The organism is Neorhizobium alkalisoli (assembly GCF_007829835.1).
Classification (GTDB): Bacteria; Pseudomonadota; Alphaproteobacteria; order Rhizobiales; family Rhizobiaceae; genus Neorhizobium.
In genome coordinates, this window is record NZ_VIWP01000003.1 from 453,342 (window position 1) to 677,582 (window position 224,241).

Consider the following 224,241-nt stretch of genomic DNA (forward strand, 5'->3'; position numbering starts at 1 on the left):
ACCGGAAAGCGAGCCCGCCGCGAGCTGCGATGACAGCAGGCTCCAGCGGGCAAATCCTTCCTCGCGGGCAATCGTGTCGAGAGCCGCGTGGAGCGGCATGCCGGCGCTGCGGGCCATCAATTTTGCCCGGCGCTTCAACTGGAAAACAGGTGCGGAAAGTTTCATCGAAAGACCTCCATACCGAGCGAAAACGCAACCCCTCCTCATGCGGTGCTCGAACGGATGGTTCGATGATGATGTCACCCCGTATGTGCGATACTTTCCCGAAAGGAGGGAGGAGGCGCGGGCCAAGCCTATGCCTGAGAGTTAGCGGCCGCCGCGAGTCGCTGCAAGCTATTCCAGAACGAAAAACGGCGACCCGAAGGCCGCCGTCCATCGTTCGATTTTGGGTCGGCGCCCAAAACTCAGAATTCCGACCATTCCTGCTTGGCCGCAGCGGCACCGCCGCCGAAGGCAGAGGCGATACGGGCGCCCATGGCCCGGGCCGGCGAAGCAGCCGGACGCGAGGTGGGGGTCGCAGCACGCACCGGCTGGTAACCTTCGTCCAGCTTGAACTGCGACAGCAGTTCGTTCAGCGAGGCCGCCTGCGTGGCGAGGCTGTGGCTGGCAGCCGTGGTCTGTTCGACCATAGCGGCGTTCTGCTGGGTGCCCTGGTCCATCTGGTTGACCGAAGTACTGATCTCGGCAAGGCCGGTCGACTGTTCGCGGGTGGCGACGACGATGGAGGCGACATTGGTGTTGATCTGCTGCACATTGGCAACGATCTCTTCCAGCGCCTTGCCGGTCTGGCCGACAAGTTCGACGCCGCCGCGGACGCGATCGCCGGAGCCGGTGATCAGGCCCTTGATCTCGCGGGCAGCGGCCGCAGAGCGTTGCGCCAGCTCACGCACTTCCTGTGCGACGACGGCAAAACCCTTGCCGGCTTCACCGGCACGGGCGGCTTCGACACCGGCGTTCAGCGCAAGCAGGTTGGTCTGGAAGGCGATGTCGTCGATGACACCGATGATGTTGGAAATCTCGCCAGCCGATGTGGCGATCGCTTCCATCGCGCTGACGGCATTGCGGACAATCTCGCCGGACTTTTCGGCGCCGTTGCGGGTGTGATCCACGAGGCGACCAGCTTCGCCGGCCCGCGACGCCGAATCCTTCATGGCGCTGTTGACCTGCTCGAGCGCGGCAGCCGTTTCCTCTACAGAAGCCGCCTGCTGTTCGGTGCGCTTGGACAGATCGTCGGCAGCCGCGCGGATCTCGTTGGCACCGGCATCGATCATCCGGGCATTGTCGCCGACGGCGCGCAGCACGTCCTGCAGCTTGCCGACGGATTCGTTGAAATTGCCACGCAGTGTGTCGAGATGCTCGGCAAACGGCTGATTGATACGGAAGGTCATGTCGCCATCCGAAAGGCTCTTCAGGCCCCGACCGAGGTTCTCGACCGCGAAGGCAACGTCTGCGGCTTCCCGCGCCTTCTGCTGTTCATGAGCGATACGCTCGCGCTCGCTCATCGAGCGGTTGGCTTCGGTCTCGGCCTCCAGGCGCTCGCGCTCCAGCGCATTGTCCTTGAACACGGCAACGGCTGCTGCCATTTCGCCGATCTCGTCGCGGCGTTCCGCATGCGGGATCGCTACTCTGTTATCGCCGGCGGCGAGCGCGTTCATGGCGCGGGTGATCGAACCGATCGGGCGCGTGACACGGAACAGGCTCATCACCGCGGCACCGAGGCCGATCAGCACGGCGACCGCAACACCTGCGATCGTCGAAATGGTGATGAAGCTGGTTGCCTCGACAACGGCCTGCTTGTCCTTTTCGGCAGCGACCTGGTTGTCCTTGATCATATCCAGCAGGATCTTGCCGGCCTCGCCGCCCTTCGGCACCATGTCGGCGATAACCGCCTTGGCGTCATAGACCCGCGAATTCTCGATAAAGTCGACGAACTGGGCGCCGAGCTTGTCGTAATCGGCGACGATCTGCTTCAACGCATCGAAACGCGGCCGCGGAGCGGTGCCGCCCTGGTCGTCGAAAGCGTCGAAAGCGGCATTGCGCTCCTTCGTCTTGACCTTGACCTGGTCGAGCCATTCCTTCTGGTCGGCCGCATTGCTGGCCGACAGGACCATCAGATAAAGGCGGCGCAGATCCGACATGCTGCGGTCCATGCCGGCAATCATCAGCGACTTGTCCATGCGCAGGCTGATATTGTCGGCCTGTTGCTCCAGTTGCATGACCGAGCGCATGCCGGCCGCACCCTGAAGAACGAGCAGCACGACGATCAGACCGAAAAGCGCCGGAAGAAGAATTTTGATTTTAATCGAGCTCATGAAAATACCGCAGGAGTTTGAAAGACATCGGGGCTCGATTCCGTTTGTGGCAGGCTTGCCTGAACAAAAACTTACCGCCGCATGGTGCTTCTTTAAGACCTGCCGCAAAAACACGTATTCCGAGCGGGTGACAAACCGACAAAATAACGGATTTCCTGCCGGCGGATCGCCGACAGGATTCTTTTCAAACCATCGAGAACAGAGACGTTACTCGGCCGCAGCCTCTTCCTGTCCTTCATCTCCGAGGAAGCCACCGGACTGGCGGTTCCAGAGATCCGCATAGATGCCATTGCCGCCAGCAAGCTGCTGATGCGTGCCGGTCTCGACGATCTTTCCGCGGTCGAGCACGATCAGCCGGTCCATTTCGGTCAGCGTCGACAGCCGGTGGGCGATCGCGATCACCGTCTTGCCCTGCATCAGGGCAAAAAGGTTTTCCTGGATCGCCGCCTCGACCTCGGAATCGAGCGCCGATGTCGCCTCATCGAGCACCAGGATCGGTGCGTCCTTGAGGAAGACACGGGCGATTGCGATCCGCTGCCTCTGGCCGCCGGACAGTTTGACGCCGCGCTCGCCCACATGCGCATCCAGTCCCTTGCGGCCCTGCATGTCGGAAAGCCCTTCGACAAAATCCCAGGCATTCGCCCGTTTCGCCGCCTCTATGATCTCGACATCCGTGGCATTCGGCCGGCCATAGGCGATGTTGTCGCGGATCGACCGGTGCAGCAGCGACGTATCCTGCGTCACCACGCCGATCATCGCCCGCAGGCTATCCTGCGTTACGCCCGCAATATCCTGCCCATCGATGGTGATGCGGCCGGATTCGAGATCGTAGAAACGCAGGAGAAGGTTCATCAGCGTCGTCTTGCCCGCACCGGAACGGCCGACAAGACCGACCTTTTCCCCGGCTGCGATATCGAGCGTGAGTGCGCCGATCACGCCCCTGCCCTTGCCGTAGTGGAAGCCGACCTTGTCATAGACTATATGCCCCTGCCGGGCGGAAAGCGCCTTCGCATCCGGCCGGTCGATGACGTCGTGATCCTTGGTCATCATCGCCATGCCGTCATAGACCGTGCCGATATTCTCGAACAGCGCCGAGACTTCCCACATCACCCATTGCGACATGCCGTTGATACGCATGGCAAGGCCGATCGAGATGGCGATCGCGCCGATGGAGATGGCGCTGTCGAGCCAGAACCAGATCGACAACCCGCCGATGACGAAAAGTGCGGCGCAATTGTAGAAATAGACGAGCACCTGGAACATCGTCACCTTGCGCATCTGCGCGTGCACGGTGTTCAGGAAGACGTCCATCGCCTCCTTCGCATAGGTTTCTTCGCGTCCGGCATGCGAAAACAGTTTTACGGTGGCGATATTCGTATAGCTGTCGACCACGCGGCCGGTCATCAGCGAGCGCGCATCCGACTGCTGCGCGGAAATCTTGCGCAGCCGCGGCACGAAATAGGCGACGGTCGCCGCATAGACGCAGATCCAGACGACGAGCGGCACGGCAAGCCGGGCATCCGCCGAGGCGACCACCACGACCATCGAGATGAAATAGGTAACGACGTAAATGAAGACGTCGAGCGTCTTCATCACAACTTCGCGCACGGAGAGCGAGGTCTGCATCACCTTTGTCGAGACCCGGCCGGCAAACTCGTTGGCGAAAAAGGTCATCGAATGGCGCAGCAGGAACCGGTGCATCTGCCAGCGGGCGATCATCGGAAAATTGCCCATCAGCACCTGATGCATGACGAAAGAATTCAAGGCCGCAACGCCCGGCAGGAAAACCAGCACGACCAGCGCCATGAACAATAGCCGCGGTCCTTCCGTGTCGAGGAAGGTCGCCCGGTCGGCATGCGACAGCCAATCGACGATATCGCCGAGAAACTGAAAGAGCATGACTTCGCCGAGCGCGACGAAAGCCGCGCAGACCCCGGTGACAAGGAGCCACGGCCAGACCGGTTTCGAATAATGCCACAGAAACGGCAGCAGGCCCGTCGGCGGCCGGCCAGGCGTCTCTTGCGGATAGGGATTGATACGCCGCTCGAACCACGAGAACATTGAAAAACTCCGTCAGTCGGACCCGAGGAGCAGCCGCAAGACACGGTTACCCGGCACGGGCCGGCAGGATTTCATGGACACGGCATAGACTGCCGCTCGAAAAGATCAGAACTGGGAAAATCTGCGAGGAACCGCGAAACGCCTAGGCAAGCCGAATGGAACGTCGGCGGAGGCGCAAAAGCACGGTCATATCCATGGTGGCCTCCATAAGTGGCGTTGAGGACGGGCGTTAAAGCCGCAGATCTTGTAACCGCTCCGCCGGATTTTGAAAAGGCCCAAATCGGCGGCATGTGATCACGGAAACGGCAGCCCGGTCACACGAAAAGCGGCAATTTCGGCCTGGCAATCGTAAACTGTTGGATCGAAACCGGTTTCGGCAGGCTTGGCGATATTGTAGAGAAGCCCACCATGACCCTCTTGCGCATCGCTCTCTACCAGCCCGACATTCCCGGCAATACCGGCACGATCCTCAGGCTCGCCGCCTGCCTCGGCCTCGGTGTCGACATCATCGAGCCCGCCGGTTTCGACATTTCCGACCGCAATCTGAAACGCGCCGGCATGGATTATCTCGCGACTGTCGCGCTGACCCGCCACGTGAACTGGGAGCAGTTCGACGCATGGCGCCGCACGGAAAACCGCCGCCTCGTGCTCGCCTCCACCAAGGCCGCCCTGCCCTATCCGGAGCTTGCCTTCCAGCCGAACGACATCCTGCTCTTCGGCCGTGAAAGCGCCGGCGTGCCGGACCACGTGCATGAGGGCGCCGATGCCCGCATTCTCATCCCCATGGTCGAAGGCCAGCGCTCGATCAACGTCGCCATGTCGGCAGCGATGATCGCCGGCGAGGCGCTGCGGCAGACGGGGTTCGGCCGGTAGACATTCCTAAGCATCACCACCCCAAAAGGTGAGGCGTGCAATTGATTACACGCTTTGGTTTATCTTATGATTGTTGCAGGACTGCACTCCATAGAGTACAAATCCATGCGCATCATCCAGACGCCTACTTTCCGTAATTGGCTAAGCTCGCTCAAGGATAAGCTTGCTGTCTCACGCATCGCGATGCGTATCGAACGGGCAAGAATTGGCAACCTAGGCGATGTGAAGCCGGTGGGAGGTGGTGTCAGCGAACTGCGCATCCCCTATGGCCCCGGCTACCGGGTCTATTGCCTGCAGCGCGGAGATCTTCTGGTCATCCTGCTCTGTGGCGGCGACAAGAGCTCGCAGCAGCGTGATATCGCAGAGGCGAAGCGCCTCGCGAAGGATTGGAAGGATTGAGACATGGCTCTGGAAACCACCCTCTTCGATGCTGCGGAATATCTCGACACCGAAGAAGGCATCGAGGAATTCATCAAGGCCGCCTTCGAGGAAGGTGATCCGGCCTTCATCGCCAAATGCCTCGGCATCGTCGCCCGCGCGCAGAACATGAGCAGGCTTGCCCGCGAGACCGGCATGAGCCGGGCCGCGCTCTACAAGGCGCTGAGCGGCGAAGGAAATCCGGAATTCGCCACGATCATGAAGGTGATGAAGGCGCTCGGGCTGGAACTGACGCCCGCACTGGCACAGAACCGCACGGATGAAACACCCGTCGCCGGGGAAGATGCCGCCTGATCGTCATCGGTGACGTCTGGCGGCGGATGCAAAACATCTGTCGCGAACCGTGATTTGCACAGCCTTGCAAACGGCCTATATTGATTAGCCGGCAACCAAAAATCGTCGCCCTACCCCCTGATTCGCGGGGCTGGAGACGAGGAGACGTGAATGCAATCCACCACCGTCATCATCAACCTTCTCGGCGCCGTCGCACTCCTGCTGTTCGGCCTTGCGCAGGTCAAGGATGGCGTCACCAGAGCTTTTGGCGCTCGCCTGCGCACCGCGCTTGCGACAGGCACCCGCACCGGCCCGCGTTCCTTCCTCTCGGGCCTTTTCGCGACCATCGCCTTACAGAGTTCGACAGCAACGGCGCTGACGGTGGCCTCCTTTGCCGAACGCGATCTGATCAAGCCGCGCATGGCGCAGATCGTGCTCCTCGGCGCCAATATCGGCACGGCGATCACCGCTTGGCTGGTAGCGACGGGGATCGAATGGCTGTCGCCGCTGATCATCCTTGTCGGGCTGATCACCCTGCGCGGCCGCTCGACGGCCCGCAAGGGCGCAGGAACGGCAATCATCGGCGTCGGCCTCATGCTGCTCTCGCTTCACCTTCTCGGCCTTGCGACCGAGCCGATGCGCCAGTCGCCGGCACTCGGCGCCTTTATCGGCCTGCTCGACAATGCCTGGCCGGTGGCGCTGATCTTTTCGGCCGTTCTCGCCTTCGTGTCGTCCTCCAGCCTCGCGGTCGTGGTGCTGATCCTGTCGCTCGCCTCGACCGGCATCGTCTCACCGGACCTGATCGTCGTGCTGATCCTCGGCGCCAATCTCGGTGGCGCCGTTCCGCCGGTCGTGGCAACTCTGAGCGGCCCGGCCGCCGCACGCCGCATCACGCTCGGCAACCTGATCGTGCGCGGCATAGGCTGTGCCATCGCCCTGCCGCTCGCCGGCATCATCGCAAACCTGATGCAATCACTGTCGCTTGGCCCCGAAAAGCTCCCGGTCGACGCGCATCTGGTCTTCAACGTCGTTCTTGCCGCCCTCGCCTGGCCCCTGTCCGATACCCTTTCGAAACTGACGGCAAAGCTGGTCCCGGCCGACAAGCAGGTCGAGGATGGCCCGCGTTTCCTTGATCCGGAAGCGCTCGGCAACCCGGTCATGGCGCTTGCCAATGCGACCCGCGAAACCTTGAGCGTCGGCGACACGATCGAGCGCATGCTGATCCGCGCAGAAAACGCTTTCAAGAACAACGACATGGCACCCCTTGCGGAAATCGCCCTGCTGGAACGCCGTGTCGACCGCCTGCAGCAGGAGGTCAAACTCTATCTCTCGCGCCTTGGCCGCGAAGGCCTGAACGACGAAAACGGCCGGCGTTCGATCACCATCATCGACTATGTCATCAACCTCGAACATATCGGCGACATCATCGAAAAGGGTCTTTGCGAGCAGCTCGCCAAGAAGATTTCCAACGGCCTGACCTTTTCGGAAGCCGGTTACGAGGAGCTGAAGACCTTTTTCGACCTGACGATCGGCAATCTGCGCACGGCCCAGACGGTCTTCGTCACCGGCGATTTCAAGCTCGCCCGCCAGCTGATGGAGATCAAGGTCGAGGTCCGCCGCCTCGAAAAGAGCTCTTCCGAAAGCCATCTCGAGCGCCTGCGCGACGGCAAGGCGGAAAGCCTGCAGACCAGTTCGCTGCATCTCGACATGCTGCGCGACCTGAAGCGCATCAACGCCCACATCGTCTCAGTAGCCCACCCGATCCTCGACGACAGCGGCGCCCTGATCGAAAGCCGCCTGCGGCATGCGGAACCGGGCGCCTGAGACGGCCAATCAACACGCAAAATGTGAGAGCAAAAGTTTCGTGGCCATTGAGGCTCGCGGCCCATATGCCTTGCGCAGACAAAACTGTAACGTGACGACAGACGCCACCAGCAGCAAGCGATGACCATGAAAAAGATATGCTTTCCGGCCTGCCTCGCTTTCATCGCGGCAAGCTTTTTGACCGCCCCCTTGGCCCTCGCCGATGGCGACCATTACACCGCCGTCAGCAACACGGCCATGAGCGTCACAGGCGACGTCTGGATGGACGATTTCAGCATCACCTTTGAAAACGACGAATCCCTGGAATTTTCCGATCTCGTCGCCGACCATTTTCGCGTCAACGGCAAAAAGATCCCGGCCTCGCTATACCGGGTCAAAGACCCGGCAGATCCGGAATTGCAGAATGGCAATGCGCTCTGCGGCGCCGGCGACGTCACCTATCTCGCAAACTGGGCACTGGATGACGGCATGACAGCGATCGCCGTTTTCACCGGCAACCGGCCGCCGAAAAGCGATCAGGATATGTGCGCGCTCTATACCTACGAGGATCCGAAATAAGAGCGATCAGCGGATTACCCGGTCAGTCGGCGCTCGGAAGTCTCCGCATGGTGAATTCGATCTGGTCGCCTTCCAGCTGCCGCCAGCTTTCCACTTCCGTCCAGTAGGCGGCCTTGGGAAATTCATCGAACCATTGGCGGGCCTTTTCGCGCGCCTCTTCCCGATTGAGCAAAAACGTCTGCCGCACGAACATGCCGCCTTTTTCGCCGGCCTGTTCCTGCCGGTGGCGATTGATCCTGCGTTTGAGCCCGTCGAGCGGCGGGGGTGTGAATTTCGCCATAAAAGCCTCTCATCCGCACCAGTAACACGATCAAGATAGTGTGAGGCAGCACGCTTTGCGAGTCTGATTTTCCATCCATCACAGCTGGGGGAATGGTTCGCAAAAGCCACAGCTGGTAAGGCCCGGTTAAGCGAAATACGAATCGCGTCAGCCATTTGACGAGAGGGGACGACATCATGGAACGGCCGGCACTGCCCAAGGAATTGCCTTTGGACATCGAAGACAAGAAGGCTGCGGCACGCGCCTGGTTCGAAGGCCTGCGTGACACGATCTGCGCCTCCTTCGAAGCGATCGAGGACGAAGTCTCCGGCCCGCTTTCGGATCAGGAACCCGGGCGTTTTGTTCGGAAAGACTGGCTCCGTGATGGCGGCGAAGGCGGCGGCGGCAAGATGTCGATGATGGAAGGCCGCGTTTTCGAAAAGGTCGGCGTTCACACCTCCACCGTGCATGGTGAATTTTCCGCCGATTTCCGCAGCCAGATTCCTGGCGCAGACGAAGATCCGACCTTCTGGGCCTCCGGCATTTCGCTGATCGCCCATCCGGTCAATCCCAATGTGCCGGCCGTCCACATGAACACGCGCATGGTGGTGACGACCAGCCAGTGGTTTGGCGGTGGCGCCGACCTGACGCCGGTTCTCGACCGCCGCCGCACCCAGACCGATCCCGACAGCAGCCTGTTTCACCGCGCCATGGAAATCGCCTGCCGCCGCCACGAGGCGGTCGCCGATTACGAGCGCTACAAGGCATGGTGCGACGATTATTTCTTCCTGAAGCACCGCAACGAGGCGCGCGGCATCGGCGGCATCTTTTTCGACTGGCTGCATTCGCCGGAGGAAAAGGGCGGCTGGGATGCCGATTTCACCTTCGTCCAGGATGTCGGCCGCGCCTTCAACATGGTCTATCCAAAAATCGTCCGCAGCAATTTCAACAAGCCCTGGACGGAAGAGGATCGCGACGAACAGCTGATCCGTCGCGGCCGTTATGTCGAGTTCAACCTGCTCTACGACCGAGGCACGATTTTCGGCCTCAAGACCGGCGGAAACGTCGAGTCGATCCTGTCGTCGCTGCCGCCGGTGGTCCGCTGGCCCTGACAACCGGGCCAGCTCGCGAAGAGTTGACGTTTCGGGCGGCTTTCCAAGTTTTAGCCGTTGATAAATGTCATTTTCGAATCAGGGTACCGGTGCTAGCGTTACCTTCGGTTGCACGGAGGAGGAACCGCCATGAGCGCATCGCCACTGCCTGGAACACCGGAAAAAATCGCGACACCGCGTCCCATCAATACGCCTGAAATGATCGATCGTCTGGCGAATGAACTTCGCGTCAAGAGCGGCGGCGAGCTGCCTCATGCCTTTTGCGTCGAGCAGGTGAAAAAACAGCTTGCCGGCAAGGCAACGGAGACAGCTGCAGCCAACGACGAGACGGCGCATCAGAAGCCGCAGGATCAAAAAGCCTCGGTCTTCCATTCCTGGGCAATTTCCGAATAGTCGGAACGATCCCGACACGCTCCTCGTTAGGAAACGGAAGCTCGCCTTTCGCAGCATGCGCAAACGCGGCTTTTCAACCAATGGGAGGAGATAAAATGCGACTGTTTGAATGCGGCACGCTGGTGCCCGGCTGCCAATGGCACACGCGTGCCGACGAGGATGCAGAAATTGTCCGCCGCGCGGTAGATCACATGCGCAGCGCCCATGGAGAAACGATGGTGCGCGAAAACATGGTCGAGAACATCAAGGCGCGTATCCGCGCGGAAGGCAGCGCTGCCGCGGCCTGACCGGTTGCGCGATCCGATGCTGCGCAGCTTTCAACCTGCCTCGCTGACGATCGCGTCCAGCCGCGATTTGAGACTATCCCGGTCGGGCGTAAAATTGCGCTCGACCCAGAAATCTTCCAGTTGCCCAAGGATCTCACCGACGCGCTTTCCAGCCGGCACGCCGGCCGTCATCACGTCCGCGCCCTGCAAAGGAAAGACCGGCCGCTGATAGGTCTCAGCACGTTTCAGCAGCACCGAGAGCCGCGCCGACTTGCGCATCGCCATCGGATCGTCCTCCGCAGCCACCCGTGCGGAGGCAAGTGCCAGCCGCAACCGGGTGATGATGCCCTCGACATCGTTGCGATAAAGCATCCGGTCGAAACCGACATCGGTAATCTCGTCCGGTAAACTTGGCGCTTCGGCCCAGGCAATCAGCTTTCCGGCATCGGCCTTCGACATTTTCAGCCTTTTGGCCATCGCCTCCATTCGGTCCCGGTCCGGCGGCACGATCGCGGCAAGCCGCAGCATCGGGTCGACAGCCCAGCTCAACGCCGCCTCGGCAGCGACCAGCCCATGAATGCCATCAATGCCCCATTTCTCCGTCTCGGGCAGAATTTCCGTCAGAACACCGACCTGCCGCATCCAGAGCAGCGCCCGCGACGGATCCTTGGCGGCAAGAAGCTTTTTCGTCTCACTCCAGACCCGCTCGGCCGAAAGCGTCGCAAGCTTCTCCTTGGCTCGCGCGCAGGCTCTCAGGCCGTCCGCGTCCGGCCGGCCATGACCGTAATAGGCAAAGAAACGGAAGAAGCGCAGTATCCGCAAATAATCCTCGGCGATCCGTGTCGCCGCATCGCCGATGAAGCGGATCGTCCGCGTCTCGATATCGGCAAGCCCCTCGACCAGATCGATGACGGTGCCATCGGCATCAGCGTAGAGTGCGTTGATCGTCAGGTCGCGCCGTTCGGCATCGGCCTGCCAGTCGGTGCCGAAGGCGACCTTGGCATGCCGTCCATCGGTCTCGACATCCTTTCGGAGCGTCGTCACCTCGAAGGGCTGGCCTTCGATGACCAGCGTCACCGTGCCATGCTCGATCCCCGTCGGCACCGCCTTGATGCCGGCCTTCTCGGCCCGCGCGACCACCTCCTCTGGCAGAAGCGTCGTTGCAATATCGACATCGGCAACAGCAAGCCCCATCAGCGCGCTGCGGACCGCACCACCGGCAACACGTGCTTCGCCGCCATCGGCATTCAGCAATGCCAGCACGGTCTTGAGCGAGGCGCCCCGGAACCAGTCCTGTTCGGCAACGGAAGTCATGCATAAAGCCTTTCATAAAGGGTCCGCAGAATACCGGCGGTCACGCCCCATATATTCCGCTCGCCATAGGGCATCTGGTAGAAATGTCTGACGGTGCCTTCGAATTCACGCGAACTGCGCACGTGGTTCGCCTCGTTCATCAGGAAGGACAGCGGCACTTCGAAAACATCCGCCACTTCATCCGGATTGAGTACCAGTTCGAAACCGGGCCGCACCACGGCGAGAACCGGTGTTATGCGAAAACCTGTCGTCGCGAAATAGGTCGGCAGCCGCGAGATTGGTTCGACAAACATCCGCGACAGGCCGATCTCCTCTTCCGCCTCGCGCAAAGCAGCATCCTCCGGCGACGGATCTTCCGCATCGACCGCTCCGCCCGGAAAGGCGATCTGCCCGGAATGTTTTCTGAGCTTCGTCGTCCGCTGGGTCAGGATCACCTTGGCGTCATCGCCATCGTCGACGACCGGCACCAGAACAGCGGCATCCCGCAGCTTCAGGCCGGAGGCGAAATCGACCAGCGACGGATTGAGCAGATGGTCGCCATGCTCGCGTGAGGCAAGCTCGATCGCGCTGCCCTTCTGGTGCTGTGCACGGCGGCGAAATTCCTCGGCGGAAAAGCTGGGTATCAGGAGGCTCATTGCGACAGCGCATCCAGTTCCGCTTCCGGCATCACCGGAAACACGGTTTCACCCGAGCGGATCGAAAACATCGCCACACCGTTAATCGCGACCGTCTCGCCGAGTTCGACGAGATCGTACATGACAGCCCGCGTTACCAGCGCTTCCAGCCGCCCCCGCACATGCAGATAGGGTTTTAGCTCCCGCCCCTCGCCCTTGATCTCGAAACGGATCGGATGCTCGGCGCCGGCTTCCACGACATCCCCGACATTGGTGCGAAATGTCAGGACCTGTCGCCCCTCCAGCTCCGTCACCTGCATCTCGACGGCGAGGAAAGGCGCATCGACGACCCGGATACAAACCTTTTCCACAGGTGTTACGAGATAGGTTTTGCCGTCCTCGTCCTTGCGCAGCACGGTCGAGAACAGCCTGACGAGCGGCGCCCGGCCGATCGGCGTGCCCATGTAGAACCATGTTCCGTCGGCGCGGATCTCCATGTCGAGATCGCCGCAGAAGGGCGGATTCCATTTCTCCACTGGCGGCAGACCGCGGTTTTTGCCGTCTTTCTGCTCAGATGCGCGCGAAATCATCGCCGCAAGGCCGCTTGCATCGGCTGGCATATTTGTCATGGATCCTGCCATCTTTCAGTCCCGGTTCGCCCGTAAGCAGTCAGTCAGGCAATTGTTCCTCACGAGATAGTCATTCGAAACAAGCTTGTCAGCCATGTTTCGGGGAATAAGTTTGAGGCAATGGGGCGAGTGCTGCGCTGCAGCGATTCGCTTGACGTGACATGTGGCAGCCTTCAAACCTGCCTGTCTCGGATGCCGTTTCTGAACGATGGAGAACGACATGGGCATGATGAAATCCACCGAAGCCGTTCTCGATGAAAAAGCCATCATCGCTTCCGCCGAAAAAGCGCTGGCTGATATCGCCGCCATCCGCGCCGAAGTCGCCAAGGTCATCTTCGGCCAGGAAAAGGTCGTCGAAAACACGCTGCTTGCCGTTCTGTCCGGCGGCCATGCCCTGCTCGTCGGCGTTCCCGGCCTTGCCAAGACCAAGCTCGTCACCACGCTTGGCACGGTTCTCGGCCTCGAATCCAACCGCATCCAGTTCACACCCGACCTGATGCCGTCCGATATTCTCGGCTCGGAAGTGATGGACAGCGACGAGAGCGGCCGTCGCTCCTTCCGTTTCATCAAGGGCCCGGTCTTTGCCCAGTTGCTGATGGCCGACGAAATCAACCGCGCTTCGCCACGCACCCAGTCGGCTTTGCTGCAGTCGATGCAGGAATACCATATCACCGTCGCCGGCCAGCGTTACGATCTGCCGGCCCCCTTCCATGTGCTCGCGACCCAGAACCCGCTGGAGCAGGAAGGCACCTATCCCCTGCCCGAAGCCCAGCTCGACCGTTTCCTGCTGCAGGTCGACGTGCTTTACCCGGATCTCGCCGCCGAGCGTCAGATCCTGCTCGACACGACCGGCATTGCCGAAAGCAAGCCGCGCGCCGTCATCGATCCGACCAGGCTCACTGAAATCCAGTCGCTGATCCGCCAGATGCCGGTCTCCGACAAGGTGGTCGATGCGATCCTGTCGCTCGTCCGCTCCGCCCGTCCCGGCCATGGCAATGCGACGACCGACAAACATGTCGCCTGGGGTCCCGGCCCGCGCGCCGGCCAGTCGCTGATGCTGACCGCCCGCGCCCGCGCACTTTACGAAGGCCGCCTCGCCCCGTCGCTGGACGATGTCTATGCACTGGCCGAACCAGTCCTCGAACACCGCATGGCGCTGAATTTCGCCGCCCGTGCCGAAGGCATGTCGGTGCGCGACGTGATCGCAAGCCTGGTGAAACAGGCGCGCGGCTGAGGCCGCCCGTCTTTTAGCATTCCTCCTGGAAAGGAACCTGCGTGGCATCCATAGGCCAGATCGTCGAGAAGACATCGAGCAGCGAAGTCCTGTCCCGCGCCCAGCAACGCGCGATGCTGGTTCCCGATTGCATGGTCGAGGCGCGCCGCATCGCCAATACGGTCATTGCCGGCTGGCATGGCCGCCGCCAGCGCGGCATCGGCGAAAACTTTTGGCAGTTCCGTCCCTATGCAGAAGGTGAAAGCCTGTCGCGCATCGACTGGCGGCGCTCGGCCCGCGACGATCATACCTATGTCCGCGACCGCGAATGGGAAGCGGCCCATACCGTCTGGCTCTGGGCCGATATGTCGCCGTCGATGATGTACAAGTCGACCATGGCGCTCGTTTCCAAGGAAAGCCGCGCGCTGGTCATCATGCTGGCGCTGGCCGAAATCCTTGCCCGCTCCGGCGAAAGGATCGGTTGTCCCGGCATCATGGAACCGGTCTCGGCCCGCAACGCCGCCGAACGGCTGGCCGCCGCCATTATGCATGCACCGGTGACCTCCGGCCTGCCCGATACCGCGATGATCCGTGGCCAGAGCGATATCGTCCTGATCGGCGATTTTCTCGATAACGCCGATACTGTCATGAGCCGCATCTCGCCGCTCGGCCGCCGCGGCCTGCGCGGTCATGTGGTCGAAGTCGCCGATCCCGCCGAAGAGACTTTTCCTTATACCGGCCGCACCGAATTTACCGATCCGGAAACCGGCGAAAAGCTCGTCTCGGGCCGCGCCGAGACGATCCGCGACCAATATCAGCGCGCCTATCTCGCCCGCCGCGAGGCGCTTGGCGATGGTCTGCGCCGGCTCGGCTGGAGTTTTGTCTTCCACCGCACGGATCACCTTGCCTCCGAAGCGCTGGTCGCCGTTCACGGTTATCTCTCCGGCATGCCGGCACCGCGGGCAACAAGCCTCGCCGGAGGTGTTTTGTGAGCGCGCTTGCCTTCACCACCCCTGCCATCCTCCTCGGCCTGATCGCGCTTCCGGTCATCTGGTGGCTGCTGCGGCTGACCCCGCCGCGGCCAAAGACGGAAGTCTTTCCGCCGCTTCGGATCCTGGCGACAGTCCTGCAGCGCGAGGAAACCCCGTCGCAAAGCCCCTGGTGGCTGACGTTGCTGCGCATGCTTCTCGCCGCCGCGATCATTTTCGCGCTGGCCGATCCTGTTCTGAACCCGCGCGGCAATTCGCTTGATACGAGCGGCCCGCTGGTCCTCCTCGTCGACAATGGCTGGGCTTCGTCCGCCGACTGGGAACGCCGCACCCAGACCGCCCGCCTGCTGATCGACGATGCCGAACGCGCCGACCTGCCGGTCGCGATCGCCTTCACCGCCGATGCCGCCCAGGAGCCCGCCCCCGGAACAGCAGCCGTCGCGCGCGACAAGCTTGCGGCCGCAAGCCCGAAACCGCTCGTTCCTGATCGCCTGCGCGCCGTCAATGCGCTGCGCGAGGCCATGAATGGCCGCCGTCCCGGCACGCTCGCCTTCGTCACGGATGGCATTGCTGCCGCCAATGACGGCGAGACGATCGCCGCGCTTGAAACATTGAACCCGGCCGGCATGCGCGTCATCGAAGGGGATGGCCATGGCGCGGTCGCCGTCACCGACGCAACCAACAATTCCACTGCCATGGCCGTGACCGCCACGCGCCTGTCCACCGCCTCTGCACAACAACTGACCGTGGATGCTCTCGATCCGCAGGGCCGTGCGCTCGCCTCCGGCACGCTGCAATTCGCCCCCGGCGCCGCAACCGCCACGACCGAAATCACCGCGCCATACGAGCTGCGCAACGATTTTGCGCGTATCAACGTCGAAGGTCTGGCCACGGCCGGCGCCGCGCATCTGCTGGACGACGGTTTCAAGCGCCGTCGCGTCGCGCTGATTTCCGGCGATAGCGGCAATGACATGCAGCCGCTTCTGCTGCCGCTCTATTACATCAACCGGGCGCTTTCGCCCTATGCCGACATTATCGAGCCGCGCAATGCGGATCTCGCCACCTCCATTCCCGAACTGCTTGCCAGCAACCCGTCGGCCATCATCATGGCCGATATCGGCCGCCTGCCGGCCGGCGTCTATGCGCCGCTCGAACAATGGCTTGCCCGCGGCGGCACGCTGATCCGTTTCGCCGGGCCGCGGCTTGCCGCCGCCCCCGCCGACGATCCGCTCGTGCCGGTGACGCTGCGCCAGGGCGAACGCGCGCTCGGCGGCGCCATGTCCTGGTCGGAACCGCAGGTGCTGGCCGATTTCCCGGCTTTCGGCCCCTTTGCCGGCATGCCGCGCGCAACCGACATCACCGTCAGCCGTCAGGTTCTGGCCGAGCCGACGCCGGATCTGGCCGAACGCACCTGGGCGAGCCTTGCCGACGGCACGCCTCTGGTCACGACCAAAGATGTCGAGGCAGGCCGCATCGTGCTCTTCCACACCAGCGCCGAAGCCACATGGTCCAACCTGCCGCTGTCGGGCAATTTCGTCGAAATGCTGCGCCGTCTGGTGCAGATGGCCCGCGCCGGCGGTGCGACGGCTCCGGGTGCGGCTGCAGGCGCCGCCATCACCCTGCCCCCCTACCGCCTCCTCACCGCCAACGGCATCCTCACCACCGAAACCGGCACCGCCCGGCCGATCGCCATCGCCGCCGGCCAGACCCCGGTCGCCAGCTTCGACCACCCGCCCGGCCTCTACGGCACCGAGGATGGTTATAGCGCGGTCAACCTTTTGGCCCCGAAGACCGTGCTCGCGCCCTTCGACACCGCTCTTGCCGGCCGCGCCATGCAGCGCGAGGGTCTCGCGGGCGGCGAAGCGGTGTCGCTACGCCCGGCGCTATTTGCCGCTGCCTTCGCACTCCTTCTTCTCGACAGCCTCGTGGTGCTCTTCATGAACGGCGCCTTCTCACGCCGCCCCGGCCGCGGCCCCGGAAAGTCAAGAACCGCGGGCAGTGCGGCGGCCGCCATCATGGCCGTCTTCGGCTTCGGCCTGGCACTCGCCCTCCTGCAGCCGACCCCGTCCTTCGCCCAGGAAATGGCCCCCGGCGCCGCGGCAAAACCCGGTGACGCCCAGATCCTCGAACGGCTTGACACGACCCATCTCGCCTATGTCCAGACCGGCGAGGCCGATGTCGACCGCATCTCGGAACAGGGCCTCGATGGCTTAAGCCAGTTCCTCACCTATCGCACGACGCTCGAACCCGGCGCCCCGGTCGGCCTCGACATCTCGAAGGACGAACTGTCCTTCTACCCGATCATCTACTGGCCGATCTCGGCCTCCGCGCCGATGCCTTCCCAGGCATCCATTTCCCGGATCGACGCCTATATGCGCAATGGCGGCACGGTCCTGTTCGATACGCGCGACCAGTTTTCTTCGCTCGGCGGCGGCACCAGCGCCAACGGCCAGCGGCTGCAGGAGATTCTTGCCAATATCGATATCCCGCCGCTTGAGCCGACGCCAGAAAACCATGTCCTGACCCGCACCTTCTATCTGCTGAAGGATTTCCCCGGCCGCTTCCGTGGCAGCCCGCTCTGGGTCGAGGCACGGCAGGATGCGAAAAACACCGGATCGCAGCTTTCCTCGAGCGGCGACGGCGTGACGCCGATCCTCATCACCGGCAACGATTTCGCCGGCGCCTGGGCGGTCGATACCCAAGGAAATTCCGTCCTGCCGACCGTGCCGCCGGATGACATGCAGCGCGAATATGCCTACCGCGCCGGGGTCAACATCATGATGTACATGCTCACCGGCAACTACAAAGCCGACCAGGTGCATGTACCGGCATTGCTCGAACGATTGGGGCAGTGACGGGATGATTCAGTCGATTATCCTCAGCCCCTCATCCGGCTGCGTCCTTCGGACCCTTCTCCCCGCAAGCGGGGCGAAGGGATATGCCGCACCGTCTCCATCCATCTCCAACGTCGCATGGGCCATGTCCCTTCTCCCCGCGCGCGGGGAGAGGGTTAGGGTGAGGGGCAGACTACGCCCCATCCCCCTCTCCCATAGAGAGGCCATCGCATGACCCTCGAATTCGCTCCATTCTTCTCCTGGCCGATCATCGCCGCCCTCGGCGTCTTCGCCCTGATCCTCGCAGGCCTGACCTTCTGGCGCGGCGTCCGCGGCGCTACCCTGCGCACGCTGGCGCTCGCCGCCCTGCTGCTGGCACTTGCCAACCCGGTCCTCAACCAGGAAGACCGCGAGCAGTTGTCGACAGTCGTTCCCATCGTCGTCGACCGCTCGCAGAGCCAGGACACGGCAGGCCGCAAGGAACAGACGGACGAGGCACTGGACGAACTGAAACAACGTTTCGCCCGTTACCCGCGCATCGAGACGCGCATCGTCGAGGCCGGCAACGATCCTGATTCCGACACGCCCTCGACAAAGCTCTTCACCGCGCTGCGCTCTGCGATCTCCGACGTGCCGCCCGCCCGCATCGGCGGCGCCGTTTTCCTGACCGACGGCCAGATCCACGACCTGCCGGGCACCAATCAGGATCTCGGCTTCAACGCCCCGGTCCATGGCCTGATCACCGGCAAGCCCGACGAATTCGACCGCCGTGTCGAAGTCGTCCGCGCCCCCCGCTTCGGCATCGTCAACGAAGAGCAGGAACTGACCCTGCGTGTCGTCGATGACGGCCGCCAGACCGGCGCGCAGGCCCAGATCACGGTCAAGATGAACGGCCAGCAGATTGCCACGCTGCAGGCCCGGCCCGGTGTCGAAATGCCCTTCTCCTTCACGGTGCCGCGCGGCGGCAACAATGTGATGGAATTTTCGGTCGCCGAACTGCCGGGCGAAGTGACGGCCGCCAACAACCGCGCCGTCCATGTCATCGACGGCATCCGCCAGAATCTCCGCGTGCTGCTGGTCTCCGGCGAGCCACATGCCGGCGAACGCGCCTGGCGCAACCTCTTGAAATCCGACGGTTCGGTCGATCTCGTCCACTTCACCATTCTGCGCCCGCCGGAAAAACAGGACGGCACGCCGATCAACGAACTGTCGCTGATCGCATTCCCCACGCGCGAACTGTTCGTCGAAAAGATCAAGGATTTCGACCTGATCATTTTTGACCGCTACAAACATCGCGGCGTGCTGCCGATCCTCTATTACGATTATATCGCCCAGTACGTTCAGAACGGCGGCGCGCTGTTGATCGCCGCCGGCCCCGAACATGCCGGCGAGGATTCGATCGCCTCGACACCGCTCGAACAGGTCCTGCCGGCAGCGCCCACGGGTGACATGCATGAGGCGGCTTTCTACCCGCATCTCTCGGAAGTCGGCGCCAAACACCCGGTCACCCGCGGCCTTGACGGTTCTGCCCAGAACCCGCCCGCCTGGGGCCGCTGGTTCCGCACCGTCGATGTCGACACACCGCGCGGCCAGACGGTGATGGAAGGCGACGGCACCCGTCCCCTCCTCGTCCTGAACCGTCAGGGTGAAGGCCGCGTCGCCATGCTTCTGTCCGACCAGGGTTGGCTCTGGGCCCGCGGTTTCGAAGGCGGCGGCCCGCATGTGTCGCTTTATCGCCGCATCGCCCACTGGCTGATGAAGGAACCGGAGCTTGAGGAAGAGGCGCTGACCGCCCGCGCCGTCGGCCGGACGCTGGAAGCGACCCGCCAGACGATCGGTGACAATCCTGGTCCCGCGACGATCAAATACCCGTCCGGCCGCACTGAGACGGTACCGATGACCGCCGACGGTCCCGGCCTTTACAAGGTCGAGCGGCGCATGGAGGAAACCGGCCTGTTCGAAGTTTCGAACGGCCAGTTCTCGACACTCGTCCATGTCGGTGCGGTGGATGCCCCCGAATTCAAGGCAATGATCTCGACAGAAAACACGCTGAAACCCTATGCCGACGAGACGCGTGGCCTCGTTACCCGCGTTGCCTCGGGCGATGGCGTGACGATCCCCGACATTCTTCCGGTGCGCGGCGAGGTGCGGGTCAGCGATCCCGACCGCATGGTCATCCGCATGACCGACGAGACGGTGCTGCGCGGCATCAACAGCCTGCCGCTGTTTGCCGGTTTCGCTGGCCTCGGCATCCTGCTTCTCGCCATTTCCGCCACCTGGTGGCGCGAGGGACGCTAAAACCATGACGCAGATCGAAGTCACGGCCACGCCATCCGGCGAGGACCTCGCCATCATCCTGGACGGGCTCAGTGCCTTCAACGAGATCGATGTCGGCCCGGCCGAGCGTGTGCCGCTCGCCGTACTGATCCGGGATGATCAGGGCCGGGTGATCGGCGGCATTTCCGGTTATACGTCCTGGAACTGGCTTTTCACCCAGCTCCTGTTCATTCCCGAAAGCCTTCGTGGCCAGGGCATGGCGGGCAAGCTCCTGTCTCTTGCAGAAGACGAAGCCCGCGCACGCGGTGCCAAGGGCGCATGGATCGATACGTTCAGCCCCGTCGCGTTAAAAGCTTACATGCGGCAAGGCTACGAAGTGTTTGGCGAGATTCCGAATTTCGTCGGCGAGCGTAGCCGCTTCTTCCTCAAGAAAGCGCTTTAGGTTATCCATCCTCCCCTTGGCGGAGGATGCTGATGACGATCGATCTGAAAGTGACGGAAGGCATCGCGCCGCAGGAGGAAGAGGTGATCCTCGACCAGCTGCGCAGCTATAACCTGAAAACCTTCGGTGAAAGCCACCGGCGCGAACTGACCATTCCGCTTTACGACGACGAAGGCACGATCACCGGCGGCCTTGTCGGCTATACCGGGCGTGGCTGGCTCTATATCTCGATGCTCTATATTCCGGAAAACCTGCGCGGACAGGGCCTTGCCACGCGCATCATGACGATGGCCGACGACGAGGCGCGCAGCCGCGGCTGCATCGGCGCCTATATCGACACGATGAACCCAGATGCGCTGCGGCTCTATCTGAAACTGGGTTATGAGGTCATCGGCAGACTGGACAGCCTCGAAGGCGGCCATTGCGTGCATTGGCTGCAGAAGCGCTACAGCTGAACCGGCGACCTTACGGCCGCCAGCCGATCACGCCCTTCAGCCGCGGATGTACATCATCCTTCAGCGGCACGATCAGAACCCGGCCCGGATCGACCGGCCCCGGAAAGGCAAGCGCGTTATAGGCGACTTTTTCAAAGCCGAGCGGCATGTAATAGGGCGGATCGCCGATCAGGATGACCCCTTCCGACCCCTTGCGCCGCGCCGCCTCGATGGCGATACGGACGAGTTCCCGACCGATGCCCCGGTTCTTGTGGGAGGGCCGAACGGCGAGCGGCCCGAGCATATGGCCCTTGACCGAACCGGCCAGAACCGGCGTCATCCTGACGGATGCAATCGTCTCGCCGTCATCGGCGCAGACGAAGGAGAGCGACCGGTCATGTGGCCCCTGCTCGCGGATCCGCGCCGCCGCCCGCACATGGCGGCCGGGGCCGAAGGCCTCTTCGTTGATCAGTTCGACGACGTCATCATGCGATGCGTCCTCGGTGAGATAGACGAGGTCATGCTTTTGGAGAAGGTGCAGGGACATGGATATACCGAAGCCGTAGAAAATGAGCGGACAGGAGACGTGACTTCAACGACGCCTTTTGGGCGTCTTGTTGGAAAATCAGCGTCGTCGCAGTGCTCGTACTTCGGTCATAAAGGGGCAGTCCCGCCAGAAATGTGACAAGCCACGTATCAGGATTTTTTTCGCCCGTCCAATGCAAAACGCAGCGTTCGCAAAATCGCATCTCGCAATCGCAGCGCAGAGGCGTATCTAGACGCCAAGACAACGAAGGAGAGCATCATGGGCATGCTGGTAGACGGCAAATGGCAGGACGTCTGGTACGATACCAAGGCGACCAAGGGCTATTTCAAGCGCTCGGAATCGCAGTTCCGCAACTGGGTGACTGCAGACGGCTCGGCCGGCCCTTCCGGCAACGGCGGCTTCAAGGCCGAGGCAGGCCGTTACCACCTATACGTCTCCTATGCCTGTCCCTGGGCACACCGGACGCTGATCTTCCGGAAGTTGAAGAAGCTAGAGGACCTGATCTCGGTTTCCGTGGTGGATTATCTGATGCTGGAGAACGGCTGGGAGTTCAAACAGCGTGACGGCGCCACCGGCGACGCCCTGTTCGGGTCCGACTATCTCTATCAGGTCTATCTGAAGGCCGATCCGGCCTATTCCGGCCGCGTCACCGTGCCCGTCCTCTGGGACAAGCAGCAAGGTACGATCGTCTCCAACGAGAGCGCCGAAATCATCCGCATGATGAACAGCGCCTTTGATGGCCTCACCGGCTCGACGCTCGACCTCTATCCGTCCGACCTGCGCACCGAGATCGATGCGCTGAATGCGATCATCTACGACACGGTCAACAATGGCGTCTACAAGGCCGGCTTCGCCACCAGCCAGCAGGCCTATGAAGAGGCCGTGACGAAGCTGTTCGAGACACTAGACATGCTCGACGCCCGGCTGGCCAAGGGTCGCTACCTGTTTGGCGACCCGCAGACAGAGGCCGACTGGCGCCTGTTCACCACGCTGCTGCGTTTCGACCCGGTCTATGTCGGCCATTTCAAGTGCAATATCCGCCGTATTGCCGACTACCCGAACCTCTCCGGTTATCTGCGCGACCTCTACCAGCAGAGCGGCATCGCCGAGACCTGCAACATGCAGCATATCAAGGGCCACTATTACGGCAGCCACAAGACGATCAACCCGACCGGCATCGTTCCGGTCGGCCCGGCGCTCGACCTCGATGCACCGCATGGACGCGAGGGTTTGAAGGCGGCGTGAAAGAGGCCGCCGCCGGCATCTCCGTCTTTTTGTTGCCAAATGTACGGCAATGCCGTATATACTCCTCCTATGCAAACTGTAATCCAGACCTCTGTTTTTCTGGCGCAGTCCAAGCGGTGCGGCCTTTCCGATGACGAGATTCAGGAGATAGTAGCCGTTATCGCTGCCGATCCTGAAGGCGGAGCGCTGATGGCCGGCACAGGCGGAGCACGCAAGCTGCGTCACGCCCGTGAAGGTCAGGGAAAGAGCGGAGGCTACCGCACTATTCATTACTTCGGGGGCGGAGATATTCCCGTCTTTGCCCTCGCCATCTATGGAAAAAACGAGAAGGGCAACCTCTCTAAATCCTAGCGAAACGAATTGGCCCGCATTCTGCCCAAACTGGCCGATGCTTACAGGCAGAGAAAGGATAAGGCATGACTTTCGGAAAAGAGCTTATCCAGAGCGCAGAGGAAGCACTTGCAATCGCGGAGGGGCGCGCGGAGCCTGCCGCCGTTTTCGTCCCTGAAACCATTGACGTTGCGGCCATCCGCAAGCGCCAGAAGCTTTCGCAGGCAGCGTTTGCAAAGCGGTACGGCCTGCCCACAGGCACAATCAAGGACTGGGAGCAGAACCGCCGTCAGCCGGATCGGGCCGCCATGCTTCTGCTGAAAGTCATCGAGCAAGAGCCCGACCTGGTCGCGCAGGCCATCCGCGCATAATCACGTCTACCCTTCCCGGAAGACAGTCGGGCAAATGCAACACTACTGTCGAGGATCCTTGGGGTTTCCGCGACACTTCGACGGCCGTGACTTCCTCAGCGATAGTGCTTCAAGCAGATATTCATCGCCTGATACGCCAAAAGGGAATCTGGTTTTAGCGCCCACCGCTACCAGTAATCCGACCGCGCCATATCCCCGGAAAGCTCACTCAGCCTTCGCGCCGTCGCGTCCGTCACTCCATCCGGCAGGGCATCGAGCGCAAAAAATCCGCTCTCCGCGATCTCGCGGTCCGGCAGCCTTGGCGCCGTCTGCCTTACCGTCACCCGATAAAACAGGACATGGTCGCGCCGGCTGACCCTCGTGTTGTAATAGGCGTGCAGCAATTCCGGCGTCCCGATGATCTCAAGGTTACCTTCCTCGCGCAATTCCTTGGAAAGCGCACCAAGCGCCGTCTCACCGCGCTCCACGCCACCGCCCGGCATGTACCAGCCGGGAACATAGCCGTGGCGCACCAGAAAAATCCGGCCTTCGGCATCGAAACAGGCGGCCCTCACCCCCAGCGTCATGCCGCGCGTAAAGATGAAGACGCCGTGCATCAGCCGCACGAGAATGCGGGTGCGAAACCCCGGAGGTTTCGTCATTTTCCCCTCAGCCATTCATAACTCCGGGAGCAGCCAGAAAATCGATAACCATTCGCCCTCTCATGCGTTATGTCTGCGCCATGTTCAAATTCGCGCATATTTCAGACATTCATCTGGGCCCGTTGCCGAAACTCACATTGCGTGAGCTGTTTTCCAAACGCATTACCGGGTTTGTGAACTGGCATCGCAACCGCCGCAAGCACCTTTTCGTCAACACGCTCGACCTGCTCCTGAGCGACCTGAAGACGAAGGAACCGGACGAGCTTCTGATCACCGGCGACCTCGTCAATCTGGCGACGAAGATCGAGACACGGCTGGCCCGCGAATGGCTGGATACGATCGGTGATCCGCACGATACGACCGTGGTGCCCGGCAACCACGACGCCTATGTCCCGGGCGCCCACGACAAGTCGGTCGCCGCCTGGTACCCGTTCATCAAGAGCGATGACGACCCGCATGACTGGCCGGAAGATGATCACATCTTTCCGACCTACCGGGTCCGCGGCCCGATCGCCATCATCGGCTGTTCGACCTCGAATGCCACTCCGCCCTTTTCGGCTTCGGGTTTCTTCTCCCCGCGCCAGGCGCGCGAGACCGTCGACCTGTTGAAACGTGCCGGAGAACAGGGCCTGTTCCGCGTCGTCATGATCCACCATCCGCCGATCCATGGTGCCGCCGCCTCGCACAAGCGGATGATCGGCATACGGCGTTTTGCCGCCGCCATTTCCACCGGTGGCGCGGAACTCGTGCTGCACGGCCATACCCATCTCAACACCGTCTACTGGCTGAAAAGCCAGCACAGCCAGCTTGCCGGCCCCTCCCCGGCAAAAATCCCCGTCGTCGGCATCGCATCGGCCTCGCAGGGACCGGGAGGCCACAAGCCCCGTGCCGCCTACAATCTCTTCACGCTGACCGGCGAACCGGGCCACTGGAACCTACTCTGTGAACGCTATGGCCTGACGGAAAAGGGTGACGGCATCGCGCTCGATGACAGCCGGCTGTTTTCCGGAAGCCTGCCAATTGCATCGGAGATACCCGAAACGGCGGGATTGGTATAAATTTTAGAGATCGTGATGTTGCGAAATCGTCACAATCGATTCATAGCTGGTGAATCCATGCTATGATGTCGCCATGATATCCATGCATCGCCCCATCAATCCTCTTCATTCCGATCTGCCCTGTTCATGACTCAGCCGACCCAAATGACGGATATTCGACGCGATCTGGTAGCATTGTTGCCGAGGCTTCGGCGCTTTGCCCTGCTTCTGACCGGCGCCCCGGCGGATGCGGACGATCTCGTCCGGGAAGTCTGCGGCCGCGCCATTATGAAAAGTCATCTGTGGAAGGGTGAAGGCCGGATCGAGCACTGGCTCTTCAGCCTGCTTCGCAGCGGCTGGAACGACGAGACACGCAAACGGCGCCGCGGCGGCCACGATGCCACGGCGGCACGGGAAGCCACGCCGCCGGCTGATGCCCCCGTCGGAAATGTCCTTCTGTCATTGCCGCAGGGTCTCTCCTGCGCCTTCCTGCTCGCCGATGTCGAGCATTTCAGCTACGCCGAATGCGCCGCCATTCTCGGCATTCCGGTCGAAACCTTCGCCGCCCGCCTGTCTTCGGCACGCCTCGAACTTTCCGCAATTGGCCTCGAAGCCTCGGAGCGCCGCGCATGATCCGCAAAGCCATGCCGGCATCGAAGCTAGAAACCCAGCTTTCCGCCTATCTCGATGGGGAAATGACCGACGACGAGCAGCAGGAAATCGAAGCGCTGCTGGTCAACGACCCGCAGGCACGTGTGCTCCATGATTCGCTGAAGAGAGGCGCGGATTTCGGCCGCCGTGTCTGCGACGACTTGTTGAAGGAGCCGGTTCCGCTCGATCTGGTGCGTGCCATCAAGAATGCGCCCCTGCCGCGGCGCGCGGTGCGCCTGCCCCAGGCGGGAAGCTCCAGTCTGCACTTCAGGCCGACTGCCCGCCAAAGCCTGATCGCCTGTCTGGTCTTCCTGGTGATCGGCGGCGGCCTTGGTTACGTGGCCGGCACGCGCCCCGGAATGACCGACCTTGCCGAGCAGACAGGCGTCGGGATCGATCCGCGCGACTGGCTGGATGACGTCGTCTCCTATTACCGTCTCTACACCCATCAGCCGAACCGGCTGACGGAGATCGCTGCCGACCGCCCGGCGGAAATACTCGAATGGCTGACGACCGAAACCGGCGTCGGTTTCCGTATTCCCGACCTCAAGCAGAGTGGCCTCAAATTTGCCGGTGCCAGGCTTTTCACCGCCGCCGGCCAGCCCTTCGCCCTGCTGCTCTACCGCCGCAACGATGATGGCGAGGTGATCGCAATCGCCTTTTCCAGAAACCGCCCGGAAACGGCAAAGCCGATCGAGGATATCCGCAGCGATACGGGGATCGTCACCTGGAGCACCCCGCTTGCGACCTATGCCATCATCGGCCCGTCTTCTGCGGCCGACCTCGACGATATCGCGGCCAAGGCTGCAGGGCTGATCTGATCGCTTCACGACCGGGTATAAACACGAAAGGCCGCCCCGAAAGGCGGCCTTTGCTACATCATGCGGCTGATTGGCAGCGCATGCTCAGCCCCGGCTTTCCAACACGCGGTTGGCAGCCGAAACAATCGCCTCGAGCGAAGCTGCCACGATATTCGTGTTCACGCCCGCGCCAAAGAGTTTGCCGCCCGGATATTCCATCTCGACATAGGCGATGGCCGAAGCGTTCGAGCCGTGCTGCAGCGAATGTTCCGAATAATCGGCAACAGACAAGTCGATGCCGAGATAGGTCGACAGCGCGTTGATAAAGCCGTCGATCGGGCCGGTGCCCTTGCCCTCGATCCGCTTCACCTCGCCGCGATCCGTGATCTCGGCGGCCACCACGCGAATACCCTTGTGGTTCGGCTCGGACGGATAGGTGTGGTGATCGACGAATTTCAGGCGCGCCCCCGGCTGCTCCACATACCGTTCCATGAAGCGGTCATAGATGCGCCTGGAAGACAGTTCCTTGCCTTCCTCGTCGGTGATCCGCTGAATATCCTCGCGGAACTCCACCTGCAGGTTGCGCGGCAGGTTCAGGCCGTAATCCTGCTGCAGGATATAGGCGATACCGCCCTTGCCCGACTGCGAGTTGATGCGGATGATCGCCTCATAGGAGCGGCCGACATCGCGCGGATCGATCGGCAGATAGGGCACTTCCCAATGCGGGTCGTTGGCGATCTTGATCGCCTTCATGCCCTTGTTGATCGCATCCTGATGCGAGCCTGAGAAGGCCGTGTAGACCAGTTCGCCGACATAAGGGTGACGTTCCGGAATAACCATCTCGTTCGAATATTCGTAAACGTCCTTGATCCGCTCGATATCCGAGCAATCCAGCTCCGGATCGATCCCCTGCGTATACATGTTGAGCGCCAGCGTCACGACGTCGACATTGCCGGTGCGCTCACCATTGCCGAACAAAGTGCCTTCGACGCGGTCGGCGCCGGCCATCAGGCCGAGTTCGGTCGCGGCAATACCGGTGCCGCGGTCATTATGCGGATGCAGCGAGATAATGACGTTTTCGCGGTTGTCGATATTGCGGCACATCCATTCGATCTGGTCGGCATAGATGTTCGGCGTCGCCATCTCGACGGTGGACGGCAGATTGAGGATCAGCTTGTTGTCCGGCGTCGGCTTCATCTCGGCAATGACGGCATTGCAGATTTCCAGAGCGACTTCGAGCTCGGTACCGGTAAAGCTTTCCGGCGAATATTCGAACCGGTAGCCACCGCCGGCCTTGGCCGCCATGTCGGTGATCATCTTGGCCGCATCAACCGCGATCTGCTTGATGCCAGCAACGTCCTTGCCAAACACGACGCGGCGCTGCAATTCGGAGGTCGAATTGTAGAAGTGGATGATCGGCTTGTGCGCGCCTTCGAGCGATTCGAACGTGCGGGTGATCAGCTCCGGCCGGCACTGGACCAGAACCTGCAGGGACACGTCCTCCGGCACGCCGCCCTCTTCCACGCACCAGCGGGCGAAGTCGAAATCGGTCTGCGAAGCCGACGGGAAGCCGATCTCGATTTCCTTGAAACCCATGTCGAGCAACAGCTTGAACATGCGGGCCTTGCGGTCATGGCCCATCGGGTTGACCAGCGACTGGTTGCCGTCGCGCAGATCGACCGAACACCAGATCGGTGCCTTTTCGATCACTTTCGAAGGCCAGGTGCGGTCGGGAATGTTGATGGCCGGATAGGCGCGGTACTTGTTCGCCGCGTTGGCCATGGTTTTTGCGGAATTGGAAGTCTTGGCGTCCATGATGTCGTCCTCGTCTCGTGCCATCAGCCGCAGCCGCGTTATCGCAGGTCTGTAACGAACGGATGGCGACCTATTGAAGGTCTATGTCTTAGTCAGGGGTGAGTTTACGAGGAGCTCTTATGCCGGCAGGCGTTTCGGCCGCCGGGCGCTCCTCAACGGACCCGGCAACCGCGCGTAAGGTCGAGGCTAAGAAGCGAGAGAAGCGCAAATACCGACGCCCCGGCCGCGGTGCGGCAGGTCGGCTGACGGTCGGACATGATTGCGCCTGTCATGGTCATGGGCAGGATGTATAACTGCGGTCGAAAAATGAGGCAAGGGCCTGCTCAGATTTTTGGCGAATGAAGCACCCGTCGCAGCCCCATCATCACCCCACCGGCAACTAGACCCCAGAAAGCCCCGGAAATACCGGCAAAGGACAGCCCGGAAGCCGTCACCAGAAAGGTGATCGCGGCCGCCTCGCGGGTTTCCGGTTCGCGGTAAGCCGCAAAGGCAGCGTTTGAAAACGCACCGACAAGGCCAAGGCCGGCCACCGCCTGCAGAAGAATCGGTGGCGCGAGCGAGACGAAGGCGATAATGCCGCCGGCCACGAGCCCGAGCAGGATATAGGCAAAGCCACCGACGATTGCCGCCCAGTAACGCCGGTTCGGATCGGGATGAGCGTCCTCGCTGGCGCACATCGCCGCTGTGATGGCCGCCATGTTGGCGGGCACGGCACCCACGAGACCGACCAGGGCGGAAAAGAAGCCGGTCGCAACGAAAAGCGGCCCGGGTGGCGGCTCGTAGCCATGCGCTTTCAGGATCGCGATGCCCGGAATGTTCTGTGATGCCATGGTCACGATGAACAGCGGCACGGCCACCGAGATCACGCCATGCAGGGTGAAGACCGGCTCGACGAAGGTGAATTGCGGATGGATCGCCTGCCCGAGCTCGGCCATCATGTCGGCCGGCAGATCGACGCCGAAGAACAGGACGACGATCATCGCCAAAAGCGCAGCCGGCACGGCTAGGAGCCGCCAGCGGGAGACGACCACGGCCCAGGTGAGCACGATGGGCAGGCCGAGCGCGGGATTGAAGGACACCGCCTTGACCGGCGCCAGACACAGGCTGAGCAGCACGCCAGCAAGCATGGCATTGGCAAGCGGCGCCGGAATGGCCCGGATCGCCCGGCCGAGCGGGCGAAACAGGCCACAAAGCGCGATCAGCACGCCACAGATGACGAAGGCGCCGACCGCGGCCGGAAACCCGCCCTCGATCGCGCCGATACCCGAAAGCAGCGCCGCCCCCGGCGTCGACCAGGCAATGCTGATCGGCATTTTCAGCCAGGCCGAAAAGCCGATCGCCAGCACGCCCATGGCAATCCCCAGCGCCAGCAGGCCGGATGCGATCTCGTCACCCGTCGCGCCCATCGCCTTCAGGCCCTGCATGATGACGGCAAACGAGCTGATGAAGCCGACGAAAGCGGTCAGAACACCCATCATCAGGGCGGAGAGGGAAAAGTCCTTGAACATGCAGCCAGCTCGCAAAGATCGGAATTCCGCATGGAGCATAGGACCACCGGCAAGACAAGGGTAACGCGCCGTCATCCGGTACGCGCACCCGGCCTGCCACCTTCGGTCGATCACCCCATCAGGCCGTGGCCATGGATGGCGTTTTCCGTGGCATCTTAAGATTTTCGAAGCAATACCAACGTTTATCAAGGCATAGGCCAGCCGTAATTCGCCAAGATATTAGAATAAATTAAATCTTCTCCAGCACAATCGAGCCACTTGTGCCGGAAACTCCCATGACCCGATCGATTTTGCCCATCAAATCCAGGATGCCGCTACCCAAAGGGATCGGGCTCAATTATTTTCTGCCGGCCATCATTGTCATTGTCGCCGTTGCGATCGGGCTCATCCGTGCCGAAAGCGAGGAGCGCGAGCAATATCTTGCAAGCCAGCGCCTGCGTGCCGCCGAACAGCTGGCCAAGGTGGCGGCAAGCCTCGAGACCAATATCCACGGCAACGTCAATCTGGTCCATGGCCTTGCCGCGGCGGTCGCTGCCAATCCCAATATCAACCAGCCGCAATTTGCCGCCCTCTCCGAGCGGATATTCACGGTCCCCTCCCAGCTTCGCAATGTCGTCGCGGCGCCGGAAATGGTCGTCCGTTTCGTCTATCCCGAGCCCGGCAACCAGCAGGCCCTCGGTCTTGATTACCGGACCGATACCAAACAGGGACCTGCCGCACTCCAGGCCGTGCAGCGCCGTTCACTGGTCATCACCGGCCCGATCAATCTCGTCCAGGGCGGCACCGGCCTGATCGCCCGCTATCCGATCTTTTCCGTTTCGAACGGCCGGTTCTGGGGCGTCGTCTCGGCCGTCATCGATCTCGACCGGCTTTATGAGGACAGCAATATCGGCACCGAGCGCCAGACGCTCGATATCGCCATCTCGCAGCGCCCGGCGCCGTCTGATGCCGATATCTTCCTTGGCCAGAGACGCGTCTTCTCGGAAGAGCCGGTAAAGAGCCGCATCGAGCTCGGTTATGATACATGGTATCTCGCCGCCGTTCCCAAGGGCGGCTGGCAGACTTCGCCGCCGGAACTCGCCGTCTTCCGCATCTATGCCGCACTGATCGCCTTCGCCATCGTAGCCCCCCTCGTCTGGGCCGGCATTCTGATGAAGCAGCGCCAGCGCAATATCGTCATCCTGCAGCACCGCGAGGAAGAACTGGAAGCCGTCGGCCACCGGCTGGCGCTGGCGCTGGAAGCCTCCGAAATCGGCGTCTGGGAATACGAGCCGTCGACCGATACGCTGGTCTGGGATCGCCGCCTGCGCGAGATCTTTTCCGCCCCGTCCGGCCAGGAAAATTTCAGCTACGAAGACTGGCGCTGCGCCATTCATCCCGACGATCTGCTCGAGGCGGAACGGCTTCTCTTGAGGGCAATGGATGACAATCTGCCCTATATCACCCAGTTCCGCGTCCTGTCGGCCAATGGGGATACCCGCCATGTCAGGGCCCATGGAACCACCTACACCACCTCTTCCGGCGTGCTGCGCATCGTCGGCGCCAACTGGGATGTGACCGAGGACGTCGACCTGCAGACGGACCTGCGCGATGCGCGCTCCCGCGCCGAAGAACAGAATGACGAGCTACGCGCCACCCGCCGCACGCTGGAACACCAGTCGCTGCATGACGCCCTGACCGGTCTGCCCAATCGCCGCTTTCTCGACCAGTTTATGGATGCCGCCCGCTCCCATAGCCCGAACCACCGGCTGGCCTTCATCCATTTCGATCTGGACCGCTTCAAGGAAGTCAACGACACACTCGGCCATGCCGCCGGCGACGAGGTTCTGCGCCAGACGACGTCGCGCCTCCTCAAGCTCGTCGACAATGACGAATTTTCCGCCCGTATCGGCGGCGACGAGTTTGTCGTCGTCACCAGCGGCCCGGCACCGGAAGAACGTGCCAAGACGCTTGCCCGTTCGATCGTGCGCGCGCTGGTCAAGCCGATCATCGTCGACGGCCACAAATGCCATGTCGGCTGCAGCGCCGGCGTCGCGATCCAGACGCTTGGCGGCGAGGAACCGCGCCAGCTTCTCGTCAATGCGGATGTGGCGCTTTATGAAGCCAAGAAACGCGGCCGCAACCGCATGGAAGTATTTTCCGAAAACCTGCTGCAGACGGCGATCTTCACCAAACGCACCTCGGACGAGCTTCTGACCGCGATCGAAAGCGACCAGATCGTTCCTTTCTTCCAGCCGCAATTCGATGCCCAGTCGCTCGATATCGTCGGTGTCGAGGCGCTTGCCCGCTGGCAGCACCCGACCCGCGGCCTGATCGGTCCCGACCAATTCTTGGACATCGCCGAAAGCCTGCATCGCTCGGCGGACATCGATTCGATCATCCTGCAGCAGGCATTGTTCCAGTCCACTCGCTGGAAGGCGCTCGGCCTTGTCGTGCCGCATCTGTCCGTCAACGTCTCGGCGCAGCGCCTGAAGGACGAAACCCTGTTCGAGCAGATTGCCAGCCGCCCGATCATGCCGGGAACACTGTCCTTCGAGCTTCTGGAATCGATCTCCTTCGACGGCCAGGACAAGAGCCTGCGCGACACGATCTGGCGCCTCAAGGAAGCCGGCATCGATATCGAGATCGACGACTTCGGCACCGGCCACGCCTCGATCGTCAGCCTGCTCGAGCTCGGCCCCAAGCGGCTGAAGATCGACCGCCAGCTGATTTCACCGCTCGACGCTTCCGGCTCTCAGCGCAGGCTGGTCGCCTCGATCATCGAGATCGGCCGCTCGCAGGGCATCGAGATCGTTGCCGAAGGCGTCGAGACGGCAGCCCATATCGAGATCCTGCGCAGCCTCGGCTGTCAGATCCTGCAGGGTTATGCCTTTGCAAAGCCGATGTCGGCCGACGATTTCGTCACCTTTGCTGGCAATTGGCAGAGCGAACATCGCCCGATCGCCCTGCCCGCCAAGGCGAGCTGAGATCAGCCAGCTGTCGGTACGGCAAGCGGCGGCCCCAGAAATTCCATCCGCCATTCGGTGGCGAAGGCGTTCAGCACCGCCGTATCGGGACGACCATTCTTCATCACCTCTCCGAGCCCGGTAAAGAAGGCGGCGGCATCGAAGGCCGGTGCGATCAGGATATATTGCCGGGCCGGCTTGTCGGTGACATTGACGAAGGCATGCGCGGCCCCGCCGGGCACCGTCACCACATCCCCCTCCTCCGCATAAAACTGCTCGCCATCCACTTCGAACAGGTAGCGCCCCTCGATCACCCGGAAGATTTCCGTCTCCTCATGCCGGTGGCGCGGCGGGCCGAAGCCCGGGGCATTGACGGTATCGATGAAGCAGAACTCGCCACCGGTGATCGACGGGGCGACGCGCACCGTCAGATCGAGCCCGATCGCCGGGATCTTGATGACCTCTTCGGTCGCCTTGGAATGGGATTTCTGGATAGCCATTGGAAAACTCTCGTCTGAAATGCGGGCAAGAAAAAGCCCCCGCCTTCATCTCGAAAGCGGGGGCTCTGGATATTCAGGAGATCAAAGGATCAGATCTCGGACTGGCTGGTGACGATGCGCGAAACCAGGCCGTAAGCCTTGGCTTCTTCGGCAGAGAGCCAGTAGTCGCGGTCGGTATCGGCAGCGATCTTTTCGATCGGCTGGCCGGTCGCGTCCGCCATGATCTTGTTCAAGCGTTCGTTCATCTTGATGATCTCGCGGGCCTGGATCTCGATGTCGGATGCCATGCCGCGGGTGCCGCCCGACGGTTGATGAAGCAGGAAGCGGGTGTTCGGCAGGCAAATGCGGCGCTCCTTCGGAGCCGACACATAGATCAGCGCGCCGGCGGAAGCGACCCAGCCGGTACCGATCATCCAGACCTTCGGCTTGATGAACTTGACCATGTCATGGATCGAATCGCCCGATTCCACATGGCCGCCCGGAGAATTGACGTAGACGCGGATATCTTCGTCGCTGGCGGCAGCGAGTGCCACAAGCTGCGTGTTGACCTTCTGCGCCAGTTCCTGGGTGATGCCGCCATAGATGAAGATGGAACGCGACTTGAAAAGATTCGCCTCCGTTTCCTTGCCGAGCGGCAGTTCCTTCGTCTTGTCGTCGTTGTCGTCTTCGTCGTACATCAGGATCTCCTGCATGGAATTCATGTAAGGGACATAATGTGTTCGCGGCCGTAAAACAATGCGGGAAAGAGACTAAGGTGAACACGCGGTAGGAAGCCGAGCCGGGAGAAAGCCGAAGCTACGTCGATTGACGGTGGACAGGCAAAAATCGCCCGAATATCTTCGACCCCAGTTCTACAAAAATGAATTCAGGGGACCGCCATGTTCAGACGTCTTTCGCTTTCCGCCGCCATCCTTGCCGCAACCGGCACGGCACCCGCCTTCGCGCATCTGAACCCGGCTGAACACGGTTCCTTCCTCGCCGGCTTCTCGCATCCCTTCTTCGGCGCCGACCATATCCTCGTCATGGTCTCGGTCGGCCTCTGGGCAGCCCAGATCGCCGCGTCCGGCAGCCGTCGCGCCCTGTGGATCGTTCCCTCCGCTTTCGTCGGCACCATGGCCGTTGGCTTCCTTCTTGCGATCGCCGGTGTTCAGCTGCCCTTCGTTGAACCGGCGATCCTCGCTTCCGTCATCGCGCTGGGCCTGCTGGTTGCCATCGCCGCGAAACTTCCGACTGCCGCCTGCGCCGCAATCGTCGGCGTTTTCGCCCTATTCCACGGCCATGCCCATGGCGGCGAACTCGGCAGCGCCGGCGCCCTGCAGTTCGGCATCGGCTTCATGATTGCGACCGCCGTCCTGCACCTTGCCGGTATCGCGCTCGGCATGGGCATTGCCCGTTTCAGCCCCTATATCGCCCGTGTTCTCGGCGCCGTTACCGCTCTGCTCGGCCTCTCGCTGATCTTCGGCTGATAGCCGTTTCATGACGTGACGGCACCGCGCCTCGTACCTTAACCGCGGTACCGGAAGATTACCGAGATTTAAGGGAGTGCCGCTTTGAAAAGCCGCATTCCCTTCCTACCTCCTTGATCAGACGAACACAGTCTGACGGACAACAGTCTTCAAGGAGCAGAGACGATGTCACCCGAAGAGCGCCAACTTCTCACCGCCCTGTTCGACCGCGTGCGCACGGCATCCTCGACCCCGCGCGACCGCGATGCCGAGATGCTGATCGAGCAGGCGACGAAGGAACAGCCCTATGCCGCCTATTACCTGTCCCAGGCGGTAATCGTTCAGGAAAAGGGCCTCGAAGCGGCAGCCGCCCGCATCAAGGAACTGGAAGAGCGTGTTCGCACGCTGGAAGAAGGTGCGGACAACCGCCAGCCCGCAGCCCAGAGCGGCGGCTTCCTCAGCGGCATTTTCGGCTCCAGCCAGCAGCCGCAGCAGAGCCCGGCAGCGTCCGGTGCTTCGGGACCGTGGGGCGCCCGCCCGCAGCAGCCGCAACAGCAGATGCGCCCCTATGACGACGGTTATCGCGCGCCAGCACCTTCCGCCGGTTATGGCGGCCCCTGGGGCGGCCAGCAGCAACAGGCGGCACCGTCTGCCGGCGGCAGCTTCTTGCGCGGCGCGCTTGGCACGGCGGCCGGCGTCGCCGGTGGCATGCTGCTTGCCAATTCGCTTTCCGGCATCTTTGGCGGCCATTCCGCCGCCAATGCGCTCGGCCTCGGCGGCACGGAGCAAGCTGCGGCACCGGTGGAAGAAACCATCATCAACAACAACTATTTTGGCGATGATGCTGTTCGCGAAGCCTCGGACAACAATCCCGCCGACAACGCGCCCTCTAATGATGGCTGGCAACAGGCCGATTACGGCGGCGACGACCAGTCGGATTTCGGCAGCAGTTTTGATGACGACGACAGCATGAACGTGTAACGCGATCCTCCCAAGCGCCCCTCATGCTCGAAGAAGCGCCGGCCAGCAATGTGCCGGCGCTTTTTTATGCCCGCCCCAAAACCCCGCGGTTGCCGCCACGGCATGAAGCCTTAATTGCCCAAAGACCGGGAATGGAGATGGAGCGGCGGAATGGATGTGGTGACGCGTCTGAAACAGATGTTCGGTATTCGCGAGCGAGATGAGAAGGCGCCCGTCCGCGAAGACCGGCCACCAACAGTCGCCGAGACGCAGACCGCGCTGGAGACGGTGCGGCAGCTGGCGAAACCCGCCATATTCGGTGAAATAGGCGGAGAGAAACCCGACAAGGAAAACCGTGCGAGAAGCTGGTGGGGCGCAAATTTCCTGGCTGCAGAAAACGAGACCATTCCCGTCTGCACCAGATCGGGCCGCCCACTGCATCCGCTCGTCCAGATCCGCATCGACGAGCTTCCACAGATCCCGCCCCTGCTGTCAGGCATGGCCCTCATGACGATCTGGATCGACCCGGAAGAAGTCCCCTTGCATGACGCGATCGACGGTCAAGGGTTTGCGATCAGGACCTATCCCTCGCTCGACAACCTCGTGCCGATCGGTCCGGGTTACCGCGAAACAGAAATATTTCCGAGCTTTCCGCTTCTTTGGCGTGCCGTTGTCGACGAACAGCCGAGCTGGGAAGACACCGCCTTCAAGATCCCGGACAGTGTTGCCCGTTCCGACGATATGGACTGGTTCTTCGACAGCCGTTTCGTGCGCGAGACTGAGCCCTATCGCATGGTCTGCCCGGTCAAGCTCGGCGGCTGGCCGACCTGGATCCAGGGTGCGGACTGGCCGAAAGAGGCAAAATTCTGCCTGCAGATCGACAGCACCGAAAAGGGCCGTTTCGGGGTCGGCGACGGAGGTTCGATCTACCTGTTTCGAACGCCCGCGGGCTGGGCGCTCAGGGCCGATTTCTTTTGAAGGGTGGCCGTTGAGTTAGCCACCCCGGCGCTTCGCTTTGGCTCAGCGCGTTCGGTGCTCAAAACGCTCCACTGGAGCGTTTTGCCGGCAAGCCGTCGCGCCTCACCCACGTCCGCGATAAGTCGCGACACCCTGTTCCGGCAGCCATACACCCTTCGGCGCTTCGCCGGTCTGCCAGAAGACGTCGATCGGAATGCCGCCGCGCGGATACCAGTAGGCGCCGATGCGCAGCCATTTCGGATTGAGCAGTTCGACGATCCGCTTGGCGATATAGACGGAGCAATCCTCGTGGAAGGCGCCGTGATTGCGGAAGGAGTGCAGGAAAAGCTTCAGCGACTTCGATTCCACCAGAAAACCATCCGGGATGTAATCGATGACGATATGCGCGAAATCCGGCTGGCCGGTCATCGGGCAGAGCGAGGTGAATTCCGGTGCGGTGAAACGCACCACGTAATCCGTGCCCTGATTGCCGTTCGGCACTTTTTCCAGCACCGCGGTTTCCGGGCTCGTCGGAGCCTCGACCTGCTGTCCGAGCTGCGAAAGCCCGCTTACATCCGTCATCGTCATTTGCTCATTCCTTCCGAGCTCGTATGTCCTTCGACTTCCACATTCTGTCCATGGGCGCGCTCGCCTTCGGGCTCCACATGGATTGCCAATGAGGCGCCGGGAATAACCTCTTTGATCGCATCTTCCAAGCGGTCACAGATATCATGCGCCTCGCCGACCGACATCGAGGCCGGCACGACGAGGTGAAAATCGATAAATGCCGCTGCCCCTGCCCGGCGCGACTTGAGATCGTGCACACCGAGCACGCCCGCCGCATGAGTGGCGATCACTTCCCGCACGGCCGCCTCTTCATCGGGCTCCAGCGCCTTGTCCATCAGCCCGCCGAGCGAATGGGTGATCACCTTGTAACCCTGCCAGAGAATGTTGATGGCAACGAAGATGGCGAGCAGCGGATCAAGGATCGTGTAACCGGTCAGGACGGCGAGCACGAGGCCGACAAAAACGCCGGCCGAGGTCACCACGTCCGACATGATATGCTGGCCATCCGCCGTCATGGCCGGCGACCGATGTTGCTTGCCGACGCGAATGAGGATCGTCGCCCAGACGGCATTGATGACACCGGCCAGCGCATTGATGCCGAGGCCGAGCCATGGCGTTTCCGGCATGCTCGGTGCAGACAGTGCCCCCCAGGCTTCCTGGATGATCAGCACGGCAGCGACGACGATCAGCACGCCCTCGACGACGGCGGAAATATACTCCGCCTTGTGATGGCCGAACTGGTGATCGTGGTCGGCCGGCCGCTGCGCATAGCGGATGACGAAATAGGCGATGAAGGCGGCAGCCACGTTGACGAGCGATTCCAGCCCGTCCGAAAGCAGCGCCACCGACCCCGTCACCCACCAGGCCAGAAGTTTCAGGCCCAGCACGACGAGCGAGAGCGGAATGCCCCACATGGCAAGCCGCTCGACCAGGTTTACCTCTCTTGCCATTGCAAAATCCCTCTTGGGCGATACCGCTCTTGCGTCTGCGAACGATTAGCAGAAGCGCATATCCAAAACGACGAAACCGCCGCGGCGAAAGTCTCGCTGCGGCGGTTTCTGGTGGCGCTCCTATGCCTCAAACCGCGCATTCTGTCAAAGGGGCGGCAGCAAATGGGCGTTGCAGACAGGCGCACCACCGCAACCGCGCCATTAAGCTTTCCAGTTAGGGTTAAAGCCAGCAAGTCCAACCACGCCCGTCGCGATCATGTAAATAAGAAAAATCTAAAATATCCTTCGAGAGGATGAGATGGATTTCTACGTAGACGCAGGCAAGCAGAATGCACGGCGCATCGCGGTCTATCCGAGCCCGACGAGCGGCTACCATGTCATCATATCCCTCTCGGACAACAATCTTTCCGAGCCGGACGTGACGGTGCGGAAGGCGCAGAGCGAGGATGAAGTGACGCGGCTCCTCGAAAAGGAAGGCGTCGCGCGGACGGAAATAGAGCGCAGGTTCGCCCATCCGGGAACGAGCCTCGCCACCATCCTGACGACACTCGCCGGCTCGCTGCCGCTCGGGCTGCTCATCGCCATGGCGCTGATCCCGATGCTGGCACCGTTCTGAACGGCGGGGATGGAGGCGCACGCGATGTTGAAAGGCTCCTGTGCATGCGGAAAGATCCGTTATGAGATCGCCGGAAGCCTGAACGGCCCGGTCAATCACTGTTATTGCCAGGGCTGCCGCAAACAGTCCGGTTCCGGCTTCAGCAGTACGGCGCGGGTCGAGGCTTCGGTCATGAACGTGCTGGTCGGTCGGCACCTCGTCCGCAGCTGGCAGCACGCAGCCGGTACCGAGCATTTTTTCGCAAGCTGCTGTGGCGCGTTGATTTATAGCCGCGATCCTGCCGACCTCGGCAACCTGCTTCTGCCGCTCGGCACGCTCGACTGCGATCCGAAGATCGGCAAGAACCTACATGTCGATACCAGCTCGAAGGCAGCCTGGCTGCCACCATGGGGCCTTCCGGTCATTGCCGAGGGAGAGGAAATCGATCCCGTCATTTCAAGCCTGTGGGTGACACCGAAAGGCGTCCCTCGGGAATAGGCCCGGAGAACCAGCGCAACGGCCTTCGCCATTGGCGCGGCAGGCATTCGCGCAAAAAGCGGGCTTTGCCGAGCCGCATCCCTACTCTCTTCTTCATGCAGCCAAGACCCATTGAAACTCCCGCTGCGCTCATTTATATAACACGTTATATATCCTGTTATTCATATAAGAAGCGAGGAATCGTGCCCAAGGATATCGTTCGTGATTTCGGCTTGCTGACGCTGGGCACCCGCCTGCGGCGTGTCGGCGAACTATTGCAGGCCAATACGCAGGAAGTGATCCGCGAGTTCGAGCTGACGATCCCGGCCGCGCAATATCCCTTTCTGGCGGCGCTGAACCGGGACGGCCCCCTGACGGTCGGCGAACTTGCCGAAGCGGTCGGCATCACGCAACCGGGTGCCACACGCACCATCGGCCAGATGGCGGATGCCGGGCTTGTGGAGATTTCGGTGGCAGACGACGACCAGCGCCGCCGCAAGATCTCACTGACCCAGGCCGGACAGGAATTGGCTACCTTCTCGCAAACAACCGTATGGCCAAGCATAGAGGCGGCAGTCCGCGACCTCTGCGGCGACCTCGACGGCCCGCTTCTCGACCAGCTCGCGGCCATCGAGGATGGGCTCGGCGAACAGACATTGCTTCAACGCACCCGCAAGACCAGGGATATAGACAATGAACCACGTTCTTGACCGCCCCGCATGGACGGCCCTTGCCAGCACCCATGCCGGCTTTGCCGAAGGTTCGCCTTTGGCAAGACGCTACCCGCCCTCGATCGTCCCCTTCGCAGCTGCTGCCGACGATACGCCGGAAAGCCTGGCAGCTCTCGCCACCCTGCCCGCCCCGTCCGAAACCATGGTTCTTGTCGAGGCGGGAAATATTGTCGCCCCGCCGGATCTGGAAATGCTGACGGAAGCGGTGCTGGTCCAGATGCTCGCCGAGCGGCCCTTTGAACGGATCGAAGACCCACGCATCGAAAAACTCGGCGAAAGTGACGCCGCCAACATGCTGGAACTTGCAACGCTGACAAAACCCGGCCCGTTCACCTTGCGCGCCCAGGCACTCGGCACGTTCTGGGGTGTCCGCATCGACGGCCGCCTCGTCGCCATGGCCGGCCAGCGCATGCGCCAGCCGGGTTTTGCCGAGCTGAGCGGTCTCTGCACCCATCCGGATTTTCAGGGCAAGGGTTTTGGAAAACGGATGTTCAAATTCGTCGCCGGCGAAATTTCCGCCCGCGATGAGGCGGTTTACCTGCATGCCTACAAGACCAATACCGGCGCGATCTCTCTTTACCAGTCGCTCGGTTTTTCGGTGCGGCAGGACATGCAGATGCGGGTGGTGAGGAAGCCGGCCCAGTCCTAGTCGAAAATCTTCGCCATCAGGACGCTGTCTATATACCGGCCATCGATCCTGACCGCATCGCGCGCGATCCCTTCATGGAGAAAACCGACCTTTTCATAAAGGGCGATCGCGCGGGTATTGTCCGCATGCGCGTGCAACTCAACCCGGCGCAGCCCCGCATGTTTTGCAGCCTCGAGCGCCGACAGGATCAACTTGCGGCCAAGTCCGCGATCCCGGTAGCCGGGAATGACGCCCATGCCGAGCACGCCGCAATGGGCCTGTGCGTCCCGCGCCAGCCGGCGGATGTCGCACCAGCCGACGACCTCGCCACCGGCAACCGCAACTCTGTGCGGATGGCCGGCTGCGATATTGTCCAGCACGAAGGCGCGCATCTGCTCGACAGACGGCGCCTCCAGAAAGATCAGGTATTTTCGCTCACGCGCCACGATGTCGAGAGCCTGACGAAAGCTCTCGACATGATCCTCGCGAATGGGTTCGATCGCAATCGAACCCATTACCTCACGCTGATCGACCACCTCAAGCCGCCTTCGTCGCCCGCTTCCGCGACAGATGCGCCACGACATTCTCGATCATCCGCATGCCGGCATCGCCGCCAAGCGTCATGATCGATTCCGGGTGGAACTGCACGGCCGCGATCGGCTCCTTGGCGTGCTCGATGCCCATGATCGTGCCATCCTCGCTTTCGGCGGTGATGATGAAATCCGGATGCAGCGTCGCCGGATCGGCAAAGATCGAGTGGTAACGGCCGACCGTCACTTCCTTCGCAAGCCCGGAGAACACGATACCCGGTTCCAGAACCCGGATCCGCGACGGTTTTCCGTGCATCGGCAAAGCCAGATGCCGCAGTTCGCCGCCATAGGCTTCCGCCAGCGCCTGCAGGCCGAGGCAGACACCGAAGATCGGCAGGTCTTTTGCGCGCGCGGCCTTGATCGTCGCCTTGCAGTCGAAATCCTTCGGGTTGCCAGGTCCGGGCGACAGCACGACAAGATCCGGATCGAACCGATCAAAGACCTCTTCCGGCACCGGCGAGCGCACGGTGGAAACCGTCGCCCCCGTCTGGCGGAAATAGTTGGCGAGCGTATGGACAAAACTGTCCTCGTGATCGACCAGCAGGATCTTGACCCCCTGCCCGACCTTGGCGACATCACGACCGGCCTTGGCCGTATTGCCGGCCCGTGCATCGCGGATGGCGGCCAGCATGGCGGAGGCCTTCAGTTCGGTTTCGGCCTCTTCCTCATGCGGATCACTGTCGTTCAGCAGCGTCGCGCCGGCACGCACTTCGGCAATACCGTCCTTGATGCGGATGGTGCGCAGCGTCAGGCCGGTATTCATGTCGCCATTGAAACCGACCATGCCGATCGCCCCGCCATACCAGGCGCGCGGGCTCTTTTCATGGCCTTCGATAAAACGCATCGCCCAGAGTTTTGGTGCACCGGTGACGGTGACGGCCCAGGCGTGGCTGAGGAAACCGTCGAACGCATCCATGTCGGTCCGCAGCCGGCCCTCGATATGGTCGACCGTGTGGATGAGGCGCGAATACATCTCGATCTGGCGACGGCCGATCACCTTGACCGAACCCGGCTCGCAAACACGGCTCTTGTCGTTGCGGTCGACGTCGGAACACATCGTCAGTTCCGACTCGTCCTTCTTGGAGTTCAGAAGCTTCAGGATCTGTTCGCTATCGGCGATCGCATCCTCGCCACGGCGGATCGTGCCCGAAATCGGGCAGGTCTCGATGCGACGGCCGGAGACACGCACGAACATTTCCGGCGAGGCGCCGATCAGATATTCCTGGTGGCCGAGATTGATGAAGAAGGAATAGGGCGACGGATTGATCGCCTTCAGCCGGTTCGAAATTTCCGATGGCTTCGAGTCGCAGCGCTCCATGAACTTCTGGCCCGGGACGACCTCGAACAGGTCACCGCGGCGAAAACTTTCCTTCGCCTTGGTGACGAGGCTCGCATATTCGCCCGGCTTGTGATCGCCCTTCGGCGGCTGCACCGTGGTGCGCTCGAAAGGTTCTGGCGTGATGTCAAAAGACTTTCCGTCCGTCGTCTCGCCATCCCTGGAAAAATCGTAGCGGTCGATCCAGGCCTTGGCCTGGTGATGGTCGACGACTAAAATCTCGTCAGGCAGGAACAGAACCATGTCGCGCTGGTCTTCCGGCCGCGCCATGGAAAGCTTGATCGCGTCGAACTGGAAGGCAAGATCGTAACCGAAAGCGCCGAACAGGCCGATCGCGCTATCGGCATCCGAATAGAACAGATCGACGATCGCCCGCAGCGCCGTAAACACGGTCGGCATTTTCGAGCGCTCTTCCTCGGTGAAGACGCGCGACGGAGCATTCACGGTCAGATCGAGACGGCGTGCGGAACGCTCGCCAAGCGACAGTTCCTCAATCGTCGCCAGCTTGGCCGCAACGAAATTCAGCAAAACCTCGCCGCGCTCGTTATAGGCCTCGACCCAGATCTTTCGGCCATTGCAGGAAATGCCGAGTGGCGGATCGACGATGGCCGTATCCCATCGCGTGTAGCGGCCGGGATATTCATAATTGGAGGAAAACACCGCACCGCGCCGCTCGTCGAGCTTGTCGACATAGGACGAGATGGCAGTTGCATATTCTGCCGGCCGGCGCTGCCGCCGGATCTCGATGCCACCGCGCGTCGTGTAGGTTTCCGAACCGTCGTCTTGAATTACCGTTACCATGTTCCGCCTTCCAGGATGTGGCGCCCGGTTCCTCGGCAGCCAACAAAAAAGCCGCCTCGGGTTCCGGGCGGCTTGGTGTCGTCTTGTCGATGGACATGACTGGTCAAGGCCGCGCGAAGCGTACCCACCACCAGTTACCGTTGTTCATCGAAATCGTCATGGGCGGAATTGTTAGCGTGGCTTTGGCCGGTGCGCAAGCGAATTTGCTTAAGGCAGCAACGCCCTCTTTTCTGCAGCCGCGATGCGACCAAATCCGGCTTCTGCGCGTTCACCATGCCACGGGGCAACCGGAGCAGAGGCTATGGTTGCCCGCAAACCCATACCGGCCGGAAAATCCGGCCTTCGATATGCGGGAAGGAGAAGGCATGCGGAAGTCATGGACACGGACCTTGCGGATCCGGACATCATGGATCGCCGTTCTGGCAAGCCTGCCCATCATCGCCGGCGCCGCCCTGCCGCCAAACCTGTCACTTGCCCGGCCGGCACCGGCCTCACAGTCGGCCGATGTCGTGCAGGTCGATTTCCTCGGCCGTTTCCTCGAAGACAGCGGCATGCGGCGCCAAAAGCCCGCGACCCGCCACCGCGCGCCGCGCAACAACGAGACCCGCAGCAAGGCGCCGCAGCCGCCTGTCGCCAGCAACATTCCGGTGCCGGCGGAGAAGCCTGCGACTTCAGGCGACGCCGCAGCCGTGCAGGAGCGCGAAAAGCAGGCTCAGAACGACAAGGGTAATCCGGCCGAAAACTCGACGGCAAAGCAGGCAGGCAACCAGCCCGCCAAACCTGTCGCTCCGGCAGACGATCAAGCAACAACCTCCAAGGCAGAAGCCAATTCCGTCAAGCCCGAAACATCCGGCAAGCCGGCAGCAACCGCTCAGCCGGAGAAGACCGACGACAAGGCGGCCGAAAAAGCTCCCGCCGAAAAACCCGCTCCGGAATCCCAGGACAGCGAAAAGCCGACGGCCCCGACGACCGCAAAAACGGATACCGCCGAAACCAAGCCCCCCGTCCCGGCCGCCAGTGCTGGTGCCGTTGGCGCCGCCGCTGTTGCACCAACCGTCGTCCAGCCGGCAACCGACAGCGAACCGGCGCATGAGGCCGAAGTGCCAAAGCCACTCGCCAAACCGGAAACAGGCCCCGACACGGGCACCGCCGATGCGAGCGATGACAAGGCCGGCGGTAAGGACGCCACCAAACCCGAACAGGCGCGCGAGGACGAAACGAAACCCGAGGGCAAGCAGGACGAGGAAACCGCCGAAAAGCCGGCCTCTCCACCCCCGCCTCCGATCGTCAAGGAAGACCCGGAAAAGCTGAAGGCCTGCCTTGCCGATCTGTCCGCCATCGGCGCGAAATTCGAGCCGACCGACCCGATCGACGAAGGCGACGGCTGCGGCATCGAACATCCGATCGATGTCGCCGAAGTTTTACCCGGCCTGTCGCTCGGCGGCGCCACGATGCGCTGCGAGACGGCGCTCACCATGGCCCATTGGCTGAAGGACACCGTCCAGCCGGCCCTCAACATCGCCAAGCCCGGCCGCAGGATTACCAGCATCGTGCCGGGCTCCACCTATGCCTGCCGCCTGCGCAACAGCGCGGCGACGGGAAAAATTTCCGAACACGCCCGAGGCAACGCCTTCGACGTCGCCGCCTTCAAGTTCGACAATGGCGAGAAGATGGAAATGAAGCCGCGCGACGATGACCATACGCTGGAAGGCGCCTTCCAGAAAACCGCTACAGCCGGCGCCTGCCTGCATTTCATGACGGTGCTGGCACCCGGCAGCGACGCTGCTCACGAGACCCATCTGCATCTCGACATCATGGACCGGAAGGGCGGCTACCGGATTTGCGAGTGAGGCAGGAGTTCTTGCCCCCTTCAGATGCGGTTCTTAGCAATGCCTGTGGGGAGCTCTGCCCCTCATCCGGCATATCCCTTCTCCCCGCTCGCGGGGAGAAGGGATATGCCGCGACCTCTCACCCCTCTCCAGCCTAACTCGGGGCACGTCCCCTCGCCCCGCCTGCGGGGAGAGGGTTAGGGTGAGGGGCAATTCTGAAACGCTCAAGCCGTCTTGAATCAACCTCTCAACCGCCTGACTCAACTCCTCAGAAAAGCCCCTCTATCAGCCCGTCATCATTCAAGAAAATCCGCTCAGCCGCCGGCGCCTTCGGCAGACCAGGCATGGTCATGATCTCGCCGGTAATGGCAACGATGAAACCGGCGCCGGCCGAAAGCCGCACCTCGCGCACATGCACAACATGGCCTTCCGGCACACCGCGCAGGTTGGGGTCGGTGGAGAAGGAATATTGCGTCTTGGCGATGCAGACCGGCAGGTTGCCGTAACCGGCGTCCTCCCAGGCCTTCAGCTGCTCGCGCACCGCCTTTTCAGCCGTCACTTCGCCGGCATGATAGATCTTCGTGGCCACCGCCTCGATCTTGTCCATCAGCGGAAGATCGTCGCCATAGATCGGCTTGAAATCGGCAACGCCGCTATCGGCAAGTTCGACCACCTTGCGCGACAGTTCCTCGATGCCGGCAGAGCCTTCGGCCCAGTGACGGCAGAGGATCGCCTCGGCGCCGGAATGGGAAACATAGTCCTTGATCGCCGCCACTTCCGCATCCGTATCGGAGATGAAATGGTTGATGGCGACGACGACCGGCACGCCGAATTTTCGGACATTGGCGATATGGCGGCCGAGATTGGCGCAACCGCGCGTCAGCGCCGCAACGTCTTCCGCACCAAGATCTTCCTTCTTCACGCCTCCGTTCATCTTCAGCGCCCGGATGGTCGCGACGATGACGGCGGCGGCCGGCTTCAGGCCTGCCTTGCGGCACTTGATGTCGAAGAATTTTTCCGCCCCGAGATCAGCGCCGAAACCGGCTTCGGTCACCACGAAATCGGCAAGCTTCAGCGCCGCCTTGGTGGCGATCACCGAATTGCAGCCATGGGCGATATTGGCAAACGGGCCGCCATGCACGAAGGCGGGATTGTTTTCGAGCGTCTGCACCAGGTTCGGCTGCATCGCATCCTTGAGCAGAACCGCCATCGCCTTGTCGGCCTTCAGATCGCGGGCAAACACCGGCGAACGGTCGAAGCGGTAGGCGACGACGATATCACCGAGCCGCCGCTCGAGATCGGCGAGATCTTCCGCGAGGCAAAGGATGGCCATGACTTCCGAGGCAACCGTGATATCGAACCCGCCTTCACGCGGAAACCCGTTCTTGACGCCGCCGAGCGAGTTGACGATTTCGCGCAGCGCCCGGTCGTTCATATCCATCACCCGCCGCCAGCTGACGCGGCGCGTGTCGATATCAAGTTCGTTGCCCCAGTAGATGTGGTTGTCGATCATCGCCGACAGCAGATTGTGGGCCGAGGTGATGGCGTGGAAATCGCCGGTGAAATGCAGGTTGATGTCTTCCATCGGCACGACCTGCGCATAACCGCCGCCGGCCGCTCCGCCCTTCACACCGAAACACGGCCCGAGAGACGGCTCGCGTACGCAGATCATCGCCTTCTTGCCGATCCGGTTGAGACCGTCGCCAAGGCCGACCGTGGTCGTCGTCTTGCCTTCGCCGGCCGGCGTCGGATTGATGGCGGTGACGAGGATCAGCTTGCCATCCGGACGATCGCCGAGCGATTTCAGGAAATCGGCACCGATCTTCGCCTTGTCATGGCCATAGGGAAGCAGAGCATCGGACGGAATGTTGAGCCGCGCACCAATCTCCGCGATCGGCTTCTTTGTCGCCGCGCGCGCAATCTCGATATCCGATTTGACAGCCGCCATCTTGTTTTCCGTCCGCTTTCCATAAGGCCTGAATTTCAGGGCATGCTTAGCGAAACGCGGGCGTGCTGTGAATAGGACAGGATGCGTCGCCCCCAGACTATCGGATTCAGGGAGCGTGAAAACACGCCGCCAACGAAAAAGGCGGCACGATCGCCCGTGCCGCCTTCCTGTCCCCGTGAAGCCCGCCGCTTCCTGGCGTCTTAGAACCGCTGCGTCAGCGAGATCTTGAAGGTCCGGCCCGGCTCCGAATAGAAGGCGCGGTTGCTGGACTCGTTGGTGGCGGCAATATCCTTGGTTTCGAGCGCATCGTAATAGGTGCGGTCGAAGATGTTGTAGATGCCGGCCTGGATGCGCAGGCCCTTCATCTGTTCAGGCTGGTACCAGCCGGTCAGGTTGAACAGGCCGTAACCCGGCGCCTTGAACGAAGATGTCGACAGGTTGCTGACCCGCTTCACCGCCGTGAACTGCAGTTCCGTGCCCCAGTTTTCCTGTTCGTAACCGATCGCCGCGATACCCTTCAGCGGCGCAACGGAGTTGATCAGCTCACCGGTATCGAGGTCTTCGCCATAGGCATAGGCAAGCGAGGCGCGGGTGAAGATACCGTTGTCGAAGGCCTTGTGGATGTTGCCTTCGAGGCCCCAGATCTTCACGCGGCTGCGGTTGAAATATTCGATCGTGCCCAGCATGTAGCCCGGCTCGACGGTGGTCTCGCTGTCGATGAAGTTCTTGTACTTGTTGTAGAAGGCTTTTACGCCGCCGCCGAAATCGCTGTCGCCGAGATTGGCCCCGATTTCAAAACCGTTGACCGTTTCGGATTCGAGGTCCGGATTGCCGATCTGCCGATAGAGCGGCGCATTGTCGTAATTGCTGTAGAGCTGGCTGACGCTCGGCGCCTTGAAGCCCATTGCCCACTGCGCATAAAGCTCGACATCCGGACGCACTTCCCAGGCCGCGCGGATTTTTGGCGAGAACTGGCTGTCGGAAACGCCAGCAGGCACGCCCGCATAACCGCTGTTGTTTTCATACTGCGCGGTCGAGGACGGCCGATAATCGAACCAGTCGAAACGGACGCCGGGGGTGATCGAGAAACCGCTGTCTCCGATCGAGATCTTGTCGTCCAGATAGAAGCCGAGGCGGGTACCGTCGACATCCGGTTCGTCCGACTGGTTGTTGTGGTAATAGGCGCAGGAAGACGGCGTTGGGATGGTTTCGTCGCAGGTATCGCCGCCATCGATATACTGGTGCGTGGTGAAGAAGGAGACATCGCCGCCGAGCGTGATCTTGTGCTTCAGCGAACCGGTGTCGTAGATCCCTGTCAGGGCACCGACGGCACCGATATCCTTCTCGGTCTTTTCGCTGATGCGGTAATATTCACCGACCGGCGGCGTCAGGCGCAGGCCACGCGGGCCTTCGGTGCGCAGCACGCGCTGCCAGTAGAGCGATCCCCAGGCATTGTCGATGAACGTATCGCCGAGCGTGTTGTAACGGTAGTCGAGCGAGACGCGCTCGCGGCGCAGATCGGACGTCCGGTCATAGGCGTTTTCCTGATAGGTCGCCCCCTGCTCCTGCCGGAGATCCTCGTTGGAATTGTTGTTGAAGCGCTCGGCCGTGACGCCGATCATGTGACCGCCTTCCAGCTGCTGGCGCAGCTTGAACAGCAGGTTCGACTTGTCATAACCGAGCGGATTGGCCTCGGTGCGTTCCGAGCCGTAACCGCCGACGATACCGTTCGATTCCGTCTGATGGCCCTTCTTGTAGCTGCCCTGGAACATGATCGAGGTGTTTTCGATCTTCTTGGCGACTGCGGCCGAGCCGACGAAAGAGCGGTCGCTGCTGTCATACGTAAACTTGGTGATCGCACCCCAGTCCTTGCCGTCGCTGATAACGTCTTCCGGCTCCAGCGTCCGCAGGATCACCGCGCCGCCAAGCGCACCCGAACCGGCACGGCTGGAATCGCCGCCCCGCAGGATGTCGATCGTCGAGAGCGCGGAAAAGTCATAGGCATCGACGCCGCCATAGGCGCCACGCACCGGGTCGGTCATGAACGGCAGCGGAATGCCGTCGATCGTCGTCAGAATACGATCATCCTCCAGACCGCGAATATTCACGCTCTTCGTCGCCGAGACGAAGCTGACGCCCGGCTCGACCGTATTGCCGAGATCATCGAGGCTCTGGATATCGCGATTGAGGATCGTTTCCCGTGTCGTTTCCGATGCGAGCGGCGTATCGGCGGCCGTGCCATCCTTGGAAACCCGGCTCGTCTTGCCGCTGAGAACGATCGGCTTCAGCTCCGTGCTGTCGCCCGCCGCCGGCTGCGCTGCTTGCTGGGCGCCTGCCGCCGTCGCGCAGGCGAAAAGGGCAAAGGCCGAGCAGGTGACAAGAAGAGAGCGCGAGCGCGGGAGAAACATGGCAGTCCTTTCAGCGGGCATACGGGGTCGCAGCGCAAGAGTTGCACCGGTTTTGGCAGCCCGGTTCAAATACGGCAATAACGTGGCGAGAGGCAGAAAACTGCCTTAATCAAGCGATTAGAAAACATGATGATTGATGTCAACAAATTAAACATGAACGGATAGATCAAGTTTAAGAGAGCACCTCGGCGTGCTGAAATCGCAACAAAAATTCGACCTCCCCTTGCTCCGCAAGCCCCCTGCAATTATGGGGTTGTCTCTTTCTAGGCTCGGAGAACGAAGAGATGAGATCGCTGGAACTTTTGGTCGAACGCATCATCCTTTCGAGCCGCTGGATTCTCGTCGTCTTTTATCTCGGTCTCGTTGCGGCACTGGCGGTTTACGCCATCTCCTTCGTCGGCAAGTTCCTGAAGGTCGCGCAGAACGTCTTTGAACTCGACGAAGCCCAGATGATCCTCGCCATGCTCGGCCTGATCGATGCCGCGCTTGTTGCCAGCCTGATCGTGATGGTGATGATTTCCGGTTACGAGAATTTCGTCAGCCGTTTCGACGAGACGGAAGCAGACGTTTCATTCCTCGGCAAGCTTGATGCCGGCAGCCTGAAGATCAAGGTCGCCTCCTCAATCGTGGCAATCTCCTCGATCCATCTCCTGCAGATTTTCCTGAACGCCAATCAGTACACCGACGCAAAACTGATGTGGTACACGATCATCCACCTCGCCTTCGTCGTCTCCGCCGTCATGCTCGGCTGGCTTGAGCGCATCATGACCAGCACCAAGGCGCAGAAGGCCGAGGAAAAGCATTAAGACCATAACTTTTAGATCGTTCGCACACGAAATGCTGCAATTATAGGACATATTCTATCCTATGCTTCGGCAGTTCGGTGGAAATTTGCCGGCGTTCCCGCCCCTTCATTTTTTCAAAGCTCGGCCGAGTCGCAATCGCGGCTCGCCAGAAACATCTTTAGTGCCAAGGGCTTGCCTCAGGCGCTCAAGCTTGCCGCAGCACGATTTTTTTCGCCGGCGAAGGGTCTGCCTAAGCCTATGGAAATCCTTAAAAAACATAAGCGATTGTCGGAAAAGTAACACTTATCCACTGCTGACCAGCAAATTTTGCTGGTATTACAACAAGATTGGTATATTTGTTGCCGATAACATAATCACGTTCAATATTGCCTCAAATATGATCACGCTGGAACGGCAGTCCATTCTGAACAGCGAAATCTCTGCAGCGGACTCGCGGGCGGAGATCTCGACCGTGCTCGAACGGACGACGCGTGAATTCGGCTTCCGATACTTCATGCTGGTCAAGCAGCCGCCGGCCGATGAAGTGCTCCTGTCGCGCATCTTGGTCGACAGCAATCTGCCCAAGGACTACATCCGCGAATTCGACCGGCTGCGGCTTCTGCGCAAGTGTCCGATCTCGTCGATCATCGCCGAATCCTCGCTTCCCTTCTGTTGGTCGATGGATGACCGTTTTCATTCCGGCATGCCGGCCTTTCCTCTCGAACTGACGCAGCTACAGCAGCGCTACGAGATGACGACAAGCGTCGCCATGGCCCTTCACTCCACCGATGGCACCGGTTTCCGCATTCGGATAGACGGCAGCAGGCCGCGGCTGACACAGGTGGAGCTGAACGAGATCGGCATGCTTCTGCTGCATGCATTCTGCGTCTTCGACAGGATCCGCCGCTCCGAAAAGGCGTCGCTTTCGGGGCCGCTGACGACCCGCGAACTCGAAGTCGTCCGCTGGACGGCGCAGGGAAAGACTTCGTCCGAGATCGGCAAGATCCTCACCCTCTCGGATCACACTGTTAACGCATATATGACCAACGCCATCAAAAAACTCGATTGCGTCAATAGAACCCAGTTGGTAGCCAAGGCCCTCAGGTTAAGGCTGATCATCTAGCGGCGACTTGCTGCCGCTTAGGGGAAAATGATTGAAAGTGCAGGTTCTCGGCTTCCCTCACGATGTAGGGACCAGCCATAAGCGGCACGGATATACGCGCAAGGGCATCGTTGGCCCCGGTGTCGGCCTGTGTGGTTTCTGGCGAATAGAGCTGGACAGCGGCCTTGTTTTTGCGACAGCCGGACTTTTCCATATTTTTGAGCTCGAACCCCGCGAAGGGCCGGTCAACCTCGTCCAGCTGTGCGAGCGCATTCATCCCGAAGACCTTCCACGATTGCTGAAGGTTTTTGAAAATGCCGGCAGCGAGAAGAGCGATTACAGCTGCGCATTCAGGGTGCGCCGCAGCGGCGGGCGTTACCAGCTGGCCCAGGCGATGGGAACCTTTCAGCCCGTCTGCGGCGATGCAGGCGCCATCATCGGCATGACCTTCGAGAGCGCCTCCGAACGGCCGCATGTCGGCAGCCGTTCGTAAAGCCGATCACCTCAAAACTCACCGTTCGAGCACGGCGCGCATTTCAACCAGGTTGGAACGCACCATCAGTGTATGAAAACCCATCACGGCAAGATGGCTCGGCATGATGAACCCGTCCTCGGCACCATTCGAGACGACCGTCGGCCGAACCCTCAGCGCCGCCCGGAAGCGTGACAGGGTCTCGTTCCAGATCTGGCTGAGATTGCGCTCGCGGATGACCTGCGAGAAATCCGCTCCCGCGCCGGACAGCACGGCGTAATAGCCGTAGAGCTGGCCATAGGCGAACCAGAACCGGTCATCCGCCCGCGTATCGAACCAGCCGGCCGCATGATTTTCCGAGCGGTCGCGCAGGATCGCCGCCGTGCCGCCGAGATCGTTGGCAATCCGGTCGATGAACTGCACGAAATTGTCGGCGCGACCATCGAATGTCGCGTTGCAGGAAGAAAGGTCGGCATTGAAGCCTTTAAGCTTCTGGATGGCGGTGCGGTAATAGCTCGGCGTCGGCGTTTTGAAGCCGAACGGATCGAGCCCGAAATACCAGGAATATTCGTCGAACTGCAGGTTTCCGCGTGCATCCTGCAGATTGCTGTTGATGCCCGACGTGCCACGCACGCGCCCAAGCGTATCGACCAGTTCCGACGAGGTGCGCCGCACGGCCTGATTGACGCCGCGCTGGAACGAGGCCTTGTTGTCGAGGAACGGCGTGTGATCCCAGTCGATGCCGAACAGGCCGATCTTGTAGAGCACCATGGACGAGATCCAGGCATTCTGATTGACATTCATGTCGGTCAGATCCGCCGCTGCCTCGACGATCGCCGAGGGCTGGCACTGCCGCGCAGCAGCAGCAACGGCAGGCGCCTGCGCTGTCGTGGCGGGCGTACCGGCAGTGGGAGCTGCGCCGGCGGCGGGCAATTCCTGCCCCGGCGGCACCGTCCGTTCGGACCAGCGATAGGCATCGACGAAATTCGGGTTGAACCCTGTCCAGACCTGCGTCTGCCAGAAGAAATAGCCATAAAGCGAGAGAAGGCAGACGAGGACGACGATGATCGGTCCCTTGATCAGCCAGTGACGCTCGCCATACCAACCGGTCGCAGCCCGAAGCGGCCAGAACAGCCATGCTGCGAAAATCCCGATACCCCTGCCGATTGCCCGGCCCAGACGTTGGAAAAAGGCGGTCACTCGGTCAGTCATCCGATCGGGCATCCTTGTCTCCTCAATGGCGGCTCAATGGTGGTCGGCTGTGCCCTTCACTTATGGCTCGCGACCGCCATGCACAACACCCGGCGCTTTAAAAACGCCAGGGTTGCGGCAAAGCGCCCAATCAGCGACCGCCCGACGGCCGAAAAGTCCGGATCCTGCGCGAAAGAAATATGCCCTCCTGCACCTCACCCTCCGGCTCTTCCTGTGTCTGGACGAAGAGTTCGACAAAGGCATGATCGACAATCCGCCGCCGACGTCCCTCGCCGGGTGCCACGAGGCGGTTGTTGCGATAGCGCTCCACCGCGTCCGCCAGGTTCGGCAAGGCGCCGCCATCCGGCAGCGCCCGGTCACCATCGCCGTCGATCTCGGCCAGCGCCCGGTAGAGGATCAGAAATTCCTCCGCATCGAGCTGCAGCTTGTGGGAGACGGTATCCAGCGCCACGACCTGCGCGTTGAGCATCCTGCTCAGCGAAAGACCGGCACCGACCAGCCGCTCCGTCGCGGCAACAGCTTCGAGACCCGACATCACGCCGACCGCGTCCTTCTCGAAGGTATCTTTGAATTTCCCGTCCTGGCCGCCGGCCTGCGGAGCCGGCCCGGTCGCCGCCTTCTCCCGGCCTGCAACACCTTGCCCACTCTCATCCTGCCCGGAGAAAGAGCGAACCAGCTCGGGCCGATGCGCGGCAAGCTCCGTCAGCAGGCTTTCAAGAACCTGACGTCGACCGGAAAGAAAGCCGCGTTCCTCAAACACTGCGCCCTGAAGATGATCGGCACGTGCGAGCAGGCCGGCGAGATGCTGCGGATTGACCCGCCGCTCGAACCGCCGCTTCTGCCTTTTTCTGACAGCCGATTTCAACAGGAAGCCGATCGCGCTATCCAACCGGCTCGGCATTTCACGACTATCGAAGGCCGTCCTGATCTCGCCAAGCGCAGCCCCGAGCGCCAAAACTTCTTCTGCCAGAATGGCTTCGGCAGGCGCCCAGGTGGCGGCAATTCTACGCTGCCGCGCCGCCTCCCCGCCGATTACATTGCCATCCGGGATCCGGCTTTGGGCAGCCGCCTCGCGAAACATCGCTTCGGACTGCCCGACATCCTCGCGCATGGCCGTAACCAGAGCGCCGAAACGGCCCATGTTTTCGTCAAAACTTTTTCTCGCCCCCACGCCCAGTTCCTCCAACACAGGCATTGGAGAGGAAAGATAGCGGAGAACGAAAAATTCGCCAGAGCATGTAACGACGAAGATACGTCGTTTAGGTGGACCCAAAACCATCCAGTAAAGAACAGTAGGAGACTGGTTTTTGATGAAAGCCGAAACGCAAGATCAAGCAGGCAGCAAGCCATCTGGTCGATCAGTCATCCAACTAAACCAATGAACGGGCGCAGGTGGAGAAACCGAGGTTATTTCTACTCAATCGCACCGCATCTTATCGGCCCAGTGCCGCCGGCACAGCGACACGTAGCGGTCATTGCCGCCGACCTCGACCTGCGCCCCTTCGCGCAATGCCTCGCCACTCTCGTCGACACGCACCACCATCGTCGCCTTGCGGCCGCAGAAGCAGATGGTACGGACCTCGCGCAGCTCGTCGGCGATGGCCAAAAGCTCCAGCGAGCCGGGAAACAGCTTTCCCTGAAAATCGGTACGAAGGCCGTAAGCCATGACCGGAATGCCGACGCGATCGGTGATCCGTGCCAGCTGCCAGACCTGTTCGGGCGACAGGAACTGCGCCTCGTCAACGAAGACGCAGGCGATCGGCTCGGCCGCATGCATGTCGGAAATCAGCGCAAACAGATCATCGCCCGCCGTAAACGGCGTCGCCGGCGATGAAAGGCCGATGCGGGATCCGACCCGGCCCTTGCCGGCCCGCTCGTCGAAGGATGCGACAAATATCTCGGTGCGCATGCCGCGCTCCTGATAATTGTAGGAGGCCTGCAAAAGCATGGTCGATTTGCCGGCATTCATCGTCGCGTAGTTGAAATAGAGCTTGGCCATGCCAGCCTTCTGAAACCGAAAGCCGCGAAGGAAAAGACGTTTTCGGGGGAACCCACAAAAAAACTCTCCCCCGACTTCCGCTACCTGCGGCTATCGATGTCGCAAATCGCCACTCTCAGCGCGCGATTACGCATGCTTGCCTGTTCCGGAGAGATATTGATAATGGTCAGAACACTAAACGGGGAAGAACATAAGATGACCATCACCTTTTCGCTGAAGACCGTTTTTGCCGCAGCCGCCTCCATGCTCGTTCTGGCCGGCACTGCCAAGGCCGCAGAACCGGAAAGCTGTGGCACCGTCCGTTTCGCCGATGTCGGCTGGACCGACATTACCGCAACGACCGCCACCGCCTCCGTTATCCTGAAGGCGCTCGGCTACCAGACCGACATCAAGGTTCTCTCCGTACCGGTCACCTATTCCTCGCTGAAGAACAAGGATATCGACGTTTTCCTCGGCAACTGGATGCCGACCCAGGAAGCCGATGTGCGCCCCTTCCTGAATGACAAGAGCGTCGAATCCTTCGGCCCGAACCTCGTCGGCGCCAAGTATACGCTCGCCACCAATGCCAAGGGCGCCGAACTCGGCATCAAGGACTTCAAGGATATCGCCGGCAAGGCCGACGCGCTGGAAGGCAAGATCTACGGCATCGAGCCGGGCAATGACGGCAACCGCCTGATCCTCGGCATGATCGAGAAGAACACCTTTGGCCTCGGCAAGCTGCAGGTCGTCGAATCCTCCGAACAGGGCATGCTCGCCCAGGTCGCCCGCGCCGACAAGGCCGGCCAGCCGGTCGTTTTCCTCGGCTGGGAACCGCACCCGATGAACGCCAATTTCAAGCTGACCTACCTGACCGGCGGCGATGACGTCTTCGGCCCGAACTTTGGTGGCGCCGAGGTCTATACCAATATCCGCGCCGGTTATACGCAGGAATGCACCAATGTCGGCACCTTCATCAAGAACCTGAAGTTCTCGCTGCCGATGGAAAACCAGATCATGGGCGGCATCCTGAACGACAGCGAAGAGCCGGAAGCAGCCGCAACCGCCTGGCTGAAGAAGAACGGCGCGGCTGTCACGCCCTGGCTCGCCGGCGTCACCACCAAGGACGGCAAGCCGGCCGAAACTGCGGTCAAGGCCAAGCTCGGCCTCTAAAAAAACCAGGAGCATGTCGCGCAGACCGCCCGGCGGCTTTGCGGCAAAGTCATGCAACGAAACAGAAGCCTGGACGCGATGCGTTCCAGGTCACGTAACGGGTCCCGGCCGCTGATGCGGCCGGATTGACCTGACCGGCACCCCTTGATCAGGACGGGACGAACACGTGGACTGGCTTCCCGAATGGCTGGTGGATTCCACCGGAAAATTGCGGCTCGGCATATGGGCCAAGGACTGCGTCGACTGGCTGACCACCAATGCCGACTGGTTCTTCAACTGGTTGTCGAAGTGTCTTTCGGCGGTCATCAACGCGCTGCTTTTCGTCCTGCAATGGCCGAATGCCTTCGTTCTGATCGCCATCGTCACGCTGATCGCCTTTGCCTTTCGCCGCTCCTATTCGGTCGCGGGCTTCACGCTGATCGGCCTGCTTCTGATCTATAACCAGGGCTACTGGAAGGAAACGACGGAGACGCTGGCGCTGGTGCTTGCCGCCTCCGCCGTCTGCATGCTGGTCGGCATTCCGATCGGCATCGCCTGTGCCCGCCGGCCCTGGCTCTACGAAGTCCTGCGGCCGATCCTCGACCTGATGCAGACGATCCCGACCTTCGTTTACCTGATCCCGGCACTGATCCTGTTCGGCCTCGGCATGGTGCCCGGCCTGATCGCAACCGTGATCTTCGCCATCCCCGCACCCGTCCGCCTGACGCGGCTCGGCATCATCTCGACGCCCGGCAGCCTGACGGAAGCGGCGGTTGCCTTCGGCGCGACACCATCGCAGGTGCTGCGCAAGGTCGAGCTGCCCTATGCCATGCCGCAGATCATGGCCGGCCTCACCCAGACGATCATGCTGTCTTTGTCCATGGTGGTGATTGCCGCCCTCGTCGGCGCGCCGGGCCTCGGTGTGCCGGTCGTGCGGGCGCTGAACACGGTCAATATCGCCCGCGGCTTCGATGCCGGCTTCTGCATCGTCATCCTCGCCATCATCCTCGACCGCATGTTCCGCACCGCCGAGCCGGGAGGCAAGTCATGAGCGAGATCGCAAAGGACGCCGTCACCTTCGGCAATGTCGACATCATTTTCGGCGATCACCCCGAACGGGCCATTCCACTGCTCGATCAGGGCCGCACGCGCGACGAAATCGCCGCTGAAACCGGCATCGTGCTCGGCGTCGCCAATGCCTCGCTGTCCATCCGCGAGGGCGAGATCCTCGTCCTTATGGGCCTGTCCGGCTCCGGAAAGTCGACACTTCTGCGCGCCGTCAACGGCCTAGCCCCCGTCGTGCGCGGCACCGTCAGTGTCGCAACGCCAAGCGGCCCGGTCGATCCCTACCGGGCCAGCGCCCGCACTCTGCGGGATCTGCGCATGCACACCGTCTCCATGGTTTTTCAGCAGTTCGGCCTCCTGCCCTGGCGCACGGTTGCCGAAAATGTCGGCTTCGGCCTCGAACTTGCCGGCGTCTCTGAAAAGGACCGCAAGGCGCGCGTTGCCGAACAGCTCGACCTCGTCAACCTGTCGCAATGGCGTGACCGCAAGGTCGGCGAGCTTTCGGGCGGCATGCAGCAGCGTGTCGGCCTTGCCCGCGCCTTTGCCACCGGCGCGCCGATCCTGTTGATGGACGAGCCCTTCTCGGCGCTCGACCCCTTGATCCGCACCCGTCTTCAGGACGAGCTTCTGGAATTCCAGCGACGGCTGAAAAAGACCATCCTCTTCGTCAGCCACGATCTCGACGAGGCGTTCCGCATCGGCAACCGCATCGCCATCATGGAAGGCGGCCGCATCGTCCAGTGCGGCACGCCGCGCGATATCGTCCGCGAGCCGGCCGACCAGTATGTCGCCGATTTCGTCCAGCACATGAACCCGATCGGCGTGCTGACCGCAGCCGATGTCATGCGCCCCGGCGTATCGGGCGAAGCCGGAAACCATCCTGTCAGCGCCACCGCGCGCAGCGAAACGCCGCTGGTCGATATCCTCGATGCGCTGTCGCGCCAGCAGGGCGCCGTCGCCGTTGTCGACAATGGCACGATCGTCGGCACGATTTCCGCCGACGACGTCGTTTCCGGTCTCACCCGCCATCGCCGCAGAGGCGAATGACGAAAGCCAGAGATGCCAGGACCGAAGAAGACGGAAGCCTTTCCGTCTTCTTCGAAGCTCGGCCGAATGCTAGAACCTCCCTGTAGGACAGGGAGATATGAAGATGGCGGAAACACCCAACCGCGAGAATGCCAAAAGCCCGACCGCCGAAATGCCTGCAGCTGACAAGCCGAAACTCCTGCGCGATACGGATGACGATGCGCGCGCCCTCGCCCGCAAACTGCTCGGCGATGCGCGTCATATGGCGCTCGCAGTCATCGACGCCGAAACCGGCTTTCCCGCCGCAAGCCGGGTGCTGACCGGCATCGATGCCGACGGCGTCCCGGTCATCCTCGTCTCCGGCCTTGCCGGCCATACCAAGGCACTCGATTCGGATCCGCGCTGCTCGCTTCTAGCGGGTGAAACCGGCAAGGGTGATCCTCTCGCCCATCCGCGAATCATGGCGCAATGCCTCGCGCAACGAATCACCCGTGACAGCGAGGATTACGAAAGAATCCGAAAAATCTTCATCGCTCGCCACCATAAGGCGAAACTTTACGTCGATTTTCCCGATTTTCGATTTTATCGGCTTGTGCCGCAATCGGCCCTTTTAAATGGCGGTTTCGGCCGGGCATTTGCCCTGTCCGCAAGCGAGCTGCTCGCCGAAAATCGCGGAAAAGGTGAGAAATGAAGAAAGTTGCGTTTTAAATTCAAGTACATCGAAAATCGTGCGAATACACGAAATCAACTTACGGATGCAAGTAGAGTCCTGGTCACAAATTGCCACAAAACTGCCTTGCGCAGGTGATTCCATCCCGAATCATGTGATAAATGCCATGGCACCTGACAATTTCACCGTGTCGACAAAAAATGTGCATCGCAACATATTTTAAAGCATTCTAAAATATTGTAGTAAGTACCCGAAATCTAGGGATATACAACTTGGCCGACTGCTGATTAAGTCCGGCCAAAGCATAACGACGACGGCCAGGGCAGAAATGCCCTGGATAGAGGGGAACGAGCAGATGGAAATGATGCAACTTTCTGAACATTCGAATGCGGCAGCGGGCCTATTGTCCGCAATGGCCAACCCGAAGCGACTGATGATTCTATGCTGCCTGGTCAAGGGCGAAGTGGCAGTGGGGGCGCTGGCCACGCAAGTCGGATTGAGCCAGTCTGCACTGTCGCAGCACCTGTCCAAGCTTCGCGCGCAGAAACTCGTCAAGACGCGCCGTGATGCACAGACGATCTATTACTCCAGCACGTCCGACTCGGTCCTTAAGGTCCTGTCGGTCCTGGAAGACATCTACTGCGCACCGCAGCAGGGCAAGACGTCGGCTGCCGCCTAACCAGCGGCCCACGTTCAAAATCACGGCCCTCCCTTGAGCTTCCCGTCACGCAAGTGTCGGGGGCGAATTCTTTTACGCGCCTCATCATCCGCAGGCGTCGTCTGGAGCGGGGAGTGATATGGAACGATCTGCACCTGACGTCTCCCATGCCCATTCAGATCATGCCCCGGGCGACCGGCGCAAGTGACGAAAATCAATTTGACGCTCAAAGATTTTGATCGATCCGGCATTTTGCGATTCGGCGATGGTGATGACATTTACCGGACCCGGTCTCTGAAGATGGTGGTTACACCCTGCGGATCAGGTCCGCAGGGCACCTGATCATTTGCTCTTTCAGGAATTGAAGAACTCCAGAAGATCCGCGTTGATGATATCCGGATGGGTGGTCGCCATGCCGTGCGGAAAACCTTCCTTCACCTTGAGAATGCCGTTCTTCAACAGTTTCACCGACAGCGGCGCGGAATCGGCAAAGGGCACGATCTGGTCGTCGTCGCCATGCAGCACCAGCACCGGCACCTCGATCTTCTTCAGGTCCTCGGTAAAATCCGTCTCCGAAAAGGCCTTGATGCAGTCATAATGGGCCTTGGTGCCGCCCATCATCCCCTGCCGCCACCAGTTGTCGATCACACCCTGGCTGATCTTCGCACCCGGACGGTTGAACCCGTAGAACGGCCCGGTCGGGATATCGACATAGAACTGAGCCCGGTTGGCCGCGAGCGCCGCCCGGAACCCGTCGAACACCTCGAGCGGCAGCCCGCCCGGGTTCTTCTCCGACTTGACCATGATCGGCGGCACGGCGCCCATCAGCACGGCTTTCGAGACCCGGCCATTCCCGCCATAGGTCCCGACATAGCGGGCCACTTCGCCGCCACCGGTCGAATGACCGACATGAATGGCGCCTTCGAGCCCCAGATGTGCGACGAGCTCGGCCATGTCGGCGGCATAGGTATCCATCTCATTGCCGGTCTCGGTCTGGCTGGAGCGGCCATGGCCACGGCGGTCATGGGCGATGACCCGGAACCCCTTGTGCAGGAAGAACAGCATCTGGGCATCCCAGTCATCGGCTGAAAGCGGCCATCCGTGATGGAAGACGATCGGCTGGGCTTTGCCATCGGCCGGTCCCCAGTCCTTGTAGAAGATCTCCGTCCCGTCCTTCGTCGTGATGAACCCGCTGCCCATGAATTGCTCCGTCCGTTCGGGGTGGCGACAATGCAATGAAAATGGCGATGAGATTGGAAATGGAAGCGGCCCTCAACCGCAGCCCAACCCTATGGAACAGCACATGGTTGTCCAGACGTCAGATTTCGCCCTTGCCGAATTTGCAAAGCGCCATATTTCTTGAGGCCCACCCGGAGATATTTCCCCACTTGCCGCTGAAAAGCCTGCGCTTTATCGCGTAGCGCTGTTGCGGACCGGAAGATCACCGTTATGGTGATCACAATGGCCGCCCCTCCACGCCCTGGAGAGCGGTTCTTCATCACGACGCCCAAACCATCCTCAGAAACATCCAAAGCAGCCGCTCGACGAACCCACAAGACGTATCGCAATCGGAAGGGGATCCATGAATTTCTTCGAAAGCCTTCTTCTGATCCTGCTCGTCGCGGTCGTTCTCCTGCAGCTGTCGCGCCGCCTGGCCGTCCCCTACCCTTCCATGCTGGCGCTTGCAGGCGTGGCCGTCGCGCTGGTGCCCGGCGCGCCTTATCTGGCGCTGGACCCGGAAACGGCGCTTGCCCTCTTCATCGCCCCTGCCCTGCTTGATGCCGCCTTCGACTTTCCGATCAGCACCGCGCGCCGTTTCTGGCTGCCGCTGGTCGTCTTTGCTCTGGGCGGCGTGATCGTCACCGCCGCCTTTGTCGGCCTGGCCGGCCATCTTTTCCTCGGCCTGCCGATCGCCGCGGCCGTCGTGCTCGGCGCGATCGTCGCCCCGCCGGATGCCGCAGCGGCGACAGCGGTCCTCTCCGGCATGTCGATCCCGCGCTCGACGGATGCTGTCCTGCGCGGCGAAAGCCTGTTCAACGATGCCGCAGCCCTTTTGATCTTTTCCGCCGGCCTTTCCATCCAGTCGGCCGGCGGCATCGATACGGAAGTGTCCGTGCGACTTCTCCTCGCCGTGCCCGGCGGCATCGCGCTCGGCGTCGCCGCAGCCTGGATCATCCGCAAGCTCAATGTCTTCCTGACCGGCACGCTCGGCGGCAACCTGATGCAGTTCGTGCAGACCTTCCTTCTGTGGATCCTCGCCGAAAAGCTGCACCTCTCCGCCGTGCTCGCCATCGTCGCCTTTGCCATGACACTGGCCAATACCGGCGACACGCTTTCGTCGGCGCGCATGCGCGTCCAGTCCTATGCGGTCTGGACGGCGGTCGTCTTTGTCCTCAACGTCGTCGCCTTCATGCTGATGGGGATGCAGGTGCGTGACATCGTTGCCGACATGTCGCCGGCCCATCTGATGGAAGCGATCACCTTCGCCGCGCTGATCGTCGTCATCGTCATCCTGGCCCGCTTCGCGGTCTGCCTCAGCTTCAACCTGTTCGAACACTGGCTGGCCCGCCAGCAGAACCGCCTGCCGCGGGCGACACCGAGACAGGCCATCCTCGCCTCCTGGTGCGGCATGCGCGGCCTCGTGACGCTCGCCACAGCCTTCGCCCTGCCCGCGGATTTCCCCCAACGCGACGTCGTCGTGCTGACCGCATTCGCGGTCGTGCTGGCCACCCTCGTCTTCCAGGGCCTGACGCTGGCGCCGGTCATCCGCTGGCTCGGCCTCGACCGCCGCGGCCAGGGCGCCGAGGAACTGACGCGCCTGCGCCGCCGCATCGCCCAGGCCGGCATTGCAAGACTGGACAACGAGACGGATCCGGACGCCGAACGCCTGCGCGACAAGTTCCGGCTCGAGCAGGAAGCCTATGACGACCCCACCCGCGCCGCCTCGGTCGACAATTACCGCCGCCTGGTCCTCACCGTCATCGCCGGCCAGCGCGCGGCGCTGGAAGAGTTGCGTATCGCCTACGAACTGACCGTCGACGAATACAATCTCCTCCTCGAGGAAATCGACTGGCGCGAACTATCTGTCCTGCCGGAAGATGCGCGGCGGATCGAGGAGACGTGAGACCTAAAGCCCCGGTTTGAATACTCGATCGAAGGCGGAAACCACCATGTCGATCATCTGCGCATGGATCTCGTAACGCGAACGCCCGCCGCCATCCGCGCAGATCGGATCGCCGATATTCTCGGACAGCGCAAGTTCGGCGGCACCCGGCCTGCATTCGGCAAACATGCTGAAATGGCTGGCATCCTCGATCGTCGTATAACGTGCCTGCGGAACGGTTCTGGCAATTGCCGAGACATCCGCCGTGACCGGGATTTTCCCCGCCTGCCCCAGATTGACCAGATCGACTGGAATGGAAATGCCCGCAAAGCTTTTCGGATCGAACACATCTGCCGGCGCCGGATCGATGGCCATCGCAAATGTGATCCGGCCATCCCTGTTGTCGCGCCCGGCCGACCCGAGATCCAGACTGTGCAGATCGGCCCCGCTCATCCTCACCCATTCGCAGAGCGAGGCGTTGAGCGTATCCGTATCGCAATAATCGGCCAGACGCTGCGGATCGAGACGTGCCCCGGCAAGGCCAAGCGCCGTATTGCCGCCCATTGAAAGACCAAGCATGCCAGTCTTGCCCGTCACAATGTGATCGCGAAATGCTGCATCCGTCTCCATAGCATCCAGAGTAGCGCTGACATCACCCGGCCGCAGCCAGAGCTTCATCGTCTCCAGCGCCGATCGGTTGGGACCGCTATTGCCGGGATGGGCAGGCGCCGCCACGATATAGCCCTGTCTTGCAAGTGGCGTCGCGATCCAGCTCAGCGCCTGCGGGCTTCCCGCCAGCCCCGCGCCATGGGACAGTACGATCAGCGGATATCTTTCGGGCGAAACCGGTGCATCCTTCAAGGCCGATGTGCCTTTGAAAAACACGCTTTCGCCGAGCATCACGGGTTCACCGCCCGGACCGGCCGGATACCAGACGGTGACGGCAAGATCGGCACCGCGTTCTTTCGAGACGGCGAAAGCCTGCCGCACACCAACATCGCGCCCCGCGGCGACGGCCGGCTGCTGCAAAGCGAGCAACGATGAGACAGCGATCCAAGTCGCCGCCAGAATATGGAATGGCAATATCATTGATCTCTCCAAAGCCGTTATCGGCTCAGCCTCCCCTCGGCATCCCTGCCGAGGAAAAGGTCATGAGCGTCCAGCTGGAGAGTGCGCGAAATCCCAAAAAGATCGTCCTCGAACGCGATCAAGGACGTCCACGATCACGTTGGAGGCCTTTTTCAGAGCCTATGCCGGCTCACACCCGCGCGCAGAAAACCTCGAGCGCATCAAGCTTGACGACACCGCCCTCGAGCTTCGACACGAAGCCCGGCAGCGACACCGGCAGAACATCGCCAAGCCGCTTCGGCAGCGTGAAATTCTGCGCCTCGCGGGTGAGGTTGTAGACGAAGAGCAGCTTTTCACCGCCCTTTTCGCGCAGGAAGGCCAGCAGGTCCTGGTTGGTCTCGATGAAGGTCATGTCGCCATCGATCATCGAGGGATGTGCCTTGCGGAAGGAAAGCGCGTCCCGATAATGCGACAGCACGGAATCCGCCACTCCTTCCTGCGCATCGACGGCCCGCGCGGCGTGGTCGGCCGGCACCGGCAGCCAGGTTTTTGGCCCTTCGGTAAAGCCGGCATGCGGCTTGGCATGATCCCAGACCATCGGCGTGCGGCATCCGTCGCGGCCCTTGAAGGCCGGCCAGAAGCGGATGCCGTAAGGGTCGCGCAGATCCTCGAAGGAAAGTTCTGCTTCCGTCAGCCCCAGTTCCTCGCCCTGATACAGGCAGATCGAACCGCGCAGCGAAGCAATGAGGGTGATCGACAGTTTTGCGACGCGGTCCTGCTCCTCAGGGCTTTCGATGAAACGCGTCACATGGCGGATCACGTCATGGTTCGAAAAGGCCCAGCAGACCCAGCCGTTGACCACCGTATCGAGCACGGTCTGCATGACCTTGCGGATATAGGAGGCGGAAAAAGCCGGTCCGAGCAGGTCGAACGTGTAGCACATATGCAGCTTGTCATTGCCGGTCGTATAAAGCGCCAGCGTGTTCAGCGAGCGTGGCCCGTCGCCCACTTCGCCGACCGTCGCGCGGTCGTCATAGGTATCGAGCAGCGCCCTTAGCCGCTTGAGGAAGCCGATGTTCTCCGGCTGCGTCTTGTCATAGAGGTGGTTCTGCATGGAATAGGGATTGGTATCCGTCTCCATGCCGGCGCCGTCGGTGTCGTAGACCATCGGCGGATTGTTTCGAAGCTGCCGGTCGTGAAAGTAGTAATTGACCGTGTCGAGGCGAAAGCCGTCGACGCCGCGGTCGAGCCAGAAGCGCACCGTGTCCAGCAGCGCATCCTGAACATCCGGATTGTGGAAATTGAGGTCCGGCTGCGAGATCAGGAAATTGTGCATGTAATATTGCTTGCGCACGCCATCCCATTCCCAGCCCGGCCCGCCGAAGATGGAGAGCCAGTTGGTCGGTGCCGTACCGTCCGGCTTCGGATCGGCCCAGACATACCAGTCCGCCTTCGGATTGGTGCGGCTGGCGCGGCTTTCGATGAACCACGGGTGGCGGTCGGATGTGTGGCTGATCACCTGGTCGATGATCACCTTCAAGCCGAGCCGGTGCGCTTCCGTCATCATCGCATCGAAATCGGCAAGCGTGCCGAACATCGGATCGACATTGCAGTAATCCGAAACGTCATAGCCCATATCGGCCATGGGCGAGGTGAAGAAGGGCGACAGCCAGATCGCGTCGACACCGAGCGAGGCAACGTGTTCGAGGCGCTCGGTAATGCCCTTGATATCGCCGATCCCGTCTCCGGTCGTATCCTGGAAAGACCGCGGGTAGATCTGATAGATCACCGCACCACGCCACCAGTCAGCCCCAACCGTTTTCGCCGTTTCGGCCGCCATGCCCGATTCTCCTCTTCGATTGTTCCAGACCCCAAACTAGAGCCGTGCCGATAAAAGACAACGCGAAAACCGGGGATCGCATGCTTCTGTCATCTCGCATCGCAAGAGCGTCCCCGAGCGGCGACCTCAGGCCTTGTCACGGGCAAAACTTCGGCCTATGCGACGGTACATCGCGTGGAGGGCTTGTGAATTGGGCGGACGGTTTCTTTCGATCGGTGAATGCATGGTGGAACTGTCGCAGGCGGGCGAAGGCCTTCTGCGCAAGGGGTTTGCCGGCGATACATTCAACACAGCCTGGTATGCCCGCGCCTGCATGCCGGCCGACTGGTCGGTGGAGTATTTTACCGCCCTCGGCGACGATCCGCTTTCCAACGACATGCTGGCGATGATCGAAAATGCCGGCATCGGCACCAAAAATGTCCGCCGCATCGAAGGCGGCACGCCCGGCCTCTATCTCATCACCCTGAAGGACGGCGAGCGCACCTTCAGCTACTGGCGCGACACCGCCGCCGCCAAAAAGCTGGCCGATGAAGCCGACCACCTTCGCCAGGCGATCGAGGCGGCCGATATCGTCTATTTCTCCGGCATCACGCTCGGCATTCTGTCTCCGGATGCGGTCGAAACGCTCCTGTCGGAGCTGCGCCGCGCCAAAGCCGCCGGCAAGGTGGTCGCCTTCGACCCCAACATCCGTCCCCGCCTCTGGCCGAAGGGTGAAACCGGCCGCCAATACATGCTGAAGACGATCGAAGACGGCGCCCGCGCCGCCACCCTCGTCCTGCCGAGCTTTGACGACGAAAAGACCCATTTCGGCGATGCGACGGTCGAAGACACGCTCGCCCATTACAAAAACCTTGGCGTCGAGAATGTCGTGGTCAAGAACGGCGGCGATGGCGTGACGCTCAGCTTCGGCAACGCGCCCGTCACCCATGTCCCGGCCGTAAAGGCTCCCGCCGTGGTCGACACGACCAGCGCCGGCGACAGTTTTAACGGCGGTTTTCTCGCAAGGCTGGTGACCGGCGCTTCACCCGAGCTAGCCGCCGCCCACGGCGCCGCCGTCGCCACGTCAGTCATCGGCCATCACGGCGCGCTGATTAGCCCGGAGCTTCTGCCGAAATAGGCTGGCAAGCCTTCTCACAGAGAGAGGAAGACGGCCGCAGGAATGGAGAAACGGTCGCTCAGCGCCCGCGCCTGACGGACGTTGATCTGCCGTTTTCCGCGCAGGATGTCGGAGACCACGGATTGGGCGCCGATTTCCGGCAGGTCGGATTGCCCAAGGCCCCTCTCCTCCATGATATAACGAAGGGCATCGGCACCGGTCAGGGCAGGCAAGGGCCGCATCTCTTCATCATAGGCTTCGACAAGGTCGCCCATGCGCGATGCAAGCGAAGCCAGCGGATGATCCTCGTCATCTCCAACCTCAGCCAGAATCTCATCGAGCTGCTCCACCAGCCGGTCATATTCGGCCTCGCTTGCTGGTTTGGCGAGAAGTGGAGCAACATGGAGCCAGTGCTCGCTGAGCTGTCTAACGGACGTGTTCATCAGCTATCTCTTCCACCGTCCTCTGTCATATGCGGCATGATCCAGCACCTGCTGGATATAGACTTTTCTGAACCCGTAATGGACGATCGCGATCAGTCGAAGCTTGTTGCCGCCGATATCGAACACATGATGCTGACCGACCTTGTCCACGGCAGGAAACAGCATTTTCATCGCCGCAAAATCCGCAGGATCGGACGACTTCATCAGCCTGTACCAGGCATCGAGAGCGCCGCTCGCATGCGGCCAGCGCTCCTTCGCTTCCCAGATCCTTTTCTGCGTGATGACGTGCATTCTCCAGCGCGCCTATCGCATTTTGCTATGAGGAGATTAACGCAGCACAAGCCTCATAGCAAGTTGCTATAAATGCCCGACCAATGCGGTGCTGCCGCGTCCCAACAAAACTCAGAACCCGATCGTTTCCTCGAAATTGTCCCAGGACTGGTACATCGCATAACGGCCGATGCCGGGGATCGGGATATGTCCGTAATAGGGCGAGAGCTGCCATTCGGAAAACAGCTCGCTGCCCTTGGCGACGGCGCCGACATAGATCGCCGAGGCAAGGCCGGTGCGGTTGGCGCCGTGTTCGCAATGGATGAGGATCGGCTTTTCCGCATCGCGCATGATATCCGCCAGTTCTCTGGCCTTGTCGTTGGAAACCACGCTGCCCGAGCTTAAGGGGTAGTCGATCAGGCGGATATTGTTATCCGACGCGGCGGCCTGTTCCTGCCGGTACCAGTCGCCGCGCTTTTCATTGCGCAGGTTGACGATGGTGCGGATCCCGTATTTTCGCGCGACGGCGTCAAGCTGCGCCTCGTCGAGCTGGCCCGAGCGGTAAAGCTGGCCCGGAATGACCTCGTGGAAATTGCCGAGAATCTGGCTGATGCCCATATGGGCGGCAATCAGAATGATGGGCAGGAGAATGACGATGGCGGTCCATCTGACGATACGCATGATACGACTTTCAACAACGGATGCGGCCTAGGTAAGGCCTCGATCCCGGTTTCGCAAATCACGTTGCCGGGTCCTTCATCTGCGGATTGAAATACCCCGCCGCATCCGTAAACCTCCCGATGGACAGCAGTAAAAACTCGCGTAATATCAACGCACTCCGGCCATATCCTGCCGGACATTCCCATCCCTGAACGGAGATTGCGAAATGCGTGCAGCCCTTGTCCTCGCAATGGTCCTGAGCCTGACCGGATTGGCAAAAGCCGACCCGCTCGATGACCTGAACGATGCCGAGGACAAGACCTATCAGGCCTGGCAGAACGTGCCGCTGACGGAGCGCAAGATTGCCTTCATCACCGAAAGCTCGCGTGGCTACGGCCTTTACGTGGAAAAGCAGGACAATGTCTTCAGGAAGGGCGAAAAGCTCATCACCTATGTCGAGCCGATCGGTTACGGCTGGAAGAACCTGCCGGGCCGCAAGTTCGAGACGAATTTCGTGGTCGACATGGCGATCAAGGACAATAAGGGCGAGGTGATCGCCGACCAGAAAGGCTTCATGAAGAACGTCATGCAGAGCCATAACGCCTCCATGGAATTCTCGATGGACTTCACCCTGACCCTCACCGGCATGCCTGCAGGCAAATATCTGCTCACCTATACGATCCACGATATCAGCAGCGGCCAGGATTCCAGCTTCGACCAGGATTTCTCCATCGCGGATTGATCAGGTTTGCCCGCCTTTTCGCCCTTCATCGGCATGTTACAAACTTTTCCGATAGAGGGGCGAAAACGCTCCGCAAGGCATGGCTGAGTCGCCTCCGGATCGGCAACCGGTCGAGGACCCTTCCATGACCCTTGTAGACATGACCCGCTTGAAGTCGCTGACGCCCATGACCAGAATCACCATCGTCTCGGATGCCTGGTATCCGCAGGTGAACGGCGTCGTGCGCTCGATCGAGAACACCAATCGCGAACTCAAAAGCATGGGTGTCGACGTGGTCATGGTCACGCCGAAGGACTTTTCCAGCATCCCCTGCCCGACCTACCCGGAAATTCGGCTCTCCATGGCAAGTTACCGGCAGGTCTCCGACGCGATCGAGGCCTCGATGCCGACCGCCGTCCATATCGCAACGGAAGGTCCGCTTGGCTTGCTCGCCCGCCGCTGGTGCCTGAAGAACGGCATGGCGTTTTCGACCAGCTACCACACCCGTTTTCCCGAATATGTCGCCGCGCGTTTTCCGATCCCGACCCGCTGGCTGCATGCCTTCGTGCGCTGGTTCCACAATGCCGGCAATGGCTGCATGGTGGCGACCGCGAGCCTGGAGCGCGAACTCGGCAAGCTCGGCATCAAAAACCTCCTGCGCTGGAGCCGCGGCATCGACCAGACGGTGTTTCATCCGATGGCCCAGGACGAGCGCCCCTTCGACCTGCCGCGACCGATTTTCATGACGGTCGGGCGCGTGTCTGTGGAAAAGAACCTGCCGGCCTTTTTGGATCTCGACTTGCCCGGCTCGAAGGTCGTCGTTGGTGATGGCCCGGCTCGCGCTGATCTGCAGAAACGCTATCCGAACGTCCTTTTCACCGGCATGAAGACCGGCGAGGATCTGGCTCGCGCCTATGCGCAGGCCGACGTCTTCGTGTTCCCCTCAAAGACGGACACTTTTGGCAACACCATCCTCGAGGCGCTGGCGAGCGGCGTTCCGGTTGCCGCCTATCCGGTCACCGGCCCGATCGACATCATCGACCAGTCCTCCGGCGCCGGTGCCCTGCATGAAGACCTGCGCCAGGCCTGCCTCGAAGCGCTGAACTGCCGCCGCGAGGATGCAAGCCGCCTCGCACGCAACTTCACCTGGGAGGCGGCTTCCCGCCAGTTTCTCGGCAATGTGCTGAAAGCCCAGGGCGTCGAGGCGGACAAGGTTCTGCCGAGGCTGGCCGCAGCCGAATAAAAAGGACGCGCTGCGCATCCGGATGGATGCACAGCAACGCGCCGACCTCATGAATTTATAGAACCGGACCTGTCCGCAGCCTATACGCTCGCGCGCTCCGCAGATTTGGGCGCGGCCGTTTCCGTGGCGGCAGAAACAGGGTCTGCGATTGCCGTCAAAAAGCTGGCAAGACCTGCGGAGCGCAACGGGATATAGGTCTTGCCGCTTTCGCGGCAGAGGCGCTTGATGATGCCCGTCGCGGTATGGCTGATATGATCGACCGGAAAGAGGACGAGATCGGCCTGCTGCACGGCGGCAGGCAGAAGCGTCGTGCTGTCCTCCATGCCGCCATCGTGGATCTCGAGCCGAAAACCGCTCTCGGCAGCCAGCGAGCGCATCCGCTCATAGACGCCGCGCCTGCCACCCACATAAAGGATCGCGATGTCTGATCCGCCATCCGTCAAAAGCCGACCAACCGACGCCTGATGGGCCTGCCCCTCGCCGGAGAGGATCGCTTCGAGCAATTCGTTTTCGCGCTGAAGCGCCACCACACGTTGTTCGCCGAAATCGGCCTTTTCACCGGCAACCCGTTCGGCTTCACGCGAGCGCGCAAGCTTTTCAACGAGGAGCCCCGACCAGGCCTGTTCGTCGCTCAACCGTTCTTCCAGAACGCTCGCATTGCGGCCCGCCACTTTTCCATCGCCCGCCCGGCTTTCGCGCAAAACCCTTTCGCGCATCAGCTCGGTCTGCAGCGTGGCGATTTCCTGGCGCAGCGCATTCTGTTCGGCGGCGGCTTCATCGAGCCGCCGCTGCTGCTGTGCCATCTTATCATCCCGGGCTTCCAGCTCCTTCTCCAGCGCGGCCAGCCGGGCGATATCGAGACGGCTGGCGCTGCCGACCAGATGCGAGAGCATATGCACTTCGCCGAAGACATCGCGGATGAGCGCCGAATCCGCAGCCGGATGCGTCTGGACCGCCCAATAGGCCCCGGCAATCTCGCCGCGATCGAAGGCTTCCCGCCAGTAGAGGCGCAGATCCTGCGCGTTCTCGATCTTTGCCGCACGGCGGATCGCAGCCTCATGCCGCCTGTCCAGTGCCTTGTTGAGCAACTTGCCGCCAATATCCCGATGTCCGGCCAGTTGCACGCCGCGGCCGTGCAATACGTGATCGCTCGCCGCCCTCGCCTCGGCATCACCGGCCTTGACGAGCAGATGCCGCAATTCGCCGGCCGTCAGGCATGTGCCGATGATCGAGCAATGAAAATGCGAGCTCAGCTCCCAGATTTTCAACCGCTGCGTTCTGCCCGCGGCCCTTATCTCCGGGCGGGTTTCGACCACAGCGGGTCGCGGCAGCAGTGAATCGGCCCGGAACCCGCGATGTTCGCCAAAGGCACACTCATGCTGGTGCAATCCCGGCAATATCGCCATCGTTCAATCCATCGATATATCTCAATGGATATATCGATACTGACAAAGTTTTATCATGGCAAGCTGGCACGCGCGGTTTTCGCGGCCGTGGCCGATCAGGGTCAGGTCTGGGTCTGGCATTGGGATTGAGATTGGGATTGGGATTTTAAGGAGCGCGTCGCGCCCGTCACGCACATAGGCAGGCCAGCCCACAAAAATCCCGACAGTGGGGCAGCCGCGGCGAAAACCCTTCAGGGATCATCGCCGCAAGCTCAAGCTTCTAAGAAGGCAATACAAACACTGCGATCAGCAGGATTGAAACCGGGCTGCGCCCGGGTTCAATCAAAGGCCAAAACCTCGAAACAGCCATAAAGGCCGAGATCGCGATGTCTGCAAGTTTGATGGAACAGCGTCCGGATCAGCCGCTATGCGTGTCCCGCCAGTGGAAATAGCCGATACCACCGGCGCCAAGACACACGGCTACGATCAGACCCAATGTGATCATGCAAGAAATCCTCCCAAAATGTCGCCCGACGCCCTCCACAGCACCGGGTCAACATCACGAGTGGATCATAAAGGTGTTAACAATGCAAGCAGACCGCGTATTGCGCCGCCCCAAGGGTAACAGTGGGTAGCAATCAGCGCTTCCGCTTGCGGCCTTCGAACGGGTTTTCGCCGGCCTTGAAATGGATGCGGATCGGCACGCCCGGCATGTCGAAATCGGCACGCAAGCCATTGGTCAGATAGCGAACATAGCTTTCTGGCAGGGCATCCGGCCGTGTGCAGGAAATCATGAAGGCAGGCGGGCGAGCCTTGACCTGCGTCATGTATTTCAGCTTCAGGCGGCGGCCGGAAACGGCCGGTGGCGGATGCTGCGTCTGGGTGCCGTCGAGCCAGCGGTTCAGTCTTGCGGTCGAGATTCGCTTGTTCCAGACACGGTCGGTATCGACGATATTCTGCATCAGCTTGTCGAGCCCGTAACCGGTCTGACCGGAGATCGGCACGGCGCGGATGCCGCGCGCCTGCGGCAGAAGCCGTTCGGTCTTTTCGCGCAGATCGGCCAGCACAGCCTGCGGATCCTCGACGAGATCCCACTTGTTGAAGGCAAGCACCGCAGCACGTCCCTCGCGCAGCACGAGGTCTGCCAGCTGCAGGTCCTGCTTCTCGAAGGGAATGGTCGCGTCGAACACGATGACCACGGTCTCGGCAAAGCGGATCGAGCGGATACTGTCGGCGACCGACAGCTTTTCCAGCTTTTCCTGAACACGCGCCTTCTTGCGCATGCCGGCCGTGTCGAACATCTTGATCGTGCGGCCGCGCCAGTCCCATTCGACCGAGATCGAATCGCGGGTAATACCGGCTTCCGGGCCGGTCAGCAGCCGGTCTTCACCGAGAAAACGGTTGATCAGCGTCGACTTGCCGGCATTCGGGCGACCGATGATCGCAACGCGCAGCGGCTTGGTTTCGTCATAGGCGGCTTCGTCTGCCTCTTCGTCTTCAAAGTCGGCGTCGCGAACGTCGATATCGGTTTCGGCCTCGTCGACCTCTTCCGGGAAGGCAACCTCTTCGCCGATCGCCTCGACGATCGCGTCACGCAGGTCGATCATGCCCTGGCCGTGTTCGGCCGAGATCGGCACAGGCTCGCCGAGACCGAGCGTATAGGCATCATAAAAGCCGCCGTCGGAACCCTTGGCTTCCGATTTGTTGGCAACCAGCACGACCGGCTTGCCGCTGCGGCGCAGCAGTTCGCCAAAGGTCTTGTCGAGTGGTGTCAGGCCGTATTTGGCATCGACCACGAACAGCGTCAGATCGGCTTCCTCGATCGCCGCTTCCGTCTGGGCGCGCATGCGGCCTTCGAGCGTATCGGGACCGGCCTCTTCGAGACCAGCCGTATCGATGATCGTGAATCTCAGGTCGATAAGCTTGGCATCGCCCGGCCGGCGGTCGCGGGTGACGCCCGGCGTATCGTCGACAAGCGCCAGCTTCTTGCCAACCAGACGGTTGAACAGCGTGGACTTGCCGACATTGGGGCGCCCTACGATGGCGACGGTGAAGTTCATGATCGTTCCTTAGGTCCCGAAGGACGGATAGTTAGGGCGCCTTGCCGGATGCGGCGATATTGTCGAGCATGATCTGGGCGCGGTTTGCGACATTGCGCGGTGCCGTCGCATCCTCGGCGATCTGCTTGAACCATTGCTTGGCTTCGGTCAGCTTGCCGGCCTTGTAGGCGGAAAGACCGAGCGCCTCGCGGGCGGAATTGGCAAGCGTATTGGCCGGCACGGCCATGGCCTGAACCTCTGCCGAAACCTGCTCATAGGTGCCGGTATCGATCAGCAGCCATGCGGCGCGCAGCTTTGCGAGATCGCGGATCGCAGCCGGTGCGCTCGTATCGTTGCCGACATCGCCGAATGCCTTGGCGGCAGCGGCGGCATCGCCCTTGGCGGCCTGGACGGAGGCAGCACGCATCTTGGCGAGCAGCGGATAAGAACCGGTCCCGTCCTTCTCGATCGCTTCCAGCGCCTTGAGCGCCTCGTCGTTCTTGTTCTGCTGCGCCAGGTCGAGCGCTGCGATGAACCGGTCGCCGGAGGCCGACGAATTGTTGTTGTCCCAGTATTCGTAACCGCGCCAGCCGGCAGTGCCGACGACGATCAGCACGGCGACGCCGATGACGACGCGGCCATAACGCTTCCATGCATAGGTCAGCTGGTCGGAACGAAGCTCTTCGTTCACCTCACGGAAAAAACTGTCGTCGTCCTTCGCCATTACGTCCCGGTCCCGAAAACTTGAGGCCCCGAAGGGCCCATCACTCTAAACAGCGCCTTCTAGACTATTTTGCACAGGATGTAAGGCCCCTGACATAAAACTCGCTTTACTGGTAGGAGCGCACTGTTGCGGATCGGGATCGACGGGACCGTAAGGCTGGCGAAAATCGCCCCCCGGAATGAGTCAGGCCCGCTACCGTTCGAGCGACTTCGGCCGGCGCTGCAGCACGAAAAGGACGATCATCAACGTCAGGAACATCATGGCCGAAGCGGCCTGCATGGCGAGGTGAACGCGTTCAGACAGCAGTTCCGGTCCGACAAGCGCATTGCTGGCACCTGCGGCATAGGCCGTCACGACGCCGATACCGAGCGACGCGCCCATCTGATGGGCGACGTTGACGACACCGGATGCAGCACCTGCATCCTCCTTTTCGACACCGACAAGGGCCGCAGCCGTCAATGGCGCAAGCGAACCGCCCTGCCCGATCCCGACCAGCATGGACGGGATGACGAGCGCGCCCCAATATCCGGAACCCGGAGACAGGAAGGAAAGCCAGACCATGCCGGCCAGTCCACAGGCGACCGTGACCAGCAGGACAGGCCCGTTTCCGAATCGCGTGATGAACCGCGCTACCACCATCGCCGCTGCAAAATTGACGATGGTCGATGGCAGGAAGGCAACCCCGGCCATGGCCGCATTCATGCCTCCGACGCCCTGCATGAACTGGCTGATATAGAAATAGAAGCTCATGTTCGCGCCAAGGAACAGCAGGCGAGCGGCATAAGCGCCGGAGCGCTCAGTGCTGGCAAACAGCCGGAGCGGCATCAGTGGCAGTTTTACCCGCGTCTGGACGACGATGAAGACGGCAAGCAGAACAAGGCTCGCGACAAGCGCAAACAGCGTCCACCGATCCGCCCAGCCAACCGTCGCCGACCGTTCGATCGCAACGAGAAGCAGGCCAATCGCGAGCGTGGAACTCACCGCCCCGGCAAAGTCGATAGGGCCCGGCTTGCCTTCGCTGTCGTGGGCAAAGTGTTTCAGCGCCCAGATCAGCGCAAGACCGATCGGCACATTGATGAAAAAGCCGATGCGCCAGGAAAGCCAGCCCGCAAAAATGCCGCCGATCACCAGACCGACGCTCGCCGAAACCCCGCCCGCCGCCGCATAGAAGGAAATCGCGCGCGTCCGCGTTTCGCCGGGCGGAAACTCCGCCTGCAGAAGCGCCAGCGTCGAAGGTGCGATGATCGCAGCCCCAATCCCCTGCACGGCACGAGAAATCACCAGCACGGATTGCGATGGCGCAAAACAGATGGCGAGCGAGGCCAGCGAAAAGATCAAAAGGCCGATGGCAAACACCCGCCGCCGGCCGAAGAGATCGCCGGCACGCGCACCAACCAGCAGAAAGCCGCCGAAGAACAACGCATAGATGCTCGATATCCAGGAAAGCCCCTCGTCGGTAAAACCGAGTTCGGCCTGGATCTTGTTGAGACCGGTAAAGACGATCGAATTGTCGATGACGATCATCGCAAAGCTGACGAGGATGATCCACAGAACGGGGCGGCTCTCCGCGGGAATTGTGGCAGGTCGGGTCGAAGTCATGATGCAGCGGTCTCTTGGACGGAATCGAAGACCGGCAGCCCTTGGTGGCAAGGCGGTCATTCTGGCGGAGACACCGAGTGTACCGCCCGCCCTTTGCGCCGATTAGATGCTGCAATCGGAATGCCCTTATTAGCCGACCTTATGAATGATCTGACCTCGCGGGACAGGCCATGAAGCTCTCGGCACGACCCAGGCACAGTGCAGGCGATTGACGACCGATCGGATCACCGTTCAAAGCTTCGCCTTATTCCACGTGCAGGAACCTTCGCTTGATTCTGCAATTCCCTCCCCCAAGGTTTTCATGCGTCCGCTTGCCCTCGCCCATCTCGCTCTGTCCACGCTTCTCGTCGCCGGCACGGCATCGGCCACTGAGACGGCCCCAGAGCCAGGCAATGGCAAGCCAAAACAGCTGGTGATGATTTCCTTCGATGGCGCAGGTCCCAACCAGCTCTGGCAGAGGAGCCGCGATCTCGGCCGCAAGGTGAATGCGCATTTCACCTTCTTCCTCTCCTGCACGCTGGTCATTCAGAAGGCGGATTCGAAAACCTATCAGGGGCCGCATCAGAAGGCCGGCCGTTCCAATATCGGCTTTGCCCAGAGCGGCGACGAGGCCCGCGGCAGGCTTGCCCATATCTGGCAGGCGCATCTCGAAGGCCATGAGATCGGCTCGCATACCTGCGGCCATTTCGACGGCAAGGACTGGAGCGCTGCAGACTGGGCCGAGGAAATGGGCAATTTCCGCCATGTCCTCTCCAACGCCTGGAAGACAAATGGTGCCGCCGAAAACGAGCCGGAAGGCTGGCGTGATTTCGTCGCCCACGGCATTACCGGTTTTCGCGCGCCCTATTTCTCGGTGAGCCCCGGCATGGTCGAAGCGGAAAAGCGCTCGGGCTTCCGTTATGATGCCAGTGCAGTCACCAAGGGGCCGGTCATGCAGGAGGAAAAGGACGGTATCATCCGTTTCGGCCTACCGCTGATACCTGAAGGCCCGTCGAACCGGCCGATCATCGCCATGGATTATAATCTCTATGTCCGTCATTCGGATGCCGTGGAAAACCCTGATCGCTCGGCCGAATTCGAGGAACGTGCCTACAAGGCCTTCCGCACCGCCTTCGACCGGCAATATGACGGTGAGCGTATTCCGCTTCAGATCGGCCTGCATTTCGTCGAGATGAATGCCGGTGCCTATTGGCGGGCGATGGAGCGGCTGGCGACGGAAGTCTGCACCAGGGAAGATGTCGCCTGCGTCAGTTATTCCGAGGCGATTGCACTGCTGAAGGAGCGCAAAGGCGGCCAGCAGGCTTCCGGCCTCTGACTTTCGCTCTTTTTGCCTCAAAACCCGCGTATTTCTGGGCTTTCTCGCCGATTTGATTTTGCCCCCGGGGCCTCTCTCGCCTATGACAGTTTGATGACGACACCTCTCTTCAAGATCCTCGCCTGGCTGGCCCTCGCCTTCATCATCTTTGCGACCGTCTCGCCGATCGGCCTGCGCCCGCACGACTTTTTGCCGGTCGATATCGACCGCGCCGGTGCCTTCGCACTGATGTCGCTGCTGTTCGTCATCGCTTATCCGCGTCACTGGAAGGCCTGCGCCGCACTTCTTCTACTTGGCGCCGGCGGCATCGAGCTCCTGCAGCTTTTCGCGCCGAGCCGCCACCCGCAGCTGGATGACGCGCTGGTGAAAGCTGCCGGTGCCGCGCTTGGCTGCCTTGCCGGCTGGAGCTTCAACCAGTTTCGCGCACGACGCCTCGCCGCCGCCTGAACGACACCGCCTGAACCGGGCTTCGCCGGGACATGTCACTTGCCGGACAGGATCGGGCCCTATAATTTTCCCACCAGCAATTTGCATCAGGTGAGGAGAAGACCATGGCGCTGGAAATCACGGTTGAAGACTATGCGGGTTACGTCAAGCAGATGACGCCGGCGGGCACGGTCATCGGCTCCCTCTCCCTCGACGGATATTCCGACGACGAGCTCGTCTACTCGATCAGCTACCAGCAATATTTCGAAGCCTACTCCTTCGACGGTTACTATTACGAGATCGATACGTTCAAAATCGACGGTGACAAGATTGTCGTCGCGGACGATCAATGGCTGCGCGGTTTCTGGTCGCGTCGCGACGATATCGAACTCTCATTCGAAGCCCGCGACAAGTCCGGCAATCTCGTCGCGACAGGCGGCCTTTACATTGACCCGAAGGATGTGCGCGAAGATATCCGCGGCACGGCCAAGGCCGACACTTTGCAGGGCGATGACGGCATGAACAAGCTGATCGGCGGCGCCGGCAACGACATTCTCTGGGGCCGCGGCGGTGATGACATTCTCTATGGCGGCGCCGGCAAGGACTCTTTGCGCGGCGGCGATGGCGCGGACATCTTCCTCTTCAAGTCGATCACCGAAAGCAAGGTTGGCGCCGCCGACGTCATCACCGCCTGGGATCACATCCCCCGCAACGATATCCGCGATCTCATCGATCTCTCGGCGATCGACGCCAATACCAAGGTCAGCGGCAATCAGGCCTTTGACTGGATTGGCGCGAAAAACTTCTCCGGCCATGCCAGCGAGCTGCGTTATGTGAAGGGCAAGGCCGACACCTTCGTTTATGCCGACGTCAACGGCGACAAGAAGGCGGATTTCGCGATCCAGATCAAGGATTCGATCAAGATGTATTCCGACGATTTTCTGCTCTGAAAACGGGCCGTGTCGGGCGGAAACAGCCGCCCATACACCCATTTTAGACGACGGGGACGTTCGTCCTGCAGATTTATTTTTTCCTGCAATAAACTCAGCATCTTGACGTTTTTCGAAGCGCCGGTTCGTCCCCTTCCTTCCCGCCTGAGCGATACTGGCCCTCGTCATCGGACGGGAAACCGGGTCTAGAACCGGCATCCTTGACGGCCCGTAAAAGGCCCGGGTTCCGGTGATGGCCGCAGACCGGAAACGAGGACCGGCAATCCTCCGAAAAACCGGAAACCGGTCGGGGCAGGTGGAAAACCTGACACACCAAATACCCGATTTGACTCCGCCTGCCCTTTTCCCAGGCGCATCGGCTCCGAAGATCCGCATCCTCTTCGGCATCCCCGCGCACAAACGAAAAACCGCGCCGGATTGACAACCCGGCGCGGCCAAATGTGCTGCTTTTATGAGAGAAGCGATCAGGTCGGCTTGTCGGCCGCAATCTCGCCATCGCTCTCCTCGCGGGCCAGATAACGCTGGTCGATCGTTGGCAGCGGCTGATCGTCGATCGCCGCTTCGAAGGCCTTCAGGCGCTTGTGAATGGAGAGAAGCTCGATGATCGTCGTCCAGGAATTGACGAGATATTGGAACGAGTTCGACACCTGACCGAAGGCGGTCGCGATCTGCTGGTAGATACCATAGGTGATCTTGCCGGCGACGATGGTCGGGACCAGAACCGTCAGCAGGAAAACTGCATCGGCCTGGATATAGAAATAGCGGGCGACGTTGAAATAGAGGTAGTGCCAGTACATCCGGAAATAGTTCTTCCGGACGTTGCCGAACAGTTCCTTGACGGTGATCGGCTCGGCGCGATCGGCATGATCCTCGCCATAAACGAGTTCCTTGCGGTACGCCGCCTCGACCCGCTGGTTACGAAAGTTCAGGCCCGGCAGCTTGATACCGGCAACGGCCAGAAGCAGGGTGCCGAAGGCAGACCAGAAGATTGCCAGCCAGAACAGTGCATGCGGCACCTCACCGACGATCGGCAGTTCCGAGACATAGCTCGACAGGCCAAGCAGGATCGGCAGGAAGACGATCAGCGTCATTACCGAGTTGATGAGCGTAATACCGAGGCCTTCCAGCGTCGAGGAAAAGCGCATCGTGTCTTCCTGCACACGCTGCGAGGCGCCTTCGATATGGCGCAGTTTCTCCCACTTCGCCATGTAGAAGTCGTTCATCGCCGTGCGCCAGCGGAAGATGTAATGGCTGGTGAAGAAATCCGTCAGGATGGACACGCCCATGCTGAGGAATGCGATTTTTACGAAGATGATCTGCAGGTCGTAGAAGTCCCAGACCGTGATGCCCGGCTGCTTGGAAAGTGCATTCTGCAGAAGGTCACCGAAAGGGCGACGGAAGTTGTTGATGACGACCGAAACCTGCACACTGAAATAGGTGACGGCAATAATGAGCAACGAGCCCCAGATCGACCAGCGCTTCCAGGGATTATCCCTGCCAAGAACTGTCCAGACCGCGCCGAAGAGAACGAGGCAGACCGCGAAATACGAATAGAACCAGAGATTGGCCGGAACCAGGAAATAGCTGAGATCGTAGGGTTCCTGCTCGGGCATGACGTAGCCGAAGGAACTGCCGATGCCTTCAACGACGAAATACCAGCCGAGGACGGCAACGAAGGCCCAGATGACAGCAGAAATGAAGAAAAACTTCGGCCGGGGAAAGAAGGAATGAAACACGGAGCTTTAGCTTTCCTAAAGTTCGAACTGCGGGAGGTCGCAAATGACGATCGAACCGGAAACTAAGGCAGTTCCATGACCCCGGCAATGGTCGCGCGCCTTTGTTACGCAATTGTAACGGCCGGAGCCGGATGGTGCTTCAGCGCCCTTCGCGGGCCAGCGGCAGGGCGATCAGGATGGCAGCGGCAAGCACGGCGGCGGCAGCAAGCGTCGGCGCGGTAAAACTGCCGCTCTTCTGGGCGAGCCAGCCCGCCACCAGCGGCCCCGCGATCTGGCCGACACCGAAAGACGCCGTCATGAAGGCAAAGACGCGACGCGGGCTCTGAGGCGCAAGCGAGCGACCAATCTGCAAGCCGAAAGCGGTGACGACCATGAAGGTCGCGCCCAGCAGCGCACCGCCGACCAGAGCCCCTTCCGTCGAAGGCAAGGTCACCGAAACGAGCACACCGACCGCCAGCAGCGCGACTGCAGCAAGATAGGCCTTGCCGATCCCGAACCGCGCACCGACCGGGTGCCACAGGACGAGCGACACGGCAGCGACGCCGCCGGTGACGAACCAGGCCAGGAATTCGACGATCGGCCCGGCATTGCCCTGCCGCGCGATGGTGACGAGAAAGGTGGCGGTGATCACGTAACCGAAGCCGAACAGACCATAGGACAAAGTCGCGGAGACCAGCGGCAGGCGCCAGACGAGCGGCGGCTCGGAAACCCTGACACCGGTCGAGATCGGCCGCGGCAGCATACGCTGCACGATAAGCGTAACAATGAACACGAATAGAGCCGCCATCAGCCAGTTCATCCGCCAGCCGCTTGCCGCATCGCCGGCAATGTCGTCGACGATGAACACCAGCGCGGAAGACAGCGCGATACCGACACCGACGCCGCCGAAATGCAGCATGTTGACCGACTGCCGCCCCGCCGCATGCGGCAGCACGACTGAAGACGTGAAGATCATCGCAAGCGCGCTCGCAAGACCGGCCAGGAAACGAATGATGGCGAAGAGGGTGACCGACGTCGTCAGCCCCATGGCCGCCAGCAGCGCAGCGGTCGCAAACAGGCCCGCCAGTGCCACCTGCCGCTCGCGCCCGGCCGCCCAGCCATAGGCGGACAGAATGGCGCCGGCGAGATAACCGGCAAAATTCGCGGCTGCGATCGTGCCGGCATCGGAAGCGGTCAGCGGAATGCCGTCGATCATGCCCGGCAGGATCGGCGTATAGATGAAACGCCCGAACCCCATGGCAGAGGCCATGGCAAGCGCGCCGGCAAGACCGATCGGGAAAGGATTGGCGGAATGGGATCTGTTCATCTGCAGCATGCCGCCCTTATCGCAGCCGGCCGCCATCGGCACAATTCAGGAATTGTCATCACTGCAATGAAACACGCTGATGCGAAGCGCTTTTCAGGCCGTTGCTCACGGTCAAGTGACGAAGAAAATGGGGGAAGTTCACCAAATGAACCACATTCGTCCTCGTTCCTCCCAGAAATGACGCTTGCAACGCAGCAAAAAAGAACAAATCCGGCATCGATATTTAAAACCCTACCCTAAATGGGGGATGCGCCGCGCCGACCTTGCCGATTTTCTTAAAAGGCACTTAAAAATGAGGGGAAAATGCTTAAGAAAATCGTTTCTGCAACATCTGCTATTCTTGCCAGCCTTTCTCTCGGATTCGCATCTCCCGCATTCTCCGCGGATTTCGGCGATCTGGCTGGCACCTATTCCGGAAAGACCGCAAAGGGTGGCGACGTGTTGATCGTCATCCCGAAAAGCGGCAATCCGACCTACCGTTTCCGCGGTGCGCCGGTCATGGTCAGTTCGGCAAAACTTTCCGGCAAGTCGATCGTCCTCAATGTCGGCAGTGCCGGCATGGGCAGTATTGTCCTGACGCCCGCGGGCAAGGGCAAGATGTCCTATAGCTACAAGGACAGCTGGGGCGGCAGCGCCTCCGCCAGCCTCACCAAGGGCTGAACAAGACCATCTCTCGCCTTGCCTGCTTCCCGGCAGGAAGGCGGGAGAACCCTTCCAAAATGCGTCAATCCGCTAGTGTCAAAATCATCGGTCCGTTGCGGGTGACCACGATCGTGTGTTCGTATTGCACGGTCGGGGCGCGCGGATCGCTATAGAGCGTCCAAGGATCGCCATTGCCGCCATCCTCGGCCCAGTCGGCACCGAGCGACAGGAACGGCTCGACGGTGAAGACGAGACCGTCTTCCATGATCCGCGTTTCCTGCGGATCCGGCCAGGTCGGCAATTCCTTCGGGTCTTCATGCAGCGAACGGCCAATGCCGTGGCTGGAAAGATTGGTGATCAGCGTATAGCGGTTTTTCTTGGCAAAGGCACCGATCGCATTGCCGATGCCGGCCATCGGCTTGCCGGTCTTCACCTGCTGCAAGCCTGTCCAGAGCGCCCTTTTACCGTCGCGGCAAAGCTTTTCGATCTCGCGCTTGACCGGCGGCACGGCGAAAGATGCACCGGTATCGCCATAAAACCCGTCCTTGACGGCCGAAACATCGAGATTGACGAGATCGCCCGCCTGGATCACCCGGTCACCCGGAATGCCATGCGCCACTTCCTCGTTGACGGAAATGCAGGTCGCGCCGGGAAACTTGTAGGCGGTTTCCGGCGCCGACTGGGCGCCATTGTCTTCCAAGAGCTTGCGGCCGATCAGATCGAGCTCACGGGTGGTGATCCCCGGTTCCAGCGCCTTTGCCATGGCATCCACGGCGCGCGCGCAAAGCCGGCCGATTTCCTTCAGCTTCGCCAGTTCCTCTTCAGTCGAAATAACCATCGATACGTCCCGAATAGATAAGGCAGCCGGTTTCGCCCCGTCTGCCCTCACCGTCAACGGCTTTTTGTGACACCGAGTTCTTTTCTGACGATCGGTGCGACTTTCGTGCCGTAAAGCTCGATGCCGCGCATGATCTGATCGTGCGGCATCGGCCCGATCGCCATCTGCAGCAGGAACCGGTCCATGCCGAAAACTTTGTGCGCGGCGATGATCTTTTCCGCCACCAGTTCCGGCTCGCCCAGAAACAGATTGCCGAGCGGCGAACGCGCCTGGTCGAAATGCGCCCGGTTGGTCGGTCCCCAGCCGCGTTCGCGGCCGATCCGGTTCATCACTTCGGCCTGCGGCCCGTAAAACTGGTCGGCCGCGGCCTCGGTCGTATCGGCGATGAAACCATGCACGTTGATGCTGGTCTTCGTGACGGAAGCATCATGCCCCGCACGCTTCGCCGCCTCGCGATAAATGTTGAAGAAGGGCGCAAACCGCGGATATTCGCCGCCGATAATGGCAATCGCCAGCGGCAGGCCGAGCGCCCCTGCCCGTGCTGCCGATTGCGGCGTACCACCGACCGCAATCCAGACCGGCAGCTTTTCCTGCAAAGGCCGCGGATAGACACCGCGGCCATTGATCGCCGGCCGCATCGCGCCCTGCCAGGTGACGACTTCTTCATCGCGGATGGCGAGCAAGAGGTCGAGCTTTTCGGCAAACAGCTCATCGTAATCGCCGAGATCGTAACCAAACAGCGGGAAGGATTCGATGAACGATCCCCGCCCCGCCATGATCTCGGCCCGGCCGCCGGAAATCAGGTCGACCGTCGAAAACTGCTGGAAGACGCGCACCGGATCATCGGAGGAGAGTACCGAAACCGCACTGGTCAGCCTGATATTCTTCGTCCGCGCAGCGGCGGCGGCGAGAACAACGGCGGGCGACGAGATGACATAATCCGGCCGGTGATGTTCGCCGAGCCCGAACACGTCGAGCCCGACCTGATCGGCAAGCTCGATCTCCTCCAGCAAATTCTTGAGCCGCCTTGCGCCCTCTTTACCCTTGTTCAGAGCAGAGGCATCGACATCGCCAAAAGTATGCAGCCCGAGTTCCATCGTGTCCAAAATCCGTTTGAGATCGTGTTCAGATAGCTATTCGCCCGGCATGGCACAAATGCGATTCTCTCGAAGGAAGCGTTCGAGAAAATGGATGGGCAGAGCCCTGCATCATGCATAAGGCCGCTGCGCCACCAGCCTTCCGATCGCTGCCTGGAGATCGCCTGCCAGAAACGGCTTGGTCAGCACCGGACTGCCGGCATAGGCGGGCTCTATGCCCGAAGCGCCATAACCGGTGGCAAACAGGAAGGGGATGCCGCGGTCGGCAAGAATATCGGCGACGGGAAAGGATTTTCGGCCGTCGAGATTGACGTCGAGAATGACGAGATCGAAATCGGCACTTTTCGCCAGCTCCTCGGCCCGCGGCAGGCGCATGGCAAGATCGATCACCTCATGGCCGAGATCGATCAGCATGTCCTCGATCAGGAGCGCGATCATCATGTCGTCTTCGACCACCAGAACACGCATCAGACCGGCCGTTCCGCATAGGGATCTTCCGGGGCATCGACGGTGCAGACCAAGCCGGAGGGCAAGAACTCCATCTTCACTTCGCCGCCCATTTCGCGCGAAAGGCCGCGCTCGATCAGCACGGAGCCGAAACCGCGGCGCTGTGGCGGCGAGACAGCGGGACCGCCCGTCTCGCGCCAGACGATCCGCAGGCGTCTTGCCCCGTCGGCCCGCTCATAGATCTTCCACACGACATCCACGACGCCCTCGTCATTCGACCAGGCGCCGTATTTCAGCGAGTTCGTCGCCATTTCATGCACGGCGAGCGACAGCGAGAGCGCCGTCTTCGGTGACAGGGTTACATCCTCGCCTTCGACCAGGCAGCGGCTGGCATCGGGACAATGCGGCTCCATCGCCTGGCTGATCGCACCGCGCAGCGAAGCACCGACCCAAAGCTCGCCGGTCAAAAGATCGTTCGCCCGGCCGAGCGCCACCATGCGGGCGGAAAAACGCCGCTGCGCTTCCTTCAGGTCGCTGGCATCGCGAAACGTCTGCATGGCGATCGCCTGGATCATCGCCAGATTGTTCTTCACGCGATGGTTCAGCTCATGCACGACAAGCTTCAGATGTTCCTCGTTGCGACGCCGTTCGGTAATGTCCGAAGCCGCCCCGAACCATTCGACGATCTCGCCCGCCTCCTCGAAGATCGGCACGGCGCGCGAAAACACCCAGCCTTCCGATCCATCCACCTGCCGCACCCGGTGTTCGAGCTGATAGACGGATTTTTTGCGCATCGCCTCGTCGATCGCAGCCTGCACAAGTGGCCTGTCTTCGTCGAAAAGATAATCCGCCTGCCAGGCAATCGCCGGCGCGTCCGTATCCGACAGGAAACCGCGGCCATACAGCTGCTTCATCTCCTTCCAGTCCGGACCAAGACTGTAGATGATGTCGGAGGTCGCATTGGTCAGCGCCCTGAACCGAGCCTCGCTCTGGCGCGTCCGCTGTTCGGCCAGAACCCGTTTCGTCGTTTCGACGACGATGGCGATCACACCGGCCGGCTTGCCGCTTTCGTCAACGACCGGCGAATAATCGAGATTCATCCAGACCGGCTCGGGCACGCCACGGCGGGTCAGCGTCAGCTGCTGGTTTTCATAGGCGAGCGTGCGGCCGGAAAGACCGACTTTCATGACATTGTCGTTGAAATCGGCGATCTCGGCCCAGCCCTCGCGCACTTTCGAACCGAGAAGCTGCGGATGACGCGCCCCGGCAAAGACCGAATAGGCGTCGTTATAGATCATGATCCCGTCTTCGCCCCAGAGCAGCACGATCGGCACCGGCGACAGGAGCAGCATATTGGTGACGGTTTTCAGGCTCTGCGGCCAGGACGTGATGGGCCCCAGCGGCGTGACGGACCAGTCGAAGGCGCGGATCAGCGAACCGGTTTCTCCGCCGCCCACCGGAAACACCGTTCCGTCGTCCTGTTCTGCCTGTGTCGCGACCAATCAAAGCTCCGTACGGGCTCCGGATCACGATCGGTCCGGAATTCAGACGGAGAAAATAGGCCCATGGCCTGCATTGTCCAATGCGGAAATATACGGATGCACTAAAATTGCGAAATCGCTACGCTTTTCCTGAAAATAACAGCACCGGCAAAGGGTGTTCGGCGCTCATCGCAAGACAGGGAAGCCCTATCTTGCCGGCCTTCCCTCCCATCCATGCAGCAGCGATCAGAACGTCTTCGCCACCTCTGCGAGCTGGTCCGCGACAATGCCCCAGCCTTCTTCGAAACCCATCTGCTGGTGCATATTCATGTCTTCTTCCGTCCAGTGCAGGGCGCTCGCGGTGTAGCGCGTACGGCCGCCACCAAGATCCTCGAACTCGATCACGCCGACCATGAACGGCTTTTCGGAGGGAACCCAGGCGCTGGTAAAGGCATCGGTGAAGACGATCTTCTTGTTCTCGACCAGTTCCAGATAGACGCCCTGATTGGGCACTTTTTCGCCGTTCGGCCCTTCCATCAGGATATGGTTCGAACCGCCGGCAAAAAGCTCGAGCTTCGCCTCGGTCACCTTCCACGGCGCCGGGCAGAACCATTCGCCCATCCGCTCGCCCGTCGTCCAAGCCTTGTAGAGCTTTTCGGCCGGCGCATCGAGTTCACGGACGATCTGCAGTTTGTACTTGGCACCGTTGATGGTCATGGATCCGTCTCCCTTTCGTTTGCGAGAACATCGCATTGGATGTTGAACCTAGGACGAATGGAAGGGGAGGAAACCGACAGGCCACGCGATTTTTTTCGAAAGAAAACCGAAGACCCGCCGGCAGATTTTACCGAAGGAGCATCACACCTGGGTCATGCCGCCATCGACGCAGAGTTCGGCACCGGTGGTAAAGCTGCTTTCATCACTGGCAAGAAACAGCGCGGCGGAGGCAACCTCATCGGGGCGCGCCATTCGGCCGAGCGGGATCATGCCCGTCAGCAATTCGCGCACCTCATCCGTCGTCGCCGCCATCATGGCCGTATCGGTCGGGCCGGGGCTGACGACATTGACGCGAATGCCCTTCGGCGCCAGTTCATTCGCCCAGGTGCGGGCAAAGGAGCGGACGGCCGCCTTGCTGGCGCTGTAGATCCCATATCCCTTCGGGCCGACCACATCGGCGATCGAGCCGATCAGCACGATCGCGCCACCCGGCTGCATCAGGCTGATCGCATCCTGCGCGGCAAACAGCAGCGAACGCACGTTCAGCCCGAAAATCTTGTCATACAGATCCTCGCTGATGTCGCCGAGCATGGAAAATTCCGACATGCCGGCATTGAGGACCAGAATGTCGAGCCGGCCATGGGCGTCGCGAACCTTGTCGAAAACCTGTTTCACATCGCTGGTGCTGCCAGCGTCGGCGCGGACCTGCAACACGCTTCCCTTGCCGTTTTCGGACTTTTCCGCCGAAGCGGTCTCATCCGCCTTGCGGCTGGTCGCATAGACGCTTGCACCCTCGCCGGCAAAACGATCGGCAATCGCCGCGCCAATGCCGCTGCCACCGCCGATGATCACGGCGACCTTGTCCTGCAATCTGCCCATCTCAAAAATCCTTCCATATGGGTGGCCGTAAAACCGGCCGGGTGAATGGAAGGCAGAGATATATTTCCTATATCTACGGCAAAATACGCACCACAGGTAAAGCAGATATCGAGGAGTATATGTATGTCCGAAACCGCTGAGCTTTCCCGCGACACGGCCCGTTCCGGCCAGCGCTCCCTGAAACGGGTCATCGACGAGGCTCTTCTCGATGTCAAAACATCGCGGCCGATCCTGGAGCAGATCGCCAACAAATGGTCGGTGCTGATCCTGACCGTGCTCTGCACCAAGCCGTCGCGTTTCAACGAAATCATGCGACGCCTCGACGGCATCACCCACAAGGCGCTGGCCGATGCGTTGAAGCGGCTGGAACGCAACGGCCTGATCGAACGCCATGTCCTGCCGACGGCACCAGTCGGTGTCGAATATACGATCACCCCGCTCGGCCACTCGCTGCGCCAGCCTTTCGAAGCGCTTTACGCATGGTCGATGACCCACGGCACCCAGATGGAAGCAGCCCAGGCGGAATATGATCGCCGGCAGGGTTAGTCCGAAAACGGTCGGCGCAAGCGCCTTCGGCCCGCCCCGTTAAAGCCTTTCCAGCTGCATGCGCACATGCGCAGCCTCGGCCGGAGAATTGGCAAGCGCGATCGCCCGACCAAAGGCGTCGCGCGCTTTGTCCCTCGCCCCCGTCTGCATCAGAAAATTGCCGCGCACGCCGTGGAAGTAAAAATATCCGTCGAGCTTTTCGACAAGCGGCTCGATCAGTTCCAGCGCAGCCTGCGGCCCTTTCAGCTTCGATAGCGCGACCGCCTTGTTGAGCGTCACCACCGGCGAAGGCGAAAGTTTTTCCAGAAGCTCGTAAAGCAGCGTGATCTCGCCCCAGTCGGTCTCTTCAGCCCGGTCGGCGCGGGCATGCAGGGCGGAAATCGCCGCCTGCACCTGATAGGGACCGGGCCGGCGGTGGCGGATCGCCTTGTCGAGCATGGCAAGCGCTTCCGAAATCAGCCTTCTGTCCCAGCGCGACCGGTCCTGGTCTTCGAGAAGCACGATCTGCCCCTCACCGTCGAACCGCGCGCCGGCCCGCGAATGCTGCAAAAGCATCAGGGCAAACAGGCCCATGATCTCCGGTTCGGCGGGAAAGATGCGCAACAGGATGCGGACAAGCCGGATCGCCTCGCCACAAAGCGCGGCACTGTCGGCATTCGTCGCTCCGGCCGAATAACCTTCGTTGAAGACAAGATAGATCATCGCCGCGACCGTCTTCAGCCGCTCGGCGCGTTCTGCCGCATCCGGCGCCTCGAAGGGCACGGCGCCCTCTCCGCTTTGTGCCTTGGCAACCCGCGCTTTGGCCCGGGTGATGCGCTGCTCCATGGCGCTTTCCGAGACCAGAAAGGCACGCGCGATCTGGGCGACCGAAAGCCCCGATACAATTCTCAGCGCCAGCGCGATCTGCTGCGTATTGGGCAGGTCCGGATGGCAGCAGATGAAGAGCAGCCGCAGAATGTCGTCGCGGTAATGGGAATTGTCGAGCCGCTCGGCAATATCGGCTTCCGCATCGGAGAGATAGGAAAAGGCGGCCTCTTCCGGTAGCGGTTCGTTTTTCGCCCGTTTGCGGATCTGGTCGACGCCGCTATTGCGCCCGACAAAGATCAGCCAGGCGGCGGGATCGCGCGGCGGGCCCTTGTCCGGCCAGCTGCGGATGGCGCGCAGGCAGGCCTCCTGAAACGCCTCTTCTGCCGTATCCAGATCGCGGAAATAACGCAAAAGCGCGCCCAGAACCTGCGGCCGCGCCGCCATCAGCGCAAGTTCGATATGGGCAAGATCGGTCATGAGGTTTCAGCCTTCCGATCCCCCGTCTCATCTCCTTGACCGACCGTCACCTCGCCCGGATGAAAGACGTAAAAGGGCCGGATCTCGTAGGAAGACGAACCGGGATTGACCGCCGAAAGCTCTTTCGAAAACGCGACGGCATCGTCGAGACTGTCGAATTCCGCCGTGTAGAAACCGAGCAGCACTTCCTTGGTTTCGGCAAAAGGCCCGTCCAGCACCAGCGGCTCCTGTCCCGCTGAACCCTGGCCCTTTCGGACCGTGGTTGCCGCCGTCGTCGGCATCAGCCGCCCGGTCGGCCCGAGCCTGCCGGCCTTGGCGAGCGGCTCCTGCACCGCATAAAGCTTTTCCATGACGGCCGCCTCTTCCTCCTTGGACCAGGCGAAGACGGTTTCCTCATGGGCATAACACAGGATGGCATACAGCATTCGTCTCTCCTTCTCCGTTTGAAGACGAAGACGTTAACGCAGAACCGACAGGCTGCAGCAGATTTTTTAGAAAGGGCCTAGCTCCGTCCGGTCGGGCTTGTGCCAAAACTCTCGCGGAAACGGCGCGAGAAATGCGAGCGCGAGGCATAACCGGCCGCTTCCGCGGCGGCGATGGCCGAGGCGCCGGAAGCGATCGCATGGCGGCCGGCCTTCAGCCGCTCGCGGCGCAGGATGGCCCGGAACGACGTGCCTTCGGCCGAAAGCCTGCGCCGCAGCGTCGAGGCGCCGATCGCAAGCTCCTCCGCCACATCCGACACGCTCCAGCTTTCCGAGGGTGCCGTGGCGATCAGCCAGGCGACTTCTTCCGACAGGCTCAGGCGATAAAGCGCCCGGGCCTGCGGCAAAGGCCGCATCAGCGCCAGAACTTCCGTCAGCCTGAGCTTCTTGATCGTTTCGCTGACATTGGCATCGGCAATGGTCGAGGCGGCATGGCAGAGCACCTCGACGAGATCTTCGCTCAGTGGAACGGGCGCAAAACCCGTCTCGCCGGCCTCGCGGCGCTCACTTGCGGAAAGCGGCGCAATCCCCTCGGGCAGGTCCTTCACGTCGAGACGCAAAGCCGCATAAATGCCGGCACCGTCGTCAGGCGCATTAACGACATCCATCTGCACTCCGGCCGGCAGGACGAAGACGGAGCCCGCCGGAAACGACTGTTCCCGATCGCCGAGCCAGACATCCTTCTGGCCGTAAAGCACGATGCAGATCATCGGGCAGTCGAGCTCGAATGCTGTCACCCGCTCGCGATCAAAACAGCAATAGGCAAAAAGCTGGCCGCCATAGGGATGCATGCCGACTTCGGTCCGGCCCCTCACCATCGGCCGCAGCCGCTCGAGCAGGCGGCGCCCGAAATCGGAGGAAACATCAAGGAGGCGTTCGCGGATCATCAGGTTCATGGGGCGACTATAGCGCGACCGCCCTTAAGAAAAACAGCCCAGTGAGCGTTTCGGGCTCAAACCGGCAAGAATCCGGCACGGATGGCCTCCGAGCAAAGGGCAAAAGAGGCGTGACTTCAAAAAGCGATCTTCTTCGATCCTCAAAGACAGGAAACATCATGAAAACCCTCGCCTCCCTCCTCGCCTTCGGTGCCACGATACTGGCGCTCTCCAGCCCCGCCAAGGCTGCCACCGATCTCGAACTCTGGCGCCTCGACTGCGGTGATGTCGTCGTCAAGGACATGTCGACCTTTTCCGACACGTTTGCCTTTGCCGGCAAGACGGCCTCGCTGACCGACAGCTGCTATGTCATCCGCCACGGCAGCGATTACCTGCTCTGGGACACCGGCCTGCCGGCAGCTCTCGTCGGCAAGCCGATCGATACGACGGCTGCCATCGGCGTAACGCTGAAGACCGATATTCCGACACAGCTGAAACAGATCGGCATCAAGCCGGAACAGATCGGCATTGTCGGCGTCAGCCACAATCATTTCGACCATCTCGGCCAGGCCACGACCTTCTCCGCCGCGACCCTGATGATCGGCGCGGCCGACTGGCAGACCTTTCATGACAAGCCGCTGCCCTTCGCCGTCGTGCCGGATCTGGTCAAACCCTGGCTGGACGGTAAGGGCAAGCTCGACCTGGTCACCGGCGACCGCGACATTTTTGGCGACGGTTCGGTGATGATGCTGGCCATGCCCGGCCATACCAAGGGCGAGACGGCGCTGCTGGTCAAACTTGAAAAGACCGGGCCGGTCCTGCTCTCCGGCGACGTCGTGCATTTCGAGGACAATCTCGCCACCCATGGCATGCCCGGTTTCAACGACAACCGCGCCGATACGCTCGCCTCGATGGAGCGGCTGGAAAAGATCGCCTCGACGCTGAATGCGACACTCGTCATCCAGCACGACCCGACCCATGTCAGCCGCCTGCCGACCTTTCCGGCAAGCGCGAAGTGAGGCCGATTTTCCGCCGATAGCCACCCTGCATCATCCGCAATGCGGAACGCAGCGTTCATGACATCGTCACTGGCGCCTCGGGCGCCGGTGACTATATTCCCGGGATCAATTCGAGACCGAGGAAATCCGATGACCGATCTCTCCGCCTTCCCGATCACCACGAAATGGCCGGCCCAGAACCCCGACATCCTGCAGCTTTATTCGACGCCGACGCCGAACGGCGTGAAAGTGTCGATCATGCTGGAGGAAACCGGCCTCGCCTATGAGCCGCATTTCATCAATATCGGCGCCGACGAGACCTGGGGGCCGGAATATCTGGCGCTCAATCCGAACGGAAAGATCCCCGCTATCCTCGATCCGAACGGCCCGGATGGCAAACCTCTGGCGCTGTTCGAATCCGGCGCGATCCTGATCTATCTCGCCGAAAAGACCGGCAAGTTTCTTCCCGCCGATGCGGCCGGCCGTTACGAGGCGATCCAGTGGGTGATGTTCCAGATGGGCGGGCTCGGACCGATGTTCGGCCAGCTCGGTTTCTTCCACAAATTCGCCGGCAAGGATTTCGAGGACAAGCGCCCGCGCGACCGTTACGCCAAGGAAAGCGCAAGGCTCATCCGCGTCCTCGAAACCCGCCTCGAAGGCCGCGACTGGGTGATGGGGAACGACTATACGATCGCCGACATCTCCATGCTCGGCTGGGTGCGCAACCTGATCGGCTTTTACGGCGCCGGCGAACTGATTGCCTATGACGAGCTGAAGAACGTGCCGAAATGGCTGGAACGGGGGCTTGCGCGCCCGGCTGTGCAGCGCGGGCTGGAGATTCCCAAACGCCCGGCCTGATTTTGTGAACCCCTGCCCTATCTCCTCGGTGTAACCCGAGGAGATAGTTTTATGCCCATGCCCGCCCTGCCGCTCGAAGGTTCCTGCCGTTGCGGCGATGTGCGCCTGAAGATCAGCGCGCAGCCAATGCTGACCATGGCCTGCCATTGCCGCGGCTGTCAGAAGATGAGCGCTTCGGCTTTTTCCTGCTCGGCTGCGATCCCGGCCCAAGGTTTCGAGGTGATGTCCGGCGAACCCGTAATCGGTGGCGCCCATGGCGACGACACGCACCATTATCATTGCCCGCGTTGCAAGAGCTGGCTGTTTACGAAGCCCGTCGGCATAGACTGGTTCGTCAATGTCCGGCCGACCATGTTCGATGACGTCTCGTGGTTTTCTCCCTTCATCGAGACTTTCACGTCGGAAAAGTTTTCGTGGGCGCAAACGGGAGCAGCCCACAGTTTCGAAGCCTTTCCGCCGATGGAGGCTTATGAAGGCCTGACGAAGGAGTTTTCCACGCAGGGCTGAACGGGAGCAGCAGCAACCTTCCGCATTGCCTGATATTTTTTCAGCCTGCCTGTCGGAATGCCGGCTGCGGCCGCGTCCTTGGGTCAGTCGAAGCCGATCGGGCCGATGCCGAATGATCGAAGGAGGAGTTTTTATGGACGAGAGGACCAATGCCGAAAACACCCAGGCTGCCCTGCCACCCGTCAAGGGCGGTGTCGTGGCTTACCTGCAGGTGGATGGCGCGATGAAGGCGGCCGAAGTCTACAAAAAGGCGCTTGGCGCCGAGCTCGCCGGTGCCCATCCGCCGGATGAGCAGGGCCGCACCATGCATGTGCATCTTTATATCAACGGCTCTTCGGTCATGCTGGGGGATGCTTATCCGGATCACGGTTACCCGCTGGAAAAGCCCCAGGCCTTCACGATGATGCTGCCGGTGACCGATATCGACACCTGGTGGAAACGCGCGGTCGATGCCGGTTTCACCGTCGTCACGGATCTGCAGGTCATGTTCTGGGGCGATCGTTATGGCCAGCTGCGTGATCCCTTCGGCGTCATCTGGGCCATGAACGAACCGGTCAAGGCCTGACGACATCGGCCTGGCCGAGGGTGGATCCAGCATCACCCGATCGTGACGCCTGAGTGATCCCCGCCCATGCCTGCCGGCGCGCAAAATTAACCCGTCGGTAACCACCGACACCGTCAATGTCGCCGGCCGGTCCAAAAAATGCCGGCCGCGCGATATCGGGACGGTGCATGAACAGCAAAAGACTTATCCCCCTTCTCCTGACAGCAGCAGCCGTCCTGTTGCCTTTCGCGGCAGGCAGCGCACCGCAGGCAGCGCCAGCCTTCAATCACGACTGGAAGAAGGGCCGCGAAACCGGCTTTCCCATTCCCCGCTTCGTTTCGCTGAAAGCGGCCAAGGCGCATATGCGCGTCGGCCCTTCGCTCGATTATGCCACGTCCTACGTCTATTCGGCCCGGGGCCTGCCGCTCGAGATTACCGAGGAATACGGCCATTGGCGGCGCGTGCGCGACGAGGACGGCTCGACTGGCTGGATGTTCGCGCCGCTCCTCTCCTCGCGCCGCACGGCCGTCGTCGGCCCCTGGCACAAAAAGCCGGTCAACCTGCGCGCCGATCCCTCTTCCGATGCCCGCACGGTGGCAAAACTTGCCGCAAAGGTTCGGCTTGACCTTTCGCATTGTGACGGCGACTGGTGCCGCGCCGCCCTGCAGGACCGGCGCCTCACCGGCTTCGTTCGTCAAATCGATCTCTGGGGCGTCTATCCGGGCGAAACCTTCGACTGAGGCAGTCCCCCGAACTACACACAGGCTTGACATGATATCGCATGTGATATCATCGTAAGTCATGATCGTTGTTGATGCTAACGTTATGGTGTCAGCTCTGCGCTCGTCAAAAGGAGCGTCGCATCTTCTGTTGCGGAAAATGCTGGTCGGCGAGGTCGCTTTTGCTCTCTCACCTGCCATAGCTGTCGAATACGAAGACGTGCTGAAACGTCCGGGCATGCTCGGCGACACTCCGTGGATCAGCAACGAGGAGATCGACACTGTGCTGGATGCCGTTATCAGCCGGGCCATGCTTGTCTCTCCACGGTTTCGGTTCAGGCCATTTTTGGACGATCCCAAGGTCGATATTTACATCGAGTTTGCATTGGCGGCGGGGGCTACGCTCATCGTCAGCAACGATCGGCATTTTCGGCATCCAGCCGTCGAAGCGTTCGGCCTATCCGTCATGAAGGCTGGTGAGTTTTTGGCAGAACGGGAGAAAAGGAGATAATCGGAATGAGCACCTACCCTCTCAGAATAGCGGACCATGTCATGGAAGAGGCGAAACAGGCAGCGGCAGAAGACAACGTGTCGCTGAACCAGCTGCTCTCGGCTTTCATCGCAGATGGCATCGGCCATCGGCGTGCCATCCTTGGCCTGAAGAAGCGGGCAGCGGCGGGGAATGTCGATGCAGCTCTTAGCATTCTGGATCGCACGCCCGATGCCGAACCGGCTGCCGGCGATGAGCTGATCGAAGCGCGAGACGCATCCAGCCCTAGCCGCAAAAGCCTTTGAAGCGTCCAATCCGCCCCTCGCTTCAAAATGCCGCGGGGCGTCTTTCAGAATGGGGCTCAGAATCGGCACGTTTCCTGCGTTAGCAAGAGGTGGGCGAATCCCCGTCCGTCAAAACACCCCATCTCTCCCGAGCCCGTCATGATAGTCCGTCCCCGCCCGTCGCTCCTGCGTCTCTTCTTCGTGATGCAGGGGTCAATCATTCCGCGCATCCTGCCCCAGATCCTTTTTGTCCTCTGTGTGTCGGCCCTTGTCGTCTGGGCCCATCACGATATTCCTGCCATCGTCCCCGGTTCGCTCGGCGCGCCTTTCGCGCTGCTCGGCATCGCCATCTCGATCTTTCTCGGTTTCCGCAACAGTGCCTGTTACGACCGCTGGTGGGAGGCGCGAAAGAACTGGGGCCAGATCATCTATGCCGCCCGCGGTTTCGGCCGCCAGGCAGAAATCCTGCCGGCCATGCATGGCGAGGAAGGAAAGGCCGCGCGCCGGCAATTGAGCGAGCTGATCATCGCCCTGCCGCATGTGCTGGTCACCTATCTGCGCCCGGCCGACAGGTCGGAGGCGAAGCTGACTTTTCTGCCGGAAGACCTGCGCCGCTCGCTCGACACGGCCAATAATCCGCCCGACCTGCTGTTGCGCAGGATTGCCCAAAAACTCGCCGAACTGCGCGCCAGGGATCGCCTGACGGATATCCAGTGGCAGGCGCTGGACAATTCGGTCCAGACCATGGGCATTGCGATCGCCAATTGCGAAAGACTGCGTTTCACCCCGCTTCCCTTCGCCTACACGCTGCTTGTCCATCGCACAGCGCATCTCTTCTGTTTCCTGCTGCCTTTCGGCTTTTCGGATCTGCTCGGCTGGGGCACGCCGCTGGTGGCAGCGCTGATCGCCTATACGTTCTTCGGCCTCGATGCGCTTGGCGACGAGCTGGAAGAACCGTTCGGCACCGGACCGAACGATCTAGCGATCGGCGCGCTTGCTGCCGTCATCGAACGTGACATGCGGGAATCACTCGGCGAAACGAACCTGCCGCCCCTGCCGCAGCCAGTGAATTACGTCCTGAACTGATCTCTTTTGAAGGACGGCGTCGTGCGGCTTCAGCGCACGACGTTGCAGGCGAGCGATTTCTGCTGCAGGGTCGCGCAGGCCGAATTGGCAGCTTCCTCGCTGGCAAAGCCGACGAACCGGGCGCGAAAATATTCGCGTCCGCCATTCTTGTAACCCTCGACGCTCGGCGCAACCTTGCCGAAATCGGCAGACAGCATCGGCAGCGCCTTTTCCAGCATGTCGGACGCCTGTTTGGCGCTGCCGGCAGCGGCAATCTGCACACTCCACGCACTCGGCGCCGCAGGCTTCGGCTGCGGCATGGCATAAAGATTGGCGATGGCGCCGCGCGGCGTCGCACCACCGGAAGCCGTGGCGATGGTGATTTCCTTGCGCGGTGCGGCATAGGAAAGCGTCTTCGGCCCTTCACCTGCCCGCTTTTCCGTCTCGACCACGGCGCTCGGCGTCGGCACCGGAACCACCTTGTTGGCGGAAGCGACCAGCGCATTGGCGCCCGCGCCGCCATTCGGCTGCGTATACTGGTCGAGCAGTGCCGCCATCTGGTCGTCGCGCTTGCGGGCGCTCTTGCCGCCCATCACGACGCCGATATAACGCTTGCCATTGACCACGACGGCGCTGGCAATGTTGTAGCCCGATGCGTTGACGAAACCGGTCTTGACCCCATCCATACCCGGATAACGGTACATCAGGTTGTTGTGGCCACGCACGCGACGGCCACGAAACTCGAAATTGCGCATCGAGAAGATCTGGTATTCGTTCGGAAAGTCGCGGATCAGCGCCAGCGCCAGGACAGCCATGTCGCGCGCCGTCGTCACCTGCGCATCGTCCGGCAGGCCGGATGCGTTGCGGAAGACGGTGCTGTTCATGCCGAGCGAGCGTGCCTTTGCCGTCATCAGCTCGGCGAAATGCTCTTCCGTGCCGCCGAGATAATCGCCCATCGTCGCGGCAGCATCATTGGCGGAACGGATTGCCATGCCGTAAACGGCCTCGCGCACGGTGATCGGCAGGCCGGCCTTGACGCCAAGTTTCGAGGGGATTTTCGAGGCGGCATTGGGGGTCATGACGATCTGCTGTTCCCAGCTGAGACGCCCTGCCCGGATCGCCTCGAAGGTCATGTAAAGCGTCATCATCTTGGTCAGCGATGCCGGATGATTGAGTGTGTCGGCACTCTCCGATGCGAGAATCTTGCCGCTCGTCACATCATAGATGAAATGCGCATATCCTGCCTGAGCGCCCGTCCCCGTCGCCGCAAAACCGGCAGCCGACAGAGCAAGAAAATAAAGGACGCGCACCAGACGAAACATCATTCACCCTCATGGAAAATCGGCGCGAGCATAGAGCACACATGCTGGTGTGAAAATGACGTCACGCGTTTTTAAGTGGATTTTTGTGGAACAGATACGCGGGACGGGACAATTTACACGCAGGAAGAGCGGCGAAAGCCTTCAAATATCGGCAACCATACAGTGCGCAAACTTTGTTCAATTTCGGCGTGGCTGCGGGCTCCGAATGATCGCCCCCTTGAGGGGGAGATGTCACGAAGTGACAGAGGGGGGGCAAGGCATCAGCAAATCAACAGTTAAGGTTCTGCGCGAAAACACCCCCCTCTGCCCTGCCGGGCATCTCCCCCACAAGGGGGGAGATCCGCTGGCGGCACGCTCACTGCCCATATCGACCGGCTCACCCCTTGGTCAGGGTCCGCCGCACCGCATCCTTCCAGCCCTTGATCTTCACCCGCCGCGTCTTCTCTTCCATTGCCGGTTCAAAACGCCGCTCGCGCGCCCAGCTCTTGGCAAACGTCTTCCGATCCGGCCAGACACCGGCCTTCGACCCTGCAAGCCAGGCAGCACCCAGCGCCGTCGTCTCCAGAATGGTCGGCCGGTCGACCGGGGCGTCGAGCAGATCGGAGAGCCGCTGCATCGTCCAGTCTGACACGACCATGCCGCCATCGACGCGCAGCACCGTTCCTTCGCCGGCATTTTTCCAGTCACGGTGCATCGCCTCGAGCAGGTCGCGCGTCTGGTAGCAGACGGCTTCCAGCGCCGCGCGGGCAAATTCCGCCGGGCCTGTCGCCCGTGTCAGGCCAAAAATCGCACCGCGGGCCTCGGCATCCCAATGCGGCGCGCCCATGCCGGTGAAGGCCGGCACCAGATAGACGTCCTGGTTCGGATCGGCCTGTCCGGCAAGGTCACCGCTCTTGGACGCCTTGTCGATCACCTTGATGCCGTCACGCAGCCATTGCACCGCGGCACCGGCAATGAAGATCGAACCTTCCAGCGCATAGGTCGTCTCGCCATCCAGCCGGTAAGCGATCGTCGTCAGCAGCCGGTTTTTCGACCGCACGATATCCTTGCCGATATTCAGCACCGCAAAGCAGCCGGTGCCATAGGTCGACTTGATCATGCCCGGTTCGAAACAGGCCTGGCCGATCGTCGCCGCCTGCTGGTCGCCAGCCACGCCGAGGATAGGGATCGCGGCGCCGAAATGTGCCTCGTCGCAAATGCCGAAATCATCGGCGCAGTCCTTCACTTCCGGCAGCATGACCGCCGGAATATCGAGTATGTCGAGAAGATCCTCGTCCCAGCGGTTTTTCGAAATATTGTAGATCAGCGTGCGGGATGCATTGGTCGCATCGGTGACGAAACTTTTGCCACCCGTCAGCCGCCAGATCAGAAACGTGTCGATCGTTCCGAAGCAGAGTTCGCCCTTCGCAGCCCGCTTTTTTGCGCCTTTGACGTTGGAAAGCAGCCAGGACAGTTTCGTGCCGGAAAAATACGGATCGAGCAGAAGACCGGTCTTTTTGGAAAACTGCTTTTCCAGCCCTCGGGCCTTCAGCTTTTCGCAGAAGGATGCGGTGCGGCGGTCCTGCCAGACGATGGCATTGTGGATCGGCTTGCCGCTGTCGCGCTCCCAGACGACAGCCGTCTCGCGCTGGTTGGTAATGCCGATCGCGGCAATCTGCGAAGCTTCAAGCCCCGCTTCCTTCAGCGCCTTGCGGACGGTCCACAGAACACTGTCCCAGATTTGCTCCGGATCATGCTCCACCCAGCCAGAGCGCGGAAAAATCTGTGGAAATTCCTTCTGGCCGCTGCCGGCCACCTGCATGTTTCCATCAAACACGATCGCCCGCGTCGAGGTCGTTCCCTGGTCGATCGCCAGGATGTAACCCGCCATGCTGTCCTCCCTCACCATTTGCGCGTTAAAAACGGTTTGAGCAGATGCGCCACGCAGCGTCAAACCGGAAGTGACGATGCAAAGGCGCGCGACCATTTCGTGGCCGGCAGGACTTATCCACAATGACCGGGATCTTTGCCGGGATGTTCGCATTTGAATGAATTCGTTAAGATCTCCTTTGCGCCACCCGCCTAGCTTCGGGACGCCTTAATTAGTCAAGCAAGGAGTTCGGAATGATTCCGACTGTTCGGGTGAACTCGTGGGCCATAAGCCGGTCCCTCACTGCGCAAATCTTTGTCATCTGCTTTGTTTCCATTCACGTCCCTCTTATTGCCGTGATTACATCGCTTGCCGCCGGTTTCGATGCAGAGCCGGTGACGCTTCTCCTTTTGATGCTTGCCGCGACATTGCTCGGCACCATCGCCTGCCTGTCCAGCCTCTGGGTCCTGCTGCGCCCGTTGCGGGGCCTCACCACGGCCATCCGCATGTACCGTGCCGAAGGAAAACCGGTACGCATGCAGCTGAAACGCCAGGACGAGATCGGCCTGCTGGCCAATGCCGTCACCGCCATGGTGGCCGAGGTCGAAAATCTGATGCAAAAGCTGCGCCGCCAGGCGATGACCGACCCGCTGACCGGGCTCGGAAACCGCCGCTGGCTCAACGAACGCGTGTCCCAGGAGCGCGCGCGCGCCGAACGTCAGGTCGAGCCGCTGTCGGTCATCACCTTCGACCTCGACCATTTCAAGTCGATCAACGACCGCTACGGCCATGACACCGGCGACGCCGTCATTGTTGCCACCGGTCAGCTGGTGAGCGGCGCCCTGCGCGCCTACGATCTGGCCGCCCGCATCGGCGGCGAGGAATTCTGCATCATCCTGCCGAAAACCCGGCAGGCGGAAGCGGCGATCATGGCCGAAAGGCTGCGGACCATCCTCGAAAGCACACTCGTGCCTCCCCTGCGCCAGGGCCGCCTCACCGCCAGCTTCGGCGTCTACGAGGCAAGATCCGGCGAAAGCCTGCAGGAGATGCTGGCGATTTCGGACAAGGCGCTCTACGAGGCCAAACGCTCCGGCCGCAATTGCGTCCGGCAAGCCGGCGTGAAGACGGAGGCGTGAAACCTCCATACTTCCGGGTACCATAGTTTTGGCATCAGAGCGCGCGGCATACCAATCTCCCCCCCTTGTGGGGGAGATGCCCGGCAGGGCAGAGGGGGTATCCCACGCGCGATCTTTCATCGTTGAATTTGTCGAGGCGGCGCTCCCCCCCCTCTGTCAGCTTTCGCTGACATCTCCCCCACAAAGGGGGAGATTATCGGGAGCCCTCAGCACCCTCCAAATCCAGATTTCTCGGCACCACACCGTCGCTAACGCCGTTCGCCCGATAATGCTGTCTCAACCGGTGCCCAACGATTGCAACCCTCCCCGGTTTGGGCATAACCTCCATCACAAGCGGCGCAGACAGGACGCCGTGGTCAGGGAGGTCCATATGCCAAGAACCGTCGTCGTCACCGGCTCCACCAGCGGCATCGGGCTTGGTGTCGCGCATGCCTTTGCCGCCGAAGGCGCCAATGTCATTATCAACGGTTTTGGTCCGGCCGATGCGATCGAACAGACGCGGCGCGAACTTGACGGGCTCGGCTCCGGCACGGTGCTCTACCATCCCGCCGACATGACGAAACCGGACGAGATCGCCGACCTGATCGCAACGGCAGCGGAAAAATTCGGTACGGTGGATGTTCTCGTCAACAATGCCGGCATCCAGCATGTGGCACGAATCGAGGATTTTCCGCCGGAAAAATGGGACCAGCTGATCGCCATTCTTCTTTCGTCTGCTTTCCACACGATGCGCCACACGATCCCTCTGATGAAAAAAGCGGGCAAGGGCCGCATCATCAACATCGCTTCTGCCCACGGCCTCGTCGCCTCGCCGTTCAAATCCGCCTATGTGGCGGCCAAGCACGGCATTATGGGCCTGACCAAGACGGCGGCGCTGGAACTGGCCGAGGACAATATCACCGTCAACGCCATCTGCCCCGGTTATGTGCTGACGCCGCTGGTCGAAAGACAGATCCCCGACACCGCCCGCGAGCGCGGCATTTCCGAGGCCGAGGTCAAGTCCGAAGTGATGCTGCGGCTGCAGGCGACCAAGGAATTCGTTGCGATCGAGGAAGTGGCGGCAACGGCGATCTATCTCGCCAGCGATGCGGCAAGGAGCATTACCGGCACGCATATCTCGGTCGACGGCGGCTGGACGGCGCAGTAGCCTTTTCCCTCATTCCTGTGACAAGCACAGGAATGAGGTTACGATATGCAACCCGCAACAAGCCATTCGCGGCAATCGGGTGATTCCAATGCAAAGCCGGCAACGGCGGACGAAGGAGACAGATGAACTCAGCCATTCGCTTCATCCTCAACGGGGAAGACGTCACCCTCGGCGGTTTTGCGCCGACCGAGACACTTCTCGATTACCTGCGTCTGAAGCGACGGCTGACGGGAACCAAGGAAGGCTGTGCCGAAGGCGATTGCGGCGCCTGCACCGTGCTGGTCGGCCGGCTGAGCGAAACCGGCCTGCGATACGAAAGCGTCAATGCGTGCATCCGGCTGATGGGCTCGCTGCACGGAACCCATATCGTCACCATCGAACATCTGGCCGCCGAAGACGGAAAGCTGCATCCGGTGCAGCAGGCCATGGTCGATTGCCACGGCTCGCAATGCGGCTTCTGTACCCCCGGCTTCGTCATGTCGCTTTATGGTCTCTGGCTGTCCAACAGCGAACCGTCGCGGCAGGACATCGAGATCACATTGCAAGGCAATCTCTGTCGTTGCACGGGTTATGAGCCGATCCTGAAAGCCGCCGAACAGGTTGCACGAGAGCGGCCGAGCGCCCTCTTCGACCCGATCGAGCGCGACCGCACCGAGATCATGGCAAAGCTCTGGTCGATCCGCTCCGAAGCGGACACGGTTATCGTCGAAAAGGACGGGGATCGCTCCATCGTGCCGGCCTCGCTGGAAGATCTGGCCGAAATCCTGGCCGCCGAACCAAAGGCGACCATCGTTGCCGGTGCCACCGATGTCGGCCTGTGGGTGACGAAACAGATGCGCCGGCTCGACCCGGTCGTCTTCATCAATCACCTCTCCGAACTGCAATCCATCTCGATCGAACCTGATGGCATCACGATCGGCGCTGGTGTCAGTTATGCCGAGGCGCAAGGGTTTCTCGAAGCGACCATCCCAGCGCTTGGCCAGTTGATCGACCGGATCGGCGGCCAGCAGGTGCGCAATATGGGCACGATCGGCGGCAATATCGCCAATGGTTCGCCGATCGGCGACAGCCCCCCGCCGCTGATCGCGCTCGGCACGCAGCTCACCCTACGCTCCCATTCGGGCCGCCGCGTCATGCCGCTCGAACACTATTTCATCGCCTATGGAAAACAGGACCGCCTGCCGGGCGAATTCGTCGAAAAGATCTTTGTGCCGCATCCAACCGAAGACAGCCATTTCTCCGTCTACAAGATCTCCAAACGCCGCGACGAGGATATTTCGGCCCTGTGTGGCGCCTTTTACCTGATGCTCGACGGTGAAGGACACGTGGAAACCATCCGCATCGCCTTCGGCGGCATGGCGGCGACCCCGAAACGGGCAACCCATGTCGAGGCGGCCTTGACCGGCCAGCCCTGGAGCTGGGGCGTGATTGCGGCGGTGCGCGACCTGTTCGACGAGGACTTTCAGCCGCTCACCGATTGGCGCGCGACCGCCGAATATCGCAGCCTGACTGCCAAGAACTTGCTGACGCGCTTCTTCCTGGAGACAGCCGGCGCACCGACGGAATTGCGCCGGTTCGAGTTGGAGGAGGCTTGAGGATGGAAGAAATGTTTCGCCCAAAGCTGCCCCTCACCCGTCCTTCGGACCCACTTCGCTCGGCGCACCCCCTCCCCGCACGCGGGGCGAGGGGAAACGGTGAGCGCGCCGCACATCCCTTCTCCCCGTCAGAACGGGGAGAAGGTGGCGGCAGCCGGATGAGGGGCTACTATAATCTCGGAGGCACCTTTTGATGGACAAATCCACCTTCGAGACCAAACCCGTCATCAACGGCCCGATGCATGTGTCGCTGAAACATGATTCAGCGCATAAACATGTGACCGGAAGTGCCGAATATATCGACGATATTCCCGAACCGATCGGCACACTGCATGGCGGCCTCGGTCTCGCCGACCGGGCGCATGCGGAAATCCTCTCGGTCGATCTGGAGGCGGTCAAGGCCGCGCCCGGCGTCGTCTGGGTGATCACCGCCGCAGACATTCCCGGCGAAAATGACGTCGCCGCCACTGGCCAGCATGACGAACCGCTGCTGGCGACCGATCTTGTGCAGTTCCACGGCCAGCTGATCTTCGCCGTGATCGCCGAAACCCGCGATCAGGCGCGCCGCGCCGCAAAACTGGCAAAGATCGAATATCGCGACCTGCCGCATTTCACCGATGTCGACAGTGCCCGCGAAAACGGCGCCAAGCTCGTCTGTGAACCGATGACGCTTTTGCGCGGCGAGCCGGAAACCGAAATCGAAAAGCCGCCTCTGCGCATCCAGGCTTCGATGAAGATCGGTGGCCAGGAGCATTTTTATCTCGAAAGCCATATCGCGCTCGCCATTCCTGGCGAGGATGACGACGTCACCGTCTGGTCCTCGACCCAGCACCCGAGCGAGGTGCAGCATATGGTGGCACATGTTCTGGGCACCGCAAGCCATGCGGTCGAGGTCAAGACACGGCGCATGGGCGGAGGTTTCGGCGGCAAGGAAACACAAGGCAACCAGTTTGCAGCCCTTGCGGCGGTGGCCGCCAAGAAGCTGAAACGCGCCGTCAAATTCCGCCCGGACCGCGACGAGGATATGTCGATCACCGGCAAACGCCACGATTTCCGTGTCGATTACGATGTCGCCTTCGACGAGGAAGGCCGCATCCACGCGCTCGATGCCGTTTATGCCGCCCGCTGCGGGTATTCCGCCGACCTGTCCGGCCCGGTCACCGACCGCGCTCTATTCCATGCGGACTCGAGCTATTTCTACCCGCATGTAAAACTGAAATCCGAGCCGCTCAAAACCCACACCGTCTCCAACACCGCCTTTCGCGGCTTTGGCGGCCCACAGGGCATGCTCGGCGCAGAACGGATCATCGAGGACATCGCCTATGCCGTCGGCAAGGATCCGCTGGAAATCCGAAAACTGAATTTTTACGGCCAGCCCGGCTCCGGCCGCACCACGACGCCCTATCATCAGGAGGTCGAGGACAATGTGATTGCCCGCGTTGTCGAGGAGCTGGAAGCGTCTTCGGACTATCAGGCGCGGCGGCAGGCTATCCTCGACTTCAACGAAAACAGCCCGGTCATCCGCAAGGGCATTGCGCTGACACCGGTAAAATTCGGCATCTCCTTCACGATGACCGCCTACAACCAGGCGGGTGCGCTGGTGCATGTCTACAATGACGGCTCGATCCACCTGAACCATGGCGGCACCGAGATGGGCCAGGGCCTTTACACCAAGGTGGCGCAGGTCGTGGCCGAGGCGTTTCAGGTGGATATCGACCGGGTGAAAATCACCGCGACGACGACGGGCAAGGTGCCGAACACGTCTGCTACCGCCGCCTCCTCCGGCTCCGACCTGAACGGGATGGCCGCTTATGACGCCTGCCGGCAGATCAAGGAAAGGCTCGTGGATTTCGCCTGCCGCCAATGGAAGGTGGACAAAAGCGAGGTCGAGTTCCTGCCGAACCGTCTTCGGATCGGCTCGGAAATCGTGCCCTTCGATACCTTTGTCAGGGCTGCCTACTACGACCGCGTGCAGCTGTCGGCCGCCGGTTTCTACAAAACGCCAAAGATCCATTGGGACCGCAAGGCGGGCCGCGGCCACCCCTTTTATTATTTCGCCTATGGCGCCTCGGTCTCGGAAGTTTCGATCGATACGCTGACCGGCGAATATCTGGTCGATCGCACCGATATTCTCCATGATGTCGGCAAATCGCTGAACCCGATCATCGATATCGGCCAGGTGGAAGGCGCTTTCGTTCAGGGCATGGGCTGGCTGACAACGGAAGAGCTGTGGTGGGATGCCAAGGGCAGGCTCCGCACCCACGCGCCCTCGACCTACAAGATCCCGCTGGCCTCCGACCGTCCGAAGATCTTTAACGTCAAACTTGCCGAGTGGTCGGAAAACGCCGAGCCGACGATCGGCCGTTCCAAGGCGGTCGGTGAGCCGCCCTTCATGCTGGCCTTCTCGGTTCTGGAAGCGATCTCCATGGCCGTTGCCAGCATTGCCGATTATTCCGTCTGCCCGAGGCTCGACGCACCGGCAACGCCGGAACGGGTGCTGATGGCGGTGGAGCGGTTGAAGAACATGTCATGACCGTACTGATCCGCCCGGAGCAGCCCAGAGACGAAGACGCGATCCACGACCTGACGCAGGCCGCTTTCCGGCCCATGGCCTACAGTTCGGGCACGGAGGGAAAAATCATCCGCGAGCTTCGTGCCGCCGGTGATCTGACCCTGTCGCTCGTCGCCGAGCAGGATGGACAGATCGTCGGCCATATCGCCTTTTCACCCGTCAGCATCAACGGCCCGCAGGGTAGCTCTTATCTCGATGAGGGCTGGTTCGGTCTCGGCCCGATTTCCGTCCGAGAGGACCTGCAAAGGCAGGGCATCGGCCGGGCCCTGATCCGGGAAGGCCTGCACCGGCTGAAGACGGAAGGCGCAAAGGGCTGCGCCCTGATCGGCAATCCTGCCGTCTATCGCAGCTCCGGCTTCGAGAGCGATGGCCAGCTGTCCTATGGTGGTCTCGACCGGACCTATATCCAGCGGATCGTCTTCGACGGCCCGCCCCCTGCCGGCACGCTGGTCTACAGGCCGGCCTTCGACGGCTGACGCCCCTTTACGGCGTCCCGTCGACATGCGGCAACGGCACCTCCGCCACCTTGTTGCGCTGCCAGGGAAACAGCCCGAGCACCAGCGCGCAGCCGGTGACGATAATCAGCGCCCCAAATCCCTGCAGGACCGACAGCGGCTCGTGCAAAACGATCGCCCCGACGATGACGGCGACGATCGTCACCACGAATTCGACGCTGACCGCCTTGGTGGCGCCGATCGAAGCGACGAGGCGGAAATAGAGAACATAGGTCATGGCGCTCATGACGCAGCCGGCGATCGCCAGATAGATGATGTCGGCAAAACCCGGCAGGTCCGGCACCGGCACCGCGAAAAGAAACGGCAGGCACATGATGCCGCCGGCGAGAAAGGCACCGGCCGAGATTTCCCAGGAACCGGTCGCAGCCAATTTGTGGCTGGCATAATTGCTGCCGAAGGCCGCCGAAAAACAGGCGGCCAGCATGGCGACGCAGCCGAGAATGAAGGACGGTGTCACCGGAACCGCCGGAAAACCGACCAGAAGCACCATGCCGACCCCACCGAGCAGCAGCCCGATCAGCCCGTTGAGCCCGATCCGCTCCAGCCCCCAGACATGGCTGATCAGCATCGAAAAAAGCGGAATGGAAATGACGATGATCGCCGCCATCGCCGTGCCGATCAGCGGCGTCGCATAGGAAAGCCCAAGCAGCTGGCCGGCAACCGTGGTAGCGCCGACGACGGCAAACGGCTTCCATCCGGCCGAAAAATCAAGCCTACGCCGGCCGATTGCGGCCAGCGCGAACAGGGTGACCGCCGCCGTCAGCGCTCGAAAAGCGACGGCGCCGACCCAGCCGAAGGCGAGCACCAGGTGCAGCACGACGAGGAAGGACAGGCCCCAGGCGAGCGAGAGAAAAATGTAGATGGCAAGATCGCGGGATTTCATGGGAGCCTGATGCAGCAAGATGTCGAGAGGCCTCCATACAGGATCGGTTGCAGATCGAAAGGACCGAAAGCGACACGGGTCTTGAAGAATGGAAGATTTGGTGTGCAATCTTTGCTTATGCGAAAAGAAGAATGCCAGATGCGATTTCTTCAACCAGATCGGGAGCCGAGCCGACGAAGCAGTCTGCCGATGAGCGCTCGCCTTGAAGGCCGTTCTATTGCCTATGGGGTTGAAGCGGCGTGGCAGGCGCCCGAGGATCTCCCCCCTTGTGGGGGAGATGTCACGAAAGTGACAGAGGGGGGGAACACCGGCCCGGCATATTTCACGATTGATGGCCAGCGAGCAGGATACCCCCCTCTGCCCTGCCGGGCATCTCCCCCACAAGGGGGGAGATCGGCAAGCGGCAAGCTCCCACCTTATTCTCCGCCTCGGCAATCGTGGGACCATCCGCATGGCTGAACGACCGCTCCCCGCCTTCCTCTCAACTCATCCCCGCTCCGTGCTGATCGAACTCACGGAGGCAAAGGGCTCGACCCCGCGCGAGGCCGGCACGTTCATGCTGGTTTCCGAGCATGCGATCTGGGGCACGATCGGCGGCGGGCAGTTCGAATATATGGCGATCGACAACGCCCGCGCACTTCTTTCGGGCCGTGGTGAGGCGGTGATGGACATCCCGCTCGGGCCGGAAATCGGCCAGTGTTGTGGCGGCCGGACCAAGCTTTCCTTTGCGACGATCGACGAAAACCTGGCTGCCTCGCTCGAAAAGCGATTGTCGGACGAAGCCGATGAGCGCCCCGCCGTTTTTCTGTTCGGTTCCGGACATGTGGGTCTCGCGCTGACAAAAGCGCTTCTGCCCCTGCCCTTTGCCGTCAGCGTCATCGAGACCCGCGCGGAAGCCCTGGAAGAGCTGCCGGCTGGCGTCGCACGGCATCTGTCTGTCATGCCGGAAGCCTTTGTCGAAAACATCCCGGCCGGCGGTGCCGCGATCATCCTGACCCATGACCATGCGCTGGATTTCCTGATCGCCGCGGAAGCGCTCGCCCGCGACGATCTCGCCTATATCGGCATGATCGGTTCGGCGACGAAACGCGCGACCTTTTCCAGCTGGCTGCGGCGTCAAGCGGTCAATGAAACCGCGCAACAGGAGACCGGAGATGCCGAAACCATGCTGTCACGCCTCATCCTGCCGGTCGGCGGCAGTGCGGTGAAGGACAAGCGTCCGGAAGTCATCGCCGCCATGGTGGCGGCGGAACTTCTGACCGTTTATGCCGGGAAAAACCACCATCCATCACGGGCGAAAATCCCGGTCGGCTGAAGTCTGCTGCCCTCGCCAGAAATTCTCCGCCCGGCTGTCGGAAATTGCCTCGGTCAGGCCCGCATCCCGACGCAGGTCCTCGGGCAGATCCGGGCAGCGCGGGCGACCACCGGCAAGTTTCGCGAGCCACCGCATCAGGGAGCGAAAAGGCGCCTGCCAGTGAAAATCCGGCGGCCGCACCGGCATGGCCGGCGACAGGATGGCTACGGGCAAGGCATGGTCTGGAGAAGGCAAAGGTCTGCCCTGTGCGGAAAGCATGGTCGCTCCACATCGATCGGTTTCAATTGGTCTGATGGGATGAGAATTGCGCCGGATTGCCCGAAAATTCCAATTCAATTACAGTGGCCAGCGATAAAGAGAACTTATCGCTAAAAAATTTGATCAAGAGCCGCCGATGAAACTGTCGCGCCGTTTTCCGCTGAATGCTTTGAGGGTGTTCGAGGCGGTGGCGCGTCTTGAAAATTTCACCCGGGCGGCGCAAGAGCTGGGCATGACCCAGACGGCGGTCAGCTATCAGGTCAAGCTTCTCGAAGATCATATCGGCAAAACGCTGTTCATCCGCAAACCGCGCGATCTGCAGCTCACCGAAACCGGTCGCACCATGCTGCCGAAAGTGGCGGAAGCGTTTTCGCTTCTCGTCGAAGCCGTCGGCACTGCGGGAGAGACCCATGGCCAGATGCTGGAAATCCATTCGCCGCCGACCTTTGCCTCGCACTGGCTGTCGCGCCATTTCGGCAGTTTCCAGAATACCCATCCGGAGATTTCGCTGAAGCTGATCCGCCATATGGAGCGCAGCGACGAGGAACGGGCACCGACCGGCATCCTCATCCATATCGGCGCAGAACCGCTGCCGGGGCTGACCTGTCATCCGATCCTGACGCTCACCTATTCGCCCATGCTCAATCCGCAGCTTGCAGCGACGGTCGGCGGCATCCATGAACCGGCGGATCTTCTGAAACTGCCGTGGATTTCGGATATGCATAAAGGCTGGCACGACTGGTTCGAGACGATCGGGCTCGACCAGCACGGCATACGCCATAACAATCTCGACACGTTTGGCGCACTCGAGCTTCAGGCCAATGCAGCGATCGGCGGCCATGGCGTCGCCATGCTGAGCCCCTTCCTGTTTCGGGCCGAACTGGAACAGGGCCGTCTCATCCAGCCTTTCGACATCGGCTGCGGCGACGGCAAGACTTACTGGCTCTGCTATCAACCTGCCCGCCGCAACACGCCGAAGATCAAGGCTTTTGTGACGTGGATAATGGCGGCGCTGGCGGGGGAAAGGGATACAGGCCGGCCGGCCTGACGATCTCCCTCACAAGGGGGGAGATGTCACGAAGTGACAGAGGGGGTACGCAACAGCTCAGCGAATTCAAGGTGAGATAGGAGCGTGGGGATACCCCTCTGCCCTGCCGGGCATCTCCGCCACAAGCGGGGAGATCGGCAAGCCGCACTCTCTGCGACACCTCTCCAACCGTCTGGTCAAAACCCGCGCAGCGACGAACCGAGCTTGGCGATAGAGAGCTGCTCCTCGCTGCTATGGCCATATCCCCTCACCTCGCCAGACTGCCGAAAATCCTTCTCGCCCCAGTCGGGCTCGCCGCGCCGGCCGCGGCCGTCAAAAATGCCGAGATCCCGCTGAAGACCTTCCGGCATGGCCCGCAGATCGAGGTTGTTTTGATGCATGCCCCGGCGGGGGCGAAAAATTTCGAAGAGCGAAAAATATGGCAAAAGCCGCGGTGAAAGATGATCGGCGATCGAGAACATCGCGTTTCTCCCTGGATTTAAGCTGTTTTCTTTTGAATTCCGTGGAGGTAATTTGCGCTTCGAAGCACCGGTTATCCAATCGAATTACCGGATCCATGCATAAAGAGAACTGATCCATGAAACTGTCGCGGCAGATCCCTCTCAATGCGCTGCGCGTCTTTGAATCCGCCGCCCGGCAACTGAGTTTCACCAAGGCCGGCGAGGAACTGGGCCTGACCCAGACGGCGGTCAGCTACCAGATCAAGCTTCTGGAGGATCAGATCGGCGAGCCGCTCTTCCTGCGCCGTCCGCGCCAGGTGACGCTGACCGATGCCGGCGCGCGGCTGGCACCAAAGATGACGGAAGCCTTTGCGATCATGGGAGAAGCCCTGTCGAGCCTGAAGGAAGAGGCGGAAGGCATGCTCGTCATCCACACGACCGCAACCTTTGCCTCGCGCTGGCTCGCCCACCATCTCGGCACGTTCCAGATGGAAAACCCGGGCATTGCCGTCAGGCTCGAAACCTCGCAGGAAATGGTGGATTTCACCCGTGCCGAGGCCGACGTGGCGATCCGCAGCGGCAGCGGTGAGTGGCCGGGATTGAAGTCGCATTTTCTGATGAAGAGCGATTTTACGCCGATGCTGAGCCCGGCGCTGGCCGAGACGATCGGCGGCGTCAACGAGCCGGCGGATCTTTTAAAACTGCGGATCATCGATCCCGGCGATATCTGGTGGCCGCTCTGGTTCGAAGCGGCGGGCATTGCCGATCCGGATCTTTCGGGCCGGCCGTTCAGCCGTTATGGCGCCCAGTCCTTCGAGGCCGCAGCCGCCATGGCCGGCCAGGGTGTCGCGATCCTGAAACCGGAATTTTATGCCGATGACGTGGCGCTCGGCCGCCTGATCCAGCCCTTCGATCTGCGGGCAACGGATGGCAGCGACTATTGGCTCGCCTATCCGGAGGCGCGGCGCCATTCAAAAAAGATCCGCGCCTTCCGCGAATTCATGCGCGGCAAGATGCCGACCTTTCGCGACTAAAGATCAGAAATATCGCGGGCTTGGCCTCAATAGCTCATGTCGGGCGCATAAAAACAGCGCAGCGTATCCTCGTTGGGATAGAGGCAGAGGTGATATTCGGAATCGAGGCTGCGGCGCGCCTGGCTTTGCGGCAGCGTGAAATCATGCTGGCGGGTGATCAGCCGATGATCGCCCGGCCCGATGATGATCTCGTAACCGCCTTTGACGACCTTGACGTTTTTCGTCGAGATCATCTGGCAGTCACCGGTATGGTTGTCGCCGTTACAGCAGAAACCGTCATATTTGAAGCCGGACATGGCTTCGTGGGCCGTGGCCGGGCCGACATGCAATAAGGACGCATACGCAACGATCACACCAGCCAGAATGAATTCCGCATCTCTGGTCATGAGCCTTGTCTCCGTTGATGATCCCATCCCCGGCGTGGCTTAACGCAATACCCGGCAACGCCGGCTGTCTTGCAATTGTCATGATAGGTTGAGTCGGCTTTTCAGCGAACCCTCATTTATTGCGATGCACAAGTGAGTATATTAGGCTTTCATCATGCATCGATGCGCGCGCTTAACGGCGGCGCCGTATTGAGGGTTCCAGGGCGGGAACATTTTCGGCTGGCGGTGACCTGTGCGGATAGAGAGGACAAGGCGAGCCTTTACCAGCCTCTGCACTTCCCTTAGGGGTTTCGCCCCCATCTCATCGCGGCTAAAAGAGCAAAAACCATCTGCCTGCGCCGAGACCGCAATGCCAAGCTTCTATCGCAAATCGAAACTGCTGCGCCGATCGAAAGTGATCTTCGGATCCGCGGCGCTGTGGAAACCACGGCTGGTTTTCTGGCTCGGGGCGCTGGCAATCGGAGTGATCAGCGTCGGCTTTGCCGAACTGGCGGATATGGCGCAGAAGGCGTTCGGTGCCCTGACATCCTCCGGCCAATGGGGATTTCTGCTGCCGCTTCTGCTTGCCCCTGCCGGCTTCATGCTTTCGGCCTTCCTTGCGGCCAAACTGTTTCCCAATTCGCAAGGCAGCGGCATTCCGCAGGCGATCGCGGCACGGCATCTGCGCGACGAGAAGGATCGGGTCAAGCTGCTGTCGCTAAAAATCGCCTTCGGAAAGATCCTGCTCACCGTGCTGGGGCTTTTCTCCGGCGCCTCGATCGGTCGTGAGGGGCCGACGGTGCAGGTCGGGGCGTCGATCATGCTGTCGGTCGCCCGGTTCGGCGGCATGGCGCAGGCGCGCGGGTTGATCCTTGCCGGGTCCGCCGCCGGCATTGCCGCGGCCTTCAACACGCCGCTGGCCGGCATCGTCTTTGCGATCGAGGAAATGAGCCGCACCTACGAGTCGCGCGCCAATGGCATCGTGCTCACCGGCGTCATCCTGTCTGGCCTTGCAGCGCTCGGGCTTGCCGGCAGCTATAATTATTTCGGCGAGGCTTCGGTCGCTCCGACCGCTTGGCGCGACTGGGGTCTGGTCCTTGCCTGCGGTATTGGCGGCGGCGCGCTAGGCGCCGGTTTCAGCGGGTTTGCGCTGCATTTCGGCCGGCGTGTCCGCGCCTGGGCGCAGCCGCAGCCGCTTTACCGCATGGTGGCGCTGGCCGGCATATGCGGATTGGCCGTGGCGCTGATCGGCATTGCGTCCCATGGCGCGACTTTTGGAACCGGATACGAACAGGCGCGCGGCGCGGTCGAGGGGCAGGCGCTGCCGGCCTTTTTCTTCGTCGAAAAGCTGCTGGCGAGTTTCCTCTCCATGCTGTCCGGCATTCCCGGCGGCATTTTTGCGCCTTCGCTGGCCGTCGGCGCAGGCTTCGGCAGCACGATGGGTTCGCTGTTCGGCACCAGCATCGCGCTCGCCGCCATTCTCGGCATGGCCGGTTATTTTTCGGGCGTCGTGCAGGCGCCGATGACGGCCTTCGTGATTATTCTGGAAATGACCGGTGACCATCAGGCCGTGATCCCGATCATGGCTGTCTCCATGATCGGATATGTCACCTCGCGCATCCTCTCGCGCGAGCCGCTTTACCACGGCCTGTCGCGGGTCTTCATTTCGGCAGCGCTCCGGGCCCGGCGTTCGGCCCATAAGGAAACGGCAGCGGCCTGAAATCTCAGCCGTCGGTCGAGACGGTTACCAATTTCCACGCCTCGATCTCCGCCTGCAGCCGCTCGACCCGTTCCGACACGAATTTCAGCGCGTCGCTGCCGAGTAGAAGCTGCGGCGGCGGATTTTGCTGTTCGACCAGGTCGAGAACCGCCGCCGCCAGCTTTTCCGGATCGCCGAGCTGGCGGCCGCTCTTTTCCTGCCGCGCCTGACGGATCGGGTCGAAAAGCGGATCATAGTCGGCGATCGAGCGTTCCGTGCGCACCATCGAGCGGCCGGCCCAGTCGGTGCGGAAGGAACCGGGGCAAAGGGCCGTCACATGCACGCCAAAGGGTGCCATTTCGGCCCGCATCACCTCGGAAATCCCCTGCAAAGCAAACTTGCTGCCGCAGTAATAGGCGATCCCCGGCATGGTGATCATCCCACCCATCGAGGTGACGTTGACGATAAAACCGCGCCGCCTCTGCCGGAACCGCGGCAGAAAAGCCTTGGCGACCGCAACGGCGCCAAACACGTTGACGTCGAACTGGCGCCGCATCTCCTCGATCGGTGATTCCTCCAGCACGCCCTCATGGCCGTAACCGGCATTGTTGATCAGCACATCCACCGGCCCATAGCTCTCCTCCGCCTCGGCCACGACATCGCCGATGCGGTCGAATTCGGTGACGTCGCAAAGAACCGTGCGGATTTCGGGAAGCTTTTCCAGAAGGGCCGCGCGCGATGCTTCGGAACGCACGGTGCCGATCACCTGATGGCCTGCGGCTATGGCGACTGTCGCGATGGCAAGGCCGAAACCGGAATTCGCACCGGTGATGAAGAAGGTTTTGTTCGACATGATCCGCAACTCCTTGATTGATGGCGGACTTGACAGATATTATTGAAACACATGGCATTCGATTGCGGATCGTCTGAAAATGTTGCCAAATCCTATCATGTCGCCATCCCTATCCTCTCGACGGGAAGAGCTGGTCGGACTTGCCTCGACCCTCGGCCCCAGACGCGGTTACAATCCGACCGGGCTTGGCAGCGTGCGTATCCTGCGCACCGAGGCTGTGCTGCGCGACATTCCGGTCCTTTACCGACCGGGCGCCGTTTTCGTGCTGCAGGGAAGCAAGCAGGGTTTTCTCGAAGGCGACGTCTATCGCTACGACGAGGACCATTATCTCGCCGTCTCCCTGCCCGTGCCGTTCCGGATGCAATCGACCGCGAGCCCGCAAAGACCGCTGATCGCCGTCTATGTCGAGTTCGACATGGCCATGGCCGCCGAGATCGCCATCGAGGTCGAGGCGCAGGGCGCGTTTCAGGCAAGGCAGCCCGCCGAGAAGCCGAAAAGCCTCGTCTCGAGCCGGATGTCAGCCGAGATCGAGGATGCGCTGATGCGGCTTTTGACGGCCTTGTCGAGCCCGGTCGAGACCGCCGTGCTGGGCGCGGGCCTTTTGCGCGAACTGCATTATCGCGTGCTGATCGGCCCGCAGGGTGACGCGATGCGTGCCGCGCTCAGGCAGCAGGGCACGAGCGGGCGGGTGATGCAGAGCCTGACCTATCTGCGGGAAAATTTCGGCTCGGAAATCGCCGTTGCCGATCTGGCAAGAGATGCCGGCATGAGCGTCCCCTCTTTCCACGTCCATTTCCGGGAACTGACCGGCAGCAGCCCGATGCAATATATCAAGGCACTGCGGCTGCATGAGGCGCGGCTGATGATCGCCCGGCAGACAAGCACGATCGCCGAGATTTCCGGTATCGTCGGTTATGCCAGCCCGGCGCAGTTCAGCCGCGACTTCAAGCGGCATTTCGGGCGCACCGCCTCGCAGGAGCTGGCATGGGTGCGTCACCATCTCGGCGAGATGATCTGAGTTTTTCAGCGCCCACCCCGCTACACCCCTTGATTGCAAACAGCATTTTAGCAGCGCTGGACGCCCGCTGCTGAGCGAATAGATGCTGATCTATGCTTGAGTGAAAAATCTACAGTCAAAGATCCACCCAAATAAAAATCGTTAATATTCCGGAATCGATAAAATAAAACCCAAGTTGGTAACGGTTGGATAATCCATGCAGAATAGATTGCAACCATTAAGGGAATATGAGTCTTTGTAAATACACGTCTAACATCCGGTGGGGGCTGGGATGCAGCGTCGTCATGACCTTGATTTTGTTCGGGTTGCGGTGTTTCCGCTGCTTATTTTATATCATGCCAGCCTGATATACGGCACACGTGATTTCCTGATCAAATCACCCGCTGCGGAATCACTGTTCGACGTGTTTTATGTGCTGACGCATCCTTGGCGAATGATGCTTCTGTTCTTCGTTTCAGGCGCTTCCGCGACGCTTGCGCTCCAGAATGGCACAATCGACCGTTTCACAATGGCACGCATGAAACAGCTGCTTTTGCCGCTCATCGTCGGCATGCTGATCCTCATCCCGCCGCAGATCTATGTCCGCCTCAATGATCTCGACGGCCTGAATATCGGCATGATGGAAGTCTTCCGCCACTACCTGACATTGTCTCCCTTGCCGCTTCCGGATGGGCGGATGATGCCGTTGTTTGGCACGGAGCATCTCTGGTATCTGATCTATCTGTGGTGCTACACGGTGATCCTGGCATTGGCCGTTGCGCGACATGGTCGCCATGTCACCTGCATGGCCGAGTTTCTTGGCAGGCAGCTTTCCGGCCCACGCCTGTTCATTCTTCCCGTCCTGTTTCTTCTTGTCGTCCGGGTCACGCTGCGCCCCTTCTTTCCGCCGACGCTCAACCTGGCAACGGACTGGTATTCTCATGCGCTCTATTTCCCCACCTTCCTTGCCGGCGCCTTGCTCGCGCGGCATGAAGGGTTCTGGAAGGAGATCGTTCGGTATCGCAGCGCCGCGTTGATCCTTGCCATGACTTGCGGCGCGATGTTGCTGGTGAGGAATTTCACGGTGCCGTCGGAGGATCGGGGTTTTGTCGATCTTGCCTATAGCAATGTGGTGATCGCCATGTTCCGCTGGTACGCCATTGCTGCCGTGCTTGGTTATGCAAAGCGCTACTGCACGAGGGCGCACCCCGCCGTCAGTTATTTCAACAAGGCGGTGCTGACCCTCTATGTGCTGCATCAGACGGTGATGGTCCTGCTGGCGCATTGGCTGAACGAAATGCACCTGCTCGGGCCGCACGCCTTTCTGCCGCTTGCGATCCTGACGCTGATGATCTGCGGTCTTATCTACGAGGCGATGCGCAAGACGCGTCTCGTTCTGCGCCCGCCTCTGCCGGCTGCGGCCTGATGATAAAACGGCGGCCCGACGCCGCCGTTTTCAGTTCGATCCCGATGGTTTTCCTCAAAGCAGGAAAAAGTCCTTCGTCACCTGGGTGACGCCGTCGAGCTTCAGCAGGAAATCCGTCTGCCGATCGCCATCGACGTCGGCCGCCACATAAAGGCCGGTCGTGAGTTTCTGCTAGCGCAATTCGCCCGCCTCGCCGGAATAGGCGGCCTTGCCGATGAAATGAAAATCCTGCCGGCCGGCCGTCGTTGTATCCGCATCCATGAAGGAGAGATCGATCTTGTCCTTTTCCTTCAGGCTGAAGTCGAAGATGACGGAGGGGATGCTGCGCTGGGAATCGAGGACCGACTTGAACACGAAACGGTCGGCGCCTTCGTCGCCATAAAGCGCGCTGAAGCCGTGGCCGCCCCAGAGAAGATCGTTGCCGGTGCCGCCATGCAGCTCGTCGCTGCCATCACCGCCGTAAAGCTTGTCATTGCCTGCTTCGCCGTAGATCCGGTCATTGCCGGCAAGGCCGTACAGCGTCTCGGCCTTGCGGTTGCCGACGATATTGTCGTCGCCGAGCGTGCCGGTCAGCGAGGTCGAATAGTTGTAGAAGGTTTCCTCGACATCACGGATATCGATCACCTGGTTGGAAATTCGCTCGTTGCCGAGTGAATCCACCGCACGAATGGTGACGAACTGACGGGTGTTGTAACCATCCGCATCGTAATCGAAAACCTTGGTGGAACGGATCTCGTTGCCGACCAGGGTGAAATTGTCGGTCGTTTCCGTCGTCGTGCCGGTATAGTGGCCATCGGCATCATAATTATAATGCTCGGCATATTGCCCGATCATCTCGAAGGTGAAGGCATCACCATCCAGATCCCGAATATCGAGCTTCAGATAAAGACTGTCGATCGGTTGGCTTTCCAGCTGGCTGCCGCCGGCTGCGGTATAGATATAGGGAGCTGTGTTGATGGCCATGTCATCCTCATCCAGGGCTTTATTTTAGAGAAAACTATAGCCGCATTTCTTCCGGTCAAGCCGTGGATACTTGTCATGTGCCACGGAGATACATGAAATATTCATGTCTTTTCCCGCGCACGATGAGGCCTTAGCCATCACCTCAACCTGTGATATTCTGCATTCGGCATTATTCAGTTTTCCATAATATATTAATGCCATGCTTGCCGACCTCCCGTTTTCCGGAGGAGGCCGATGCGGTCCCTGGTTTTGCGATCCGTCGTTTCGTCCGTGCTGGCGGCCAGCGCGCTTTCGTCCGTCGTGGCGCTGCTCGGATGGGGCGAATATTCCAACTGGAAAGGCCAGGTCGCAAGCGTCGAGAAAAGCCTCGAACAGACCGCCGAGGCGCTGACCCAGCATGCCGATGACCTGATCGAAATGAGCCGCCTGCCGCTGTCGAGCCTGATCGTCGAGATCCGCGACAACCAGGGCAGCCCCGACCTGCAGGAGAAGATCGACGAGCTGATCATGCGGCAGCTGAAGGCCTCGCCGACCATCCGCACCCTCTCCTATCTCGGGCCGGACGGAAAGCTGGTCGCCACATCCGCTGACCCGCATGCAATCGGCAGCGATTACAGCGAGCGGGATTATTTCCAGTATCACAAGTCGAGCCCCTTCCCGCTCGCCGTGCTCGGCAAGCCGGTGAAGAGCCGGCTTTCTTATGAATGGGTGCTACCGATCAGCCAGCGCGTCGTGTTTGCCGACGGCTCATTCGGCGGCGTCGTGGTCTCGACCATTCCGGTCAATCACTTCATCAATTTCTTCCGCAATTTCGGGCTTGGCCCGCAGGCTTCCTTCCTGCTGGTGCGCGGCGACGGCATGGTTCTGGCGCGCGGGCCGATGGCGGAAAACGTGCTCGGGACCGACATGTCGAGCCAGGCCCTGTTCACCGATGATCTCAAAAAATACCCCTCGGGCGCCCATCATTATCGCTCGCGCAATGACGGCATCGACCGGATTGGCGGTTTTTACCAGAGCACGCGCACCGGCATTGTTGGACTAGCCGCGGAATCCGAACGCGACACGTTTCTGAAATGGGTGGCGACGGCAAAAATCCGCTGGTTTTACGGCGGCGTGCTTCTGCTCGTTGCAGCCCTCGCCTTCCTTTACTGGCGGCGCCAGACAGGCCTCAAAGAGGCCAATGCCAGGCTGCTGGAAGCCCGCGAGGCGGAATTCCGTCTGCTGGCGGAATCCTCCAGCGACGTGATTTCGCGTTTCGACGAAAACGGCATCCGCGAATATGTCTCTCCCTCCAGCCGCAACATTCTCGGCCTGCCACCAGAACAGCTGATCGGCAAAAGCGTGTTCGCCAACATGCCGCCCGAGACGCTTCTCATCGTCAAGGCGGCGGCAGAACGGATGCTGGCCGGCTCCCGGCACGAAAAATTCGTGACGCCGCACCGGAAACCCGACGGCACGGAAGTCTGGCTGGAAACCGCTCTCAGCGCGCTTCCCGCGCCGGATGGCGGCAGCGCCAGCCGTGTCGTCGCCGTCACCCGAGATGTCACCCGCCACAAGCTGGAACAGGATGCGCTCGATCTTCTGGCCAATAGCGACGAGCTGACCCGGCTTTCCAATCGGCGGCTGTTCAATATCCGTTTCGACGAGATGATGCTTTCCGCCTGCCAGGGCGGCCATTGCCTGTCGCTGCTGATGATCGATGCCGACCGGTTCAAGCTCTATAACGACACCTATGGCCATGCGGCCGGCGACGAATGCCTGCGCCAGATCGCCGGCATCATCCGCCAATGCGTGCGCCGCCCGGGTGACATCGCCGCCCGGTATGGCGGCGAGGAAATGGCCGTGCTGCTCTCCGGCACGGATGCGAGCGGCGCGCAGGACGTGGCCGAGGCGATCCGCACCGGCATCGAGGCACTGGCGATCCCGCATGAGAACAATGGGCCTTTCGGCCGCGTCACTGTCAGCATCGGCACTGCGACCTATTCGGCAAGGCCGGCCAATATTGTGGCCGTGACGGCAACCGGCATCACGGCGGATAATGACAGCGGCGAGGCAGGCCTCGAGCCTGAAGGCGCCGCGACGGCGGAAGCGCTGTTTTCCGATGCAGATGCGGCGCTCTACAAGGCCAAATCCCGCGGCCGCAACCGCGTCGTCGCCGGCGGCAAACCGGCGGTGCTGCTGCGCTCGGTGAATTGAAGCCGGGGGCTGGCGGCAAATCGATCTTCCCCTGTGGGCAGGGCTATCGCATATGGATGAAGAGCGTGCCGTCAGCGGATCTCCCCCCATGTGGGGGAGATGCCCGGCAGGGCAGAGGGGGGTATCTCCACACTCTTATCTCGCCTTGAAATTATTGAGACGTTGCTGCCCCCTCTGTCACTATCGTGACATCTCCCCCACAAGGGGGAGATCATGGGGAGTTCGCCGAGCCCGCTTCGAGCTCATATGCGATAGCCCTGCCCACAAGGGGAGATCGTTTGGCGTGCCCCGCGACATTCCGTCCCCGTTCCCTCGCGTCATCTTTCTGATTTGTTGGCATGGCAACAAAATATCGAATTTTGACCGGAGTGATTTCATGATCGAAGCGATTTTTGCCTTCCGCGCCCTGCCCGGAAAGGAAGACGAGCTGCGCGAGGCGACCCTTGCGATCGTCGAGCCGACCCGCAAGGAGGACGGCTGCATCCAGTTCGTCGTCAGCGAAGACACGTCCAGCCCCGGCACGTTCTTCATCCGCGAAACCTGGCGCGACCAGGCGGCGCTCGATGCGCATTTCGCCCAGCCCTATCTCCAGGACCTGGTCGAGATCCACAAGCGCATCCTCGCCGAACCACTGAAGATGCACCCGCTAAAGGTCTATCCCTAAGATTTTTCGAGGCCGCCGGCGTCACGTCGGCGGCCTTTATAATATCACGCCCGTTCCGGCGTATAACCCGCCTCGCGGATCGCCTCTTCGGCCTTTGCGGCATCGCCCTCGACCGTCACCTTATGGGCGGAAAGGTCGATGGTGACGGCAGCGCCCGGCAGCACGTCTTCCAAAGCGCCGCGCACGGTCTTTTCGCAATGGCCGCAGGTCATGTCGGATACGGTGAAGGTCGCGGTCATCTCAATTCTCCTTCGTGATGGTGATGCTGATCGTGGAGCGGCTTTTCGCCGGCAAGATCGTCGAGGATCGGGCAATCCGGGCGGTGGTCGCCGCCGCAGCAATGGGCGAGATGTTTTAACGTCTTCACCATGCCCTGCATTTCGGCAATGCGCCGTTCGAGATCGGCGATATGGCCGGTCGCGACCTCCTTGACGGCGGCGCTGGTGCGGCTCTTGTCCTGCCAGAGTTTTAGGAGCGTCTCGGTCTCTTCCAGCGAAAACCCGAGCGAGCGGGCACGCCGGACGAAGCGCAGGACATGCACCTGTTCCTCATCATAAACCCGGTAATTATTGCCGCTGCGCGAGGCCGGCCGGATCAGGCCGATCTCCTCGTAATAACGGATCATTTTGGCCGAAACGCCGGATGCGTCCGAGGCCTGGCCGATATTCATCTTATTTCTCCGAGTTTAAACGTCTTCAGTCTCAGCGCATTGCCGAGCACAAAAACACTGGACAGCGCCATCGCCGCAGCCCCGATCATCGGCGACAGCGTGATGCCGGCGATCGGATAAAGCACGCCGGCCGCAACCGGGATCAGCGCCACGTTGTAGCCAAAAGCCCAGAACAGGTTCTGGCGAATATTCTTCATCGTCGCGCGGCTGACACCGATCGCCGAGACAACGCCCGAGAGATCGCCACCGACCAGCACGACATCAGCGCTTTCGATGGCGATATCCGTGCCGGTGCCAATCGCGATGCCGATATCGGCGGCAGCGAGTGCCGGCGCATCGTTGATGCCGTCGCCGACGAAGGCGAGTTTTTTCGAGGAGGAAGGCTCGCCCCTCATCCGCCTACCGGCACCTTTTCCCCGCTCGCGGGGAGAAGGGATATGCCGCAACGTCTCGATTTCCCCTCGCCCCGCTTGCGGGGAGAGGGTGAGCCGAGCGGAGCGGAGGCTGGGTGAGGGGCTTTCTGCCTCGCCGCCCTGCAGCGTCCGGATCGCCTCCACCTTGCCCTCTGGCAGAACCTCGGCAAACACCCGCTCGATACCGACTTTTCGGGCAATCGCATCCGCCGTGCGGCGATTGTCGCCGGTCACCATCGCCACCTCGATACCCAGCGCCTGCAGACGCTTGATCGCCGCAACACTCGACGGTTTCAGCGGATCGGCTACCGCGATAATGGCGGCCGGTTTTCCGTCGATTGCAGCGTAGAGCGGTGTCTTGCCTTCGTCGCCAAGCCGTGTCGCCACGCTTGAAAACGCATCCACGGAGAGGCCGGACTTTTGCATCAGCCGGTCGGCGCCAACCAGAATTTTGCGGCCTCCGACAGTGGCCTCGATGCCGTAGCCGGTGATCGAGGAAAAGGCCTCGACTTTTGACAGGACAAGCCCCCTCGCCTCTGCTGCCTTGACGATGGCATCGGCGATCGGATGTTCCGACTGCGCCTCGACGGCAGCGACCAGCCCCAAAACCTCAGCCTCTTCAAAACCTTCCGCAACAACGAGATCCGTCAGTTCCGGCCGGCCGAGCGTGATCGTGCCGGTCTTATCGAGGACGACCATGGAGACATCGCTCAGCTGCTGCAGCGCCTCGCCCTTGCGGAACAACACGCCGAGCTCCGCCGCACGTCCACCGCCGACAACGATCGAGACCGGGACGGCAAGGCCCATGGCGCAGGGGCAGGCGATGATCAGCACGGCGACGGCATTGATCAGCGCATGGGTGAGCGCCGGCTCCGGACCGAACACGAACCAGATGATGAAGGTGATGGCCGCCAGCGCGATGACCGCCGGAACGAACCAGGCCGTGACGCGATCGACCAGCGCCTGGATCGGCAGTTTTGCCCCTTGCGCCTGTTCGACCATGCGGATGATGCCGGACAGCATCGTATCGCGGCCGACCTTTTTCGCCCTGAATCGGAAGGCGCCGGTGCGGTTGATCGTGCCGCCGGTGACCGGTGATCCGGCCGTTTTTTCGACAGGCAGCGGTTCACCGGAAATCATCGATTCGTCGATATTGGACGTGCCGTCGATGACAGTGCCATCGACCGGCAGCCTTTCGCCGGGGCGGACGAGGATGATATCGCCGACCCGGACCTCTGCGGCCGGGATGTCGAGCACCTCACCGTTGCGTTCGACCCGCGCGGTTTTTGCCTGCATGCCGGCAAGTTTCGCGACCGCCTCGCCGGTGCGGCCGGTGGCGCGCGCCTCGATCAGACGGCCGAACAGGATCAGCACGGTGATGACGGTCGCCGCCTCGTAATAGACGTAGCGGGCCGCCTCCGGCAAAAATTCCGGCGCGAAGGTGGTGACCAGCGAATAGAGATAGGCGGCGAGAACGCCGACCGCGACCAGCGAATTCATCTCCGGATGGCCGCGAAACAGAGCCGGCAGGCCGATCTTCAGGAAACGAAAACCGGGCCAAAAGATCACTGCCGTGGCGAGGACGAAATAGAGATAATAGAGGTTTTGGGTCTCGATGACGCCCATCAGCCAGTGATGGAAGGGCGGGTAGGCATGGCCCGCCATTTCCAGCACGAAGACCGGCAGGGTGAGGATGAAGGCGATGATGAGGTCACGCCGGAGCAGGCCTGCCTCGCCCTGGTGCATGTGCATATGGTCGTGGGCGGCATGGCTATGGGAAGCATGGTCGTGGCCGGCATGGGCATCGCTGGAATGGGTGTGGTCCATATGGGCGTGATCGAGGGGTGAATGCTGATCATCCGACATGTGCATATGAGTCGCATGCTCTGCGCCGCCCCTCATCCGGCTGCGTCCTTCGGTCCCTTCTCCCCGTCCTGACGGGGAGAAGGGACCCGTTGCACTGTTGCCGTCCCCCATCGATGCCGAACTGGGCACGTCCTCTCTCCCCGCCTGCGGGGAGAGGGTTAGGGTGAGGGGCGGATCCTGGCTCTGGTCCTGCGCATACCCCGCCTCCCGCAAGGCATGATCCATCGCACCGGCCGGCACTTCGTATCCCAGCTTGCGGATCGCCTTTTCGAGGTTTTGCGGATCGAACCCTTCGCCCGTCTCGACGGTCAGCTTTTTCGTCGCAAAATTGACGGCGCTCTTTTCCACGCCCGGCACTTTCGCGGCACCGGTTTCGACGCGACGGACGCAGGAGGCGCAGGTCATGCCTTCGACGGGAAAGGTCAGGGGAATACGCTTTGGGTCGACGATCTGGTTCATGGGACGATCTCGCTTTCGCACCCCATGTAAGGCTTCCCATCATGGGAAGGTCAAGGGGCATCCGAGACTTCGTCACAATCCTTCAGCGGCACCCGGCCCAAGCGGCAACAAAGGCAGCAGGACGGGCAGTGAAGGCGGGGACGGAGAGCTGTCGGCGATGCGGACAATGCGCCCTTCCCGCCTCCGGCTCTTGTCGTTTCCCCCACCCGAATGCTCAGATATGGATGCCGCCCGAAACCTCGATCCGCTGGGCATTGACCCAGCCGAACTCATCCGAGAGAAGACCGGCGATCACCGTGCCGACATCATCCGGCAGGCCGACGCGTCCAAGCGCGGTGTGACTGGCGACCGCCTTGTTGACATCCGGATTGTCACGCACCATGCCGCCGCTGAAATCGGTGGCGATGGCGCCCGGCGCCACGACATTGGCGGAAATGCCGCGCGGACCAAGCTCGACCGCCATGTAGCGGGTCAGCGCCTCGACCGCCGCCTTCATCGGCCCGTAGATCGCCCGGCCATTCATCGCGAAACGGGCAAGGCCGGAGGAAATATTGACGATGCGGCCGCCATCATTGATCAGCGGCAGCAGCGCTTGGGTGAGCAGAAAAACGCCCTTGAAATGCACGGCAAACTGCGCGTCTAGCTCGGCTTCCGTGCCGCTTGCCAGCGTCGCGGTCGAGGAGATGCCGGCATTGTTGACGAGATAGTCGAAACGTTCGGCACCGATCCTGCCAAGCGCCGCCTTCACACGGTCGGCGAAATCCGCAAACGACGCGGGCTTGCCGGCATCAAGCTGCAGGGCGATCGCCGTCACACCGGCCTCGGCGGCAAGGGCCACCACCTTTTTCGCTTCTGCCTGATTTGAATTGTAGGTGAAGATCGAGCTGACGCCGCGCTTTGCCAGCGCCAGCACCGCACTGCGGCCGATGCCACGGCTGCCACCGGTAATCAGGGCGATCTTCTTGGCTGAATTTGCTTGAGTTTCGGTTGTCATGGCCAGTCTCCTTGGCTGAATTCCTGCCCCGACCATAGGCCCTCAAGGTGGCCGAATTGAATGCCGGAACCGCGCCAATTCTTGCCTATTCCTGTTCTGCATCGTAGAATGCACGTCACTTTCGCCGAGCGGAGATCGAAAAGACATGGAAGAACTGGCGGCGGCCCTGCGGCGCTATACGGAGCGGCAGGAAGGCGAAAATCCTTATTTTACGCCGATCGAGACCATGATCGTGCTGCGCTCCGACCATCCCAAACCGCCGGCGCACCGGATGTCGCAGCCGGCGCTCTGCATCGTGGCGCAGGGGGCAAAATGGGCGACATTCGGCGGCACGAAGCTGGAATATCGGGCGGGTGAGGCTTTGGTCGTCGGCGTCGAGGCGCCATCGATCGGACGCGTCAGCGAGGCCAGCCCGGAAGAGCCCTGCCTTGTGCTGATCCTCGCCCTCGATCTGGAGATCATGCGCAGCGTGATCGAGGGTCTCTCACCGCCGCCAAAGCCGATGGGCGAGAGTGGCCGTGGCGTGCTGGTCACCGATTTTAAAGGCCCGCTTGCCGATTGCGCGCTGCGCCTCGTGCGCCTTCTCGATACGCCCTCTGCGATCCCGACGCTCTATCCGGTGATCATGCGCGAAATCTGCTACTGGCTGTTAAGCGGCCCACATGGCGGCGAAATCGCCCGGATGGCGATGACCAGCACGCCATCGCACCGGGTGCTGGAGGCGATGCGGACACTGCGTGAAAAATTTGCCGCTCAAATCCGCGTCGACGACCTTGCCGCCATCGCCCAGATGAGCCCGTCTGCCTTTCACCGCCAGTTCAAGGCGCTGACCGCGCTTTCGCCGCTGCAGTACCAGAAGCAGTTGCGGCTGCTCGAAGCCCGGCGGCTGATGGTGTCGCACGGGCTGAATGTCGAGGCTGCGGCTTTTCAGGTCGGCTATGAAAGCCCTTCGCAGTTCAGCCGCGAATATGCCCGCATGTTCGGCGAGCCGCCGAAACGGGACGTGACACGGATGGCGGTACGAGGACGCGAGGGAGATGGCGAAGAAGTCAGAGGCGTGGCGTAAGGGTCGAAAAGGCTCAGATACGGCAAGCGCTGCATGACATGCAGCCGACCATCATGGGGAAAATCCCCACCCAAAATTCTTGATTTCGCACGGTCTCAATCTTTTCGCCCGTTGACTCGCATATTTATGCACGTTAGTGCACACTTATGAGCGATTGTCTTCCATCTTCCAGACGTGACGTCATTGAGGCCCGGCTTGCGGCAGGGCAACAGGTGTCGGCCACATCCCTTGCCGACGAATTCGACGTCTCGGAAGATGCGATCCGCCGCGATCTGAGGGCGCTTGCCGCGGAGGGGAAATGCCGCCGCGTTTATGGCGGCGCCGTGCCCCTACTCGCATCCGCACGGCCAATGGCGCTCCGCGTCAGCGAGGGTTCGGTGCGCAAAAGCCAGCTCGCCCAGGCCGCGGCCAAGACGATAAAGCCCGGAGAACTGGTGTTTCTGGATAGCGGCAGCACCAATCTTGCCATGGTGGATTGCCTAGCGCCGGAGCTTGGCCTAACCGTCGCCACCAATTCGCTGGATATCGCCGCCGCACTTGCCAGGCGCGAGGATATCGAACTCATCCTGATCGGCGGCGCCTTCAACCGCCATGTCGGCGGCAGTGTCGATGCATCGGCGATTGCTGCGGTCAGCCTGCTCAACATCGATCGCTGCTTCATCGGCGCCTGCGCGGTTTCCGGCGCAACCGGCATAAACGTGCATGACCATGCGGATGCGATTTTCAAGCGCGCCGTGCTGCAGAACAGCGCGACATGTTCGGTGCTTGCAACATCGGAAAAATTCCAGGAACGCGCGCCCTATCGCATCGCCACCCCGTCACAGATCGAAACTCTCTTCGTCGAAAGCGACCTGCCGGCGAACGAGGCGGAAAAGCTGACGCAGGCGGGTTTCAACCTCGTCCGGGCGGCACCTGCATCAACGACGAACTGACCTTAGTCCAGAGGAAATAACATGCTTTCTGCTGATCGGCCGGAAACCCGGCTGGCGACCCGTCTTGCTTTTCTGGTCGCCGGTTTTGGCCTAGCCTGCTGGGCGCCGCTGGTGCCGTTTGCCAAGCAGCGGCTCGGCGTCGATGACGGCGTTCTCGGCGGCCTGCTGCTCTGCCTCGGCCTCGGATCCGTGGCGGCGATGATCGCGACGGGCATATTGAGCGCCCGTTTCGGCAGCAAGCCGATCATCATTGCCGGCGGCCTTGTCATGGCCATTGCCCTACCGTTTCTCACCCTTGCCGGCAGTCCGCTGACGCTCGGGATCGCGCTTGCGGTCTTTGGCGGCGCCCTCGGCTCGCTCGATGTCGCGATGAATATTCATGCCGTCGAGGTGGAGAAGGATGCCGGCAAGCCGCTAATGTCCGGCTTCCATGCCCTGTTCAGCATTGGCGGCTTTGCCGGTTCGCTGCTGATGACGGGATTTCTTTCGGTCAATATCGGTGCATTCACGGCAACGCTCATCTGCGCGGCAATCATGATCGCCGCCGTGCTCGTGGCCTGGCCGAGACTGCTTGACACGGCACAGGCCGAGGACGCCCCGCTGTTTGCCGTGCCGCGCGGTATCGTGCTTTTGCTGGCGATCCTGGCTGCGATCACCTTCCTCGTCGAAGGCGCCATTCTGGACTGGAGTGCGCTGCTTCTCACCGGCACGGGCCATGTTTCGGACGCGCATGGTGGAATTGGCTATATCCTGTTCGCGATCGCCATGACCATCGGCCGGTTCAGCGGCGACGCCATGACCGCCCGCCTGGGTGACCGGGCAACGCTGATCTGGGGCGGTATCGTCGCCATAACCGGCTTTGCCATCATCCTGCTTTGCCCGATCACGCTGATTGCCATGAGCGGCTTCCTGCTGATCGGCCTCGGCGCTGCCAATATCGTGCCGGTGCTGTTCCGGCAGGGCGGGTCACAGACGGTCATGCCATCGGGTCTGGCGGTCGCGGCCATCACCACGACCGGTTATGCCGGGGTCCTGCTCGGGCCGGCCAGCATCGGCTTCATCGCCCATCATGTCGGTCTTGGCGCCTCGTTCTGGATGCTGGCCGCCCTGCTCTGCATCGTCCCGCTTTCCGCCGGTTTCGTCACCCGTTCCAGCGCCAAACATTCCAGTAAGGGAGCATGACCATGCGAATCGCCCATTCGGCGCTCTGGACCAGGGATCTCGATGCCGCAGCCTCCTTCTGGGAGACTTATTTCGGCGCCACGGTGGGAGAGCCCTATCACAGCAGAAGACGCGAAGGCTTTGTCTCGCGTTTCGTGCAGCTTCCCGATGGACCGGACCAGATAGAACTGATGACGGGACCGTGGCTGCGTGGTCGCCTCGATAATGAACATGTCGGCTGGGACCATATCGCCGTTTCGCTTGGCAGCCGGGACGCCGTCGATGCTTTGGCCGGGCGCTGCGGCCAGGATGGCTGCCTTGCCTCCGGCCCGCGCCTCACGGGCGACGGCTTTTACGAGGCCGTGATCCTGATGCCGGACGGAACACCGGTCGAGATCACCGAATAACGGATCCGATCGGCATGCTTTGAGTTCGCCACCCCCGGAAACGTTGCAATCTCCGTGTGGCGAAAGCTGGCGGCGGGCAAGCCTGCCGCCAGCGCAGGACGGATGGATCCGCCTTCAGCCTTTACCCCTTGTCGTCCAGCATCTCGCTGAACGCCTTCAAATCCTTCAGAAACCCGGCAAACCGCTCCTCGCCCAGCATGCCCTCGATGCGCTTTCTGGCGCGGGCGGCGGCGGCGGCAACCTGGTCGAGCAGGGCGCTGCCCTCGGGGGTGATGTAGAGAAGCCGGGCGCGCTTGTCCTTCTTGTCCACCTCGCGGCGGATGAGACCGCGGGCCTCGAGGATTTCCACACATTTGGTCACCGACGAACGGTCGAGCGCGATTCTCTCGCCGAGCGTATTCTGGTGGATACCGGGCTCGATATGCACAAAAGCGAGCGCGCTATACTGGGTCGGGGAAAAATCGAGCTCCGCCGCCTCCTTGCTGAAAATGGCCAATGCGACCTGCTGGCAGCGCCTGAGCAGGATCCCGTGTGTGTTCAGCATATGGTTGGCAGTCAGCATACGACGTCCACGCTCCTCACCTCGATTGACAATCGATAATTAGTGGCGTAGCTGATAATCAGCTATCCAACTATTTCGGATCGGAAGCAATGCGATCGAGTGTCGCACCACATCCGCTGCCGAGTCGAAACTCCAAATGGTCGAAAACCTAACCACTCCCGTGCTTTCCGACGTCGAGATGCCAACGACATCTCCGCAGCGCGCGACATTGCCCGAGATCGACCGCAGACGCAACGCATCCGCCATGATGCGTGCACAACTGCCCTTCCGCGCATTCCCAGACAGGATGTCTGGGCGAAACACCTGCCCCTCCCCATCCCGCTCCCCAAGGCCACAAAATCGATGACCAGACAATCCAGAGATCCGTTCGGGCAGCTGATGCTGTCCCGGCGCAGCATGCTGCTCGGCAGCGCCACCCTGATCGCCGCGGCCCATCCGGCCCTGTCCTTTGCCGCCGTCGATTCGGCAGCTGAAACACGGTTCATGCGGCTGTCGACGCTGCTGATCAACCACCAGCTCAACCCGGATATCGGCGCCCGTATCGCCGAGACGGCGACCAGCCAGTACAAGAATTTTTCACCCATGCTGGATGCGATCATCGCCATTGCCGAGAAGAAGCAGGCCAAGACGGTCGAGGATTTCTTCACCGATATTCCGGATGGCGAACTCAAGGACTTCGCCCATTGGGTGATTTTTGCCTGGTATAGCGGCTGTTCCTCCGAAAAGCGCGACGCCAAGGTGTTTACCTATGAGGAAGCGCTGACCTTCAAGACGACGAGCGATGTCGTCACCATCCCGTCCTTTGGATTTTCCGGCCCGAACCTGTGGACGAGGCCGAACCTGCCTCTGTCCGCACCGATGCCGACCTTCTGACGCCACCCCTGCCCTAGAGAGACATTTCCCATGGTTACCAAGACGAGTGCCGACGTCATTGTCGTCGGAACGGGCGTGGTTGGCGTCGTGATCGCCGAACAGCTCATCGATGCAGGCCATTCCGTGCTGATGATCGAGGCCGGGCCGCGCGTGACGCGTGCCGAAGTGGTCGAGAACTGGCGCAACGCGCCGCTCGGCGTCAAGGGCGATACGTCCGTCGCCTACCCGCCGCGCCCCTGGGCGCCGCATCCGACCGGCGCCGACAAGCCGGAAGACGCCTATCTGCAGTTCACCGGTCCGGATCCTTACGACCAGACCTTCATCCGTTATGCCGGCGGCTCGACCTGGCACTGGGCCGGCACGTCCTGGCGCCTGACGCCGGAAGACATGCGCTTGCATTCGCTTTACGGCGTCGGCCGCGACTGGGCTTTCGATTACGATACGCTGGAGCCCTATTACGTCCGCACCGAACACAAGCTCGGCATTTCCGGCCCGAGCGACCGGGCTCTGCAATGGCCGCAGACCGGCGCGCGTTCGGCGCCCTATCTGATGCCCTCCTTCCCCTTCTCGCCGGGCGAACAGAAATTCACCGAAGTCGTGAAGACGCTGGGTTACACCAACATTCCGGTCGCGCAGGCGCGCAATAGCGGCATGCCTTATGACGGCCGCCCGGCCTGCTGCGCCAACAACAATTGCGTTCCGGTCTGTCCCGTCGCTGCCAAATACGATGCGGAAACCTCGCTTGGCCGCCTTGAGCGCAAGGGCGTGACCCTGCTGGTCGATTCGGTCGTCTACAAGGTCGAGACCAACGCCCAGAACAAGATCGAGGCCGTTCATTTCTACGACCAGCACAAGGAAAGCCACCGCATCACCGGCAAGCTTTTCGTACTCGCCTGCAACGGTCTGGAAAACCCGAAACTGCTCCTGATGTCGGCCAATGACCGCAACCCGAACGGCGTTGCCAATTCTTCCGATCAGGTCGGCCGCAACATGATGGACCATCCGGCCCGCACGTTGACGGTCACCACCAAGGAGCCCTTCTGGTCGGGCCTCGGCCCGGTCGTCAATTCGGGCATCATGGAAACCTCGCAAGGCGCGTTCCGCTCGGAACATGCCGGCGCCTATTTCCGCTACAACAACTTTGCCCGCAACCGCTTCGTGACCTTCGCGGCCCTGAAGAAAGGCCTTGTCGGCAAGGCGCTGGACGAGGAAATCCGCCGCATGACGGCCTGCACCGCCGATATCGTCGCAGCGCACGAAGTCCTGCCCGATCCGAACAACCGCCTGACGCTCTCGGCCAAGAAGGACTGGCTCGGCCTGCCAAAACCGTCGATCCATTATGATGTCGGCGAATACGTAAGGAAGTCGGCGGAAACCTATTCGCTGCCGATCGGCAAACAGATCGCCGCGGCGATGGGCGCGATCGACGTGAAGATCACGCCGAAATTTTCGAACAGCAAGCACATCATGGGCGGCACGATCATGGGCAAGGATGCGTCCAACTCGGTCGTCGATGTCGACTGTCGCGCCCATGACCACGAGAACCTGTTCATTCCCGGCGGCGGCGCCATGGCCTCGACCGCCTGCGGCAACAGCACCATCACCATGACCGCGCTCGCCATCAAGGCGGCCGACGCCATCGTTGCCCAGATGCGGGGAGCCTGATCATGACGAGCTTCAAGACCTTCCTGCTGGCAGCGCCTTTCGCCTTTGTCGCCTTCGCGCCGACGATTTCGCTTGCGCAGGATTTTCCGGCGGACCTCGTTGAAAAGGGCCGTTACCTCGCCACCGCTTCGGACTGCGTCGCCTGCCATACGGCCAAGGGCGGCAAGCCGATGGCCGGCGGGCTGGCGATCGATTCGCCGGTCGGCACGATCATGTCGACCAACATCACACCGTCGAAGGAAACCGGCATCGGCAATTATACCGAAGCGCAGTTTTCCGACGCGGTGCGCAAGGGCGTTCGCGCCGACGGCGCCAATCTTTATCCGGCCATGCCCTATACGGCCTATTCCTTCATGAGCGACGCGGACGTGCATGCCATGTACGCCTATTTCATGAAGGGCGTGGCGCCGGTCGAGGCGAAAAATGCCGAGACCAGCCTGCCCTTCCCGATGAATATCCGCGCGTCGATGATCGGCTGGAACCTGCTTTTCCGCAACAACACGCCGCTTTCCGACGATCCAAAGCAGTCGGCGGAATGGAACCGTGGCCGTTATCTCGCAGAGGGTGCCGCCCACTGCGCCACCTGCCACACGCCACGCGGCGCCTTCATGCAGGAAAAGGCGAGCCTCAACCTTTCCGGCGCCCAGGTCGGCCCGTGGTATGCGCCCGACATCACCTCCGACAAGGTGACCGGCATCGGCAGCTGGAGCCAGGATGAGCTTGTCACCTACCTGAAGACCGGCCGGCTTGCCGGCAAGGCACAGGCGGCCGGCAGCATGGGCGAAGCCATCACCCACAGCTTTCAGCATCTGACCGATGCCGATCTGAAGGCGATCGCCACCTATGTGGAAAGCGTGCCTTCCGCGCATCCGGCGGCAGCGGCAACCGGCGCGACCCGTTTCGACCAGGGCAAGCCTGTCAACGAACTGGCCGCCCTGCGTGGCAAGGGTTTTGACAACGGCATGAAGGGCGCCCATTCCGGCGCGCAGATCTTTTCCGCCAACTGCGCCTCCTGCCACGGCTTTAACGGCCAGGGCACGGCGGACGGTTATTACCCGAGCATTTTTCACAATTCGGCAACGGCAGGCAGCAATGCCAGCAACCTGATCGCCACCATTCTTTATGGTGTCGAGCGGGAGACCGAGAGCGGCCATGTCTTCATGCCGCCCTTCGGCGACCAGCCGAATGCCCTTACCCAGCTCGACAATGTCGAGGTCGCTTCGCTCGCCAACTATATCCTCAAGGATTACGGCAACAGCAAACTGACGGTGACCGCCCATGACGTCGGCGTCATCCGCGAAGGCGGACCGAAATCCGACATCGTGACCCTGGCACGGATCGGCATGGGGGCCGGCGCTCTGGTCGTGCTGGCGCTGATCGCGATGGCCGTGATCCTGCCGCGTCGTGGCCGGGCGGGAGCGGACAAGGCGAACGCCTGACGGTTTTGGTTGATTGAGACATGAAGGAAGCCCCGTGTCCGGATCGGATGCGGGGCTTTTTAATTGATACATGAGCGAGAGTGCGCCGCCAGCCGATCTCCCCCCTTGTGGGGGAGATGCCCGGCAGGGCAGAGGGGGGTGTCCCCCGCATTCCATTTCATCTTGAACTTGCCGGACTGTTGCTCACCCCCCTCTGTCAGCTTTCGCTGACATCTCCCCCACAAGGGGGGAGATCATAGGGCGCTTGCCGCTTCCTTCAAATCCGCTCGCTACGCTGGCCACCAAGCCCCGGCGCATTGAGCCCCGAAAGCAGCAAGACCAATTCCGCCTGCCGGGTCGTGCCGGTTTTCAGCATGATGCGCTTCAGATGCGAGCGGGCCGTTTCCAGCGAGATGCCGAGTGCTGCGGCCACCATTTCCGGTGTCTGGGCCAAAGCGATGCCGCGGGCGACACGGGCTTCGGCGGGTGTGAGATCGAACAGGCCGCAGAGAACCCGGATGTCTGGCGGGCCGATATGCCCGACCTGGGTAACGGCAAGCACTGCCATGGAGCGGGAAAAGATATCGCGCGCGGCGCGACGGATCGGCAGGAGATGTAGGATCAGCGCCGGCTGCCCGTCACGCGGCAGGATCGGCACGGACTGCACGGTCGGCACGACCTGCGCCTGATACCGGGCGATCGCTTCATCCAGCAGGCTGCGAGCGCCCGCCCCTTCGAGGATCAGCTTGTCGCCGGCGCCGGTGCGGATGCGCGGCGCCAGCGCCTCGATCTCGGCATTCATGGCAATGGCATGGCCGTTGTCGCCGATCACGGCGGCCGGCAGCCCGAGCATGGAGAGCGTCTCCGTCATCGACCGGGCTTCGGAAAAGGCAAGCCGCGACGACATATAGGCGGCGCGGGCGAGATCCGGTTTCAAGAGGTTTAGCTTGTCGATGTCCTGCTGGTTGAAATGCTCCATGCCCTTGGCCTTCATCAGGGCGATGACAATCGTGTGGCCGGTCGGTTCCTGAAAACCGTAGCCCGCCTCCCATTGCATGCCGGCCGGCTCGATGAATTCCTTGAGGATGACGTCTTCCGCCAGCTCTTCCGGCGTCAGGAAATCGATATCGCGACAGAAGGCGAAGGGCATGCGCTCCATCGCCTTGACCGGGCGGATGTTTTGGAAACGCAGATCGCTGACCGCAAACTGCGCGTAGACATCGGCAACATTGGGCGTTGCGACGAAACGGTGGGTGCCGCGCGGATCGATGGTGAAAATCGCCGCCGTCGAGGATCCGACCTCGGCGGCGAGGCGCTCACAGGTGTCAGTCCAAAGATCGGGGACGAGAGCCGCCTCGTAAAGCCGATCCGCAAGGGTCATGTCTACCGTCATCGAAGCCAAAGCCATTTGCGAAAAAAGCAATTCCAATGGAAACCGATAGATGCAAGATGCCGGTAAACTATTCTAGAGGAGAATTGGTTCCGATTAAATATAAAGGAAAACTTCGAGGGTTGTTTTTCGATTTTCACTGAAAATCGACGGGTTTTCCGAAATAGATTCGGTTTTTCTGGCTTTTAAGTACGTATTTATCCGTTCAGTCCATGTAGTGGGGTCAAGACGGCATAGCATGCCAGTCTACCCTTAAGCAGGCAGATTATCAGGAACGGGCTTCAGCCCTTCTGCCCCACCGTCAGCGGCCAGTCGACGACATAGTCCTCGAAATCGTCGACATGCACATCATCTTCGCTGACCGTACGGCCGCGGGCGGAAATGCCGGCCTGGTGCACGGTTTCCGGATCGCCCGAGACGAGCGGATGCCACCAGTAGAGATCCTCGCCGTCGCGCACTAGCCGGTAACCGCAGGTCGGCGGCAGCCAGGGGATGTCGTTGACCTCCTGCGGGGTGAGCTGGATACATTCCGGCACCGTCGCCTGACGGTTCGGATAATCCTTGCACTGACAGCTTTCGCCGTCGAGCAGCCGACAGGCAACCGAGGTGAAGACGACGTCGCCGCTGTCCCAGTCCTCGAGCTTGTTGAGACAACAGAGGCCGCAGCCGTCGCACAGGCTTTCCCATTCGCGCTGGTTCATCTCGTCCAGGCGCTTGGTCTTCCAGAATGGCTGTTCGCTCATGCCATCTTCCGACATGGCGTTCTCAGGCATCGCGTTTTCAGCGGAAATGAACAATATCGATCCACTCGTTTTAAGCTTGTTGTCATTTGGTCATCGCATGGAAACCATTTGTCAGCTAATGCTGAATAACGGTGAAAGGCTCATGAGCCCTCAAGGTGGCGGCGTCAAGCTTTTGGCTCAAGCCCCTCACCGCAGAACGCCGTCAAGGCGCATATAGGGAAAGAAATACAGGGCGGCAACCAAGGCAGGCTTACACAGTGCAGGACGATCTCCAGTCATCCGACACGCCATCCCGGCAACAGCCGCGCAGAAAGCGCCACATCTTCCTGCGGATCGATTCCTGGATCGATTCCACCGTCTGGACGCTGGGTTTCCGGCTCGCGGAAATCTGGGAAGAGATCACCATCTTCTTCCGCCGTTTTCGCGTGCGCGGGTGGAAACGTATCGTCGTCGAGCTGACGAGCGAGGCGATGACCTGGGGCACGCTCGGTTTTCTCGGCCTGCTCGTGCTGGCCCAGCCGGCCTTCGAGGAAACCAAGGAAGACTGGCGCAATCGCGGCGATTTCGCCGTCACCTTCCTAGACCGTTACGGCAATGTGATCGGCCATCGCGGTATCATCCATGAAAATTCCGTGCCCTTCGACCGGCTGCCGGACCACCTGATCAAGGCGGTTCTGGCGACGGAAGACCGCCGTTTCTTCGACCATTACGGCATCGATTTTCTGGGCCTTGCCCGCGCCATGAGCGAAAACGCCAAGGCAGGCGGCGTCGTGCAGGGCGGCTCGACTATCACCCAGCAGCTGGCGAAAAACCTGTTCCTGACCAATGAGCGGTCGATCGAACGCAAGGTGAAGGAAGCCTTTCTGGCGACCTGGCTGGAAGCCAATCTGTCGAAGAAGGAAATCCTGTCGCTTTATCTCGACCGCGCCTATATGGGCGGCGGCACGTTTGGGGCGGCGGCAGCGGCACAATTCTATTTCGGCAAGAGCATTACCGATGTGAACCTTGCAGAAGCGGCGATGCTGGCCGGCTTGTTCAAGGCACCGGCGAAATATGCCCCGCATGTCAACCTGCCGGCGGCGCGCGCCCGTGCCAACGAGGTCCTAACCAATCTCGTCCAGGGCGGCATCATGTCCGAGGGACAGGTGATCGCCGCAAGGCGCAATCCGGCAACCGTCGTCGACCGCGCCGACATCAAGGCGCCGGACTATTTTCTCGACTGGGCGTTTGACGAGGTGCAGCGGCTGGCCGCAGCCGGAAAGCTGCACGAACATTCCGTTATCGTGCGCACGACGATCGACACCAGCCTGCAGCAGGCGGCGGAAGCGGCGATGGAAACCAGCCTGCGGGAATATGGCGAGAACTTTCGCGTCAAGCAGGGCGCGATGGTGATGATCGAGAATGGCGGCGGTGTGCGCGCCATGGTCGGCGGCCGCGACTATGGCGAAAGCCAGTTCAACCGCGCCACCAAGGCGCTGCGCCAGCCGGGATCGTCCTTCAAGCTCTATACCTATTCGGCGGCGATGGAGAACGGGTTTACCCCGCAATCGACCATTTCCGACGCGCCGATCACCTGGCGCGGCTGGTCGCCGCAGAATTACGGCCGCTCCTACAAGGGCAAGGTGACGCTGCTGCAGGCCATGTCGCAGTCGCTCAACACCGTCCCGGTCCGGCTGGCCAAGGAATATCTCGGTACGGACGTGATCGTGAACACCGCCAAAGCCTTTGGCGTGGAAACGCCTTTGCGCAACGACAAGACCATTCCGCTCGGCACGTCGGAAGTGACGGTCATGGACCAGGCCACCGCCTATGCTGTGATGCCGGCCGGCGGCATGCAATCACGCCGCCACGGGATCGAGCAGGTTTTGGGTTACGGCGGTCAGGTTCTCTACGATTACAATCGCGACGAACCAGCCGCAAAACGCGTGCTGTCCGAACAGGCCATGGCCTCGATGAACAGCATCCTGACCCAGATCCCGGTGATAGGCACGGCCAAGAAGGCAGCACTCGACGGTGGCATCGTCACCGGCGGCAAGACCGGCACGTCGCAGAACTATCGCGATGCCTGGTTCATCGGCTTTACCGGCAATTACACAACGGCCGTCTGGTTCGGGAATGACGATTTTACCTCGATGAACAACATGACCGGCGGCTCGCTGCCGGCCATGACCTTCAAGACGCTGATGGATTATGCCCATCAGGGCATCGAGCTCAGACCCATTCCCGGCATCGAAAACCCGCTACCGGGCGGCAACCATCCCGGCAATGGCCGCGGGCCTGATGTCGCCAAGAAGAAGGAAGGCGAAGCGGTTGCGGCAGCGCTGATCCGGCCGCGGTCGCTCTCGGCGGAAACGACCCGCATCCTCAAGCAAATCGCCGCCAGCCTGCAGAAGGCGGGGCCGCTGGCCGAGCCCCCTGCCCCGAAGGTCGCCAATGCCGAAACCTCGGCCAATACAACCGACGCCAAACCTGCCCCCATCGGTCCGCCGGTTGCAAAGCTGACGCCGATCAGGGTCGAGCTGAAACGCTGAAAGACTGCCGGTTTTCCGGCAGTACTGGCTTTGGCGGACAGTCGAAATTTCGGAATACCTTAATCATATTCCCACTGATCTGTGATCGCCAAACAACGACCCCTTGTTGTATTAGCATATTCGGAATAATCTGATTGTAGATCGGGTTTGATCGGTGAGGGGCTTATGAAGAGCTATACGACGCATTGGAGTTTCGACAGGCTTGAAGCATCCCGCGTGCTGGGCGTGCTTGCCAATCCGCACCGGCTTCTGGTGCTCGGCCTTCTCATCGACGAGGAATGGGACGTCGGCCGGCTCGCGAAAAAGCTGAAACTTAGCCAGTCGGCGCTGTCGCAGCACCTCAGGATCCTCCGCGACGCGCATCTCGTCTCCACCCGCCGCGATGGCCAGATGGTCTATTATTCCTCGACCTCGCCGGAGATTTTGCATATCCTGGAACTGCTGAATGATGATTTCATGCCGGTGGAAGAGCGGAAGGCGGTTGCTGGCTGAGGCCGTTTACCGGTTGGGACCGATCATGTTATTCTTGCGGACATGACCGCAAGAGATCTCCGCACCGTCACCATATCCCTGACGCCGAGCCAGGCGGAGCGGATGCGGCATGCTGTCGAAAATGGCGAATACGCTTCCGACAGCGACATCGTCCATGACGCACTTGATCTGTGGCAGCAGCGCAAGGATTTTCGCGCACTTGAACTGGAACGCCTGAAACAGGCTTACGCCGAAGGAAAGGCAAGCGGAGACGGCGAAACCGTCGACCCCGCGGCATTCCTTGCAAGCCTGAAAGCCGAACGTTCGGCTGGTGGCTGATTACCGGCTGACACCACGCGCCAAGCGCGACCTTGCCGATATCTGGCGCACCATCGCGATCGACAATGAAAGCGCCGCCGACAGGCTGATCGGCAGATTCTTCGACAAATTTGCACTCGCGGCCGTTCATCCGGAAATGGGCCCGCCGCGGCCCGAGATCGCCGCGAATGCGCGGCTGATTATCGAAGGCAGATATCTCGCGATTTACGAACCGACACTCTATGGGGTTTTAATCGTGAGTGTCGTTCACGGAGCTAGAGATCCATCCCACTGGCTGGATGATACGGATCGATAAACAAAACGGCGCTGGTCCGCAAAGCAAACAATCTTCCGGCCCATTGATCCTCAAGCTGCCCGAGGTTCGATGCGATCGAGCACCTCGCCCAATTCGCGGCGGCGCTGGAGAAGATCGTAATCCGACTGCATGCCAAGAAAGACACCTTCGGACATGCCGAAATACCGTGCCAGACGAAGATCCGTATCGGCGGTCACCGAGCGTTTGCCGAGCACGATCTCGTTGATCCTGCGCGGCGGCACGCCGATTGCACGGGCAAGCGCATTCTGACTGATCTGCATCGGCTTCAGAAAATCTTGCTTCAGGATTTCACCGGGGTGCGGATTGTCGAGAAGCTCGGGATCAGCCGTGGTAATCGACGATTTCGACATGCGCCGGACCTCCATCCATCCAGATAAAACATATGCGCCACTGATCGTTGATACGGATCGAATGCTGGCCCTCCCGATCGCCCTTCAATGCCTCCAGCCGGTTGCCCGGAGGCACGCTGAGATCGGAAAGCTTGCGCGCCTGATTGAGAAGACGCAGCTTTCGCAAGGCAATCGGCTGGATGTCGGCGGGCAGCTTGCGGCTTCGCTCCCCGTTCCAGATGCGTTGCACTTCACGATCTGCGAAATCCCGGATCATGGGCCATAACCATAACGCAAGGCGTCATGGGCTGCAACGACAGCACGGACCAATCTCGTTGAGATCCTCCCGTCCCGGTTCCTTCCCAACAGAATCAATGCTAATCCTCGGCGACACTCTTGCGAGGGCCAGAGCCAAGCCGTGTTTCGTCTTCCCTTTCTCATCGCCATCGCGCTTGCCATCGCCTTTGGCGGCGGCATCTGGTCGACCCGGATGGCGCTCGATGCGACCATCGGCTTCGGCGCGATCAAGCTCGGCCCGTGGGAAGCCTTTCCGGAAGCGCAGACGGTGGATGCCGATCCTTATGCAAAATCACACCGCGCCAATGCCGGACGGCTGCTTTATGCCAGCGCCGAGGGTCTCGTGTTCACGGCGGCGGTGGATGACGGCAATGCGCCGCTCACCAGCGCCTGCCATTACCGGATCAGCGGGCGCACGCCGGCCGCAAGGCTCTGGACCCTTTATGCGACCTCTGCCGGCGGACCTGCCGCCTCAGCCCAGTCGGACCTGCCGACGGCGCTCAATTCCCGCACCGTGCTACGCAATGCCGATGGCAGTTTCGATATCGCTGTCGGCGCCTCCGCAGAAGCCGGCAACTGGCTCGCCGTGCCGGGGACAAGCCCTTTCCGGCTGGTGCTGACGCTGCTCGATACGCCGACTGCCGGCAGTTCCGGCCTGATCGACCTCGCCATGCCGGGGATCAAAAAAATCGGTTGCGGCAATGCGTAGGCGTCTCCTGCCCGCTCTTCTCATCGCCTGCCTGGCGGGGGTCGTCGGTGCGGCACTGCTGCACCTGGTCATTGTGCTCAGCCTTCCCTCCTTCAGCCAGCGTGATGCCTATACGCGCGTTTTGGCGGAGGGAGAGATCCACCAGTTCTACAGGCTGGGTGATGCGCCGGACCGCGCCGGGCTGCAGAAGGACGATCCGTTCATCGACCTATCTGTCTGCGGTTTCGATGTGAGCGAGGGACCTGTTCGGCTGACGGCGGTTGCCGATGGCGTGCCGTTCTGGTCGCTGGCGCTTTACGACAGCGCTTCCAATGAAGTGTTCAGCATCAATGACCGGACATCGTCCGGCGGCAGGCTGGATCTGGTGATCGCCACGCCGGCACAGCTCACCCAGCTGCGCAAGGATCTGCCCGAGACAATCTCGCAGGCAATCCTGGTCGAAACGCACAGCGCCGATGGCTATGCCGTGCTCAGGGCTCTTTCGCCGCAGACAAGTTATTCCGCGGCTGTTGGCCAATTTCTCAAGCAGGCCACCTGCGCGCCTTTCGAATGGCGCCTCAGAAGCCGCTTTTGAGCCTCGTTATTCCCCTGCGACGACCGCGTGGTTTTCAGCCTTGCGATCCATCCGGTCATCAAAACGCTCGTAACGAACGCCGGTGAACATCACCAGCTCGCCGGTCTCTTCGGCCGCGCCGATCCTGACCTGCGGACGCCGGCCGTGCTGGTCGCGCCATTTGTTCAATACGACTATCTCTGCCATGCTCGTCTCCGTTCAACGAATTCGAGACGGATGAAGACGGTTCAATCTCACCCTGCCCGCTTTGGGGCTGATGCGCCCCCACGAACCACCGCGGGGCATGCGCATCCTTCTCGTCCCAGCCCCCTCAATCCTTGAAAAAGGGTGCAACGACACTTTTACATCCCGACCATCCGCCTGAAGGCCGGGAATACGGGGGATCTCACGCCAAGATCCCCCGCCACCCGAAATCCGGAAGATACGCACCGGATAAGGCTTATTCAGCCAGAGCACTCTTAACAGTTAGTAAATGCTAATATAAAACTTCGTATCGATGGAAGCTGGTATTCTCACGTAGAACGCAGAAACGACATTTTCGTTCACGCAGCGCGGCGACCTTTTGCGCGGAAATTTCCACCGCCGGATCTCGCCAGATTTTTTCAGCTTCGAGACCTGTGCCGTCATTGCACAGGCATGATCCATTGCAGCAAAAGACAGATGCCCAACAAATCACAGATGCATCGAAACGAAGCGCTTTTCACCGACCGTTAACCCTCCAAGAGTTAGCATCCGGTTAAACCAAGGCGTAACCGGCGGCACTTTCGATTATCTTGTGCCAGCGGCCTTCGCCACCGGGAGTTCCCAGGCAGAGGTGGATGTTAGAACCCGAGTGTTTGTCGGGCGATGCATCGCCTTTTCCCACATCAAATGTGTTGCGTAGTTGTGAGTTGCCCAGTGACGAACGAGTTTCGAGATCTCGAAAGGCCCCAAGCCATGCGTAAGAAGGACGTGGTGCTGATGGCGACCGTCACCAGTTTTGAAAGCCTGCCGCATCCATCCCGCTCGGAACTCCGCCAGTTTGCCGAACTTTTCTCGCCGCTGTTCAGCGCCTCTTCGGAAGAGGCGCGCCGTCAGGCGGTCGCCGCCCTCTCCCAGAGCGAAAAAGTGCCAGCCGCCGTCGCCTTCTTCATCGCCAGCCAGCCGATTTCCATCGCAGCCCCCTTCCTGATCTCCTCGCCCTCACTGACGAACGAGGCGCTGATCGCGATTGCCCGCACACAGGGCCTCGACCATGCAAGGGCGATCTCACGCCGCGAACACCTGTCGCCGACGGTCATCGATGCGCTGGTCGGCATGCGCTACGACACCAGCATTCGGCGCAAGCAGCCGGTGAGCGCCGAGGTGCCGGTGGAGACTGCGTCTGAGGCGGACGCTGCGCCAGCACGGAACTCTCGTCAGCCCGAAGCAAGGCAGCCCATCACGGCGGAAGACAGCGAAAGACTTGCGCGCGAAGAACAGCTGCGTCGGCGCATAAAACTGCTTGCCGGCCATAAGGACCGCGACCCGGCCGACCGGCTGGGCCTGCGGCACGTTTCGGAGATGCAGTCCGTGCTTCTCGTGCGTTTTGCGCGGAACCGCGAGGCGAGCCTGTTCTGCGGCGTGCTTGCCGATGCGCTTTCGGCCAGCCACTGGCTCGCGGAGCGGATCATGCTCGACATATCCGGCCATCAGCTCGCAACGACGCTGAAGGGCCTGTTCATGGACGAAGGCGATGCGATCTTCATCCTCGAAAAACTCTACAACCACCTCGCCGAAAGCCATGACCGCCGCAGTCGCGCCGAAGTGATCTGGGACATGCTCGACACGGACGATTGCGGCCGGCGACTGGAAGCCTGGCGGCGCGCGGACGGCTATACCTACGCCCAGACGCAGACCCTTGCGACGCAGGCGCCATCAAACACGGTAGAAGAGCCGCAGCAGATCGAGGAAAGCGACGATCAGCTGTCGCGCCCCTTCCGCACCTCCGCCAGCATCCGCCGCAGCGTGCACGGCCGCTAAAGGCAGATTACTCGGCGACGATATCGATCAGGTCGCCGATCTCTTCCACTTCCAGCTCGACCAGCCAGAGATCGGGATCGAAGCGAAGCTCTTTGGCCACGGCCTCGCCGACCTTTTCCGGATCGGCCTTTTCCAGCCGCTTCTCGAATTTTCGGCCGCCATCATCCTCGCCGAAGAAATTTTGCGGCGCCGGCGCATAAAGCGTCTCGGTCCCGTCGCGCAGGCGCTGCCGCACGAACACCGCCCCCGCCTCCTCCGCGCCCTTGTGCAGTACAGCCGCAAAATCGCCTGCGGCGAACACACGGCGAACGAGAGCTGAGACGAAGATGTGGGATTTGAGGCGCATGCTCGTCTCTACAGCATCGGCCGACGAAGAATTCAATCGTCTACCAGCTCAATTCTGAGTTTCTTGCCGACGGAGCGGGCAGCGCGATCAAGCGTATCAAGGGAAACGGCAACGTTGTGAGGGTCGAGTACCCTGTTCACCTGCGTGCGGCTTGTGCCCATTCGCATGGCCATATCCGATTTGCTGATCGACTGCTTCTTACGGGCTTCATCGATCTGCCAGGTCAAAACCCGCTTGATAGCCTCGCCATAGACCTCTTGCCTCTCGCCGAGATCATCGAGAAAGTCCTCAAGAGTGCCGCCGACAGAAGATTGCACTTCGCTCATTTCTTCTTCCTCTTCTCGACCTTGCTCAGCCGTTTCGACCGCTCCAGGTGTTCTTTCCAGCGCCTCACTGCCAGCTGTATCGCATCCTGCTGCCCATCCTTGCCGTCCTCGCCGTGGAGCAGCAACATTATCTCACCATCGATTCCGAAATAGGTTCTGGCCTCGACGCGCCCATCCCGAATGCTGGACCTTACTTCGCGAACTCCATCCCGGAGCGGCCTGCAAACCGGCATTCCGATCGGCCAGCCGAACTCGACGGTCGCAATATCGGCACCAACGATCCTACGGTCGGCCTTGTCGAGCGATTGAAGCCATTCCTTCACCGGCTCAGAGCCATCAGAGGTGACGAAGAACCTTGCTTCAATGCGCTTCATGCGAACCTCTTGTACCGTATACGGTTCAATTCAGCAAGGAAATGTTGCAATGGCAGCATGGCTGCAGGAGGCGCCTGGATCAACCTCCAGATGTGCGCATCCGTCCAGCAATTTGGGAGAAACTGTCTCGATCGGCTGCTGCGATAATCAGCCGATCGCCCGCCAAAGTATTGCGTATCCGGCGCCCTAAAGCGCGCCGATCGCCTTCAGCTTGTTGAGCACCATCGGATTGGGCTCGCCGGTTTCCGGCAGGCGGTAATGGCGTTCAAAGCGGCGGATGGCTTCCTTGGTCTGGAGGCCGGCGACGCCGTCGATCTCGACGTCGGAATAGGCGATGTTCGACAGGCCGCGCTGGATCTGCAGCACCATGTTGGTTGCCGGCACGGGGCTGCGGGACGCGACCTGCGTGCCGGGCCTCGAAGCCGCAGCTGGAATATTGCCGGTCGGGATGTTCGCTGGCGGGATCATCGAAGGCTTGCGCTCCGCATCGCGGATGGCTGCAGCGACCGGGTCTTCGGCCTTGACGCTGACCGGGATCGGCCGGGCCGGCTGCGGCACGGGTGCGGGCCGCGGCTGGCTCTTTGCGACCTCGGCTGCCGGCTTTGGCAGGGGCTGCGGGGCGATCTGCGGGCGCTGGGCGACGGCGGGGGCTGCGGCCGGGCGCGGCTCGGCCTTCAGCGCGGCCAGAAGCTCGGCACTCGCCTCGCCTGTCTGGGCAAGTCCGGCGCTTTCCTCAAAGAAAAGAATGGCCGACTGCGTGCGCGGACCGGTGACACCATCCTCGGCGCCGTCATAAAGGCCACGGCGGGCAAGCTCGTGCTGGACGGCAGCGATCAGCACATGGGCACTGTCGGCGGATGGGGTCGCGGCATTGGCGAGAGCCGGCGGTTGCGGCAAGGCGGCGGCCGGCTGGTTCGCAGCAGGCGGCACCACGGCAGGCGGTGCTGCCTGGACGACTTGCGCCGGTGCTGCAGGCTTATCGGCAGGTTTGTCGGATGCGCGCTCGATACGGAAGGTCGTCACGTCGTCCGGATGAACCTGGGCCGGGCGGCGATAACCGGTCAGCGCATTGGGATGTTCGGGATCGCGGGTCGCCAGGAAAGGCGACGGATGGCCGCCCGGCTGGTACCAGAGCGCATTGGCTGCAACGAAGGAAAACAGCACGGCAAAGCCGGCGAAACCGAAGACGGCCTTCGGATTGCGCGAAATCGTGCGCGCAAAAACGCCGCCGGTCGTCACCAGCATCGTCGAAGCGAGCCCCGGCTTCTTGGCCGGTCGCCTTTTATCAGGCGATTTTCGCTTTCGCGCGGCCATCTGCAAAATCCTGTTCGTCCATCATGGTCGGCTGACGGGATACCACGAGACGTGGCGGGAACTCCACCCTCTCGCTGTGCATAACTTCTTCTGCGCCTGCAACGCCCGATCCATCGGCCGGCAGATGAATGGTCACCATCGTGCCTTCGCCCGGGCGGCTGGAGATCGAGAAACGGCCGCCATGCAGGGCAACAAGGCCCTTGACCAGCGACAGGCCGAGGCCCGTGCCGTCATACTGGCGGGTATAATCGTTCTGCACCTGCATGAAAGGCTGGCCGATCGAGGCAAGCTTGTCTTCGGCAATGCCGATACCGGTATCGCTGACAGAGATCACCAGTTCGCCGGACCTGACGGCCGCATCGATCGACACGACGCCGCCCGCAGCAGTGAACTTGATGGCATTGCCGGCAAGGTTGATGAGGATCTGCTGCAGCGCGCGGCGATCGGCAATCACTTCGCCAAGGCTGCGCGAGGCGCGCGCCGTCAGCGTCACGCCCTTTTCGCGAGCCGAATGGTCGAGCATGGCGCGGCAGGCCTCGACGGCTTCCGAAACGGCGAAGGGTTCGGTGATCAGCTCGTAACGGCCGGCCTCGATCTTCGACATGTCGAGCATCGTATTGACGACCGACAGGAGATGCGCGCCGGACTGGCGGATCAGGCCGACATATTCGCGCTGGCGGTCGTTTTCGAGCTTGCCGAAATATTCGCCGGCCAGAACATCGGAAAAGCCGAGAATGGCATTGAGCGGCGTGCGCAACTCATGGCTGACGGCTGCCAGGAAGCGGGATTTCGCCTGATGGGCAGTTTCAGCTTCGGCGGCGCGCTCGGCGGCCTGGGTGCGGAGCAGTTCTTCGCCCGAGCGATCACGCAGCTGGGCAAAGATCTGCACCAGCTCGCCCTCGCCGTCGCGGATCGCCGACATGTCGAGGCTCGCATAAAGGAACTGGCGGCCGATGGCAGCGGAATAGTGGCTTTCGATACGGATCTCGACATTGGCCATGTCGGCGCCCGTCTCGCCCCGCTGGCGCAGCGTATCGATGGCATGCAGGAGCGCGATGCGATCCGAGACATGTATGCATTCGGCCAGAACCTCGCCGGCGCTTTCGCGCAGGGCCGAGGGAAAAGTGGAAAGGTCGCGGCCACCAGCCTTGACCACGCGACCCTGCGGATCGAGGATCAATGCCAGGCCAGGGCAGGACTGGAAGGCGATGTCGTTTTCGATGGGCGCGGAGATTTCGCTCTGTGCGCGGCGCGGCAGGGCGAAGGCTGCGGCCGCAACGATCAGCATCAGGGAAAGAACGAGGGCAGCGCCGACCGGGAGCGCCAGAGAAGGCGCCATGACGGTGGCAAGCAGCGCGGGTACGGCAAGAAATGCGGCACCGCCGGCAAAGGCAAGGCGGCGCAGAGCGAGGACATGGCCTGCACGGGCCCCATCCTCGTCGCCGATGCGGATCAGCCAACGGGACACAGCCCCGTCGACCAGAGATACCGCCTTCTCGGCTATGTCACTCAATACGCGCACGCAAAACCCTGACTGCAATTTCTATTCGAGCGTCACAATAGGTCTCGCGGGCTTAAGGAAACAATAAAAACTGGTGCCGGAAGGCCTGTCAAAGGCCCGCTTTTCCGGCTTTGGGACAGGTTGGAGCCTGCATTTCCGATCGTGGTTAACGCGGCGTAAGCGACGGATTTGGTTTGATTTTTCCTGGGACATTAAGATTTGTGGCAATGGCGCGAGGCAAAAACCCTTGGAGAACGGCGCCGCCGCCGCATTTATGCTTAACATCGGCCGTTAAACTCCTAACGAAAGGACCTGGAACGGTCATGACGGGCCGGAGAAAGATCGCATTTTAATCAAATTTGCCGAAAAACCGAGCGAACCCGTCAAAGCGATATTTGCTTCCGATCGGTACGTTGATGTTCAAGACCGGCACAGACCGGCAGGCCAGCCGGGGCAAAATCAAGTCCCAGCTAAAAGGCAAGACAGGTGGACAGGACGATGTGGTTTCTGATCAAGGGAAGTGTGTTCTTCGCAGCCGTGCTGGTGGTGCTGTCTTATTTCAGCGCCCAGAAGCCGGGTGACGACAACTCTATGTCGCCGCTTCAGGTGGCCGACGCCTTTTCGGCCGCAACCCAGGCCTATCAATATGTCAGCGCCATCTGCACCGAAAAGCCGGATGTCTGTGAAAAGGGCGCCGATACCTTTTCCGCGCTTGGTGTAAGGGCCCGCGAAGGCGCCAAGGTGGCCTTCGACCTTCTCGACCGCCAGTTCGGCACGAAGGAGGCCGTCGAGCCGCAGATACCGTCGATCGCCGTCAAGGCCGATCCGGATCTCCAGCCGCTGCCAGAAGCCTTGCCGCAGCAGCAGGCAGCGCTTTATGCGCCCATCGTTCACGACATTCATACGGGGACCATTCCCCTGCCGCAGAAACGTCCGCTCCGCTAAGACCGTCTGTAACCGAAATTTCAAAAGCTTGCACCGGTTTTCCTGCCATGGTTCCCGGTGCCGGACTGCCCACCCTGAATTCGGCATCTGCTGACGCCGTGAGAAGTGATCTTCTCACGGCGCTTTTTTTTGCTTTTATCAGAGGTGGAACTTCCTATATGCAGCAGCGATGACCAAGCTTGAACAGATGATCGAAGATTTCGCCTTCCTGGATGACTGGGAGGATCGCTATCGTTATGTGATCGAGCTCGGCAAACAGCTGCCCGACCTTGCCGACGACAAGAAGAGCGCCGAAAACAAGGTACAGGGCTGCGCCAGCCAGGTCTGGCTCGTCAGCCATGTAGAAAACACGGATGCCGACCCCGTCATGACTTTTGAAGGCGATTCCGACGCCCATATCGTGCGCGGCCTCGTCGCCATCGTGCTCGCCGTCTATTCCGGCAAGACGGCTTCGGAGATTGCAGCAACAGATGCAATCGAAGTTTTTGACAAGATCGGTCTCGTCGAACACCTCTCCTCCCAGCGCGCCAACGGCCTGCGCTCAATGATCAAGCGGATCCGCGCGGAAGCGCAGCTGCGGGTAGCGGCTTAAGGTTTTTCAGTCGTTGCAATAGAGCTCTCTGCTCTGCCGAACGCCTATGAATTTCGAGCCGCGAAACAGCCTCCCAATAATCTCCCCCCTTGTGGGGGAGATGTCACGAAGTGACAGAGGGGAGTGAGCAACGGTTTGGCAAATTCGAGGCGAACGAGGAGTGTGGAGACACCCCCTCTGCCCTGCCGGGCATCTCCCCCCACAAGGGGGAAGATCCTTATGCCGCACCCTCCCCTTACAAAACCGGCCGGAACCCGTCTGCGCCCCAATGATGGCTCCGGCGCCGCACATCCGGCCTTGGCGGATCGTAATGCCGTGCGAGTGCCAGAAGTGCCGTCCGCAGCATCAGTTTTGCCGAGCGGGCCGGCCATTGGCGTTCGCGTTCCACCAGCTCCAGGCCCTTGCCGAAGCAGCAGACATCGATGGCAACGCCCGACAGTTCCGGCCCCATCGCCTCCATCGCATCTGAAAAGCGTGTGCGCGCGGCGAGTGCGCTGTCGGTGATATCGACCTTGCCGCCGGCACTACCCTTGGCGCGGGAGGAAAGACGCGGTTCCCAGCTGGCGGTGATACGCGGCTGCATCTGGCCGCGGGTGAAATCCGACAGCAGCCGCTCGCCGGCCTCCACCGCCATCGGCGGCATGAAGGGACCGCCGTCGCGATCCTTCAATCGTGCCACGGCGCCGAGCGGTGATTCGGCCAGATTGATGCGCACCGGCTGGCGACTGCCCTCGACCTCCATAGTCGCCGTTTCCACCTCGCGATGCTGGGTGAGAAACGCCTCTTCACGCTCTGCCATTGCCCGCCGGATGAACGACGTGGCTGTGGCGGATGCCGCAATCCGATCGCCCTGTCGTTCCGCAAGACCGAGCGACAGGGCCTGAGCCAAAGTTTCCTCCGGGTGGTGGCGCCTTGTGACGCCAGTCAGGCAGATCTGCCCTTCTTCCATGTTCTCGACCGCGCAGGCGCCCTGCAGAAGATGGCGCATCAGCACTATCAGCGCCTTGCGGCCGGCAGCCGCGGGATCACCGCCAGACGTCTTGTGAGGCAGGTTCAGGTTTTTACTCATGGGATTAGCACTTTCCCTCATCGGCTGCTTGCCTGCGAAATGCCGAAGACAGCACCGACCATGCGTTCGATGACGCAGACGAATTCGTCGAAGGCGGAATCATCGCGCCGATCCTCGACCACATGACAGGCATGGCTGACCGTGGTGCGATCGACGCCAAAAGCATCGGCGATATCGCGCTGCTGGACCTGCAGCACGACGTGGCAGACATAGATGGCGATCTGGCGGGAATGGCAGTTGAGGCGCCGGCGATCACGGCGCATCAGCATGCGGTCCGAGAGCAGACCGACCACGTCGCCGACAAGCTGCCGCACCGCCCGGCAGGCCGTGCGCAAGGTCAGGCTTTCGGGCAATTGCGGATGCGAGCCGCCCGGAAAACCATCGAGCGCATCGGCAATGGCAGGCAGGTCCGATACCGGCAAAAGTTCGGACATATCGGGCAGCGCCAGCATGGCGGCCAGCGCCTGGCCCGCACCTTGTGCCGGTTTGGCGAGGGCGAGCGGAGCGTCCGGCCCGACGGCAATATCGAAAGATCCGGTGAGCGTAGCCGCGGGCATGGCGGGCTCATCGCTTTGTGATGATTGCAGCAATGGCCGCGATTCGGCGCTTTCAGCGGTGGGGTCGATTGTGCAAGCGGCACGATCGTCAGAGGCAGCCGAATGAATCGCCCCGCTCTCCTCCATCGCGCCTGCGCGTTCTCCCTGTTGCATACTGGCTTTAATACCGTCCTGCAGCGGATCGATCTGTTTTTGCAGAGGCATGAGAAACTCCATAAAATAGGAATTAATTCACATATCTTACTGCATGCCAGAGAGAGGAGGAAATTGGAAGGGCAGGTTTTTTGCAATAAATACAAAATTCCGTTGGAAGCCCTTCAATTCATATGGGATTTTTTTCCTCATCATCATCAACAAAAAACCGGGCTCAGGGCCCGGTCTTTGTTGGTATTCCATTTGGTGTCCGCCCGGCCCGCCGCCTGTCTCCGGAGTGATATCCGGTGACGTGGCGGCAGATCGGCCGTTTCTTTTGGCTTAAACTTAAGCCTTGCCGCGACGACGGCGCTGGCCGAGGCCCATTTCCTTGGCGAGGCGCGAGCGGGCTTCCGCATAGGCCGGAGCAACCATCGGATAGTCGGCCGGCAGGCCCCACTTTTCGCGGTATTCTTCCGGCGTCATGTTGTAATGCGTCATCAGGTGACGCTTCAGCGACTTGAACTTCATGCCGTCTTCCAGGCAGATCAGGTAATCGTCCTCGATGGACTTCTTGATCGGAACCGGCGGCTTCGGCTTTTCGACCGCAGCTGCGACCGGTGCCGGGGAAGAGGTGCTGCTCAGCGCCGTATGAACGTCGGCGATGAGGTGGGAAAGATCCCCGACGGGGACCACGTGGTTGCTCACATAGGCAGCCACGATATCTGCGGTCAGCTCGACCAGCAGTTCCGGGCCTTTGCCCAATGCGATTTCTGTCATCTTCAGTCTCCTGTTTTCATCTTGCGACGGATCCGCGACCTCCGCGGTACCGGCGCCCTGCACAGCGCTGATGGTACTTGGCTACCGCTCGCATTGTCCGAAGACTGAAACCTACCCCTAAGTTTCATGCGAGCGACAAACGCATGTTCCACCTGACATTGCTCTGCACCAGACGTATTCACATGTTTCGCGTGCATATTTCAAGCCTGCACGCGTACCGTATACGTGAAAACATCTGAACTAGACCAGCATCAACGCTCTACTGTACCTGAATTAGCACCCTGTAGAAAAAAGTCCAACTGCGAAATCTAGTAATGCCTCAGGTTTTTCCACCCGATTTGCGCCACAAATCTGAATTACTGACAGAAGCTCGAGAAATTCCTTAATTATGACAAGCTTATAGCTCGTTTGCAGCAGGCTATATTGGCTGAGATTAATTCTTCATCTCATCAACGACCGTGCGGTCGCACAATGAATAACCGGCCCGGCGCGAAGCAATCGCCAGTAGATGTGCCGATACCGGCGCGGTCAATACAAAGAACAGAAAGCCCGCAAGTGCGCGCGCCAGGGTTGAAATATCGCCCGAATGGATGCCGACGGCCAGAAGAAGCAGCCCCGATCCGACCGTTCCGGCCTTTGAGGCGGCATGCATGCGGGTATAGACGTCCGGCAGGCGGTTGAGCCCGATTGCCGCGACCAGTGCAAAGGCCGCGCCGGCAAGAATCAGGATGGCGGTGACAAGTGCGAACAGCGTTTCGATCATCGGCTCTTCTTACCCCGTGATGTTTCGGCTGCAGGCTTTTTCTTCGGCGCGCCGGCTGTGCTTTGCTTTTTGGGCGCCGCATCCGCAGGCTTTGCGGCTTTCGATTTTGTGCTGGCCGGTTTTGCGCCCGTGGTTTTCGCAGGCGCCTTGGCGGCCTTCTTTGCCGGCTTGGCTGCGGGCTGGGCCGGGGCAGCAATGTCGGGCGCCTCCCCTGCCGCTCCCTCCGCTTCCGGCACCTGCATGCGCGGCATGATGAAACGCGCGAAAGCGACGGTGGCAAGGAAGCCGACGAGGCCCAGCGCGATGGCGATGTCCACATAAAGCGTAAAGCCGGTGCGGATGGCGATCAGGGCGATGAAACCGATGACGATGCCGACCAGCATGTCGAGTGCCACGACCCGGTCCGGCAGGGTCGGGCCGCGCACGACACGCCAGACTGTAGCCAAGAAGGCGACCGCCAGCACGATCATGGCAAGCCAGACCGACCAGGAAAGAATGGCTGCGGAAGCCGTCATCGGAACGCCTCCATGATCTTGCGCTCGAAGCCTTCGGCAATCTCCCGTTTCGTCGTCTCGATATCCGAGCAATCGATGGCATGGACGTAAAGCGTCTTGCGGTCGGCCGAAACATCGACCGACAGCGTGCCGGGCGTCAGGGTAATCAGATTGGCGAGAAGGGTGATTTCCATGTCGCGATCGACGGTGAGCGGGAAGGCAAAAATGCCGGGCTTCAGATCCATGTCGCGACGCGTCACCAGAACCGCAACCTTCCAGGCCGATAGCGCCAGTTCCTTGAAGAAGAGGACGAGCAGCGAAAGGATGCGCCCGAGCCGGCCGACATAACCGGAAACACCGATCTCGCCGCGCACGACCCAGATTGCAAGGCTGCCGAGGATGAAACCGAAAACGAGGTTGAGCAGCGAGGCGCTGCCGGTAATCGCCACCCAGACGACGGCAAAGATCAGCGAAAGGATGTAGATCGTCATGGGTTTCCTCCCCTACCCAAATCCGAGGGGCCAAAGACGGAGGCGATATAGGCGGTGGGATCGGCGAGGCTGAGGGCAGCCCTCTGGCTGAGCTGCAGCAGCGGCTCGGGATAAAGGCCGAAGATGAGCGTCAGAGCAGCAAAACCGATGACCGGCAGGGCCGTGGTCTTGTCGGAGAAGAAGCCGGCCGGCTCTTCGTCCGCAGCAGGCATTCCTGCTTCGGCAAGCGGCCGCCAATAGGCGAGCAGAAAAACACGGCCGAGCGCGATCGTTACGAGAAAGGCCTGGATCAACATGGCGGCTGCGAGCCACCACGCGCCGATATCGATGGCGGCTTTCAGGAGCGACACTTTTGGCCAGAGGCCGGCAAGCGGCGGCAGGCCCGCGGCCGAGAGGAAAAGCAGGAAGGAAGTTATCGCGAATGGGAATGACCGGCGCCAAATGCCGCCCATCGTCGCCAGCGACCAGCTGCCGCCGATCCGGGCTGCTTCTGCCGCCACGAGATAAAGCGCGGTCATGGTGATGATCGAGGTCAGCGCATAAAGGATGCTGCCGGACACGGCGGCCGGTGTGCCGATCGCAACACCCGCCAGCATGTTGCCGATGCCGGCGATGACGAGATACCCGATCAGCCGGCGGATATCGTGCTGGGCGAGCGCGCCGAGGGCCGCGACGATCAGCGTGAGCGCCGCGGCGATCGCCATGACGAGGCTCAACTGTTCGCGCTGCACCGGCATCAGCATGATCGTGACCCTGAGCAGCGCATAGATGCCGACCTTGGTCAGCAGGCCACCGAACAGGGCGGATACGACGATACGCGGCGTGTGATAGGAGGCCGGCAGCCAGAAATTGACCGGGAAGACCGCCGCCTTCATGGCAAACGCCAGAACGAAAAGGCCGGTCAGGGTGACGAGCGGTGCGCCCGAGGGCAGCGTCGCCGCCTTGCGGGCGATATCGGCCATGTTGAGCGTGCCGAAGATCGCATAGAGGTAACCGACGGCGATCAGGAACAGGGTCGTGGCGATCAGGTTGAGGATGGCATATTTCAGGGCGCCGTCGATCTGCCGCGGTTCCGAGCCGAGAACCAGCAGGCCGAAGGACGAAATCAGCAGGACTTCGAACCAGACATAGAGGTTAAAGATGTCGCCGGTGAGGAAGGAGCCGGACACGCCCGCCATCAGCAGCATCAGGAACGGATAAAAGCCGTAGCGCCGGCCGGCAGCATCGATATCCCTCAGTGCGTAGATGCCGGCCCCGAGAGCGGCAATCGCCGAGACCAGCGCCATCGCCGCGCCGAAAAGGTCTGCCGTAAAGGCGATACCGAAGGGCGGGAGCCAGCGACCCATGACCATGGTGACCGGCCCTTGATCAAGCACGCGCCAGAGCAGGCCGGCATCGAGGAGTACGAGAAGTGAGAGGCCGGCAAGCGCGATTGAGCCCTGGAGGCGTACCGACTTGCGGATCATCAGCAGGAAGGCGCCGAGGCCGATCATCAGGACGACGGGGGCGACGACCAGCCACTCGCCCAGCGGTGGGGGCGTGAGGATCAGGGCGGCAGAGAGATCGACGGCGGATTGCGGGGCGGCCATCAGCAATCGCTCCCTGTGTTTCGCGTTTGCCCCTCATCCGCCTGCCGGCACCTTCTCCCCGTAACGACGGGGAGAAGGGATATGCCGAACTGCCTCGCCTCTTCGAAGAGATGGCGCGAGGCACGTCCCCTCTCCCCGCGCGCGGGGAGAGGGCTAGGGTGAGGGGCTATGGTGGTCGCAAACATAAACACCTGCATCAATACCCCATCGGCGGCAGCGGTTCGTCGGTGGGTTCGGCGAGGCGCATTTTGTCGGTATTGTCGGTGCCGAGCTCCTGATAGGCGCGATAGGTCAGAACCAGAAGGAAGGCGAAGAAGGAAAACGAGATGACGATCGCCGTCAGGATCAGCGCCTGCGGCAGCGGGTTGGCGGCGACGGTCGAGAGTACGTCGGAACCGGCCGGAATGATCGGCGGTACTTCGCGGGTAAGACCGCCCGTCGTAAAAAGCAGAAGGTTGACCGCATTGCCGAGCAGCGCCACGCCAAGCAGGATGCGCACCGTGTATTTCGACAGCATCAGATAGATGGCGGCAGCAAAGAACAGGCCGATCAGGACGGCAAACAGCGTTTCCATCAGACATCCCCCCTTTTCTGCGGACCATCAGGACCACTTTGGCGCTCGTCCGCTTCCGGTCCCGGTTCCTGCTCGAGCGCCAGCGCAATCGACGTGATGGCGCCGAGTACGACGAGATAGACCCCGAGATCGAAGGACATGACGGTCGAGAGCGGGATTTCGGTGCCGAAAAGGTGCGGATAGATCCATAGCCCCGTCATGAAGGGCACGCCGGCAAAAAGCGAGATGGTGCCGGAGAGCGTCGACAGGAAAAGCCCGGCACCGGCAATTGCCATCGGATGAAAATGCAGCGCTCGGCGCACGGCGCCGACACCGAAGGCGATGCCATAGAGAGCAAGGCCAGAGACGGCGATCAATCCGCCAATAAAGCCGCCGCCCGGCTCGTTATGGCCGCGCAACAGGACGAAGACGGAAAAGAGCAGTGTCAGCGCAGTGACGAAGGGGGCGACGGTGCGCAGGATCAGCGTGTTCATGGCGTCTTGCCCCCTGCCCTGACCCGGATCAACGCCAGGACGGCCAGCCCGGTGATCGTCACGACGGCGATTTCGCCGAGCGTGTCCGTGCCGCGGAAATCGACGATGATGACGTTCACGACATTGGCGCCGTGGGCGATGACCTTGGAATAGGCATTGAAGAAATCGGTCAGAACATTGTCGAACGGCGTCTCGAACGTCTTCAAGAGAAGCAGCGTGAAACCAAGGCCGCAGGCGATGGCGAGAATGCCGTCGAACAGGCGCTGGCCGATCGGGCGACTGTCGGAGGGCGAGAGGCGCAGGCGGGTCATGACCAGCGCCAGAATGACGACCGACAGGGTTTCCACCATGAACTGCGTGAAGGAGAGATCCGGCGCACCGAACAGCAGAAAGATCACCGCAACGGCAAAACCCTGGATGCCGAGCGAAACGATCGCCGTCAGCCGGTCGCCGGCCCGCAGGACAGCAGCTATGCCAATCACCGCGATGCCGAGGAACAGTCCTTCCTGCACGAGAACGCCGCCGGCCGGTAATGGCGGCAGGCCGGGCAGTTCGCCGAAGACGATCGGCGGCACGAGCAGCATGGCGGCAACGAGGACGAAGGTGATGGTGATGTAGATTTCCAGCCGTCCCGGCTGAACGATGCGGGTGACGGAGGCCGCAAAATGCAGGAGCGCGTTCAGCGCCGTGTCAAAACCGCGATCCGGGCCGGGGCCGAGGCTTTCGAACAGGGCGGCCATCAGGCTGCGGACTCGCGACAGCTTCCAGAAGATTGCCAGTCCGAACGCGATCGTCACCAGCGAGAGGAAAAGCGGCAGGCCGATATGCGGCAGGGTGGAAATGTCGATCGTCACCGTCTCATGCAGGATGGCCGAGGCCATGGGCGACGAGACGTAAGTGTGCACGACACCGCTTGCGAGACCCGCAACGAGGCCGGCCAGTGCCAGCGCGGCAGGCCCGAGAAAGATCGAAAGCGGTGCTTCGTGGATGTGATGCCGAACACCTTCGTGGTGTGCGAAAACACCGAGAAACGGCTTGAAGGCGATGCCGAAAGCAACGGCAAACATCAGCGCATTGCCGATCAGTGCCAGCGTCGTGAAAAAGACGGCGCGCGGATTGCCGGCGGCGAGCGCGGCATAGATCTCTTCCTTGGCGAGAAAGCCGAAGAACAGCGGCAGGCCGGCCATCGACAGCGCGGCAAGCACGGCGGCGGCGAAGGTCCAGGGCATGAACTTGCGTAGACCGGCGAGCTTGGAAATATCGCGGGTGCCGGCCTCGTGGTCGATGGCGCCGACGATCATGAAAAGCGCACCCTTGAACAGCGCATGCGCCACCAGATAAAGCACCGCCGCCTCGACCGCATGCGGCGAACCGAAGCCGGTCAGCATGACGAGCAGGCCGAGCGAGGCCATGGTCGTATAGGCGAGCATCATCTTCATGTCGGTATGGCGCAGCGCCATCAGCGCGCCGGCCACCAGCGTGATGCCACCGAAAAAGGGAAGCAGGATTTCCCAGGCGGGCGTGGCGCCGAGCGCCGGCTGCAGCCGCATCAGCAAATAGACGCCGGCCTTCACCATGGTCGCCGAATGCAGATAGGCGGAGACCGGTGTCGGCGCTTCCATGGCATTGGGCAGCCAGAAATGGAAAGGGAACTGCGCCGATTTGGTAAAGCAGCCGCCGAGGACCAGAAGCAGGATGGCGAGATAGAACGGGCTTTCGCGCAGGCTGGTTTCCATATGGATCAGCAGCGACATCTGGGTAATGCCGGTGACATCCCAGAGCAGAACGAGGCCGGCAAGAAGGCAGAGACCGCCACCTCCGGTCACCAGCAACGCCTGCAGCGCCGCGCGCCTTGCTGCCGGCCGTTCATGGTCAAAGCCGATCAGCAGGAAGGAGGCGATCGAGGTCAGTTCCCAATAGGCAAACAGCATCAGAAAGCTGTCGGACACGACAAGCCCGAGCATGGCGCCCATGAAGAGCAGCATGAAGGCGAGGAAGCGTCCCTGATGCGGATGCCCCTTCAGGTAACCGCCGGAATAGATGACGATCAGCGTGCCGATACCGGTGACGAGGGCCGCGAAGGTGAGCGACAGGCCGTCGAGAAACCAGGAGAAGGAAAGATTGAGGCTCGGCGCCCACATGTAACCGCCGGTCACCACCTCGCCTCTGGAAATCTCGCCGAAGAAGCGCAGGAAATTGAGGAAGGAGAGGAAAGGCGCAAGCGCCAGAAACCAGGCAGCCCTGGCGCCGAAACGGCCGACCAGAACAGGAGCGAGTGCCGCTGCCAGAAAGGGCAGGAAAAGTGCCGCGAACGTCCATGCCGGGGCGTTCATGCCCATATGCCCTACCCTCCAGAATGGATCCGTTCCCCTGCGGATCCTGCAAGTCCACCGAATTTCTAGGGTAAAGCCCCCACCGCCTCAAGCACTTGCGGGCAAGAAACACAGAAAGCTGATCTTTATTCCGGCCCTTGTGATGCCTATCTATGGGTCAAACGAAAGGGATATTTGCCATGTCCGATGTCACCACACCCAAAGTTGCCAAAACCGACGCCGAATGGCGGGAAGAACTGACGCCCGAACAGTATTACATCCTGCGCCAGGCCGGCACGGAGCGTGCCTTTACCGGTCCGTTCTGGAATTCCCATGAAAAGGGGATTTACAGCTGCGCCGGCTGTGGCGAGGACTTGTTCGTCTCCGATACGAAATTCGATTCCGGCTGCGGCTGGCCGAGCTATTTCGAGGCGGTGAAGCCCGATGCCGTCAAGGAATTGCGCGATACGACGCATGGCATGGTGCGCACCGAAGTGCGCTGCGCCAATTGCAACGGCCATCTCGGCCACGTCTTCCCGGACGGCCCGCCGCCGACCGGCCTGCGCTATTGCATCAACGGCCATGCGATGAACTTTACGCCGCTGAAATGAGTTCTGCCGATCGACACGATCACAAGACAAGCGCCTCGGAAACGGGGCGCTTTTTTGTTTGTGCGGGTCAGGAGGAGGCGAGCAGAATCAACAGGCGAGATCAAAAATAAAACAACTTTAAGATGATTTTCGATTCCATCTCTGCTAAGAGAATTCATCGGCGGGGAGCCGGGTTTCAAAGGGGGTGGGCATGTTGTTGACCAAGCACCTGGGGGAGCTGCTGCAGCAGCTCCAGGAAACTGAGCTGGCGAAACGGAACGAGAGTGCCGACGGGCTGATTGCCGAGATCGAGGCTCTGGGCGTTTTCCTCGAAGGGATGGAAAAGACCAGTTCCGCCGAAAAAACGCCCTACGAGGTGAAGCTGTTCGATGGCTTCGATGGTCCGGCACTGATCCCCTACTCTCTCGGCCCACGCCCCGATACCTGCAAGACCTGCGGCCAGAAACTGCCCTGAGGAGGACGGACATGTCACCGCCGAATGGGCAGCAGGACGGGACCGGGCCTCTCGGGATCGATAACAAGGACAACGAAGGCTGGGACTGGAACTATTATTTCAAGCAGGGTGCGACGCTCAACGAGCAACAATATGAAATCGTCGCGATGATCATTCGGCTCGCGTCGATTCTGCGACAGCTGCCGAAAACGGCCGTTTCCAGCGAGATCATGCAGCGGATCAAAGGCATATTTTCCGCCACGCTCGTCCAGTCTTTTTCGGGAGACCTAAAGCGGATGAAGGACGAAATCGACAGTGCCGAAAAAGAAATATTCACGCGAGTAGCGACACCGGAGTATCGAATGACGCTGAAAAGACCTGTTAAGTTGACGGTCTTGGCGATAGCTATCACGGGCGCCCTTTATATCGCCGGCATATTGCTTGCGACCTACACATCTGTCGGGCAGTCACTGCCGCAGCTGGCAACGGTCAATACATTCTTCCTTGTTGCTATCGGCTGTCTGTTCGGCCGGGTGATCTATTACGGTATGTCGTTCTCCGAGAAGATCGCCTCGATCGACACCTATCTCGAAAAGGTGGGTGAAGTGAGCCATATCGAGATGGCGATCTTTTTCGATGTGGCGGTGGGTGTCGCCGCCTGCCTCCTGTTTATCACAGGTCTCGTCGTCATTGCTTTCGGCGGCGATCCGGATGCAGCAACAGGCTCGGTACGCGCCGCGATCACCTCGCTGATGATCAAAGACAACCCGCTTCTGGCATTGGCATTCGGCCTGCTGGTCGGCATTGCAAAAACGGAGTTTCTCATGCGCCTCGGACGGATCGGCAGGGACCGCATTGCCTGAGCGAAATCAAAGCGCTGACAACCTCAAGCCGCAGGCGAGACCTCGCGAGCATCGGCTTCCAGATGATCGTCGCGCGCAACGAGATTGCGGCGGCTCAGCCAGCCATGCCCCCAGTCACGCAGGCCGAGCAGGATCGGCGCGAGCGTTCTTCCCTCTTCGGTGATGGAGTATTCGACCTTTGGCGGGATGACGGCATAGACCTTGCGCTCGACAAGGCCATCTTCCTCGAGCTCCCGCAGCTGCTTGATCAGCAGGCGCTGCGAGCAATCGCCAAGCTCCCGCTTCAATGCGTTGAAACGCAATGTTCCTTTCAGCAGGTGGTAGAGGATCATTCCCTTCCATTTGCCGCTGATGACGTTGAGCGCCGCATACATGGTGCAGCCGGGCACCTCATCATAGTTCCTGTCCTTGTTCATCATCGGCCCCGGTCGAGTGGTATACTTTGGGGCAGTATATGCTTTCGATTACCGTATTTCCAGTTTTGCAGCCAGTTGCCAGATGCATGTGACCGATGGCGGCCTTCGGGACGCCCGGCAGACACATGCAAGGAGAACAGGCATGACCAGAGTTGTACGGTTTCACGAATATGGCGAACCGGATGTACTGCGCATCGACGATATCGAGGTGCAGGCACCGCAGGAAGACGAAGTGCAGATCGCCGTCAAGGCGATCGGCCTCAACCGCGCGGAAGTGATGTTCCGGCGTAATGCCTATCTGCAACAGGCTGAATTTCCTTCGAAACTCGGCTACGAGGCGGCCGGGACTGTCAAAGCGACTGGCAGCAAGGTGGAAGGGTTTCGCGAAGGCGATGCGGTCAGCATCATTCCGACGCTCGATATGGCGCGCTGGGGAACCTATGGCGAAGTGATCAACATCCCTGCCCGCCATGTGGTCAAACATCCCGCAAACCTGTCCTTCGAACAGGCGGCGGCGTCGTGGATGCAATATGTGACCGCCTGGGGTGCGCTGATCGAGCAGGCAAAACTTTCGGCCGGCTAATTCGTGATCGTTTCGGCGGCATCGAGCAGTGTCGGCATTGCCGCTTTCGAGATCGCCCGCAGCGTCGGTGCCACCGTGATCGCCACGACCCGCACCAGCGCCAAGACGCAAGCGCTGATCGAGGCCGGTGCGCATCATGTCATCGCCACGGCCAAGGAAGACCTCGTTGCGCGCGTGATGGAGATCACCAACGGCAAGGGCGCACGCGTCGTGTTCGATCCGATCGGCGGGCCGGCGATTGCTGCGCTTGCCGACTGCATGTCCGTCGGCGGCCTTCTTCTCGAATATGGTGCGCTCAGCCCGGAACAAGGGCCTTTTCCGCAATTTGCGGTTCTCGGCAAAAGCCTGACGTTGAAAGGGTATCTCTACACTGAGATCGTAACCGATGACGCCGCGCTCGACCGGGCAAAGACCTTCATCAACGAAGGCCTGCGGTCGGGCACGCTGAAGCCGCTGATTGCGCGCAGCTTCACCTTCGAGCAGATCCGGGAAGCAACCCGGTTTCTCGAAAGCAATGAGCAGATCGGCAAGATCGTTGTGACGGTTTGAAACTTGAAAAGGGTGGCGGGGACATATGGCTCTCCGCCACCCTCATGGCAGAAAACCGGATAGTCAAAATGTCAGCTTGAAATAATCGAGTGCTTTCTTCCCTGCGCCTTCATGTCCGAAGGCCGAAGGCGGCGCATCCCGCGCCTGCCGCTGGCTTTCGAGCATCTCACGGACGATCACGAGAATTTCCCGGATGTCCGTGTCCTTCTTTCGCTCGACGTCGATACGCTTAAAAATCAAGGTCAGGTCAAGATCGGCGAGATCCATGGTTACCTCCAACTTATTAGCGAATCAAAATATATCTCGATTTGCTCATGGAGGGAATCGTGTATCGCCATCGAAAATGCACGAAATGCGAGAGCGCTCAGAGCAGCAGGCCAAGGCGCGAAAGCGTGAGCCGCGACTGCCGGCAGAGCGCTTCATTCCTGCCGCCGCGATAATAGCTGAGCGCGATGACGGCGCCGTAAAGCGCCCAGCCTCGGCCGCGTAGCCAATCGGCATCGGTGAGCGAGCAGGCATCGCGGAAGGTCTCGCGGGCAGACGGGTCGACCCATGACCAGGCAGAGGCATAATCAGCCGCCGGATCACCGACCGCCGACAGGCCCCAGTCGATGACGCCGGTGAGCTTTCCGTGGCGGGCAATCAGGTTGTCGGCCTTGAGATCGCCATGCAGCCAGCGCGGCAGGCCGTCATAGGCCTGCGACGAGGCCTCTTCCCAGAGCGCTTTCGCACGAAGAATGTCGACCTCGTCGGCGACGATCTCGATAGCCGGCAGCGTGATATCGGTAAGTTCGGCAAGCGCGATGCCGCGGCGGCTGTTGCAGGCGCCGGCTGGCGGGGCGCCGGTCGTGTCCTTCTGGTGAAGCGCCTTGAGGAAGGCCGCAAGCGACAATGCCGCCTCGCGCGGATCGGCAATCGCCCGCGGCACAGCGATTTCGCCCTCCATCCAGTCGCAGATACCGAAGGCGCGATCGATGCCGGGCTCGTTCGGAACCATTCCGCGATAACGCAGTGTCGGGATTTCTAGCGGCAGGCCGGCCAGATGCGGCAGCCAGTCGAGTTCCTTGGCCGCAAGCGCGATGGCCGAGCGGCGGCGTGGCAACCGCAACACCAGATCATTGCCGATGCGGAAAAGCGCGTTGTCCGTGCCGGACGATACCAGCCTTTGCACGGGCAATTGCGCCCATGCACCAAATTCCAGCGGCTCCAGACCTGAGAGCAAGTTGCGAACCAACGCCTCGTCGGCCGGCAGACTATCGTTATCCGTCATGCACCCTTACAGCATGGGGTTGTAAAGGCCGGATGACAGTTGCGGTCGCCCCCTGCCATACCCCTGCCCCTCAGGCCGAAAGTTCGACCGTGAAGGCAAACCGCGCCGTCTGGCCCGGCTGAAGCAGCGTGCCATAGGGCCGCTTTTCGATCGCACCATCCGAACCGGTCTCGGCGGCCGTGCCATGCCAGGGTTCGACACAGAGGAAGGGCGCGCCGGGCTTCTGCCAGAGCGCAAGGTTCGGCAGGTTTTCGAAGGTGAATTTCAGGCCGGCGCCGGCGCCTTCCGCCTGATAGGAAAGCCCCTCGCCTGCACCTTCCATAAAGATCATCGCATCGGCATCGAACATGCCATGCTTGAGAACCAGATGCCCGGCCTTGAACGGCGATGGCAGCTTTGTGCCATCAACAAGACCACCGGAAAGGCGCGTCAAAGCCGGCTCCGCGCCATTGTCCAGCGTGACGGTATGCGGCTTTCCTTCTCCGCCCGGCAGCGGCCAGACGAAGGCGGAATGGAAACCGAGGCCGAAGGGCATGGGCCGCGTATCGCGGTTCTCGACCTCAGCGGTTACTGTCAGTTTCGCCCCGTCCAGCGCATGGGTGAGCGCCAGCAGGAATTCGAACGGATAGCTGGCGCGGCTTGCCTCCGATGCCTGCAGTTCATAACGGCAGGACGTGGCGTCGGAGACGGCAAGCACGAATTCGCTACGGCGGGCAAATCCGTGCTGGTTCATCTCGTAAGGCTTGCCTTCCACCAGAATGCGATTGTCCGGCGCCTTGCCGACGATCGGAAACAGGATCGGCGAGCGGCCGTTCCACCAGGCGGCATCACCATTCCAGAGAAAATCCCGCCCATCCGCCGCGCGCAGCGACTGCATCTCCGCCCCGAGCGAAGAGACTTCGACGGCAGCGTGGTCATTGGCGATACGGGTAATGGTGGGCATGGGCGTCTCCTTCTCGACTGCGCGCACCATAACCGGGTCGGGAAGGATTGCCAGAGGATGACCGGGACAAATTATTTCGACTTCGTGCCCTTGGCGATATCCTTGAGATAGCTGTCGGAAAAATCGGTGGCGATCTCGATCCAGAGCGGCGAATGGTCGGACATCTGCCAGGTACGCCATTTTTCGTAGAGTTTGTCGGGCGTATCTGCCTTGTACTGGTCGTCGGGTCCGGGGTCCTTGGCAGGCATGTATTTCTTGTAGAGATCCTTGTCTTCCGGCGTGCTGCGGAAGACATCTTCATACATATCGACAATGCCACCGCCCAAGACGTCGAAGCGCTTGTCCTTCACGCGCACGGCGATCTGGTCGTAAAAATGCTCTCGGCTCGGCATATGCGCGCCATCGATCGCCTTTGGCACTTCGAACCCCTCGCTGACCAGAGCCTGCATGGTCTTGTGCTCGGGCGCGACGACGTTGAAGTCGCCGAGCAGGATGTAATTCTCCACCTGGCCGGCGCGGTCGAGCTCCTGCTTGCTGTCCTTGTCCTGACGCTCAGCAAAGAAATGCACGAGCTGCTTGATCTCGTTGACGCGACGTTCAAGCTGCGCGCCGCTATCGGCGCCGAAATAGATATGCACGGTGCAGAGGCTAAAACGGAACCAGCCCGACTGGAAGGCGACGAGGAAGGGCGTTCTGGCGAACTGCTGCTTCATCTCCTTCGTTTCGGGCTCGATATTCGTCTGCTCTGCCGGCGCTTTCACCTTCTTGTCGTGGCTGACGACGAGCTGGCCTTCCGGCAGGACGATTTCGCCGGCGATCTTGCGGAACCAGACCTTTTCCGTGTTGTAGACGAACGCCATGCGCTCGCTATTGCCGCCGGCGCCGGTCGTCGTGTCGGTGGCAATGTAATCCCATTCGCGGCCGAGGATGCGCATCACCTTTTCAAGCGCCGTGAGATCGCGATTGACCTCTTGCATGGCAACGAGATCGAAATGCGAGATCATCTCGGCGATGTAATAAAAAGTTTCCGGCAGGCGGGGGCCGAAGCCGAACTTGTTCGAGTCGAAGTCACGAATATTCCAGGTGGCGAGCAAGAGCGACGTGTCCTTCTTGCGCGCCCGTAGCGGTTCGAGCCGCTTGCGGATGGCGATCAGCCGCTCGGCGCAACGTTCGGCAGCGCCTTCCTCTTTCGCCAATGCCTGTTTCAGACCTGCATAATTGACCATCGTCCTCTCCCCGCTCAAGGCAGGGCGGCAGAACGGACTGCCGCCCGGATGGAGAAAGATTATAACGGCTCGACTACACTTTTAAGTCGATTTTCAACTTGCGACTCAATCCAAGAAATCCATGGCGAGCGTGACATGCTTATAGGCTTCCAGCTCGGCCAGCCGGGCCTCGAGCGCTGCGCGGATGCCGACATAGGTATTGCCGCCGAGCGCCAGCCGCAGCGGCGGGTTTTCGCTCTCCGCGATATCGATCATCGCCGCGGCCATTTTCGACGGATCGCCATTAATGGCAAAAGCGCCGTTTTCGATGGCGCGGCGGACATCACCGACCACGCTTTGCTCATAGGCTTCGATGACCGGCGCACGCTTCAGGCTGGCGCCGAATTCGGTGCGGGTGGCGCCCGGCTCGACGATCGTCATCTTCAGGCCGAAGGGCGCGATTTCCTTGGCCACCGTTTCACAGAACCCTTCAATGCCCCATTTGGTGGCGTGGTACAGGGAAAAATTCGGATAGGTGACCTGACCGCCTTCCGAGGCAACCTGCATGATATGGCCATGCCCCTGGGCGCGCAGATGCGGCAGGCTAGCGCGGATGAGGTCGATCGAGCCGGTCAGATTGGTGTCGATCTGGTGCGGAATGTCATCCTCCGCCACTTCTTCCGCCGCACCGAACAGGCCATAACCGGCATTGCTGACAATGACATCGATCTCGCTCAGTTCAGCAAAGGCGCGGTCGACAATCTGGCGCACGGCCTTGCGGTCGGTCATTTCGAGCGCTGCGATCCAGAGGCGATCGCCATGGCGCGCCTTGAGGTCATCCAGCGCATCCATGCGGCGCAGGGTGGCGGCGACGCGATGGCCGCGCTCCAGAAGCTGTTCGGTGAGCACCCGGCCGATGCCCGAGGACGTGCCGGTAATGAACCAAGTTTTCGACATGACATATCTCCTTGAGATGCGCGGCACCGGAAACGGCCGCGCTTGCAGACAAAGATAAGCCGGCCTATTGCTGAGATAATCCGAGCAATTGCGCATGAAGAAGTGAAAATTACCCATGAATGAGGATTGCCGTCATGGATAGGCCGGCGCTAGGCGATCTCGAAGCCTTTCTCGCCATCGTTTCCCATCGCAGCTTTCGCAAGGCGGCCGACGAGCTCGGCCTGTCGCCTTCCAGCCTCAGCCATATGATGCGGGCACTGGAAAAACGGATGGGGGTGCGGCTGATCAACCGCACCACGCGCAGCGTCGCGCCGACCGAGGCGGGAGAGCGGCTGGCGGCGCGGCTTGGGCCGGCGCTCTCCGGCCTCGACCAGGCGCTGGAAACCGTCGATGCTTGGCGCGGCGGCCCGAGCGGGACGCTTCGGATCAACACGAACGAACACGCGGCACGGCGTCTGCTGAAGGAGATCGTGCCGACCTTCCTGTCGCGTTATCCCGATATGGCGCTCGATCTCGTCAGCGACGGGCGGTTCATCGATATCGTCGCAGACGGTTTTGATGCCGGCATCCGGCTGCGCGAAAGCGTGCCGCAGGACATGATCGCGGTGCCCTTCGGCGGCACAACGCGCTTTCTCGCCATCGCTTCGCCAAGCTATCTGGAGCGACGTGGCGTGCCAAAAGTGCCCGACGACCTTTTGGGCCATGACTGTATCCGCCTGCGCCTGCCGAGCGGCAAGCTCTATCGCTGGGAGTTCGAAAAACATGGCGAGGAGGTCGCGATCGACGTGCCTGGCGCGCTGATGCTCGACCATATCGGCCTGATGGCGGAAGCCGCCGCCGGCGGTCTCGGCATTGCCTATGTGCATGAACTGGTGGCAGCGCCGTTTCTGGCCAGCGGTGCGCTGGTGGCGGTGCTTTCCGACTGGTGCCCTGAGATCGACGGACTATGCCTCTTCTACCCCGGCCATCGGCATGTGCCCGCCGGATTGAAAGCGTTTATCGAACTGCTGAGGGAGCATGATCGGCGGGGTAAGCTGGGCTGATCGCGGCGGTGGCGGTTATTGCGCGTCACCGGCGACGTCTTCGGGAAACAGTATCGCTTCGTGATCCTGGGCGGCGTTGAGGATGCGGACGATTTCGACCCTGGTTTCCTCGACACGGTAAAAAATCAGATATGAGCCATGCGGCGCCCGGCGCATCCCGCTCTCCTCATGCCCAACAACGAGTTGATATTGCAGCGGCAATTCTACAAAGCGCTGACAATGCTCGAATAATTCTTCGACGAAGCTTTCGGCTCTGGCTGGATTGAAGCCAGCGATATAATCACCGATACGCTCGAAATCCTGTTCGGCCGTATCGCTGATAAAAAGGATCACTGGCGAGGTTCTTTCGCCATGGCGGCATACTTTGCCTTCAGGCGCGCAGCCACCTCTTCCATCGGCTTGCCCCTCCCCGCCTCGATATCCGCCAGCCCCCGTGCCAGCGCCGCATCCAGCTCGGCCTTGCGCTTCTCGCGAACCTCCAGCAGCCGTACACCTTCGCGCAGCACATCGTCGCGACTGTCGTAACGGCCTGTCTTCACCAGCTCGTCGACATAGTCTTCGAGATCCTGTCCCAGATCGGTCATGCGGTCGTCGTCGGTCATTTTTGCCTCCGGTGAGCGAATAATACCAGCGGAGGCGGCAGGCAGCAATGTGGCGTTGTCAGCCGGAAACCTTCAGTTCCATGCAGGTGAGATCCAGCCAGCGGCCGAATTTCGTGCCGACTTCGCAGAATTTGCCGGCGATACGGAAACCGAGTTTTTCATGCAGGGCGATCGAGGCTGCGTTTTCGGATTCGATGGCGGCGATCATCACATGCACGCCGTTTTCGGCTGCCTTTCCGATCAGCGCCTGCATCAAGAGCTTGCCGATGCCACCGCCGCGGCAGTCGCGGTGGATATAGACGGAATGTTCCACCGTGTGGCGGTAGCCGTCGAAAGCCCGCCAGTCGCCATAAGAGGCGTAACCGACGACTACGCCATCAACCGTTGCGACCAGGACCGGAAAACCGCGGCCTTTGCGGGCGGCGAACCAGTCCTTGCGATTGTCGAGATCCACGAGCACCTCGTTCCAGATCGCCGTCGTGTTGGCGACCGCGTCATTATAGATGTCCATGACGACGGAAAGATCGGCTTCGGTTGCGTCGCGTATCAGGGTTTCGGCCATCGGCTTAATTGTCCACTATCGTATAATTTCGTCTACTTTAGCAGACGATCGGAGCCGTTCCAAGCGGTTGGCGGTCGTTCGGCTCAAATATTGCCGGACAGGCTGAAACAGGTCAGCACGGCGCTGTAATGGACGGCGGCGGCGGCAATGACAAAACCGTGCCAGATCGCATTCTGGAAGCGCAACTTCTCCCAGACATGGAAGATGACGCCGAGCGAATAGATCAGCCCACCGATAACGATCAGCCATACGGTAACCGGCGGCAGATAGGCGGCGACCGGTTCCATGACCATGACGCCGCTCCAGCCCATGGCGAGATAGAGCAGGATGGCGAGCTTGTCGTAACGGCCGGGAAACAGGCATTTCAGCGTGATGCCGAAAAGCGCCGTTGCCCAGATCGCGACCAGCATGAAAAGGATCCAGGGATCGGCCGAGCCACGCTGCAGAAAGGGCGTATAGGTGGCGGCAATCAGGATGAAGATCGCCGAATGATCGAGCCGGCGCAGCAGCCATTTGGTGCGCGAATGCGGCCAGATATTGTAGGTGAAGGAGATCGACAGGCAGAGAATGAGGCCAAGCCCGTAGATCCAGGCGGCAGCAATCTCTCCATGGCTCGACCAGACGGTCGCATAGAAGATCAGTGCCGTTGCCCCGACAAGGGCAAAGACGATGCCGATCCCGTTGACCACGCCATCGGCGACGATCTCGTGGAAATCGTATTTCCGACCGAAATTGAATAACTCGCTCATCACATCCTTCCGTCCTGACGGATAGAATGAGGGGCGTGGCGGCGGAAGGCAAGCCTCACGCCGACGGGCGGGAATCACATTGCGTTGCAGGCGTTTTTAAACATCCTGGCACGGGATCGCGGGACCTTTACCGATCGATCAGCACCGAGCATTTCGCATGCCGCACAACGCGGTCTGCGGTCGCGCCGATGAAATAGTTGGAAAGATCCGGCACATGCGAGGCGACGATGACGAGGTCGGCGCCGTGCTGTTCGGCGGCGGCAAGGATTTCTCGGGCCGGCGAGCCCTGGCGGATCTCGATCTCGGCCTCGACGCCGAGCTTGCCGCGCAGATCGATTAGCGCCGTATCGGCCTTCTGGCGCGCCTCGACCATCATCTCCGTCGTGTAATCGGAAACGAGATAGCCCGGCACATCCTCGACGACGTTGAGCAGGATGATGGTGCCGCCCTTGTAAAGCAGGCTCGCGGCGCTGCGCAGGATTTTTTCACCCTTTTCGATCTGGGTGATGTCTACGGGCACGATGATCTTTTTATACATTTGACATTTCCTCCGTCGGTACAGCCAAAGCTCATGCCGATGCAGCTAGCAGCACCATGATGCAGATCAAGCCTGGGACGATCTACAGGATGATCGTCAACATTCCGGCAACAATCTATTGCCGGACGACGCTCTATCGAGAACAGGTTTGGTTGATTTATAAGGGGATCATAATCGCGCCTTCGTGCATATCCGGATGCCTCCGGATGGGTTGGCGCACTGATAAGCGGGAATGACCATGGCAGACCAGCAGCCCTTCGCCCTTACGCGCCCCTTCCATGTGGGCAGCGCCCATCTCGTCGTCAGCGATCTTGCGACGGTTTCGGATTATTATCAGAAAGTGATCGGGCTTTCGGTGATCGAAAAGAGCCCGAGCGGCGAAGTTTTGGGTGCCGGCGGCAAGCCGCTTTTGACCCTGACGACCGGAAACAGCGTGTCGCGCGCACCGCGCAATGCCGCCGGCCTGTTTCACACCGCCTTCCTGGTGCCGAACCGCCGCGAACTCGCCCATTGGCTGGCCAATGCCGCTCATGCCAATGTGCCGCTTGAGGGTGCGTCCGACCATCTCGTCAGCGAGGCGATCTATCTGTCGGATCCGGAAGGCAACGGTATCGAGATCTATCGCGACCGCACGCCGCTGGAATGGACCTATCATCAGGACGGCACCGTTGCGATGGCGACCGACCGGCTGAACCTGCAGGAACTCTATAACAGCGCACCGAAGGAAAGCTGGGGCGGCATGGCGGATGGCACGGCCGTTGGCCATATCCATCTCCAGGTCGGCGACATTCCGCAGGCGGATGCCTTCTACCGCGACGTTCTGGGCCTCAAGATCATGGCGCGTTATCCCGGCGCCAGCTTCTTTGCGACAGGTGCCTATCACCACCATATCGCCGCCAATATCTGGAACAGCCGCGGCGCACCGAAGCGCGCCACTAACATGACCGGGCTTTCGGATTATACGATCCAGTTCAACGACAAGGAGGCGCTCGACAAGGCGCTTTCGGCCCTGCAGGTGCAAGAGATCGATACGACGAAAACCGCCGAAGGCTGGTCACTGAAGGACCCTTGGGGCATCGGCCTGACGCTGGTCGCCTGAGGCTTTCAAAATCCATGCAATCAGAAGGGGCGCTCCGGAACCGGAGCGCCCTTTTTGCGTTGTCGCGCATAACGGGGATTTCAGCGGGGTTTCGGACAGGATGGCGATGACAGGCGCGCGCAGCAGCAGGCTGAAAAGGCACCTTACGGATGTGACGGCCGGGCGACGCGAAGCGCATCTTTCCGCCCTGGAAGAGGAAGACATTACCGAAAGCCTGCCGCTTGGCCGCGCAGCACTTGATGTGGCAATGGCATGGGCGATCATCGGCCTGTTCATGATCGTCTTTTTCGCCGTCGTTCATTCCCTGTCACTGATCCTGATCCCCGTGACGCTGGCCGTCGTCGTCGGGCTGATCCTCGGCCTCGTCGCCGACAAGCTCGGGAAACTGGGCCTGCCACGTTTCGTCATTGCCGCGATCCTGTCCGGTCTCGTTTTTGCCGTCATGTTCATGATCGTCAATGCGCTGGCCGAACCGGTGGCGACGCTGATTCAGGAGGGGCCGAATTTCGCCGAACGGACAGTAGACCGTGTGATGCCGTTCCTGGAAAAGCAGCACTGGCTCAACATATCGCCGGCCAGTTTCGAGACCGGGCCGATGTCGATGCAGTCGCTGATCGAAAATTCCGGCAATATTCTCGGCATCGTCACGTCCAATCTCACCCCTGCCCTTGTGCAGGGCATGATCTTCTTTGCCGCACTTCTGCTCTTCCTCTATGGCCGGCTGAGGCTGCGGCGCACGATCATCCTCGCCTTCCCGATCCGCCGGCAGCGACTGATGGCGATCCGGGTTCTGAATTCGATCGACCAAGTGCTCGGTTATTATTTCGCCACCGCCAGCGTGCTCTATTTCGGGCTCGGGCTGGTGATGACGGCAATCGCCTATTTCGGCGGGCTCAGCATGCCGGCGCTCTGGGGCCTCTTCGCCTTCCTCTCGAGCTTCATTCCGTTTCTCGGCATCACGGTCATGACAATATCGGTGGCGATCGCCGGCATCCTCACCCATGATTCGCTGCTTCTCGCGCTGCTGCCGGCGGTGATCTTCTTCTCGGTGCATCTCGTGATGGAAAACCTGATCTTTCCGGCGATCATGGGCCGGCAATGGGAGATCAATCCCTTCATCGTCTTCATCGCGATCCTTTTCTGGACATGGATGTGGGGGGCGGTCGGCGCCATGCTCGCCTTGCCGCTGTCGCTGATCATGATGACGGTAATTTCCGAGCTCTTCCCGGAGCGGAAGACCGTGCCGAACCTGCCCGGTTGAGGAGGGAGATACCGTGGATACGACATCACGCTCTGCCGAGCTCAGCTTCCGCCACACCAGCCATGACGACCTGATTTCCGGACGCTCGCCCTGGGGTCGGCAGGCATTGAGGCCACATCGGCGGCCGCTGACCGAAAACGTCAGGACGGATGTTGCCGTGATCGGCGGCGGCATTACCGGTGCGCTTCTCGCCGAACATCTGACGGCGACCGGCCATCAGGTCATGGTGATCGACCGTGAGGAACTGGGCCTCGGATCGACCCGCGCCAGCACGGCGCTGCTGCAATGGGAAATCGACACGCCACTGGCCGGGCTGACGGAACTCTACGGTTTCGAGACGGCGGCGCATATCTATCGCCGCAGCCGCGCGGCCGTGGCCGGGCTTGCCGAGACGATTTCCACCAACCGTATCGCCTGCCGGTTCGAGCCGCGGCCGACGCTTTATCTTGCGGCGGGCGAGACAGGCGCACGCGACCTCTATGACGAGCTGGCGCTGCGGCAGCGCGCCGGCCTGCCCGGCGAACTCCTCGATCACCGCCGGCTGCAGGGCGAATTCGGTTTCGACCGTGAGGCGGCGATCCTGTCGCCAGGTTCGGCCGAGGCCGATCCGCTTGCCTTGTGCTGGGGGCTACTGCAGATCGCCGCCGATCGCGGCGCCGCGCTGATCAATGCCGATGCCGTAAACTTTCACGAGGAAGGTGTACGGGTAATGGTCGAGACGGCAGGCGGGCATGTGGTGGATGCCCGGCATGTGGTTCTGGCGACCGGTTATGTCATGCCGCATTTCGTCATGCCCGAACGGCACCGCACTGCCTCGACCTTCGCGCTTGCCACCGTGCCGCAGAAACCGGATGTCGCATGGCGCGGCCGGGCGCTCGTATGGGAGGCGTCCGACCCCTATCTCTACATGCGCATGACCTCGGACAGCCGCATCATCGTCGGCGGAGAGGACGAGGATATCGCCGACCCTGATCAGCGCGACGCGATGATCGCAACGAAGATCGGGCTGCTGCAGGACAAGCTTTCACGATTGTGGCCCAAGGCCGATATCCGGCTTTCGGAAGCCTGGGCCGGCGCCTTTGGCCAGACCTCGGACGGACTGCCGCTGATCGGCCCGGTCTCCGGCACACAGGCGGTCTATGCCGCTTATGGGTATGGCGGCAATGGGATCACGTTTTCCTATCTGGCATCGCGTATGATCGCGGCGATGATCTCCGGCAGGCATGAAGCCTGGTTCGACGATTTTGCGCTCGACCGGGATCCGCGCTGAGGCGGGATATCGCTTAGGCTCGCAGCATTTCCGGCTGACCGGTGCCGTTCTCGGCTTCGAGATGGGCGAGCGCGTCCGCTGCTGTTTGCGGGCGGCCAAAATAATAGCCCTGGATATAACGGACACCGGCAAGGCGCACCGCCATCAGCTCGCTCTCCGTCTCCACCCCTTCCGCAAGGCATTCGACGCCGAGATTGGCGCAGAGCTCGGCAATGGCGCGGATGATGTCGCGGCTGACTTTTTCCTCTTCCGACAGGCGGGTGACGAAATTGCGGTCCATCTTGATGCGGTTGAGCGGCAGGCGGTGGATATAGGCGAAGCTGGAATAACCGGAGCCGAAATCGTCGAGCGCGATACGGCAGCCGAGACCGGAGAGGATATCCAGCGAGGTTTTCGCCTTCTCGATATCGTGCATGATCGAGGTCTCGGTGATCTCGAAGGTCAGGCGCTCGGGATCAAACCCGCTTTCGCCGACGATACGGCAGATATCGTCGATCGAGCGGGAGGACATTAGGTCCAGCGCCGACAGATTGACCGAAAGCCGGACATGCTCCGGCCAGCCTGCTGCGGCCGAAAGCGCCTTGCGCAGCAGTACCGCCGTCAGTTGTTCGATTAGGCCGCAACGCTCGGCGGCCGCGATGAAATGCTGCGGGCCGACAAAGCCGAGTATCGGGCTGTTCCATCGAGCCAGCGCTTCGAAACCGGTCGTTCTTGCCCGCATCAGATCGTGCTGCGGCTGGAACATGACGGAGAATTCCGCGTCGAGATCGGCAGTGCGCAGCGCCTGTTCGATACGGCCATTGCCGCTGAGCTCGGCCTCGTGTTCGGATGAAAAGATCACCGTCCTGCCGCGCCGGTCGCGCTTGGCGCGATAAAGCGCATGGTCGGCGCGCTCGTAGATCTGGCGCAGGTCGCGGCCGTTTTCCGGGTAATGGGCGATACCGATCGAACCGGTCACCGAAATGCGGATGCCGGACAGGACAAAAGGCTGGCGCAGTGTCTCGCAGATCCGCGCGCCGAACATCTCCAGCTCGGCAAGCGAAAGGCGGCGGGAGACGGCAATCGCGAATTCATCGCCGCCAAGGCGGCTCACCATGTCCTCGCCAGCACAGGCAAAGCGAATACGGCGTGCAACCTCGACCAGAAGCTCATCGCCGATCGCATGACCATAAAGATCGTTGACCGGCTTGAACCCGTCGAGATCGATCAGCGCGAGATGGAAGACGGCCGGCGCATCGTCCCTGGCAATCGCCTTTTCGATGCAGGAGAAGAAACAGCGGCGGTTGGGCAGCCCGGTCAGTGCGTCGTGATCGGCAAGAACCTCGGCGCGTGATCGCAACCGGTCGGCAAGCAGGCGCGCCCGCACGGTTTTCATCACCGCGCCACGGGTCATGATGGCAAGGCCGCCGGCGGCAAGCGCTGCCGCCACGCTGGCAAAGGCATAGGTCAGCAGCACTTCCGGCGACATGGCATAGGCAACCGCAAGCATGGTCGCCAGCACGACGAGCGAGATTGCGACGATCAGCCGGATGCTGACCGCGACGGCTGCTGTGACAATGAAGAGAAGCAGGAAATAGATCAGGTTCGGGGCCTGGAAGAGCACGTAGACGACGTTGCAGCAATTGGCATAGATCAGCAGCAGCATGGCCGCGCCGACCGCCTCGAGCCTTGCGAAACTCACATCCGGACTGCGCAGCAGGCTGCGGCAGACCAGCGCTGCGAGTGCCGTCAGCAATGAAAGCGACGACATTCTGGTCGCTTCCCACAAGGGGCTGAGCAGGAAATTCGGGATGATGACGATCGTGTAGAAGGCGACGACCGGAAGCATGAAGCCGCGGACGATGGGACGAAAGGCTTTCGACACTTCCCGCTGCAACACGCTTTGCGAGAGATAGGCGAGATCATCGTCTGCGACGGCAAGCCCGTCGGTGCTCTGCATTCCCCGCATCACCAGCTCCAAGCACTGCCCGACCGAACCCGCCCTCCCAACGAATTGCCGGCCAAGCTTTATAAGATCGGAATTACTTAGCGGATACTGGTGTAGAAAGCCCTAAGAAGCCCTTGTAAAAACAGCAGACTGCATGCGCGGTTGCATTTTATACTTCAGATCGCCTCGAAGTTGTCAGTCGTACAGGTAATATTTCTCCCAGTCGTCTCTGGAAATTTTCGATCCGACCTTGAAATCGAAGGACATGATCTTCAGTCCCTTGTCACCGGTCTGGCATTTGTATTTCAGTCGGTACCAATCACCACCGCTGCGGAAGACCGCGCCCGGCGCCTTGATGTCGTCGCCTGCCGCAACCGGCGGCTCGAACGTGTAGGCAATCACCTTGTCGGGACGGAAATCGCCTTCCTTGCGGATCTGGTCCATGGCTTCCATATCGCAGCGCTGTTCGCGCCGTTCTTCCGGTGCAAGAGCATTCAGCTGCTTGACGATACGATTGTCCAGCGCATGGGCGGCCGAAGCGGAAAACAGGGCTAAGGCGGCCAAAGCCAGCGTCTTTTTCATGTCATTTCCATCATGGTGACTGCGGTTGGCGCGGAAACTAGGAGATGGAACGGAAATTGACCACCTACCAGAACGCGAAATAACATGATGTGATCGGGGCTGGGGATAAGCCGGGGGAGACAGGCTATGGATCAGGAGAGACTGTCGCTTTCAGATTCCAAGAAGGAACAGATCAAGCTGCGGGCGACGTTCCTCAACAACATCGGGATCGGTGTGTTGCTGATCGGTGTATTTACGCCGATCATCCGCGTCGTCTACGGTGACGTAAGCCTGCAAGTCGGGACACTCTGGCTTGCCGTAGCGCCCACTGGTTGTTTTCTATTGGGCATTGCATTACATTTGTCGGGAGGCTGGATCCTCAGAGGGCTGAGCAAATGACGACCGAGCAGATCATCGCACTTGTAATGCCTGTTCTCGGCGCAGGTATGGCGATCGGCGTGGTTTATTGGCAGAGCTGGCGCGACGGTGTGCTGCCCAGCCAAAGGCCGCACGACAAGAAATAAACCTTCCTTTCCCATTCGACAGCCGGCATCGGCTTGCCTCCCGCGCCGCCGCCTCCTATCTCTGGCACTCCCGCCCATTGCAATCCGGAGTGCTTCCTTGGCCACCTCCCCGAAATCCCCCTTCGCCAATCTCCCCGCCCCTCCTCAGGCTGCCAAGAAGCCGTTGAGCGACACGCGCCACGGCATTACCCGCACCGACGATTACGCTTGGTTCCGGGCCGACAACTGGCAGGCGATGTTCAAGGATCCGTCGATCCTAGATCCGGAAATCCGCAAGCATCTGGAGGCGGAAAACGCCTATATGGAAGCGGCCATGGGCGACACGGCCGAGCTGCAGAAAAAGCTGTTTGCCGAAATGCGCGGCCGCATCAAGGAAGACGATTCGTCCGTGCCGATGAAGGACGGGCCGTTCGCCTATGGCTCGCTGTTCGTCACCGGCGGCGAGCAGCCGCATTACTTCCGCACCCCGCGCGATGGCGGCGACAAACAGGTCCTGCTCGACGGCGACAAGGAAGCGTCAGGAAAAGATTATTTCCGCCTCGCCGGCATCGACCACACGACCGACCATTCCAAGGGCATCTGGGGCTACGACGACAAGGGTTCCGAATATTTTACCCTACGCGTACGCGACCTCACCACCGGTGACGATCTGGACGACGTGCTGGAAAACACGGCCGGCGGCGGTGTCTGGGCGCCGGACGGCAAGAGCTTCTTCTATACACTGCAGGACGAGAACCACCGTCCATCCAAGGTCTTCCATCACATTCTCGGCCAGAACCAGTCGGAAGACCGGCTGGTCTATGAGGAAGAGGATCCGGGCTTCTTCATGGGCGTCGGCGGCTCGCTGCTGGACGATGTCATCTATATCGACATCCACGACCACGAGACCTCCGAATACCGCTTGCTTTCGACCAAGGACCTGTTCGCCGAACCGAAACTGGTGGCGGAGCGCGAGGAAGGCGTCGAATATTCGATGACCGAAGGCGGCGACGTTTTTTACATCCTCACCAACGAGGGCGACGCCAAGGATTTCAAGATCGTCGAGGCACCGTTTGCCGCGCCGACCAAGGAAAACTGGAAGGAAGTCGTGCCGCATGTGCCCGGCCGGCTGATCATTTCCCACATGGCCTATGAGCGCCACCTGATCTGGCTGCAGCGCAACCAGGGCCTGCCGCAGATCGTCATCCGCGACCGGCAGACCGGCGAGGAACATGCGATCGCCTTCGATGAGGAAGCCTATTCGCTCGGCCTCTCGGGCGCAGCCGAATACGATTCGACCGTCATCCGCTTCACCTATTCGTCGATGACGACGCCGACCCAGCTTTACGATTACGACATGGCGACCCGCGAACGGGTGCTGCTGAAGACCCAGGAAGTGCCGTCCGGCCACAATCCCGACGATTACGTTACCCGCCGCGTCATGGCGCCAGCCCATGACGGCGAACTGGTGCCGGTCTCGCTGCTCTACCGCAAGGACGTGGCGCTCGACGGTTCCGCGCCCTGCCTTCTCTACGGCTATGGCGCCTATGGCATGACCATTCCCGCCTCGTTCTCGACCAATGCGCTGTCGCTTGCCGATCGCGGCTTCGTCTATGCCATCGCCCATATCCGCGGCGGCAAGGATAAAGGTTTCGCCTGGTACGAAAACGGCAAGATGGAAAACAAGCCGAACACGTTTAAAGACTTCATCGCAGCCGCCGACCATCTCGTGAAGGAGAACTTCACGTCCTACGAAAACATCATTGCCGAGGGCGGTTCCGCCGGCGGCATGCTGATGGGGGCGATCGCCAATATGGCGCCGGAAAAGTTTGCCGGCATCATCGCCGCCGTCCCCTTCGTCGACGTCCTGAACACGATGCTGGACGACACGCTGCCTCTCACCCCGCCGGAATGGCCGGAATGGGGCAATCCGATCGACAGCCTCGAAGAATACCAGTGGATCGCCGCCTATTCCCCTTATGACAATGTCGCGGCAAAACCCTATCCGCCGATCCTTGCCATTTCCGGCCTGACCGACCCGCGCGTCACCTATTGGGAACCGACCAAATGGGTGGCCAAGGTGCGCGAACTTTCGACCGGCACCGCGCCGATCCTCTTGAAGACCAATATGGCAGCCGGCCATGGCGGCAAGTCCGGCCGTTTCCAGCGGCTGGAAGAGATCGCGTTCGAATATGCATTTGCGATCAAGGTTGCAGGCAAGGCGTGATCGCCTTCGGCTCTGACACACCAGGGTCGTGATCAGTCTCGGAAATGAGAATCGAGTCGTTTTACCCTCTTGAAGCCGGCAGATTGCCGGCTTCATTTGTTATTGCCTGTTCGCTGCCGCCGATTTTTTATATTTCCCCGCCTCGGCCACTCGTCCTTCGGAACCGGGCGAACCGGCTCCTCAAGCCCCGCCCAAGCTCCGGCGCGAGGCAAATTAGCAAAGCACAATCAGCACCGTAAACGAATACGGAACGAAGCAGCGCGACGGCAAGATTGCAGTTTCTTGTCAATACGCCCGCGCACTCGCGAATATGTCGTCGCAAGCCTCGCGCAAGCTTCGGGCGTTAACCATTCGTTAACCAAATTCACCACCGGGCGAAGCGCCATGAAGATCGATAGCGGCCATAGCGGCTATTATTATCAGAACCGGTCGAGCGACATCGACCGCAAGCAGGACGAAGCGCCGGCTCGGGAAGCCGTCTCCATGTCCCGTTCACCGAATGCAATCACGGGCAGCAGCACGTTCCTGTCGCAGTCGCTTTCCAATGCTCTCTGGGTCATGGAAAGCGGCGAAGCCGGCGCGCAGACGCCGGCCATTGCCCAGGACTGGGTCGCAAACCGCTACCAGGAATTCGCCGAATTCTGATGCCTTGCGTCACGCCGCCTTTGCAGGCGTGACTTCCACCGTGACATGCGACAATTCCGAAATGCCTCGCAGCTTGTCCTTGTAGAAGGAAGGGTCGCGGGGCGTTTTTGCAGTGAGCGCCACGATGACCGCGTGATGGCCGGGGCCGACCTGCCAGACGTGAAGATCCGAAATACGGTCTTCCTGCGTCTCCACCGCACGGCGGATATTGTCCGAAAGATCGTCGCCCGGCGAACGGGCATCGAGCAGCACGGTCGCCGTTGCGCCGATCAGGCCCCAGGACCAGCGGGCAATCACCAGACCGCCGACAATGCCCATGATCGGATCGAGCGCATTCCAGCCATAAGCGCGGCCGAGAATGAGGGCGGCAATCGCCAGGACGGATGTCAGCGCATCGGCGATGACATGCAGATAGGCGGCGCGGATGTTGTGGTCCTTGGCGCCGGAGGTCCGCTCGGCAGCATGATCATGGGCGCCGTGGTGGCCATGGTGGCCGTCATGCGCATGCGACCCATGGTGACCGGCATGATGCGAACCGTGATGGCCGCCATGACCGCCATGATGCCCGCCATGATGATGGCTGTGATCGTCACGCAGAAGCCAGGCGCTGACGATGTTGACCGCAAGGCCGATCACCGCAACGATGATCGCCTGGTCGAAATCGATCGCGACCGGATTTGCGAAACGCAAAAAGCTTTCCCAGGCGATGGCAAGCGCGATCAGCGCCAGAATGATGGCGCTGGCGAAGCCCGCGAGATCGCCGAGCTTGCCGGTGCCAAAAGTGTAGCGCGGATTGCCGGCATTGCGGCGCGCATAGACATAGGCAAGGACAGAGATCAGCATGGCGCCGGCATGGGTGGACATGTGCCATCCGTCGGCCGTCAGGGCCATGGAGCCGAACATCGAGCCTGCAACGATCTCCGCCACCATCATGACGGTGGTGAGCGCAATGACCAGCCAGACCTTTCGCTCGTTGCGCTCGTGATCGGCGCCCAGGAACACGTGGTCGTGCTTCAGACCATCAAACGTGTCTGCCATTTCATTCTCCTTCGATAAAATCAGCGGATATAGGTCTTCAGCACGCCGGCGAGCTCTTCTGCCGCCTTCTGGCGCTCCGCCTCGTTTTCCGCGTGGACCACGTGTTCATGCAGATGCCCCTCGACGATCTCACCGGTCAGGCCGGCCAGCGCGCCGCGGATCGAGGCCAGAAGCTGCAGGACATCCCCACAGGGCGCCTCCGCCTCCAGCGCCCGCTCGACGGCTTCCATCTGCCCCTTCATGCGGCGCACACGCGCCAGAAGTTTCGGCTTTTCGCGAACTGTATGTCCCAAGGTCAGCTCCAATATAATATAGGGGGGTATACTATATTCCTGAAAAGCCGCTGCCAAGCGGAATCTGGAGTTGCGCTAAAGGGCCGAGAGGAAAGCTACGGACCAGTTTCGCGGCCTAGGCGTGAGCCAGTGTTTTTCACCAGGAGAGTCGCGATGACGACCATTGGCAGCACAAACTCTTATTCCATCTCCTCCCTTCTCGCCCTCAGGGTCGCCAATAACGGCAGCGATACGGGCGGCAGCAGCGCCTATTCCGCGCCGAAACAGAGCCAGACCAGCAGTGCGACCATCACCGGCAGCGACACGTCCTTCGGCGCAAAACTTTCGAGCGCGCTGTGGACGATGGAAAGCCAGGGCGTAGAGATCGACCAGGATGGCGGCGATACCTATCTCGGCGAAAAGCCCTCTTCCACGGCAGAAGACGAGTTCATGAAACTCGCCCACCAGACATTCGCCGAGCGGGTTCGCGAACAATATCTGAAGAGCCATGACCTCACCGAGGACGACCTGAAAGCGATGTCACCGGAAGACCGGGCCGCAGTCGAGGACGATATTCGCAAGACGATCATGGAGGCCATGGGCGTCAACGGCGACAAGCAGGATGCACTGAAGAAGATGGGCGCCGATGCGCAACCGGATTCGGGCTCATTCCTGTCGGCCAGCCAGCAGAGCGGCACCGGCAGCAACAGCCTGCGCAATGGCGGCAATGAAGACGACGCACTTCTCGATATCTGAACAGCTCAAGGCGGATCAGGCATTGCCCCACCGCTCCTGGAATACCGGTCGCGACTTGAAGGCCGCGGCCCAAAGCATTAAATTCCTCTAGAGACTAGAGCATTTCGCCCATGCCATGAATGGCGGCGATGGCGTTATGCCGTTCGGCGAGGAGTTTTGGGCATGCTTTCGATCGGTGATCTTTCCAGGCGGACCGGCGTCAAGGTTCCGACCATCCGTTATTACGAGCAGATGGGCCTTCTGGCCGCTGCCGAACGCTCCGAGGGCAACCAGCGGCGCTACGAGCGCGGCGATCTTGAACGGCTCGCCTTCATTCGCCATGCCCGCGATCTCGGGCTCGACATTTCAGCCATCCGTGAGCTGATTTCGCTAAGCGAGCATCCGAACCAGCCTTGCGCCGATGCGGACCGCATCGCGTCCGACCATCTCAAGGCCGTGCGGGAAAAGATCGAAAAGCTGAAAAAACTCGAACAGGAACTGGCGCGCATCGTCTCCCATTGCGACGGCGACCATGCGATCGAGGATTGTTATGTGATCCGCTCGCTCTCCGACCACGGGTTGTGCGACGGCGAACATTGAGACCGCCTTCGAGGCCTGCCGGAAGTTGAGTGGCGGTTACATATAGCGCCGCTCCGAGAAATCAATATCCGGTCATATTATAAATAAAATCAGTCATTTACGGTACACTTTCGGCTTGCCAAATGGAAGCGTGTACTGCCACATGCGCGCGCAACTGACTTTACGCAAATTCCAGGAGGTATTTCTCATGAAATTGTTCGTTCTGACCGGTCTCGCCGCTTTCGGCATCGCTTTCTCTGCCCTTGCCCAGACGGCAGCAGCCCCGACGGCTGCGCAGATGGAAATGGCCTATAATTCCGCCCGCAACCAGCTCGGCGTCCTCAAATATTGCCAGAATGAAGGCCATATCGACGGCGACGCTGCGACGATCCAGACCAAACTTCTCGGCATGATCCCGCCGCCAGCCGACAAGACCGCCGGCGACGAAGCCGAAAAGACCGGCGAAAAGGGCACGATCGCCGCCATGGGCGTCAACCAGGAGATTTCCGCCACCGTAAAGGCGCAGAACATCACCGAGAAGCAGTTCTGCGAAACGATCGCCAACGCCATCAAGCAGGTCGGCGCACAGCTGCCGAAGTAACGCATCGCAACGGTGGATTTACACCGTAAAGGCGGGCGCGAACAGTTTGCGCCTGCCCTCATGCCTAAGCGGCGGCTTCGATTTCCAGATCGAGATGGATGCGGTCATAGGGAAATTCCACACATCCGTCGGCTGCCTTGTCGATTACGCCGCAATTGCGCAGGGCGATGACATCAGCTTCGACAGCCTCGACATCGTGCCCGACGCGGCGGGCAATTTCCTCGACGGTCAAAGGCCCCTGAGCAGCCATAGCCTGAATGATTTCAAGGCGCGGCGGCGTCAGCGTCTGGTGCAGGACTTTCCAGCTGGGGAAGGAATAGAGAAATTCCGGCTCCAGAATTTCGCCATTCTCCACCGCCATCATGGCCAAGCGCGTATCAGCCAAGGATTGCTCCGGGGTCCTGATCCTGACTTTAAGGGTTGTCACGCAGCCATCCTTTCACATCATCCTGAAAATCCGCGAGCAGCCGATCCAGTCCCGCAAACTGGTAAGGAAGCTCGCTCGTTCCGTAATGGCGATGATCGCCCTTGCCGGCCTCATTATCGTAACGCAACACGCATATGCCGGAGGCAACGAGCGCTAGGCTATATTTGAAATGGTGCCGGCTGGCCCTGACCGGAACGGGCACGCTCCAGATGAGAAGCTCCCAGAAAACGCCATTTCGAAAATAGGTCTTTTCCTGCCGGACCAATTTCGCCTTCGCCATGACCGCCCCCAGCCATTTCCCACAGAATACTCCAGCAAGAGCGGCCAGGAAAGAGAGCGTTAACGAACCCGCTTGACAACATCCCGCTTCGAGCGCATCTAGGCTGCCATGATGATCCAGCGCATGACCACCACTGCGACGTATTTTTGGGCCTACCTGTAAAGGGCGGCTCGACAGATCATCTTGTCAACAAGCCGCCGTCAGGCGGCTTTGTTGTATCAAACGGCACCTGACGGCTCCCAAAGAACCGAAAGAGGATGCCGAAATGACCCCAGGATTGATTGAGGACAGCGAGATCACACTGCCGCGCCCGGACGTGGTGACGATCCGCAATGCCAAGCGCCACGACCTGCCGCAACTCAACGAGATGATTGCGCTGCTGGCCGCCCATCACAACGACCCCGCCGACATGACGCCGGAAAAGCTGGAACGCGACCTGTTCGGCGACATGCCGTGGATCTCCGCACTCGTGGCCGATACCGGCTCGGAGCTGATCGGCTACGCCATTCTCGTGCCGCTATACCGGGCGCAGGAAGGCAGCCGCGGCATGGACCTGCACCACCTCTTCGTGCGCGACGGCCATCGCGGCCACGGCATCGGCCAGCACCTCGTGTCCCGCGCCCGCGAAATCGCCCGCGATGCCGGCTGCGGTTACCTCTCTGTCAGCGCCGCCACCGGCAATTTCGCCGCCCATCGCTTTTACGAACACATGGATTTCAAGCCGCGGCCGGTGACCGGCATGCGCTATACGCAGGCGCTCGCCTGAGCGCCCATCTGACCCGAGCGGTCATCGCAGCTGGAGGATAAGGCATGACGGCAATCGTGATCGCGCTGACGGAAGAGTTTGCGGATTGGGAATGCGCGCTTCTGATGGCGACGGCCCGCAGTTATCTCGGCGTTACGGTCAAGACCGCAAGCGCCGATGGCGGGCCGGTAACCTCGATGGGCGGGCTGAAGGTGGTGCCGGATCTTTCCTATGCAGCCGTCAGCCCGAAGGATTTCGATGCGCTCGTTGTGCCGGGCGGACTTGCCTGGGAAAATCAGGTCGTGCCCGAGACGCTGGACGGGCTGATCCGCGCCTTCCATGGCGGCGACAGGGTGGTCGCCGGCATTTGTGCGGCAGCCAGCATGCTGGCGGGATCGGGCGCGCTGAACGATGTCGCCCATACCGGTAATCGGCTTGCCTCACATGCGAAATATCCGGCCTATGACGGGGCCGACCTCTATGTCGATACGCCAAAGGCGGTTCGTGGCGGAAAGGTTATCACCGCGGCCGGCACGGCGCCCTATACGTTTGCCGTCGAGGTGCTGAAGGGGCTCGGGCTGTGGGACAAGACGGCGGAAGAGGAGTTTGCCGCGTTTCCGGCGGAACATCGGGATGAAAGCCGCTGAAGTATCGATGTGCCACGCCGCATCAGGGCGCCCTCAGCTATCGTCTGAGGCTGGATCAATCGTACCGACAACCCGAGCCATGATCTCGTCGACCGTAGCCTTATCAAGTGCTTCAATGAAACGCGCCGTTTTTGCCTGAAGCCGCGCAGGGATATCGAAACTTCGAACCGGATTGCAGATCGCGACGCCATTTGTATCGCGTCCCGACACAGGAACAGCCAGTCCAACATCGCGGATCAATCCGCGGCCGGTCAACGGCAGGCGCTCGCCGAGCGCTCCTTGGAGCGAGCAGGCACGCGACTGGAGGAGAAGGACGGCATCCCATCGTGTCAATTCATTGACACGATGCCTCAGTTGCAGATCGGGATAGGCTTTGCCGGCAGCGGCGGATGGTCGGCCTTGTATTTCTCGATCACCGGCTCGAGCTGGGCCTTGGCCCAGAATTTTGGCTTGCCGATTGCCTTCAGGCAGTCGTCGTTCCAGTAGAGGCCGGTATTGACCAGCGGCGCCTTGGCCGCGGCCGCCTTGGCGACGGCCTCGATATCCTTCGATTCCGGATAGATATAGAGCGTCGTCGGATTGTCCTTGACCTTGCCGATCACCTCGCTCGCATCGGCCGGGCTCCAGCTGGTACAACCGTCGCTGCGACCACCGGCATAGGTGATGAGCGAACCGAAGGGCACGTAACCCTCCTTGTTGGCATAGGGGCTGGAGGCATTCTTCATCATGCAGATGCCGCCGACCTTGGCCGCCGCATGGCCGCCGATCGCGCGCTGGCGGGCATTGGCCGTCTCGCCCTCGCCGTCGAACTGCAGGAAGGAACGCAGATAGGCCGCCTGTGCGCCGCCGGACGCCTTGTAATACCCCTTGAACGAGGTCTTGATCTCGCTCGTCAGGTAGGAGCCACCCATCGTCAGATTGCTGTCCAGCGCATTGCCGAAATTGCGCGCGCAGGTGCGGCCATTGGAAAAGTCCGCGACGCCACCGAGATTCTTGCCGCTGCCATGGCCGGCCGACATCGCCTCGAAAGACTGCGCCGCCTCGCAGACGATATAGAATCGTCCGCCCGTCTTGCCGTCACCCGGATCATTGGGCTTGGTCGCGTCCATCGCAAAATAGCAAGCATTTTTCACCTTGCCCTCGGCAACCCGCTGCATGTAGAGCGCCCGCGCCCGTTTCAAAACAGGCCATGCGATCTGGTTCGGCCCATCACCAACATGGGAATCGAGCCAAGCCGGGACATCATTGTTTTGCCGGGCAGCATTTGCCGCCTGCGGAAGGGCGAAAAGCAGGGAAAATGCCGCCAGCGCGCCACCAATCCGGACGCAAGCAGTCTTTCGAACACCGGAACTCGCCGAATTCATCTGCACGCTGCCACTCCTCCTGTCCTTTCTCTTTGCCCGGCAAACCTGCCGCGCAACCAAGAAAGGGAATGCGATAAAACCACCGGATAGGATGATTCGGACTAAAATTCGTAAACCCTCCCCCCTTCACGCCTTCGTGAAAACCGCTTATTGGCCCCTTGCTGGCCCTGTGCCATTTCGCGACACAAGCCCCTTTCTATTGTGCCTTAAAGGTTAGTCTCATTTACCGGGTTCGAACAATTCGTCTAACCGATCCTTCACGGCTGATGCTTACATGGTAATCCCATCTGATCTTCATACTGAGGGCATGACGGCCTTGGGCGACACAATGACTGTTCTGCAGACGGCAGACCTGATGGAATCCGCCGGCGTTTTGATCGCGATCTTCGATCAGGACGATCGGCTTGCCTTTGCCAATCGCGCTTTTCGCGAGGCCTGGTTCATCGGCGACAACGAGCATCTTCTCTGGGCCGACCTGATGCGCCGCAATTTTGTGGAAAGTCGCGGCACGGTGGTCAAGACACAGGATTTCGAAGGCTGGCTGCGATCCACCCTGTCGCGCCGCGGCAAGACCGGTTTTCGTGCCTTCGAAACCGATCTGCATGACGGCCGCTGGCTGTGGATGACGGAAACCATGCAGCCGAATGGCTGGATGATGTGCGTGGCAAGCGACATCACCTCGATCCGCTGCGACGAGCGCACGCTGCGACAGGACCGCGACGACGCGATCAAAGCCTCGCAGACCGATGAGCTGACCGGCATTCCGAGCCGTCGCTTCGTCATGTCCAAGCTCGAGGACCTGCTCCGCGACGAAGGCAAGGGGCAGAGCAAGACAGGCTGCCTTGCCGTGCTCGACATCGACAATTTCAAATATATCAACGACCGTTTCGGCCATTCCTTCGGTGACGCAGTGCTGAAGGATTTTGCCGCCACGCTGCAGAACCTCGTGCGCAAGACCGACATTTTGGGCCGCGTCGGCGGCGAGGAATTCATCCTCATCCTGCCGAATACCATGCCGGCAGATGCCCAGACGATCGTCGGCCGGATGCTCGAAGCCGTCCGCAAATCCCGGCCGCTGCCGGAACAGGTGAGCTTTCGCTACACCTTTTCCGCAGGCATCGCCTATGGCGAGACCGGCGAGGACACCGCCGATCTCTACCGCCGCGCCGACCTCGCGCTCTACGCCGCAAAAATGCGCGGCCGCGACCAGATCTGCCTCGATCCGAATGTGCGGATGAGCCAGCTGGGGGCGTGAGGCTGAGAAATCCTCACACGGCGATCTCGTCATCCTCGGCCTTGTGCCGAGGATCTAACCACATAAACATATCGGGCACCTGCAGATCCTCGGGACAAGCCCGAGGATGACGGCGGAGAGGTTGATGCATTTCGCTGCGGTCCAAGCGCCGACGCCGATCTCTCTTTAACGTCAGCTCCACTTCCCAACTACGAGCATCCCCCTTCCCTTGCCCGTGATTTTTCCGCAAACTCACGAGTCGGGGAACGTATCGGGGAAACCGAATGTACGAATATGCCGTCGCCTGGGAATGGTTCGCTTTTGCCGCCCGCTGGTTCCATGTCATCACCGCGATCGCCTGGATCGGCTCGTCGTTTTATTTCATCGCGCTCGATCTCGGCCTGGTGAAGAGGCCGCATCTGCCGGTCGGCGCCTATGGCGAAGAATGGCAGGTGCATGGCGGCGGATTTTATCACATCCAGAAATACCTCGTGGCGCCGGCGCAGATGCCGGAACATCTGACATGGTTTAAATTCGAGAGCTATTTCACCTGGCTTTCCGGCTTCCTGATGCTCTGTATCGTCTATTACGGTGGTGCCGATCTTTTCCTGATCGACCATTCCGTGCTGCCGCTTGCCCCCTGGCAGGCGATCTGTCTGTCCCTCGCCTCGCTGGCTATCGGCTGGATCGTCTACGACCTGCTCTGCAAGTCGCCGATCGGAAAGAACACCTGGGGGCTAATGGCGGTTCTTTATGTCGTGCTGGTGCTGATGGCCTGGGGCTATACGCAGATATTTACCGGCCGTGCCGCCTTCCTGCATCTCGGCGCGTTTACCGCAACGATCATGTCGGCAAACGTCTTCATGATCATCATCCCGAACCAAAAAATCGTCGTCGCCGACCTGATCGCCGGCCGCACGCCGGATCCGAAATACGGCATGATCGCCAAGCAGCGCTCGCTGCATAACAACTACCTGACCCTGCCGGTCATCTTCTTCATGCTGTCGAACCATTATCCGCTGGCATTCGGCACCCAGTTCAACTGGGTGATAGCCGCCCTCGTCTTCCTGATGGGCGTCACGATCCGCCACTGGTTCAACACGACGCATGCGCGAAAGGGCAAGCCGACCTGGACCTGGCTCGTCACCGTGATCCTCTTCATCATCATCATCTGGCTCTCGACCGTGCCAAAGGTGCTGACCGGCGAGACGGAGACCGTGATGACGCCGATCCAACAGAAATTTGCCTCGAACGCCCATTTTGGCGCGGCAAAAGCCGTCGTCCAGACCCGCTGCTCCATGTGCCATGCGGCCGAACCTGTCTATGAAGGCGTCAATTTCACGCCGAAATCGGTGAAGCTGGAGACGGATGCGCAGATTGCCCTGCATGCGCGGGAAATCTATATCCAGGCAGGCCTCAGCCACGCCATGCCGCCCGGCAATGTCACCGGCATTTCGAAGGAAGAACGCAGGCTGATCACCGCCTGGTATGAAAGCACGATCTCGCAATGACCGAAAAACTGATCCGCGGCCGCCTGCTTTCATTCAAACGGCCGCCGCTGTCGCTCACCGATACCGAAAGCTATCTTTACGAGCATGACGGTGCGCTCCTGGTATCCGAAGAGGGCAGGATTGCAGCCGTCGGGGATTATGCGGCGGTCAAGGCGCAGGCGGCCGATGGCGTCGAGGAAATCGACCACCGCCCGCATCTGATTCTGCCCGGCTTCATCGACTGCCATGTGCATTTCCCGCAGATGCAGGTGATCGCCTCCTATGCTGCCAATCTGCTCGAATGGCTGAACACGTACACATTCCCCGAGGAATGCCGTTTCGTCGAAAGCGATCACGCAAACCGCATCGCCACGCATTTTTACGACGAGCTGCTGCGCCACGGCACGACGACCGCCGTCGCCTATTGCTCGGTTCACAAAACTTCGGCCGATGCCTTTTTCGCCGAGGCGATGAACCGCGGCATGTGCATGATCGGCGGCAAGGTGATGATGGACCGCCACGCGCCGCAGGGCCTACTCGACACGCCCGAAATGGGCTATGACGAGACCCGCCAGGTCATATCCGACTGGCACGGCAAGGGCCGCAACCATGTTGCCATCACCCCGCGTTTCGCCATCACCTCGACGCCGGCCCAGATGAAAGCCGCTCAGGCGCTGGCTCAGGAATTTCCGGACCTGTTCATCCAGACTCACCTGTCGGAAAACCACGACGAGATCAAATTCACCTGCGAGCTTTATCCGGAAGCGACGGACTATACGGATATCTATGCTTGCTACGGTCTGCTCGGCAAAAAGACGCTGCTTGGCCACGCCATCCATCTGTCCGAGCGCGAGGCGGATGCGATTGCCGAAGCCGGAGCGATTGCCGTCCACTGCCCGACCTCCAACCTTTTTCTCGGCTCTGGTCTCTTCCCGATGAAATCGCTGATGCGTCGAGAAAAGCCGGTGCGTGTCGCCGTCGCCACCGATATCGGTGGCGGCTCGAGCTATTCCATGCTCAGAACAATGGACGAGGCCTACAAGATCCAGCAGCTGCTCGGCGAACGCCTCAACCCGCTCGAAAGCTTTTATCTGATGACCCGCGGCAATGCCGAGGCGCTGTCGATGCAGGACGAGATCGGTACACTCGACGCAGGCTCCGTCGCCGACCTCGTCGTGCTGAATGCAGCACCGACACCCGCGATGAAGCTGCGCATGGAAACGGTCAGGACTCTGCCGGAAGAGCTTTTCCTGATGCAGACAATGGGTGACGACCGCGCCATCGTCGAGACCTATGTTTCCGGCAGGCCGATGAAAGCAAGTCTGCAGGCCTGAACGCTCAGATCGACGCGGACCACACGGCCGAAGATTCCCGCACCCAAATGCACAATCAATGATTGCGAAATTTATTTCGCAACGCACAATATTGTTGGATCGCAAACTAAATTAAATGCGAATTAAACTTTCGGCACTTAACTGCACCCCCATAGTCCATGAACGGGCTTTTTGAGCGCGATGTCCTAATATTTTCAATAATTTCGTGAGTTTCGGCCGGCGCAAAGAAACTCGTCCAAGGGTGCGTTGAATGAGCTTCCTTTCCAACACCAAGATCAGGACAAAGATTCTGTGTCTGATCCTGCCGGTCTGCGTCATCGGCATTGGCGGTATCGCCGCCGTGTCTTACAACTATAAGACGTCCGACACGCAATACAATCAATTCATCGCCGAGGATAATGCCGCCGCCGTCGAAGTTTCGCGCGCGACCACCTCGATGCTGTCGGTCTCCTACAGCGCCTATCAGGTCCTCACCTATCCGGCCGATGCGCCTTACCTTGCCGAGATCATGAAGAACTACGAAAGCGGCAAGAAGGCCGCGATCGCCCGGTTCGAGACCGCCAAGAAGCTGATCCCCGAGCAGACCGACATTTTGAACGGCTTCCAGAACCGCGCCATCGCGATCGCAGCGATCACCGACAAGGCCGTGGCGCTCGACGCTGCCAACAAGCAGGACGAAGCCCGCGCGGCACTGGCCCAGGTCGACCCGGAAATCGCAAAATTCCGCGACGACCTGCGCGACTGGAACATCGCAAACGCCAAGGCGGTCCTCTCCCAGAGTAACGCGATTTCCGAAGACACCAACACCACGATCGTCACGTCTCTTTCGGCGCTCGGCATTCTTTTCCTCGCCAGCATCGTCATGGGCCTGGTCGTCGCCTCGCGCGGCATTTCCGGCCCGATCGACCGCCTGCGCGCCCGCATGATCTCGCTTGCCGATAACCAGACCGAACAGCAGATCCCCGGCCTTGAGCGCAAGGACGAAGTCGGCCAGATGGCCGCCGCCGTCTCGATCTTCCGCGACAACGCCATCGAGCGTATCCGTCTTGAGCAGGAAGCCGATGCCAACCGCTCCATGTCGGATCGTGAGCGCATGGAACGCGAAGCCCAGAAGGCGAAGGAAGCGGCCGACACGCAATTTGCCGTCGACCAGCTGGCAACCGCGCTTGGCCGCCTTGCGGATGGCGATGTCGCCTACCGGATCGAAAACCCCTTCGTGGCGCATCTCGATACCCTGCGGTCCAATTTCAACGACTCTGCCACCAACCTGCAGAACACGCTGAAATCCGTCGGCAACAATGCCCGCGCCATCGATGCCGGCGCCAACGAGATCCGCTCGGCCGCCGACGATCTGTCCAAGCGCACCGAACAGCAGGCGGCCTCCGTCGAGGAAACGGCTGCAGCGCTGGAAGAAATCACCACAACCGTCAAGGACGCCAGCCGACGCGCCGAAGAAGTCGGCAAGCTCGTTGCCAAGGCCCGCGAGGGTGCGGAAAATTCCGGACGTGTCGTCGGCGATGCCGTCACCGCCATGCATTCGATCGAGACCTCTTCGGCCGAGATCACCAGCATCATCAGCGTCATCGACGAGATTGCCTTCCAGACCAACCTTCTGGCGCTGAATGCCGGCGTCGAAGCAGCTCGCGCCGGTGAAGCCGGCAAGGGTTTTGCCGTGGTCGCCCAGGAAGTCCGCGAGCTCGCCCAGCGTTCTGCAAAGGCTGCGAAGGAAATCAAGGCGCTGATCACCACATCGAGCGAACATGTCCGCTCCGGCGTCAATCTCGTCGGCGAAACCGGCAAGGCACTCGATGTGATCGTTGCCGAAGTGCAGGAGATCAACCGGCACATCGCAGCAATCGTTGAATCTTCGCGTGAACAGGCCGTCGGCCTTCAGGAGATCAACACCGCCGTCAACACGATGGACCAGGGCACCCAGCAGAACGCCGCCATGGTCGAGCAGTCGACAGCGGCAAGCCACAGCCTTGCCAAGGAAGCGGCATCGCTGAACCAGCTCCTGTCGCGCTTCAACATCGGTCAGGGCGGATCGGCAGCAACGGCTCCGGCCCGCGCGGCAGCGGAAACCGCACGTCCGGTCGCATCCCCTGCCCGTGCGCTTGGCCGCAAGATTGCCAGCGCCTTCGGCGGCGGTTCTTCGGCTGCAGCGGTCAAACAGGCCGAACAGTCCTGGGAAGAGTTCTGAGCTGCTCCCCCCGCGGCTCTATGGTGGAAACGGGCGGCCTCGGCCGCCCGTTTTCTTTTGCGGATTTCAAGACGGGCACCGATCAAAAGTATATCCAGCCAGGCCCTCTACACGCTGTGAAATACATCACGCCCTCCGGACTTGCGCTTTGTCAAAAATTCGAAAATTCGCATTTAAACGTATGTAAACTATAGAATAATAAGAATTGCCCCGACGATGCTTCGGTGGCCATGACGGCACAACACTTTCGTCATTGTGCATTTCATTCGCCGAACCTCTCTTCAGAACTGGGCAGTCAGCGCCGCCGCGATCTTCGCCGGCGCCCCTCGGAACTATTGGGTTCGCGCCCGACAGCTCGAAATCGTGAGGGGACGATGTCGTTTCTCAAGAATGCCAGCATTCGCACCAAAATTCTTTCGGTGATCATCCCGCTTTGCGTCGTGGGATTGGGCGCCTCCGGCTTCCTGGCCTCGAGGTTCAAGGCCGCCGATGCCGCCTATGTCAACTTCATCTCGACCGACAATGCGACGGCCGTGGAATTGGCACGCGCCAACCGCAACCTGTCGGCCACCGGTTATGCGGCCTACCAGACGCTGACTTATCACGTCGGCGATCCGGCCCTTGCCACGGCAATGGCGTTCTACAAGGAAAGCACGGCAAGCCTGGCGACCCGCCTCGACCACGTCAAGACCGGCATGGCATCGAACTCTGCCGAGATCGGTGCGCTGATCACCCGCGTCAACGACGTTGTGGCACTGACCGACAAGGCCGTGCAGCTCGGCGCCACCGACCAGGATGCCGAAGCACGCGCGCTGCTTGCCAAGGCCGACCTCCTGATCCTGCCGCTGTCCAAGGACATTGCGGCCTCGCTCGACAATTTCACCAAGGGTATCGTCGCCACCAGCGCCGAACTGACCGGTGAAACCAGCTCGACCATCTTCACCTCGCTCGCCACCCTGGTCGTCGTCTTCGGTCTCGGCATCATCGCTTCGCTTCTGGTCGCCGCCAAGGGCATCACCACACCGATCACCCGCCTGCGCGAACGCATGACCTCGCTTGCCGCAGGCCAGACCAGCGCCGCCATCGAAGGCCTCGACCGCAAGGACGAAGTCGGCCAGATGGCCGCCGCCGTCTCGGTCTTCCGCGACAATGCCATCGAGCGTATCCGCCTTGAACAGGAGGCAGACGCCAACCGTTCGATGTCGGATCGCGAACGCATGGAACGTGAAGCGCAGAAGGCGAAGGAAGCGGCCGACACCCAGTTTGCCGTCGACCAGTTGGCAAAGGCGCTCGATCGCCTGTCGGACGGCGATGTCGCCTACCGGATCGAAAGCCCGTTCGTCGCTCATCTCGACGGCCTGCGCGCGAATTTCAACAGCTCTGTCGCCAACCTGCAGAACGCGCTGCGCGCCGTCGGTGAAAATGCCCGCGGCATCGATGCCGGCGCCAACGAGATCCGCACCGCAGCCGACAGCCTGTCGAAGCGCACGGAACAGCAGGCAGCCTCTGTCGAAGAAACGGCAGCTGCGCTGGAAGAAATCACCACCACGGTCAAGGACGCCAGCCGTCGTGCCGAAGAAGTCGGCAAGCTGGTCGCCAAGGCCCGTGAAGGTGCAGAAAACTCCGGCCGCGTCGTTGGCGATGCTGTGACCGCTATGCATGCGATCGAAACCTCCTCGGCCGAGATCACCAGCATTATTTCGGTCATCGACGAGATCGCCTTCCAGACCAACCTTCTCGCCCTCAATGCCGGCGTCGAGGCAGCCCGTGCAGGCGAGGCCGGCAAGGGGTTTGCCGTCGTCGCCCAGGAAGTCCGCGAGCTTGCCCAGCGCTCTGCAAAGGCAGCCAAAGAGATCAAGGCGCTGATCAACACGTCGGGCGAACATGTTCGCTCCGGCGTCAATCTCGTCGGCGAAACCGGCAAGGCACTGGAGGTGATCGTTGCCGAGGTTCAGGAGATCAACCGCCATGTTGGCGCGATCGTCGAATCCTCGCGCGAACAGGCCGTCGGTCTTCAGGAGATCAACACTGCGGTCAACACGATGGACCAGGGCACCCAGCAGAACGCCGCCATGGTCGAGGAATCGACCGCCGCAAGCCACAGCCTGGCCCGCGAGGCAGCGGCCCTGAACCAGCTCCTGTCCCGCTTCAATATCGGCCACGGCGGAGCAGCAGCATCGGCTCCGGCCCGCCCGGCAGCGGAAACCGCCCGTCCGGTCGCATCCCCTGCTCGCGCCCTTGGCCGCAAGATCGCCAGCGCCTTCGGCGGCGGTTCGTCTGCTGCAGCAGTCAAACAGGCCGAGCAGTCCTGGGAAGAGTTTTGAGCCCATCCCGAAACGTCATTATGGAAACGGGCGGCATCAGCCGCCCGTTTTCGTTTGGGGCCTACCGCTCATCAGCCAGACCGATATCGTCCATCATCTCACCCCGCCCCATCACGCGAGAGCCTTGCCGGATCGCATCCATCACCACACGGATGATCGGCACTGAGCGGATGTCGGAATGCACGACGAGCCAGATATCGCGTCGCACGGGTTCCTTTTCGGTCAGAGCGACAACCAGCCCGTCACCGGAGCCGACGAAGAAATCCGGCAGCACCGCCACGCCGCCACCGGCCTGTGCCGTGGCACGCTGCAGTTCCAGCGTCGAGGCGCGCAAACCGATAGGCCGTCCGGCCGCCACCTCGATCAGCCTGAGATGCTGCGGCGACGCCTCCATATCGGCGCCATAGGTGATAAAACTCCAGTCCCGTTCCGGCACGTCTGCGAGATAGGATGGCGAGGCGTAGAAATGGAAAGTGACGCTGCCGATCCTAGTCATCGTCAGGTCGCCCTGATCCGGCCGCGAAAGCCGAATGGCGATATCCGCCTCGCGCCGGTTGAGCGAGGCATAGCGTTTTTCGCCGATAACGGCGATATCGATCGCCGGATGCTCTCGGCGCAATGCCGCGATCGGTCCGGGCAGAAGCACGCCCGCCAGCGCCGGCGGAGCACTGATGCGCACCGACCCCGTCAGCCGGTCTCCCGGCACCGCCGAGCGGCGGATCGCCAGCGCCTGCTCTTCCATCTGCCGTGCCATCCCGGCGATCCGCTCGCCATCCGGCGTCAGCGCGATCCGGCGGCCACGCCGATCGATCAGCCGCAGTTTCAGCTGCTCCTCCAGCAGCGCCACGCGCCGGCTGACCGTCGCATGTTCTACGCCAAGCGCCTTCGCCGCGCCGAGAAACGTGCCGCTGGCAGCGAGTGCCGCGAAATACCGCAGGTTTTCCCAATCCATGACTGTGCATTTTTTCCCAATGAATATTCGACCATAGGGAATTTCCAAACAATCCGCCATGCGCGATCTTCTCACAGAAGAAAGCTCATGGAGAATTGCGATGACGGATCTGGTGGTGAAACTGACGGCCTGCGGCGGCCCCGAAAATCTTGTCGCCTCGCATCAGGAGGCCCTGACCCCGAAGGCGGGCGAGATCGTCATCCGCCACGAAGCCATCGGCATGAATTTCCTCGACACATATCACCGCAAGGGGACATATGCGCTGCCCGCCTATCCCGCAGTGATCGGCGTCGAGGCCGTCGGCCGGGTGGAGGCGATCGGCGACGGTGTCGAGGAATTTGCCGTCGGTGACCGTGTGGCCTATGCCGCCGCAATCGGCGCCTATGCCTCGGCGCGGGTGCTGAAAGCGGAACGCGCCATCCGCCTGCCCGAGGCAATCTCCTCGCGCACCGCCGCCTCTTCTCTCCTGAAGGGCATGACGGCCTATATGCTCCTCCACAAAACCTATCCGGTCGGCCCCGGCACGACCATCCTCGTCCATGCGGCAGCTGGCGGGCTCGGGGAAATTATCGTCCGCTGGGCGAAACATCTCGGCGCCACCGTGATCGGCACCGTCAGCTCGCCGGAAAAGGCCGAGCGTGCCCGCCTCAGCGGCGCCGACCATCTCGTCATCGGCCGCGACGCCGATCTCGTTACCGAGGTCAATGCACTGACCGGCTGGCGTGGTGTCGACGTCGCTTATGACGGCATTGGCGGCGACATGCTGGCCAGAACTCTGCAATGCGTGCGCCCCTTCGGCACCGCCGCCTCGCTCGGCCAGGCCGCCGGTCCCATTCCGCCGGTCGCGATCGAAATGCTGCGACCGGGCAAATCTCTGACGCTGCCGAGCATCATGGCCTATTCGGCCGACCTTGCTGATTACCGTCATGCGGCGGAAGCCGCGATCGCGGCGATGGGCCATGACATCGTCTCGACCATCGCCGGCGAATTTTCGCTGGATCAGGCGGCCGACGCCCATGCCGTGCTGGAGAGTGGGCGCATGGCCGGAAGCCTTCTGCTCATCCCCTGACGGATGCGCGACGGCAGCCCGGACGCTGCGGTTTAAAAACATGGCTCGCGATCGGATTCCGGTGGCGATGTGTTCCAGATGTGCTAGCTGTCAAACAAGCATTTCTGGAGGAAACCGCATCATGTCCAAGCCGTTGACTATCGCAGACCTGAAGAAACTGGCCCGCCGCCGCGTGCCGAAAATGTTCTTCGATTATGCCGATAGCGGCGCCTGGACCGAAGGGACTTACCGCGCCAACGAAGACGACTTTTCCAAGATCAAACTGCGCCAGCGCGTGCTGGTCGACATGACCAACCGTTCGCTGGCAACCACCATGGTCGGCCAGAAGACGGTGATGCCCGTGGCACTCGCCCCGACCGGCCTCACCGGCATGCAGCATGCCGATGGCGAAATGCTCGCGGCCAAGGCTGCGGAAGAATTCGGCGTGCCCTTCACGCTGTCGACCATGAGCATATGCTCCATCGAGGATGTGAAGTCGGTCACGTCCAAACCCTTCTGGTTCCAGCTTTACGTGATGAAGGATCGTGGTTTCATCGAACGACTGATCGGCCGTGCCAAGGCCGCCGGCTGCGCCGCCCTCGTCGTCACCGCCGACCTGCAGATTCTCGGCCAGCGCCACAAGGACCTGCGCAACGGCCTGTCCGCTCCCCCGAAATGGACGCTGAACAGCGCCATGCAGCTCGCCACGAGACCGCAATGGTGCCTGGAAATGCTCGGCACCAAGCGCCGCGGCTTCGGCAATATCGTCGGCCATGCGAGCAACGTTTCCGACCTCTCCTCGCTCAGCGCCTGGACGGCCGAACAGTTCGATCCGCAGCTTTCCTGGGACGATATCCGCTGGATCAAGGACCTCTGGGGCGGCAAGCTGATCATCAAGGGCATTCTGGATGAGGAAGACGCCCGCGCCGCTGCCGATACCGGCGCCGACGCGCTGATCGTCTCAAACCATGGCGGCCGCCAGCTCGACGGCGCCCCCTCCTCGATCAGCATGCTGCCGAAAATCGTCGACGCGGTTGGCGACCGGATCGAAGTGCATTTCGACGGCGGTATCCGTTCCGGCCAAGACGTGCTGAAGGCGGTCGCTCTCGGCGCCAAGGGCACCTATATCGGCCGCCCCTTCCTCTACGGCCTCGGCGCCATGGGCAAGGAAGGCGTCACCACGGCGCTGGACATCATCCGCAAGGAGATGGACATCACCATGGCACTCTGCGGCAAACGCGACATCGCCGATTGCGGCAAGAATATTCTGGCAAGCCAGCCGTTCTGATAGTCAGAACGCGGGCCTGGTGCAGGATCAGGAGCACCAGCCCTTGCCCGCGCCTGGTCGCTTTGCAAGGCCTTCGCTGACGAGAATATCGGCCAGCGAACGGCCGTTGCGGGTGACGGCACGCAGCTTGTGACCGTCGATCTCGGCATCATTGCCCTGCCAGCTCTGCAGCTCGAACGGGCCCGAATCGAGAAAGGCGCGGACACGCAGTTCCGCATCGCTCGCCTTGATCCGCTCGGCCTCGCAATGCGGCTTCTTGATATCCGGCACTTCGATACCGACCAGCCGGATTTTCTGGCCGTGGAAAACGAAACGATCGGCGGAAACGACGCAGTCATCCTGCTTGGCCGTGCCGCACAGGAAGAATTTTGCCTCATAGCCGCCGGCAAGTTTTTCGCCGGTCACAGGAGCAACGGTCAGCGTCTCGGCGGGCTTCACCATGGCCTGCAGAACCGGGCGACCGATCGGTGCCGGCGGAATGATTGCAGCGGTCAGGCTCTGGTCCGGCGGAAGATGCGGCACGGCGGTCACCGGCCGGTGCGTGACGGCAGCGAGCGGCTTCGGCGGCACTGGCTTTTCCGCCGATTGTTCGGCCCGCGCGGTTTCCTGCTTTGCCGGCTCCGGCTTCGAAGCCAGCTGGACGGGAGAGCGGGATGTCAGGCCGGTGATGAAATGCCGGGTGGCAGGCGAATTGTCGTAAAGTGCAATGGCTCCGCCGACGCCGACAAGCGCCGCGACCCAGGGCCAGAGCGTCGAGCCGGAAGCCGGCTTTGCCCGCTTCGTGCTCTTGCGCTTCGCCGTCGATTTCCCCCGCGCCTGTGCCATGCCGTCTCTCCTGTCGAATCGTCGGGAATTATCGACGGGAAAGGATTGCGGAATGGTTTCCGGGGTGTGCGATCAGTAGTGGAAGCGGCATTGGAGAATGACGAGCTTCTGATCCCGGCCGGTACCTTCGACATAATAAATCAGGCGATGCTCCTGCGAGATCCGTCGAGACCACGCACCTTTCATCTGCCCACGCAAAGGCTCAGGCTTTCCCAGCCCTTCAAAGGGGTGGCGCATCGCATCTCGCAAAAGTTCGTTGATCCGCAAAAGCAGCTTTTCATCCTGCTTCTGCCAATGGAGATAATCCTCCCAGCCCTGGGCGTGCCAAACCAGCAGCATAAGACCACTATTCTTTGGGTTCGATCAGACCATGCTGGATAAGGTTTCGGCCATCCGTGGCCTCTTCGAGTGCCTCAATGAGACGCTTTGCATTTGCCGGCGTTGACAAAAGGTGCAAGGTTTCCAGCATGCCCTCATATTCGTCCTTGTCGATCAATATCGCGGATCGTTTGTCGCGTCGCATGATCTCGACTGCGGTGCGATCGTTCGCGACTTCGTCGAGAAGACTGGCAAGCTCCTGACGGGCTTGGGAAAACATCACCGTTCGCATCATGGCCTCCGCAGAACTTGTACAATATATAGTACAATTCATGACATTTGTCCATTAGAGCGGCGACGGGACCAGTCTTTCACACCCGCCCGCTTGCGAGCGCACTCGCCCATTCCGCGCGGCCGTTTTCGGCGGCAAGGCGCGACATCGCCATGTGGTCATAAGCGACGGTGCGGAATTGCGGTGCCCAGCCGCGTTCGGTCTTTTCCAGAATGGCATAGGAGGCCAGGGCATTGCCGGTCTCGACCTTGTGCGGCACCGGCTCCTCGTCGGAATAGGCAGGGCAACCAACGCTGCCGGGATTGACGATCAGCCGGCCATCGGAAAGCTGTATGGCACGCGGAATATGGCTGTGGCCGCAGAGGATCAGCGGCTGTTCCACGCCGGAAGCCAAAACCTCGATCTCCTCCTGAGATTTGAGAAAGACACGGCCATCCGTGGAGACGGTTTCGAGCAGGTAGACATCGTCATGCCGCGGCGTGGCGTGGCAGAGAAAAACCTCATCTCGGAAAACCATGCTGACCGGCAGTTTGCGAAGCCATTCGATATGCCGCGGCGAGAGCTGGTGATAGGCGTGGGAATCGGATCTGCCCATGTTTGCAGGCGGCGTTTCCAGAAGATAGCGGTCATGATTTCCGCGTACTGTATGTGTGGCAGCCATATCGAGCAGGAGCAGCAGGTCTCCTGTCCGGTCGGCTTCCAGAGGACCGCTGAAACAGTCGCCGAGATTGACGATGTCGCGAATGCCGAGGGTGGCGATGTCATCCAGCACAGCCTGCAGGGCGGCGCAATTGCAATGGATGTCGGCGATCGCGGCAAAGCGCATCAGCTGCCCCTATAGGTCGAATAACCATAGGGCGAGAGAAGCAGCGGCACGTGGTAATGGGCCGTCACGTCCGACATGCCGAACCGGATCGGGATCACGTCGAGAAAGGCCGGTTCCGGCAGCAAAATCCCCTGCCCGCGCAAAAAATCACCGGCATGAAAAACGAGTTCGTAGGTGCCCGCGACAAAGGCCTCGCCCGCAAGGATCGGCCCGCCATCGACGCGGCCATCGGCATTGGTCGTCACCGTCTTCAGCTTTTGCCGCGTATCGCCGTCGATCCGGTAGAGATCGATCGCGAGCCCCTCGGCCGGTCGGCCGGTTGCCGTATCGAGCACATGGGTGGTGAGGCCGGTCATAGGTCTGGCTCCGCGATGGAATAGGGCGTTTCGAAGAAGAATTCTTCCAGATTGGCGGCGGTATTGTCGCGATCGACGACAAGGAAATCGCTGACCGCGCCAAGCGCCATCAGCGGATGATGCCAGGCATTGGCGAAATAATTGACGCCCTGGTCCGCTCTTGCGAGGAAAATCTTCGGCTTGCCTGGCCGACCACCTTCATCATCAGAAACGCCGACGAGAAACGGCTTTCCGGAGAGCGGCATAAAGCTCTGGCTGCCAAACGGGTGCCGCTCCATCATGCCGACCGAATAAGGAAACTGCCGCGGCTGGCCGCGAAAGATGTTGAAGATCAACCGCTCCGGCGCACCGACCACGACCGGCTGACCGAGCGCGTGAAAACGCTCCGTCGTGCCATTGTTGATCAGCCGCATTTTCGACGGATCGGCCTCGATCACCTCGCCATAGGGGGCGAAAGAGGTTTTGGTAAGGGGGAGGATTTCGAGAAATTCGCTCACAGTCATTCGCCTTAAATAATGCTTGCCGGATCATTCGCCCTGTGCACGCCAATTGCGCAAGGCATCCAAATGCGCCAGGAATTCTGGAATTGTCCGGTCGACAGTCAGCCAGAGAATATCGATATCCAGATGAAAATACTGATGCGCAATGCGGTTGCGCATGTTTCTGATATCCTTCCAGGCAATTTCAGGGTGGTCGATAACGAAGTCCGGAAAATGATCCATGATCTTCGTTACGCACTCACCGATCGCCATGATATTGGCGACCACGGCATCCTGCCTGATCTCATCCAGCCGAAACGCCTCGAGGTTTTGTCCCTTCGCGTATCTGACAACCTTGCTGCCCGTTACGAACATGCGGTCGAGATAGATTTCAAGCCGTTCCGATGTCATATGGCGGCAGCTTCGGCAATGATGCGTTTGCGGATCCCCGGCGGAAAATCTCCCGGTACCTTGACGTCAACACTGATGCCCAGAGCATCTTCAAGATCGCCCTGCAAGCCACCGAGGGTAAACAGAGATGTCGAGGGCGACGGATCGACAAGGATATCGAGATCGCTGTCGGTGCGGTCTTCTCCACGCAGCACGGAACCGTAGACACGAGGATTGGAGACCTGCCGACGAGCGACGATCTGGCGAATGACTTCCCGGTTCTGCTCCAAGACTTCCGACGGTCTCATGATTTTGCCTTTGCTGACAGAACAACTATAGGCGATGGTCCGCGCCAAGAAAAGGATGCCTCACGCCTCCGGCAGCAAGGCCAGAAGCCGCAACAGGGCGATCCTCTCCACCTGCGCCGTCGCCGTTTCGAATTCCGCCTCGGCATCATTGCCGACCCGCGCTTCAAACGCGGCCAGAATGTCGTCCTTCGTCAGTCCCTTGACCGCAATGATGAAAGGAAAGCCGAATTTTTCCGTATAGGCGGTGTTGAGCGCGGTGAAGCGGGCATGTTCCGCCGGCGACAGTCGGTCGAGCCCGGCGCCGGCCTGTTCCTTGCGGCTGCCTTCGGTCAATTCGCCGGCAATGGCGAGCTTTCCGGCAAGATCCGGATGCGACCGCAGGATGGTGAGCCGCTCGTCCCGGCCTGCATTGCGAAACACCTGCACCATGGCCGCATGCACGCCCTTCGCCGTCAGCGGCACGAAAATCAGCCCGCCGTCATAGGCACGCTCGGCTATGACGGGCGAATGTTCGAAAACGCCGCCAAACCGTTCAATGAAATCGCCACGTGCCGTCATGCGGTCGCTGCCGGCTTGTGATGCGCATGCCAATGCCTTGCGATCTCGATGCGCTGCGGCACCCAGACTTTTTCGTGGGAGAGCACATATTCCATGAAGCGCCTAAGCCCCGCGACACGGCCGGGCCGGCCGACGAGGCGGCAATGCAGGCCGACCGACATCATTTTGGGCGCCCCTTCCTGGCCTTCGCGATAAAGCGTGTCGAAGGCGTCCTTGAGATAGGTAAAGAACTGGTCGCCGGAGTTGAAACCCTGCGGCGTCGCAAAGCGCATATCGTTGGTATCAAGCGTATAGGGAACGATCAGGAACGGCTTGCCGTCCAGACCCGGCACCCAGGAGGGCAGATCGTCGGCATAGCTGTCGGAGGAATAGAGGAAACCGCCCTCTTCCATGACAAGCTTCAGCGTATTGTCCGAGGGTTTGCCCTGATACATGCCATAAGGCCGCTCGCCGACGAGCTCGGTATGCAGGCGCACGGCTTCCAAAATGTGCTCGCGCTCCTTCGCCTCGGGAAAATCCTTGTATTCCAGCCAGCGATAGCCGTGGCTGGCGATTTCCCAGCCGGCTTCCTTCATGGCGGCGACGGCTTCAGGATTGCGCGCCATGGCGAGTGTGACGCCATAGACGGTGCATTGCATCTTGAGCTCGGTGAACAGCCGCCACAGCCGCCAGAAGCCGGCGCGGGAGCCGTATTCGTAGATCGATTCCATGTTTAGATTGCGCTGGCCCGGCCAAGGCGCCGCACCGACGATTTCCGACAGCAGGTTTTCCGAGGCCGGATCGCCATCCATGATCGAGCTCTCGCCGCCCTCCTCGTAATTGATCACGAATTGCACCGCGACATGGGCGCCGCCCGGCCATTTCGGATCGGGCGGGTTGCGGCCGTAACCGATGAGTTCGCGCGGATAGTCTTTTGCCTGCATGTCGTTCACCTCGTATTTTTCGGCAACGGTAGCGCACCCGTTCGCCGAATGTCGAGATGGAAACGTGAGCCTACAGCCCAGCCATCCTCAGCAGTGCCACACAGGCGACGCCGAGCGCGACGGCGGCAAGCATCGGCAGCCGCAGGGCGGCAATCGCGGTGACGCCGCAGGCCACGGTTTCGGCAATCCCGGTCGCAAAGGCGGTCGGCGCCACGACCGCCATCAGCACGGCCGGTGGGATCGATTCGATCGCCTTGCGACGATTGCCGTCGAGCGAGACATGGCGAACGAGCACAAGACCGCTGACCCGTGTAAAAATGGTCGCGGCCGCCATCGCGAGAATGGCGAGAAGCGTATCGAGATCCACGCTCACGACAGGGCCTCCGCAGCTTCGCGCCGTCCGCCGGCAAGGGCGACCAGCAGGCCGGCAAGCGCGCCGGCGGCGATATACCAGACACCGGGGATGAAATGCTGGGTGGCGACGGCGGCCGCACCGCTTGCCGCCAGCACGGCACCGGTCTGCGGGCCTTTCCAGAATCCCATGATCAGCACGATGAAGACCGCCGGAAAGGCAAAATCGAGACCGAGCGTGACGGGATCGCCGAGGAAGGCGCCGAGCACAGCGCCCGCCAGCCCGGACAAGACCCAGGCGAGGTAAAAGGGTGTCGCGAGACCGGCGAACCAGGCCGGCGTCAGTTTTGCCGCACGCGAGCGGAACTCGGCCATGGCCCAGATCTCGTCGGCGAGGAAGAGCATGGAGGTGACCCGCGATGCCGGCGAAAAACCGTCCATCTTGGTGGCAAGAGAGGCGCTCATCAGCACGTGGCGGATATTGACGAGCAGGGCTGCAAAGCCGAGGCCCGTCCAGGCGGCCGGATGCGTCCAGATATCCATCGCCACGAATTGTGAGCCGCCGGCAAAGACCAGCGCACTCATCAACGCGACTTCTACCGGCGAAAGCCCTTTGGTGGCGGCCACGGCTCCAAAGACGAGGCCGATCGGCACGACAGCCGCAATCAGCGGCGCAATCGCGGCCATGCCGCCCAGAAACTCCCGGGATCTCATTTTCGTCTGCACGTCAAATTCTCCTCCATGCCTAGCATCCGCCCCTCATCCGCCTGCCGGCACCTTCTCCCCGCTGGCGGGGAGAAGGGATATGCCGCACTCTCCATGGCCCAATCGGGGCACGTCCCCTCTACCCACCTGAGGGGAGAGGGTTAGGGTGAGGGGCAAAACCGGATGGGAAGGCCTGCTTCGGCGAGAGCCATTAAAGCCTCGCAAAAAGCGCGTATTGAACAAAAGTGACAGCCGGCCATCAGTCGAGCAGAGAAGTCACCGCACGGAGATATCGCTTCAACGGACGCGATATTGCCCCGGCGTCAAACCGCTGCGGGCCTTGAAATGTCGGGTGAAATGCGCCTGGTCGGCAAAGCCGCATTCGAGCGCGATCTCCGCCGGCTGGCCGCCCTGCCGCAGGCGGCGGCGGGCATGCTGGACGCGGATATCGGTGAGGAAGGAATGCGGCGTGATATGGAATTGCCGCCGAAAGGCGCGGATCAGATGGGCGCGGCTGAGGCCGGCGACCGAGGCCAGCTCCTCGAGCCCGACATCATCGGCAAAATTCTCGACCAGATAGTCGCGCGCCCGCTCGACGGCATTCTTTTCGCGCGTATCAGCCGGGATGATGATCGAGCTGCCATGGCGGCGGAAAACCGCGTCGAGCACTTCGAACATCGGCTGGCTGGTCTCAAGCGCGCCGGCACCCTCTTCCAGCGTGACATGCGCCCGATAAAAAGCATCCGCCAGCGCCTGGTCGCGCAGGATCTGCCGCCCGAAAGCCGGCGTGCCCTGAAACGGCTTGCCGGTGACGTCCTCCAGGATCTCGCGCAAAAGCGCCATGTCCGGATAGATCATCCGGTAACGATAGCCACCCTCGCGCGGCGCGCCGTCATGGATCTCGCCGGGATTGATCAGATAAAGGTCGCCGGGACCGGAGGCCTCGCGGGTGCCGCGGATCGTCGCTATCTGCGCGCCCTTGTCGATCGCGCCGATGCTGAACGTGTCATGCGCATGCGGCGCGAACTGATGGGTCAGAAACGTCGCCGACAGGCATTCCATGCCGCCGAAGCGCGTATCCCGCCAGAAACGGGTCTTTTCCGCCTGTGCCAGCGGCATATGGTCGGAAGCCTGTTCCTGCGAGATATTGTCCATGCCTCAAGTCTAGCAGATTTGCCGGCAGGGCTCTTGAACAAAAGTGACAAGCGGACGACCGGGACAGAACCGCCCCGGATCGCCTCAGGCGATCTTGCGGGCGGCGACGCGCCCCATCGGATGCAGCGAATGAACGAGGAAGGGCGCACCCGGTTCGTCTTCGACAAATAGCGCGAGATTGGCGACTTCGACCGGCTTCGTCAGATAAGGGTCAAAATAATCCCGCAGCGCCAGTTCGAAGCGCGGCATATCCTTCTGCGCCATCGGGCCTGTCAGCGTCATGTGGAAGCGATATTCGTCCATGACATAGGCATTGCCCCAGCGGTAGAGATTGGCGAATTGCGGCGCCGAGAGATCGCCTGGATCGCAGCGTTCCAGCTCGTCATCCGAAAGCGGCGCACGAAACACGTCGAATTCCTGCACCACGGAGCAGGCGAGATGACGCATCTGCTCGCAGGGGCGCATCGCCATCAGACCATAATAATTGCCGAGCCGCCCGACTTCGAGCAGCGGCAGTTCGAACGGATCATGGGCGCCGGCAAAGCGCATCAGGTGGCGCAGCAGCATCGATTCGGTAATGCCCGAGGCCAGCCGGAATGGTGCCTTGAGCGTGGCATGAAAACCGCTGCGGCGCGGGATCGCCGTGTTATAGGCAATATCATGCAGACCGATGCCGCGCACGGCCGGCATGTCGGTCGCCTCGCCCGAAAACGCACTGCGACCAAGCCATTGCGACGCTGCAAGTGTCAGCGGATCATGGGCCGGCGGAGTAAAATATATGGCATAACGCATGCGTCACCTTCTTGCGCGCCTCTTCGGACCATCGGTCCTTCCAGCGCCTGTGGCCTGCCCCGATATCTTACGCGATGCTCAACTATCCCCGGTGAGCGGATTAGGTGATTTGCGTGACAGATTAACGACGAAGAGACCTCTAATTCGCGTTTAACGCGAAGCAACGGCAAGATGATTTTGCAGTGTAAAGGAGGCCGGAAGCGCAATTTCGCGGCCGATTGCCAGATCAACCGCCATTTCGGCAAGTTTATGTGCAAGGCCGAAGCTGACTTTGAAGCCGCCCGTCAATGCAATCACATGTGGATGATCGGGATGTGACCCGACCATCGGATCACGGTCGATCGCCTTCGGCCGCAGACCCGCCCAGCGCTCGATGATGGGCGCATCGCCCAGCATGGGAACGAGATCGCGGGCACGCCGGATCAGGTCGTCGAGCTGCGCATCGGTCGAGCCGGCATCATCGAACACGTCCTCGCTCGTGCTGCCGATCGCAACATGCCCGCCCTCATGGGCAACGACATAAAGCCCGTTCAGAAAAATCACCGGCAGCGCCGGATCAATATCGGCCTTCAGCAACGCAGCCTGCCCCTTGACCGGCTGGCCGATCGGTTTTGGCATCGGCGCCGAAATGGCTTCCAGGATCGGGAACGATTGATGGCCGACAGAGACGATGCAGTGGCCGAAAGCGATCCTGCGGCCATCAGAAAGAAGGACGGTCCGGGCGACCGGATCGATATCGATTGCGGCAAGGCCTTCGGCGACATGCACATGTCGGCCCTTCCGCAAGGCAGCGGCAAGAGCTGTCGTCAGCAGCCGCGGAGAAACGCGCGCCGCGAACGTGTCGTGCACAAGGCCTGCGTCAAAACTGTTCTGGGGCCAACCGGAGACCGGCGAGCCGTCGAGCACGTGCCAATGAAAGCGATGGCCCGACTGGTGCCAGTTCGTTTCGGCTTCGGTGGAATGCCGCAGCGCGATCGTCCGCAGATGCGGTTTTGGCAACGGGATCAGCCGGCCCGAACGCCGGTAACCGCAGGAAAGACCCGTCTCGGCTTCCAGCACCGCCACCTCGTCTTCGAGCGACAGAAGCGCTTCGAACTGGAACTGCTTCTTGTCGTTCCACTTGTCGGGCATATGCGGCATCAGCGCGCCAAGCAGGCCGCCGCTTGCCCCCTGCCCCAGCTTTCCTGCTTCGACAAGCATTGTGCTTATGCCCAGCCGCTCGGCCTTCACCGCCGCCCAGAGCCCCATGATGCCGCCGCCGAGAATGACGAGATCGGTACGGACCGGAAGATCGGCAAAGGCATGATCCGATTGACCGGCAGAGCCGGGCGGATTATCCGCATGTCCCATGAGCGAGCAAAATCCCGAATTTTCGACAGAGCCGAACCGCATGCCGGCTGCCACGGCGCCGGAGGTCCAGACGCTGGACTGGCATGACGGCGATATGCCGTATTCCCGCGAATTTGGCGATCACTTTTATTGCCGCACCGATGGAAGGCTGGAATGCGGCCATGTCTTTCTCTCCGGCAACAATCTGCCGGAACGCTGGGAAACGATGGTGTCTCCGGACGGAGACACGAGCGTAAAAACCTTCCGCATCGGCGAACTCGGCTTCGGCACCGGCCTGAATTTCTGCGAGACATGGCGGCAGTGGAAAGAAGCCCGCCGCCCTGGCACGCGGCTGCATTTCACCTCGTTCGAACTCTATCCGATGAGCCGCGAAGAGATCGATCGGGCGCTTGTCCGCTGGCCGGAAATCGACGCGGAGCGCAAGGCATTGGTCGCAGCCTGGCCGGACCAGCCCGCCGGCCACGTGGTGATCGACATCGACGAGGCGACCCGCCTGACCGTTATCTGCGGCCCGGCCCTTGTCGGCGTTTCGGCAGCCGAGCCCGATTTCGACGCCTGGTTTCTCGACGGTTTTGCGCCATCGCGCAATGCCGACATGTGGTCCGCGGAACTGATGCAGACACTCTTCGCCAAAACCGTTACCGGTGGCACGTTCGGCACCTATGCGGCGGCCGGCTTCGTGCGTCGCAATCTGGCGGCCGCCGGCTTTACCGTCGAACGCAGACCGGGCTTTGCCGGAAAGCGCGAAATGCTCTGCGGTCGCAAGTCCTGATTTCGGTTAAGTAGACGCACCCGTCACTCCGAGATCAGGAAGACCTGCCGGCAACAATAGGCCTAAAGCAGGAAATCTCCGCTGACGAGATGCAGATTGCCTTTCAGCTTGATGGTGAAATCGGCAAGCCCATCGGCATTCACATCGCCCTGCACATAGGTATAGGCACCGTTGTGATAGGTTCTCAACTGGCCTGAAACCTTGGTGAAATCAGTCTCACCGATAAAGGTAAAACTGTCGTCGGTGATCACATTGTCGGTTTTCGCATCAAGATAGGAAAGGCTGATCCTGTCGCGCTGGGCATGGCTGAAATCGACGATCGTATCGATGCCCATCGTCGCAAGGGTCGTGCTCTTGTCGAACTGGAACGTGTCGGCACCGGTGCCGCCGTAAAGCGTGTCATTGCCCTCGCCGCCGATCAGCACGTCTTTGCCACTGTCGCCCTTCAGCACGTCATTGCCGATCACCCCGGCAAGGATATCGTTGCCGGCGCCGCCCTTGAGCACGTCGCGGCCACCTTATCCCTGTCGAAATAATAGCCGTCGTCGCCATAGAGGCGGTCATTGCCGGCCCCACCGATCAGCGTGTCCTTGCCGGTATATCCCGTCAGGAAATCGGCATTTTTCGTGCCGACAATCGTGTCATTGCCACCCAGCAGCGCTCTTATGGCCGCACCCGGATTGCCCGCCTCGTAAGCATCAAAAATGTCCGCAGCGGAGAGTTTCAGGCCGGTCACGCTGACCGTCTGCACGCCATGGATCTCGACGACCAGCTTGGTGATCGTGCCGCCCAGAACGTCGGTCAGCGTGCCGCCGCTGGTCGTGTATCGAAAACCGTGGCCGGAGAAGGACACGAAGTTTTTGCCGTCGTCATAAAACTTCGCCAGCGTCGATGACAGCGACAAGTGATCATAATCCTCAAGATCACTGACATCGAGGTCGGTGGCTGTGTCAAAACCAGCAGCACCCAAAGGCTTCGTCGTGAGCTTTGCCATGGCAATCCCTATTTATGGATTAGGCATGCCTGCATTTCATCATCGAAACATAACGAACGGATGTAAAATGTCCAGATGAACGGCGATTGCTCGAAACTGTTCTTGATCGAAGCCTCAGTTGATCATTGACGCCACGACAGCACCGCCGATCCACTGGCGGATCTTCTCTTCCAGCGCTTCCGGGCTGATCGGCTTGGACAGGTAATCGTCCATGCCGGCCTGGAAGCAGAGTTCGCGGTCGCTTTCGAGAGCATGGGCGGTGACGCCGATGATCGGCACATGCGCGCCCGTCTCAAGCTCCAGCTCGCGGATCTTCTGCGTCGCCTGATGGCCGTTCATCACGGGCATGGAGACATCCATCAGGATGACCGCCGGATCGTGCTTCTTCCAGGCTTCGACTGCCTCGGCACCATTATGGACGATCTGGAACAGCCAGCCTGTCGTCTGCAGGATCTGGGTGAAAACGATCTGGTTGACCTCGTTATCCTCGGCCACCAGCACGTCGAGCGCCGGGCGGGAGATGACGGCCGGCGTCGAGGCAGGCGTTTCCGGCACGGTGGTGACAACAGGCGCCGCCCTGGTCTCGGCAGCAGGGGCAGACGGCATACGCCGCTTGGTGCGGACCGAGCGCACGACATCGATGACGGTGCTGCGCAGAAGATTGGCGCGCGCCGGCTTCATCAGATGCGCCTGAACATTCAGTTCGGCAAAGATCCGCTCGTCATTGGCCATATCCATCGAGGTCAGGAAAATGATGCCGGTTGCGTCGAAGCGATGGTCGGCGCGCATGGCGCGGGCAAAATCGAGGCCATTCATCACCGGCATATGGTAATCGAGCACGATCGCATCGACGAAAATGCCGATCCGCGAAGCCTCGCGCAGGAAGGCAAGCCCCTCCTCGCCGTTTTCGGCTGCGACCGTGTCAAAACCCCACATCGACAGCTGTTCGGTGAGGATGCGGCGATTGACCGGGTTGTCGTCGACGACAAGCACGCGGGCGCCGCTCGTATTGATCGGCAGGGTCGTTTCCGGCGCCCGTTCGCTGACGACCGGGAAAGGCAGATGCACGGTAAAGACCGAACCGCGGCCAAGCTGGCTTTCCACCTCGACCGATCCGCCGAAGAGTTCGACCAGACCGGATGTGATCGCGAGCCCCAGCCCGGTGCCTTCGTGGCGGCGCGTCGACGAGGTATCGACCTGCGAGAATTTCTCGAAGACCGATTGCAGCTTTTCCTCAGGGATACCGAGACCGGTATCCTCGATGCGGATCGACAGCATCATCTGGCCTTCGTTCGCCGGCTTCGATTTGAGGTCGATGAAGACATGGCCTTTTTCAGTGAACTTGACCGCATTGCCGACGAGATTGGTGACGATCTGCCGGAAACGACCGGCATCGCCAAGCACCGTTTCGCGCACGGACACGTCGCCTCGCACGATCAGCTCGATATCCTTGTCGGCTGCAGCCGACGACAGAAGCGTCGCAACATCCTCGATCGCTTCGACCGGATCGAACGGCGCCTTGCGCAGCTTCATCTGGCCGGCATCGATCTTCGAAAAATCGAGAATGTCGTTGATGATCGTCAGCAGCGCATTGCCGGATTTGACGATGATGTCGATGAACGTCTTCTGGCGCGTATCGAGCTGCGACTTGGCCAGCAGCTCGGCCATGCCGAGCACGCCGTTCATCGGGGTGCGGATCTCATGGCTCATATTGGCCAAAAATTCGGACTTTGCCCGATCGGCCGCCTCGGCGCGGTTGAGAAGGCGCGTCAGCTCCGCCTCGCGCTCCTTGGCGTCGGTGACGTCGGTGAAGACGGCCAGCCAGTGGTCGTCGCCGGTGAGTTTCGCTTCCAACTGCACCCAGCGCCGGTCCTCGATACGGAAGGACGCAAACAGCGGTTCGCCGGCCGAAAGGCTTTCCTCCCAGGACCGCAGCGCAGATGTGGCCTGGTCGGCACCGCCAAGATCGCCGCGGCGCGCGCAAAACCCGAAAATCTGGCGCCATGTTCCGCCATTCGCCAGCATTTCTGCCGGAATTTCCAGCATCGGCACCAGTGCGTCGTTGGAAAACACGATCGCACCGTCATGCAGGATCAAAAGGCCCTGCGACATGGCGCTGGTCGCATCGCGCATCAGCGCGCCATGCCGCTCCAGCGCGGCGCGCGCCTCCTGGATTTCCTCCTCGCGCTTGCGTACAGCGGAAATGTCGACATAGCTCAGGAGCAGCTTGCCGCCGGTCAGCCTTGTGCCGGAAATCACCAGAACACGGCCGTCACGGCTGCGGACCTCGATCGGGATCTCCGGCGTATCCGTCAGCAGCCGGACCCGCTCGTCATAGATCGCATCAAAGGTCTTGTTCCATCCGGCATAGATGCCGTTGTCGAAATTGACCTTGAGAAAATCCCGGTAGCTGCGCCCCGGAAGATCGAACCGCTCACCGGCATCCCAGAAATCGTAGAAGGACGGGTTGGCATATTCGAAAACATAATCGGCGGTCAGGATGGCAATGCCGACCGGGACCGAGTGAAGAATGGTTTCAAGATCGCGGCTGACCTTCTCGGCCTTGGCCTGGGCTTCCTTGATCAGCGTGACGTCAGTGCGCGAGCCGACCAGATAGGCCTGTCCGGTATCGGTATCGATACGCCGCAGACGCGTGAGGACGGGGATGACCGAACCGTCCGGAAAAGTAACCTCCTCCGACTTGTCGATCGCCTCGCCTTCCATGACCCGGACGTTTTCGGCGCGAAACCGCTCGGCAGCGGAGGGGAACATTTCCATGTCCGTCTTGCCGAGAAATTTTTCGAGTGCGCCGCCCAGCATCTGCTCATAGGCGTGGTTGGCATAGGTCAGCTGGTAACCGTCGTTGCGCACGAAGACCGGTGCTGGAAGATCCTCCAGCACAGCGCGGAACAGTTCCGTTTCGCCGACGGTCTTTCGGAGCAGCATTTCCTGCTCCTTGAACTCCGTCACATCGTGGCGGATGGCGATCATCAGGCCATTTTCCAGCCGCTTGTTCATGCTGCGCAGCCAGCGGCCGTCCGCCAGCTGATGAATGCCTTCCCAATAGGGCACCTGGAAGGGTTTCATCCGCTCTGCAACCCAGGCGGCCCTGTCGGCCGCCCCATCCGCTGCCGCCGGCTTTGCGCCCTTCCGGTTGTCATAGGCATGCCCGATAATCTCGGCCAGCGTCGTGCCCGGCCTGACGGCGATCGACATCGCATCGAAATGATCGGTGAGCTGCGAGTTGCAATAGATCAGCGTATCGTTCTTGTCGTAGATGCCGATCCCCATCTCGAGCATGTCGAGCGCATCATCGAGCAGTCCGTTTTCAAACAACGAGGCGGACGGCATGGAGACGAACGGAGCGACGGGCGCTGCGGACCGCGGCGGCACCGGCGGAAATGCGGAAATGGGTGCAGCGCCGGCCGGCTTCGGCTCCAGACGGACCGCTTCGGCAAACGGCACATCCTCATCGAGGGCGACAGGGAACAGTGCACCGAACAGATAGGCATGGTCGTTTTCCGCCAGAAACCGCTCGATGCGGATTTCATGACGCAAGGTGCCGCTGCGATCGAAGGCAAGCGCCGTCTCATCCGTGCCGAAAACCAGCGCGCGACATTCCTTGTCCTTGCGCTCGTCACCTTCTTCACGGCCGCGCAGGCTGCGGCTCGTACGGCCGACCAGATCCTGCGGTGATGTGCCGAACAGGCGTGCATAGGCGGCGTTGACGGCAATGTAGGTCAGCGCGCTGTCCTTGATGAAGGCAGGCTCCGACAGATCATTGATCCGGTCGCATGCTCTCGCCAAGAGTTCGCTTTCCGTCTCCACGCGTCCCCGCTCCCCTATGCTGTAGGCTGCATTGATTTTTGATGTGCGAATCGAATGATAACACCATAGCGGGTGTTAACAACGTGTTGCCCGCAAAGCCTTAATTTGGCCATTTTGCATTTTGTCAAATTTAACTCTCGCTGAAGGTGCAGAGCAGATCTGCGCTGCCGAAAATCTGCACTGTCCTAGGAAAGGCGGCAGCTGGTCGCAAATGGCGGATCGAAACCGGCTCCGTCTCTGACACATTCGCGCAAAGACGACGCGGGCAGGACAATCATGAGCGAGATTACGACACCGACATTGCCGGAAACCGAAACGCCCGCCGCCCCGGAGCGGGCCAGACGCTCGGGTGGACGCGGCGGCATGCGCCAGCGCACAGGCTCCGGCACGGCCAAATACCGCAACCTCGTCAACAATATCGCCCGCACGGAAATCCTCACTCCCGAAACGCTGGACGATATCCATGCCGCTTCGATGACGGTGCTGGAAGAAATCGGCATCGACGTCATTCTGCCGGAAGCGCGGGATCGGATGAAGGCGGCCGGTGCCCATGTCACGCCGGGCTCGGAACGGGTGCGCTTCGACCGCGGCCTGATCGAGGAAATGATCGCCTTCGCCCCGAAGTCCTTCACGATGCACGCCCGCAATCCGGCCCGCAATGTCGAGATCGGCGGCAACAATCTCGTCTTTGCGCAGGTCGCATCCGCGCCTTTCGTCGCCGACCGCGAAGGCGGTCGTCGCGCCGGCAATCAGGAAGACTATCGCAAGCTGATCAAGCTCGCCCAGCATTACGACATCATCCACACGACCGGCGGCTACCCGGTCGAGCCGATCGATATCCACGCTTCGGTGCGCCATCTCGACTGCCTGTCGGATCTGGTAAAGCTGACCGACAAGGTGTTTCACTGCTATTCGCTCGGCCAGCAACGCAATCTCGACGGGCTTGAGATCGCCCGCATCGGCCGCGGCATTTCCATGGAACAGATGGAAAAGGAGCCCTCGCTCTTCACCGTCATCAACTCGTCTTCGCCGCTCCGCCTCGACGGACCCATGATGCAAGGCATTATCGAAATGTCGTCGCGCGGACAGGTCGTCATCATGACGCCCTTCACGCTGGCCGGTGCCATGGCGCCGGTGACGATCGCCGGCGCCCTCGTGCAGCAGAATGCCGAGGCGCTGGCCGGCATCGCCTTTACCCAGATGGTGAAGAAAGGCGCGCCGGTCATGTATGGCGGCTTCACCTCGAATGTCGACATGAAGACCGGCGCGCCGGCCTTCGGCACGCCGGAATATATGAAGGCGGTCATGGCCGGCGGCCAGCTGGCCCGCCGCTACGGCATTCCCTACCGCACGTCGAATACCAATGCCGCCAATACGCTCGATGCGCAGTCCGCCTATGAAAGCGCCATGTCGCTCTGGGCGCTGACGCAGGGCGGCGGCAATTTCATCCTGCATTCCGCCGGCTGGACGGAAGGCGGCCTGACGGCCTCGTTCGAAAAATTCATCCTCGACGTCGACATGCTGCAGATGGTCGCCGAATTCCTGACTCCGCTCGATGTCAGCACCGATGCGCTGGCTCTGGACGCCGTCCGCGAAGTCGGCCCCGGCGGCCATTACTTTGGCACCGCCCACACACTCGCCCGCTACGAAAACGCCTTCTATTCGCCAATCCTGTCGGACTGGCGCAATTTCGAGACATGGACAGAAGCCGGCCGGCCGACCACCTACGATCATGCCAACCGCGTCTACAAGGAAGCGCTTGCCGCCTATCAGCAGCCGGCCCTTGATCCGGCGATCGAAGAAGAGCTCGATGCCTTCGTCGCGAGGCGCAAGGCCGAAGGCGGCGTGCCGACGGATTTCTGAACCGGCGGCGAGCCCCCTCGCCCCGCAATCACTTACCGCGCATCGGCACGGCCGGAGGGCCAGGTCGATAGTGCCTGCTCGGCAACCGCATTCAGCGCCTCGCGGCCGAACCCGGCCTTGGCCTGCACGGCCATGCCGTGGAGGATGACGAGCACGAAGGACGACAGCACCTGCGGATCTGCAGTCTCCGGCAGATCGCCCTCCGCCTTCGCTTTTTCGAAACGTTCGCGAAGCAGCTCCCCACCGGCCGCCCGCGCTTCGATCAGCGCCTGACGCACCGGCTCAGCCTCATCGGACCCCGCAAGCACACCATTGATGCCGAGACATCCGGTGTGTTCGGGGTAGCGGGTATTGAGATCGATCGCATTGGAAAAGATATGCGCCACGACCTCCCGTGAGGTCGGCAGCTTGAGCGCCACCGGAATATAATCGAGATAACGCTCATAATAACGCTGCAGCGCCAGCCGGAAGAGCGCTTCCTTGTTGCCGAAGGCAGAATAGAGCGCAGGTCTCTCCACCCCGGCCGCCTCCGTCAGGTCGGCATAGGACGCGCCCTCATAGCCCTTGCGCCAGAAGACACAGAGCGCCGCATCCAGCGCTTTATCGACGTCGAATTCGCGATGGCGTCCCATCAGAACAATCCCGAGGTTTTCATAACGGTCGTTATTAAACCACTTGACAGTCGATGTCCACATTTCATAACGATCGTTATCGTAACAGTCGTTACGTAAAAATCATCACTGCCGCCGACAGGAAACCGGTGGCTCAAACAGTGTGGAAAGGACAGTCCATGTCGAACCTCTTGAAGGGCAAGGTCGCCCTGGTGACAGGCGGCTCGCGCGGCCTTGGCGCAGCTACGGCAGAAGCACTTGCCGATCTCGGTGCAGACATCGCGATCAGCTATGTCGCTTCTGCGGAAAAGGCCGAAGCCGTCGTCGAAAAGTTGAAGGCGAAGGGCGTTCGGGCGCTCGCGATCAAAAGCGACCAGGCCGATATGGCAGCAGCAAAGCCGCTTGTGGAGAAGGTCATCGCCCATTTCGGCAAGCTCGACATCCTCGTCAACAATGCCGCGATCGCGGTACAGGGCAAGACGGTCGATGATCCCGCCCTCGACACGGTCAACCTCGATCGCCAATGGCAGATCAATGTCATGGGCGCGGTCGCAACGACGCGCGCGGCTGCACCTGTTCTCTCCGATGGCGGCCGCATCCTCTTCATCGGCTCGGCGCTCGGGACACACGTTCCCTTCGCCGGCACTGCCGATTATGCCGGCAGCAAGGCGGCGCTGATCGGTTATGCAAAGGGTGTCGCGCGCGACCTTGGCGGCCGCAATATCACCGCCAATGTGGTCCAGCCGGGCGTCATGCCGACCGATATGGCAACGGCCGTCCTGGGTGACGAAATCCCCGCAGCACTGCTTGACCTGCACCCGATCCGCCGGATCGCGACGCTGGAGGAAGTGGCCGCCCTCGTCTGCCATCTCGCAGGCCCGAATGGCGGTTACATCACCGGCAGCGTCATCGACGTGGCCGGCGGGATCGCAATCTGACCTTGCCTGCGGGCGTCCTTTGGGGCGCCCTCATCGGCCCCCGAAACAGGAAATTTGCGATCGTCTGCCCATCCCCTTCCCGAGTGACGGTGCGGTGACGCGCGATGCGTATCATCCACATACCGACCTTCCTGTTGGTTGGCTCCGGCTGTTGCGCGATAACCCCATCACGCAACAGCCGCAACGTCTTGCGTCGGGGGGCGCTTTACAGGCATGAAGTATTTCATTCTGAGCGGCACTGCAGTTTTGAGCCTCTGGGTCGCCGGTGCCGGGCTATTGATCTACATTTACCCCTGAGCGATTCCGGGCGCGAGAGGCTTGAAGCCTGCTCGGCGGCGGGTTCATTCCTTCGATAGGCTGATCCCAAGCCGCGCCTGAAACGCTCACGCCTGGCCTGTCCCGCAGCTCGGCATGCCGATGCAGATTCGCCGCGATCGAAAATCGGCCATTCTTCGATCCGCCGCGATTTTGCCGGCTTTTAGCCACAATGCGCAGCAGCAGTTGCCGCCCCTTGGCAAAAGGCAACTTGCGGATGGACGAGCCTGAACGGACGTTCAGACTACTCTTCAAAAAACACCTTGAAACCGCCCAGATCCGGCATGATCCTTCATCCCGTACCTTGAAGAAAAGGGGCCGTACCCTGACGAAAAAGGGAAAGGAACAAACTCATGTCCGTAATGCAAAGAACTGTCTCTGCGGGCCTTGTCGCTCTGACGCTTGGCGGCGCACTTGCCGCAACCGCTCCGGCCGCCGAAGCGCGCGACTATTATCGTCACAACAATGTCTGGCCGGGTGTAGCAGCCGGTCTGGCCGGCGGCATTATCGGCGGCGCGATCATCGCCGGCGCGACCCAGCCGGTCTATGCCGCACCGGCCTATGCCCCCGGCTACGCCTATGCGCCGCCTCCGCCCCCGCCGCCGGTCTATTACCGCCCGGCCTATTACCCTGCGCCGTCCTGCCATTATGAATGGGCGCGCAACGAATGGGGCGAAGGCTATCGAGTCCGCGTCTGCCCCGGCTACTGAACCGATTTCCATGACAATGATGGCCCGCTTCGACAAGGAGCGGGCCATGCTATTCAAGGCACTCAGCTGGCCCGACAGGCTGGCGACATTTTGCACCTGCGAAAGATTTCCTTGACTTTTTGGCGCAAAAGCACCAAATGCCGCTCAAGCTTTCACCTTCCGGCCGCCGCGTGAGCTGGCCCCGCGTCCAAGATATGCGCGAAGAAGGAACAAGGCGCACAGATAGATCGCCCTGACCATCAGGGTTTAAGCGCTGGAAAGTTTTTTCCAACTTGCAAGTTCCCACTTCACGCGGGGTTCTTGACGCCAAAGGCAGACCGAACGGCATGGGGCCGTTTCGGCGCGTACGCTTTTGGCGCCCCGAAAGGTATTCGACTTGACGAATTTCCAGGAGCTTGGCCTGACCAAGCAGCTCGTCGCCGCTCTTTTTGCACTCGGCTACGAGACGCCTACTCCGATCCAGGAACAGGCCATTCCCAAGCTTCTCGAAGGCCGCGACATGATCGGCCTCGCCCAGACCGGCACCGGCAAGACTGCCGCCTTCGGTCTCCCCCTCATTGAAATGCTCATCAAGGAGCAGAAGCGCCCCGACAACCGGACAGCTCGTACGCTGATCCTGGCGCCGACGCGCGAACTGGTCAACCAGATCGCCGTCAACCTCAAGGCCTATGTCCGCAACACGCCGCTGAAGATCAACGCCGTCGTCGGCGGTGCCTCGATCAACAAGCAGCAGCAGATGCTGGAAAAGGGCACCGACATTCTCGTCGCCACCCCCGGCCGCCTGCTTGACCTTGTTGCCCGCCGCGCGATCGGCCTCACCACCGTACGTTACCTGGTCCTCGACGAAGCCGACCAGATGCTCGACCTCGGCTTCATCCATGATCTGCGCAAGATTTCCAAGATGGTTCCGGCCAAGCGCCAGACCCTGCTCTTCTCGGCCACCATGCCGAAGGCGATCGCCGATCTGGCCGCAGACTTCCTCAAGGATCCGGTCCACGTCTCCGTGACGCCTCCGGGCAAGGCTGCCGACAAGGTCGAGCAGTATGTCCATTTCGTCGCCGGCAAGAACGACAAGACCGAGCTTCTGAAGAAGTCGCTGGAAGAGAACCCGGAAGGCCGCGCCATGGTTTTCATGCGCACCAAGCACACCGCGGAAAAGCTCTCCAAGCATCTCGAGCATATCGGCTTCAAGGTTGCCTCGATCCACGGCAACAAGAGCCAGGGCCAGCGTGAGCGCGCGCTCAAGGCTTTCCGTGACAACGAGATCCGCGTTCTCGTCGCCACCGACGTCGCTGCCCGCGGCATCGACATCCCGGGCGTCAGCCACGTCTTCAACTACGACCTGCCGGAAGTGCCGGACGCCTACGTTCACCGTATCGGCCGTACCGCCCGCGCCGGTCGCGACGGGATCGCGATCGCCTTCTGCGCGCCGGATGAAACCGGCCTGCTGCGCGATATCGAAAAGCTGATGAATATCGAGATTACCACGGCTTCGGGCGAACGTCCGGAAGCCCTGAACCGTCCGGCCCGCCCCGGCAGCAAGCGCGGCGGCAACGGCCAGTCGCGCGGTCGCGGCAATGGTGGCGAGCGCTCCGGCGGCGAAGGCCGTCCCGAGCGTCGTGCCCGCCCGGCCCGCAAGCCCTTCTTCGAAGGTGAAGGCGCCGAAGGCGGTGCCCGCGCAGAACGCCCTGCCCGTCCGGCCCGCGCCAATGGCGATCGTCCGAACGGCGGCCGCCCCCAGGGTGATCGCCCGCATGGCGATCGTCCCCACGGTGACCGTCCGAAGCGCGACAACCGTCGCAACGAGGATTTCCGCGGCCAGCGTCGTGGCGAAGAAATGCCGCGTTCGGAAGGCGATAACGATCTCGCCGGCTCGACCACGGATTTCCGTCCCGCCAAGAAGCAGTTCGGTCCGCAGGGCGGCCCGCGGCCGCAGCGCAAGGCTGGCCAGGGCAATGGCAACGGCAATGGCGGCAATCGCGAACATGCGGCCCACGGCGCGCATGAGCCGGAAGCCCAGCGCAAGGCCCATAACAACGGCCCCAAGAACGCTGGCAACAATGGCCAGAACCGCCATGCACCGCAGAGCGAAAACCGCGGCCCGGTTCGTTTCGGCAATGACAGCCGCAACGAGAACCGCGGCGGTGGCCACGAAGGCCGCAAGCGCCGCCCGGCTTCCGCATAAGGCCTGATCGGCCGCCCAAAAACAAAAGCCTCCCGGGAAAACCACCCGGGAGGCTTTTTTGTCTTCAGCAGCGGGTTAGGCGATCGGCATCGAAATTCGATAGTGAATCACAATATATCCACCTGAAATTCTTTTCACGAAAGCATCTTGAATTGCGCTCCGTGTTTAAAAAATAATTTAATATTGCATAAAAAATAAATTAAGCTCGAAACTCGTATTTGTTTCCGCACGATTAATCTTCGATCACGTCGGAAGCAGCCATGTTTAAATCAGCAAAGATAAGCGTCATTCTGCCGGCTTTGTTCGGCCTCACAGTTTTATTGATCATTCTCCAGGGCGGATTGGGACTTCGATACGTATCCCAGCTCGAATCCGAGAGCGGCAATATTGCCCGCCGGATGGAGCGTTCGCTGACGATCTCCTCGCTCGACGGACTGATGGGCGATATCCGTCGTTATTACCTGATCATGCTCGCGGCCGACACCGCCAGCGAGCGGCAGAGCCAGCTGGAGCAGATCCAGAAAAAGACCCAGACGCGCGACACCGCCCTTGAGCAGTATGGCGCGAGCATGACGATTGCCGCTGCCAAGGAGAAATTTGCCGGATTGCGCACCGCCATTAGCGAATTCGACGGTCTGGGTGCCAACTTCGTCAAGGCAGTTGAGGCCGGCAATATGGCCGAGGCCAAGACCCTGACAGCAGCCATGACGAAGAAGGGAACGCAGGTCGGCCTGACCCTTGACGAACTGGTCAGCGACAATACCGCACGAGGTGTCGAGGATCGCAGCCGCGCAAGCAAAGCGGCCTCCGCAGCGGTCACGGCAACGGTCATCGGCATTCTGGTTTCCGTGGCGATTGCCGCCGGCGCAGCCTTCATGAGCATCGTGCGGGTCACGCGACCGATCTCGCGCATTACCGGCGCGATGAATGTGCTGGCCTCCGGCAATAACCGGGTCGAGATCCCCTACGCCGACCGCCATGATGAAATCGGCGAGATGGCGGAAGCCGTGGCAGTTTTCCGGACCAACGCCCTGGAGCGCGAGCGGCTGGAGCAGGAAACCGAAGCCAACCGTTCGATGAGTGAAAAGGAGCGCATCGCCCGCGAAGAGCAGAAGGCGCGCGAAGCCGCCGACGTGGCCTTTGCCGTCGACAATCTCGGCCTCGGCCTGCAAAAGCTTTCGGATGGCGACATGACATTCAGGCTCGCCCAGCCGTTTGCCGACCAGCTGGACCAGTTGCGCGTCAACTTCAACGACTCGCTGACCAAGCTGAACGGCGCCCTCCGCGATGTCGGCGAAAATGCCCGCCTCATCGATGCCGGCGCCAACGAAATCCGCTCGGCTGCCCACGATCTCGCCAAGCGCACCGAACAGCAGGCCTCTTCCGTTGAAGAAACGGCAGCGGCATTGGAGGAAGTCACCACCGCCGTCAAGGATTCCGCCATCCGCGCCAGTGAAGCCGGCAAGCTTGTCGAACAGACCCATGTCAGCGCCGAAAAATCGGGCGATATCGTCCGCCAGGCCGTGACCGCCATGGAGGCGATTGAGGCATCGTCGAGCGAGATCGGCAACATTATCGGCGTCATCGACGACATCGCCTTCCAGACCAACCTGCTGGCGCTGAACGCCGGCGTCGAGGCGGCGCGCGCTGGTGAAGCCGGCAAGGGCTTTGCCGTCGTCGCCCAGGAAGTGCGCGAACTGGCACAGCGTTCGGCCAAGGCCGCGCTCGAGATCAAGGCCCTGGTCAAGAGCTCCGGCGACAAGGTCCGTGACGGTGTGGATCTCGTCGGTGAGACCGGCAACGCGCTTTCCGCCATCGCCGCCGACGTCCAGAAGATAAACGCCAATGTCGGCTCGATCGTCATTTCGTCGCGCGAACAGTCGACCGGGCTGCACGAGATCAATACGGCCGTCAATCAGATGGATCAGGGCACCCAGCGCAATGCCGCCATGGTCGAGCAGACCAACGCGGCAAGCCACAGCCTTGCCCAGCAGGCCGGCGCCCTGATGCAGCTTCTGGCCCAGTTCAAGCTGGACGAAAAAGGCAACAACATCCGGCCGGCAACGGCATCGTCCCCCGCCATCGCCTCGCCCGCCCGCAGCATCCGGACCCGCCTGGCATCGGCACTGGGTGGCAAGGCAACGGCTGCCGCTGCAGAACAGGAATGGTCGGAGTTCTGAGACCCTATCTCAGGCCGTCTGCTCACAGGACATGGGCCGGGGCACGGCAAGAGGGACATGAAATGGAAAGGGCCGTCAGACGGCCCTTTTCTGTTTTTTCAGGCAAAAAATGAATAGTCGCGAGCGATCAACACGCCAGATATGAAAGCTCAACCGCGCGCCGCAGACCACAATTTGTCGCAGCATTCGCGAGCAGCCTGCGACCCTTTTCAGCATGCTCCGCGCAACGGATGATCATTTGCATAAGTTTTCATCCACCCGGTTTGATTGACTTCGAAAACCAGCGATCCACTTGCTTTATAATGGTCCGTTCTGCGGCTCTTTTGCGCAATACAAAAGATTTCGAGAACGGGCTCCGGAACTGCGCATGGTTCTTGCATTGCCAATCGCATTGTACTCTTATGGTCAAAAAACGAGGGGAATTCATCTTTGGCATTTGATGAAATGTTGACTGCGGAGGATCTTCCGCGCCCGCCCTACAAGACCTACCATGAGTGGTACGCCAGTCAGGACACCGCCCACCTGATCCGCAAGACTCAGGACGCGGAAAACATCTTTCGAAAGACCGGCATCACCTTCGCCGTTTACGGTCACGCCGACAGTTCCGAAAAACTGATCCCCTTCGACATCATCCCGCGCATCATTGCCGCCCGCGAATGGCGCAAGCTCGCACAAGGCATCGAGCAGCGGGTTCTGGCGATCAATGCCTTTCTCGACGACATCTACCACAAGCAGGAAATCATCAAGGCCGGCCGCATTCCGCGTGAGCTGATCGAGAAGAACGTCGCCTTCCTGCCCGAAATGATCGGCTTCAAGCCGCCGGGCGGCGTCTATACCCATATCGTCGGCACCGACATCGTGCGCACCGGCGAAGACCAGTTCTACGTGCTGGAAGACAATGCCCGCACGCCTTCCGGCGTCTCCTACATGCTGGAGAACCGCGAGACGATGATGCAGATGTTCCCCGAGCTCTTTGCCCAGAACAAGGTGAAGCGCGTCGAGGACTATCCGCGGCTTCTGCGCCAGTCGCTTGCCGCCTGCGCGCCTCCCGGCTGCACCGGCCGCCCGCGCGTCGCGGTACTCACCCCCGGCATCTACAATTCAGCCTATTACGAACATTCCTTCCTCGCCGACCAGATGGGCGTCGAGCTTGTCGAAGGTTCGGACCTTCGCGTCATCGACGGCCGGGTAAAGATGCGCACGACGCGCGGCTACGAGGCGATCGACGTCCTCTATCGCCGCGTCGATGACGACTTCCTCGACCCCCTCACCTTCCGCGCCGATTCGGCGCTCGGCGTGCCGGGCATCATGGACGTCTACCGTGCCGGCAATATCACCATCGCCAACGCCCCCGGCACCGGCATTTCCGACGACAAGGCAATCTATTCCTACATGCCCGAAATCGTCGAATTCTATACCGGCCGCAAGGCTCTGCTCGAAAACGTGCCGACCTGGCGCTGTTCCGAGCCGGACAGCCTCAAATACGTGCTGGAACACATCGAGGAACTGGTGATCAAGGAAGTGCACGGCTCCGGCGGCTACGGCATGCTGGTCGGCCCGACCGCGACGAAGAAGGAATGTTCCGACTTCGCGGCAAAACTGGCCGCAAAGCCCGGCAATTACATCGCCCAGCCGACGCTGGCGCTCTCCACCGTACCGATCTTCGTCAACAAGGGCATCGCGCCACGTCACGTCGACCTGCGCCCCTATGTGCTTGTCTCCGACAAGGTCAATATCATTCCCGGCGGGCTGACCCGCGTGGCGCTGAAGCAGGGCTCGCTGGTGGTCAATTCCAGCCAGGGCGGCGGCACCAAAGATACCTGGGTTCTGGAGGACTGACGCGAATGTTGGGAAGAACCGCAAACGGTTTGTATTGGATGTTCCGCTATATCGAGCGTGCTGAAAACATCGCGCGCCTCGTTGATGCAGGTCTGCGCGTGTCCCTGACCCGCGCTGGATCAAGCGATGAAGACTGGGATGGCGTGCTGCAGAGCGCCGGCGTCCGCGAGGCCTATTCCGAGGTGCACGCGGAGCTGACGGCCGCCAACGCGATCGACTATCTCCTGAGTGACCGGTCCAACCTGTCGAGCGTCATGTCCTGCATCGACGCTGGCCGCAATAATGCCCGCATGGTGCGCACGGCGCTCACCCGCGAGACCTGGGAAGCGACCAACGAAGCCTGGATCGACCTCAAAGCACGGCTTTCCAAAAAACTGAAGCCGACCGACATGCCGGAGCTGATCGACGTCATCAAGAACCGCTGCGGCCTGATCCGCGGCGCCTTCCACGGCTCGATGCTGCGAAACGAGATCTACAATTTCTCGCGCATCGGAACCTTTATCGAGCGCGCCGACAATACGAGCCGCATTCTCGACGTGAAATATTACGTGCTCCTGCCCTCGATCAGCCAGGTCGGTGGCGCGCTCGACAATTTCCAGTGGGAATCGATCCTGCGTTCGGTCTCGGCGCACCGGTCCTATGGCTGGGTCTATGATGGCGAATACCAGGCCGCCAACATTGCCGACTTCCTGATCCTCAACGGTCGCATGCCGCGTTCGCTCGCCTATTGCTACGCCAAGATCGTCAGCAATCTCGGCTATCTGGAAGCCGACTACGGCGAGCGGCACAAGGCCCATGACACGGCCCATTCGATCAAAGCGATGCTCACCCGCGGTTCGATGACCGACATCATGGAACAGGGGCTGCATGAGTTCATCGAGGATTTTGTCGGCCGCAACAACCAGTTGAGCGCCGAAATCTCCGACGGCTACCGCTTTAACCAGTAGGACTGCCTGCAGCAAGGATGAAGCCATGCGGCTGAAAATCTCGCATACCACCGAATATCGTTACGACGAGCCGGTCCCTTATTCGCTGCAGCGCCTGCGGCTGACGCCGACCGACGGCCCGATGCAGAAAGTCCTGGACTGGAAGGTCGAGGTCGACGGCGCCAAGGTCGAGGCGGGTTACGCCGACCAGTTCGGCAACCGTGTCGAGCTTGTCTCGGCGGAAGGCACCGAACACCTGATCCGCATCACCGCGTCGGGCGAAGTTGAGACTTTCGACAAGGCCGGTGTTTTCGGCCCGCATCAGGGCTTTTGTCCTCTCTGGCTTTTCCTGCGTGAAACGCCGCGGACAAAAGCCGGCAAGCTGATCAAGGAACTTGCCAAAAGCCTGAAGGGCGACAGCGAGCTTGCAAAAATGCATGCGCTGATGGAGGCGATCAACG

The 224,241-nt window shown here is 61.0% G+C and carries 230 protein-coding genes and 2 pseudogenes (2 of these 232 running past the window's edge); 117 read left to right on the top strand and 115 right to left on the bottom strand.

Translation table 11 applies throughout. From position 1 onward, the window contains the following. The 3 genes from FHW37_RS12990 to FHW37_RS13000 form a co-directional block, all read right to left on the bottom strand. On the bottom strand, positions 1-165 hold the 5' end (the start) of the coding sequence (locus tag FHW37_RS12990; RefSeq protein WP_145636995.1) for a DNA helicase. It extends 558 nt beyond the left edge of the window; only the first 165 of its 723 coding nucleotides appear in the window; it begins with the start codon at positions 163-165; its stop codon lies beyond the left edge, outside the window. Between the two features lie 239 nt (positions 166-404). Then, on the bottom strand, positions 405-2,312 hold the full coding sequence (locus tag FHW37_RS12995) for a methyl-accepting chemotaxis protein (RefSeq protein ID WP_145636997.1): 1,908 nt from the start codon (positions 2,310-2,312) through the stop codon (positions 405-407). A gap of 207 nt (positions 2,313-2,519) precedes the next feature. Continuing rightward, entirely contained in the window at positions 2,520-4,373 is a 1,854-nt protein-coding gene (locus tag FHW37_RS13000) for an ABC transporter ATP-binding protein (RefSeq protein WP_145637000.1), read from the bottom strand. 408 nt (positions 4,374-4,781) lie between these two features. Here FHW37_RS13000 and FHW37_RS13005 point away from each other — a divergent pair, with 408 nt between their 5' ends. The 5 genes from FHW37_RS13005 (at position 4,782) to FHW37_RS13025 (ending at position 8,339) form a co-directional block, all read left to right on the top strand. Next, positions 4,782-5,246, top strand: coding sequence for a tRNA (cytidine(34)-2'-O)-methyltransferase (locus FHW37_RS13005; RefSeq protein WP_145637003.1), 465 nt, complete (start codon positions 4,782-4,784; stop codon positions 5,244-5,246). A 105-nt stretch (positions 5,247-5,351) separates the two neighbouring features. Further along, the gene (locus FHW37_RS13010) at positions 5,352-5,645 is read left to right on the top strand and encodes a type II toxin-antitoxin system RelE/ParE family toxin (protein ID WP_145637006.1); all 294 of its coding nucleotides are present in this window, start codon (positions 5,352-5,354) and stop codon (positions 5,643-5,645) included. Between the two features lie 3 nt (positions 5,646-5,648). Further along, positions 5,649-5,978 carry an addiction module antidote protein gene (locus tag FHW37_RS13015; RefSeq protein WP_145637010.1) on the top strand — a complete coding sequence of 110 codons (330 nt, stop codon included), beginning with the start codon at positions 5,649-5,651 and terminating at the stop codon, positions 5,976-5,978. A 150-nt stretch (positions 5,979-6,128) separates the two neighbouring features. Next, on the top strand, positions 6,129-7,781 hold the full coding sequence (locus FHW37_RS13020) for a Na/Pi cotransporter family protein (RefSeq protein ID WP_145637013.1): 1,653 nt from the start codon (positions 6,129-6,131) through the stop codon (positions 7,779-7,781). Between the two features lie 120 nt (positions 7,782-7,901). Next, complete coding sequence (locus tag FHW37_RS13025; protein ID WP_246690757.1) at positions 7,902-8,339, top strand: hypothetical protein; 438 nt, start codon at positions 7,902-7,904, stop codon at positions 8,337-8,339. Between the two features lie 22 nt (positions 8,340-8,361). Here FHW37_RS13025 and FHW37_RS13030 read toward each other — a convergent pair whose 3' ends face one another. After that, positions 8,362-8,619 (bottom strand): hypothetical protein, encoded by a 258-nt coding sequence (locus FHW37_RS13030; RefSeq protein WP_145637016.1) that lies wholly within the window; start codon positions 8,617-8,619, stop codon positions 8,362-8,364. A 176-nt stretch (positions 8,620-8,795) separates the two neighbouring features. Here FHW37_RS13030 and hemF point away from each other — a divergent pair, with 176 nt between their 5' ends. From hemF to FHW37_RS13045, 3 genes are all read left to right on the top strand, one after another. Next, complete coding sequence (gene hemF / locus FHW37_RS13035) at positions 8,796-9,710, top strand: oxygen-dependent coproporphyrinogen oxidase (protein ID WP_145637019.1); 915 nt, start codon at positions 8,796-8,798, stop codon at positions 9,708-9,710. Positions 9,711-9,839: 129 nt separating this feature from the next. Then, positions 9,840-10,103, top strand: coding sequence for a hypothetical protein (locus FHW37_RS13040; protein WP_145637022.1), 264 nt, complete (start codon positions 9,840-9,842; stop codon positions 10,101-10,103). A gap of 95 nt (positions 10,104-10,198) precedes the next feature. Next, positions 10,199-10,390, top strand: a complete 192-nt coding sequence (locus tag FHW37_RS13045) for a DUF1059 domain-containing protein (protein ID WP_145637025.1) — start codon at positions 10,199-10,201, stop codon at positions 10,388-10,390. A gap of 30 nt (positions 10,391-10,420) precedes the next feature. Here FHW37_RS13045 and FHW37_RS13050 read toward each other — a convergent pair whose 3' ends face one another. The 3 genes from FHW37_RS13050 to FHW37_RS13060 are packed head-to-tail and all read right to left on the bottom strand — an operon-like array spanning position 10,421 to position 12,938. Beyond that, entirely contained in the window at positions 10,421-11,683 is a 1,263-nt protein-coding gene (locus tag FHW37_RS13050; RefSeq protein WP_145637028.1) for a CCA tRNA nucleotidyltransferase, read from the bottom strand. After that, positions 11,680-12,318 (bottom strand): CoA pyrophosphatase, encoded by a 639-nt coding sequence (locus FHW37_RS13055; protein ID WP_145637031.1) that lies wholly within the window; start codon positions 12,316-12,318, stop codon positions 11,680-11,682. The genes FHW37_RS13050 and FHW37_RS13055 overlap by 4 nt, the downstream gene beginning before the upstream one ends. Beyond that, a complete protein-coding gene (locus FHW37_RS13060; protein WP_145637034.1) occupies positions 12,315-12,938 on the bottom strand; it encodes a DUF1285 domain-containing protein in 624 nt (207 codons plus the stop codon). The genes FHW37_RS13055 and FHW37_RS13060 overlap by 4 nt, the downstream gene beginning before the upstream one ends. Positions 12,939-13,146: 208 nt before the next feature. Here FHW37_RS13060 and FHW37_RS13065 point away from each other — a divergent pair, with 208 nt between their 5' ends. The 6 genes from FHW37_RS13065 (at position 13,147) to FHW37_RS13095 (ending at position 21,136) form a co-directional block, all read left to right on the top strand. Continuing rightward, entirely contained in the window at positions 13,147-14,160 is a 1,014-nt protein-coding gene (locus FHW37_RS13065) for an AAA family ATPase (RefSeq protein WP_145637037.1), read from the top strand. Positions 14,161-14,201: 41 nt separating this feature from the next. Beyond that, positions 14,202-15,131 (top strand): DUF58 domain-containing protein, encoded by a 930-nt coding sequence (locus tag FHW37_RS13070; RefSeq protein ID WP_145637040.1) that lies wholly within the window; start codon positions 14,202-14,204, stop codon positions 15,129-15,131. Continuing rightward, positions 15,128-17,983, top strand: a complete 2,856-nt coding sequence (locus tag FHW37_RS13075) for a DUF4159 domain-containing protein (protein WP_145637043.1) — start codon at positions 15,128-15,130, stop codon at positions 17,981-17,983. Before FHW37_RS13070 ends, FHW37_RS13075 begins: the two co-directional genes overlap by 4 nt. Positions 17,984-18,193: 210 nt before the next feature. Then, the gene (locus tag FHW37_RS13085; RefSeq protein WP_145637049.1) at positions 18,194-20,260 is read left to right on the top strand and encodes a hypothetical protein; all 2,067 of its coding nucleotides are present in this window, start codon (positions 18,194-18,196) and stop codon (positions 20,258-20,260) included. A 4-nt stretch (positions 20,261-20,264) separates the two neighbouring features. After that, the gene (locus FHW37_RS13090; RefSeq protein WP_145637052.1) at positions 20,265-20,681 is read left to right on the top strand and encodes a GNAT family N-acetyltransferase; all 417 of its coding nucleotides are present in this window, start codon (positions 20,265-20,267) and stop codon (positions 20,679-20,681) included. 32 nt (positions 20,682-20,713) lie between these two features. Continuing rightward, positions 20,714-21,136, top strand: a complete 423-nt coding sequence (locus tag FHW37_RS13095; RefSeq protein ID WP_145637057.1) for a GNAT family N-acetyltransferase — start codon at positions 20,714-20,716, stop codon at positions 21,134-21,136. Positions 21,137-21,146: 10 nt separating this feature from the next. Here FHW37_RS13095 and FHW37_RS13100 read toward each other — a convergent pair whose 3' ends face one another. Then, positions 21,147-21,662: a GNAT family N-acetyltransferase gene (locus FHW37_RS13100; protein WP_145637060.1), complete on the bottom strand. Its 516-nt coding sequence runs from the start codon at positions 21,660-21,662 to the stop codon at positions 21,147-21,149. Positions 21,663-21,920: 258 nt separating this feature from the next. On the opposite strand from FHW37_RS13100, the gene FHW37_RS13105 reads away from it, so the two are divergent. The 3 genes from FHW37_RS13105 (at position 21,921) to nadS (ending at position 23,608) form a co-directional block, all read left to right on the top strand. After that, positions 21,921-22,907, top strand: coding sequence for a glutathione S-transferase family protein (locus tag FHW37_RS13105; protein WP_145637063.1), 987 nt, complete (start codon positions 21,921-21,923; stop codon positions 22,905-22,907). 39 nt (positions 22,908-22,946) lie between these two features. Beyond that, entirely contained in the window at positions 22,947-23,258 is a 312-nt protein-coding gene (locus FHW37_RS13110) for a type II toxin-antitoxin system RelE/ParE family toxin (protein WP_246690759.1), read from the top strand. Between the two features lie 65 nt (positions 23,259-23,323). Then, complete coding sequence (nadS, locus tag FHW37_RS13115) at positions 23,324-23,608, top strand: NadS family protein (RefSeq protein ID WP_145637066.1); 285 nt, start codon at positions 23,324-23,326, stop codon at positions 23,606-23,608. 167 nt (positions 23,609-23,775) lie between these two features. On the opposite strand, the gene FHW37_RS13120 is transcribed toward nadS, so the two are convergent. Further along, on the bottom strand, positions 23,776-24,249 hold the full coding sequence (locus tag FHW37_RS13120) for an NUDIX domain-containing protein (protein WP_246690760.1): 474 nt from the start codon (positions 24,247-24,249) through the stop codon (positions 23,776-23,778). 80 nt (positions 24,250-24,329) lie between these two features. Between FHW37_RS13120 and FHW37_RS13125 the strand changes: the two genes are divergently transcribed. From FHW37_RS13125 to FHW37_RS13135, 3 genes are all read left to right on the top strand, one after another. Beyond that, positions 24,330-25,307: a metallophosphoesterase family protein gene (locus FHW37_RS13125; RefSeq protein WP_145637070.1), complete on the top strand. Its 978-nt coding sequence runs from the start codon at positions 24,330-24,332 to the stop codon at positions 25,305-25,307. A 126-nt stretch (positions 25,308-25,433) separates the two neighbouring features. Then, entirely contained in the window at positions 25,434-25,919 is a 486-nt protein-coding gene (locus FHW37_RS13130) for an RNA polymerase sigma factor (protein ID WP_432442850.1), read from the top strand. Continuing rightward, positions 25,916-26,758, top strand: a complete 843-nt coding sequence (locus tag FHW37_RS13135; protein WP_145637076.1) for an anti-sigma factor family protein — start codon at positions 25,916-25,918, stop codon at positions 26,756-26,758. Before FHW37_RS13130 ends, FHW37_RS13135 begins: the two co-directional genes overlap by 4 nt. Before the next feature lie 84 nt (positions 26,759-26,842). Here the strand turns inward: FHW37_RS13135 and leuA are convergent, their stop codons facing one another. Next, positions 26,843-28,552 carry a 2-isopropylmalate synthase gene (gene leuA, locus FHW37_RS13140; protein ID WP_145637081.1) on the bottom strand — a complete coding sequence of 570 codons (1,710 nt, stop codon included), beginning with the start codon at positions 28,550-28,552 and terminating at the stop codon, positions 26,843-26,845. A 323-nt stretch (positions 28,553-28,875) separates the two neighbouring features. Then, entirely contained in the window at positions 28,876-30,060 is a 1,185-nt protein-coding gene (locus FHW37_RS13145; RefSeq protein WP_145637084.1) for a benzoate/H(+) symporter BenE family transporter, read from the bottom strand. Between the two features lie 275 nt (positions 30,061-30,335). On the opposite strand from FHW37_RS13145, the gene FHW37_RS13150 reads away from it, so the two are divergent. Beyond that, the gene (locus tag FHW37_RS13150) at positions 30,336-33,026 is read left to right on the top strand and encodes a bifunctional diguanylate cyclase/phosphodiesterase (protein ID WP_145637087.1); all 2,691 of its coding nucleotides are present in this window, start codon (positions 30,336-30,338) and stop codon (positions 33,024-33,026) included. 2 nt (positions 33,027-33,028) lie between these two features. Here FHW37_RS13150 and FHW37_RS13155 read toward each other — a convergent pair whose 3' ends face one another. Both FHW37_RS13155 and FHW37_RS13160 read right to left on the bottom strand, forming a co-directional pair. Further along, positions 33,029-33,505, bottom strand: coding sequence for a cupin domain-containing protein (locus FHW37_RS13155; RefSeq protein WP_145637090.1), 477 nt, complete (start codon positions 33,503-33,505; stop codon positions 33,029-33,031). Positions 33,506-33,594: 89 nt separating this feature from the next. Next, a complete protein-coding gene (locus FHW37_RS13160) occupies positions 33,595-34,182 on the bottom strand; it encodes an ATP-dependent Clp protease proteolytic subunit (protein WP_145637093.1) in 588 nt (195 codons plus the stop codon). A 201-nt stretch (positions 34,183-34,383) separates the two neighbouring features. On the opposite strand from FHW37_RS13160, the gene FHW37_RS13165 reads away from it, so the two are divergent. The 3 genes from FHW37_RS13165 (at position 34,384) to FHW37_RS13175 (ending at position 36,888) form a co-directional block, all read left to right on the top strand. Further along, on the top strand, positions 34,384-34,971 hold the full coding sequence (locus FHW37_RS13165) for a HupE/UreJ family protein (protein WP_145637095.1): 588 nt from the start codon (positions 34,384-34,386) through the stop codon (positions 34,969-34,971). 165 nt (positions 34,972-35,136) lie between these two features. Next, positions 35,137-35,931, top strand: a complete 795-nt coding sequence (locus tag FHW37_RS13170; RefSeq protein ID WP_145637116.1) for a DUF2076 domain-containing protein — start codon at positions 35,137-35,139, stop codon at positions 35,929-35,931. Between the two features lie 150 nt (positions 35,932-36,081). Continuing rightward, positions 36,082-36,888, top strand: coding sequence for a DUF1963 domain-containing protein (locus FHW37_RS13175; RefSeq protein ID WP_145637119.1), 807 nt, complete (start codon positions 36,082-36,084; stop codon positions 36,886-36,888). Between the two features lie 102 nt (positions 36,889-36,990). Here the strand turns inward: FHW37_RS13175 and queF are convergent, their stop codons facing one another. Continuing rightward, positions 36,991-37,455 (bottom strand): preQ(1) synthase, encoded by a 465-nt coding sequence (queF, locus tag FHW37_RS13180; protein ID WP_145637122.1) that lies wholly within the window; start codon positions 37,453-37,455, stop codon positions 36,991-36,993. Beyond that, complete coding sequence (locus FHW37_RS13185; protein WP_145637125.1) at positions 37,452-38,384, bottom strand: cation diffusion facilitator family transporter; 933 nt, start codon at positions 38,382-38,384, stop codon at positions 37,452-37,454. Before FHW37_RS13185 ends, queF begins: the two co-directional genes overlap by 4 nt. A gap of 298 nt (positions 38,385-38,682) precedes the next feature. On the opposite strand from FHW37_RS13185, the gene FHW37_RS13190 reads away from it, so the two are divergent. The 4 genes from FHW37_RS13190 (at position 38,683) to FHW37_RS13205 (ending at position 40,836) form a co-directional block, all read left to right on the top strand. Further along, entirely contained in the window at positions 38,683-39,000 is a 318-nt protein-coding gene (locus tag FHW37_RS13190) for a hypothetical protein (protein WP_145637128.1), read from the top strand. A gap of 24 nt (positions 39,001-39,024) precedes the next feature. Beyond that, positions 39,025-39,477: a GFA family protein gene (locus tag FHW37_RS13195; protein WP_186458242.1), complete on the top strand. Its 453-nt coding sequence runs from the start codon at positions 39,025-39,027 to the stop codon at positions 39,475-39,477. A 182-nt stretch (positions 39,478-39,659) separates the two neighbouring features. Then, positions 39,660-40,166, top strand: a complete 507-nt coding sequence (locus tag FHW37_RS13200; RefSeq protein ID WP_145637133.1) for a MarR family winged helix-turn-helix transcriptional regulator — start codon at positions 39,660-39,662, stop codon at positions 40,164-40,166. Beyond that, positions 40,150-40,836, top strand: a complete 687-nt coding sequence (locus FHW37_RS13205) for a GNAT family N-acetyltransferase (RefSeq protein WP_145637136.1) — start codon at positions 40,150-40,152, stop codon at positions 40,834-40,836. The genes FHW37_RS13200 and FHW37_RS13205 overlap by 17 nt, the downstream gene beginning before the upstream one ends. Here FHW37_RS13205 and FHW37_RS13210 read toward each other — a convergent pair. Further along, positions 40,833-41,330, bottom strand: coding sequence for a GNAT family N-acetyltransferase (locus tag FHW37_RS13210; protein ID WP_145638027.1), 498 nt, complete (start codon positions 41,328-41,330; stop codon positions 40,833-40,835). The two genes, FHW37_RS13205 and FHW37_RS13210, sit on opposite strands and share 4 nt — an antisense overlap. Before the next feature lie 22 nt (positions 41,331-41,352). Next, a complete protein-coding gene (locus tag FHW37_RS13215; RefSeq protein WP_145637138.1) occupies positions 41,353-43,542 on the bottom strand; it encodes an anthranilate synthase in 2,190 nt (729 codons plus the stop codon). 365 nt (positions 43,543-43,907) lie between these two features. Between FHW37_RS13215 and FHW37_RS13220 the strand changes: the two genes are divergently transcribed. After that, entirely contained in the window at positions 43,908-45,392 is a 1,485-nt protein-coding gene (locus FHW37_RS13220) for an extensin family protein (RefSeq protein ID WP_186458243.1), read from the top strand. A gap of 247 nt (positions 45,393-45,639) precedes the next feature. Here FHW37_RS13220 and FHW37_RS13230 read toward each other — a convergent pair whose 3' ends face one another. Further along, a complete protein-coding gene (locus tag FHW37_RS13230; RefSeq protein ID WP_145637144.1) occupies positions 45,640-47,319 on the bottom strand; it encodes a formate--tetrahydrofolate ligase in 1,680 nt (559 codons plus the stop codon). A 200-nt stretch (positions 47,320-47,519) separates the two neighbouring features. Next, positions 47,520-49,727 (bottom strand): TonB-dependent hemoglobin/transferrin/lactoferrin family receptor, encoded by a 2,208-nt coding sequence (locus FHW37_RS13235; RefSeq protein ID WP_145637147.1) that lies wholly within the window; start codon positions 49,725-49,727, stop codon positions 47,520-47,522. Positions 49,728-50,011: 284 nt separating this feature from the next. On the opposite strand from FHW37_RS13235, the gene FHW37_RS13240 reads away from it, so the two are divergent. From FHW37_RS13240 to FHW37_RS13250, 3 genes are all read left to right on the top strand, one after another. Beyond that, positions 50,012-50,533 (top strand): TIGR00645 family protein, encoded by a 522-nt coding sequence (locus FHW37_RS13240; RefSeq protein ID WP_145637150.1) that lies wholly within the window; start codon positions 50,012-50,014, stop codon positions 50,531-50,533. A gap of 190 nt (positions 50,534-50,723) precedes the next feature. Then, complete coding sequence (locus FHW37_RS13245; protein ID WP_186458244.1) at positions 50,724-51,635, top strand: helix-turn-helix transcriptional regulator; 912 nt, start codon at positions 50,724-50,726, stop codon at positions 51,633-51,635. A 37-nt stretch (positions 51,636-51,672) separates the two neighbouring features. Further along, on the top strand, positions 51,673-52,107 hold the full coding sequence (locus FHW37_RS13250) for a PAS domain-containing protein (RefSeq protein ID WP_246690789.1): 435 nt from the start codon (positions 51,673-51,675) through the stop codon (positions 52,105-52,107). An 18-nt stretch (positions 52,108-52,125) separates the two neighbouring features. On the opposite strand, the gene FHW37_RS13255 is transcribed toward FHW37_RS13250, so the two are convergent. The 3 genes from FHW37_RS13255 to FHW37_RS13265 all read right to left on the bottom strand — a co-directional run bounded on the left by FHW37_RS13255 (position 52,126) and on the right by FHW37_RS13265 (position 55,297). Beyond that, entirely contained in the window at positions 52,126-53,298 is a 1,173-nt protein-coding gene (locus FHW37_RS13255; protein WP_145637159.1) for a DUF2333 family protein, read from the bottom strand. 130 nt (positions 53,299-53,428) lie between these two features. After that, positions 53,429-54,469, bottom strand: a complete 1,041-nt coding sequence (locus FHW37_RS13260) for a hypothetical protein (protein ID WP_145637162.1) — start codon at positions 54,467-54,469, stop codon at positions 53,429-53,431. A 246-nt stretch (positions 54,470-54,715) separates the two neighbouring features. Next, entirely contained in the window at positions 54,716-55,297 is a 582-nt protein-coding gene (locus FHW37_RS13265; protein WP_145637165.1) for a thymidine kinase, read from the bottom strand. 195 nt (positions 55,298-55,492) lie between these two features. Here FHW37_RS13265 and FHW37_RS13270 point away from each other — a divergent pair, with 195 nt between their 5' ends. The 5 genes from FHW37_RS13270 to FHW37_RS13290 all read left to right on the top strand — a co-directional run bounded on the left by FHW37_RS13270 (position 55,493) and on the right by FHW37_RS13290 (position 59,865). Further along, positions 55,493-56,446, top strand: coding sequence for a choline ABC transporter substrate-binding protein (locus FHW37_RS13270; RefSeq protein ID WP_145637168.1), 954 nt, complete (start codon positions 55,493-55,495; stop codon positions 56,444-56,446). Between the two features lie 166 nt (positions 56,447-56,612). Continuing rightward, complete coding sequence (gene choW, locus FHW37_RS13275) at positions 56,613-57,476, top strand: choline ABC transporter permease subunit (protein WP_145637171.1); 864 nt, start codon at positions 56,613-56,615, stop codon at positions 57,474-57,476. Then, entirely contained in the window at positions 57,473-58,537 is a 1,065-nt protein-coding gene (gene choV, locus FHW37_RS13280; RefSeq protein ID WP_145637174.1) for a choline ABC transporter ATP-binding protein, read from the top strand. The genes choW and choV overlap by 4 nt, the downstream gene beginning before the upstream one ends. A 103-nt stretch (positions 58,538-58,640) precedes the next feature. Then, entirely contained in the window at positions 58,641-59,207 is a 567-nt protein-coding gene (locus FHW37_RS13285; RefSeq protein ID WP_246690761.1) for a HugZ family protein, read from the top strand. A gap of 334 nt (positions 59,208-59,541) precedes the next feature. Continuing rightward, entirely contained in the window at positions 59,542-59,865 is a 324-nt protein-coding gene (locus tag FHW37_RS13290) for an ArsR/SmtB family transcription factor (protein ID WP_145637176.1), read from the top strand. 333 nt (positions 59,866-60,198) lie between these two features. On the opposite strand, the gene FHW37_RS13295 is transcribed toward FHW37_RS13290, so the two are convergent. After that, positions 60,199-61,044 (bottom strand): alpha/beta fold hydrolase, encoded by an 846-nt coding sequence (locus FHW37_RS13295; protein WP_145637179.1) that lies wholly within the window; start codon positions 61,042-61,044, stop codon positions 60,199-60,201. A 382-nt stretch (positions 61,045-61,426) separates the two neighbouring features. Here FHW37_RS13295 and FHW37_RS13300 point away from each other — a divergent pair, with 382 nt between their 5' ends. After that, positions 61,427-62,968, top strand: a complete 1,542-nt coding sequence (locus FHW37_RS13300) for a cation:proton antiporter (protein ID WP_145637182.1) — start codon at positions 61,427-61,429, stop codon at positions 62,966-62,968. 3 nt (positions 62,969-62,971) lie between these two features. Here FHW37_RS13300 and FHW37_RS13305 read toward each other — a convergent pair whose 3' ends face one another. Together FHW37_RS13305 and FHW37_RS13310 are read right to left on the bottom strand one after the other, a co-directional pair. Beyond that, entirely contained in the window at positions 62,972-64,036 is a 1,065-nt protein-coding gene (locus tag FHW37_RS13305) for an alpha/beta hydrolase family protein (RefSeq protein ID WP_145637185.1), read from the bottom strand. A 169-nt stretch (positions 64,037-64,205) separates the two neighbouring features. Beyond that, positions 64,206-65,855, bottom strand: coding sequence for an alpha-glucosidase family protein (locus FHW37_RS13310; RefSeq protein ID WP_145637188.1), 1,650 nt, complete (start codon positions 65,853-65,855; stop codon positions 64,206-64,208). Positions 65,856-66,045: 190 nt separating this feature from the next. Here FHW37_RS13310 and FHW37_RS13315 point away from each other — a divergent pair, with 190 nt between their 5' ends. Then, positions 66,046-66,972: a sugar kinase gene (locus FHW37_RS13315; protein WP_145637191.1), complete on the top strand. Its 927-nt coding sequence runs from the start codon at positions 66,046-66,048 to the stop codon at positions 66,970-66,972. Between the two features lie 14 nt (positions 66,973-66,986). Here the strand turns inward: FHW37_RS13315 and FHW37_RS13320 are convergent, their stop codons facing one another. The 3 genes from FHW37_RS13320 to FHW37_RS13330 all read right to left on the bottom strand — a co-directional run bounded on the left by FHW37_RS13320 (position 66,987) and on the right by FHW37_RS13330 (position 68,345). Beyond that, a complete protein-coding gene (locus tag FHW37_RS13320; RefSeq protein WP_145637195.1) occupies positions 66,987-67,394 on the bottom strand; it encodes a helix-turn-helix domain-containing protein in 408 nt (135 codons plus the stop codon). Between the two features lie 3 nt (positions 67,395-67,397). Then, complete coding sequence (locus FHW37_RS13325) at positions 67,398-67,685, bottom strand: type II toxin-antitoxin system HigB family toxin (RefSeq protein ID WP_145637198.1); 288 nt, start codon at positions 67,683-67,685, stop codon at positions 67,398-67,400. 111 nt (positions 67,686-67,796) lie between these two features. Next, positions 67,797-68,345, bottom strand: coding sequence for a dual specificity protein phosphatase family protein (locus FHW37_RS13330; RefSeq protein WP_145637202.1), 549 nt, complete (start codon positions 68,343-68,345; stop codon positions 67,797-67,799). Positions 68,346-68,550: 205 nt separating this feature from the next. On the opposite strand from FHW37_RS13330, the gene FHW37_RS13335 reads away from it, so the two are divergent. Both FHW37_RS13335 and FHW37_RS13340 read left to right on the top strand, forming a co-directional pair. Beyond that, complete coding sequence (locus tag FHW37_RS13335) at positions 68,551-69,066, top strand: hypothetical protein (protein WP_145637205.1); 516 nt, start codon at positions 68,551-68,553, stop codon at positions 69,064-69,066. Between the two features lie 166 nt (positions 69,067-69,232). Further along, positions 69,233-70,288 (top strand): glycosyltransferase family 4 protein, encoded by a 1,056-nt coding sequence (locus FHW37_RS13340; RefSeq protein ID WP_145638030.1) that lies wholly within the window; start codon positions 69,233-69,235, stop codon positions 70,286-70,288. 80 nt (positions 70,289-70,368) lie between these two features. Here FHW37_RS13340 and FHW37_RS13345 read toward each other — a convergent pair whose 3' ends face one another. Beyond that, the gene (locus tag FHW37_RS13345) at positions 70,369-71,556 is read right to left on the bottom strand and encodes a DUF2325 domain-containing protein (protein WP_186458245.1); all 1,188 of its coding nucleotides are present in this window, start codon (positions 71,554-71,556) and stop codon (positions 70,369-70,371) included. A gap of 87 nt (positions 71,557-71,643) precedes the next feature. On the opposite strand from FHW37_RS13345, the gene FHW37_RS33555 reads away from it, so the two are divergent. After that, on the top strand, positions 71,644-71,823 hold the full coding sequence (locus FHW37_RS33555) for a hypothetical protein (protein ID WP_186458246.1): 180 nt from the start codon (positions 71,644-71,646) through the stop codon (positions 71,821-71,823). 488 nt (positions 71,824-72,311) lie between these two features. On the opposite strand, the gene der is transcribed toward FHW37_RS33555, so the two are convergent. From der to FHW37_RS13360, 3 genes are all read right to left on the bottom strand, one after another. After that, the gene (gene der / locus FHW37_RS13350) at positions 72,312-73,733 is read right to left on the bottom strand and encodes a ribosome biogenesis GTPase Der (RefSeq protein WP_145637211.1); all 1,422 of its coding nucleotides are present in this window, start codon (positions 73,731-73,733) and stop codon (positions 72,312-72,314) included. A 31-nt stretch (positions 73,734-73,764) separates the two neighbouring features. Next, positions 73,765-74,436 (bottom strand): tetratricopeptide repeat protein, encoded by a 672-nt coding sequence (locus tag FHW37_RS13355; protein ID WP_145637213.1) that lies wholly within the window; start codon positions 74,434-74,436, stop codon positions 73,765-73,767. Positions 74,437-74,628: 192 nt separating this feature from the next. After that, entirely contained in the window at positions 74,629-76,035 is a 1,407-nt protein-coding gene (locus FHW37_RS13360) for an MFS transporter (RefSeq protein ID WP_145637216.1), read from the bottom strand. A 331-nt stretch (positions 76,036-76,366) separates the two neighbouring features. On the opposite strand from FHW37_RS13360, the gene FHW37_RS13365 reads away from it, so the two are divergent. The 3 genes from FHW37_RS13365 to FHW37_RS13375 all read left to right on the top strand — a co-directional run bounded on the left by FHW37_RS13365 (position 76,367) and on the right by FHW37_RS13375 (position 78,726). After that, on the top strand, positions 76,367-77,350 hold the full coding sequence (locus tag FHW37_RS13365) for a polysaccharide deacetylase family protein (RefSeq protein WP_432442859.1): 984 nt from the start codon (positions 76,367-76,369) through the stop codon (positions 77,348-77,350). Between the two features lie 93 nt (positions 77,351-77,443). Further along, positions 77,444-77,797, top strand: a complete 354-nt coding sequence (locus FHW37_RS13370; protein WP_145637222.1) for a VanZ family protein — start codon at positions 77,444-77,446, stop codon at positions 77,795-77,797. Positions 77,798-77,901: 104 nt separating this feature from the next. Continuing rightward, on the top strand, positions 77,902-78,726 hold the full coding sequence (locus FHW37_RS13375) for a calcium-binding protein (protein ID WP_145637225.1): 825 nt from the start codon (positions 77,902-77,904) through the stop codon (positions 78,724-78,726). Between the two features lie 464 nt (positions 78,727-79,190). On the opposite strand, the gene sbmA is transcribed toward FHW37_RS13375, so the two are convergent. Next, complete coding sequence (sbmA, locus tag FHW37_RS13380; RefSeq protein ID WP_145637228.1) at positions 79,191-80,462, bottom strand: peptide antibiotic transporter SbmA; 1,272 nt, start codon at positions 80,460-80,462, stop codon at positions 79,191-79,193. A gap of 139 nt (positions 80,463-80,601) precedes the next feature. Further along, positions 80,602-81,804 carry a YbfB/YjiJ family MFS transporter gene (locus tag FHW37_RS13385; RefSeq protein ID WP_246690762.1) on the bottom strand — a complete coding sequence of 401 codons (1,203 nt, stop codon included), beginning with the start codon at positions 81,802-81,804 and terminating at the stop codon, positions 80,602-80,604. 267 nt (positions 81,805-82,071) lie between these two features. On the opposite strand from FHW37_RS13385, the gene FHW37_RS13390 reads away from it, so the two are divergent. After that, complete coding sequence (locus FHW37_RS13390; protein WP_145637231.1) at positions 82,072-82,428, top strand: hypothetical protein; 357 nt, start codon at positions 82,072-82,074, stop codon at positions 82,426-82,428. 64 nt (positions 82,429-82,492) lie between these two features. Here the strand turns inward: FHW37_RS13390 and map are convergent, their stop codons facing one another. The 6 genes from map to FHW37_RS13420 form a co-directional block, all read right to left on the bottom strand. Further along, positions 82,493-83,248 carry a type I methionyl aminopeptidase gene (gene map, locus FHW37_RS13395; protein WP_145637234.1) on the bottom strand — a complete coding sequence of 252 codons (756 nt, stop codon included), beginning with the start codon at positions 83,246-83,248 and terminating at the stop codon, positions 82,493-82,495. A 53-nt stretch (positions 83,249-83,301) separates the two neighbouring features. After that, the gene (locus FHW37_RS13400) at positions 83,302-84,345 is read right to left on the bottom strand and encodes an LLM class flavin-dependent oxidoreductase (protein WP_145637237.1); all 1,044 of its coding nucleotides are present in this window, start codon (positions 84,343-84,345) and stop codon (positions 83,302-83,304) included. 111 nt (positions 84,346-84,456) lie between these two features. Continuing rightward, positions 84,457-84,813 carry a response regulator gene (locus tag FHW37_RS13405; RefSeq protein ID WP_145637240.1) on the bottom strand — a complete coding sequence of 119 codons (357 nt, stop codon included), beginning with the start codon at positions 84,811-84,813 and terminating at the stop codon, positions 84,457-84,459. After that, a complete protein-coding gene (locus tag FHW37_RS13410) occupies positions 84,813-86,294 on the bottom strand; it encodes a sensor histidine kinase (protein WP_210249288.1) in 1,482 nt (493 codons plus the stop codon). The genes FHW37_RS13405 and FHW37_RS13410 overlap by 1 nt, the downstream gene beginning before the upstream one ends. 225 nt (positions 86,295-86,519) lie before the next feature. After that, positions 86,520-86,990 carry an SRPBCC family protein gene (locus FHW37_RS13415; RefSeq protein ID WP_145637244.1) on the bottom strand — a complete coding sequence of 157 codons (471 nt, stop codon included), beginning with the start codon at positions 86,988-86,990 and terminating at the stop codon, positions 86,520-86,522. A gap of 141 nt (positions 86,991-87,131) precedes the next feature. Then, the gene (locus FHW37_RS13420; RefSeq protein WP_145637247.1) at positions 87,132-87,869 is read right to left on the bottom strand and encodes an SDR family NAD(P)-dependent oxidoreductase; all 738 of its coding nucleotides are present in this window, start codon (positions 87,867-87,869) and stop codon (positions 87,132-87,134) included. Positions 87,870-87,992: 123 nt separating this feature from the next. Between FHW37_RS13420 and FHW37_RS13425 the strand changes: the two genes are divergently transcribed. Further along, positions 87,993-88,415, top strand: coding sequence for a winged helix-turn-helix transcriptional regulator (locus FHW37_RS13425; RefSeq protein ID WP_145637249.1), 423 nt, complete (start codon positions 87,993-87,995; stop codon positions 88,413-88,415). Positions 88,416-88,454: 39 nt separating this feature from the next. Here the strand turns inward: FHW37_RS13425 and FHW37_RS13430 are convergent, their stop codons facing one another. From FHW37_RS13430 to FHW37_RS13440, 3 genes are all read right to left on the bottom strand, one after another. Beyond that, a complete protein-coding gene (locus FHW37_RS13430) occupies positions 88,455-89,699 on the bottom strand; it encodes an RNA polymerase sigma factor (protein WP_145637252.1) in 1,245 nt (414 codons plus the stop codon). Further along, positions 89,696-90,124: a YciI family protein gene (locus tag FHW37_RS13435; protein ID WP_145637255.1), complete on the bottom strand. Its 429-nt coding sequence runs from the start codon at positions 90,122-90,124 to the stop codon at positions 89,696-89,698. The genes FHW37_RS13430 and FHW37_RS13435 overlap by 4 nt, the downstream gene beginning before the upstream one ends. A 77-nt stretch (positions 90,125-90,201) precedes the next feature. Continuing rightward, positions 90,202-91,077, bottom strand: coding sequence for a helix-turn-helix domain-containing protein (locus FHW37_RS13440; protein WP_145637257.1), 876 nt, complete (start codon positions 91,075-91,077; stop codon positions 90,202-90,204). A 158-nt stretch (positions 91,078-91,235) separates the two neighbouring features. Here FHW37_RS13440 and FHW37_RS13445 point away from each other — a divergent pair, with 158 nt between their 5' ends. From FHW37_RS13445 to FHW37_RS13480, 8 genes are all read left to right on the top strand, one after another. Next, the gene (locus FHW37_RS13445) at positions 91,236-92,075 is read left to right on the top strand and encodes an N-acyl homoserine lactonase family protein (protein WP_145637260.1); all 840 of its coding nucleotides are present in this window, start codon (positions 91,236-91,238) and stop codon (positions 92,073-92,075) included. A 129-nt stretch (positions 92,076-92,204) separates the two neighbouring features. Beyond that, positions 92,205-92,912: a glutathione S-transferase N-terminal domain-containing protein gene (locus tag FHW37_RS13450; RefSeq protein WP_145637263.1), complete on the top strand. Its 708-nt coding sequence runs from the start codon at positions 92,205-92,207 to the stop codon at positions 92,910-92,912. 51 nt (positions 92,913-92,963) lie between these two features. Beyond that, on the top strand, positions 92,964-93,419 hold the full coding sequence (locus FHW37_RS13455; RefSeq protein WP_145637266.1) for a GFA family protein: 456 nt from the start codon (positions 92,964-92,966) through the stop codon (positions 93,417-93,419). A gap of 133 nt (positions 93,420-93,552) precedes the next feature. Further along, positions 93,553-93,984: a VOC family protein gene (locus tag FHW37_RS13460; RefSeq protein ID WP_145637269.1), complete on the top strand. Its 432-nt coding sequence runs from the start codon at positions 93,553-93,555 to the stop codon at positions 93,982-93,984. Between the two features lie 167 nt (positions 93,985-94,151). Beyond that, positions 94,152-94,703, top strand: coding sequence for an SH3 domain-containing protein (locus FHW37_RS13465; RefSeq protein ID WP_186458247.1), 552 nt, complete (start codon positions 94,152-94,154; stop codon positions 94,701-94,703). Positions 94,704-94,764: 61 nt separating this feature from the next. Next, positions 94,765-95,193 (top strand): putative toxin-antitoxin system toxin component, PIN family, encoded by a 429-nt coding sequence (locus tag FHW37_RS13470; RefSeq protein ID WP_145637274.1) that lies wholly within the window; start codon positions 94,765-94,767, stop codon positions 95,191-95,193. A gap of 5 nt (positions 95,194-95,198) precedes the next feature. Beyond that, positions 95,199-95,477: a hypothetical protein gene (locus tag FHW37_RS13475; protein ID WP_145637276.1), complete on the top strand. Its 279-nt coding sequence runs from the start codon at positions 95,199-95,201 to the stop codon at positions 95,475-95,477. A gap of 138 nt (positions 95,478-95,615) precedes the next feature. Continuing rightward, positions 95,616-96,542: a bestrophin family protein gene (locus FHW37_RS13480; protein WP_145637279.1), complete on the top strand. Its 927-nt coding sequence runs from the start codon at positions 95,616-95,618 to the stop codon at positions 96,540-96,542. 29 nt (positions 96,543-96,571) lie between these two features. Here FHW37_RS13480 and FHW37_RS13485 read toward each other — a convergent pair whose 3' ends face one another. Further along, on the bottom strand, positions 96,572-97,846 hold the full coding sequence (locus tag FHW37_RS13485; RefSeq protein WP_246690763.1) for a D-alanyl-D-alanine carboxypeptidase: 1,275 nt from the start codon (positions 97,844-97,846) through the stop codon (positions 96,572-96,574). 373 nt (positions 97,847-98,219) lie between these two features. Beyond that, on the bottom strand, positions 98,220-99,713 hold the full coding sequence (glpK, locus tag FHW37_RS13490; protein WP_145637282.1) for a glycerol kinase GlpK: 1,494 nt from the start codon (positions 99,711-99,713) through the stop codon (positions 98,220-98,222). Between the two features lie 233 nt (positions 99,714-99,946). Here glpK and FHW37_RS13495 point away from each other — a divergent pair, with 233 nt between their 5' ends. From FHW37_RS13495 to FHW37_RS13515, 5 genes are all read left to right on the top strand, one after another. After that, positions 99,947-100,828: a GGDEF domain-containing protein gene (locus FHW37_RS13495; RefSeq protein WP_145637285.1), complete on the top strand. Its 882-nt coding sequence runs from the start codon at positions 99,947-99,949 to the stop codon at positions 100,826-100,828. A gap of 370 nt (positions 100,829-101,198) precedes the next feature. Next, positions 101,199-101,975, top strand: a complete 777-nt coding sequence (locus tag FHW37_RS13500) for a 3-hydroxybutyrate dehydrogenase (protein ID WP_145637288.1) — start codon at positions 101,199-101,201, stop codon at positions 101,973-101,975. A gap of 122 nt (positions 101,976-102,097) precedes the next feature. Beyond that, positions 102,098-103,570, top strand: a complete 1,473-nt coding sequence (xdhA, locus tag FHW37_RS13505; RefSeq protein WP_145637291.1) for a xanthine dehydrogenase small subunit — start codon at positions 102,098-102,100, stop codon at positions 103,568-103,570. A 193-nt stretch (positions 103,571-103,763) separates the two neighbouring features. Further along, positions 103,764-106,103: a xanthine dehydrogenase molybdopterin binding subunit gene (gene xdhB / locus FHW37_RS13510; RefSeq protein WP_145637294.1), complete on the top strand. Its 2,340-nt coding sequence runs from the start codon at positions 103,764-103,766 to the stop codon at positions 106,101-106,103. Then, positions 106,100-106,618, top strand: a complete 519-nt coding sequence (locus tag FHW37_RS13515; protein WP_145637297.1) for a GNAT family N-acetyltransferase — start codon at positions 106,100-106,102, stop codon at positions 106,616-106,618. Before xdhB ends, FHW37_RS13515 begins: the two co-directional genes overlap by 4 nt. 7 nt (positions 106,619-106,625) lie before the next feature. Here the strand turns inward: FHW37_RS13515 and FHW37_RS13520 are convergent, their stop codons facing one another. Next, entirely contained in the window at positions 106,626-107,540 is a 915-nt protein-coding gene (locus tag FHW37_RS13520) for a DMT family transporter (protein WP_145637299.1), read from the bottom strand. A 451-nt stretch (positions 107,541-107,991) separates the two neighbouring features. On the opposite strand from FHW37_RS13520, the gene xdhC reads away from it, so the two are divergent. Then, positions 107,992-108,855, top strand: coding sequence for a xanthine dehydrogenase accessory protein XdhC (xdhC, locus tag FHW37_RS13525; RefSeq protein WP_145637302.1), 864 nt, complete (start codon positions 107,992-107,994; stop codon positions 108,853-108,855). On the opposite strand, the gene FHW37_RS13530 is transcribed toward xdhC, so the two are convergent. Beyond that, positions 108,829-109,068 (bottom strand): hypothetical protein, encoded by a 240-nt coding sequence (locus tag FHW37_RS13530; protein WP_145637305.1) that lies wholly within the window; start codon positions 109,066-109,068, stop codon positions 108,829-108,831. The two genes, xdhC and FHW37_RS13530, sit on opposite strands and share 27 nt — an antisense overlap. 181 nt (positions 109,069-109,249) lie before the next feature. Here FHW37_RS13530 and FHW37_RS13535 point away from each other — a divergent pair, with 181 nt between their 5' ends. Continuing rightward, positions 109,250-110,161 carry a LysR substrate-binding domain-containing protein gene (locus FHW37_RS13535; RefSeq protein WP_145637308.1) on the top strand — a complete coding sequence of 304 codons (912 nt, stop codon included), beginning with the start codon at positions 109,250-109,252 and terminating at the stop codon, positions 110,159-110,161. Between the two features lie 176 nt (positions 110,162-110,337). On the opposite strand, the gene FHW37_RS13540 is transcribed toward FHW37_RS13535, so the two are convergent. Then, positions 110,338-110,622 carry a hypothetical protein gene (locus FHW37_RS13540; protein ID WP_145637311.1) on the bottom strand — a complete coding sequence of 95 codons (285 nt, stop codon included), beginning with the start codon at positions 110,620-110,622 and terminating at the stop codon, positions 110,338-110,340. A 116-nt stretch (positions 110,623-110,738) separates the two neighbouring features. Between FHW37_RS13540 and FHW37_RS13545 the strand changes: the two genes are divergently transcribed. Next, positions 110,739-111,635, top strand: a complete 897-nt coding sequence (locus tag FHW37_RS13545; protein WP_145637314.1) for a LysR substrate-binding domain-containing protein — start codon at positions 110,739-110,741, stop codon at positions 111,633-111,635. A gap of 26 nt (positions 111,636-111,661) precedes the next feature. Here FHW37_RS13545 and FHW37_RS13550 read toward each other — a convergent pair whose 3' ends face one another. Then, positions 111,662-112,021 carry a hypothetical protein gene (locus FHW37_RS13550; RefSeq protein WP_145637317.1) on the bottom strand — a complete coding sequence of 120 codons (360 nt, stop codon included), beginning with the start codon at positions 112,019-112,021 and terminating at the stop codon, positions 111,662-111,664. A 349-nt stretch (positions 112,022-112,370) separates the two neighbouring features. Here FHW37_RS13550 and FHW37_RS13555 point away from each other — a divergent pair, with 349 nt between their 5' ends. After that, positions 112,371-113,720, top strand: coding sequence for a chloride channel protein (locus FHW37_RS13555; RefSeq protein WP_145637320.1), 1,350 nt, complete (start codon positions 112,371-112,373; stop codon positions 113,718-113,720). Between the two features lie 4 nt (positions 113,721-113,724). Here the strand turns inward: FHW37_RS13555 and FHW37_RS13560 are convergent, their stop codons facing one another. After that, complete coding sequence (locus tag FHW37_RS13560; protein ID WP_145637323.1) at positions 113,725-114,552, bottom strand: oxidoreductase; 828 nt, start codon at positions 114,550-114,552, stop codon at positions 113,725-113,727. A 79-nt stretch (positions 114,553-114,631) separates the two neighbouring features. Between FHW37_RS13560 and FHW37_RS13565 the strand changes: the two genes are divergently transcribed. Then, complete coding sequence (locus FHW37_RS13565) at positions 114,632-115,570, top strand: AraC family transcriptional regulator (RefSeq protein WP_145637326.1); 939 nt, start codon at positions 114,632-114,634, stop codon at positions 115,568-115,570. Positions 115,571-115,841: 271 nt separating this feature from the next. After that, entirely contained in the window at positions 115,842-116,975 is a 1,134-nt protein-coding gene (locus FHW37_RS13570; RefSeq protein ID WP_145637329.1) for an acyltransferase family protein, read from the top strand. 171 nt (positions 116,976-117,146) lie between these two features. Here FHW37_RS13570 and FHW37_RS13575 read toward each other — a convergent pair whose 3' ends face one another. Next, complete coding sequence (locus tag FHW37_RS13575) at positions 117,147-117,938, bottom strand: calcium-binding protein (RefSeq protein ID WP_145637332.1); 792 nt, start codon at positions 117,936-117,938, stop codon at positions 117,147-117,149. A 234-nt stretch (positions 117,939-118,172) separates the two neighbouring features. Between FHW37_RS13575 and FHW37_RS13580 the strand changes: the two genes are divergently transcribed. Both FHW37_RS13580 and FHW37_RS13585 read left to right on the top strand, forming a co-directional pair. Further along, complete coding sequence (locus FHW37_RS13580) at positions 118,173-120,134, top strand: diguanylate cyclase domain-containing protein (protein ID WP_145637335.1); 1,962 nt, start codon at positions 118,173-118,175, stop codon at positions 120,132-120,134. A gap of 376 nt (positions 120,135-120,510) precedes the next feature. Then, a complete protein-coding gene (locus FHW37_RS13585) occupies positions 120,511-120,798 on the top strand; it encodes a putative quinol monooxygenase (RefSeq protein WP_145637338.1) in 288 nt (95 codons plus the stop codon). A gap of 44 nt (positions 120,799-120,842) precedes the next feature. Here FHW37_RS13585 and FHW37_RS13590 read toward each other — a convergent pair whose 3' ends face one another. The 4 genes from FHW37_RS13590 to FHW37_RS13610 all read right to left on the bottom strand — a co-directional run bounded on the left by FHW37_RS13590 (position 120,843) and on the right by FHW37_RS13610 (position 125,200). Next, the gene (locus tag FHW37_RS13590) at positions 120,843-121,037 is read right to left on the bottom strand and encodes a heavy-metal-associated domain-containing protein (RefSeq protein ID WP_145637341.1); all 195 of its coding nucleotides are present in this window, start codon (positions 121,035-121,037) and stop codon (positions 120,843-120,845) included. Next, a complete protein-coding gene (cueR, locus tag FHW37_RS13595; RefSeq protein WP_145637344.1) occupies positions 121,034-121,468 on the bottom strand; it encodes a Cu(I)-responsive transcriptional regulator in 435 nt (144 codons plus the stop codon). The genes FHW37_RS13590 and cueR overlap by 4 nt, the downstream gene beginning before the upstream one ends. Continuing rightward, positions 121,465-124,206 carry a heavy metal translocating P-type ATPase gene (locus FHW37_RS13605; RefSeq protein WP_186458249.1) on the bottom strand — a complete coding sequence of 914 codons (2,742 nt, stop codon included), beginning with the start codon at positions 124,204-124,206 and terminating at the stop codon, positions 121,465-121,467. The genes cueR and FHW37_RS13605 overlap by 4 nt, the downstream gene beginning before the upstream one ends. A gap of 214 nt (positions 124,207-124,420) precedes the next feature. Continuing rightward, complete coding sequence (locus tag FHW37_RS13610) at positions 124,421-125,200, bottom strand: SDR family NAD(P)-dependent oxidoreductase (RefSeq protein WP_145637347.1); 780 nt, start codon at positions 125,198-125,200, stop codon at positions 124,421-124,423. Positions 125,201-125,345: 145 nt separating this feature from the next. Here FHW37_RS13610 and FHW37_RS13615 point away from each other — a divergent pair, with 145 nt between their 5' ends. The 4 genes from FHW37_RS13615 to FHW37_RS13630 all read left to right on the top strand — a co-directional run bounded on the left by FHW37_RS13615 (position 125,346) and on the right by FHW37_RS13630 (position 128,766). Next, complete coding sequence (locus FHW37_RS13615) at positions 125,346-126,266, top strand: AraC family transcriptional regulator (RefSeq protein WP_145637349.1); 921 nt, start codon at positions 125,346-125,348, stop codon at positions 126,264-126,266. A 146-nt stretch (positions 126,267-126,412) separates the two neighbouring features. Then, positions 126,413-127,198: a DeoR/GlpR family DNA-binding transcription regulator gene (locus FHW37_RS13620; RefSeq protein ID WP_145637352.1), complete on the top strand. Its 786-nt coding sequence runs from the start codon at positions 126,413-126,415 to the stop codon at positions 127,196-127,198. 21 nt (positions 127,199-127,219) lie between these two features. Beyond that, a complete protein-coding gene (locus FHW37_RS13625) occupies positions 127,220-128,380 on the top strand; it encodes an MFS transporter (RefSeq protein ID WP_145637355.1) in 1,161 nt (386 codons plus the stop codon). A gap of 2 nt (positions 128,381-128,382) precedes the next feature. After that, on the top strand, positions 128,383-128,766 hold the full coding sequence (locus FHW37_RS13630) for a VOC family protein (RefSeq protein ID WP_145637358.1): 384 nt from the start codon (positions 128,383-128,385) through the stop codon (positions 128,764-128,766). A gap of 121 nt (positions 128,767-128,887) precedes the next feature. Here FHW37_RS13630 and FHW37_RS13635 read toward each other — a convergent pair whose 3' ends face one another. Continuing rightward, a complete protein-coding gene (locus FHW37_RS13635; protein ID WP_145637361.1) occupies positions 128,888-129,328 on the bottom strand; it encodes a MarR family winged helix-turn-helix transcriptional regulator in 441 nt (146 codons plus the stop codon). A gap of 342 nt (positions 129,329-129,670) precedes the next feature. Here FHW37_RS13635 and FHW37_RS13640 point away from each other — a divergent pair, with 342 nt between their 5' ends. Genes FHW37_RS13640 through FHW37_RS13650 form a run of 3 tightly spaced genes read left to right on the top strand, consistent with a single transcriptional unit; the run spans position 129,671 to position 133,305 of the window. Further along, entirely contained in the window at positions 129,671-130,201 is a 531-nt protein-coding gene (locus FHW37_RS13640) for a sorbitol dehydrogenase family protein (protein WP_145637364.1), read from the top strand. A 30-nt stretch (positions 130,202-130,231) separates the two neighbouring features. Then, a complete protein-coding gene (locus FHW37_RS13645; RefSeq protein WP_145637366.1) occupies positions 130,232-131,866 on the top strand; it encodes a GMC family oxidoreductase in 1,635 nt (544 codons plus the stop codon). A gap of 2 nt (positions 131,867-131,868) precedes the next feature. Continuing rightward, on the top strand, positions 131,869-133,305 hold the full coding sequence (locus tag FHW37_RS13650) for a cytochrome c (protein ID WP_145637369.1): 1,437 nt from the start codon (positions 131,869-131,871) through the stop codon (positions 133,303-133,305). Positions 133,306-133,561: 256 nt separating this feature from the next. On the opposite strand, the gene FHW37_RS13655 is transcribed toward FHW37_RS13650, so the two are convergent. Further along, on the bottom strand, positions 133,562-134,665 hold the full coding sequence (locus FHW37_RS13655; RefSeq protein ID WP_186458250.1) for a helix-turn-helix transcriptional regulator: 1,104 nt from the start codon (positions 134,663-134,665) through the stop codon (positions 133,562-133,564). Between the two features lie 290 nt (positions 134,666-134,955). Then, on the bottom strand, positions 134,956-135,417 hold the full coding sequence (locus FHW37_RS13660) for a YcgN family cysteine cluster protein (protein WP_145637376.1): 462 nt from the start codon (positions 135,415-135,417) through the stop codon (positions 134,956-134,958). Positions 135,418-135,674: 257 nt separating this feature from the next. On the opposite strand from FHW37_RS13660, the gene FHW37_RS13665 reads away from it, so the two are divergent. The 4 genes from FHW37_RS13665 to FHW37_RS13680 all read left to right on the top strand — a co-directional run bounded on the left by FHW37_RS13665 (position 135,675) and on the right by FHW37_RS13680 (position 139,053). After that, the gene (locus FHW37_RS13665; RefSeq protein ID WP_145637379.1) at positions 135,675-137,948 is read left to right on the top strand and encodes a transglycosylase domain-containing protein; all 2,274 of its coding nucleotides are present in this window, start codon (positions 135,675-135,677) and stop codon (positions 137,946-137,948) included. 165 nt (positions 137,949-138,113) lie between these two features. Continuing rightward, positions 138,114-138,440 carry an ArsR/SmtB family transcription factor gene (locus FHW37_RS13670; protein WP_145637382.1) on the top strand — a complete coding sequence of 109 codons (327 nt, stop codon included), beginning with the start codon at positions 138,114-138,116 and terminating at the stop codon, positions 138,438-138,440. Between the two features lie 42 nt (positions 138,441-138,482). After that, positions 138,483-138,758, top strand: a complete 276-nt coding sequence (locus tag FHW37_RS13675; RefSeq protein WP_145637385.1) for a ribbon-helix-helix domain-containing protein — start codon at positions 138,483-138,485, stop codon at positions 138,756-138,758. Beyond that, the gene (locus FHW37_RS13680) at positions 138,751-139,053 is read left to right on the top strand and encodes a type II toxin-antitoxin system RelE/ParE family toxin (RefSeq protein ID WP_145637388.1); all 303 of its coding nucleotides are present in this window, start codon (positions 138,751-138,753) and stop codon (positions 139,051-139,053) included. Before FHW37_RS13675 ends, FHW37_RS13680 begins: the two co-directional genes overlap by 8 nt. A 50-nt stretch (positions 139,054-139,103) precedes the next feature. On the opposite strand, the gene FHW37_RS13685 is transcribed toward FHW37_RS13680, so the two are convergent. Then, entirely contained in the window at positions 139,104-139,424 is a 321-nt protein-coding gene (locus FHW37_RS13685; protein WP_145637391.1) for a HigA family addiction module antitoxin, read from the bottom strand. Continuing rightward, entirely contained in the window at positions 139,396-139,680 is a 285-nt protein-coding gene (locus FHW37_RS13690) for a type II toxin-antitoxin system RelE/ParE family toxin (RefSeq protein WP_145637394.1), read from the bottom strand. Before FHW37_RS13690 ends, FHW37_RS13685 begins: the two co-directional genes overlap by 29 nt. 141 nt (positions 139,681-139,821) lie before the next feature. Here FHW37_RS13690 and FHW37_RS13695 point away from each other — a divergent pair, with 141 nt between their 5' ends. After that, positions 139,822-140,409 carry a DUF1214 domain-containing protein gene (locus FHW37_RS13695; RefSeq protein WP_145637397.1) on the top strand — a complete coding sequence of 196 codons (588 nt, stop codon included), beginning with the start codon at positions 139,822-139,824 and terminating at the stop codon, positions 140,407-140,409. A gap of 7 nt (positions 140,410-140,416) precedes the next feature. Then, a complete protein-coding gene (locus tag FHW37_RS13700) occupies positions 140,417-140,983 on the top strand; it encodes a DUF1254 domain-containing protein (RefSeq protein WP_145638037.1) in 567 nt (188 codons plus the stop codon). Positions 140,984-140,989: 6 nt separating this feature from the next. Here the strand turns inward: FHW37_RS13700 and FHW37_RS13705 are convergent, their stop codons facing one another. Beyond that, positions 140,990-141,169, bottom strand: a complete 180-nt coding sequence (locus FHW37_RS13705; protein ID WP_145637400.1) for a hypothetical protein — start codon at positions 141,167-141,169, stop codon at positions 140,990-140,992. A 750-nt stretch (positions 141,170-141,919) separates the two neighbouring features. Here FHW37_RS13705 and FHW37_RS13710 point away from each other — a divergent pair. Then, positions 141,920-142,984, top strand: a complete 1,065-nt coding sequence (locus FHW37_RS13710) for a DUF2336 domain-containing protein (protein WP_246690765.1) — start codon at positions 141,920-141,922, stop codon at positions 142,982-142,984. Between the two features lie 7 nt (positions 142,985-142,991). Here the strand turns inward: FHW37_RS13710 and FHW37_RS13715 are convergent, their stop codons facing one another. From FHW37_RS13715 to FHW37_RS13735, 5 genes are all read right to left on the bottom strand, one after another. Next, positions 142,992-143,330, bottom strand: a complete 339-nt coding sequence (locus FHW37_RS13715) for a DUF1491 family protein (protein ID WP_145637406.1) — start codon at positions 143,328-143,330, stop codon at positions 142,992-142,994. 32 nt (positions 143,331-143,362) lie between these two features. Next, positions 143,363-143,656: a helix-turn-helix domain-containing protein gene (locus tag FHW37_RS13720; protein ID WP_145637408.1), complete on the bottom strand. Its 294-nt coding sequence runs from the start codon at positions 143,654-143,656 to the stop codon at positions 143,363-143,365. After that, the gene (locus FHW37_RS13725; RefSeq protein WP_145637411.1) at positions 143,653-144,030 is read right to left on the bottom strand and encodes a type II toxin-antitoxin system RelE/ParE family toxin; all 378 of its coding nucleotides are present in this window, start codon (positions 144,028-144,030) and stop codon (positions 143,653-143,655) included. The genes FHW37_RS13720 and FHW37_RS13725 overlap by 4 nt, the downstream gene beginning before the upstream one ends. Before the next feature lie 186 nt (positions 144,031-144,216). Continuing rightward, a complete protein-coding gene (locus tag FHW37_RS13730) occupies positions 144,217-145,344 on the bottom strand; it encodes a peptidoglycan-binding domain-containing protein (RefSeq protein ID WP_145637414.1) in 1,128 nt (375 codons plus the stop codon). Further along, positions 145,316-146,866 carry a sensor histidine kinase gene (locus tag FHW37_RS13735; RefSeq protein ID WP_186458252.1) on the bottom strand — a complete coding sequence of 517 codons (1,551 nt, stop codon included), beginning with the start codon at positions 146,864-146,866 and terminating at the stop codon, positions 145,316-145,318. Before FHW37_RS13735 ends, FHW37_RS13730 begins: the two co-directional genes overlap by 29 nt. A gap of 477 nt (positions 146,867-147,343) precedes the next feature. Here FHW37_RS13735 and FHW37_RS13740 point away from each other — a divergent pair, with 477 nt between their 5' ends. Together FHW37_RS13740 and FHW37_RS13745 are read left to right on the top strand one after the other, a co-directional pair. Further along, complete coding sequence (locus tag FHW37_RS13740) at positions 147,344-147,790, top strand: DUF5330 domain-containing protein (RefSeq protein ID WP_145637417.1); 447 nt, start codon at positions 147,344-147,346, stop codon at positions 147,788-147,790. A gap of 169 nt (positions 147,791-147,959) precedes the next feature. Further along, entirely contained in the window at positions 147,960-148,382 is a 423-nt protein-coding gene (locus tag FHW37_RS13745) for a SufE family protein (RefSeq protein ID WP_145637421.1), read from the top strand. 235 nt (positions 148,383-148,617) lie between these two features. Here FHW37_RS13745 and FHW37_RS13750 read toward each other — a convergent pair whose 3' ends face one another. The 10 genes and pseudogenes from FHW37_RS13750 to FHW37_RS13795 form a co-directional block, all read right to left on the bottom strand. Beyond that, positions 148,618-149,451: a DUF6456 domain-containing protein gene (locus tag FHW37_RS13750; protein ID WP_145637423.1), complete on the bottom strand. Its 834-nt coding sequence runs from the start codon at positions 149,449-149,451 to the stop codon at positions 148,618-148,620. A 17-nt stretch (positions 149,452-149,468) separates the two neighbouring features. Then, positions 149,469-150,008, bottom strand: a complete 540-nt coding sequence (locus FHW37_RS34080) for a helix-turn-helix domain-containing protein (RefSeq protein WP_246690766.1) — start codon at positions 150,006-150,008, stop codon at positions 149,469-149,471. Positions 150,009-150,488: 480 nt separating this feature from the next. After that, positions 150,489-150,920, bottom strand: a complete 432-nt coding sequence (locus tag FHW37_RS13760; protein WP_145637426.1) for a MucR family transcriptional regulator — start codon at positions 150,918-150,920, stop codon at positions 150,489-150,491. A gap of 433 nt (positions 150,921-151,353) precedes the next feature. Next, positions 151,354-151,683 (bottom strand): monovalent cation/H(+) antiporter subunit G, encoded by a 330-nt coding sequence (gene mnhG, locus FHW37_RS13765; RefSeq protein WP_145637428.1) that lies wholly within the window; start codon positions 151,681-151,683, stop codon positions 151,354-151,356. A 134-nt stretch (positions 151,684-151,817) separates the two neighbouring features. Continuing rightward, positions 151,818-152,198 (bottom strand): annotated as a pseudogene (locus tag FHW37_RS13770) (cation:proton antiporter); the annotation flags it as partial. Continuing rightward, positions 152,195-152,668, bottom strand: coding sequence for a Na+/H+ antiporter subunit E (locus FHW37_RS13775; protein WP_145637433.1), 474 nt, complete (start codon positions 152,666-152,668; stop codon positions 152,195-152,197). The gene FHW37_RS13775 and the pseudogene FHW37_RS13770, both read right to left, overlap by 4 nt. Further along, positions 152,665-154,257, bottom strand: a complete 1,593-nt coding sequence (locus FHW37_RS13780; protein ID WP_145637435.1) for a Na+/H+ antiporter subunit D — start codon at positions 154,255-154,257, stop codon at positions 152,665-152,667. The genes FHW37_RS13775 and FHW37_RS13780 overlap by 4 nt, the downstream gene beginning before the upstream one ends. A gap of 196 nt (positions 154,258-154,453) precedes the next feature. Continuing rightward, a complete protein-coding gene (locus FHW37_RS13785) occupies positions 154,454-154,831 on the bottom strand; it encodes a Na+/H+ antiporter subunit C (RefSeq protein ID WP_145637438.1) in 378 nt (125 codons plus the stop codon). Beyond that, positions 154,831-155,304 carry a Na(+)/H(+) antiporter subunit B gene (locus FHW37_RS13790; RefSeq protein WP_145637441.1) on the bottom strand — a complete coding sequence of 158 codons (474 nt, stop codon included), beginning with the start codon at positions 155,302-155,304 and terminating at the stop codon, positions 154,831-154,833. The genes FHW37_RS13785 and FHW37_RS13790 overlap by 1 nt, the downstream gene beginning before the upstream one ends. Then, entirely contained in the window at positions 155,301-157,643 is a 2,343-nt protein-coding gene (locus FHW37_RS13795; RefSeq protein WP_145637444.1) for a putative monovalent cation/H+ antiporter subunit A, read from the bottom strand. The genes FHW37_RS13790 and FHW37_RS13795 overlap by 4 nt, the downstream gene beginning before the upstream one ends. Positions 157,644-157,816: 173 nt before the next feature. Here FHW37_RS13795 and msrB point away from each other — a divergent pair, with 173 nt between their 5' ends. From msrB to FHW37_RS13810, 3 genes are all read left to right on the top strand, one after another. Beyond that, positions 157,817-158,227 (top strand): peptide-methionine (R)-S-oxide reductase MsrB, encoded by a 411-nt coding sequence (msrB, locus tag FHW37_RS13800; protein ID WP_145637446.1) that lies wholly within the window; start codon positions 157,817-157,819, stop codon positions 158,225-158,227. A gap of 190 nt (positions 158,228-158,417) precedes the next feature. Beyond that, entirely contained in the window at positions 158,418-158,681 is a 264-nt protein-coding gene (locus FHW37_RS13805; protein WP_145637449.1) for a hypothetical protein, read from the top strand. Positions 158,682-158,692: 11 nt separating this feature from the next. Next, complete coding sequence (locus FHW37_RS13810; protein WP_145637451.1) at positions 158,693-159,523, top strand: hypothetical protein; 831 nt, start codon at positions 158,693-158,695, stop codon at positions 159,521-159,523. Between the two features lie 23 nt (positions 159,524-159,546). Here the strand turns inward: FHW37_RS13810 and FHW37_RS13815 are convergent, their stop codons facing one another. Then, entirely contained in the window at positions 159,547-159,939 is a 393-nt protein-coding gene (locus tag FHW37_RS13815; RefSeq protein ID WP_186458253.1) for a winged helix-turn-helix transcriptional regulator, read from the bottom strand. A gap of 142 nt (positions 159,940-160,081) precedes the next feature. On the opposite strand from FHW37_RS13815, the pseudogene FHW37_RS13820 reads away from it, so the two are divergent. Beyond that, positions 160,082-161,071 (top strand): annotated as a pseudogene (locus tag FHW37_RS13820) (zinc-dependent alcohol dehydrogenase family protein). Positions 161,072-161,134: 63 nt separating this feature from the next. Here FHW37_RS13820 and FHW37_RS13825 read toward each other — a convergent pair. The 5 genes from FHW37_RS13825 to FHW37_RS13845 form a co-directional block, all read right to left on the bottom strand. Continuing rightward, positions 161,135-161,338 (bottom strand): hypothetical protein, encoded by a 204-nt coding sequence (locus tag FHW37_RS13825; RefSeq protein ID WP_145637453.1) that lies wholly within the window; start codon positions 161,336-161,338, stop codon positions 161,135-161,137. Between the two features lie 97 nt (positions 161,339-161,435). Continuing rightward, on the bottom strand, positions 161,436-162,341 hold the full coding sequence (locus tag FHW37_RS13830; RefSeq protein WP_145637455.1) for an aminoglycoside phosphotransferase family protein: 906 nt from the start codon (positions 162,339-162,341) through the stop codon (positions 161,436-161,438). Positions 162,342-162,411: 70 nt separating this feature from the next. Next, positions 162,412-163,284, bottom strand: coding sequence for an aldose 1-epimerase family protein (locus FHW37_RS13835; protein ID WP_145637457.1), 873 nt, complete (start codon positions 163,282-163,284; stop codon positions 162,412-162,414). A gap of 71 nt (positions 163,285-163,355) precedes the next feature. After that, positions 163,356-164,510, bottom strand: a complete 1,155-nt coding sequence (locus FHW37_RS13840; RefSeq protein ID WP_246690768.1) for an endonuclease/exonuclease/phosphatase family protein — start codon at positions 164,508-164,510, stop codon at positions 163,356-163,358. A 105-nt stretch (positions 164,511-164,615) separates the two neighbouring features. Continuing rightward, positions 164,616-165,446: an SDR family oxidoreductase gene (locus FHW37_RS13845; RefSeq protein WP_145637459.1), complete on the bottom strand. Its 831-nt coding sequence runs from the start codon at positions 165,444-165,446 to the stop codon at positions 164,616-164,618. 134 nt (positions 165,447-165,580) lie between these two features. On the opposite strand from FHW37_RS13845, the gene FHW37_RS13850 reads away from it, so the two are divergent. Further along, positions 165,581-166,489 (top strand): LysR family transcriptional regulator, encoded by a 909-nt coding sequence (locus FHW37_RS13850; protein ID WP_145637461.1) that lies wholly within the window; start codon positions 165,581-165,583, stop codon positions 166,487-166,489. 15 nt (positions 166,490-166,504) lie between these two features. Here the strand turns inward: FHW37_RS13850 and FHW37_RS13855 are convergent, their stop codons facing one another. The 5 genes from FHW37_RS13855 to FHW37_RS13875 form a co-directional block, all read right to left on the bottom strand. Beyond that, positions 166,505-166,822 carry a type II toxin-antitoxin system RelE/ParE family toxin gene (locus tag FHW37_RS13855; RefSeq protein ID WP_145637462.1) on the bottom strand — a complete coding sequence of 106 codons (318 nt, stop codon included), beginning with the start codon at positions 166,820-166,822 and terminating at the stop codon, positions 166,505-166,507. Then, positions 166,819-167,091, bottom strand: a complete 273-nt coding sequence (locus tag FHW37_RS13860; protein ID WP_246690769.1) for a type II toxin-antitoxin system ParD family antitoxin — start codon at positions 167,089-167,091, stop codon at positions 166,819-166,821. The genes FHW37_RS13855 and FHW37_RS13860 overlap by 4 nt, the downstream gene beginning before the upstream one ends. Positions 167,092-167,149: 58 nt before the next feature. Next, positions 167,150-167,653, bottom strand: coding sequence for a GNAT family N-acetyltransferase (locus FHW37_RS13865; protein ID WP_145637465.1), 504 nt, complete (start codon positions 167,651-167,653; stop codon positions 167,150-167,152). 83 nt (positions 167,654-167,736) lie between these two features. Next, positions 167,737-168,402: a PAQR family membrane homeostasis protein TrhA gene (gene trhA / locus FHW37_RS13870; protein ID WP_145637468.1), complete on the bottom strand. Its 666-nt coding sequence runs from the start codon at positions 168,400-168,402 to the stop codon at positions 167,737-167,739. Positions 168,403-168,529: 127 nt separating this feature from the next. Next, positions 168,530-168,940 (bottom strand): universal stress protein, encoded by a 411-nt coding sequence (locus tag FHW37_RS13875; RefSeq protein ID WP_145637470.1) that lies wholly within the window; start codon positions 168,938-168,940, stop codon positions 168,530-168,532. A 238-nt stretch (positions 168,941-169,178) separates the two neighbouring features. Here FHW37_RS13875 and FHW37_RS13880 point away from each other — a divergent pair, with 238 nt between their 5' ends. From FHW37_RS13880 to FHW37_RS13890, 3 genes are all read left to right on the top strand, one after another. Continuing rightward, positions 169,179-170,039, top strand: a complete 861-nt coding sequence (locus tag FHW37_RS13880; RefSeq protein WP_145637472.1) for a VOC family protein — start codon at positions 169,179-169,181, stop codon at positions 170,037-170,039. A 100-nt stretch (positions 170,040-170,139) separates the two neighbouring features. Then, on the top strand, positions 170,140-171,300 hold the full coding sequence (locus FHW37_RS13885; RefSeq protein ID WP_145637474.1) for an AI-2E family transporter: 1,161 nt from the start codon (positions 170,140-170,142) through the stop codon (positions 171,298-171,300). Between the two features lie 13 nt (positions 171,301-171,313). After that, positions 171,314-172,570: an NAD(P)/FAD-dependent oxidoreductase gene (locus FHW37_RS13890; RefSeq protein ID WP_145637476.1), complete on the top strand. Its 1,257-nt coding sequence runs from the start codon at positions 171,314-171,316 to the stop codon at positions 172,568-172,570. 13 nt (positions 172,571-172,583) lie between these two features. Here FHW37_RS13890 and FHW37_RS13895 read toward each other — a convergent pair whose 3' ends face one another. After that, positions 172,584-174,509, bottom strand: coding sequence for a putative bifunctional diguanylate cyclase/phosphodiesterase (locus FHW37_RS13895; RefSeq protein ID WP_186458254.1), 1,926 nt, complete (start codon positions 174,507-174,509; stop codon positions 172,584-172,586). Between the two features lie 183 nt (positions 174,510-174,692). After that, on the bottom strand, positions 174,693-175,079 hold the full coding sequence (locus tag FHW37_RS13900) for a DUF930 domain-containing protein (RefSeq protein WP_145637480.1): 387 nt from the start codon (positions 175,077-175,079) through the stop codon (positions 174,693-174,695). Between the two features lie 126 nt (positions 175,080-175,205). On the opposite strand from FHW37_RS13900, the gene FHW37_RS13905 reads away from it, so the two are divergent. The 4 genes from FHW37_RS13905 (at position 175,206) to FHW37_RS13915 (ending at position 178,433) form a co-directional block, all read left to right on the top strand. Continuing rightward, positions 175,206-175,457, top strand: coding sequence for a hypothetical protein (locus FHW37_RS13905; RefSeq protein ID WP_145637481.1), 252 nt, complete (start codon positions 175,206-175,208; stop codon positions 175,455-175,457). Continuing rightward, entirely contained in the window at positions 175,454-175,582 is a 129-nt protein-coding gene (locus FHW37_RS34475) for a hypothetical protein (RefSeq protein ID WP_281407252.1), read from the top strand. Before FHW37_RS13905 ends, FHW37_RS34475 begins: the two co-directional genes overlap by 4 nt. A 97-nt stretch (positions 175,583-175,679) precedes the next feature. Further along, positions 175,680-177,788 carry a S9 family peptidase gene (locus FHW37_RS13910; protein ID WP_145637482.1) on the top strand — a complete coding sequence of 703 codons (2,109 nt, stop codon included), beginning with the start codon at positions 175,680-175,682 and terminating at the stop codon, positions 177,786-177,788. A gap of 384 nt (positions 177,789-178,172) precedes the next feature. Then, entirely contained in the window at positions 178,173-178,433 is a 261-nt protein-coding gene (locus tag FHW37_RS13915; protein ID WP_145637483.1) for a hypothetical protein, read from the top strand. A 9-nt stretch (positions 178,434-178,442) separates the two neighbouring features. Here FHW37_RS13915 and dmeF read toward each other — a convergent pair whose 3' ends face one another. Together dmeF and dmeR are read right to left on the bottom strand one after the other, a co-directional pair. Continuing rightward, on the bottom strand, positions 178,443-179,471 hold the full coding sequence (gene dmeF / locus FHW37_RS13920) for a CDF family Co(II)/Ni(II) efflux transporter DmeF (protein WP_145637484.1): 1,029 nt from the start codon (positions 179,469-179,471) through the stop codon (positions 178,443-178,445). 20 nt (positions 179,472-179,491) lie between these two features. Continuing rightward, complete coding sequence (gene dmeR, locus FHW37_RS13925) at positions 179,492-179,764, bottom strand: Ni(II)/Co(II)-sensing transcriptional repressor DmeR (RefSeq protein WP_145637485.1); 273 nt, start codon at positions 179,762-179,764, stop codon at positions 179,492-179,494. A 153-nt stretch (positions 179,765-179,917) separates the two neighbouring features. Between dmeR and FHW37_RS13930 the strand changes: the two genes are divergently transcribed. From FHW37_RS13930 to FHW37_RS13940, 3 genes are all read left to right on the top strand, one after another. Next, positions 179,918-180,499 (top strand): hypothetical protein, encoded by a 582-nt coding sequence (locus FHW37_RS13930; protein ID WP_145637486.1) that lies wholly within the window; start codon positions 179,918-179,920, stop codon positions 180,497-180,499. A gap of 162 nt (positions 180,500-180,661) precedes the next feature. Beyond that, positions 180,662-181,078, top strand: coding sequence for a MerR family transcriptional regulator (locus tag FHW37_RS13935; RefSeq protein WP_145637487.1), 417 nt, complete (start codon positions 180,662-180,664; stop codon positions 181,076-181,078). 187 nt (positions 181,079-181,265) lie between these two features. Further along, the gene (locus FHW37_RS13940) at positions 181,266-181,658 is read left to right on the top strand and encodes a pore-forming ESAT-6 family protein (RefSeq protein WP_145637488.1); all 393 of its coding nucleotides are present in this window, start codon (positions 181,266-181,268) and stop codon (positions 181,656-181,658) included. A gap of 64 nt (positions 181,659-181,722) precedes the next feature. Here FHW37_RS13940 and FHW37_RS13945 read toward each other — a convergent pair whose 3' ends face one another. Continuing rightward, complete coding sequence (locus tag FHW37_RS13945; RefSeq protein WP_246690770.1) at positions 181,723-182,043, bottom strand: transcriptional regulator; 321 nt, start codon at positions 182,041-182,043, stop codon at positions 181,723-181,725. A 28-nt stretch (positions 182,044-182,071) separates the two neighbouring features. Beyond that, complete coding sequence (locus FHW37_RS13950; protein WP_145637491.1) at positions 182,072-182,365, bottom strand: toxin-antitoxin system TumE family protein; 294 nt, start codon at positions 182,363-182,365, stop codon at positions 182,072-182,074. 265 nt (positions 182,366-182,630) lie between these two features. Here FHW37_RS13950 and FHW37_RS13955 point away from each other — a divergent pair, with 265 nt between their 5' ends. Together FHW37_RS13955 and FHW37_RS13960 are read left to right on the top strand one after the other, a co-directional pair. Beyond that, positions 182,631-183,131: a GNAT family N-acetyltransferase gene (locus tag FHW37_RS13955; RefSeq protein WP_145637492.1), complete on the top strand. Its 501-nt coding sequence runs from the start codon at positions 182,631-182,633 to the stop codon at positions 183,129-183,131. A 44-nt stretch (positions 183,132-183,175) separates the two neighbouring features. Beyond that, positions 183,176-183,757 (top strand): DJ-1/PfpI family protein, encoded by a 582-nt coding sequence (locus tag FHW37_RS13960; protein ID WP_145637493.1) that lies wholly within the window; start codon positions 183,176-183,178, stop codon positions 183,755-183,757. Positions 183,758-183,790: 33 nt separating this feature from the next. Here the strand turns inward: FHW37_RS13960 and FHW37_RS33935 are convergent, their stop codons facing one another. Both FHW37_RS33935 and FHW37_RS13965 read right to left on the bottom strand, forming a co-directional pair. After that, positions 183,791-184,012: a hypothetical protein gene (locus tag FHW37_RS33935; protein WP_210249289.1), complete on the bottom strand. Its 222-nt coding sequence runs from the start codon at positions 184,010-184,012 to the stop codon at positions 183,791-183,793. Between the two features lie 95 nt (positions 184,013-184,107). After that, positions 184,108-185,121: a murein L,D-transpeptidase catalytic domain family protein gene (locus FHW37_RS13965; protein ID WP_246690791.1), complete on the bottom strand. Its 1,014-nt coding sequence runs from the start codon at positions 185,119-185,121 to the stop codon at positions 184,108-184,110. A gap of 328 nt (positions 185,122-185,449) precedes the next feature. On the opposite strand from FHW37_RS13965, the gene FHW37_RS13970 reads away from it, so the two are divergent. From FHW37_RS13970 to FHW37_RS13990, 5 genes are all read left to right on the top strand, one after another. Beyond that, entirely contained in the window at positions 185,450-186,376 is a 927-nt protein-coding gene (locus FHW37_RS13970) for a GGDEF domain-containing protein (protein ID WP_145637494.1), read from the top strand. Positions 186,377-186,639: 263 nt separating this feature from the next. Continuing rightward, a complete protein-coding gene (gene puuD, locus FHW37_RS13975; protein WP_145637495.1) occupies positions 186,640-187,866 on the top strand; it encodes a urate hydroxylase PuuD in 1,227 nt (408 codons plus the stop codon). Then, positions 187,863-189,179: a guanine deaminase gene (gene guaD / locus FHW37_RS13980; protein WP_145637497.1), complete on the top strand. Its 1,317-nt coding sequence runs from the start codon at positions 187,863-187,865 to the stop codon at positions 189,177-189,179. The genes puuD and guaD overlap by 4 nt, the downstream gene beginning before the upstream one ends. A gap of 250 nt (positions 189,180-189,429) precedes the next feature. After that, positions 189,430-191,379 (top strand): HAMP domain-containing methyl-accepting chemotaxis protein, encoded by a 1,950-nt coding sequence (locus FHW37_RS13985; RefSeq protein ID WP_145637498.1) that lies wholly within the window; start codon positions 189,430-189,432, stop codon positions 191,377-191,379. Between the two features lie 374 nt (positions 191,380-191,753). Further along, positions 191,754-193,703, top strand: coding sequence for a methyl-accepting chemotaxis protein (locus FHW37_RS13990; protein WP_145637499.1), 1,950 nt, complete (start codon positions 191,754-191,756; stop codon positions 193,701-193,703). Between the two features lie 61 nt (positions 193,704-193,764). On the opposite strand, the gene FHW37_RS13995 is transcribed toward FHW37_RS13990, so the two are convergent. Continuing rightward, positions 193,765-194,655 carry a LysR family transcriptional regulator gene (locus tag FHW37_RS13995; RefSeq protein WP_246690771.1) on the bottom strand — a complete coding sequence of 297 codons (891 nt, stop codon included), beginning with the start codon at positions 194,653-194,655 and terminating at the stop codon, positions 193,765-193,767. 100 nt (positions 194,656-194,755) lie between these two features. Between FHW37_RS13995 and FHW37_RS14000 the strand changes: the two genes are divergently transcribed. Beyond that, the gene (locus tag FHW37_RS14000; RefSeq protein WP_145637500.1) at positions 194,756-195,724 is read left to right on the top strand and encodes a quinone oxidoreductase family protein; all 969 of its coding nucleotides are present in this window, start codon (positions 194,756-194,758) and stop codon (positions 195,722-195,724) included. A 121-nt stretch (positions 195,725-195,845) separates the two neighbouring features. Next, positions 195,846-196,991 carry an alpha-hydroxy acid oxidase gene (locus FHW37_RS14005; RefSeq protein WP_145637501.1) on the top strand — a complete coding sequence of 382 codons (1,146 nt, stop codon included), beginning with the start codon at positions 195,846-195,848 and terminating at the stop codon, positions 196,989-196,991. Positions 196,992-197,018: 27 nt separating this feature from the next. Here FHW37_RS14005 and FHW37_RS14010 read toward each other — a convergent pair whose 3' ends face one another. The 15 genes from FHW37_RS14010 to FHW37_RS14085 form a co-directional block, all read right to left on the bottom strand. Next, positions 197,019-197,816, bottom strand: coding sequence for a hypothetical protein (locus FHW37_RS14010; RefSeq protein ID WP_145637502.1), 798 nt, complete (start codon positions 197,814-197,816; stop codon positions 197,019-197,021). A gap of 72 nt (positions 197,817-197,888) precedes the next feature. Continuing rightward, on the bottom strand, positions 197,889-198,155 hold the full coding sequence (locus tag FHW37_RS14015) for a Txe/YoeB family addiction module toxin (RefSeq protein WP_145637504.1): 267 nt from the start codon (positions 198,153-198,155) through the stop codon (positions 197,889-197,891). Positions 198,156-198,162: 7 nt separating this feature from the next. Beyond that, the gene (locus FHW37_RS14020) at positions 198,163-198,426 is read right to left on the bottom strand and encodes a type II toxin-antitoxin system Phd/YefM family antitoxin (RefSeq protein ID WP_145638051.1); all 264 of its coding nucleotides are present in this window, start codon (positions 198,424-198,426) and stop codon (positions 198,163-198,165) included. Between the two features lie 79 nt (positions 198,427-198,505). Beyond that, positions 198,506-199,252: a metallophosphoesterase family protein gene (locus FHW37_RS14025; protein WP_145637505.1), complete on the bottom strand. Its 747-nt coding sequence runs from the start codon at positions 199,250-199,252 to the stop codon at positions 198,506-198,508. Beyond that, positions 199,252-199,608: a hydroxyisourate hydrolase gene (gene uraH / locus FHW37_RS14030; RefSeq protein ID WP_145637506.1), complete on the bottom strand. Its 357-nt coding sequence runs from the start codon at positions 199,606-199,608 to the stop codon at positions 199,252-199,254. Before uraH ends, FHW37_RS14025 begins: the two co-directional genes overlap by 1 nt. Next, positions 199,605-200,105 carry an ureidoglycolate lyase gene (locus FHW37_RS14035; RefSeq protein WP_145637507.1) on the bottom strand — a complete coding sequence of 167 codons (501 nt, stop codon included), beginning with the start codon at positions 200,103-200,105 and terminating at the stop codon, positions 199,605-199,607. Before FHW37_RS14035 ends, uraH begins: the two co-directional genes overlap by 4 nt. A 30-nt stretch (positions 200,106-200,135) precedes the next feature. Next, positions 200,136-200,498 (bottom strand): HepT-like ribonuclease domain-containing protein, encoded by a 363-nt coding sequence (locus tag FHW37_RS14040; protein WP_145637508.1) that lies wholly within the window; start codon positions 200,496-200,498, stop codon positions 200,136-200,138. Next, entirely contained in the window at positions 200,495-200,785 is a 291-nt protein-coding gene (locus FHW37_RS14045) for a nucleotidyltransferase family protein (RefSeq protein WP_145638053.1), read from the bottom strand. Before FHW37_RS14045 ends, FHW37_RS14040 begins: the two co-directional genes overlap by 4 nt. A gap of 60 nt (positions 200,786-200,845) precedes the next feature. Further along, positions 200,846-201,343 carry a 2-oxo-4-hydroxy-4-carboxy-5-ureidoimidazoline decarboxylase gene (uraD, locus tag FHW37_RS14050; RefSeq protein ID WP_145637509.1) on the bottom strand — a complete coding sequence of 166 codons (498 nt, stop codon included), beginning with the start codon at positions 201,341-201,343 and terminating at the stop codon, positions 200,846-200,848. Continuing rightward, on the bottom strand, positions 201,340-202,266 hold the full coding sequence (puuE, locus tag FHW37_RS14055) for an allantoinase PuuE (RefSeq protein ID WP_145637511.1): 927 nt from the start codon (positions 202,264-202,266) through the stop codon (positions 201,340-201,342). The genes uraD and puuE overlap by 4 nt, the downstream gene beginning before the upstream one ends. 70 nt (positions 202,267-202,336) lie before the next feature. Beyond that, positions 202,337-202,639, bottom strand: a complete 303-nt coding sequence (locus FHW37_RS14060) for an AzlD family protein (RefSeq protein WP_145637512.1) — start codon at positions 202,637-202,639, stop codon at positions 202,337-202,339. Then, positions 202,636-203,331: an AzlC family ABC transporter permease gene (locus FHW37_RS14065; RefSeq protein ID WP_145638054.1), complete on the bottom strand. Its 696-nt coding sequence runs from the start codon at positions 203,329-203,331 to the stop codon at positions 202,636-202,638. The genes FHW37_RS14060 and FHW37_RS14065 overlap by 4 nt, the downstream gene beginning before the upstream one ends. A gap of 288 nt (positions 203,332-203,619) precedes the next feature. Next, a complete protein-coding gene (locus FHW37_RS14075) occupies positions 203,620-204,477 on the bottom strand; it encodes an AraC family transcriptional regulator (protein WP_145637515.1) in 858 nt (285 codons plus the stop codon). An 84-nt stretch (positions 204,478-204,561) separates the two neighbouring features. Next, positions 204,562-205,269: a DUF1045 domain-containing protein gene (locus FHW37_RS14080; RefSeq protein ID WP_145637516.1), complete on the bottom strand. Its 708-nt coding sequence runs from the start codon at positions 205,267-205,269 to the stop codon at positions 204,562-204,564. Positions 205,270-205,419: 150 nt separating this feature from the next. Beyond that, complete coding sequence (locus FHW37_RS14085; protein WP_145637518.1) at positions 205,420-206,619, bottom strand: NAD(P)/FAD-dependent oxidoreductase; 1,200 nt, start codon at positions 206,617-206,619, stop codon at positions 205,420-205,422. A 40-nt stretch (positions 206,620-206,659) separates the two neighbouring features. Between FHW37_RS14085 and mnmD the strand changes: the two genes are divergently transcribed. Beyond that, positions 206,660-207,391: a tRNA (5-methylaminomethyl-2-thiouridine)(34)-methyltransferase MnmD gene (gene mnmD / locus FHW37_RS14090; RefSeq protein WP_186458273.1), complete on the top strand. Its 732-nt coding sequence runs from the start codon at positions 206,660-206,662 to the stop codon at positions 207,389-207,391. A gap of 62 nt (positions 207,392-207,453) precedes the next feature. Here mnmD and FHW37_RS34480 read toward each other — a convergent pair whose 3' ends face one another. The 3 genes from FHW37_RS34480 to FHW37_RS14105 form a co-directional block, all read right to left on the bottom strand. Continuing rightward, on the bottom strand, positions 207,454-207,897 hold the full coding sequence (locus FHW37_RS34480; RefSeq protein WP_145637522.1) for a M10 family metallopeptidase C-terminal domain-containing protein: 444 nt from the start codon (positions 207,895-207,897) through the stop codon (positions 207,454-207,456). Further along, positions 207,855-208,385, bottom strand: coding sequence for a calcium-binding protein (locus FHW37_RS14100; RefSeq protein ID WP_145637524.1), 531 nt, complete (start codon positions 208,383-208,385; stop codon positions 207,855-207,857). The genes FHW37_RS34480 and FHW37_RS14100 overlap by 43 nt, the downstream gene beginning before the upstream one ends. A gap of 114 nt (positions 208,386-208,499) precedes the next feature. After that, complete coding sequence (locus FHW37_RS14105; protein ID WP_145637526.1) at positions 208,500-212,213, bottom strand: response regulator; 3,714 nt, start codon at positions 212,211-212,213, stop codon at positions 208,500-208,502. A 276-nt stretch (positions 212,214-212,489) separates the two neighbouring features. Here FHW37_RS14105 and FHW37_RS14110 point away from each other — a divergent pair, with 276 nt between their 5' ends. Continuing rightward, positions 212,490-214,076: a trimethylamine methyltransferase family protein gene (locus tag FHW37_RS14110; protein ID WP_145637528.1), complete on the top strand. Its 1,587-nt coding sequence runs from the start codon at positions 212,490-212,492 to the stop codon at positions 214,074-214,076. Between the two features lie 32 nt (positions 214,077-214,108). On the opposite strand, the gene FHW37_RS14115 is transcribed toward FHW37_RS14110, so the two are convergent. Continuing rightward, positions 214,109-214,708 (bottom strand): TetR/AcrR family transcriptional regulator, encoded by a 600-nt coding sequence (locus FHW37_RS14115; protein ID WP_145637529.1) that lies wholly within the window; start codon positions 214,706-214,708, stop codon positions 214,109-214,111. Positions 214,709-214,866: 158 nt separating this feature from the next. Between FHW37_RS14115 and FHW37_RS14120 the strand changes: the two genes are divergently transcribed. From FHW37_RS14120 to FHW37_RS14150, 7 genes are all read left to right on the top strand, one after another. Continuing rightward, complete coding sequence (locus tag FHW37_RS14120; RefSeq protein ID WP_145637531.1) at positions 214,867-215,625, top strand: SDR family NAD(P)-dependent oxidoreductase; 759 nt, start codon at positions 214,867-214,869, stop codon at positions 215,623-215,625. Positions 215,626-216,293: 668 nt separating this feature from the next. Continuing rightward, positions 216,294-216,650: a hypothetical protein gene (locus FHW37_RS14125; RefSeq protein WP_145637533.1), complete on the top strand. Its 357-nt coding sequence runs from the start codon at positions 216,294-216,296 to the stop codon at positions 216,648-216,650. A gap of 376 nt (positions 216,651-217,026) precedes the next feature. Further along, entirely contained in the window at positions 217,027-218,835 is a 1,809-nt protein-coding gene (locus FHW37_RS14130) for a DEAD/DEAH box helicase (RefSeq protein ID WP_145637534.1), read from the top strand. Positions 218,836-219,095: 260 nt separating this feature from the next. Further along, positions 219,096-221,015, top strand: coding sequence for a HAMP domain-containing methyl-accepting chemotaxis protein (locus tag FHW37_RS14135; RefSeq protein WP_145637536.1), 1,920 nt, complete (start codon positions 219,096-219,098; stop codon positions 221,013-221,015). 429 nt (positions 221,016-221,444) lie between these two features. Next, the gene (locus FHW37_RS14140) at positions 221,445-222,854 is read left to right on the top strand and encodes a circularly permuted type 2 ATP-grasp protein (protein WP_145637538.1); all 1,410 of its coding nucleotides are present in this window, start codon (positions 221,445-221,447) and stop codon (positions 222,852-222,854) included. A 5-nt stretch (positions 222,855-222,859) separates the two neighbouring features. After that, positions 222,860-223,801: an alpha-E domain-containing protein gene (locus FHW37_RS14145; protein WP_145637540.1), complete on the top strand. Its 942-nt coding sequence runs from the start codon at positions 222,860-222,862 to the stop codon at positions 223,799-223,801. 25 nt (positions 223,802-223,826) lie between these two features. Then, positions 223,827-224,241, top strand: partial view of a transglutaminase family protein gene (locus FHW37_RS14150; protein ID WP_145637542.1) — the 5' portion only. Its footprint extends 413 nt past the window's final position; 415 of the gene's 828 nt are visible here — the first part of the coding sequence; the start codon lies at positions 223,827-223,829; its stop codon lies beyond the right edge, outside the window.

Excerpts from the sequence above, each read along its gene's own strand:
- FHW37_RS12995 (WP_145636997.1), bottom strand. The coding sequence starts at position 2,312 with ATGAGCTCGATTAAAATCAAAATTCTTCTTCCGGCGCTTTTCGGTCTG.
- FHW37_RS13000 (WP_145637000.1), bottom strand. The coding sequence starts at position 4,373 with ATGTTCTCGTGGTTCGAGCGGCGTATCAATCCCTATCCGCAAGAGACG.
- FHW37_RS13005 (WP_145637003.1), top strand. The coding sequence starts at position 4,782 with ATGACCCTCTTGCGCATCGCTCTCTACCAGCCCGACATTCCCGGCAAT.
- FHW37_RS13010 (WP_145637006.1), top strand. The coding sequence starts at position 5,352 with ATGCGCATCATCCAGACGCCTACTTTCCGTAATTGGCTAAGCTCGCTC.
- FHW37_RS13015 (WP_145637010.1), top strand. The coding sequence starts at position 5,649 with ATGGCTCTGGAAACCACCCTCTTCGATGCTGCGGAATATCTCGACACC.
- FHW37_RS13020 (WP_145637013.1), top strand. The coding sequence starts at position 6,129 with ATGCAATCCACCACCGTCATCATCAACCTTCTCGGCGCCGTCGCACTC.
- FHW37_RS13025 (WP_246690757.1), top strand. The coding sequence starts at position 7,902 with ATGACCATGAAAAAGATATGCTTTCCGGCCTGCCTCGCTTTCATCGCG.
- FHW37_RS13030 (WP_145637016.1), bottom strand. The coding sequence starts at position 8,619 with ATGGCGAAATTCACACCCCCGCCGCTCGACGGGCTCAAACGCAGGATC.
- hemF (WP_145637019.1), top strand. The coding sequence starts at position 8,796 with ATGGAACGGCCGGCACTGCCCAAGGAATTGCCTTTGGACATCGAAGAC.
- FHW37_RS13040 (WP_145637022.1), top strand. The coding sequence starts at position 9,840 with ATGAGCGCATCGCCACTGCCTGGAACACCGGAAAAAATCGCGACACCG.
- FHW37_RS13045 (WP_145637025.1), top strand. The coding sequence starts at position 10,199 with ATGCGACTGTTTGAATGCGGCACGCTGGTGCCCGGCTGCCAATGGCAC.
- FHW37_RS13050 (WP_145637028.1), bottom strand. The coding sequence starts at position 11,683 with ATGACTTCCGTTGCCGAACAGGACTGGTTCCGGGGCGCCTCGCTCAAG.
- FHW37_RS13055 (WP_145637031.1), bottom strand. The coding sequence starts at position 12,318 with ATGAGCCTCCTGATACCCAGCTTTTCCGCCGAGGAATTTCGCCGCCGT.
- FHW37_RS13060 (WP_145637034.1), bottom strand. The coding sequence starts at position 12,938 with ATGGCAGGATCCATGACAAATATGCCAGCCGATGCAAGCGGCCTTGCG.
- FHW37_RS13065 (WP_145637037.1), top strand. The coding sequence starts at position 13,147 with ATGGGCATGATGAAATCCACCGAAGCCGTTCTCGATGAAAAAGCCATC.
- FHW37_RS13085 (WP_145637049.1), top strand. The coding sequence starts at position 18,194 with ATGACCCTCGAATTCGCTCCATTCTTCTCCTGGCCGATCATCGCCGCC.
- FHW37_RS13090 (WP_145637052.1), top strand. The coding sequence starts at position 20,265 with ATGACGCAGATCGAAGTCACGGCCACGCCATCCGGCGAGGACCTCGCC.
- FHW37_RS13095 (WP_145637057.1), top strand. The coding sequence starts at position 20,714 with ATGACGATCGATCTGAAAGTGACGGAAGGCATCGCGCCGCAGGAGGAA.
- FHW37_RS13100 (WP_145637060.1), bottom strand. The coding sequence starts at position 21,662 with ATGTCCCTGCACCTTCTCCAAAAGCATGACCTCGTCTATCTCACCGAG.
- FHW37_RS13105 (WP_145637063.1), top strand. The coding sequence starts at position 21,921 with ATGGGCATGCTGGTAGACGGCAAATGGCAGGACGTCTGGTACGATACC.
- FHW37_RS13110 (WP_246690759.1), top strand. The coding sequence starts at position 22,947 with ATGTACGGCAATGCCGTATATACTCCTCCTATGCAAACTGTAATCCAG.
- nadS (WP_145637066.1), top strand. The coding sequence starts at position 23,324 with ATGACTTTCGGAAAAGAGCTTATCCAGAGCGCAGAGGAAGCACTTGCA.
- FHW37_RS13120 (WP_246690760.1), bottom strand. The coding sequence starts at position 24,249 with ATGACGAAACCTCCGGGGTTTCGCACCCGCATTCTCGTGCGGCTGATG.
- FHW37_RS13125 (WP_145637070.1), top strand. The coding sequence starts at position 24,330 with ATGTTCAAATTCGCGCATATTTCAGACATTCATCTGGGCCCGTTGCCG.
- FHW37_RS13130 (WP_432442850.1), top strand. The coding sequence starts at position 25,434 with ATGACTCAGCCGACCCAAATGACGGATATTCGACGCGATCTGGTAGCA.
- FHW37_RS13135 (WP_145637076.1), top strand. The coding sequence starts at position 25,916 with ATGATCCGCAAAGCCATGCCGGCATCGAAGCTAGAAACCCAGCTTTCC.
- leuA (WP_145637081.1), bottom strand. The coding sequence starts at position 28,552 with ATGGACGCCAAGACTTCCAATTCCGCAAAAACCATGGCCAACGCGGCG.
- FHW37_RS13145 (WP_145637084.1), bottom strand. The coding sequence starts at position 30,060 with ATGTTCAAGGACTTTTCCCTCTCCGCCCTGATGATGGGTGTTCTGACC.
- FHW37_RS13150 (WP_145637087.1), top strand. The coding sequence starts at position 30,336 with ATGACCCGATCGATTTTGCCCATCAAATCCAGGATGCCGCTACCCAAA.
- FHW37_RS13155 (WP_145637090.1), bottom strand. The coding sequence starts at position 33,505 with ATGGCTATCCAGAAATCCCATTCCAAGGCGACCGAAGAGGTCATCAAG.
- FHW37_RS13160 (WP_145637093.1), bottom strand. The coding sequence starts at position 34,182 with ATGTACGACGAAGACGACAACGACGACAAGACGAAGGAACTGCCGCTC.
- FHW37_RS13165 (WP_145637095.1), top strand. The coding sequence starts at position 34,384 with ATGTTCAGACGTCTTTCGCTTTCCGCCGCCATCCTTGCCGCAACCGGC.
- FHW37_RS13170 (WP_145637116.1), top strand. The coding sequence starts at position 35,137 with ATGTCACCCGAAGAGCGCCAACTTCTCACCGCCCTGTTCGACCGCGTG.
- FHW37_RS13175 (WP_145637119.1), top strand. The coding sequence starts at position 36,082 with ATGGATGTGGTGACGCGTCTGAAACAGATGTTCGGTATTCGCGAGCGA.
- queF (WP_145637122.1), bottom strand. The coding sequence starts at position 37,455 with ATGACGATGACGGATGTAAGCGGGCTTTCGCAGCTCGGACAGCAGGTC.
- FHW37_RS13185 (WP_145637125.1), bottom strand. The coding sequence starts at position 38,384 with ATGGCAAGAGAGGTAAACCTGGTCGAGCGGCTTGCCATGTGGGGCATT.
- FHW37_RS13190 (WP_145637128.1), top strand. The coding sequence starts at position 38,683 with ATGGATTTCTACGTAGACGCAGGCAAGCAGAATGCACGGCGCATCGCG.
- FHW37_RS13195 (WP_186458242.1), top strand. The coding sequence starts at position 39,025 with ATGTTGAAAGGCTCCTGTGCATGCGGAAAGATCCGTTATGAGATCGCC.
- FHW37_RS13205 (WP_145637136.1), top strand. The coding sequence starts at position 40,150 with ATGAACCACGTTCTTGACCGCCCCGCATGGACGGCCCTTGCCAGCACC.
- FHW37_RS13210 (WP_145638027.1), bottom strand. The coding sequence starts at position 41,330 with ATGGGTTCGATTGCGATCGAACCCATTCGCGAGGATCATGTCGAGAGC.
- FHW37_RS13215 (WP_145637138.1), bottom strand. The coding sequence starts at position 43,542 with ATGGTAACGGTAATTCAAGACGACGGTTCGGAAACCTACACGACGCGC.
- FHW37_RS13220 (WP_186458243.1), top strand. The coding sequence starts at position 43,908 with ATGCGGAAGTCATGGACACGGACCTTGCGGATCCGGACATCATGGATC.
- FHW37_RS13230 (WP_145637144.1), bottom strand. The coding sequence starts at position 47,319 with ATGGCGGCTGTCAAATCGGATATCGAGATTGCGCGCGCGGCGACAAAG.
- FHW37_RS13235 (WP_145637147.1), bottom strand. The coding sequence starts at position 49,727 with ATGTTTCTCCCGCGCTCGCGCTCTCTTCTTGTCACCTGCTCGGCCTTT.
- FHW37_RS13240 (WP_145637150.1), top strand. The coding sequence starts at position 50,012 with ATGAGATCGCTGGAACTTTTGGTCGAACGCATCATCCTTTCGAGCCGC.
- FHW37_RS13255 (WP_145637159.1), bottom strand. The coding sequence starts at position 53,298 with ATGACTGACCGAGTGACCGCCTTTTTCCAACGTCTGGGCCGGGCAATC.
- FHW37_RS13265 (WP_145637165.1), bottom strand. The coding sequence starts at position 55,297 with ATGGCCAAGCTCTATTTCAACTACGCGACGATGAATGCCGGCAAATCG.
- FHW37_RS13270 (WP_145637168.1), top strand. The coding sequence starts at position 55,493 with ATGACCATCACCTTTTCGCTGAAGACCGTTTTTGCCGCAGCCGCCTCC.
- choV (WP_145637174.1), top strand. The coding sequence starts at position 57,473 with ATGAGCGAGATCGCAAAGGACGCCGTCACCTTCGGCAATGTCGACATC.
- FHW37_RS13285 (WP_246690761.1), top strand. The coding sequence starts at position 58,641 with ATGGCGGAAACACCCAACCGCGAGAATGCCAAAAGCCCGACCGCCGAA.
- FHW37_RS13290 (WP_145637176.1), top strand. The coding sequence starts at position 59,542 with ATGGAAATGATGCAACTTTCTGAACATTCGAATGCGGCAGCGGGCCTA.
- FHW37_RS13295 (WP_145637179.1), bottom strand. The coding sequence starts at position 61,044 with ATGGGCAGCGGGTTCATCACGACGAAGGACGGGACGGAGATCTTCTAC.
- FHW37_RS13300 (WP_145637182.1), top strand. The coding sequence starts at position 61,427 with ATGAATTTCTTCGAAAGCCTTCTTCTGATCCTGCTCGTCGCGGTCGTT.
- FHW37_RS13305 (WP_145637185.1), bottom strand. The coding sequence starts at position 64,036 with ATGATATTGCCATTCCATATTCTGGCGGCGACTTGGATCGCTGTCTCA.
- FHW37_RS13310 (WP_145637188.1), bottom strand. The coding sequence starts at position 65,855 with ATGGCGGCCGAAACGGCGAAAACGGTTGGGGCTGACTGGTGGCGTGGT.
- FHW37_RS13320 (WP_145637195.1), bottom strand. The coding sequence starts at position 67,394 with ATGAACACGTCCGTTAGACAGCTCAGCGAGCACTGGCTCCATGTTGCT.
- FHW37_RS13325 (WP_145637198.1), bottom strand. The coding sequence starts at position 67,685 with ATGCACGTCATCACGCAGAAAAGGATCTGGGAAGCGAAGGAGCGCTGG.
- FHW37_RS13330 (WP_145637202.1), bottom strand. The coding sequence starts at position 68,345 with ATGCGTATCGTCAGATGGACCGCCATCGTCATTCTCCTGCCCATCATT.
- FHW37_RS13335 (WP_145637205.1), top strand. The coding sequence starts at position 68,551 with ATGCGTGCAGCCCTTGTCCTCGCAATGGTCCTGAGCCTGACCGGATTG.
- FHW37_RS13340 (WP_145638030.1), top strand. The coding sequence starts at position 69,233 with ATGACCAGAATCACCATCGTCTCGGATGCCTGGTATCCGCAGGTGAAC.
- FHW37_RS33555 (WP_186458246.1), top strand. The coding sequence starts at position 71,644 with ATGTTCGCCAAAGGCACACTCATGCTGGTGCAATCCCGGCAATATCGC.
- der (WP_145637211.1), bottom strand. The coding sequence starts at position 73,733 with ATGAACTTCACCGTCGCCATCGTAGGGCGCCCCAATGTCGGCAAGTCC.
- FHW37_RS13355 (WP_145637213.1), bottom strand. The coding sequence starts at position 74,436 with ATGGCGAAGGACGACGACAGTTTTTTCCGTGAGGTGAACGAAGAGCTT.
- FHW37_RS13360 (WP_145637216.1), bottom strand. The coding sequence starts at position 76,035 with ATGACTTCGACCCGACCTGCCACAATTCCCGCGGAGAGCCGCCCCGTT.
- FHW37_RS13370 (WP_145637222.1), top strand. The coding sequence starts at position 77,444 with ATGACGACACCTCTCTTCAAGATCCTCGCCTGGCTGGCCCTCGCCTTC.
- FHW37_RS13375 (WP_145637225.1), top strand. The coding sequence starts at position 77,902 with ATGGCGCTGGAAATCACGGTTGAAGACTATGCGGGTTACGTCAAGCAG.
- FHW37_RS13385 (WP_246690762.1), bottom strand. The coding sequence starts at position 81,804 with ATGGCGGCCGGCTGCGATAAGGGCGGCATGCTGCAGATGAACAGATCC.
- FHW37_RS13390 (WP_145637231.1), top strand. The coding sequence starts at position 82,072 with ATGCTTAAGAAAATCGTTTCTGCAACATCTGCTATTCTTGCCAGCCTT.
- map (WP_145637234.1), bottom strand. The coding sequence starts at position 83,248 with ATGGTTATTTCGACTGAAGAGGAACTGGCGAAGCTGAAGGAAATCGGC.
- FHW37_RS13400 (WP_145637237.1), bottom strand. The coding sequence starts at position 84,345 with ATGGAACTCGGGCTGCATACTTTTGGCGATGTCGATGCCTCTGCTCTG.
- FHW37_RS13405 (WP_145637240.1), bottom strand. The coding sequence starts at position 84,813 with ATGCGTGTTCTGGTGGTCGAAGACGACATGATGATCGCGCTCCTGATC.
- FHW37_RS13415 (WP_145637244.1), bottom strand. The coding sequence starts at position 86,990 with ATGACCATCAACGGTGCCAAGTACAAACTGCAGATCGTCCGTGAACTC.
- FHW37_RS13420 (WP_145637247.1), bottom strand. The coding sequence starts at position 87,869 with ATGGGCAGATTGCAGGACAAGGTCGCCGTGATCATCGGCGGTGGCAGC.
- FHW37_RS13425 (WP_145637249.1), top strand. The coding sequence starts at position 87,993 with ATGTCCGAAACCGCTGAGCTTTCCCGCGACACGGCCCGTTCCGGCCAG.
- FHW37_RS13430 (WP_145637252.1), bottom strand. The coding sequence starts at position 89,699 with ATGACCGATCTTGCCCATATCGAACTTGCGCTGATGGCGGCGCGGCCG.
- FHW37_RS13435 (WP_145637255.1), bottom strand. The coding sequence starts at position 90,124 with ATGCTGTATGCCATCCTGTGTTATGCCCATGAGGAAACCGTCTTCGCC.
- FHW37_RS13440 (WP_145637257.1), bottom strand. The coding sequence starts at position 91,077 with ATGAACCTGATGATCCGCGAACGCCTCCTTGATGTTTCCTCCGATTTC.
- FHW37_RS13445 (WP_145637260.1), top strand. The coding sequence starts at position 91,236 with ATGAAAACCCTCGCCTCCCTCCTCGCCTTCGGTGCCACGATACTGGCG.
- FHW37_RS13450 (WP_145637263.1), top strand. The coding sequence starts at position 92,205 with ATGACCGATCTCTCCGCCTTCCCGATCACCACGAAATGGCCGGCCCAG.
- FHW37_RS13455 (WP_145637266.1), top strand. The coding sequence starts at position 92,964 with ATGCCCATGCCCGCCCTGCCGCTCGAAGGTTCCTGCCGTTGCGGCGAT.
- FHW37_RS13460 (WP_145637269.1), top strand. The coding sequence starts at position 93,553 with ATGGACGAGAGGACCAATGCCGAAAACACCCAGGCTGCCCTGCCACCC.
- FHW37_RS13465 (WP_186458247.1), top strand. The coding sequence starts at position 94,152 with ATGAACAGCAAAAGACTTATCCCCCTTCTCCTGACAGCAGCAGCCGTC.
- FHW37_RS13470 (WP_145637274.1), top strand. The coding sequence starts at position 94,765 with ATGATCGTTGTTGATGCTAACGTTATGGTGTCAGCTCTGCGCTCGTCA.
- FHW37_RS13475 (WP_145637276.1), top strand. The coding sequence starts at position 95,199 with ATGAGCACCTACCCTCTCAGAATAGCGGACCATGTCATGGAAGAGGCG.
- FHW37_RS13480 (WP_145637279.1), top strand. The coding sequence starts at position 95,616 with ATGATAGTCCGTCCCCGCCCGTCGCTCCTGCGTCTCTTCTTCGTGATG.
- FHW37_RS13485 (WP_246690763.1), bottom strand. The coding sequence starts at position 97,846 with ATGATGTTTCGTCTGGTGCGCGTCCTTTATTTTCTTGCTCTGTCGGCT.
- glpK (WP_145637282.1), bottom strand. The coding sequence starts at position 99,713 with ATGGCGGGTTACATCCTGGCGATCGACCAGGGAACGACCTCGACGCGG.
- FHW37_RS13495 (WP_145637285.1), top strand. The coding sequence starts at position 99,947 with ATGATTCCGACTGTTCGGGTGAACTCGTGGGCCATAAGCCGGTCCCTC.
- FHW37_RS13500 (WP_145637288.1), top strand. The coding sequence starts at position 101,199 with ATGCCAAGAACCGTCGTCGTCACCGGCTCCACCAGCGGCATCGGGCTT.
- xdhA (WP_145637291.1), top strand. The coding sequence starts at position 102,098 with ATGAACTCAGCCATTCGCTTCATCCTCAACGGGGAAGACGTCACCCTC.
- xdhB (WP_145637294.1), top strand. The coding sequence starts at position 103,764 with ATGGACAAATCCACCTTCGAGACCAAACCCGTCATCAACGGCCCGATG.
- FHW37_RS13515 (WP_145637297.1), top strand. The coding sequence starts at position 106,100 with ATGACCGTACTGATCCGCCCGGAGCAGCCCAGAGACGAAGACGCGATC.
- FHW37_RS13520 (WP_145637299.1), bottom strand. The coding sequence starts at position 107,540 with ATGAAATCCCGCGATCTTGCCATCTACATTTTTCTCTCGCTCGCCTGG.
- xdhC (WP_145637302.1), top strand. The coding sequence starts at position 107,992 with ATGGCTGAACGACCGCTCCCCGCCTTCCTCTCAACTCATCCCCGCTCC.
- FHW37_RS13535 (WP_145637308.1), top strand. The coding sequence starts at position 109,250 with ATGAAACTGTCGCGCCGTTTTCCGCTGAATGCTTTGAGGGTGTTCGAG.
- FHW37_RS13540 (WP_145637311.1), bottom strand. The coding sequence starts at position 110,622 with ATGTTCTCGATCGCCGATCATCTTTCACCGCGGCTTTTGCCATATTTT.
- FHW37_RS13545 (WP_145637314.1), top strand. The coding sequence starts at position 110,739 with ATGAAACTGTCGCGGCAGATCCCTCTCAATGCGCTGCGCGTCTTTGAA.
- FHW37_RS13550 (WP_145637317.1), bottom strand. The coding sequence starts at position 112,021 with ATGACCAGAGATGCGGAATTCATTCTGGCTGGTGTGATCGTTGCGTAT.
- FHW37_RS13555 (WP_145637320.1), top strand. The coding sequence starts at position 112,371 with ATGCCAAGCTTCTATCGCAAATCGAAACTGCTGCGCCGATCGAAAGTG.
- FHW37_RS13560 (WP_145637323.1), bottom strand. The coding sequence starts at position 114,552 with ATGTCGAACAAAACCTTCTTCATCACCGGTGCGAATTCCGGTTTCGGC.
- FHW37_RS13565 (WP_145637326.1), top strand. The coding sequence starts at position 114,632 with ATGTTGCCAAATCCTATCATGTCGCCATCCCTATCCTCTCGACGGGAA.
- FHW37_RS13570 (WP_145637329.1), top strand. The coding sequence starts at position 115,842 with ATGCAGCGTCGTCATGACCTTGATTTTGTTCGGGTTGCGGTGTTTCCG.
- FHW37_RS13575 (WP_145637332.1), bottom strand. The coding sequence starts at position 117,938 with ATGGCCATCAACACAGCTCCCTATATCTATACCGCAGCCGGCGGCAGC.
- FHW37_RS13580 (WP_145637335.1), top strand. The coding sequence starts at position 118,173 with ATGCGGTCCCTGGTTTTGCGATCCGTCGTTTCGTCCGTGCTGGCGGCC.
- FHW37_RS13585 (WP_145637338.1), top strand. The coding sequence starts at position 120,511 with ATGATCGAAGCGATTTTTGCCTTCCGCGCCCTGCCCGGAAAGGAAGAC.
- FHW37_RS13590 (WP_145637341.1), bottom strand. The coding sequence starts at position 121,037 with ATGACCGCGACCTTCACCGTATCCGACATGACCTGCGGCCATTGCGAA.
- cueR (WP_145637344.1), bottom strand. The coding sequence starts at position 121,468 with ATGAATATCGGCCAGGCCTCGGACGCATCCGGCGTTTCGGCCAAAATG.
- FHW37_RS13605 (WP_186458249.1), bottom strand. The coding sequence starts at position 124,206 with ATGAACCAGATCGTCGACCCAAAGCGTATTCCCCTGACCTTTCCCGTC.
- FHW37_RS13610 (WP_145637347.1), bottom strand. The coding sequence starts at position 125,200 with ATGACAACCGAAACTCAAGCAAATTCAGCCAAGAAGATCGCCCTGATT.
- FHW37_RS13615 (WP_145637349.1), top strand. The coding sequence starts at position 125,346 with ATGGAAGAACTGGCGGCGGCCCTGCGGCGCTATACGGAGCGGCAGGAA.
- FHW37_RS13620 (WP_145637352.1), top strand. The coding sequence starts at position 126,413 with ATGAGCGATTGTCTTCCATCTTCCAGACGTGACGTCATTGAGGCCCGG.
- FHW37_RS13625 (WP_145637355.1), top strand. The coding sequence starts at position 127,220 with ATGCTTTCTGCTGATCGGCCGGAAACCCGGCTGGCGACCCGTCTTGCT.
- FHW37_RS13630 (WP_145637358.1), top strand. The coding sequence starts at position 128,383 with ATGCGAATCGCCCATTCGGCGCTCTGGACCAGGGATCTCGATGCCGCA.
- FHW37_RS13635 (WP_145637361.1), bottom strand. The coding sequence starts at position 129,328 with ATGCTGACTGCCAACCATATGCTGAACACACACGGGATCCTGCTCAGG.
- FHW37_RS13640 (WP_145637364.1), top strand. The coding sequence starts at position 129,671 with ATGACCAGACAATCCAGAGATCCGTTCGGGCAGCTGATGCTGTCCCGG.
- FHW37_RS13645 (WP_145637366.1), top strand. The coding sequence starts at position 130,232 with ATGGTTACCAAGACGAGTGCCGACGTCATTGTCGTCGGAACGGGCGTG.
- FHW37_RS13650 (WP_145637369.1), top strand. The coding sequence starts at position 131,869 with ATGACGAGCTTCAAGACCTTCCTGCTGGCAGCGCCTTTCGCCTTTGTC.
- FHW37_RS13655 (WP_186458250.1), bottom strand. The coding sequence starts at position 134,665 with ATGACCCTTGCGGATCGGCTTTACGAGGCGGCTCTCGTCCCCGATCTT.
- FHW37_RS13660 (WP_145637376.1), bottom strand. The coding sequence starts at position 135,417 with ATGAGCGAACAGCCATTCTGGAAGACCAAGCGCCTGGACGAGATGAAC.
- FHW37_RS13670 (WP_145637382.1), top strand. The coding sequence starts at position 138,114 with ATGAAGAGCTATACGACGCATTGGAGTTTCGACAGGCTTGAAGCATCC.
- FHW37_RS13675 (WP_145637385.1), top strand. The coding sequence starts at position 138,483 with ATGACCGCAAGAGATCTCCGCACCGTCACCATATCCCTGACGCCGAGC.
- FHW37_RS13685 (WP_145637391.1), bottom strand. The coding sequence starts at position 139,424 with ATGTCGAAATCGTCGATTACCACGGCTGATCCCGAGCTTCTCGACAAT.
- FHW37_RS13690 (WP_145637394.1), bottom strand. The coding sequence starts at position 139,680 with ATGATCCGGGATTTCGCAGATCGTGAAGTGCAACGCATCTGGAACGGG.
- FHW37_RS13705 (WP_145637400.1), bottom strand. The coding sequence starts at position 141,169 with ATGGCAGAGATAGTCGTATTGAACAAATGGCGCGACCAGCACGGCCGG.
- FHW37_RS13710 (WP_246690765.1), top strand. The coding sequence starts at position 141,920 with ATGCGTAAGAAGGACGTGGTGCTGATGGCGACCGTCACCAGTTTTGAA.
- FHW37_RS13715 (WP_145637406.1), bottom strand. The coding sequence starts at position 143,330 with ATGCGCCTCAAATCCCACATCTTCGTCTCAGCTCTCGTTCGCCGTGTG.
- FHW37_RS13720 (WP_145637408.1), bottom strand. The coding sequence starts at position 143,656 with ATGAGCGAAGTGCAATCTTCTGTCGGCGGCACTCTTGAGGACTTTCTC.
- FHW37_RS13725 (WP_145637411.1), bottom strand. The coding sequence starts at position 144,030 with ATGAAGCGCATTGAAGCAAGGTTCTTCGTCACCTCTGATGGCTCTGAG.
- FHW37_RS13730 (WP_145637414.1), bottom strand. The coding sequence starts at position 145,344 with ATGGCCGCGCGAAAGCGAAAATCGCCTGATAAAAGGCGACCGGCCAAG.
- FHW37_RS13740 (WP_145637417.1), top strand. The coding sequence starts at position 147,344 with ATGTGGTTTCTGATCAAGGGAAGTGTGTTCTTCGCAGCCGTGCTGGTG.
- FHW37_RS13745 (WP_145637421.1), top strand. The coding sequence starts at position 147,960 with ATGACCAAGCTTGAACAGATGATCGAAGATTTCGCCTTCCTGGATGAC.
- FHW37_RS13750 (WP_145637423.1), bottom strand. The coding sequence starts at position 149,451 with ATGAGTAAAAACCTGAACCTGCCTCACAAGACGTCTGGCGGTGATCCC.
- FHW37_RS34080 (WP_246690766.1), bottom strand. The coding sequence starts at position 150,008 with ATGCCCGCGGCTACGCTCACCGGATCTTTCGATATTGCCGTCGGGCCG.
- FHW37_RS13760 (WP_145637426.1), bottom strand. The coding sequence starts at position 150,920 with ATGACAGAAATCGCATTGGGCAAAGGCCCGGAACTGCTGGTCGAGCTG.
- mnhG (WP_145637428.1), bottom strand. The coding sequence starts at position 151,683 with ATGATCGAAACGCTGTTCGCACTTGTCACCGCCATCCTGATTCTTGCC.
- FHW37_RS13775 (WP_145637433.1), bottom strand. The coding sequence starts at position 152,668 with ATGACGATCTACATCCTTTCGCTGATCTTTGCCGTCGTCTGGGTGGCG.
- FHW37_RS13780 (WP_145637435.1), bottom strand. The coding sequence starts at position 154,257 with ATGGCCGCCCCGCAATCCGCCGTCGATCTCTCTGCCGCCCTGATCCTC.
- FHW37_RS13785 (WP_145637438.1), bottom strand. The coding sequence starts at position 154,831 with ATGGAAACGCTGTTTGCCGTCCTGATCGGCCTGTTCTTTGCTGCCGCC.
- FHW37_RS13790 (WP_145637441.1), bottom strand. The coding sequence starts at position 155,304 with ATGAACACGCTGATCCTGCGCACCGTCGCCCCCTTCGTCACTGCGCTG.
- FHW37_RS13795 (WP_145637444.1), bottom strand. The coding sequence starts at position 157,643 with ATGGGCATGAACGCCCCGGCATGGACGTTCGCGGCACTTTTCCTGCCC.
- msrB (WP_145637446.1), top strand. The coding sequence starts at position 157,817 with ATGTCCGATGTCACCACACCCAAAGTTGCCAAAACCGACGCCGAATGG.
- FHW37_RS13805 (WP_145637449.1), top strand. The coding sequence starts at position 158,418 with ATGTTGTTGACCAAGCACCTGGGGGAGCTGCTGCAGCAGCTCCAGGAA.
- FHW37_RS13810 (WP_145637451.1), top strand. The coding sequence starts at position 158,693 with ATGTCACCGCCGAATGGGCAGCAGGACGGGACCGGGCCTCTCGGGATC.
- FHW37_RS13815 (WP_186458253.1), bottom strand. The coding sequence starts at position 159,939 with ATGAACAAGGACAGGAACTATGATGAGGTGCCCGGCTGCACCATGTAT.
- FHW37_RS13825 (WP_145637453.1), bottom strand. The coding sequence starts at position 161,338 with ATGGATCTCGCCGATCTTGACCTGACCTTGATTTTTAAGCGTATCGAC.
- FHW37_RS13830 (WP_145637455.1), bottom strand. The coding sequence starts at position 162,341 with ATGACGGATAACGATAGTCTGCCGGCCGACGAGGCGTTGGTTCGCAAC.
- FHW37_RS13835 (WP_145637457.1), bottom strand. The coding sequence starts at position 163,284 with ATGCCCACCATTACCCGTATCGCCAATGACCACGCTGCCGTCGAAGTC.
- FHW37_RS13840 (WP_246690768.1), bottom strand. The coding sequence starts at position 164,510 with ATGGTCAATTATGCAGGTCTGAAACAGGCATTGGCGAAAGAGGAAGGC.
- FHW37_RS13845 (WP_145637459.1), bottom strand. The coding sequence starts at position 165,446 with ATGTCGAAAACTTGGTTCATTACCGGCACGTCCTCGGGCATCGGCCGG.
- FHW37_RS13850 (WP_145637461.1), top strand. The coding sequence starts at position 165,581 with ATGGATAGGCCGGCGCTAGGCGATCTCGAAGCCTTTCTCGCCATCGTT.
- FHW37_RS13860 (WP_246690769.1), bottom strand. The coding sequence starts at position 167,091 with ATGACCGACGACGACCGCATGACCGATCTGGGACAGGATCTCGAAGAC.
- FHW37_RS13865 (WP_145637465.1), bottom strand. The coding sequence starts at position 167,653 with ATGGCCGAAACCCTGATACGCGACGCAACCGAAGCCGATCTTTCCGTC.
- trhA (WP_145637468.1), bottom strand. The coding sequence starts at position 168,402 with ATGAGCGAGTTATTCAATTTCGGTCGGAAATACGATTTCCACGAGATC.
- FHW37_RS13875 (WP_145637470.1), bottom strand. The coding sequence starts at position 168,940 with ATGTATAAAAAGATCATCGTGCCCGTAGACATCACCCAGATCGAAAAG.
- FHW37_RS13880 (WP_145637472.1), top strand. The coding sequence starts at position 169,179 with ATGGCAGACCAGCAGCCCTTCGCCCTTACGCGCCCCTTCCATGTGGGC.
- FHW37_RS13885 (WP_145637474.1), top strand. The coding sequence starts at position 170,140 with ATGGCGATGACAGGCGCGCGCAGCAGCAGGCTGAAAAGGCACCTTACG.
- FHW37_RS13895 (WP_186458254.1), bottom strand. The coding sequence starts at position 174,509 with ATGCAGAGCACCGACGGGCTTGCCGTCGCAGACGATGATCTCGCCTAT.
- FHW37_RS13900 (WP_145637480.1), bottom strand. The coding sequence starts at position 175,079 with ATGAAAAAGACGCTGGCTTTGGCCGCCTTAGCCCTGTTTTCCGCTTCG.
- FHW37_RS13905 (WP_145637481.1), top strand. The coding sequence starts at position 175,206 with ATGGATCAGGAGAGACTGTCGCTTTCAGATTCCAAGAAGGAACAGATC.
- FHW37_RS34475 (WP_281407252.1), top strand. The coding sequence starts at position 175,454 with ATGACGACCGAGCAGATCATCGCACTTGTAATGCCTGTTCTCGGCGCA.
- FHW37_RS13915 (WP_145637483.1), top strand. The coding sequence starts at position 178,173 with ATGAAGATCGATAGCGGCCATAGCGGCTATTATTATCAGAACCGGTCG.
- dmeF (WP_145637484.1), bottom strand. The coding sequence starts at position 179,471 with ATGGCAGACACGTTTGATGGTCTGAAGCACGACCACGTGTTCCTGGGC.
- FHW37_RS13930 (WP_145637486.1), top strand. The coding sequence starts at position 179,918 with ATGACGACCATTGGCAGCACAAACTCTTATTCCATCTCCTCCCTTCTC.
- FHW37_RS13935 (WP_145637487.1), top strand. The coding sequence starts at position 180,662 with ATGCTTTCGATCGGTGATCTTTCCAGGCGGACCGGCGTCAAGGTTCCG.
- FHW37_RS13940 (WP_145637488.1), top strand. The coding sequence starts at position 181,266 with ATGAAATTGTTCGTTCTGACCGGTCTCGCCGCTTTCGGCATCGCTTTC.
- FHW37_RS13950 (WP_145637491.1), bottom strand. The coding sequence starts at position 182,365 with ATGGCGAAGGCGAAATTGGTCCGGCAGGAAAAGACCTATTTTCGAAAT.
- FHW37_RS13955 (WP_145637492.1), top strand. The coding sequence starts at position 182,631 with ATGACCCCAGGATTGATTGAGGACAGCGAGATCACACTGCCGCGCCCG.
- FHW37_RS13960 (WP_145637493.1), top strand. The coding sequence starts at position 183,176 with ATGACGGCAATCGTGATCGCGCTGACGGAAGAGTTTGCGGATTGGGAA.
- FHW37_RS13965 (WP_246690791.1), bottom strand. The coding sequence starts at position 185,121 with ATGAATTCGGCGAGTTCCGGTGTTCGAAAGACTGCTTGCGTCCGGATT.
- FHW37_RS13970 (WP_145637494.1), top strand. The coding sequence starts at position 185,450 with ATGACTGTTCTGCAGACGGCAGACCTGATGGAATCCGCCGGCGTTTTG.
- puuD (WP_145637495.1), top strand. The coding sequence starts at position 186,640 with ATGTACGAATATGCCGTCGCCTGGGAATGGTTCGCTTTTGCCGCCCGC.
- guaD (WP_145637497.1), top strand. The coding sequence starts at position 187,863 with ATGACCGAAAAACTGATCCGCGGCCGCCTGCTTTCATTCAAACGGCCG.
- FHW37_RS13985 (WP_145637498.1), top strand. The coding sequence starts at position 189,430 with ATGAGCTTCCTTTCCAACACCAAGATCAGGACAAAGATTCTGTGTCTG.
- FHW37_RS13990 (WP_145637499.1), top strand. The coding sequence starts at position 191,754 with ATGTCGTTTCTCAAGAATGCCAGCATTCGCACCAAAATTCTTTCGGTG.
- FHW37_RS13995 (WP_246690771.1), bottom strand. The coding sequence starts at position 194,655 with ATGGATTGGGAAAACCTGCGGTATTTCGCGGCACTCGCTGCCAGCGGC.
- FHW37_RS14000 (WP_145637500.1), top strand. The coding sequence starts at position 194,756 with ATGACGGATCTGGTGGTGAAACTGACGGCCTGCGGCGGCCCCGAAAAT.
- FHW37_RS14005 (WP_145637501.1), top strand. The coding sequence starts at position 195,846 with ATGTCCAAGCCGTTGACTATCGCAGACCTGAAGAAACTGGCCCGCCGC.
- FHW37_RS14010 (WP_145637502.1), bottom strand. The coding sequence starts at position 197,816 with ATGGCACAGGCGCGGGGGAAATCGACGGCGAAGCGCAAGAGCACGAAG.
- FHW37_RS14015 (WP_145637504.1), bottom strand. The coding sequence starts at position 198,155 with ATGCTGCTGGTTTGGCACGCCCAGGGCTGGGAGGATTATCTCCATTGG.
- FHW37_RS14020 (WP_145638051.1), bottom strand. The coding sequence starts at position 198,426 with ATGCGAACGGTGATGTTTTCCCAAGCCCGTCAGGAGCTTGCCAGTCTT.
- FHW37_RS14025 (WP_145637505.1), bottom strand. The coding sequence starts at position 199,252 with ATGCGCTTTGCCGCGATCGCCGACATCCATTGCAATTGCGCCGCCCTG.
- uraH (WP_145637506.1), bottom strand. The coding sequence starts at position 199,608 with ATGACCGGCCTCACCACCCATGTGCTCGATACGGCAACCGGCCGACCG.
- FHW37_RS14040 (WP_145637508.1), bottom strand. The coding sequence starts at position 200,498 with ATGACATCGGAACGGCTTGAAATCTATCTCGACCGCATGTTCGTAACG.
- FHW37_RS14045 (WP_145638053.1), bottom strand. The coding sequence starts at position 200,785 with ATGAGACCGTCGGAAGTCTTGGAGCAGAACCGGGAAGTCATTCGCCAG.
- uraD (WP_145637509.1), bottom strand. The coding sequence starts at position 201,343 with ATGACGGCACGTGGCGATTTCATTGAACGGTTTGGCGGCGTTTTCGAA.
- puuE (WP_145637511.1), bottom strand. The coding sequence starts at position 202,266 with ATGCAGGCAAAAGACTATCCGCGCGAACTCATCGGTTACGGCCGCAAC.
- FHW37_RS14065 (WP_145638054.1), bottom strand. The coding sequence starts at position 203,331 with ATGAGATCCCGGGAGTTTCTGGGCGGCATGGCCGCGATTGCGCCGCTG.
- FHW37_RS14075 (WP_145637515.1), bottom strand. The coding sequence starts at position 204,477 with ATGGACAATATCTCGCAGGAACAGGCTTCCGACCATATGCCGCTGGCA.
- FHW37_RS14080 (WP_145637516.1), bottom strand. The coding sequence starts at position 205,269 with ATGCGTTATGCCATATATTTTACTCCGCCGGCCCATGATCCGCTGACA.
- FHW37_RS14085 (WP_145637518.1), bottom strand. The coding sequence starts at position 206,619 with ATGGGACATGCGGATAATCCGCCCGGCTCTGCCGGTCAATCGGATCAT.
- mnmD (WP_186458273.1), top strand. The coding sequence starts at position 206,660 with ATGCCGGCTGCCACGGCGCCGGAGGTCCAGACGCTGGACTGGCATGAC.
- FHW37_RS14100 (WP_145637524.1), bottom strand. The coding sequence starts at position 208,385 with ATGGCAAAGCTCACGACGAAGCCTTTGGGTGCTGCTGGTTTTGACACA.
- FHW37_RS14110 (WP_145637528.1), top strand. The coding sequence starts at position 212,490 with ATGAGCGAGATTACGACACCGACATTGCCGGAAACCGAAACGCCCGCC.
- FHW37_RS14115 (WP_145637529.1), bottom strand. The coding sequence starts at position 214,708 with ATGGGACGCCATCGCGAATTCGACGTCGATAAAGCGCTGGATGCGGCG.
- FHW37_RS14120 (WP_145637531.1), top strand. The coding sequence starts at position 214,867 with ATGTCGAACCTCTTGAAGGGCAAGGTCGCCCTGGTGACAGGCGGCTCG.
- FHW37_RS14125 (WP_145637533.1), top strand. The coding sequence starts at position 216,294 with ATGTCCGTAATGCAAAGAACTGTCTCTGCGGGCCTTGTCGCTCTGACG.
- FHW37_RS14135 (WP_145637536.1), top strand. The coding sequence starts at position 219,096 with ATGTTTAAATCAGCAAAGATAAGCGTCATTCTGCCGGCTTTGTTCGGC.
- FHW37_RS14145 (WP_145637540.1), top strand. The coding sequence starts at position 222,860 with ATGTTGGGAAGAACCGCAAACGGTTTGTATTGGATGTTCCGCTATATC.